The organism is Nitrosomonas communis, assembly GCF_001007935.1.
In the GTDB taxonomy this organism is placed as follows: domain Bacteria; phylum Pseudomonadota; class Gammaproteobacteria; order Burkholderiales; family Nitrosomonadaceae; genus Nitrosomonas; species Nitrosomonas communis.
Genome location: NZ_CP011451.1, coordinates 403,701 through 634,386 on the forward strand (window position 1 = coordinate 403,701; position 230,686 = coordinate 634,386).

General features: G+C 44.7%; 226 protein-coding genes, 2 tRNA genes and 12 pseudogenes (1 of these 240 running past the window's edge). 139 read left to right on the forward strand and 101 right to left on the reverse strand.

Translation table 11 applies throughout. From position 1 onward, the window contains the following. The 5 genes and pseudogenes from AAW31_RS01740 to AAW31_RS18605 all read left to right on the forward strand — a co-directional run. Positions 1-1,204, forward strand: the 3' portion of a protein-coding gene (locus AAW31_RS01740; protein WP_046848922.1) for a YeiH family protein. The gene continues 473 nt to the left of window position 1, outside the view; the window shows 1,204 of its 1,677 coding nt (coding positions 474-1,677); its start codon lies beyond the left edge, outside the window; it ends in the stop codon at positions 1,202-1,204. Positions 1,205-1,245: 41 nt separating this feature from the next. Further along, a complete protein-coding gene (locus AAW31_RS01745) occupies positions 1,246-1,533 on the forward strand; it encodes a rhodanese-like domain-containing protein (RefSeq protein WP_052752006.1) in 288 nt (95 codons plus the stop codon). A gap of 434 nt (positions 1,534-1,967) precedes the next feature. Then, positions 1,968-2,724, forward strand: a pseudogene (locus AAW31_RS19445) (ISNCY family transposase); the annotation flags it as partial. Positions 2,725-3,048: 324 nt separating this feature from the next. Further along, positions 3,049-3,105 (forward strand): hypothetical protein, encoded by a 57-nt coding sequence (locus tag AAW31_RS23335; protein WP_392390533.1) that lies wholly within the window; start codon positions 3,049-3,051, stop codon positions 3,103-3,105. Continuing rightward, positions 3,090-3,503, forward strand: coding sequence for a transposase (locus AAW31_RS18605; RefSeq protein WP_052752007.1), 414 nt, complete (start codon positions 3,090-3,092; stop codon positions 3,501-3,503). The genes AAW31_RS23335 and AAW31_RS18605 overlap by 16 nt, the downstream gene beginning before the upstream one ends. 173 nt (positions 3,504-3,676) lie before the next feature. On the opposite strand, the gene AAW31_RS23340 is transcribed toward AAW31_RS18605, so the two are convergent. Beyond that, the gene (locus AAW31_RS23340; protein ID WP_144413031.1) at positions 3,677-3,826 is read right to left on the reverse strand and encodes a helix-turn-helix domain-containing protein; all 150 of its coding nucleotides are present in this window, start codon (positions 3,824-3,826) and stop codon (positions 3,677-3,679) included. Between the two features lie 148 nt (positions 3,827-3,974). Here AAW31_RS23340 and AAW31_RS22495 point away from each other — a divergent pair. Further along, a pseudogene (locus AAW31_RS22495) lies at positions 3,975-4,127 on the forward strand (IS1595 family transposase); the annotation flags it as partial. 543 nt (positions 4,128-4,670) lie between these two features. Here the strand turns inward: AAW31_RS22495 and AAW31_RS20345 are convergent. After that, on the reverse strand, positions 4,671-4,868 hold the full coding sequence (locus tag AAW31_RS20345) for a hypothetical protein (protein ID WP_144412809.1): 198 nt from the start codon (positions 4,866-4,868) through the stop codon (positions 4,671-4,673). Between the two features lie 103 nt (positions 4,869-4,971). Continuing rightward, complete coding sequence (locus tag AAW31_RS22990) at positions 4,972-5,100, reverse strand: hypothetical protein (protein ID WP_258920406.1); 129 nt, start codon at positions 5,098-5,100, stop codon at positions 4,972-4,974. Between the two features lie 1,086 nt (positions 5,101-6,186). Between AAW31_RS22990 and AAW31_RS21670 the strand changes: the two are divergent. Continuing rightward, a pseudogene (locus AAW31_RS21670) lies at positions 6,187-7,103 on the forward strand (ISAzo13 family transposase). A 293-nt stretch (positions 7,104-7,396) separates the two neighbouring features. On the opposite strand, the gene AAW31_RS01775 reads toward AAW31_RS21670, so the two are convergent. After that, positions 7,397-7,588 (reverse strand): transposase, encoded by a 192-nt coding sequence (locus AAW31_RS01775; RefSeq protein ID WP_082110310.1) that lies wholly within the window; start codon positions 7,586-7,588, stop codon positions 7,397-7,399. Positions 7,589-8,473: 885 nt separating this feature from the next. Continuing rightward, positions 8,474-9,247 carry a spherulation-specific family 4 protein gene (locus tag AAW31_RS01785; protein WP_046848926.1) on the reverse strand — a complete coding sequence of 258 codons (774 nt, stop codon included), beginning with the start codon at positions 9,245-9,247 and terminating at the stop codon, positions 8,474-8,476. A gap of 539 nt (positions 9,248-9,786) precedes the next feature. On the opposite strand from AAW31_RS01785, the gene AAW31_RS23345 reads away from it, so the two are divergent. After that, on the forward strand, positions 9,787-10,029 hold the full coding sequence (locus AAW31_RS23345; RefSeq protein ID WP_200899687.1) for a transposase: 243 nt from the start codon (positions 9,787-9,789) through the stop codon (positions 10,027-10,029). A gap of 1,037 nt (positions 10,030-11,066) precedes the next feature. After that, positions 11,067-12,143 (forward strand): 3-deoxy-7-phosphoheptulonate synthase, encoded by a 1,077-nt coding sequence (locus AAW31_RS01795; protein ID WP_046848927.1) that lies wholly within the window; start codon positions 11,067-11,069, stop codon positions 12,141-12,143. Between the two features lie 53 nt (positions 12,144-12,196). Here AAW31_RS01795 and AAW31_RS01800 read toward each other — a convergent pair whose 3' ends face one another. Then, positions 12,197-13,075, reverse strand: coding sequence for an IS982 family transposase (locus tag AAW31_RS01800; RefSeq protein WP_046848750.1), 879 nt, complete (start codon positions 13,073-13,075; stop codon positions 12,197-12,199). Positions 13,076-13,397: 322 nt separating this feature from the next. Here AAW31_RS01800 and AAW31_RS01805 point away from each other — a divergent pair, with 322 nt between their 5' ends. The 9 genes from AAW31_RS01805 to AAW31_RS01835 all read left to right on the forward strand — a co-directional run bounded on the left by AAW31_RS01805 (position 13,398) and on the right by AAW31_RS01835 (position 22,139). After that, the gene (locus AAW31_RS01805) at positions 13,398-13,769 is read left to right on the forward strand and encodes a thiol-disulfide oxidoreductase DCC family protein (protein WP_046851416.1); all 372 of its coding nucleotides are present in this window, start codon (positions 13,398-13,400) and stop codon (positions 13,767-13,769) included. Next, entirely contained in the window at positions 13,770-14,648 is an 879-nt protein-coding gene (locus AAW31_RS01810) for an alpha/beta fold hydrolase (RefSeq protein ID WP_052752008.1), read from the forward strand. It abuts the gene before it with no gap. A 104-nt stretch (positions 14,649-14,752) separates the two neighbouring features. Then, the gene (locus AAW31_RS01815; protein ID WP_046848928.1) at positions 14,753-16,438 is read left to right on the forward strand and encodes a class I SAM-dependent DNA methyltransferase; all 1,686 of its coding nucleotides are present in this window, start codon (positions 14,753-14,755) and stop codon (positions 16,436-16,438) included. After that, a complete protein-coding gene (locus AAW31_RS01820; RefSeq protein ID WP_052752009.1) occupies positions 16,428-17,687 on the forward strand; it encodes a restriction endonuclease subunit S in 1,260 nt (419 codons plus the stop codon). Before AAW31_RS01815 ends, AAW31_RS01820 begins: the two co-directional genes overlap by 11 nt. Continuing rightward, positions 17,684-18,514, forward strand: a complete 831-nt coding sequence (locus AAW31_RS01825; protein WP_046848929.1) for a hypothetical protein — start codon at positions 17,684-17,686, stop codon at positions 18,512-18,514. The genes AAW31_RS01820 and AAW31_RS01825 overlap by 4 nt, the downstream gene beginning before the upstream one ends. Before the next feature lie 256 nt (positions 18,515-18,770). Beyond that, positions 18,771-19,058, forward strand: a complete 288-nt coding sequence (locus AAW31_RS22995) for a type I restriction endonuclease (protein WP_200899689.1) — start codon at positions 18,771-18,773, stop codon at positions 19,056-19,058. Continuing rightward, positions 19,034-19,765 (forward strand): type I restriction endonuclease, encoded by a 732-nt coding sequence (locus AAW31_RS22500; protein ID WP_258920407.1) that lies wholly within the window; start codon positions 19,034-19,036, stop codon positions 19,763-19,765. Before AAW31_RS22995 ends, AAW31_RS22500 begins: the two co-directional genes overlap by 25 nt. Beyond that, complete coding sequence (locus tag AAW31_RS01830) at positions 19,765-21,915, forward strand: type I restriction endonuclease subunit R (protein WP_235264464.1); 2,151 nt, start codon at positions 19,765-19,767, stop codon at positions 21,913-21,915. The genes AAW31_RS22500 and AAW31_RS01830 overlap by 1 nt, the downstream gene beginning before the upstream one ends. Next, entirely contained in the window at positions 21,903-22,139 is a 237-nt protein-coding gene (locus tag AAW31_RS01835; protein ID WP_046848930.1) for a DUF2191 domain-containing protein, read from the forward strand. The genes AAW31_RS01830 and AAW31_RS01835 overlap by 13 nt, the downstream gene beginning before the upstream one ends. A 65-nt stretch (positions 22,140-22,204) precedes the next feature. On the opposite strand, the gene AAW31_RS01840 is transcribed toward AAW31_RS01835, so the two are convergent. Continuing rightward, positions 22,205-22,666 (reverse strand): ferritin-like domain-containing protein, encoded by a 462-nt coding sequence (locus tag AAW31_RS01840; protein WP_046848931.1) that lies wholly within the window; start codon positions 22,664-22,666, stop codon positions 22,205-22,207. A gap of 195 nt (positions 22,667-22,861) precedes the next feature. Next, entirely contained in the window at positions 22,862-23,464 is a 603-nt protein-coding gene (locus AAW31_RS01845) for a peroxiredoxin (protein ID WP_046848932.1), read from the reverse strand. Positions 23,465-23,526: 62 nt separating this feature from the next. On the opposite strand from AAW31_RS01845, the gene AAW31_RS21070 reads away from it, so the two are divergent. Genes AAW31_RS21070 through AAW31_RS01855 form a run of 3 tightly spaced genes read left to right on the forward strand, consistent with a single transcriptional unit; the run spans position 23,527 to position 25,537 of the window. Continuing rightward, the gene (locus AAW31_RS21070; RefSeq protein ID WP_158441335.1) at positions 23,527-23,673 is read left to right on the forward strand and encodes a hypothetical protein; all 147 of its coding nucleotides are present in this window, start codon (positions 23,527-23,529) and stop codon (positions 23,671-23,673) included. Then, complete coding sequence (locus AAW31_RS01850) at positions 23,666-25,168, forward strand: flavin monoamine oxidase family protein (RefSeq protein ID WP_046848933.1); 1,503 nt, start codon at positions 23,666-23,668, stop codon at positions 25,166-25,168. Before AAW31_RS21070 ends, AAW31_RS01850 begins: the two co-directional genes overlap by 8 nt. Positions 25,169-25,204: 36 nt before the next feature. Next, entirely contained in the window at positions 25,205-25,537 is a 333-nt protein-coding gene (locus tag AAW31_RS01855) for an SMR family transporter (RefSeq protein ID WP_046848934.1), read from the forward strand. Between the two features lie 23 nt (positions 25,538-25,560). On the opposite strand, the gene AAW31_RS01860 is transcribed toward AAW31_RS01855, so the two are convergent. Together AAW31_RS01860 and AAW31_RS18610 are read right to left on the reverse strand one after the other, a co-directional pair. Continuing rightward, positions 25,561-26,892 (reverse strand): pyridoxal-dependent decarboxylase, encoded by a 1,332-nt coding sequence (locus tag AAW31_RS01860; RefSeq protein WP_235264465.1) that lies wholly within the window; start codon positions 26,890-26,892, stop codon positions 25,561-25,563. A gap of 301 nt (positions 26,893-27,193) precedes the next feature. Next, the gene (locus AAW31_RS18610; protein ID WP_052752010.1) at positions 27,194-27,712 is read right to left on the reverse strand and encodes a DUF2780 domain-containing protein; all 519 of its coding nucleotides are present in this window, start codon (positions 27,710-27,712) and stop codon (positions 27,194-27,196) included. A gap of 494 nt (positions 27,713-28,206) precedes the next feature. On the opposite strand from AAW31_RS18610, the gene AAW31_RS01870 reads away from it, so the two are divergent. Together AAW31_RS01870 and AAW31_RS01875 are read left to right on the forward strand one after the other, a co-directional pair. Next, positions 28,207-28,746: a THUMP domain-containing protein gene (locus AAW31_RS01870; RefSeq protein WP_046848936.1), complete on the forward strand. Its 540-nt coding sequence runs from the start codon at positions 28,207-28,209 to the stop codon at positions 28,744-28,746. Between the two features lie 24 nt (positions 28,747-28,770). Beyond that, complete coding sequence (locus tag AAW31_RS01875) at positions 28,771-29,982, forward strand: CapA family protein (protein WP_235264466.1); 1,212 nt, start codon at positions 28,771-28,773, stop codon at positions 29,980-29,982. A gap of 203 nt (positions 29,983-30,185) precedes the next feature. On the opposite strand, the gene AAW31_RS01880 is transcribed toward AAW31_RS01875, so the two are convergent. The 9 genes and pseudogenes from AAW31_RS01880 to AAW31_RS01915 form a co-directional block, all read right to left on the reverse strand. Beyond that, complete coding sequence (locus AAW31_RS01880; RefSeq protein ID WP_046848937.1) at positions 30,186-31,247, reverse strand: IS5 family transposase; 1,062 nt, start codon at positions 31,245-31,247, stop codon at positions 30,186-30,188. A 133-nt stretch (positions 31,248-31,380) separates the two neighbouring features. Beyond that, positions 31,381-32,703 carry a replication-associated recombination protein A gene (locus AAW31_RS01885; protein ID WP_046848938.1) on the reverse strand — a complete coding sequence of 441 codons (1,323 nt, stop codon included), beginning with the start codon at positions 32,701-32,703 and terminating at the stop codon, positions 31,381-31,383. Next, positions 32,696-33,310, reverse strand: a complete 615-nt coding sequence (gene lolA, locus AAW31_RS01890) for an outer membrane lipoprotein chaperone LolA (RefSeq protein ID WP_046851421.1) — start codon at positions 33,308-33,310, stop codon at positions 32,696-32,698. Before lolA ends, AAW31_RS01885 begins: the two co-directional genes overlap by 8 nt. Positions 33,311-33,601: 291 nt before the next feature. Next, a complete protein-coding gene (locus AAW31_RS01895) occupies positions 33,602-36,010 on the reverse strand; it encodes a DNA translocase FtsK (RefSeq protein ID WP_046848939.1) in 2,409 nt (802 codons plus the stop codon). Positions 36,011-36,241: 231 nt separating this feature from the next. Next, on the reverse strand, positions 36,242-37,207 hold the full coding sequence (locus AAW31_RS01900; RefSeq protein WP_046848940.1) for an ankyrin repeat domain-containing protein: 966 nt from the start codon (positions 37,205-37,207) through the stop codon (positions 36,242-36,244). Between the two features lie 318 nt (positions 37,208-37,525). Next, positions 37,526-37,820, reverse strand: a pseudogene (locus AAW31_RS19450) (transposase); the annotation flags it as partial. 109 nt (positions 37,821-37,929) lie between these two features. Beyond that, on the reverse strand, positions 37,930-39,261 hold the full coding sequence (locus AAW31_RS01905) for an IS110 family RNA-guided transposase (protein ID WP_046848941.1): 1,332 nt from the start codon (positions 39,259-39,261) through the stop codon (positions 37,930-37,932). A gap of 390 nt (positions 39,262-39,651) precedes the next feature. Then, positions 39,652-40,713 (reverse strand): IS5 family transposase, encoded by a 1,062-nt coding sequence (locus AAW31_RS01910; RefSeq protein WP_046848942.1) that lies wholly within the window; start codon positions 40,711-40,713, stop codon positions 39,652-39,654. A gap of 81 nt (positions 40,714-40,794) precedes the next feature. After that, entirely contained in the window at positions 40,795-41,103 is a 309-nt protein-coding gene (locus AAW31_RS01915) for a UPF0149 family protein (protein WP_046851422.1), read from the reverse strand. A 370-nt stretch (positions 41,104-41,473) separates the two neighbouring features. Here AAW31_RS01915 and AAW31_RS01920 point away from each other — a divergent pair, with 370 nt between their 5' ends. The 5 genes and pseudogenes from AAW31_RS01920 to AAW31_RS01940 all read left to right on the forward strand — a co-directional run bounded on the left by AAW31_RS01920 (position 41,474) and on the right by AAW31_RS01940 (position 46,557). Further along, entirely contained in the window at positions 41,474-41,767 is a 294-nt protein-coding gene (locus AAW31_RS01920) for a hypothetical protein (RefSeq protein ID WP_046848943.1), read from the forward strand. Between the two features lie 248 nt (positions 41,768-42,015). Beyond that, entirely contained in the window at positions 42,016-43,347 is a 1,332-nt protein-coding gene (locus AAW31_RS01925) for an IS110 family RNA-guided transposase (protein WP_046848944.1), read from the forward strand. Positions 43,348-43,419: 72 nt separating this feature from the next. Then, positions 43,420-44,336, forward strand: a pseudogene (locus tag AAW31_RS01930) (ISAzo13 family transposase). A gap of 676 nt (positions 44,337-45,012) precedes the next feature. Then, entirely contained in the window at positions 45,013-45,840 is an 828-nt protein-coding gene (locus tag AAW31_RS19455) for an IS630 family transposase (protein WP_082110313.1), read from the forward strand. A 453-nt stretch (positions 45,841-46,293) separates the two neighbouring features. Further along, positions 46,294-46,557: a hypothetical protein gene (locus AAW31_RS01940; protein ID WP_046848945.1), complete on the forward strand. Its 264-nt coding sequence runs from the start codon at positions 46,294-46,296 to the stop codon at positions 46,555-46,557. Positions 46,558-47,020: 463 nt separating this feature from the next. On the opposite strand, the gene AAW31_RS18620 is transcribed toward AAW31_RS01940, so the two are convergent. Next, positions 47,021-48,811 (reverse strand): sensor domain-containing diguanylate cyclase, encoded by a 1,791-nt coding sequence (locus AAW31_RS18620; protein ID WP_158441338.1) that lies wholly within the window; start codon positions 48,809-48,811, stop codon positions 47,021-47,023. A 274-nt stretch (positions 48,812-49,085) separates the two neighbouring features. Next, entirely contained in the window at positions 49,086-50,759 is a 1,674-nt protein-coding gene (locus AAW31_RS01950) for a MutS-related protein (RefSeq protein WP_046848946.1), read from the reverse strand. 401 nt (positions 50,760-51,160) lie between these two features. Between AAW31_RS01950 and AAW31_RS01955 the strand changes: the two genes are divergently transcribed. The 4 genes from AAW31_RS01955 to AAW31_RS01970 are packed head-to-tail and all read left to right on the forward strand — an operon-like array spanning position 51,161 to position 55,378. After that, positions 51,161-52,315 (forward strand): efflux RND transporter periplasmic adaptor subunit, encoded by a 1,155-nt coding sequence (locus tag AAW31_RS01955; protein WP_046848947.1) that lies wholly within the window; start codon positions 51,161-51,163, stop codon positions 52,313-52,315. Beyond that, complete coding sequence (locus AAW31_RS01960; protein ID WP_046848948.1) at positions 52,312-52,983, forward strand: ABC transporter ATP-binding protein; 672 nt, start codon at positions 52,312-52,314, stop codon at positions 52,981-52,983. The genes AAW31_RS01955 and AAW31_RS01960 overlap by 4 nt, the downstream gene beginning before the upstream one ends. Beyond that, the gene (locus AAW31_RS01965; RefSeq protein ID WP_046848949.1) at positions 52,980-54,182 is read left to right on the forward strand and encodes an ABC transporter permease; all 1,203 of its coding nucleotides are present in this window, start codon (positions 52,980-52,982) and stop codon (positions 54,180-54,182) included. Before AAW31_RS01960 ends, AAW31_RS01965 begins: the two co-directional genes overlap by 4 nt. Further along, positions 54,179-55,378, forward strand: a complete 1,200-nt coding sequence (locus AAW31_RS01970) for an ABC transporter permease (RefSeq protein WP_046848950.1) — start codon at positions 54,179-54,181, stop codon at positions 55,376-55,378. Before AAW31_RS01965 ends, AAW31_RS01970 begins: the two co-directional genes overlap by 4 nt. A gap of 86 nt (positions 55,379-55,464) precedes the next feature. On the opposite strand, the gene AAW31_RS01975 is transcribed toward AAW31_RS01970, so the two are convergent. Next, positions 55,465-55,728 carry a hypothetical protein gene (locus tag AAW31_RS01975; protein WP_046848951.1) on the reverse strand — a complete coding sequence of 88 codons (264 nt, stop codon included), beginning with the start codon at positions 55,726-55,728 and terminating at the stop codon, positions 55,465-55,467. Between the two features lie 654 nt (positions 55,729-56,382). Between AAW31_RS01975 and AAW31_RS23350 the strand changes: the two genes are divergently transcribed. Both AAW31_RS23350 and AAW31_RS01985 read left to right on the forward strand, forming a co-directional pair. Then, positions 56,383-56,697 (forward strand): endo alpha-1,4 polygalactosaminidase, encoded by a 315-nt coding sequence (locus tag AAW31_RS23350; protein ID WP_407667747.1) that lies wholly within the window; start codon positions 56,383-56,385, stop codon positions 56,695-56,697. Positions 56,698-57,714: 1,017 nt separating this feature from the next. Beyond that, positions 57,715-59,421: a hypothetical protein gene (locus tag AAW31_RS01985; RefSeq protein ID WP_046848952.1), complete on the forward strand. Its 1,707-nt coding sequence runs from the start codon at positions 57,715-57,717 to the stop codon at positions 59,419-59,421. Between the two features lie 17 nt (positions 59,422-59,438). On the opposite strand, the gene AAW31_RS01990 is transcribed toward AAW31_RS01985, so the two are convergent. After that, positions 59,439-60,575, reverse strand: coding sequence for a L,D-transpeptidase family protein (locus tag AAW31_RS01990; RefSeq protein ID WP_235264468.1), 1,137 nt, complete (start codon positions 60,573-60,575; stop codon positions 59,439-59,441). A gap of 616 nt (positions 60,576-61,191) precedes the next feature. Here AAW31_RS01990 and AAW31_RS22510 point away from each other — a divergent pair. The 5 genes from AAW31_RS22510 to AAW31_RS02010 all read left to right on the forward strand — a co-directional run bounded on the left by AAW31_RS22510 (position 61,192) and on the right by AAW31_RS02010 (position 64,045). Further along, complete coding sequence (locus tag AAW31_RS22510) at positions 61,192-61,572, forward strand: efflux RND transporter periplasmic adaptor subunit (RefSeq protein WP_235264469.1); 381 nt, start codon at positions 61,192-61,194, stop codon at positions 61,570-61,572. A gap of 446 nt (positions 61,573-62,018) precedes the next feature. Beyond that, complete coding sequence (locus AAW31_RS22515; RefSeq protein WP_235264470.1) at positions 62,019-62,249, forward strand: hypothetical protein; 231 nt, start codon at positions 62,019-62,021, stop codon at positions 62,247-62,249. Further along, positions 62,243-62,614 carry an efflux RND transporter permease subunit gene (locus AAW31_RS22520; RefSeq protein ID WP_052752018.1) on the forward strand — a complete coding sequence of 124 codons (372 nt, stop codon included), beginning with the start codon at positions 62,243-62,245 and terminating at the stop codon, positions 62,612-62,614. The genes AAW31_RS22515 and AAW31_RS22520 overlap by 7 nt, the downstream gene beginning before the upstream one ends. Continuing rightward, complete coding sequence (locus tag AAW31_RS22525; protein ID WP_235264471.1) at positions 62,607-63,110, forward strand: efflux RND transporter permease subunit; 504 nt, start codon at positions 62,607-62,609, stop codon at positions 63,108-63,110. Before AAW31_RS22520 ends, AAW31_RS22525 begins: the two co-directional genes overlap by 8 nt. A gap of 659 nt (positions 63,111-63,769) precedes the next feature. Further along, positions 63,770-64,045 carry an addiction module antidote protein gene (locus AAW31_RS02010; protein WP_046848954.1) on the forward strand — a complete coding sequence of 92 codons (276 nt, stop codon included), beginning with the start codon at positions 63,770-63,772 and terminating at the stop codon, positions 64,043-64,045. Positions 64,046-64,990: 945 nt separating this feature from the next. Here AAW31_RS02010 and AAW31_RS02020 read toward each other — a convergent pair. After that, positions 64,991-65,410 (reverse strand): hypothetical protein, encoded by a 420-nt coding sequence (locus AAW31_RS02020; protein WP_046848956.1) that lies wholly within the window; start codon positions 65,408-65,410, stop codon positions 64,991-64,993. 380 nt (positions 65,411-65,790) lie between these two features. Between AAW31_RS02020 and AAW31_RS18645 the strand changes: the two genes are divergently transcribed. Continuing rightward, positions 65,791-66,099: a translation initiation factor 2 gene (locus AAW31_RS18645; RefSeq protein WP_144412810.1), complete on the forward strand. Its 309-nt coding sequence runs from the start codon at positions 65,791-65,793 to the stop codon at positions 66,097-66,099. 342 nt (positions 66,100-66,441) lie between these two features. Here the strand turns inward: AAW31_RS18645 and AAW31_RS02030 are convergent, their stop codons facing one another. Next, a complete protein-coding gene (locus AAW31_RS02030) occupies positions 66,442-66,876 on the reverse strand; it encodes a DUF2335 domain-containing protein (protein WP_052752021.1) in 435 nt (144 codons plus the stop codon). A gap of 1,469 nt (positions 66,877-68,345) precedes the next feature. Between AAW31_RS02030 and AAW31_RS02040 the strand changes: the two genes are divergently transcribed. Next, positions 68,346-68,903 (forward strand): cytochrome P460 family protein, encoded by a 558-nt coding sequence (locus AAW31_RS02040; RefSeq protein WP_235264472.1) that lies wholly within the window; start codon positions 68,346-68,348, stop codon positions 68,901-68,903. A gap of 407 nt (positions 68,904-69,310) precedes the next feature. On the opposite strand, the pseudogene tnpA reads toward AAW31_RS02040, so the two are convergent. From tnpA to AAW31_RS02055, 4 genes and pseudogenes are all read right to left on the reverse strand, one after another. After that, positions 69,311-69,630: pseudogene (tnpA, locus tag AAW31_RS19470) on the reverse strand (IS200/IS605 family transposase); the annotation flags it as partial. Between the two features lie 210 nt (positions 69,631-69,840). Further along, positions 69,841-70,434, reverse strand: a complete 594-nt coding sequence (locus AAW31_RS02045) for a cysteine hydrolase family protein (protein WP_046848959.1) — start codon at positions 70,432-70,434, stop codon at positions 69,841-69,843. A 585-nt stretch (positions 70,435-71,019) separates the two neighbouring features. Further along, positions 71,020-72,147 carry an ADP-ribosylglycohydrolase family protein gene (locus tag AAW31_RS02050; RefSeq protein WP_046848960.1) on the reverse strand — a complete coding sequence of 376 codons (1,128 nt, stop codon included), beginning with the start codon at positions 72,145-72,147 and terminating at the stop codon, positions 71,020-71,022. A gap of 595 nt (positions 72,148-72,742) precedes the next feature. After that, positions 72,743-73,300: a sugar O-acetyltransferase gene (locus AAW31_RS02055; RefSeq protein ID WP_046848961.1), complete on the reverse strand. Its 558-nt coding sequence runs from the start codon at positions 73,298-73,300 to the stop codon at positions 72,743-72,745. A 400-nt stretch (positions 73,301-73,700) separates the two neighbouring features. Here AAW31_RS02055 and AAW31_RS02060 point away from each other — a divergent pair, with 400 nt between their 5' ends. After that, positions 73,701-74,060 carry a hypothetical protein gene (locus AAW31_RS02060; protein WP_046848962.1) on the forward strand — a complete coding sequence of 120 codons (360 nt, stop codon included), beginning with the start codon at positions 73,701-73,703 and terminating at the stop codon, positions 74,058-74,060. A 125-nt stretch (positions 74,061-74,185) separates the two neighbouring features. Beyond that, positions 74,186-74,368 carry a hypothetical protein gene (locus AAW31_RS21690; RefSeq protein ID WP_200899690.1) on the forward strand — a complete coding sequence of 61 codons (183 nt, stop codon included), beginning with the start codon at positions 74,186-74,188 and terminating at the stop codon, positions 74,366-74,368. A gap of 226 nt (positions 74,369-74,594) precedes the next feature. On the opposite strand, the gene AAW31_RS02065 is transcribed toward AAW31_RS21690, so the two are convergent. Next, positions 74,595-74,849, reverse strand: coding sequence for a hypothetical protein (locus tag AAW31_RS02065; protein WP_046848963.1), 255 nt, complete (start codon positions 74,847-74,849; stop codon positions 74,595-74,597). Positions 74,850-75,102: 253 nt separating this feature from the next. Here AAW31_RS02065 and AAW31_RS02070 point away from each other — a divergent pair, with 253 nt between their 5' ends. Beyond that, positions 75,103-75,498, forward strand: coding sequence for a magnesium transporter CorA family protein (locus AAW31_RS02070; RefSeq protein WP_046848964.1), 396 nt, complete (start codon positions 75,103-75,105; stop codon positions 75,496-75,498). Positions 75,499-76,079: 581 nt separating this feature from the next. On the opposite strand, the gene AAW31_RS02075 is transcribed toward AAW31_RS02070, so the two are convergent. Next, positions 76,080-76,550 (reverse strand): LexA family protein, encoded by a 471-nt coding sequence (locus AAW31_RS02075; protein ID WP_082110315.1) that lies wholly within the window; start codon positions 76,548-76,550, stop codon positions 76,080-76,082. Between the two features lie 237 nt (positions 76,551-76,787). On the opposite strand from AAW31_RS02075, the gene AAW31_RS02080 reads away from it, so the two are divergent. After that, a complete protein-coding gene (locus AAW31_RS02080; protein ID WP_046848965.1) occupies positions 76,788-77,081 on the forward strand; it encodes a hypothetical protein in 294 nt (97 codons plus the stop codon). A 310-nt stretch (positions 77,082-77,391) separates the two neighbouring features. Here the strand turns inward: AAW31_RS02080 and AAW31_RS19480 are convergent, their stop codons facing one another. The 3 genes from AAW31_RS19480 to AAW31_RS23355 all read right to left on the reverse strand — a co-directional run bounded on the left by AAW31_RS19480 (position 77,392) and on the right by AAW31_RS23355 (position 78,883). Further along, positions 77,392-77,679: a transposase gene (locus AAW31_RS19480; RefSeq protein ID WP_082110316.1), complete on the reverse strand. Its 288-nt coding sequence runs from the start codon at positions 77,677-77,679 to the stop codon at positions 77,392-77,394. Between the two features lie 74 nt (positions 77,680-77,753). Then, positions 77,754-78,581: an IS3 family transposase gene (locus AAW31_RS02090; RefSeq protein ID WP_046848692.1), complete on the reverse strand. Its 828-nt coding sequence runs from the start codon at positions 78,579-78,581 to the stop codon at positions 77,754-77,756. 20 nt (positions 78,582-78,601) lie between these two features. Continuing rightward, entirely contained in the window at positions 78,602-78,883 is a 282-nt protein-coding gene (locus tag AAW31_RS23355; RefSeq protein WP_036503716.1) for an IS3 family transposase, read from the reverse strand. 20 nt (positions 78,884-78,903) lie between these two features. On the opposite strand from AAW31_RS23355, the pseudogene AAW31_RS02100 reads away from it, so the two are divergent. Next, positions 78,904-79,675, forward strand: a pseudogene (locus AAW31_RS02100) (IS982 family transposase). A gap of 264 nt (positions 79,676-79,939) precedes the next feature. Here the strand turns inward: AAW31_RS02100 and AAW31_RS02105 are convergent. Beyond that, a complete protein-coding gene (locus AAW31_RS02105) occupies positions 79,940-80,332 on the reverse strand; it encodes a hypothetical protein (RefSeq protein ID WP_046848966.1) in 393 nt (130 codons plus the stop codon). A gap of 496 nt (positions 80,333-80,828) precedes the next feature. Here AAW31_RS02105 and AAW31_RS02110 point away from each other — a divergent pair. Beyond that, positions 80,829-82,142 (forward strand): annotated as a pseudogene (locus tag AAW31_RS02110) (IS1380 family transposase). 34 nt (positions 82,143-82,176) lie between these two features. Here AAW31_RS02110 and AAW31_RS02115 read toward each other — a convergent pair. From AAW31_RS02115 to AAW31_RS02125, 4 genes are all read right to left on the reverse strand, one after another. Beyond that, complete coding sequence (locus AAW31_RS02115) at positions 82,177-82,830, reverse strand: ISAzo13 family transposase (protein WP_144412811.1); 654 nt, start codon at positions 82,828-82,830, stop codon at positions 82,177-82,179. Further along, on the reverse strand, positions 82,827-83,123 hold the full coding sequence (locus tag AAW31_RS20355; RefSeq protein ID WP_144412812.1) for an ISAzo13-like element transposase-related protein: 297 nt from the start codon (positions 83,121-83,123) through the stop codon (positions 82,827-82,829). The genes AAW31_RS02115 and AAW31_RS20355 overlap by 4 nt, the downstream gene beginning before the upstream one ends. A gap of 42 nt (positions 83,124-83,165) precedes the next feature. After that, complete coding sequence (locus AAW31_RS02120; RefSeq protein WP_046848944.1) at positions 83,166-84,497, reverse strand: IS110 family RNA-guided transposase; 1,332 nt, start codon at positions 84,495-84,497, stop codon at positions 83,166-83,168. A gap of 609 nt (positions 84,498-85,106) precedes the next feature. Further along, the gene (locus tag AAW31_RS02125; protein ID WP_144412813.1) at positions 85,107-85,640 is read right to left on the reverse strand and encodes a hypothetical protein; all 534 of its coding nucleotides are present in this window, start codon (positions 85,638-85,640) and stop codon (positions 85,107-85,109) included. A gap of 182 nt (positions 85,641-85,822) precedes the next feature. Between AAW31_RS02125 and AAW31_RS18660 the strand changes: the two genes are divergently transcribed. The 13 genes from AAW31_RS18660 to AAW31_RS02190 all read left to right on the forward strand — a co-directional run bounded on the left by AAW31_RS18660 (position 85,823) and on the right by AAW31_RS02190 (position 94,458). Further along, complete coding sequence (locus tag AAW31_RS18660; RefSeq protein ID WP_082110317.1) at positions 85,823-86,143, forward strand: helix-turn-helix domain-containing protein; 321 nt, start codon at positions 85,823-85,825, stop codon at positions 86,141-86,143. 18 nt (positions 86,144-86,161) lie between these two features. Then, entirely contained in the window at positions 86,162-86,587 is a 426-nt protein-coding gene (locus tag AAW31_RS02135) for a hypothetical protein (protein ID WP_046848969.1), read from the forward strand. Positions 86,588-86,590: 3 nt separating this feature from the next. Further along, a complete protein-coding gene (locus tag AAW31_RS02140) occupies positions 86,591-88,762 on the forward strand; it encodes a Mu transposase C-terminal domain-containing protein (protein ID WP_052752025.1) in 2,172 nt (723 codons plus the stop codon). 53 nt (positions 88,763-88,815) lie between these two features. After that, entirely contained in the window at positions 88,816-89,556 is a 741-nt protein-coding gene (locus AAW31_RS02145; RefSeq protein ID WP_046848970.1) for an AAA family ATPase, read from the forward strand. A gap of 1 nt (position 89,557) precedes the next feature. Beyond that, positions 89,558-89,794, forward strand: coding sequence for a hypothetical protein (locus AAW31_RS02150; protein WP_046848971.1), 237 nt, complete (start codon positions 89,558-89,560; stop codon positions 89,792-89,794). Next, a complete protein-coding gene (locus AAW31_RS02155) occupies positions 89,794-90,393 on the forward strand; it encodes a hypothetical protein (protein ID WP_046848972.1) in 600 nt (199 codons plus the stop codon). Before AAW31_RS02150 ends, AAW31_RS02155 begins: the two co-directional genes overlap by 1 nt. Continuing rightward, entirely contained in the window at positions 90,375-90,701 is a 327-nt protein-coding gene (locus AAW31_RS02160) for a helix-turn-helix domain-containing protein (RefSeq protein ID WP_046848973.1), read from the forward strand. Before AAW31_RS02155 ends, AAW31_RS02160 begins: the two co-directional genes overlap by 19 nt. Next, positions 90,698-91,138 (forward strand): hypothetical protein, encoded by a 441-nt coding sequence (locus AAW31_RS02165; RefSeq protein ID WP_046848974.1) that lies wholly within the window; start codon positions 90,698-90,700, stop codon positions 91,136-91,138. Before AAW31_RS02160 ends, AAW31_RS02165 begins: the two co-directional genes overlap by 4 nt. A 33-nt stretch (positions 91,139-91,171) precedes the next feature. After that, positions 91,172-91,681 (forward strand): hypothetical protein, encoded by a 510-nt coding sequence (locus AAW31_RS02170; protein ID WP_046848975.1) that lies wholly within the window; start codon positions 91,172-91,174, stop codon positions 91,679-91,681. A 74-nt stretch (positions 91,682-91,755) separates the two neighbouring features. Continuing rightward, the gene (locus tag AAW31_RS02175) at positions 91,756-92,280 is read left to right on the forward strand and encodes a host-nuclease inhibitor Gam family protein (RefSeq protein ID WP_046848976.1); all 525 of its coding nucleotides are present in this window, start codon (positions 91,756-91,758) and stop codon (positions 92,278-92,280) included. A gap of 63 nt (positions 92,281-92,343) precedes the next feature. Next, on the forward strand, positions 92,344-92,775 hold the full coding sequence (locus AAW31_RS02180; RefSeq protein WP_046851432.1) for a gp16 family protein: 432 nt from the start codon (positions 92,344-92,346) through the stop codon (positions 92,773-92,775). Beyond that, a complete protein-coding gene (locus tag AAW31_RS02185; RefSeq protein WP_046848977.1) occupies positions 92,768-93,157 on the forward strand; it encodes a Mor transcription activator family protein in 390 nt (129 codons plus the stop codon). The genes AAW31_RS02180 and AAW31_RS02185 overlap by 8 nt, the downstream gene beginning before the upstream one ends. A gap of 377 nt (positions 93,158-93,534) precedes the next feature. Beyond that, positions 93,535-94,458, forward strand: coding sequence for a hypothetical protein (locus AAW31_RS02190; RefSeq protein WP_046848978.1), 924 nt, complete (start codon positions 93,535-93,537; stop codon positions 94,456-94,458). A gap of 145 nt (positions 94,459-94,603) precedes the next feature. On the opposite strand, the gene AAW31_RS02195 is transcribed toward AAW31_RS02190, so the two are convergent. Together AAW31_RS02195 and AAW31_RS02200 are read right to left on the reverse strand one after the other, a co-directional pair. After that, positions 94,604-97,387, reverse strand: a complete 2,784-nt coding sequence (locus AAW31_RS02195) for a restriction endonuclease (RefSeq protein ID WP_046848979.1) — start codon at positions 97,385-97,387, stop codon at positions 94,604-94,606. A 10-nt stretch (positions 97,388-97,397) separates the two neighbouring features. After that, complete coding sequence (locus tag AAW31_RS02200) at positions 97,398-99,266, reverse strand: site-specific DNA-methyltransferase (RefSeq protein ID WP_046848980.1); 1,869 nt, start codon at positions 99,264-99,266, stop codon at positions 97,398-97,400. Positions 99,267-99,407: 141 nt separating this feature from the next. Here AAW31_RS02200 and AAW31_RS23000 point away from each other — a divergent pair, with 141 nt between their 5' ends. Next, positions 99,408-99,533: a hypothetical protein gene (locus AAW31_RS23000; protein ID WP_258920408.1), complete on the forward strand. Its 126-nt coding sequence runs from the start codon at positions 99,408-99,410 to the stop codon at positions 99,531-99,533. 194 nt (positions 99,534-99,727) lie between these two features. Here the strand turns inward: AAW31_RS23000 and AAW31_RS02205 are convergent, their stop codons facing one another. Next, positions 99,728-100,009 (reverse strand): hypothetical protein, encoded by a 282-nt coding sequence (locus AAW31_RS02205; protein WP_046848981.1) that lies wholly within the window; start codon positions 100,007-100,009, stop codon positions 99,728-99,730. Between the two features lie 275 nt (positions 100,010-100,284). On the opposite strand from AAW31_RS02205, the gene AAW31_RS02210 reads away from it, so the two are divergent. The 9 genes from AAW31_RS02210 to AAW31_RS02250 all read left to right on the forward strand — a co-directional run bounded on the left by AAW31_RS02210 (position 100,285) and on the right by AAW31_RS02250 (position 106,787). Then, positions 100,285-100,794 (forward strand): N-acetylmuramoyl-L-alanine amidase, encoded by a 510-nt coding sequence (locus AAW31_RS02210; protein ID WP_046848982.1) that lies wholly within the window; start codon positions 100,285-100,287, stop codon positions 100,792-100,794. Next, a complete protein-coding gene (locus AAW31_RS02215; RefSeq protein WP_046848983.1) occupies positions 100,784-101,260 on the forward strand; it encodes a lysozyme in 477 nt (158 codons plus the stop codon). The genes AAW31_RS02210 and AAW31_RS02215 overlap by 11 nt, the downstream gene beginning before the upstream one ends. Continuing rightward, on the forward strand, positions 101,257-101,793 hold the full coding sequence (locus tag AAW31_RS02220) for a hypothetical protein (RefSeq protein ID WP_046848984.1): 537 nt from the start codon (positions 101,257-101,259) through the stop codon (positions 101,791-101,793). The genes AAW31_RS02215 and AAW31_RS02220 overlap by 4 nt, the downstream gene beginning before the upstream one ends. Continuing rightward, complete coding sequence (locus AAW31_RS02225) at positions 101,794-102,006, forward strand: TraR/DksA C4-type zinc finger protein (protein WP_046848985.1); 213 nt, start codon at positions 101,794-101,796, stop codon at positions 102,004-102,006. 1 nt (position 102,007) lies between these two features. Next, complete coding sequence (locus AAW31_RS02230) at positions 102,008-102,226, forward strand: hypothetical protein (protein WP_046848986.1); 219 nt, start codon at positions 102,008-102,010, stop codon at positions 102,224-102,226. A gap of 8 nt (positions 102,227-102,234) precedes the next feature. After that, complete coding sequence (locus tag AAW31_RS02235; protein ID WP_046848987.1) at positions 102,235-102,735, forward strand: DUF1804 family protein; 501 nt, start codon at positions 102,235-102,237, stop codon at positions 102,733-102,735. Further along, positions 102,728-104,335, forward strand: coding sequence for a phage terminase large subunit (terL, locus tag AAW31_RS02240; RefSeq protein WP_046848988.1), 1,608 nt, complete (start codon positions 102,728-102,730; stop codon positions 104,333-104,335). The genes AAW31_RS02235 and terL overlap by 8 nt, the downstream gene beginning before the upstream one ends. Next, positions 104,329-105,894 carry a DUF935 domain-containing protein gene (locus tag AAW31_RS02245; RefSeq protein ID WP_046848989.1) on the forward strand — a complete coding sequence of 522 codons (1,566 nt, stop codon included), beginning with the start codon at positions 104,329-104,331 and terminating at the stop codon, positions 105,892-105,894. The genes terL and AAW31_RS02245 overlap by 7 nt, the downstream gene beginning before the upstream one ends. A gap of 83 nt (positions 105,895-105,977) precedes the next feature. Further along, positions 105,978-106,787, forward strand: a complete 810-nt coding sequence (locus AAW31_RS02250) for a phage head morphogenesis protein (RefSeq protein WP_046848990.1) — start codon at positions 105,978-105,980, stop codon at positions 106,785-106,787. Positions 106,788-107,096: 309 nt separating this feature from the next. On the opposite strand, the gene AAW31_RS02255 is transcribed toward AAW31_RS02250, so the two are convergent. Further along, positions 107,097-109,265, reverse strand: coding sequence for an AAA family ATPase (locus AAW31_RS02255; protein ID WP_046848991.1), 2,169 nt, complete (start codon positions 109,263-109,265; stop codon positions 107,097-107,099). A 14-nt stretch (positions 109,266-109,279) separates the two neighbouring features. After that, entirely contained in the window at positions 109,280-109,828 is a 549-nt protein-coding gene (locus AAW31_RS02260) for a hypothetical protein (RefSeq protein WP_144412814.1), read from the reverse strand. A gap of 291 nt (positions 109,829-110,119) precedes the next feature. Here AAW31_RS02260 and AAW31_RS02265 point away from each other — a divergent pair, with 291 nt between their 5' ends. The 19 genes from AAW31_RS02265 to AAW31_RS02345 all read left to right on the forward strand — a co-directional run bounded on the left by AAW31_RS02265 (position 110,120) and on the right by AAW31_RS02345 (position 126,473). Further along, on the forward strand, positions 110,120-111,190 hold the full coding sequence (locus tag AAW31_RS02265) for a phage protease (RefSeq protein WP_052752027.1): 1,071 nt from the start codon (positions 110,120-110,122) through the stop codon (positions 111,188-111,190). Positions 111,191-111,250: 60 nt separating this feature from the next. After that, positions 111,251-111,625: a hypothetical protein gene (locus AAW31_RS02270; RefSeq protein ID WP_046848993.1), complete on the forward strand. Its 375-nt coding sequence runs from the start codon at positions 111,251-111,253 to the stop codon at positions 111,623-111,625. Between the two features lie 61 nt (positions 111,626-111,686). Next, a complete protein-coding gene (locus AAW31_RS02275) occupies positions 111,687-112,736 on the forward strand; it encodes a major capsid protein (RefSeq protein WP_200899691.1) in 1,050 nt (349 codons plus the stop codon). A 70-nt stretch (positions 112,737-112,806) separates the two neighbouring features. After that, a complete protein-coding gene (locus AAW31_RS21075) occupies positions 112,807-112,980 on the forward strand; it encodes a hypothetical protein (protein WP_158441340.1) in 174 nt (57 codons plus the stop codon). Then, the gene (locus tag AAW31_RS02280) at positions 112,977-113,477 is read left to right on the forward strand and encodes a gp436 family protein (RefSeq protein WP_052752028.1); all 501 of its coding nucleotides are present in this window, start codon (positions 112,977-112,979) and stop codon (positions 113,475-113,477) included. Before AAW31_RS21075 ends, AAW31_RS02280 begins: the two co-directional genes overlap by 4 nt. After that, entirely contained in the window at positions 113,477-113,977 is a 501-nt protein-coding gene (locus AAW31_RS02285; protein WP_046848994.1) for a phage virion morphogenesis protein, read from the forward strand. Before AAW31_RS02280 ends, AAW31_RS02285 begins: the two co-directional genes overlap by 1 nt. Continuing rightward, positions 113,967-114,407, forward strand: a complete 441-nt coding sequence (locus AAW31_RS02290; protein WP_046848995.1) for a phage protein Gp37 — start codon at positions 113,967-113,969, stop codon at positions 114,405-114,407. Before AAW31_RS02285 ends, AAW31_RS02290 begins: the two co-directional genes overlap by 11 nt. A 13-nt stretch (positions 114,408-114,420) precedes the next feature. Further along, positions 114,421-114,615, forward strand: coding sequence for a DUF7210 family protein (locus AAW31_RS02295; RefSeq protein WP_046848996.1), 195 nt, complete (start codon positions 114,421-114,423; stop codon positions 114,613-114,615). An 18-nt stretch (positions 114,616-114,633) separates the two neighbouring features. Continuing rightward, entirely contained in the window at positions 114,634-115,383 is a 750-nt protein-coding gene (locus AAW31_RS02300; protein ID WP_046848997.1) for a phage tail tube protein, read from the forward strand. Positions 115,384-115,409: 26 nt separating this feature from the next. Further along, positions 115,410-115,841, forward strand: coding sequence for a hypothetical protein (locus AAW31_RS02305; protein ID WP_052752029.1), 432 nt, complete (start codon positions 115,410-115,412; stop codon positions 115,839-115,841). A 2-nt stretch (positions 115,842-115,843) separates the two neighbouring features. Next, positions 115,844-115,981 (forward strand): hypothetical protein, encoded by a 138-nt coding sequence (locus tag AAW31_RS21080; RefSeq protein ID WP_158441342.1) that lies wholly within the window; start codon positions 115,844-115,846, stop codon positions 115,979-115,981. Between the two features lie 2 nt (positions 115,982-115,983). Beyond that, positions 115,984-118,986 carry a tape measure protein gene (locus AAW31_RS18665; RefSeq protein WP_052752030.1) on the forward strand — a complete coding sequence of 1,001 codons (3,003 nt, stop codon included), beginning with the start codon at positions 115,984-115,986 and terminating at the stop codon, positions 118,984-118,986. After that, the gene (locus tag AAW31_RS18670; protein ID WP_052752031.1) at positions 118,983-120,377 is read left to right on the forward strand and encodes a hypothetical protein; all 1,395 of its coding nucleotides are present in this window, start codon (positions 118,983-118,985) and stop codon (positions 120,375-120,377) included. Before AAW31_RS18665 ends, AAW31_RS18670 begins: the two co-directional genes overlap by 4 nt. Positions 120,378-120,382: 5 nt before the next feature. Next, the gene (locus AAW31_RS02320; RefSeq protein WP_046848998.1) at positions 120,383-121,345 is read left to right on the forward strand and encodes a hypothetical protein; all 963 of its coding nucleotides are present in this window, start codon (positions 120,383-120,385) and stop codon (positions 121,343-121,345) included. Next, positions 121,345-123,039 carry a hypothetical protein gene (locus tag AAW31_RS02325; protein WP_046848999.1) on the forward strand — a complete coding sequence of 565 codons (1,695 nt, stop codon included), beginning with the start codon at positions 121,345-121,347 and terminating at the stop codon, positions 123,037-123,039. The genes AAW31_RS02320 and AAW31_RS02325 overlap by 1 nt, the downstream gene beginning before the upstream one ends. Next, positions 123,036-123,833: a phage BR0599 family protein gene (locus tag AAW31_RS02330; RefSeq protein WP_046849000.1), complete on the forward strand. Its 798-nt coding sequence runs from the start codon at positions 123,036-123,038 to the stop codon at positions 123,831-123,833. Before AAW31_RS02325 ends, AAW31_RS02330 begins: the two co-directional genes overlap by 4 nt. Before the next feature lie 11 nt (positions 123,834-123,844). Then, positions 123,845-124,075 carry a hypothetical protein gene (locus AAW31_RS02335; RefSeq protein ID WP_046849001.1) on the forward strand — a complete coding sequence of 77 codons (231 nt, stop codon included), beginning with the start codon at positions 123,845-123,847 and terminating at the stop codon, positions 124,073-124,075. After that, positions 124,075-124,296, forward strand: coding sequence for a hypothetical protein (locus tag AAW31_RS02340; protein ID WP_046849002.1), 222 nt, complete (start codon positions 124,075-124,077; stop codon positions 124,294-124,296). The genes AAW31_RS02335 and AAW31_RS02340 overlap by 1 nt, the downstream gene beginning before the upstream one ends. Next, positions 124,293-126,473, forward strand: coding sequence for a phage tail protein (locus AAW31_RS02345; protein WP_046849003.1), 2,181 nt, complete (start codon positions 124,293-124,295; stop codon positions 126,471-126,473). Before AAW31_RS02340 ends, AAW31_RS02345 begins: the two co-directional genes overlap by 4 nt. On the opposite strand, the gene AAW31_RS21085 is transcribed toward AAW31_RS02345, so the two are convergent. Further along, on the reverse strand, positions 126,470-126,700 hold the full coding sequence (locus tag AAW31_RS21085) for a hypothetical protein (RefSeq protein ID WP_162488639.1): 231 nt from the start codon (positions 126,698-126,700) through the stop codon (positions 126,470-126,472). The two genes, AAW31_RS02345 and AAW31_RS21085, sit on opposite strands and share 4 nt — an antisense overlap. On the opposite strand from AAW31_RS21085, the gene AAW31_RS02350 reads away from it, so the two are divergent. Continuing rightward, complete coding sequence (locus AAW31_RS02350; protein ID WP_046849004.1) at positions 126,631-127,398, forward strand: DNA adenine methylase; 768 nt, start codon at positions 126,631-126,633, stop codon at positions 127,396-127,398. The genes AAW31_RS21085 and AAW31_RS02350 overlap by 70 nt on opposite strands. On the opposite strand, the gene AAW31_RS02355 is transcribed toward AAW31_RS02350, so the two are convergent. From AAW31_RS02355 to AAW31_RS02385, 8 genes are all read right to left on the reverse strand, one after another. Beyond that, positions 127,395-127,592: a hypothetical protein gene (locus tag AAW31_RS02355; protein WP_046849005.1), complete on the reverse strand. Its 198-nt coding sequence runs from the start codon at positions 127,590-127,592 to the stop codon at positions 127,395-127,397. The two genes, AAW31_RS02350 and AAW31_RS02355, sit on opposite strands and share 4 nt — an antisense overlap. 51 nt (positions 127,593-127,643) lie before the next feature. Further along, positions 127,644-127,832, reverse strand: a complete 189-nt coding sequence (locus AAW31_RS02360) for a hypothetical protein (RefSeq protein WP_046849006.1) — start codon at positions 127,830-127,832, stop codon at positions 127,644-127,646. Positions 127,833-128,134: 302 nt separating this feature from the next. Beyond that, entirely contained in the window at positions 128,135-128,584 is a 450-nt protein-coding gene (locus tag AAW31_RS02365) for a PAS domain-containing protein (protein ID WP_158441347.1), read from the reverse strand. After that, complete coding sequence (locus AAW31_RS21090) at positions 128,559-128,780, reverse strand: hypothetical protein (protein ID WP_158441349.1); 222 nt, start codon at positions 128,778-128,780, stop codon at positions 128,559-128,561. Before AAW31_RS21090 ends, AAW31_RS02365 begins: the two co-directional genes overlap by 26 nt. A gap of 411 nt (positions 128,781-129,191) precedes the next feature. Further along, positions 129,192-129,267, reverse strand: a tRNA-Lys gene (locus AAW31_RS02370). A 294-nt stretch (positions 129,268-129,561) separates the two neighbouring features. After that, positions 129,562-130,005, reverse strand: coding sequence for a dihydroneopterin triphosphate diphosphatase (gene nudB / locus AAW31_RS02375; protein WP_046849007.1), 444 nt, complete (start codon positions 130,003-130,005; stop codon positions 129,562-129,564). An 8-nt stretch (positions 130,006-130,013) separates the two neighbouring features. Beyond that, positions 130,014-131,804 (reverse strand): aspartate--tRNA ligase, encoded by a 1,791-nt coding sequence (gene aspS, locus AAW31_RS02380; protein ID WP_046849008.1) that lies wholly within the window; start codon positions 131,802-131,804, stop codon positions 130,014-130,016. Between the two features lie 142 nt (positions 131,805-131,946). Then, positions 131,947-132,216 carry an FmdB family zinc ribbon protein gene (locus tag AAW31_RS02385; RefSeq protein WP_392390548.1) on the reverse strand — a complete coding sequence of 90 codons (270 nt, stop codon included), beginning with the start codon at positions 132,214-132,216 and terminating at the stop codon, positions 131,947-131,949. 545 nt (positions 132,217-132,761) lie between these two features. On the opposite strand from AAW31_RS02385, the gene AAW31_RS02390 reads away from it, so the two are divergent. The 4 genes and pseudogenes from AAW31_RS02390 (at position 132,762) to AAW31_RS02405 (ending at position 138,422) form a co-directional block, all read left to right on the forward strand. After that, complete coding sequence (locus AAW31_RS02390; protein ID WP_046849009.1) at positions 132,762-132,956, forward strand: (2Fe-2S)-binding protein; 195 nt, start codon at positions 132,762-132,764, stop codon at positions 132,954-132,956. Between the two features lie 41 nt (positions 132,957-132,997). Beyond that, positions 132,998-133,456: pseudogene (gene bfr, locus AAW31_RS02395) on the forward strand (bacterioferritin). 126 nt (positions 133,457-133,582) lie between these two features. Then, positions 133,583-136,054 (forward strand): TonB-dependent siderophore receptor, encoded by a 2,472-nt coding sequence (locus AAW31_RS02400; protein WP_082110318.1) that lies wholly within the window; start codon positions 133,583-133,585, stop codon positions 136,052-136,054. Positions 136,055-136,439: 385 nt separating this feature from the next. Then, positions 136,440-138,422, forward strand: coding sequence for a hypothetical protein (locus AAW31_RS02405; protein ID WP_235264474.1), 1,983 nt, complete (start codon positions 136,440-136,442; stop codon positions 138,420-138,422). Positions 138,423-138,715: 293 nt separating this feature from the next. On the opposite strand, the gene recN is transcribed toward AAW31_RS02405, so the two are convergent. Then, complete coding sequence (gene recN / locus AAW31_RS02410) at positions 138,716-140,395, reverse strand: DNA repair protein RecN (protein WP_046851442.1); 1,680 nt, start codon at positions 140,393-140,395, stop codon at positions 138,716-138,718. Between the two features lie 9 nt (positions 140,396-140,404). Further along, positions 140,405-141,292, reverse strand: coding sequence for an NAD kinase (locus AAW31_RS02415; protein WP_046849011.1), 888 nt, complete (start codon positions 141,290-141,292; stop codon positions 140,405-140,407). Positions 141,293-141,464: 172 nt separating this feature from the next. Here AAW31_RS02415 and hrcA point away from each other — a divergent pair, with 172 nt between their 5' ends. After that, entirely contained in the window at positions 141,465-142,487 is a 1,023-nt protein-coding gene (gene hrcA / locus AAW31_RS02420) for a heat-inducible transcriptional repressor HrcA (protein ID WP_046849012.1), read from the forward strand. A gap of 54 nt (positions 142,488-142,541) precedes the next feature. Further along, positions 142,542-143,627, forward strand: a complete 1,086-nt coding sequence (hemH, locus tag AAW31_RS02425) for a ferrochelatase (RefSeq protein ID WP_046849013.1) — start codon at positions 142,542-142,544, stop codon at positions 143,625-143,627. A gap of 67 nt (positions 143,628-143,694) precedes the next feature. On the opposite strand, the gene dapE is transcribed toward hemH, so the two are convergent. From dapE to AAW31_RS02440, 3 genes are all read right to left on the reverse strand, one after another. After that, positions 143,695-144,825 carry a succinyl-diaminopimelate desuccinylase gene (gene dapE, locus AAW31_RS02430; RefSeq protein WP_046849014.1) on the reverse strand — a complete coding sequence of 377 codons (1,131 nt, stop codon included), beginning with the start codon at positions 144,823-144,825 and terminating at the stop codon, positions 143,695-143,697. Between the two features lie 91 nt (positions 144,826-144,916). Continuing rightward, positions 144,917-145,699 carry an ABC transporter ATP-binding protein gene (locus tag AAW31_RS02435; RefSeq protein ID WP_046849015.1) on the reverse strand — a complete coding sequence of 261 codons (783 nt, stop codon included), beginning with the start codon at positions 145,697-145,699 and terminating at the stop codon, positions 144,917-144,919. Next, positions 145,699-146,844, reverse strand: a complete 1,146-nt coding sequence (locus tag AAW31_RS02440; RefSeq protein ID WP_200899692.1) for an MlaE family ABC transporter permease — start codon at positions 146,842-146,844, stop codon at positions 145,699-145,701. The genes AAW31_RS02435 and AAW31_RS02440 overlap by 1 nt, the downstream gene beginning before the upstream one ends. Positions 146,845-147,182: 338 nt before the next feature. Between AAW31_RS02440 and AAW31_RS02445 the strand changes: the two genes are divergently transcribed. Beyond that, positions 147,183-147,572 carry a YchJ family protein gene (locus AAW31_RS02445; RefSeq protein ID WP_046849016.1) on the forward strand — a complete coding sequence of 130 codons (390 nt, stop codon included), beginning with the start codon at positions 147,183-147,185 and terminating at the stop codon, positions 147,570-147,572. Positions 147,573-147,642: 70 nt separating this feature from the next. On the opposite strand, the gene AAW31_RS02450 is transcribed toward AAW31_RS02445, so the two are convergent. The 4 genes from AAW31_RS02450 to AAW31_RS02465 all read right to left on the reverse strand — a co-directional run bounded on the left by AAW31_RS02450 (position 147,643) and on the right by AAW31_RS02465 (position 152,096). Continuing rightward, positions 147,643-149,166, reverse strand: coding sequence for a peptide MFS transporter (locus AAW31_RS02450; protein ID WP_046849017.1), 1,524 nt, complete (start codon positions 149,164-149,166; stop codon positions 147,643-147,645). A 277-nt stretch (positions 149,167-149,443) separates the two neighbouring features. Continuing rightward, positions 149,444-150,709 (reverse strand): MFS transporter, encoded by a 1,266-nt coding sequence (locus AAW31_RS02455; protein ID WP_046849018.1) that lies wholly within the window; start codon positions 150,707-150,709, stop codon positions 149,444-149,446. 401 nt (positions 150,710-151,110) lie between these two features. After that, positions 151,111-151,380 carry a SemiSWEET family sugar transporter gene (locus AAW31_RS02460; RefSeq protein ID WP_046849019.1) on the reverse strand — a complete coding sequence of 90 codons (270 nt, stop codon included), beginning with the start codon at positions 151,378-151,380 and terminating at the stop codon, positions 151,111-151,113. A gap of 59 nt (positions 151,381-151,439) precedes the next feature. Next, the gene (locus tag AAW31_RS02465; protein WP_046849020.1) at positions 151,440-152,096 is read right to left on the reverse strand and encodes a peroxiredoxin; all 657 of its coding nucleotides are present in this window, start codon (positions 152,094-152,096) and stop codon (positions 151,440-151,442) included. A gap of 977 nt (positions 152,097-153,073) precedes the next feature. Here AAW31_RS02465 and AAW31_RS02470 point away from each other — a divergent pair. The 3 genes from AAW31_RS02470 to AAW31_RS02480 are packed head-to-tail and all read left to right on the forward strand — an operon-like array spanning position 153,074 to position 155,043. After that, positions 153,074-153,721, forward strand: coding sequence for a MotA/TolQ/ExbB proton channel family protein (locus AAW31_RS02470; RefSeq protein WP_046849021.1), 648 nt, complete (start codon positions 153,074-153,076; stop codon positions 153,719-153,721). Beyond that, positions 153,708-154,109: an ExbD/TolR family protein gene (locus tag AAW31_RS02475; RefSeq protein WP_046849022.1), complete on the forward strand. Its 402-nt coding sequence runs from the start codon at positions 153,708-153,710 to the stop codon at positions 154,107-154,109. The genes AAW31_RS02470 and AAW31_RS02475 overlap by 14 nt, the downstream gene beginning before the upstream one ends. Before the next feature lie 22 nt (positions 154,110-154,131). Continuing rightward, positions 154,132-155,043: a hypothetical protein gene (locus AAW31_RS02480; protein ID WP_235264475.1), complete on the forward strand. Its 912-nt coding sequence runs from the start codon at positions 154,132-154,134 to the stop codon at positions 155,041-155,043. Between the two features lie 45 nt (positions 155,044-155,088). On the opposite strand, the gene AAW31_RS02485 is transcribed toward AAW31_RS02480, so the two are convergent. Next, entirely contained in the window at positions 155,089-155,763 is a 675-nt protein-coding gene (locus tag AAW31_RS02485) for a hypothetical protein (protein WP_046849024.1), read from the reverse strand. Positions 155,764-156,493: 730 nt separating this feature from the next. On the opposite strand from AAW31_RS02485, the gene AAW31_RS02490 reads away from it, so the two are divergent. Beyond that, entirely contained in the window at positions 156,494-156,697 is a 204-nt protein-coding gene (locus tag AAW31_RS02490; RefSeq protein ID WP_046849025.1) for a cold-shock protein, read from the forward strand. Between the two features lie 903 nt (positions 156,698-157,600). Here the strand turns inward: AAW31_RS02490 and AAW31_RS02495 are convergent. Beyond that, positions 157,601-158,068, reverse strand: a complete 468-nt coding sequence (locus AAW31_RS02495; protein WP_046849026.1) for a J domain-containing protein — start codon at positions 158,066-158,068, stop codon at positions 157,601-157,603. Positions 158,069-158,203: 135 nt separating this feature from the next. Further along, complete coding sequence (locus tag AAW31_RS02500) at positions 158,204-158,596, reverse strand: surface-adhesin E family protein (RefSeq protein WP_144412816.1); 393 nt, start codon at positions 158,594-158,596, stop codon at positions 158,204-158,206. A gap of 288 nt (positions 158,597-158,884) precedes the next feature. Here AAW31_RS02500 and AAW31_RS23360 point away from each other — a divergent pair, with 288 nt between their 5' ends. After that, positions 158,885-159,034 (forward strand): DUF4372 domain-containing protein, encoded by a 150-nt coding sequence (locus AAW31_RS23360; RefSeq protein ID WP_082110319.1) that lies wholly within the window; start codon positions 158,885-158,887, stop codon positions 159,032-159,034. 53 nt (positions 159,035-159,087) lie between these two features. Here the strand turns inward: AAW31_RS23360 and AAW31_RS02505 are convergent, their stop codons facing one another. Further along, on the reverse strand, positions 159,088-159,348 hold the full coding sequence (locus AAW31_RS02505) for a hypothetical protein (RefSeq protein WP_046849028.1): 261 nt from the start codon (positions 159,346-159,348) through the stop codon (positions 159,088-159,090). A gap of 616 nt (positions 159,349-159,964) precedes the next feature. Here AAW31_RS02505 and AAW31_RS02510 point away from each other — a divergent pair. From AAW31_RS02510 to AAW31_RS21095, 7 genes are all read left to right on the forward strand, one after another. Further along, positions 159,965-160,318: a DUF883 family protein gene (locus AAW31_RS02510; protein WP_144412817.1), complete on the forward strand. Its 354-nt coding sequence runs from the start codon at positions 159,965-159,967 to the stop codon at positions 160,316-160,318. Positions 160,319-160,335: 17 nt separating this feature from the next. After that, entirely contained in the window at positions 160,336-160,827 is a 492-nt protein-coding gene (locus AAW31_RS02515; protein ID WP_052752033.1) for a phage holin family protein, read from the forward strand. A 48-nt stretch (positions 160,828-160,875) separates the two neighbouring features. Further along, a complete protein-coding gene (locus AAW31_RS02525; protein WP_052752034.1) occupies positions 160,876-161,340 on the forward strand; it encodes a hypothetical protein in 465 nt (154 codons plus the stop codon). Between the two features lie 378 nt (positions 161,341-161,718). Continuing rightward, positions 161,719-161,937: a hypothetical protein gene (locus AAW31_RS22530; protein ID WP_052752035.1), complete on the forward strand. Its 219-nt coding sequence runs from the start codon at positions 161,719-161,721 to the stop codon at positions 161,935-161,937. A 48-nt stretch (positions 161,938-161,985) separates the two neighbouring features. Then, positions 161,986-162,594 carry an AI-2E family transporter gene (locus tag AAW31_RS02530; protein WP_052752036.1) on the forward strand — a complete coding sequence of 203 codons (609 nt, stop codon included), beginning with the start codon at positions 161,986-161,988 and terminating at the stop codon, positions 162,592-162,594. Positions 162,595-163,240: 646 nt separating this feature from the next. Further along, positions 163,241-163,489 carry a hypothetical protein gene (locus tag AAW31_RS02535; RefSeq protein ID WP_046849029.1) on the forward strand — a complete coding sequence of 83 codons (249 nt, stop codon included), beginning with the start codon at positions 163,241-163,243 and terminating at the stop codon, positions 163,487-163,489. A gap of 91 nt (positions 163,490-163,580) precedes the next feature. Continuing rightward, a complete protein-coding gene (locus tag AAW31_RS21095) occupies positions 163,581-163,718 on the forward strand; it encodes a hypothetical protein (RefSeq protein ID WP_158441351.1) in 138 nt (45 codons plus the stop codon). Positions 163,719-163,857: 139 nt separating this feature from the next. On the opposite strand, the gene AAW31_RS21100 is transcribed toward AAW31_RS21095, so the two are convergent. From AAW31_RS21100 to AAW31_RS23365, 4 genes are all read right to left on the reverse strand, one after another. After that, positions 163,858-164,040 (reverse strand): hypothetical protein, encoded by a 183-nt coding sequence (locus tag AAW31_RS21100; RefSeq protein WP_158441353.1) that lies wholly within the window; start codon positions 164,038-164,040, stop codon positions 163,858-163,860. Continuing rightward, a complete protein-coding gene (locus AAW31_RS18680) occupies positions 164,037-164,342 on the reverse strand; it encodes a hypothetical protein (protein ID WP_052752037.1) in 306 nt (101 codons plus the stop codon). Before AAW31_RS18680 ends, AAW31_RS21100 begins: the two co-directional genes overlap by 4 nt. 148 nt (positions 164,343-164,490) lie before the next feature. Then, on the reverse strand, positions 164,491-165,318 hold the full coding sequence (locus tag AAW31_RS02545; RefSeq protein ID WP_046848692.1) for an IS3 family transposase: 828 nt from the start codon (positions 165,316-165,318) through the stop codon (positions 164,491-164,493). Between the two features lie 20 nt (positions 165,319-165,338). Beyond that, positions 165,339-165,620, reverse strand: a complete 282-nt coding sequence (locus tag AAW31_RS23365; protein WP_036503716.1) for an IS3 family transposase — start codon at positions 165,618-165,620, stop codon at positions 165,339-165,341. A 1,131-nt stretch (positions 165,621-166,751) separates the two neighbouring features. Between AAW31_RS23365 and AAW31_RS02555 the strand changes: the two genes are divergently transcribed. Beyond that, positions 166,752-167,237, forward strand: coding sequence for a glutathione peroxidase (locus tag AAW31_RS02555; protein ID WP_046849030.1), 486 nt, complete (start codon positions 166,752-166,754; stop codon positions 167,235-167,237). A 431-nt stretch (positions 167,238-167,668) separates the two neighbouring features. Further along, on the forward strand, positions 167,669-169,009 hold the full coding sequence (gene msrA / locus AAW31_RS02560; protein WP_082110320.1) for a peptide-methionine (S)-S-oxide reductase MsrA: 1,341 nt from the start codon (positions 167,669-167,671) through the stop codon (positions 169,007-169,009). 149 nt (positions 169,010-169,158) lie between these two features. On the opposite strand, the pseudogene AAW31_RS02565 reads toward msrA, so the two are convergent. The 3 genes and pseudogenes from AAW31_RS02565 to AAW31_RS02575 all read right to left on the reverse strand — a co-directional run bounded on the left by AAW31_RS02565 (position 169,159) and on the right by AAW31_RS02575 (position 172,023). Beyond that, positions 169,159-170,105, reverse strand: a pseudogene (locus AAW31_RS02565) (ISAzo13 family transposase). Between the two features lie 44 nt (positions 170,106-170,149). Then, complete coding sequence (locus AAW31_RS02570; RefSeq protein ID WP_046849031.1) at positions 170,150-171,481, reverse strand: IS110 family RNA-guided transposase; 1,332 nt, start codon at positions 171,479-171,481, stop codon at positions 170,150-170,152. Between the two features lie 248 nt (positions 171,482-171,729). Continuing rightward, positions 171,730-172,023, reverse strand: a complete 294-nt coding sequence (locus AAW31_RS02575; protein ID WP_046849032.1) for a hypothetical protein — start codon at positions 172,021-172,023, stop codon at positions 171,730-171,732. A gap of 767 nt (positions 172,024-172,790) precedes the next feature. Here AAW31_RS02575 and AAW31_RS02580 point away from each other — a divergent pair. Both AAW31_RS02580 and AAW31_RS02585 read left to right on the forward strand, forming a co-directional pair. Next, positions 172,791-173,597 carry a Crp/Fnr family transcriptional regulator gene (locus AAW31_RS02580; protein ID WP_082110321.1) on the forward strand — a complete coding sequence of 269 codons (807 nt, stop codon included), beginning with the start codon at positions 172,791-172,793 and terminating at the stop codon, positions 173,595-173,597. 163 nt (positions 173,598-173,760) lie between these two features. Further along, positions 173,761-173,940 (forward strand): annotated as a pseudogene (locus AAW31_RS02585) (helix-turn-helix domain-containing protein); the annotation flags it as partial. Here the strand turns inward: AAW31_RS02585 and AAW31_RS23370 are convergent. From AAW31_RS23370 to AAW31_RS02595, 3 genes and pseudogenes are all read right to left on the reverse strand, one after another. Then, positions 173,939-174,102: pseudogene (locus AAW31_RS23370) on the reverse strand (transposase); the annotation flags it as partial. The pseudogenes AAW31_RS02585 and AAW31_RS23370 sit on opposite strands and share 2 nt — an antisense overlap. Before the next feature lie 99 nt (positions 174,103-174,201). After that, positions 174,202-176,082, reverse strand: a complete 1,881-nt coding sequence (locus AAW31_RS02590) for a nuclease-related domain-containing DEAD/DEAH box helicase (protein WP_046849034.1) — start codon at positions 176,080-176,082, stop codon at positions 174,202-174,204. A 761-nt stretch (positions 176,083-176,843) separates the two neighbouring features. Beyond that, complete coding sequence (locus AAW31_RS02595) at positions 176,844-177,341, reverse strand: hypothetical protein (protein WP_046849035.1); 498 nt, start codon at positions 177,339-177,341, stop codon at positions 176,844-176,846. 475 nt (positions 177,342-177,816) lie between these two features. On the opposite strand from AAW31_RS02595, the gene AAW31_RS02605 reads away from it, so the two are divergent. The 3 genes from AAW31_RS02605 to AAW31_RS23015 all read left to right on the forward strand — a co-directional run bounded on the left by AAW31_RS02605 (position 177,817) and on the right by AAW31_RS23015 (position 180,975). Further along, positions 177,817-178,650, forward strand: a complete 834-nt coding sequence (locus tag AAW31_RS02605) for an NYN domain-containing protein (protein WP_046849037.1) — start codon at positions 177,817-177,819, stop codon at positions 178,648-178,650. A gap of 434 nt (positions 178,651-179,084) precedes the next feature. Continuing rightward, positions 179,085-179,210, forward strand: coding sequence for a hypothetical protein (locus AAW31_RS23010; protein WP_258920410.1), 126 nt, complete (start codon positions 179,085-179,087; stop codon positions 179,208-179,210). 1,636 nt (positions 179,211-180,846) lie between these two features. Further along, positions 180,847-180,975, forward strand: a complete 129-nt coding sequence (locus AAW31_RS23015; protein ID WP_258920411.1) for a hypothetical protein — start codon at positions 180,847-180,849, stop codon at positions 180,973-180,975. 161 nt (positions 180,976-181,136) lie between these two features. On the opposite strand, the gene AAW31_RS02615 is transcribed toward AAW31_RS23015, so the two are convergent. From AAW31_RS02615 to AAW31_RS02625, 3 genes are all read right to left on the reverse strand, one after another. Beyond that, a complete protein-coding gene (locus tag AAW31_RS02615) occupies positions 181,137-181,907 on the reverse strand; it encodes a spherulation-specific family 4 protein (RefSeq protein WP_046849039.1) in 771 nt (256 codons plus the stop codon). 452 nt (positions 181,908-182,359) lie between these two features. Next, positions 182,360-183,355 carry a YihY/virulence factor BrkB family protein gene (locus AAW31_RS02620; protein ID WP_046849040.1) on the reverse strand — a complete coding sequence of 332 codons (996 nt, stop codon included), beginning with the start codon at positions 183,353-183,355 and terminating at the stop codon, positions 182,360-182,362. A 457-nt stretch (positions 183,356-183,812) separates the two neighbouring features. Beyond that, a complete protein-coding gene (locus tag AAW31_RS02625) occupies positions 183,813-184,556 on the reverse strand; it encodes a TerC family protein (protein ID WP_046849041.1) in 744 nt (247 codons plus the stop codon). Between the two features lie 365 nt (positions 184,557-184,921). On the opposite strand from AAW31_RS02625, the gene AAW31_RS02630 reads away from it, so the two are divergent. Both AAW31_RS02630 and AAW31_RS02635 read left to right on the forward strand, forming a co-directional pair. Beyond that, positions 184,922-185,386, forward strand: coding sequence for a hypothetical protein (locus AAW31_RS02630; protein WP_046849042.1), 465 nt, complete (start codon positions 184,922-184,924; stop codon positions 185,384-185,386). Positions 185,387-185,690: 304 nt separating this feature from the next. Beyond that, positions 185,691-186,146, forward strand: coding sequence for a VOC family protein (locus AAW31_RS02635; RefSeq protein WP_046849043.1), 456 nt, complete (start codon positions 185,691-185,693; stop codon positions 186,144-186,146). 132 nt (positions 186,147-186,278) lie between these two features. On the opposite strand, the gene AAW31_RS02640 is transcribed toward AAW31_RS02635, so the two are convergent. Together AAW31_RS02640 and AAW31_RS02645 are read right to left on the reverse strand one after the other, a co-directional pair. Continuing rightward, positions 186,279-186,581, reverse strand: coding sequence for a hypothetical protein (locus tag AAW31_RS02640; RefSeq protein ID WP_046849044.1), 303 nt, complete (start codon positions 186,579-186,581; stop codon positions 186,279-186,281). Positions 186,582-186,663: 82 nt separating this feature from the next. Then, positions 186,664-187,218, reverse strand: a complete 555-nt coding sequence (locus AAW31_RS02645; protein WP_052752038.1) for a DUF4917 family protein — start codon at positions 187,216-187,218, stop codon at positions 186,664-186,666. Between the two features lies 1 nt (position 187,219). Between AAW31_RS02645 and AAW31_RS02650 the strand changes: the two genes are divergently transcribed. Continuing rightward, complete coding sequence (locus AAW31_RS02650) at positions 187,220-187,549, forward strand: hypothetical protein (RefSeq protein ID WP_200899693.1); 330 nt, start codon at positions 187,220-187,222, stop codon at positions 187,547-187,549. Here AAW31_RS02650 and AAW31_RS21105 read toward each other — a convergent pair. The 4 genes from AAW31_RS21105 to AAW31_RS02665 form a co-directional block, all read right to left on the reverse strand. After that, entirely contained in the window at positions 187,546-187,695 is a 150-nt protein-coding gene (locus AAW31_RS21105; protein ID WP_158441357.1) for a hypothetical protein, read from the reverse strand. The genes AAW31_RS02650 and AAW31_RS21105 overlap by 4 nt on opposite strands. Then, positions 187,695-188,465: a spherulation-specific family 4 protein gene (locus AAW31_RS02655; protein WP_052752039.1), complete on the reverse strand. Its 771-nt coding sequence runs from the start codon at positions 188,463-188,465 to the stop codon at positions 187,695-187,697. Before AAW31_RS02655 ends, AAW31_RS21105 begins: the two co-directional genes overlap by 1 nt. Positions 188,466-188,819: 354 nt before the next feature. Next, positions 188,820-189,032, reverse strand: a complete 213-nt coding sequence (locus AAW31_RS02660; RefSeq protein ID WP_046849046.1) for a hypothetical protein — start codon at positions 189,030-189,032, stop codon at positions 188,820-188,822. 131 nt (positions 189,033-189,163) lie between these two features. Continuing rightward, positions 189,164-189,239, reverse strand: a tRNA-Asn gene (locus AAW31_RS02665). Between the two features lie 768 nt (positions 189,240-190,007). Between AAW31_RS02665 and AAW31_RS02670 the strand changes: the two genes are divergently transcribed. Both AAW31_RS02670 and AAW31_RS02675 read left to right on the forward strand, forming a co-directional pair. Then, positions 190,008-191,594: an alginate export family protein gene (locus tag AAW31_RS02670; protein ID WP_309567424.1), complete on the forward strand. Its 1,587-nt coding sequence runs from the start codon at positions 190,008-190,010 to the stop codon at positions 191,592-191,594. A gap of 20 nt (positions 191,595-191,614) precedes the next feature. Then, positions 191,615-191,962, forward strand: a complete 348-nt coding sequence (locus AAW31_RS02675; RefSeq protein WP_052752040.1) for a hypothetical protein — start codon at positions 191,615-191,617, stop codon at positions 191,960-191,962. An 80-nt stretch (positions 191,963-192,042) separates the two neighbouring features. Here the strand turns inward: AAW31_RS02675 and uvrB are convergent, their stop codons facing one another. Next, positions 192,043-194,076 (reverse strand): excinuclease ABC subunit UvrB, encoded by a 2,034-nt coding sequence (gene uvrB, locus AAW31_RS02680; RefSeq protein ID WP_046851453.1) that lies wholly within the window; start codon positions 194,074-194,076, stop codon positions 192,043-192,045. Between the two features lie 72 nt (positions 194,077-194,148). Here uvrB and AAW31_RS02685 point away from each other — a divergent pair, with 72 nt between their 5' ends. After that, positions 194,149-195,342 carry a pyridoxal phosphate-dependent aminotransferase gene (locus tag AAW31_RS02685; protein WP_046849047.1) on the forward strand — a complete coding sequence of 398 codons (1,194 nt, stop codon included), beginning with the start codon at positions 194,149-194,151 and terminating at the stop codon, positions 195,340-195,342. A 225-nt stretch (positions 195,343-195,567) separates the two neighbouring features. On the opposite strand, the gene flhC is transcribed toward AAW31_RS02685, so the two are convergent. Next, the gene (flhC, locus tag AAW31_RS02690) at positions 195,568-196,092 is read right to left on the reverse strand and encodes a flagellar transcriptional regulator FlhC (RefSeq protein ID WP_046849048.1); all 525 of its coding nucleotides are present in this window, start codon (positions 196,090-196,092) and stop codon (positions 195,568-195,570) included. A gap of 28 nt (positions 196,093-196,120) precedes the next feature. Continuing rightward, positions 196,121-196,438, reverse strand: coding sequence for a flagellar transcriptional regulator FlhD (gene flhD, locus AAW31_RS02695; protein WP_046849049.1), 318 nt, complete (start codon positions 196,436-196,438; stop codon positions 196,121-196,123). A gap of 729 nt (positions 196,439-197,167) precedes the next feature. Here flhD and AAW31_RS02700 point away from each other — a divergent pair. The 4 genes from AAW31_RS02700 to AAW31_RS02715 all read left to right on the forward strand — a co-directional run bounded on the left by AAW31_RS02700 (position 197,168) and on the right by AAW31_RS02715 (position 202,194). Continuing rightward, positions 197,168-198,550: an L-serine ammonia-lyase gene (locus AAW31_RS02700; RefSeq protein ID WP_046849050.1), complete on the forward strand. Its 1,383-nt coding sequence runs from the start codon at positions 197,168-197,170 to the stop codon at positions 198,548-198,550. A gap of 304 nt (positions 198,551-198,854) precedes the next feature. Next, on the forward strand, positions 198,855-200,708 hold the full coding sequence (locus tag AAW31_RS02705; protein WP_046849051.1) for an ABC transporter ATP-binding protein: 1,854 nt from the start codon (positions 198,855-198,857) through the stop codon (positions 200,706-200,708). 155 nt (positions 200,709-200,863) lie between these two features. Beyond that, complete coding sequence (locus AAW31_RS02710) at positions 200,864-201,430, forward strand: NADPH-dependent FMN reductase (RefSeq protein WP_046849052.1); 567 nt, start codon at positions 200,864-200,866, stop codon at positions 201,428-201,430. A gap of 152 nt (positions 201,431-201,582) precedes the next feature. Further along, the gene (locus AAW31_RS02715) at positions 201,583-202,194 is read left to right on the forward strand and encodes a hypothetical protein (protein ID WP_046849053.1); all 612 of its coding nucleotides are present in this window, start codon (positions 201,583-201,585) and stop codon (positions 202,192-202,194) included. 218 nt (positions 202,195-202,412) lie between these two features. Here AAW31_RS02715 and AAW31_RS02720 read toward each other — a convergent pair whose 3' ends face one another. Both AAW31_RS02720 and AAW31_RS02725 read right to left on the reverse strand, forming a co-directional pair. Further along, a complete protein-coding gene (locus AAW31_RS02720) occupies positions 202,413-203,648 on the reverse strand; it encodes a dicarboxylate/amino acid:cation symporter (RefSeq protein WP_046851454.1) in 1,236 nt (411 codons plus the stop codon). A gap of 210 nt (positions 203,649-203,858) precedes the next feature. Beyond that, positions 203,859-204,275 carry an RDD family protein gene (locus AAW31_RS02725; RefSeq protein ID WP_046851455.1) on the reverse strand — a complete coding sequence of 139 codons (417 nt, stop codon included), beginning with the start codon at positions 204,273-204,275 and terminating at the stop codon, positions 203,859-203,861. A 357-nt stretch (positions 204,276-204,632) separates the two neighbouring features. Here AAW31_RS02725 and AAW31_RS02730 point away from each other — a divergent pair, with 357 nt between their 5' ends. From AAW31_RS02730 to ftsB, 6 genes are all read left to right on the forward strand, one after another. After that, complete coding sequence (locus AAW31_RS02730; RefSeq protein ID WP_046851456.1) at positions 204,633-205,364, forward strand: energy transducer TonB; 732 nt, start codon at positions 204,633-204,635, stop codon at positions 205,362-205,364. Between the two features lie 4 nt (positions 205,365-205,368). Then, positions 205,369-206,142 (forward strand): MotA/TolQ/ExbB proton channel family protein, encoded by a 774-nt coding sequence (locus AAW31_RS02735; RefSeq protein WP_082110323.1) that lies wholly within the window; start codon positions 205,369-205,371, stop codon positions 206,140-206,142. Then, positions 206,142-206,561 carry an ExbD/TolR family protein gene (locus AAW31_RS02740; RefSeq protein WP_046849054.1) on the forward strand — a complete coding sequence of 140 codons (420 nt, stop codon included), beginning with the start codon at positions 206,142-206,144 and terminating at the stop codon, positions 206,559-206,561. Before AAW31_RS02735 ends, AAW31_RS02740 begins: the two co-directional genes overlap by 1 nt. Positions 206,562-207,089: 528 nt before the next feature. After that, positions 207,090-208,769, forward strand: coding sequence for a CTP synthase (locus AAW31_RS02745; RefSeq protein WP_046849055.1), 1,680 nt, complete (start codon positions 207,090-207,092; stop codon positions 208,767-208,769). A gap of 149 nt (positions 208,770-208,918) precedes the next feature. Continuing rightward, entirely contained in the window at positions 208,919-210,202 is a 1,284-nt protein-coding gene (gene eno, locus AAW31_RS02750; RefSeq protein ID WP_046849056.1) for a phosphopyruvate hydratase, read from the forward strand. After that, on the forward strand, positions 210,202-210,507 hold the full coding sequence (gene ftsB, locus AAW31_RS02755; RefSeq protein ID WP_046849057.1) for a cell division protein FtsB: 306 nt from the start codon (positions 210,202-210,204) through the stop codon (positions 210,505-210,507). Before eno ends, ftsB begins: the two co-directional genes overlap by 1 nt. A gap of 361 nt (positions 210,508-210,868) precedes the next feature. Here the strand turns inward: ftsB and sdhA are convergent, their stop codons facing one another. The 9 genes from sdhA to AAW31_RS02800 all read right to left on the reverse strand — a co-directional run bounded on the left by sdhA (position 210,869) and on the right by AAW31_RS02800 (position 220,704). After that, positions 210,869-212,632, reverse strand: coding sequence for a succinate dehydrogenase flavoprotein subunit (gene sdhA, locus AAW31_RS02760; protein WP_046849058.1), 1,764 nt, complete (start codon positions 212,630-212,632; stop codon positions 210,869-210,871). 1 nt (position 212,633) lies between these two features. Continuing rightward, the gene (gene sdhD / locus AAW31_RS02765; RefSeq protein WP_046849059.1) at positions 212,634-212,987 is read right to left on the reverse strand and encodes a succinate dehydrogenase, hydrophobic membrane anchor protein; all 354 of its coding nucleotides are present in this window, start codon (positions 212,985-212,987) and stop codon (positions 212,634-212,636) included. Continuing rightward, positions 212,981-213,370, reverse strand: a complete 390-nt coding sequence (sdhC, locus tag AAW31_RS02770; protein WP_046849060.1) for a succinate dehydrogenase, cytochrome b556 subunit — start codon at positions 213,368-213,370, stop codon at positions 212,981-212,983. The genes sdhD and sdhC overlap by 7 nt, the downstream gene beginning before the upstream one ends. A 132-nt stretch (positions 213,371-213,502) precedes the next feature. Beyond that, a complete protein-coding gene (locus AAW31_RS02775) occupies positions 213,503-214,522 on the reverse strand; it encodes a PstS family phosphate ABC transporter substrate-binding protein (RefSeq protein ID WP_046849061.1) in 1,020 nt (339 codons plus the stop codon). Between the two features lie 332 nt (positions 214,523-214,854). After that, entirely contained in the window at positions 214,855-216,600 is a 1,746-nt protein-coding gene (locus AAW31_RS02780) for an OprO/OprP family phosphate-selective porin (protein WP_235264477.1), read from the reverse strand. A 282-nt stretch (positions 216,601-216,882) separates the two neighbouring features. Continuing rightward, on the reverse strand, positions 216,883-217,848 hold the full coding sequence (locus AAW31_RS02785; protein ID WP_046849063.1) for a PstS family phosphate ABC transporter substrate-binding protein: 966 nt from the start codon (positions 217,846-217,848) through the stop codon (positions 216,883-216,885). A 324-nt stretch (positions 217,849-218,172) separates the two neighbouring features. Further along, on the reverse strand, positions 218,173-219,063 hold the full coding sequence (locus tag AAW31_RS02790) for an indole-3-glycerol phosphate synthase TrpC (RefSeq protein ID WP_046849064.1): 891 nt from the start codon (positions 219,061-219,063) through the stop codon (positions 218,173-218,175). A 9-nt stretch (positions 219,064-219,072) separates the two neighbouring features. Continuing rightward, positions 219,073-220,098 carry an anthranilate phosphoribosyltransferase gene (gene trpD / locus AAW31_RS02795; protein ID WP_046849065.1) on the reverse strand — a complete coding sequence of 342 codons (1,026 nt, stop codon included), beginning with the start codon at positions 220,096-220,098 and terminating at the stop codon, positions 219,073-219,075. Between the two features lie 3 nt (positions 220,099-220,101). Continuing rightward, positions 220,102-220,704: an anthranilate synthase component II gene (locus tag AAW31_RS02800; RefSeq protein ID WP_046849066.1), complete on the reverse strand. Its 603-nt coding sequence runs from the start codon at positions 220,702-220,704 to the stop codon at positions 220,102-220,104. A gap of 342 nt (positions 220,705-221,046) precedes the next feature. On the opposite strand from AAW31_RS02800, the gene AAW31_RS02805 reads away from it, so the two are divergent. The 6 genes from AAW31_RS02805 to AAW31_RS02830 all read left to right on the forward strand — a co-directional run bounded on the left by AAW31_RS02805 (position 221,047) and on the right by AAW31_RS02830 (position 226,956). Next, entirely contained in the window at positions 221,047-221,517 is a 471-nt protein-coding gene (locus tag AAW31_RS02805) for a hypothetical protein (protein WP_046849067.1), read from the forward strand. A gap of 368 nt (positions 221,518-221,885) precedes the next feature. Further along, positions 221,886-222,392: a J domain-containing protein gene (locus tag AAW31_RS18685; protein ID WP_052752041.1), complete on the forward strand. Its 507-nt coding sequence runs from the start codon at positions 221,886-221,888 to the stop codon at positions 222,390-222,392. A 693-nt stretch (positions 222,393-223,085) separates the two neighbouring features. Then, a complete protein-coding gene (locus AAW31_RS23375) occupies positions 223,086-223,367 on the forward strand; it encodes an IS3 family transposase (RefSeq protein WP_036503716.1) in 282 nt (93 codons plus the stop codon). Between the two features lie 20 nt (positions 223,368-223,387). Next, on the forward strand, positions 223,388-224,215 hold the full coding sequence (locus AAW31_RS02820) for an IS3 family transposase (RefSeq protein ID WP_046848692.1): 828 nt from the start codon (positions 223,388-223,390) through the stop codon (positions 224,213-224,215). A gap of 470 nt (positions 224,216-224,685) precedes the next feature. Next, a complete protein-coding gene (locus tag AAW31_RS02825) occupies positions 224,686-226,728 on the forward strand; it encodes a carbon starvation CstA family protein (RefSeq protein ID WP_046849068.1) in 2,043 nt (680 codons plus the stop codon). Positions 226,729-226,761: 33 nt separating this feature from the next. After that, entirely contained in the window at positions 226,762-226,956 is a 195-nt protein-coding gene (locus AAW31_RS02830; protein ID WP_046849069.1) for a YbdD/YjiX family protein, read from the forward strand. A gap of 133 nt (positions 226,957-227,089) precedes the next feature. Here AAW31_RS02830 and ybaL read toward each other — a convergent pair whose 3' ends face one another. Continuing rightward, on the reverse strand, positions 227,090-228,784 hold the full coding sequence (gene ybaL / locus AAW31_RS02835; RefSeq protein ID WP_046849070.1) for a YbaL family putative K(+) efflux transporter: 1,695 nt from the start codon (positions 228,782-228,784) through the stop codon (positions 227,090-227,092). A gap of 484 nt (positions 228,785-229,268) precedes the next feature. Next, positions 229,269-229,460 carry a twin transmembrane helix small protein gene (locus AAW31_RS02840; protein WP_046849071.1) on the reverse strand — a complete coding sequence of 64 codons (192 nt, stop codon included), beginning with the start codon at positions 229,458-229,460 and terminating at the stop codon, positions 229,269-229,271. A 200-nt stretch (positions 229,461-229,660) separates the two neighbouring features. Between AAW31_RS02840 and miaA the strand changes: the two genes are divergently transcribed. Continuing rightward, positions 229,661-230,623, forward strand: coding sequence for a tRNA (adenosine(37)-N6)-dimethylallyltransferase MiaA (gene miaA, locus AAW31_RS02845; RefSeq protein ID WP_046849072.1), 963 nt, complete (start codon positions 229,661-229,663; stop codon positions 230,621-230,623). The last annotated feature ends 63 nt before the right edge of the window (positions 230,624-230,686 follow it).

Here is a 230,686-nt window from a genome sequence, read left to right on the forward strand (position 1 = left end):
GCAAGAAACGGACAAGAAAAAAGCCAAGCTGAAAGCAGGTGCTTTTTCCCTGCCCCATAGCCTCTTGCTGGGCGTCTTGCTGGCAGTGTTATTTGGCGTGGGGGCCAAAGTACAGGGGATTGCATTCCTACCCTTTGTCAAAGGCTTTGCTTTTATCTTTTTGTTGGCATTGATTTCATTACTGCTGGCGGCACAAAATGACTTGAAGGATTTGGGTATCGAATACGCTATCTGGGCCATTATGCTGGGTATCCTCATCAGCAACACCATCGGGACGCCAGCATGGATAACGCCCGCCTTGCAAACGGAATTTTTCATTAAAACCGGGCTGGTACTGATGGGGGCAGAGCTGCTGATCGGCAAGATCCTCGCAATCGGCCTGCCGGGTATTTTTGTCGCCTGGGTAGTTACGCCCATCGTCCTGGTGGCAACCTACTGGTTTGGTCAAACTGTGCTGAAAATAGCCTCCAAATCACTCAATATCACCATCAGTGCCGATATGAGCGTATGCGGTGTCTCCGCTGCCATCGCCACAGCTGCCGCCAGTAAAGCCAGTCGCGAGGAACTCACCGTGGCCATCGGACTGAGTATGGTGTTCACCGCCATCATGATGGTCGTGATGCCGATTTTCATCAAATTTGTCGGCATGCCGGAAATACTGGGGGGTGCCTGGATCGGCGGGACCATCGACAGCTCGGGCGCAGTCGTGGCTGCGGGCGCAGTGCTGGGTGATAAAGCCATGTATGTGGCCGCCACTATCAAGATGATTCAGAACATGCTGATCGGTATCATCGCCTTTGCGGTAGCTGTTTATTTTGCCACCAGGGTTGAACGGGATGCCCAGGCGCGCCAGATCACTATCGGTGAAATCTGGCATCGCTTTCCCAAGTTCATTCTCGGCTTCATCGGTGCGAGCATGCTGTTTTCTCTTCTTCATTCCTCACTGGATAAACACAGTGCGGATCTGGTGCTGGAAAACGGGATGTTGAATGATTTCACCAAGAATCTGCGTACCTATTTCTTTTGCCTGGCATTTGCAAGTATCGGGTTATCTACCAATTTCAAGACCCTCAAACATCATTTTGTTGGGGGCAAACCCTTGATCCTGTATCTCTGTGGGCAGTCGCTGAATCTGATACTAACCCTGAGTGCCGCTTATGTCATGTTCTACAAGGTATTTCCTGAAATCACTGCAACGATATGATCTTTGCTCATTCGGGAGAATAAATATGAAAAACAATCTTGATGGTGTTGCTGCTCTCATGGCAGCTGACTGCGCATGCCAGCACCCCGGCAGAGATGGCACCTGAACAGGTAACGGGGACCATCACGATCAATACTGAAACTACCAAGCTGCTATTTGACAAAGGCTATCTGTTTGTCGATGTGCGCAAATTGGAAAATTTCAATCAAGGTCATATCCCGGCAGCCCAGCATCTGGCTGTCAGAAGTGCGCTTTTCATAGCCAGCAATCTGGCTGTGCTGGCTAACAAAGATCAGATGGGAGTGTTTTATTGCAATGGCATTCATTGACTTGGCAGTTCCAAAGCCAGTAAGCGGGCTGCAGAATCGGGATGGCGCAAGATTTTTTATTACCGCAAAGAATTCCCGAAATGGAAAGAAGCGGACTATGGGGTTGAACAATTTGAATTGTGATCAACTCACCGCCTCTTTTCCCCAGCGAATAAATCATTTCTTTACCAGTGCGTAGCTTGCCTAGGCGATGGCTTGAGCCCGCTACTTAGTGCTTGTCCGAAAACTCATAAATTAAATAAAGAACAGAAGGTTATTTTAATTTTAGAAATGAAGTTTTCCATGACATTGGAAAAAACCGACCTTATTGGCTAATTTTTACACATTTTTAGGCAAGATAACCTCAAACTTCAACAGAGATCAGAGAGAATATCATTCTCAGAATATAAACTTCGTAAAGTGGAGCACAAATGCGCGTCGTATAAAATGTACAGATGGAATTAGGTGAAATTGATGTCTCTCAAATCAAATTTTCGATTTGAGGTCACGAGATGACATACCGAAGATACTGCGCGGCTTACAGTACCTGTACCTGGACGAGGCATTGCACCACAAAGTTTTTGCGTTACTGGAAAGGGAAATTGCCCCCAAGGTGAATAAGCACAATGGCCGACCTGGCATGATCCTGTGGAGTATTCTGATATGTGGCGTATTACGGTTGGACTTGAATGCTGATTATGACCGTCTGCACGAATTGGTTAACCAGCACAGGACGTTGCGCGCAATGTTGGAGCATAATCTGTACGATGAAGACAGAAAATATGCTTATCAAACCTTGGTGGATAATGTCAGTTTGCTTACGCCGGAGCTACTGAACCAATTAACCAGATCATTGTTGAGGGAGGGCATGTTCTCGTAAAAAAGGGCGAAAGCACCCGCGTGGGCGGTGCGACTCCTTTGTGGTTGAAACCGATGTGCATTTTCCAACTGACATCAACTTATTGGGGATACTCTGCGCAAAGCGATACCGCTGACGGCGCGCTTGTGCGAAACTCATCAATTAAGCGACTGGCGGCAATATCGCTACAACCTGCGTCAATTAAAGAGACTCATGTATCATGTACACAACAAAAAGCGCCGCAAAGCCGCAGACCAACAAAGCAACACAAAAAGGTTCAAGCGTATCAAGCCTATATTAAGCAAACCCAGTATTACCTAAACAAAATTCAAACTACCTTAACCCAGTTATCTGGTTAAGGTAATCTAAAAGCGTAGTCTGCAGAAACATGATCGATTCCCAAAATTAGCAAAAGTTAAACGTATCGCGATTGATGAGATATATCAAGGCAAGAAGCCGGGCTATTTAAGCATTGTTCTGGATCTTCAACGTGGTGCGGTAGTTTTTGTTGGCAATGGGAAAGGCGCAGATGCGTTGCTGTGCGTGCATTCTGGAAGCATTTGAAACGATCTGGCGCACGGATTGAGGCGGTCGCAACTGATATGGGTCCAGCTTATATCAGTGCAGTATAGAGTACTATCCCCGAGGCCACGCAGGTATTCGACCACTCTCATATCATCAGGTTGTTCAATGAAAAACTGACCAGACTGCGCCGTGAATGCAACGAGAGATAGAATATGGGCCGGGTAAACCCGTTTTGAAAGGCATTTGTTGGTTGCTGCTCAAGCATCCTGACAATCTGGATGACGCGCGCAATGAGCGTCAACGTCTGGAGCAAGCACTTAAGCTCAATGAACCCTTGGCAAGGACTTATTACATGAAAGAAAAATTACGCAATATTTGGCATCAACCGAATAAAACCTCAGCGCAAAATACGCTTGACGAGTGGGTAAAAAAGCAGCTGCTTCTGATATCAACATGCTCAAGCAATTCTCTAAAACCATGGCTGTTCATCGCTCAGGCATCCTTGCCTGTTTTGACTTCAATAGCTTATGGCTTTAGAGAGGTTGAATTCTTTAAACTAAAAATTATGGCGTTGCATGAAACCAATTATGTTCTGGCCGTCGGTTGAATTCATAGTACTACGCATTTACCGGATGAATCATTTGCTTCAACCTCTGCACGTAATGTCCCACCAAACAATCCAAAAAAGAAACATTTACCACCTTTTGGCCCTCAATTTGAGCAGCACTATCACCGAAGATGGTCCCAGGTATATTGCAGTAATTGAACGATATAAGTTTATTACTTTTCCAGCTTTTTGCTTTTATCCGTATCTGTTAATCCAGCAGCAATTTCGAACTCAGATATGTTGAGGTATTTATTGACTGTGTTACGGGATATGCCTAATTGTCTGGCTATCTTGCGCTCTGAAAAGCCAGCACCTTTTTGTATAACGCTTTGATTTGATGTATCACTAACTACTCCTTCATGGCAGCTTTAGAAAAATTCAGAAACTGTTACAGATCTATTCAATAAAATGAAATCCTGAAAAAGCGGCTCAAAATAGTTGTCCGTTTCTGGTTCAGTTTAATTGGCAATTAGCCTCTGGAAACAGATTAAACACGTTTTAAGAAAATATAATGGCATTTCTAAAGCATCATTTCCATTATCTTTTTAAGCAATGTGAATGCAGTTTCAATTATGGAATACCTAAACAACAAGCAAAATACTGAAATACTGGACTCAAATTTAAATTGATCTATTAGAGTCCCAAGAATCTAGTCGAAATTATTACATCAAAATGAAAATGTTTTATTGTTGCAAATAATTCTACAAATATGTTCCTATAAAGCACTTGATTTGTGAAGTTTTTGTGAATATTATGAATGCAAATCCATATAATTAATATGGTTTTGCATTCATATATCAAGGTGAAATTCATGAAAGAACTAACAACAACTTATTATATTATTATGATTATTCTTACAATGTTGTGCATGTTTGATTTAGTAGAGACTAATAAAATAAACCGTCGTGTCAGGGAGTGTCCAACGAGTGAGAGCTGCGTTGACTGACAAACCATAGCAGGAAGTGGTATCCTATCATTCATCAAGCACAGATGTTTAGCCGTGGAGGATTCAAGTTTGAAGTGCAACTTTTATAAGATTAACAAGAGGTAAGCTGCAATAATATGCAAGCTTCTTGAACGATCAGATAAATGTTGCACAGATGAAGCACTATCAGCAGCTTACCCCAGAGCAACGCTATCAAATTTACTGGTAGTGAAAAGCAGGTTTTAAGCAAAGAGAGTAGCGAATGAAGCTGCTGACGCCCGAAGTATAGACGCAGGAATTACGAGATAAACGTGTAAGGCAGAAAGCCCAAGCCAGGCAAGTTGGTTGGAAAGACCGGAATAAGATGGACAGGATAATTCGGCAAAATAGGTGTCCTGAATAGGTATCAGCTCGACTTGAACTGGAAGGGAATTATTCATAAGCCATGAAACCGTTTGTACAGTCAGTACCTTATGCAGACAAACTGGCAGGAAGGTGATTTTGATGGCACACTATGCGCTGTTAGAAACTGTGACGTAAGCGCTATACAAGGGGCAGGAATGGCGTAGCACAGTTCTCAGCCGAGTCAGCATCGATGATCGACTCAAGATTGTTGACCAGAGCGAGTGTATAGGTGATTGGAAACGCGATACCATGATCAGCACGTACCATTATGACATAGTCAACTCATTCCGAACACCCTAGTTAAGCGATTTTTATGATTTTTATTGCCTCTACTTCATATTGATTTGGTTTTTTATACCAGAGGTAAAAGTCCAGCCGGTGGTTATTATAAAACACAGCAATATATTGCAATACGTTTTACTGTACTGCATAGCTCAGTTTGGTATTATCACCAACTGACACTGTTCCTGCTTAAAGCTTCCAGAGAAACTGTCAGCAATCGTATTATCCCAACAACCTCCCAAGCAGCTCATGCTGTCAATAAAAATAAAACCTTAAGATTTTATTATCCTTTGATGTTCTACTAGCGTATTCTAATCCACAATCCGAATGGACAATTAATCCTGCTTATGGTCGGCGTTGTCAGGCAGCCATTCTCAACACTATCACAAATCAACCTTACTCTTATCCTCGAACTCTTGCTCCAGCTAATAGTCTTTCTGGAAAACAAATCAATAATAACCGCCAGATACAACCAATCTTCTTGTGTCTAGATGTATATGATGTCGCAGACATAGGCTTAATTTAGGCTTGTGACATTAAACTGCCGCTTCAATATATTCTCGAATACTGGTTGTTTGTGGTTGTTATTCGTTGTCACTTTGTACTTCTTCCGGTATCTCACTTAGGCGCCTGTTTTCCTCATCAAACTTCCGGCTTTCCGGCGACTAAGGAACGAAGATTCAATAACTCCAGAGCTTTGAGTTGTAAATTAAGTTGCCGCGGATAGAGTATTTCGGTTATGTTTTGAAAATGAAGATAACCACATACACCCCTGAAGTCGAAGCACAAATGCGCAATTTTTATCACAGCTTATCGGAAAAAGACCGCCGCCGCTATGCTGCCGTTGAGGCGGCAAAGCTGGGTCACGGAGGGATCACCTACCTTTGTCAGGTATTACACTGCGATGAAGGCACCGTTAGCCGTGGCCTGAAAGAGTTAAAGATGCCGTTGCTTGAAAAGGAGAAACGTATTCGACAAGCAGGGGGTGGGCGAAAGTCAGTTGTGGAGACGATGGCAGGGCTGGATGAAGCTTTTTTAGAGATGTTAAAAAATCATACTGCCGGTTCACCAATGGATGAATCCGTAAAGTGGTCAAATTTGAGCCGCAACGAAATGGCTGAGAAGCTAAAACAGTGCGGATTTAGCGTGAGTGTGACCGTTGTTGATCAATTGCTCGACAAACATCATTTTCGCCGCCGTCAAGCCTTCAAGGTTGAAGCCGGGAAAAAGAACCTGCCGCATCGGGACGAGCAGTTCAAAAATATCGAGCGCCTCAAAGAAGAGTACCGGGTCCAGGGTAATCCGGTGATGAGTATGGACGTTAAAAAAAAGAATTGATCGGTAATTTTTATCGCCCCGGAAAGCTCTATACCACTGAGGTCGTGCGGATCAATGATCATGATTTTGCATCCCTGGCAGACAGTAAAATTGTGCCTCATGGGCTGTATGACATCCATCGCAAAAGCGGCTATATCGTATTAGGCACGAGCCATGATACCTCTGAATTTGCTTGCGCCTGTATCCGGCATGGGTGGTTGAACTATGGTCAACTGGACTATCCAAAGGCGACGAGTATTTTATTGCTCTGCGACTGTGGAGGCAGCAATAATGCACGCCACGCTATCTTTAAAGAGGATTTACAGAAATTGGCAGATGAATTGGCTATTGAGATTCGTATCGCTCACTATCCCCCGTACACGTCAAAATATAATCCCATAGAGCATCGATTATTTCCTCATATCACCAAAGCTTGTAGTGGAGTTATTTTTACCAGTGTCGAGCGGGTCAAAGCAGTCATGAGTAAAGCAAAAACTTCTCAGGGACTAAAGGTCTTTATCTCAATTATGGATAGGGTATTTGAAACTGGGCGCAAAGTGGCGGATGGCTTTAAAGAAAATATCACCATTGAGTTTGACCCGTTTTTACCGAAATGGAATTATGTTGCTATTCCATCTGCCAGCATAATTTCTGGGGTTATTAAATCCTGATTCCTAACTAAATAACCCAGCGTATTCAGCACTTTTCTTATTCTGCGGCTACCATGAGTATAATTACTGGCTTTTGCTATATCTCAAACTCTCTCAACCATTTCCTCATGAAAAGGTGCAGCAAACTGATTACCAATGCATCGCATATAATCATAATAGGTACTAACACACCCAATAGCTGGCACATCAAGCCAACTGAGCAGGTCTTTTTTTGGTGAGGAACGAATATTTTATTTAGTTTCTTTCACGAAAAAAATCGTTGTCTCTTTTAAGATCTATTTCTCCAGCTTCAGTTATCTGAGCTGTACCTTCAAGCTTCGAATTTCTTCCTGGTTTGGTGTCAGTTTCCCATTGCCTCGGAACACATGTCCCTCTTCATCTGCCTCATATTCTTTGACCCATCGTCTGAACATACCGGTATTAATTTCCAGAATTTCCGCCGTTTCCGTTATCGTATAGCTCTGATCCAGAGAGGCTGATTGCATCTAATTTAAATTCCTTTGCTTTTTTATTACCATTTTTTCCTCCAGCTAAGTCTATTCAGAATCTTTTCTCTTAACTGAAATATCATGGGATATTGAACCACATCATTACACGCTATTCTTACATCAACCCGATAAAACTTCAGCTCAGAAAGTGCCTGGCGAATTGGTAAAGAAGGCAGCCGCTCCTGATTCTAAACTTACCCTCCTTTTACTTCGCATCTAATTTGAGCAAAAGGGGAATGCTAACTTTTTCCTTAAATCTATGCTCTTGTTAGTAAGGTTAGACTTCCAGTTTGTTGCTGTCTTCATTAATTTTTGATTAAGAGGTTGAGTAAGAAATGTAGCATAGAGTAATCCTGCCAAAGAACAAGATTTTTTTCTCATCGAATATTTTCTCAGGGGCTATAAGTTACTATTATTAACTTCTATTAAATTAAAGATTAGGAATAATAATAATTAGAAGTCAATTTCTGTATAGTTATGGAAAAGTATTAAATATCAATAATCTGGTTGAAAATTTTAATCTGTATAAAGTGGGAACTTTAACTGGATAATTTGTGGATAAAATTAAAAGATTAACTTTTTTCCTTGTTATGCAAAAACTATACAGAGTTTATTCACAGAGTTTCAGCATTAACCCTAAAAAAGAATTAGTTATTATCGTTTTTTGCTATATTTATCGAGACAAAAGCAACGACTTAATGGATATGATGTTGGTGGCAATAACCGGTCAAGTTAATTTTTAAGTTGATTAATAGCAGAGAGCTATTTGAGTTATTGACAGAAAGAAATCGAACTTTATATACAGGTGTCTGATAAGAGATGCAGCATGCTTGCGCGGCAAAGTTGGGTTCACCACCACTTTCCCCCTTTTATACACTAGGATTAGTTTGTTACGGGTATCATCTCGATTTCTAAATCTCCATATGGCGGAAGGCTGTCGTAAGGATTAGGAAGCTTGTCATCTGTAATGTACAGATTTCCAACGAGGTTTTTGTCAGTTTCACTGAACGCCTGTTTCATTTGCAGCCGGGTTGCATTAAATACAATGTGGATAAACCAATCCTTCGGGTAATTATGCTGCCATGCTTCAGGTTGAAAATTTATGTAACTTCTTATGTGACCTTCAAATACTACTAAATTATCGACGACTGGTTTGCTTAAATAAATTTCGTCAGGCACCACGCCAGGGTTCCCCGTTACCGAATAATGGCTGCTTTTATTTTTGATGTAGTTATATATTGTCTCGTAGTACCTGATGTCTTCATCTGTGTCGTCTGCGGTCATCTGATCGATATAAAAGCCATCAATCATATAGAAGGCAAGATAATTATCAATATCGCTTGCAACATCACTCAGCGGGCGGTCTCCATGATTCGTATGTATGTAGGCAATTACCTTTCCTCCAGAGCCACGAACTTGATCAATAGCCGTAACATAGCTAGGGTCAACATTTGATCCAGGCCCGTTGTTTGGGTTAAGAATGACGGTAGTAGGTACTATTTGGGCTGCTGCAGCTAAGCTACTCCAGTGATTTGGAGTCTGGGGATCTGATGGATGAAAATATGCTGGAATGAAAAGACTGGTCGCATGAACGAGCGTATTGAATGCTATTGACAAATAAACTATTAAAAGCAAAACAAAGCGTGTTATGCTCATGCCGCATATCTCCTGTAAAGAGGGATAGAAAAAATAAAGAAAAAAAGCACCCATTTGCTCAAATGAGCGTTTTCATATTATGTACCGATGCTAAGGTATAACTAATAGCCTAGCAATAATGCAAAGGTATACAGTGTTTATTCGCTATTTGATTGTTCAGTTCAGGTCGACGTTGAATAGTGTGTGTTTAAGGTATTCATATACGTTATGCCAAAGGGTAGCTGTTTTAAACAGCTGCGCAGCGGTTTTTAGCCCAAGCTTAAAGCTGTGCAGAAAATTGCATTAACAACTCTGTTTTTGCCTTCTTGAAATATGTATGTAAACCAGTTAGCGTCAAAGTACATAGCCTTCGTGCCGCGCTTCAGCTAGGCGGGCGAGCATATCTTGATTGCTGCCCCAGTATTACAAGCAAGCTCAAAATACTCATTTAAAGGATTGGCATGCAAGAGTCCGAACCAATGTCATTGGGGCTCTGATCGAAAAGGCGCACCTGACCGTGAGCCTGTTCACAGCCAATATCAACGCTGATATCTTCATGCATGGGTTACGCAGGATTTTTTGTCCAAAATCCCGCGTGCTTACATAATCGTCTGGGACAACGCGACGTTTCACAAACGGGCAGACATCAAAACCACGTTCACCAATGTGGGGACACGCTTGAATACCTGCCGTCTTATTCTCCTGACTTTAATCACATTGAACCAATATGGGCTCAGGCCAAAGCCATCAGAAGAAGGGAAGGTTGTTCCGTCGAGCAGCTCTTTGCCGGTTATGAAATTTGATTCATTTTATATGGGATCTGCTATACCACTTCGCTAGCAACAATACCGCAGAATTTCGTATTGCGCTTACCATCGCAATTAGATGTAGTGATGAGTAATTACTTCATCCCCAAAGAAGTTTAGTTTATGAATATTTTTTCCTGCTGATTCATCTCTATTACAAGAGGAGAAGAGAAAAAGTAAAAGGAATTGATGGTTTACTTGCTGTTGCTGAATAACAACCAACCTATCCTGTCATATAAAAAAATGTAGATGAAAAACGGACTTGATGAAATTGGCATTATCAGGCGTATTACTTCAGCAACGCTAACAAAACCATTCTTTAATTTACAAACAAGATAAAGAATAGGCCAAAATCTTCGCTTCAACCTACAAAGCTGTTGATTTTATTATCGGTAAGTCAATGAAGGTAATAAAAAAAACGACAATGATTAGTCCTTCTCATTATGGTTAATGCTGAAACTTTGTGAATAAACTCTGTATAATTTTTGCATAACAAGGAAAAAAGTTAATCTTTAAATTTTATCCACAAACTATCCAGTTAACATTCCTACTTTATACAGATAAAAATTTTCAATCAGGCTATTGATATTTAATATCTTTCTATAACTATACAGAAATTGGCTTTTAATTATTATCATTCCTAATCTCTAATTTAATAATCTTTGATCATAGTAATTAGTTTCTAACCAGTACCAGTCAAAATTTATAACCAGCCAAATACGGCCTTAAACGCTTAGCCAAGATCGTACAGACCATTTTAGTAATAAACTACTTTCTTAGCTGCTGCTAACCATAAGTCCCAGATATATGCACGAATAAGTGCATTATCGATAATGCACTGATATTATTTGCTACAACGCAATATCACTCTCTTTTACTTTTTACTATAAATCTTCCTAACAAGCGGAAAGTAAGCTGCGGCTAGGTTAAAATACCGTCTGTAATTTTTTGCTTGCTGCTGATATTGCGCCTGCAGAAAAATAAATTTTTGGTACCAGACTACTCAGCAAATAAATAAAGGAATATTGATAGTTATGAAATTTCAGACCGATGATTTACGCATTATCGGCATGCATGAACTTACCCCGCCGGTGGAATTGCACCGTGAGTATCCTATTACGGAAACAGCAACTGAGATGGTTCACTTAGCGCGCCAAGCCATTCACCGGATTTTGCATGGTGAAGAGGATCGCTTGCTAGTAGTGACAGGACCCTGCTCCATTCATGATGTAGATGCGGCGCTGGAATATGGTGCTCGCTTGAAACATTTACGCGAAGTGTTCAAGGACCAACTACATATCGTTATGCGGGTATACTTCGAAAAACCACGGACCACTATCGGCTGGAAAGGATTAATCAACGACCCTGACCTGGATAACAGCTTTCACATCAATAAGGGTTTGCGCATAGCGCGTAAACTACTGCTGGATTTAAATAACCTGGGGATGCCTGCGGCTACGGAATATCTTGATTTGATCAGTCCCCAGTATCTGTCAGATTTGATTAGCTGGGCCGCGATTGGGGCTCGCACCACTGAGAGCCAGGCGCACCGCGAATTGGCATCTGGTGTCTCCTGTCCTATTGGCTTCAAGAATGGCACCTATGGGAATCTAAACATTGCCATCGATGCGATTGGCGCCGCATCTCGGCCGCATCATTTTCTTTCGGTTACTAAAGAGGGCCGTACCGCCATTTTTGCTACGAAGGGGAATGAAGATTGCCACATCATCCTGCGCGGCGGACGCAAGACTAACTACGATAGCACCAGCGTAGCTGTGGCCATTGAAGATTTAACCAAAGCCAAGCTGCCACCTTACCTGATGATTGATTTCAGTCATGCCAACAGCCATAAAGACTACCGACGCCAGCCGGAGGTAAGCGCCAGTGTGGCAGAGCAGATTGCGAGTGGAAGTGATGCCATCTGCGGCGTGATGATCGAAAGTCATCTGGTTGAAGGCAATCAAAAAGCAGATGGCAAGAAACGTGAAGAATTAGTCTATGGACAAAGCATTACCGATGGCTGCATCAGCTTCGAGGCAACCGAACAGGTTTTATCTCAATTAGCGGAAGCCGTGGAGAAACGCAGAAAAGGATTAAAAAAGGCCTCATAAGCGAACCGCCGTACTCCATTTCCTAACATAACGTGAGTTCGACATAAGAATCATCAAATCACGACTGGAAGAGCTTGAGGGAGCCTGATATTAAGTGAGGGTTTCTTCTCGCGAAAGGTGTAAGCCACCAATCCGGCTATCAGATTAACAAAAAAGTTAACTGGGCTGCGATGGCGGGAGTGCTCGATTTGCGAGATATTCTTCAATGGGTCATTGACGCTCTCAATGATCGAACGTTTACGTAGCAGCAGCTTGTCAAACAACGGCAACAGCTTGTTTTTCATGTTCTTGCGTACTTTGGTGATGAGCTGCACGCCTTGCTCGCGGAGTTGCTCAAAGAGTGATTGCGAAATGTAGCCCCGGTCACCGAAGAGTTTGCCAAACAAGGAGCGCGTCACCTCTGGTACCGGGTCACGGTCATCCACATTGCCCGCCGTTATTTTTACCCCTGGCAATTCTCCCTGGTCATTAATGACCAGGTGCAGCTTGAATCCATAAAACCAACCCATGCTGGTCTTTCCCCGGGCAGCAAACCCTGCCATTACTTGATGAGACCCAATACGGCGATTATGGCACACACTAATCTTAGTCGAATCAATGAAACTGATCCCACTACATTGCCCAAAGCGACTGGTCAGAAAACAGCACAAAGGCACCAGGCTACCTTGCAACAGCTCCACAAAGCGGTGGTAACTCACCAACCCTGGAAAATAATCGCGCTGATACCTCAACACGTAATTCAGGTAATAGTGTTTAAACGTCCGGTACCCGGATAGATGAAACCCGACCATGATGGTCATGATTTCGCTTAGACACAGCGCTCCTTGCCGCCGACGCTGTTTCAGCGATGACTCTAATAAGTGCTGCTCCCATTGCGGCTCAAACTCTTTACAAAATTCGTCACTCTCACAAAAAATCGTTGTAGTATCCATGGAAATCTGACTCCTCTCATGATGAAATTCTTTTGCAAAACCATTTCATCATAAGGAATTCAGGTTTCTTTTACAGCTTTTCTTATGTCGAACTCACGTTATATTATGGTAAAAAGTGTTTTTGTTCCAGGAAACTTGCCTCAAACCTGTTTTCATGACTAACTAACGGATCATCCCAGTAAAGCCTTTACCGCTCACGGTGAACTCATCAATCTGCCAGGCAATTGGCATTGGCCTTGGACGAGCTCAGATTGAACGGCATTTTTCTTAATGTTATGTTGGAACAGTTTTCTAGAGATGACTTTTTATCAGAGGATGGATGATGAGTGAGCAAAAGAAAGAAATCACTGTCTATTACGACGGTTCCTGCCCAGCTTGTATCAAGGACCGGCAAAACTATGAAAAACTGGCAGGAAAAGAGGGGGAAGATATCTGCTGGTTCGATATCACCGGCCAGGATGATCATTTACGTGAAATCGGTATCGATCCACGCAAAGCCTTGAGTGAACTGCATGTGCGCGATGAAAATCAACGGGTCGTTTCTGAACTGGATGCCTATATTTTGCTGATGTCACGCGTGCCGTTACTCAAACCGCTCGCCTGGTTGATCGGCTTGCCCGTGATTCGTCCCTGGCTGTCCTCGCTCTACCACCGCATGGTCCAGCGCCGCTTAGAAAAAACAGGACGGCTGTAGATGGACGAAAAATTACATTTCCAAGGTAAAGACGGTACCAAACTCACCTACTGCCGATGGACGCCGACGCAAAACTTGCAAAGTAATCCCCCTGTCACACCACTGGTGTTGCTGCATGGCGCTGCGAGCAACTCCACTCGCTGGTGGTATTTCACCCAGCACAGCCGCCTGGCTGCTGATCATTTGTTGTTGCGCCCGGATTTGCGAGGACACGGCGAATCGATGTGGCGCGGGCCAGCACGACTCGATGATTGGAGCCAGGACATCGCTACCCTTCTACAGCATGAACATCAGCCACGTGCTATCCTCGTCGGTCATTGTCTCGGCGCCAATATTGCCCTCAACTTTGCCGCGCGCTATCCCGACATGTGCGCTGGCCTGGTACTGATTGAACCCTTGGCGCGTGAAGCGGTTACTGGCATTCTGGCTCGATTGCGGCCATTCATACCACTGCTGCGAGTCGCCGTGTCACTGATTAAACTACTCAACCGACTTGGTCTCTATCGACGCCAACTCGGCACATTGGATCTGCAGGTACTGGATCGCCGCGTACATGAAGCAAGTCCTTCCGAGCTGCAAACCATGCTGATAGACTATGGCAGCCCCAAGCATGATCTCAAAGTCATCCCGACAGCGCAGTACCTCAATAACCTGATTGAGATTATGCGTCCCTTGCCCATTGATGAGGTGCGCTGCCCTGCCCTCGTCATCCAGTCAAGTGGACGCAGTATTACTGATCCGGAACAAACCCAAACCCTTTTGCAGCAATTACCGCAAGTAGAATTCGCCACGGTTAACTCCGAACACTGGTTACCGGCCACTCATCCTGATGAGCTATGCGAGTTGATTGATAACTGGGTGTTGAAAAATCATAATTGAATATTCGAATTGAATATTCGCCTTGAATACAACTCGTTTGACTGATACGCTTGCAGGTGCTCAAATCGGCACTCTCTAATGGACATACTCCTGCAGTAACCCTTATGAATCTTGAAGAACAGCAATTTCTCAACGAACTTGATAGGAGCCTATGGACCATGGCCAACAAGCTGCTGCCGATGCTCGATGCCGCGGTGTACAAGCATGTGGTGCTTGGTCTCATTTTCCTCAAATACGTGTCAGGTGCGTTCAAGGAACGGCGTGATGAGCTTGAACTTGCCTTCCGCGACCCGAACCATGACTATTACCTGGGCGACGACAGCACCGAGCTGATCGAACAGGAGCTCGAAGCGCGCGACTACTACACCGAAAAGAACGTATTCTGGGTGCCGGCGCTGGCACGCTGGGATTTCCTGCAGGCCAATGCCAAGGTCGCCGTCGGCACCGTGCTGCAGGTTAAGAATGGTAAGACTACCGAATACAAATTCAACGGCATCGGCCGCCTGCTGGACGATGCGCTCGAGGCAGTCGAGAAGGAAAACCCCAAACTCAAAGGCGTGCTGGAAAAAGACTACGCGCGCAAGCAGATCGACGCCGCACTGCCGGGTCTGATCGACCTTATCGCTGAAATTCCGTTCAAGCATGGCACGCTCAAGGCCAAAGACATCCTCGGCCATGTATATGAATACTTCCTTGGCGAATTCGCCATGGCTGAGGGCAAAAAGGGCGGGCAGTATTACACGCCCAAGAGCATCGTCACCCTCATCGTCGAAATGCTGGAGCCCTACCAGGGCCGCGTGTACGACCCCTGCTGCGGCTCCGGCGGCTTCTTTGTGCAATCGGAAAAATTTGTCGAAGAGCACGGCGGCCGCATCGGCCAGATTTCGGTTTATGGGCAGGAATCCAACCCTACCACCTGGCGGTTGGCCTCGATGAACATGGCCATCCGCGGCATGGACTTCGACTTCGGCAAAGAACCCGCCAGCACCCACACCCGCGACCAGCACCTTGACTTGCGCGCCGACTTCATTATGGCCAATCCATCATTCAACATGAAAGAATGGAACAGCGGCGTGAAAGACGACGACCCGCGCTGGCAATACGGCATTCCGCCCGCCAGCAATGCCAACTTCGCCTGGATGCAACACATGATCCACCATCTGGCGCCGCACGGCAGCATGGCGCTGCTGCTCGCCAACGGCTCCATGAGCAGCAATACCAACAACGAATGCGACATTCGCAAGGCGCTGATCGAGGCAGACCTGATCGAATGCATGGTCGCGCTACCCAGCCAGCTTTTCACCAACACCCAGATCCCCGCCTGCATCTGGTTCCTCACCAAGAACAAACAAGCTGGCCGTCATTCCAGCGAAAGCGGGAATCCAGAGTTCAGAAACCGCAAGGGCGAAACCCTGTTCATTGACGCGCGCAACCTCGGCTACATGAAAGACCGCGTGCTGCGCGACTTCGCGCCCGAAGACATCCGCAAGATCGCTGACACCTTCCACACCTGGAGGCAATCCATTCGCCCTGAGCCTATCGAAAAGCAACTCATTTATCAAAATATCCCCGGTTTCTGCAAATCTGTCACGCTGGCTGAAATTAAAAAACACGATTACGTGCTCACCCCAGGCCGCTACGTCGGTGCGGCGGAGCAGGAAGCCGACGGCGAACTGTTTGAGAACAAGATGGCGCGGCTTACGGCGCAACTGAACAAGCAATTTGGCGAAAGCGCGCGGCTGGAAGCGGTGATACGCGAGAATTTGGCGAGGTTGGGTTATGGCGGGTGAGTGGCAGATGCATACGCTCGGTGATTTGACCGTAAACCACGACAGCAAACGAAAGCCTGTCAAAGAGGCAGATCGTAAACCGGGGCCATATCCATATTACGGTGCCTCCGGTATTGTCGATTACGTGGACGATTACTTGATCGATGGGAACTACCTATTGATTGCTGAGGACGGCGAAAACTTGCGTACGCGCCAGACTCCCATTACTTTCATGGCCAGGGGAAAATCCTGGGTCAATAATCATGCACATATCGTTACAGGTAACGAGAAGACAGATACGCTCTTTTTGATGTACGCCCTACAGGCAACAGATATAAGCGGTTATCTAACTGGCGCCGTGATGCCTAAGCTTACACAAGGCAATCTTAATAAAATTCAAATCTCGTGCCCGTCGTTAGATGAACAACGCGCCATCGCCCACATCCTCGGCACCCTCGACGACAAGATCGAACTGAACCGCCGCATGAACGAAACGCAGGAGGCCATAGCGCGGGCGATCTTCAAGTCCTGGTTCGTTGACTTCGACCCCGTCCGCGCCAAAGCCAGTGGCGAACCATCTGAATCCATCTGCCGCCGCCTCGGCCTCACCCCTGACCTCCTCGCCCTGTTCCCTGACCGCTTCCAGGATTCCGAACTTGGCGAGATTCCGGAGAGGTGGCAGATTGGCACTTTCGGTGATGTCGCCGAACATCCGCGGCGCGGTATTCAACCGACTGAGATTGCACCAACTACGCCCTACATTGCTCTCGAACACATGCCGCGACGCTGTATTGCTTTGTCTGACTGGGATATGGCCGACGGTCTGGAAAGCAACAAATTCCAATTCAAGAAAGGCGAAATCTTGTTTGGAAAACTGCGCCCATACTTTCACAAAGTGGGAGTCGCACCAATCGACGGAGTCTGTTCTACCGATATCGTTGTCGTAGCTCCGAAGGCTGAGGGGTGGTTCGGTTTCGTACTAGGCCACATATCAAGCGATGCTTTCGTTGAACACACTAACGCCGGTTCTACCGGTACAAAAATGCCGCGTACAAACTGGAACGACATGGTACGGTTCCAAATCGTGATTCCTTCCAACATAATATCGGATACCTTTACTAGTCTTGTACGACCCATGGTTGAGCGGATTATCGCCTTGATTTACGAAGGACGAACTCTTGCTGGTTTGCGTGATGCGCTCCTCCCCAAACTCCTCTCTGGCAAATTGCGTGTGCCGAGCGCTGAGAACCTCGCTGAGGCGACTTCATGAGCACGTTAAAAGTCCTGGAGAGGGAGTGTTTCGAAGAATTGTTTGGAATGGGCAGCGGCTATGTCATGGATTTCTCGAATAGGACGTTTAATGAGTTCTTCCAGGAAATCGCGCGTATCAACATCTATTCGGACAAATATGCCGCGAATGGAGACTCGAAAGCAAAGAGGCTTAGAGCCTTTGTCGAGCTTGAGGCTGACACTCTTGTCGGAAAAGTACTTTCAGAACTATTGGAGTACTGGCATTACAAGACTCCTCACCCTAGTACCAGGGAAACGACGCTATTAAGAAGAGCGAGACAAATTGTAGAGCGATTACTTGGCCACCCTGCACCGCCACAAGATTCTAGCAAAGCATTTCTGAAGCAGGATTTCGGCCCTATCTCACTCCAGAAAATATCATCTGCCGGGCCACTTGTTCCTATCCTCGAATCTAGGCTTGACGAGGCGATCCGTTGTTTTAACGCAGATTCTCCTTTGGCAGTGATTTTCCATTGCGGCAGTATTCTAGAAGGATTGTTGCTCGCACTCGCATGCGCCAATCCACAGCAGTTCAATCAAGCTCCGAATAGCCCGAAAAACAAGGCTAACAATGTGAAGCAATTCCATGAATGGACGTTAGCGCAATTTATTGATGTTGCCTGCGAGCTCGGCTATCTCAAGTTGGATATAAAAAAATTCAGTCACGCGCTACGGGATTTCAGGAATTACATTCACCCATACGAACAAATGAGCGCTCGTTTCAATCCAGACAAACACACGGCAGAAATCTGCTTGCAAGTATTAAAGGCTGCCATTGCTTCATTAAGTGGCAAGCGAGGCTCCTAGTAATGACTATAGCATCTGTTTAATGCCATACGCACAATACAAAAATAGATGAAGCAGCCTCCGGAGATACTCCGGATGTTTTCCACGAACTCTATAAGTTTATGAAGTCAAGCTCCGGAGGTTTAGAGTAAATTCGTAGAAAATTGAGACAAGAAGCTTACTTAGGCGCTAGCATAGCGCCAGCAGCCTACAATCGATTAAATAACTGAATATATAAGAATTTTTTATTTAGTTGCAAATATAGAAATGACATGACATGACCGAAGACCAACTCGAACAACTTGCCCTTTCCTGGTTCCAGGATACGGGTTGGGACTATCGTTGTGGGCCGAACATCGCTCCGGACGGCGAAAACCCTGAACGTACCGATTACCGTCGGGTGTTGCTGACTGGCCGTTTGAAAGAAGCGCTACAGCGCTTGAACGCCGGCATCCCGGCTTCGGTGTTGGATGATGTGGTGCACCAACTTACCAAACCAAGTCATCCATCGTTGATCCGGAAAATCGCAGTTTTCACGAATTGCTCATCGATGGTGTACCTGTAGAGGTAGAGATTGATGGCCAGAAGCGTGGTGACCGCGTGCGCCTGATCGATTTTGATCATCCAGAGCAGAACCGCTTTCTGGTAGTCAATCAATACATGGTGCAGGGAGCCAAACAGCCGCGTCGACCTGATCTGGTGTGTTTCATCAACGGCTTGCCAATTGCGGTCATCGAGCTGAAGAACCCTGCTGCTGAGCAGGCGAATATCTGGTCGGCCTTCAATCAACTGGGAACCTACAAAGCAGAGATTACTGATCTGCTTATCTACAACGAGGCACTGGTAATCTCCGACGGTCTTCACGCGCGTGTTGGATCGCTCACGGCAGACCGCGAGCGCTTTCTGCCGTGGCGCACGATCCGTAATGAAAATGATCGTCCCTTACTGGAGCTTGAGTTGGAGAAGGTGGTGCGTGGTTTCTTCGCGCCTGAACTACTGCTGGATTTTCTGCGGTATTTCATTCTCTATGAGCAGACCGATGATGGTCTAATCAAGAAGATCGCGGGTTATCATCAATTTCACGCCGTGCGTGAGGCAGTGCGTGTCACCGTCATTGCTGCCACACAACCACAGGTAGAAACAAACCAGATGAAAGAGGAACGCGCTACTTATGGCAAGCAGGTAGTGCCAGGTTCACGCAAGGGCGGCATCGTCTGGCATACCAGGGCTCGGGCAAGAGCATCTCAATGGTGTGCTTTACCGGCAAACTGATGCAACGAGCGGAAATGCAGAATCCGACGATTGTCGTGATCACCGACCGCAATGATCTGGATGGGCAACTGTTCCAGACCTTCGTTGATGCACGTTCATTGTTGAAAGAAATCCCGCAGCAAGCAGAAGATCGCGAGCAATTACGTACATTATTGGCAGGGCGACCATCCGGCGGCATCATTTTTACCACCGTACAGAAGTTTTCACCAGAGAAAGACAAAGATCAATTCCCGTGCCTGACTGAGCGCACCAATATCGTGGTGATTGCCGATGAAGCGCACCGTTCGCAATACGGCTTTCGCGCAGTGCTCGACAAGAAGTCAGGCAAATACAAGTATGGCTTCGCCAAGCATCTGCGTGATGCCCTGCCCTACGCCACCTTTGTCGGTTTTACCGGCACGCCGGTGGAAACGGATGATAAGGATACCCGTGCGGTGTTCGGCGACTATGTCAGCATCTACGACATCCAGGATGCGGTGGATGACGGTGCCACAGTACCGATCTATTATGAAAGCCGCCTGGCCAGGCTGGATATCAATCAGGCGCAGATTGAGCAACTCAGCGAGCAGGTTGAGGAAATCTTCGAGGATGAAGAAAACATCGCGCTGCGCGAGGCAGCCAAAACCAAGTGGGCCGCACTGGAAAAGCTCGTGGGTGCGAAGCCGCGTATCAAGCAAGTGGCAGCGGATATCGTGCAGCACTTTGACGCACGCAATGCGGCTGTGGAAGGCAAAGGCATGATCGTGACCATGAGCCGTGAAATTTGCGTTCACCTCTATAACGCCATCGTCTCGCTACGGCCGCAATGGCACAGTCCTGATCCGGTTCAAGGGGCAATCAAGATAATCATGACCGGCTCGGCAGCAGATACCGAGTTGATGCGACCTCATATCTATAGCGCCGCTACCAAGAAGCAATTGGAAAAGCGTTTCAAACATCCCAAAGATCCGCTGAAGCTGGTGATCGTGCGTGATATGTGGTTGACCGGCTTTGATGTGCCCTGCCTACATACCATGTATATTGACAAGCCGATGCGCGACCACAACCTGATGCAGGCCATCGCCCGCGTCAACCGTGTGTTCCGTGATAAGGAAGGCGGGCTGGTAGTCGACTATATCGGCATCGCCGCTGAGCTGCGCCGTGCATTGAAAATCTATACTGACAGCCGGGGCAAGGGTCAGCCCACCCTTGATACTGCGGAAGCGCTGGCCAAACTCAAGGAGCTGATGGAGATAGCGCGCAGCCTGCTGCATGGTTTTGACTATGCCGCCTATCGCATTCAGGCGACAACCTTGCTGCTGCCCGCTGCCAATTTTGTGCTGGGACTGGAAGATGGCAAGAAACGCTGGGCTGATGTGGTACTAGCGATTACCAAGGCTTTTTCACTGTGCGGTACGCTGGATGACGCCATCACACTACGGGAAGAGATTGCTTTCTTCCAGGCTATCAAGAGCGTGATCGCCAAAGCCACCGAAACCGATAAGAAATTGTCGGAGGATCACAAGCACGCAGTACTCAGGCAGATTCTGGACAATGCGGTGGTGGCCGAAGGCGTGGAGGATGTCTTCAAGCTGGCGGGACTGGAACGGCCAGACATTGGCATCCTCTCCGATGGCCTTCTGGAAGAGGTACGCAATTTACCGCAGCGCAACTTTGCGGTGGAACTGCTGCAGAAACTGCTCAATGATGAGATCAAATCCCGCAGCAGAGCCAACGTGATTCTAGAGAAGAAATTCAGCGATCGCCTGCAGGAGGCGTTAAATCGTTACCGCAGCCGTGCCATTGAAAGTTCCCAGGTAATTGAAGAGCTAATTCAGATGGCCAAGGAATTCCGTGAAGCGGCCAAACGCGGCGAGCATCTGGGACTGAATGAATCGGAGCTCGCTTTCTATGACGCGCTGACCGACAACGAAAGCGCAGTACGTGAGCTGGGCGACGAGATCCTGAAAAAAATCGCGCACGAACTGACCGAGAAGCTGCGCCACAGCACCACGGTTGACTGGCAGAAACGCGAAAGTGTCCGTGCGCGCCTGCGTAATCTGGTGCGCATCACCCTGCGCCGCTATAAATATCCACCCGATCGACAGGAAGAAGCTATCAGGCTAGTTTTAGAACAGGCTGAACGGCTATCTGACCAATGGACGAAATAGGCATTGATAATGACGATAGCGCGTTAACTGGCATCACTAACTTAGAAATAGAGGAGAATGACATTATGCGTACTACTTTGTATATAAATGATGAATTGCTAAACAAAGATCAGCATATTACCGGTTTAACCGAAAAGAATACTTTAGCACGAGAAGTTACGTGTCTTGATCAAGCAAGAAAATATCTGCGACGGTACGGCTTGAAGGCAGCGAGCCAAAGCTAAAGCCAATACCGCAACGGCAATATGAAGGAGATCCTGTATTTCACGTTTACATATTGTGCTTACATTCATGTTGCGCAGGGTTGACGCAGCATCTTTTTAACTTCATCAGCATGCATCTCCTCTGCCACAATTTGACTGCGCGCATACTCCTCTACCAAGACAGATTTACCTTGAGCCAATTCCAGCAGTTGATAATAGAGATTCAGCGACTTATCTTCATGAGCAAGGGATTCCTGCAAGATATCGCCGACCGGGACCGAACAGGCTAGACTATTATCGTGCTCGTGTGTCTCCAGCAAAGGCCCGATGGCGAGCGAGGGATGTCCTCCTAGTAGGGTGACAAGCTCACCCGCCTTGCGCGCATGCAGCAATCCTTCTTCAGCTTGTTTATTTAACCACTCCACGATAGGTATACGGTTATAGCCGTATACCATCAAGGCGTAGTGCGTATAACGTACCACACCGGCCAGCTCGAGTTCCATGATTTGATTCAATAAGGCGACCGCTTTATCTTTATCTAAGCTCATGTGTTCCTCCTCTCAGCTCTGAAGTATAAGTAACGATATTTCGCTAAAAAGTTTTAACAAAACTTTATTTTATCCATACTCATGAGACTGATTATCTGGCTTATGCGTTCCTTTTATATTGCACTTAAATTGCTTATTATAATCTCTTCCTAATCTATCTATTAAAACGCCAGCGTGAAGCAGTCGAATTCGGCCTTACAATTTGTCCCCGTGGTTGCTGAGGTATTCTGCTACTCCTTCAGGACTTGCTTTCATGCCAGGTTGTCCGCTTTTCCAGCCAGCTGGGCAAACTTCACCATGCTCTTCATGGAAGCGCAGGGCGTCAACCATGCGCAACATTTCATCGACATCACGTCCGAGTGGCAGATCATTGACGACCTGATGCCGTACAATACCTTGTTTATCGATCAGGAAAGAGCCGCGTAGCGCAACATGATTGGGATGGGCGACCCCATAGGCATTCATCACTTCGCCGCCTAAATCAGCCACCAGTGTAATATCAATTGGACCCAGTCCACCTTTGGTGATAGGGGTATTGCGCCAGGCGTAATGCGTGAAGTGTGAATCGACAGAGACACCAATTACTTCTACATTACGTTGCTGGAAATCTTTCGCCCGATGGGAATGTGCAATGATTTCCGAGGGGCAGACAAAAGTAAAATCCAGCGGATAGAAAAACAGAACGGCGTATTTGTTACGGATATGAGTATGAAAATTAAAATTCTCATCAAAGCTGCCATCAGGTAAGACAGCAGGTTTAGTAAAATCAGGTGCAGGACATGTGACGAGTACAGACATAATATTTCCTTTCAAGTAAGTAAATTAATTCGGTAACAATTGACTTGTACGAGGTCAACGTTATGATTGAAGCTTTTCTCTTCTTATTTTGCTTAGTATCATATACTAGATACCCTGGACGCAAAAGTAAACAGGGGATTTTTGAAGAGCATGATGCGGTAGAAACATCATCTGAGCAGCACACGAAAAAAGGAGAGAATGATGAGTGATTCGATGCAGCTGGATACCGTCATTATCGGAGGAGGGATTACCGGCCTTTACGCGTGTTATCAATTATATAAGCAGAAAGGACCTGGGCATAGAATAGCCCTCTTCGAAAAATCTGAGCGATTTGGTGGGCGCATCGAGACCGTCGAGATGGATGGGTTCCTGGCAGAATTTGGTCCCATGCGCTTTGAGAAAAAAGGTCAACCGCTTCTTATGAGTCTTATCCAGGAATTAAAACTGGCAACCTGTTATTTTCCACCCTATACCCCAGCCACTAATCTGGAAGCACTCTTTGATCTGGAAAAAGATGAAGGCCGTATTTCTCATGGACACCCATTTAATGCGCTTGAGCTTTTAAGTCTGGGCATATTGCGGGTTCTTGGACAAAGTGGTGGTGATTTAAACAATCCGCGAGATACACGGCACTGGGAATGGTGGGCTGACCTGGATGAAGCTTTCTATCACCGCGTCAGAAATGAGTTTACTTTTAATGGAATCTCACTTTACCAAACCGGCTTCTGGAATGTATTAAGTGAGGTGTTGAGCCACAATGCCCTTAAGAAAATTATTGAATATGGTACATTTTACCATTTTATCCACCAAAATCCCTCTGCCGCAGAGTGGATCAATTTCTGGCTCAGAGGATTGCATCCTGAAGATGAGCTGGTTGGCATTAGGCAGGGAACCGAAGCACTGGTCACTGAGTTAGTAAAATTATTCTCTTTGTCTCAATACCCTTCGATTCAGCTTTACAGGAATTATTGTTTGACTGCCATTTATCAAGATGAAAATAATCATCTTAGATTGACTCTGGAAACGCCCCATCACGAAAGCATCACTGTGCGCACTCGCCACCTCGTGCTGGCGATTCCGCAGAGCTCTTTAAAAAAACTCTTACCCTTTTTTCCCGATGCTATTGGGCGCATCATTAACGGAGTTATCCCTGTTCCATTATTAAAATGTTTTTTTGTCACAAAAACACCCTGGTGGAACGCCAAAACCAAACCACAAACTCGTGCCTCGTCCATTCCAGCCCGAGAGCTCCATTATTACTACCGTGAAGAAGTCGATCAAAAACGGGGCATGGTGATGGTTTATGGCGATGCCCCTTCCATGAATTATTGGAAGCTTTTTGTTAAAAATGAACCTCATGAAAGAGCAGAAATCAATCACGACGAGCGACTTATCGAACAATACCTGCAATATTTAACCCCGCACCCTGCAAGCCTCAGCCCAAAAGAACGGAAAGAACAGGCACAGGCTATTACCTGTTTCGGCATCCGTGACTGGGGCAAAGAACCCTTCGAAGCGGGCTGCCATATCTGGAAGCCAGGGATACTCGTTGATCAGTCAATCGCTACGCTGGCAAGTTTTGGTGTAACTGATTCTATCTCCCAGAGGAATATTCATATCTGCGGCGAAGCTTATTCTGATTTCCAGGGATTCATTGAAGGAGGGCTTCGCTCAGTTCTCACTATACTCAAGCACATAAACTAATCAATTCTTTAATCTTATCTTCATGGAATCATATCAATGCAACAATGGATTTTTCTTTCGCTCGCTATTCTGAGCGAAGTAATTGCCACCTCATTCCTCAAGGCAACAGAAGGATTTACTCGCTTTTGTCCCTCGTTGGTCGTCGTGGTTGGATACTTGCTGGCTTTTTACCTTTTATCCCTCACACTCAAAACAATCCCGGTAGGTATCGCCTACGCTATCTGGTCAGGGGCAGGAGTGGTACTCATTGCGATTATCGGGTGGCTATTTTTAGAACAATCCCTCGATATACCAGCCATTATTGGCCTATTGCTGATCGTTGCAGGTGTCCTGATCATTAATGTCTTTTCCAAAACGGTTTCCCATTAATTCCTTAACAAGAAGCGGTAAGCTTACTCCTCCTTTTTACCCAGATCAGTTAGAAATTGATCCAGAATTTCCTTGCTGGCATGCGGCATCACGACCACATGCACATGAGGAACATGTTCCTTATCGATCTCCACTCCCATCGCCGCCAAACTATAGCGATTGACCACGGTATCACCTGGTTTTCTGAAATAAATCGTATTGGATTGCGGGTTGGCTCTCACAGGCTGTAAATAATCGTAGTGCGCCATCATTTCCTTTAATAAATAGGTCGTATTATCCAGCATGCTTTTGGCATCAGCAGCTTGCTTGCTAAAAGCCGCTTCCGAGCTGAAAAAATAAAACTCGGCAGCTTTCATCGCATCGCGCGAACAAGTAATCGTTCCAGGAATCTGCAGAATATATTCAGGATCATGAATCTGACCAAACTGGGTAAGGAACATCTCAAAGTTTGCTCTGGTCGTGATAAATAAGCCTGCTGGTGCAGGGAATCCGAAGAATTTATGACATGAGACGGCAATAGAATCATAACGTTTTACTTTTCTCCCTGTTCCCTCATCTGAGATCTCATGCAATAGCTCAGCCGCAAACTGGGTATGCGGCAGATAACCCCCAAACAACGCTGCATCCAGATGAAGATAAGCTGTGCGGCCTTTAAGCTTTGCTTGGATACCGTCTATGGAATCGACCGCACCTTTGAAAGTTGTGCCAATCGTTGCCACTACCAAAGCAGGATAATTGGCATTTGCTTTCAATTGCCTTTCCAGATCATCTATATCCATGCTGCCATCGCGATCGGTACCGACTACTACCCATTCCAGATTCAATAAATCTGTGAGAATTTGGATGGAGTAATGCGCTTCTCTCGTGAAATATATTTTAGGCATCACCCCTGTCTGGCTTCTTAGCAACGTACGGCCCATGTACAGTCCGTGCATATTGCTGTCAGTACCACTATTGCTGAGAAAACCCCAGACATTGTCTTGTGAAAAACCATACACTGTTCCGAACCGGTTTATAAGCTCTCTTTCAAACAGATGACTATTAAAAGGGATATGGCTATGAGCGTAGGGATTGCCGACGTTGTTAAAACCAAACTGATTAAGACCAGCTGAAAATAACTCTTTACGCCAGACGAAAAACTCCTCCGGCGGCGTAGCCATATTGAGTGGATACCCCAGAAGCATATTTTTTTGCTTTGGCAACTCTTTCATACTTTTTAGCAGTTCAGCAGAAGGTTGTTGCGGATGAGACAGAAGAGCATGACCCGGCGTTATATTGGGGTAGCAAGTAGCCATCAGGGCAGTAGGGCCACTCAAACCAAGAGATTGCCGTCGATTCATCAACATAGCGTTCATTTCCTGGACAATTATTTTATTGAGTTATAATAAATAAAAAAGTAAAGCAAAAAAGAAACTCATTCTTTTCGTTTCTTCTTTTTAATTAGCTCATTCCATTTCCAAACCAAACATGATGCAAAGTCGAGTCGTAGACCATATAACTTATATGGCAAGGCAAAGCCGACAAAATCAGGCTTGCTTTAGATATGGAATAACGCAAGAACAGCATTATCACAGTTTGCTATGAACAAGATCAGTAATCTGCCCGCTTACTGCAGTAAATAGCGTCAGCCGGGCAGACATCCTTTCATTGAAAAGGCTACATGCCACTCATCAATGCAGCTTTAAGTGCGGCCGCCACGGCACTGCCGCCACTACTTTCAACATATTGCACTATGGTAGGTATAAAATTTTTGACCATTTCAGGCTTCATGCCAATTTCCAAGAAAGTAGCTGTCATACCAGCTCCTCCAAGTGGACTTGGCGGCGGTGCAACCGTCATTAAATGGGGTACTTCAGGAACTGCATCAGTCAGCGCGGTAAAATCCTCTGCTGACATTTTGGTTTTGGCTAACTGGAACAGAGAACCCGCCCCCGCTTCAGCTTGCCGCTGATTGACGCCAAATTGCTGCATTAATTCCTTGGTCAGTCCAGTCGCAGGAATCTCGGCTGGCACAGCCGTTTTTGCAGCCTCGCTGCCTGGCAAAACTTGTCTACCCTGCTCTAAAGTTTCACTAGCACTTGGGAGTTGCCCCAAATCGACCGCGTTGGCATGACCGGGCACCAATAGCGTAATACTCAACGAAAAAAATGCACTTATCAATCTGATTGTTTTCATCACTCACACTCCTCTATAAAAAGACTGTTCTTGATAGGAAATCAGAATCACACCAATAATTTAGATAATGAGATAAATATTTTTCCTCTATCTGCGTAATCATAAAACTTTCTTTATGGGAATTATTAGCTTACACCGATTCTGCTGATTTTTGATAAAGAATGATGTGCGCTGGACACAGTAATAATACTATTTGAAGGTTAGGCGTCTGCTATTTTTATTTGATTGATATCATCAAATTTCGTTCTCACAAACCCAACAAACTCAGGAACCATCATCATGCACTTCTATTCCAATGATTGATTTTATTTCTAAATCAAACATGAGATGAAGACAGACTGCACACAGTATAAATAATATGGCAAGGCAAAGCCAACAAAGTTAGCAAAGTTAGCTTTAATTTAGAAATGGAATAATTTATTGAGGCTTGGCATATTTCTCTAAAGCCCAACCATGCATACCCCCATCTTCTTATCATTCGAAGGTAAACCATAATGAAAGATTGGAACGTTGTGGTCACTATCGCAGAAAATGGCTTCAAGCAAGCTTTCTCTTTACTATCCCAGTATGATCATGTGGCAAAGACACCTTTTCGCAACGTGCTTACCCTCAAGGTTGAGAATACCGAAACATTTCTCAAATCTTTTCTCCAGGACATGCAAAAAGATCCAGCTTATAGGCGCGTATTCTGTCGAGTCATTCCTTGTACTCACTGCTTCTTTTTTCAGACACTCTCAGCATTCGAGGAAAAGGCCAAACAGTGCATTCAGTCATTTCTGCCCCAATTGGCCCATCGCAGTTTTCATGTACGTATGCATCGGCGTGGGTTCTATGGCACAATAAAAAGCCAGGATGAAGCCGGTTTACTCGGCGACTATCTGAATGAGCAATTACGATCACAAGGAGCTGAGGGCAAAGTAACATTTGATGATCCTGACGTAATTCTGGATGTTGAAATCGTCGCACAGCAGGCAGGCTTCTCGTTATGGACCCGTGAACAACGCAACTGCTATCCGTTCTTAAAATTGGGATAATTCAGCAATAACTGATGAGTTCAAATGAAACGACGCGATTTTCTAATCCAATCATCCGCAGCTCTCCTGACATTGACTACCGATATCGAGAAAGCAATGGCAATAACCGACTCTGAAGCATCCACGCAAAAAACGCCCATTACACTATTTTTATGCGGTGATGTGATGACGGGTAGAGGAATCGATCAAATATTGCCTCACCCCAGCAAACCGCAATTATATGAACCCTATGTACAAAATGCGCAAGAGTATGTCGAACTGGCCGAAGAAATCAATGGCAAAATTCCCAGACCGGTAAGCTTCGATTATATTTGGGGCGATGCGCTGGTTGAACTGGAAAAAATAGCACCCGATGCACGCATAATTAATCTGGAAACGAGCATTACTACCAGCGATGAGTTTTGGGTGAATAAAGGCATCCACTACCGCATGCATCCTCAAAATATGCCCTCTCTCACCGTTGCAAAGATTGATTGCTGTGTACTGGCAAATAATCATGTACTGGACTGGGGATATGCCGGTTTGACCGAAACCTTACGCATCCTGACAAATGCTCACATCAAAACTGCCGGTGCCGGTGCAAACTTGCAGGCAGCACAATCGCGGGCTATTTTAGATATTCCCTTAAAAGGAAGAATCATTATCATTTCCTGTGGCACGGAATCCAGCGGCATTGCGTATGAATGGGCAGCTTCGGCCAGGAAAGCAGGTGTTTATTTTTTAACCGATTTATCCCGCAAAACGGTTGATCAAATTGCAACGCTCGTGCGTCAGAACAAGCACCCTGGCGATATTGTCATTGTTTCCATCCACTGGGGCGGAAATTGGGGTTACCGTATTCCCGAGGAACACATTGATTTTGCTCACATGCTGATTGATTCTGCCGAGATAGACTTGCTGCATGGACATTCTTCCCATCACCCTATCGGACTGGAAGTGTACAAAGAAAAACTTATTTTGTATGGATGCGGTGATTTCTTGAATGATTATGAAGGCATAGGTGGTCACGAGCATTATCGCGGCGACTTATCCCTGATGTATTTTGCCAGCATTGCACCTGCTACGGGTAAATTGGTTAGCTTGGAAATGGTGCCGTTGCAAATCAAGTATTTCCGGTTGAACCGCACTTCAGCAGAAGATGCATATTGGCTGCAGCGTATCTTGGATGAACACAGCAGCAAACTCAATTGCAGAATCGAACTCACATCAGACCAGAAACTAAAAGCTGTTTACTAGAAGGCTCGGGGGATAACGCAAGTATATTCCCTTCATGATCCTTTTATTAATCACTCAAGGGCACCTCTAAAAATACCTAAAAAAAGCAAATCAATTCAACCAGGAGGGCAATTTCACTTGATTCTCAAAGTTTTTCTGTCCAATAATTAAATTTTTCTAAATTCAAGGTGATTCGGGTTGTTATCTTCTCGTTTTTGCTCCCTTTAAGCCATTTCGGGCGCACTAACCCTATCGAAACTGAAATACCCTTTTCGAATCAGCGTCGCTACACGCTTGATGTTATAGACGAGGTTGAGTAAGCCTATTTGTACTTTTGCTCTCCCATAACCTATGGTACGAATCGTGATTCCGCCCAGTTCATTCGTCATCGAACCAAACACATGCTCTACTCGTGCACGCACCCGTGATTTCTCTTTGTTACTGGATTTTTGTGCTTGCGTGAGGGGATGATTGCGAGCGCCTTTTTCGTGAATCTGACTCGTGTATTTTGAGGTGACCAGACTTTCTTCCTGTGCATTGCTGCGGTATGCTGAGTCCGCATAAATATCTGCGCCTCCCACTTCAGGGGATTGCAGCACTTCTTCCAAAACCTGACTGTCATGAATTTGCGCTGAAGTAACTTCCCATGTGGTTATCAGCTTGGTATCGCGATCCATATTGACGTGATCTTTGTAACCATAAAATGATTCGCTGTTCTTCTTCGTCCAACGCGCATCAATGTCTTTTTGCGCCAGTTTGTGGGGATTCTGTCCCCATTCAATCGGAACGGCATCTTCTTTAATCATCTTGTTTTCTTCACGTGTATTGCGTTGTTTAGGCACACTCACAAAGGTCGCATCAATGATCTGACCTGACTTCAGTTCTACCTCCAACTCTCGTAAACATTCATCGAATCTTGCAAACAGACGATCCATCAGATGGTTCTCTTTCAACTCTTCCCGGAACGACCACATGGTCTTTGCGTCAGGCACTACCCCTGCCAGACCAAGTCCCAAAAACCGCATGAAACTCAACCGGTCCCGGACTTGATACTCCAGCCGATCATCCGACAGATTATTCATTCTTTGTAATACCAGCATTTTGAATAGCATCACCCGATCAAAGGGTTTGCGGCCTGCTTCACTTTTCCGGGGCTTCGTCGTTGTCTCTGCAAGAAGATCAGCGAATAGATTCCAATCGATTATGCGATTCAGCTCTTCAAGCGGATCATTTAACTTACTTAGCTGAGCATATCGATTGTCAAGGTCAAAAAAACCGAGTTGCATGGTGAGGACTCATATCGGGGAGCATAATCTCATTATTATACATTTTAAACAACGTGTTATCCTGGACAAATCAAGAAAATACTACTTTCTCCTAACGCGCCTCATTTTATAGCTTGAATTTTTAGAGGTGCCCTCAAGGTTTTGTTTGACGTTTTTTTGCCTGTTCATCCCGCTTTTTTAAGTACTGCAATTTTTCAGCAATTTTTGCCTCCAGTCCGTAAGAGGTAGGATGATAGAAATCCACTGGTGGCATATCATCTGGAAAATAACTTTCCCCCGCGGCATAAGCTTCCGGCTCATCATGCGCGTAACGATAATGCTGCCCGAAACCCATGTCTTTCATAAGCTTGGTAGGTGCGTTGCGTAATCGTAGCGGTATACGACGCGATTGATCGTGCTCGACATATGAGCGGGCTTTTTTGTAAGCAAGGTAGGCTGCATTGCTTTTTGGGGCACAGGCCAGGTAGAGCGTTGCCTGCACCAGCGCCAATTCACCTTCCGGGCTGCCGAGACGTTCATAAGCGTTACAGGCATCGAGTGTAAGGGTCAGTGCACGCGGATCAGCAAGGCCGATATCCTCGGTGGCCGTACGGATGAGGCGTCGGCCGATATAGAGCGGATCGGCACCACTATCGAGCATGCGGCACATCCAGTAAAGAGCGGCGTCCGGGGAAGAACCACGGATCGATTTATGTAAGGCTGAAATCTGATCATAAAATTCGTCACCACCTTTATCAAAAAGACGCATACTGCGCGATAGTACATTGCGCACAAAGTCTGCATTTATCTCACTTATTCCTTCAGTCTCGGCAGCAATATCCGCCTGCTCAAGCAAGTTGAGCAGGCGCCGCGCATCACCATCGGCAAAAGTGATCAGGAGATGTTTTGCTTCCTCTGAGAAATGTATTTTCTGCAGCGCTAACTGACAGGCGCGCTCAAGCAATTGCTTAAGTTCCTCCTCGGATAAAGGGCTCAGCATATACACTTGCGCGCGTGAAAGGAGTGCGCGATTGACTTCAAATGAGGGATTTTCGGTAGTAGCACCGATAAAGGTAATCAATCCCTGCTCGACATAAGGCAGAAAAGCATCTTGTTGCGCCTTATTAAAGCGGTGAACTTCATCCACGAACAATAGAGTGCGGCGACCTGATTGCTGCAATATCTGCTGCGCCCGTTCAACTGCTTCACGGATATCTTTTACCCCAGACAGTACTGCCGACAGCGCAATAAATTCAGCATCAAACACGTGCGCCATGAGACGCGCCAAGGTCGTTTTTCCACTGCCCGGCGGACCCCATAAAATCATGGAGTGCGGTTTTCCCGATTCAAACGCAAGACGGAGGGGTTTGCCCGCACCTAACAGATGCGTTTGACCAATGACCTCATTCAAGGATTGGGGACGTAAGCGCTCAGCTAGTGGTGCATTGGGTTTTTGCTGGGTAAAGAGATCAGTCACTGATCACATCGGCGCCTTTGGGTGGGGTAAACTGAAATAAATCGGGAGAAAGAACGGGATTGGTTTCAAGATCAGTAAATACCAATAAGGTAAATTGACCGAAATTATCGCGTAAAACCATTTCACGCAATTCTCCTTTTTGAGAAAAGCCCATGCGGATCAATTCAAAGGTGCTTTCCTTAGTTTTGGGGATAGCTTCCAGCCATTCCATCTCATCATTCACCTCGATTTCTGCAAGATCAAAATTTCGTTCGATCGTACTGCTGCCCGCTAATAAAGCAGCGGGACTGCTGCCGATCGCCACATCCAGCCGACGTACTGTCACTTGATTGAGATCCTGATCGTAGAACCATACTCTGCTGCCGTCACCGACGATCAATTGCTGGTAGGGTTTCTCATACGTCCAGCGAAACTTGCCCGGCCGTTCAAACATCATGACGCCAGTAGCTTCCTGCATTACCTGAATATTTTTATTAAGCAAAGTTTGTGAAAATACCGCTTTGAAAGTTTGTGCTTTCTGCACGAATGTTCTCAGGCTATCGATAGCAGAGGCTTGAGCAAAAACAGGAAGTAAGCAAAGTAACCAATATAAGCTAAATCGAATCATGCTGCTCCTTAAAAATAATATTTGAATGGAGCGGGTATGGTTAGGCATGTTTTTATTATCCATTCAATTTGATCATTATTCACGCGCGATCACTTTGATTAATTGGTCGAGCTAAGACCAAGTGCAAGGTGGACAGAGCGTGAGAAACGACAAAACGAGCAAAGCGAGTTTGCGAGTTTGCGAGTTTGCGAGTTTGCGAGTTTGCGAGTTTGCGAGTTTGCGAGTTTGCGAGTTTCTGAGTACCACATCAACACGGCCATTCACTTGCACAGGCAATTAATCACTGCTTCCTTAGTCATCTCGGTTAGGGGCTAAAACTTCCCGGTTACCATTACTTTGCATGGCGGAAACAAGGCCAGCGCGTTCCATTTCTTCGATCAGGCGCGCTGCACGATTGTAACCGATACGCAATTGTCTCTGCACTAGTGAGATCGAAGCGCGGCGTGATTTGAGCACAATGGCCACTGCTTCATCATACAGTGGATCCGATTCCCCTCCTGCCTGCCTGCTCGTTTCACCATTTTCACCGCTCAATTCACTGTCTTCATCGCTTGCTTTGAGCACTTCCTCAACATAGCACGGTTCGCCGTGTTCCTTGAGATATTCCACTACTTGATGCACTTCATGGTCAGCCACGAATGCGCCATGGACCCGCTGCGGATAACCGCTGCCTGGTGGCAGGTAGAGCATGTCACCCTGACCAAGCAAGGCTTCTGCACCCATTTGATCAAGAATGGTACGCGAATCAATTTTACTGGAAACCTGGAAAGCTATTCGAGTAGGAATATTGGCTTTGATCAGACCCGTGATGACATCGACCGAAGGCCGTTGTGTTGCCAGTAGCAGATGGATGCCTGCCGCACGGGCTTTCTGTGCAAGCCGCGCGATCAGTTTCTCGACCTTTTTTCCCATGATCATCATCAGATCAGCCAGTTCATCGATCACCACCACAATCAGTGGCATTTCTTCCAGTTGCGCAGGTCCATTCGGCGCTATACTCAGTGGATTAGTCAGTATTTCCTCATTATTTTTGGCATCACGGACTTTCTGGTTATAGCCAGCAAGGTTACGCACTCCGAGCGAAGACATCAGCTTATAACGCCGTTCCATTTCAGCCACGCACCAGTTGAGCGCATTGGCTGCATCACGCATATCCGTCACTACCGAGGTCAGCAAATGAGGAATTCCTTCATAAACCGATAGCTCCAGCATTTTCGGGTCAATCAGAATGAGCCGGACTTGCTCAGGTGTGGCTTTGTAAAGCAGACTCAGAATGACTGCATTGATCGCCACTGATTTACCCGAGCCGGTCGTGCCTGCCACCAGTGCATGCGGCATCTTCGCGAGATCAGATACAATCGGGCGACCGCTGATATCCTTGCCGAGCGCAATGGTCAAAGGCGATGCCATATCCGCATACGGCTGAGAACTGAGGATCTCATACAGCCGAACCATTTGCCGCTTGGGATTGGGAATCTCCAGACCCATCGTGGTTTTGCCAGGAATGGTTTCGACCACACGAATGCTGGCAACGGAAAGCGCGCGCGCCAGATCCTTGACGAGATTAATGATTTGATTGCCTTTGACACCGACAGCAGGTTCAATTTCATAACGCGTAATGACCGGCCCGGGATGGGCAGACACTACTTTGACTTCAACCCCAAACTCCTGCAGCCTGCGTTCAATCAGACGGGAAGTAAATTCCAGCGTGTCATTAGATAGCAGCTCAACATCTTTTTGCGGCTCATCCAGCAAATGAAGCGGTGGCAACAGCGCATCAGATGAATCGGTAAAAGAAGAGGTTATTTTTTCTTTAACAGGGCGAGCCGGTTTCTGAATAGCGGGTTCAGGCAACTCTATCCGAAACGGTGGGGAAGAAGGCTCGGCAGCAGGCTTTTTTTGATTCTCTCTGACAGGCTTTCTCGGCACCTCTCTGAGCGGCTCATTGTCTTCTTTATCCTGCTTAAAACGCATGGGAGCCTCTCTGATCGACTCATTGTCTTGTTTATCTTTCTTAAAGCGCATCAAGAAGGAAATCACTTCATGGCGACGATCACGCAGAGCCAATAAGCGGTTCCATAGAGATAGGCAAGATTCTTCAATAGCTTCGCCTATCATTTCAGTGATGCGTACCCAGGATAACCCGGAAAACAGACTGAATCCTATCGCCATCAAAATGACCAGAATGAGCGAGGTACCAGTAAAACCGAGTATCAGGGAAAGATTTTTACTCAGGGTTTCGCCCAGTATCCCTCCCGGCACCAAGGGAAGAGACAGGTTAATCGTATTCAAACGAAGTGATTCGAAACCGCTACTGGCTGTCAGCAGAATCATAAAACCTGTCAGTGAAATAAGCAGTGCACGTGGATCAAAGATGCTGGCAATATCAATGCGGCGATAGCTCCAGAAGACTGCCGAAAGAAAAAAAACCACCCACCACCATGCTGAAGCGCCAAACAGGTAAAGCAGCAAATCTGCCAGCCAGGCACCAGCTCTTCCCCCGGCATTACCGATCTGATCGATATGGTCGCTATGTGACCAACCAGGATCAGCACGATCAAAACTAATAAAAATCAATATCAGATACAAGGCAATGCCGCTTAGTATCAGACAACCTGCTTCTCGGAACAATTTGGCGATTCTAGGCGGCAAAGGATTAGTATTAGCCTTTTTCGCCATTGGTTTATTGACAGCAGCCATGCGAATATTAGAAATAAAGAAACAAAACCCAGTTTGAGGTTATGAAAATTATAAAGAAGTTATTAAGCAAACTTTTACCATTATCCGTGCATACCCTTATGAATCAGAGAAACAATAAGCATATGGATCAGTATCTCATCATAAGTAAGCCATTATGGTCTATGGTCAAACTTTCTGGTAAAACAGCCTTCTCACGAAATTTGAGCAATGGTTGAATTCAGAAAAGCTTATCTAATTGTTGGCAGTTTTAAGCAACTCAATGATCGCTGGATTCTTGGCCATATCCAATGCAGTTTTTCCGCTCGTGCTTTTAAGCTCGGGATTCGCACCTTTTGCTAATAACAATTTAACCACATCCTCATGCTCGTGGAGGGCCGCCCACATCAATGCCGTGACACCATCCTGATTCTGTTGGTCTATATTGGCTCCTCTTGCCAGCAAGGTTTCAACCGCAGCTGTTTGACCATTCTGGGCAGCCAATATCAGTGCGGTAAAATCGTTGACAGCCTTTAGATTAGGCTGTGCGCCACTGGCCAGCAAGGTTTCAACCACTGCCTGATGACCTGACAAAGCAGCTAAAATCAGTGCAGAAGCACCATTTGTGTCTTGCAAATCAGGCTCGCCCCCTTTTGCTAGCAATGCCTTGACAATTTCCAAATGACCATTCTGAGCAGCCAAGTGCAGTGCAGTCGTTTGAGTCTCGTCTTGCAAATTCGGATTGGCTCCTTTTGCTAATAAAGTGTTGACGATAGCAGTATGACCAAGAGCAGAGGCAACCATCAGCGGTGATAAACCGTTTTTGTTTTGCAGATCGGGATTGGCGCCTTTAGCCAACAGGGCATCGACTATATCCGCATGACCATTCTTAGCTGCTAGCAGCAACGCGGTTCCTCCTTGAACATTCTGGAGATCAACTGCTGCATTATTTTTCAAGAGTAAGTTCACGACAGCAGTATGTCCATTCTGCGCAGCAACCGCCAGTGCGGTAAACCCGTCAGGATTCTGCAAATCGATCTTAATATCTTCTTTTAATAATTTTTCGACAGTTGCGGTATCGCCTGTCAGGGCTGCCTTGAGGAAATCGACTTCCTTATTATCAGCGAAGCTCACCGATACCTGAATGAGCAGCATGGTTGCTATCGTTATAAAGTATAAACGCTTGAATTTCTCGCCAAGCAAAATTTTCATATTTTTCATTAATCTACCTGAATAACTTGACCTTTAATAGGGGCCAAGTATAACGCACCCCCTTTCAAGTCGTGCTATTTTTTATAAGCAAAATAACACTCACTCAAGACTGTGCTCCGACTGACCAGATCCCCCATACTATTAACAGAACTCCGCCTATTCTACAAATTAGCTGGCTCTTGCCAGGCACAATTTTTTCTGTCGTAACAAGTAAGGTGATCAGTGCCATACCTAGGGTCTGTTGACATTTCACATAGGTAGCCACAGATATCCGCACGCGATAGCTACCATACTTTCGTAATTTCGTAATTTCGTAATTTCTTTTCAATGCGTTTTAACGTAACTACAATCAATAAATTCCCACTCCCAATCTGGATCAATAATCAGTGCCTTGAAAACTTCTACTCCACTTGTTACTGGATGACCAAGCATTGAATCTCTTATAAATAGAGTTCCAGCATCCAAAAACCTCGGGTAAATCCCGCCATGGACAACCCACCCGCATTCGGTATAGCACACCTTCTACCGTCATGCGCAAACTGCGCTTGTTGAAAATCGCTTCTTGAAGCAGTATCTTCTCCAGCTTCGACCAGAATTCATCATTAAGCATCAGTCGGGGCACCGCAAACTCGTTTTGTCGGTGATGTGAAAATTTCTCAATATTACGAGTTTGCTTCTATAGGGCACCTCTTTCAAGAAACAAATGTAACACAATGGTTTTACAGCAAATATTAAGTAGCCTCAGGAACAGGGGTAAGATTAAACCCCAGCTTCCGAGCGCGAACAGTCAGATGATGCAACACGCGTTGACGATATCGCTCCTCATAGTACTCCTGCCCTTTATCGACGTACTCGGTTCCTTTCGTTAGCATCGTGTAGATCAAGCGCGCCAGTTTGTGTGCTGTCGCTGTGATTGCCTTTGCCTTGTCGAGTCTGCCACATAATCTTCTGTAATAGGCACCCAGTGCAGACTGGCTGGATTTCAATGAAACTGCCGCCATGCGCAGTGCCTGAGCCGCACGGTTCGCTGTGCGCTTGCTTGCCCCCGATAGCACTTTTCCGCCCGATATCTTTGTTCCAGGACACAACCCAAGCCACGAGGCAAACTGCTTCGCACTCTTGAACCTGCTCATGTCAGCGCCCACTTCACTCAGGACTTTCATCGCAGTCATCACTTCGATGCCGTCAATTCGCGTCAAATCAACCCCACACATGCCAATCAGATGGGCACGCAAATCAAATTTGGGAGCGTTCTTGACATTGGAGCGGCGCTTCTTCTGGCAGATCTCTACCTTGTGCACCTGAAGTGCCGCCAGCATGGTTTCAAGCTGCCGGTCACATTCGGTGAGTCGTTCGCTGTAGGCGTCATAGAGTGACATCGCTTGCTTGAGTGCAAACAGGTGTTCTTCCCGCCAATTCCCGACTAACGATTTCTCAATCTCGTCTTTGCCAGCCCGGATGCGATTGCTCTTGAGATTCGCCAGGATGTGCCCATCTCTCTCACCAGTAATGATGGCACGAACGATCTTTTGACCGGTTTCGCCCACAATATCCGAAATCACGTTCGCCAATTGTATGTTCATTTGCGCCAGAGCCTTTTGCATATGTTGCACATGTCGCGCCTGATAACGGATCAGCATATCGCGTTGACGAGATATGGCTCGTAGTGCACATATCTCATCTTTCGGACGGAATGCGCCAGACAACAACCCAAAGCTCATCAGTTGCTGTAACCATTGGCAGTCCAGTACATCCGACTTCCGGCCAGAAACATTTCTAACGTGCCGCGCATTTACTAGATACACAGTCAGCCCGCGCGACTCCAAAAGTTCATACAGTGGAATCCAGTATACCCCCGTCGATTCCATTGCCACAGTGTCAATTTCACAGGCCTCTAACCAGTCCGCTAAACCATTCAGGTCTGCGGTGAAACTCTTGAATTCCCTTACCGGCTTGTTATCTCGATCCGGCGGTACCGCCACAAAATGGCTCGCAGAGCCAATATCAATCCCCGCTGCATTCGGATGGATTAACTCCAATTTACTTCGCTTGAACTTTGCCATGACATCCTCCATTATCTCTATTGGAATGTCGCGCTGGTTCAGGTACGTCGTTGTACTCACTCTTTCAAACGGGATGTCCGTTGCCACGGACTCACCAATGTCGCCGACGTGACCCATGACCACGCTAAAAAACGGGCGGATTAGCACCAGTGATGTGTCGGTCTTCTCCAGCGCGACATTCCAACTTTATTCCTCAAGCTCTGACGCCGCTTGTTTCTTCTGCGCGCCTTGCCGCCTCTAGCGGATTACTACGCTAAAAATACCTAAAAAAAGCAAATCAATTCAACCAGGAGGGCAATTTCACTTGATTCTCAAAGTTTTTCTGTCCAATAATTAAATTTTTCTAAATTCAAGGTGATTCGGGTTGTTATCTTCTCGTTTTTGCTCCCTTTAAGCCATTTCGGGCGCACTAACCCTATCGAAACTGAAATACCCTTTTCGAATCAGCGTCGCTACATGCTTGATGTTATAGACGAGGTTGAGTAAGCCTATGTGTACTTTTGCTCTCCCATAACCTATGGTACGAATCGTGATTCCGCCCAGTTCATTCGTCATCGAACCAAACACATGCTCGACTCGTGCACGTACCCGTGATTTCTCTTTGTTACTGGATTTTTGTGCTTGCGTGAGGGGATGATTGCGAGCGCCTTTTTCGTGAATCTGACTCGTGTATTTTGAGGTGACCAGACTTTCTTCCTGTGCATTGCTGCGGTATGCTGAGTCCGCATAAATATCTGCGCCTCCCACTTCAGGGGATTGCAGCACTTCTTCCAAAACCTGACTGTCATGAATTTGCGCTGAAGTAACTTCCCATGTGGTTATCAGCTTGGTATCGCGATCCATATTGACGTGATCTTTGTAACCATAAAACGATTCGCTGTTCTTCTTCGTCCAACGCGCATCAATGTCTTTTTGCGCCAGTTTGTGGGGATTCTGTCCCCATTCAATCGGAACGGCATCTTCTTTAATCATCTTGTTTTCTTCACGTGTATTGCGTTGTTTAGGCACACTCACAAAGGTCGCATCAATGATCTGACCTGACTTCAGTTCTACCTCCAACTCTCGTAAACATTCATCGAATCTTGCAAACAGACGATCCATCAGATGGTTCTCTTTCAACTCTTCCCGGAACGACCACATGGTCTTTGCGTCAGGCACTACCCCTGCCAGACCAAGTCCCAAAAACCGCATGAAACTCAACCGGTCCCGGACTTGATACTCCAGCCGATCATCCGACAGATTATTCATTCTTTGTAATACCAGCATTTTGAATAGCATCACCCGATCAAAGGGTTTGCGGCCTGCTTCACTTTTCCGGGGCTTCGTCGTTGTCTCTGCAAGAAGATCAGCGAATAGATTCCAATCGATTATGCGATTCAGCTCTTCAAGCGGATCATTTAACTTACTTAGCTGAGCATATCGATTGTCAAGGTCAAAAAAACCGAGTTGCATGGTGAGGACTCATATCGGGGAGCATAATCTCATTATTATACATTTGAAACAACGTGTTATCCTGGACAAATCAAGAAAATACTACTTTCTCCTAACGCGCCTCATTTTATAGCTTGAATTTTTAGAGGTGCCCTCAAGGATACGCTGGGCTTGGGCTTTAGTTTTGAATGCGGGTCTATCTTGTTCTGAAGGTCCCCATATACCGGATAGCCATTCACTAGGCTTTAATATGATCGGCCCGGATACTATAGCAGTCAGATAACCATCTAGCGCCTCAAGCGCCATGGTTTCATCTGACATATCATCAGACATCAAGAAGTCATCGAGTTCATCCAATTCCTCCAGAGACAAGGGCAGGAATAGCTCGGAATTTTCGGAATTTTTTGACATGCTACCTAATCAACAAAATGTTGTATTTATTCTATCCTTTAATTCACCATGAATACCTTATCACCGCCCTAATGAGTATCAAGGCGGTCGCAAAGGTGGCCTGCGTGGCTACTGACGTCATTGCGCCGATAGCTGATGAAGATGTTTGTCATCCATTTAAAAGAAAAGTAGACGCTTTTTTTTGTTGATTAGAATATACGTTAAGCCAGATAGTTAGTCAAAACAGCAATAGAACTGTCCAGAACCATCTGTATTTACCTACATCATCAGAAATCCTGAAATAATCTAAGGAACGAGGATTCAATAACTCCAGAGCTTTGAGTTGTAAATTAAGTTGCCGCGGATAGAGTATTTCGGTTATGTTCTGACAATGAAGATAACCACCTATGCCCCGGAAGTCGAAGCGCAAATGCGCAATTTTTATCACAGCTTATCGGAAAAAGACCGCCGCCGCTATGCTGCCGTTGAGGCGGCAAAGCTGGGTCACGGAGGGATCACCTACCTTTGTCAGGTATTACACTGCGATGAAGGCACCGTTAGCCGTGGCCTGAAAGAGTTAAAGATGCCGTTGCTTGAAAAGGAGAAACGTATTCGGCAAGCAGGAGGTGGGCGAAAGTCAGTTGTGGAGACGATGGCAGGGCTGGATGAAGCTTTTTTAGCGTAGTAATCCGCTAGAGGCGGCAAGGCGCGCAGAAGAAACAAGCGGCGTCAGAGCTTGAGGAATAAAGTTGGAATGTCGCGCTGGAGAAGACCGACCCATCACTGGTGCTAATCCGCCCGTTTTTTAGCGTGGTCATGGGTCACGTCGGCGACATTGGTGAGTCCGTGGCAACGGACATCCCGTTTGAAAGAGTGAGTACAACGACGTACCTGAACCAGCGCGACATTCCAATAGAGATAATGGAGGATGTCATGGCAAAGTTCAAGCGAAGTAAATTGGAGTTAATCCATCCGAATGCAGCGGGGATTGATATTGGCTCTGCGAGCCATTTTGTGGCGGTACCGCCGGATCGAGATAACAAGCCGGTAAGGGAATTCAAGAGTTTCACCGCAGACCTGAATGGTTTAGCGGACTGGTTAGAGGCCTGTGAAATTGACACTGTGGCAATGGAATCGACGGGGGTATACTGGATTCCACTGTATGAACTTTTGGAGTCGCGCGGGCTGACTGTGTATCTAGTAAATGCGCGGCACGTTAGAAATGTTTCTGGCCGGAAGTCGGATGTACTGGACTGCCAATGGTTACAGCAACTGATGAGCTTTGGGTTGTTGTCTGGCGCATTCCGTCCGAAAGATGAGATATGTGCACTACGAGCCATATCTCGTCAACGCGATATGCTGATCCGTTATCAGGCGCGACATGTGCAACATATGCAAAAGGCTCTGGCGCAAATGAACATACAATTGGCGAACGTGATTTCGGATATTGTGGGCGAAACCGGTCAAAAGATCGTTCGTGCCATCATTACTGGTGAGAGAGATGGGCACATCCTGGCGAATCTCAAGAGCAATCGCATCCGGGCTGGCAAAGACGAGATTGAGAAATCGTTAATCGGGAATTGGCGGGAAGAACACCTGTTTGCACTCAAGCAAGCGATGTCACTCTATGACGCCTACAGCGAACGACTCACCGAATGTGACCGGCAGCTTGAAACCATGCTGGCGGCACTTCAGGTGCACAAGGTAGAGATCTGCCAGAAGAAGCGCCGCTCCAATGTCAAGAACGCTCCCAAATTTGATTTGCGTGCCCATCTGATTGGCATGTGTGGGGTTGATTTGACGCGAATTGACGGCATCGAAGTGACGACTGCGATGAAAGTCCTGAGTGAAGTGGGCGCTGACATGAGCAGGTTCAAGAGTGCGAAGCAGTTTGCCTCGTGGCTTGGGTTGTGTCCTGGAACAAAGATATCGGGCGGAAAAGTGCTATCGGGGGCAAGCAAGCGCACAGCGAACCGTGCGGCTCAGGCACTGCGCATGGCGGCAGTTTCATTGAAATCCAGCCAGTCTGCACTGGGTGCCTATTACAGAAGATTATGTGGCAGACTCGACAAGGCAAAGGCAATCACAGCGACAGCACACAAACTGGCGCGCTTGATCTACACGATGCTAACGAAAGGAACCGAGTACGTCGATAAAGGGCAGGAGTACTATGAGGAGCGATATCGTCAACGCGTGTTGCATCATCTGACTGTTCGCGCTCGGAAGCTGGGGTTTAATCTTACCCCTGTTCCTGAGGCTACTTAATATTTGCTGTAAAACCATTGTGTTACATTTGTTTCTTGAAAGATGTTAAAAAATCATACTGCCGGTTCACCAATGGATGAATCCGTAAAGTGGTCAAATTTGAGCCGCAACGAAATGGCTGAGAAGCTAAAACAGTGCGGATTTAGCGTGAGTGTGACCGTTGTTGATCAATTGCTCGACAAACATCATTTTCGCCGCCGTCAAGCCTTCAAGGTTGAAGCCGGGAAAAAGAACCTGCCGCATCGGGACGAGCAGTTCAAAAATATCGAGCGCCTCAAAGAAGAGTGCCGGGTCCAAGGTAATCCGGTGATGAGTATGGACGTTAAAAAAAAGAATTGATCGGCAATTTTTATCGCCCCGGAAAGCTCTATACCACTGAGGTCGTGCGGGTCAATGATCATGATTTTGCATCCCTGGCAGACAGTAAAATTGTGCCTCATGGGCTGTATGACATCCATCGCAAAAGCGGCTATATCGTATTAGGCACGAGCCATGATACCTCTGAATTTGCTTGCGCCTGTATCCGGCATGGGTGGTTGAACTATGGTCAACTGGACTATCCAAAGGCGACGAGTATTTTATTGCTCTGCGACTGTGGAGGCAGCAATAATGCACGCCACGCTATCTTTAAAGAGAATTTACAGAAATTGGCAGATGAATTGGCTATTGAGATTCGTATCGCTCACTATCCCCCGTACACGTCAAAATATAATCCCATAGAGCATCGATTATTTCCTCATATCACCAAAGCTTGTAGTGGAGTTATTTTTACCAGTGTCGAGCGGGTCAAAGCAGTCATGAGTAAAGCAAAAACTTCTCAGGGACTAAAGGTCTTTATCTCAATTATGGATAGGGTATTTGAAACTGGGCGCAAAGTGGCGGATGGCTTTAAAGAAAATATCACCATTGAGTTTGACCCGTTTTTACCGAAATGGAATTATGTTGCTATTCCATCTGCTTGCATAATTTCTGGGGTTATTAAATCCTGATTCCTAAATGCTACTAAATGCACGATCAGTGGATTCGATTCCGAGGAGGTTGAACATTGCCCAAAAATGAATGGTAGCGAGCATCGGTGGGAAAACCGGCAGAAGTGACCCAAAAAAAGATCCGATTAAGCTCCGCCGGTATCGGATGGGGAAGAAGTATGCTATTCCTCCTCGAAATCGCTCTACCTCTACAGCAAGCCGTTATGCGTGCGCTGGGCCAACCTGCGCCTTATCCTTTCTCTGAATTGTAGCAGGACTGTTTCATCGGCACTTACTGCCGTTGCATTGCCTCCATGGTTACGGCTAGGTTTTAATTCGATGCTCTTGTAATAGTAGAATCTCTGCACCATAAAGGAATACCCTGCTCATGGGCATCTTCCAATCAGCTTTTTCCCAAAATTCCATTCCCCAACAAAGCGAATAACGGTATCTAGGCTTATTTAATTCGGCTATTTTTCAGCATCCATCTCAATAGATGTTTACTTCTATTCCCATAGAAGGCGATCAGTTTCAGGCAATTGCCACTTTTTTTATTTTGACCAGATCATTAATGAATAAGAAGAAGGGAGGATAGTCGATTATTGCGGAAAGCTCGGTATCCGATTCAGCTGCGCTATCCTCTACGATCTGATCAATAATTATAGCATGTCCCCTATAAATTGATTATAATTTACAGATGACCTATCCGATATTATTTCGCCGTAAAGTATTATCCGTTCGTGAGAAGGAGAACCTCTCAATCGCGCAAGTGGCCAAGCGTTTTGGTGTAGGGGTCGCCAGCGTGATGCGTTGGATCAAAACTCCCGATCCCAAGACCACCCGCAACAAACCTGCCACCAGGATCAACATGGAAATGTTGGCGCAGGACATCAAGAATTATCCGGACGCGTATCAGTACGAGCGCGCCAAACGGTTGGGTGTCAGCAAGCAAGGCATTAACCATGCTTTAAAGCGTCTGGGCGTGACTTATAAAAAAAAAAGCCTGTGTCACCCCAAAGCCAGCGAAAAAGAGCGGCGTATCTTCCAGCAAAAAATTGAAGACTATGAGCGAGCAGGCCGCGTTATCGTCTACCTTGATGAAAGCGGCTTTGCGCACGACATGCCACGCACGCATGGCTATGCGCCAGTGGGTGAGCGCGTCCATGGCGTAAAAAACTGGCATGCACGAGGTCGAACCAATGTGATTGGCGCTCTCATCGGAAAGACGCTGCTGACCATAAGTCTGTTCATCGCCAATATCACCGCTGACATTTTCTATGCGTGGATAACGCAGGACCTGTTGCCTAAACTTTTGCCCGCTTGCGTGATTGTCATGGACAACGCAACCTTTCATAAACGGCAGGATATCCAAACCGCCATTGCCAATGCCGGGCATACACTTGAATACCTACCGCCTTATTCCCCTGACTTAAATGACATTGAACCCAAATGGGCTCAGGCCAAAGCCATCAGAAAAAGGGAAGGTTGTTCCATCGAGCAGCTCTTTGCCGCTTATGAAATTTAAATCATTTTATATGGGATCTGCTATATCTATTGATGACTGGCGATTTCCAAGGTAACAGGCAGGATTTGGCTTGCTGTTGGTATCTGGATATTTCGAACATTTAAATAGCGCTATCTAAAGAACTTTGTTCAACACTATGTTCAGTTTGTATAGTGTACCGAAGTACGATTGGCAAGAGATAGGTGGTTTATCAAAATGTCATATGTCAAATAAATTGACATGCATTTAATTTAGGAATTGAAACCTTATCTTACCCAATCACTATCCCTCATCCTCCAATATATAAAGAAAAATTTCACTTATTCACTTTTTAAAGAGTTTCCTTATAAAAAATTAAGGTATGCGCTTATTTTTATTGTTTGAAATGCCATATACGATCAGTAAACAGATAAGGAGCTATGTAAATATTTTGATGAGGCTAGGAATAGTTAAATATTTCTAAGGAGAAATAAAATGAATATGTTTAATAATAAAACAATATTTTTAGTCATCCTTATTGCATTTGGTACCTCCGGACATGTATCGGCAAATTCAATAAATGTCTCTGCCAGTGGAGCTAACTCTTCAAAGATTACTGCTATTGATAGCAGCATTGAGCAAGATAACTTTCAAGCAAAACAACAGGTTCAAACTCATAAGCAAGCTCAACTACGACAACAAATGAAACCCAAGAAAAACAAAAAATTTCAAAGAACTATTTACCCTATGTTCCCATAGTTCAAGCGTGACTTAAATGAGTGGGTCATCAAGACGGCTTGAAAAATAAAAGGTAAAAACCATTCTGGCCATTTTCTCAGGTTTTACACAACGACTTGTACAATATGGCCACCGTAGCATTAAGCTAATCCACAGCAACACAAACTTTTATGGTGAAATTAGGCAATTATCAGCAGGATACGATAATAAAACTTTCCATTGCGTTCTCTAAATGTAGAATCGATCGGGAGTGATTATGTGCAAAATAAAGCATCCCCGCAGCAAGCTGCGGGGAATGAAACCCAGAAAAGACTAAAAACTTATCGAATATGACCCATCAGTACTGGCGTAATTCCGTTTCTAAATCAAAACTAACTTTATCGGATTCACTTTGCTGTATTATTGATACGTCTGCGGTTCACCTTCGCGTCATTTTGGATTTGGAAATGGAATAACTAGCCCAACTCTACTGGACCATTCTCTACTATTTTGGATTCATTTCGGGAGAAGAGAACCAGTAGCTATTGCGCCCACTCTTTTTGGCATGATACATCGCCATATCACTATTTCTTAGCAATGTCTCTACATCGTCTCCATCGTGCGGGAAGAGAGCAATACCAATACTGCCGCCGATATGCAATTCCTTCCCATGAATATAGAACGGCTGGGCCAATTCATTTAATATTTTTTGTGCCACCACTTTCACTTCCTGGCTATCTCTGATGTTTTGCAAAAGTATAATAAATTCATCTCCGCCATGACGCGCTACCGTATCAGCGCTACGTATAATTGCAGTTAGCCTTGCTGCTACTTCCTGTAACAGCAAATCACCTATTGCATGCCCCTGCGAATCATTAATGCTCTTGAAACGATCCAAATCAACAAATAACACCGCTGCCTGTTCATGTGTACGGCGGTCATGAGCCAGTACCTGTTTAATGCGGTCGTGTAGTAAATAGCGGTTAGGCAGGCCGGTTAGTCCATCGTGGGTCGCCATCTGGGTAATGCGTTGCTTTGTCTGCTTCTGCTCAATCCATCTTCCCAGATCACTTGCGATCGTATCGATCAAATCTTGTTCTTCCGGTAGCCAGAAGGGCCGTTCTTCACTATAAATGACATATAACCATCCATAAGCATCACCGTTGACTAGGATCTGAGCTTGCAGCCTATGCATTAAATTCTTATTGTATCGATCAGAAACAAATTGCTTATCGCCAAGTTTGATCATGACAGAGGTGATTTCCGGAAACTGCATTGCCTTTATCAAACGCACGATGACTTTTTGGTAAAACTCTTCCTCCTGTAAATTACGGTCCATATCGCGACGAATTCCATGCAGACATTGGCATTCCTTTAAACGTTCCTGTGCTTTTTTCTCGGAACGGGCCAATTTGCGCATTAATGGCAATACCAGCCAGAACAATAGTAGTAATCCTGTGATTATTAGCACAAAAAGAAACACTGCGATGATTTTTTCCTGTTCACTCATCGCGCTGCAAAACTCTTCCTTATCCAGTACCATCGTCATACCAAGCGAGCTCACCGGAGTAAATGATGCCACTACGGGTGCTTGACGGTATCCATTCGTAGTAACCATGCCTGATTTCCCATCCAGCGCGTAACTCATAAGCGATTTTGTCTCTTTGATGTCACGTGGCATCCGCTCGAATTTAATAAAATCAGCATTACTCACAAGACATACCATTTCCTGCCCTGCTACTTCTAGCGTTTCGCACAATTTGAGCTCAGCGCTTTTACCGATTTCATTGATTTCTCTGAGATAGCTTGTTAGCTGAGGCAGTCTTTTTTCCGTTGTGATGCTTCCGATAGGAAGCTCGTACTGGTCCAGCACATCTTTTTTAACATGCAGAATAAGCTCATTATCATCCCATGCCAGAAACAAGTCATGGTGGGCATGCATCGGAAATTTCTTGGTTTGATTTTGGGAGAGATAACCCTTTTGCATTACTTCATTGCCATTAATATTAAATACAGTCGCTGCTGTAATACCTGCCAGGTGTAAGGAATCCATTTTTTGTTTCAGACCACGCATGGCGTGATCACTATCTGGCTCTGCATTAAGTTGCTGCAAAACCTCAACCAGGAGGGGATGGGTTGCCAATGCACTTGTTTCTGCCCATCCTGCTTCAATCTGGTTCTCAAAAAAATGTACTTTATTCTTCAATGTGATTTCGATGCTTCTGCTAAGTGCAGATTCAATTTGGGGTCTCACCAGACTATAGACTGCAATGCTTGCCACCAGCGTACATCCCACAACTAACAAGCTGTTGGCAATACAGATTTTAAAGTCATCACGTTTTGAAAATAAACCGTGTCGCAAAGGAAACCTAAGCATATATATCGTAGTGCAGTATGGTAGTTTTCTGTGTCATATATTTATGTACGGCACCTCTAAAAATTCATATTCAGCCACAATACTTCGTTATTCACAAAAAATTTTTCCTTACCTATCAGGATATGTCGCGTCAACATGTTCTGTTATCGCCTTGTTATGTCTATAACTCTGAATTTGGAGAGGCGCCCTACTGTTAATCCTTCTCGGATACAGCTGAATCTTCTAGTGCCGCAAGATGCTTTTCTACATCTTCTTTACTGAAACCGATAGCACTCGCCACACGATCAGCATGACTCTCCCGAGATATCCCTGAGATCAAGCGGTGAGTTGGGCCTTCTGGTAAAAATTCGACTTGTAAATAGCTGCCGATGCCCTCGCTTTGTAAACGTTCACACAGCTCGTGGTTATGAGTCACCAGTATGGTCGTTGCGCCGAGCTTATGAAAGCCCTTCAGTACATACTCGGAGAGCGTCATTTTTTCTTCAAAGGTAGTCCCTTCCGCCAGCTCATCAAGCACGACCAGGCTGAGGGCAGTCGAATTGAAAAAAATTTCGCGGGTTTGTTTCAGCTCGTGAGCAAAACGCCCCATCCCTTCCTCCAAGCGTCCTGGCTCAGGTACTTGATAAAAAATATGCTCTGCTGGTACTAACCGCCCAGCCGTTGCGGGAATATAGCTCCCCGTTTGTGCTAACAGTTGAATCTGCACGACAGTTTTGCAATAAGCGGTTTTTCCCCCGCTATTCGGCCCGGTGATAATCAGCAAGCGGTTGGCTGCATCCAGTTGGATATCATTAGGAATATAGTCTGGTTGCATTCTGGCAAGCAATGGATTTTTTGCATCTATAACAGTAAGCGTGTGTTGCCCTGCTTCGATGATTTCAGGCAATACCCTTTCCCCATTGATAGACTGAGCATAGCGGTGCAGAGACAGCAATTCATCAATCATGCCAAGCGCTTCCATTGCTTTAGCCAGATCAGGACTTTGCCGGAAAAGTCTTTGCAAAGGATAAATCACGGAATCCCGGTCGGAAGAACTGACAGCCTGCATGATAATGGGAATGATCGGTATGGCAAGTATCAGCATGCCATAGCCAATATAATTGGCCCCTAACTCAACCAGCATATTCTGAAAGAAATAAAGCAGGCCACTAACAATGGCTAAAAAAATCAGTGTAGGCAGCCATTTGAACACAGAGGGCCGAAAGCGGGGAACAGGCAAGTAAGGCGGTTTCTCTTCCTTGGTTTTAAATTTACCATCGATCACATAAATTGGGCCATGCATTAAAGCGTAAATTCGGGAATTACCAAAATCACGAATGGCTTGAATCATTTCCTGCAAATACGTACTTTGCACGGGTGGCAGCGAATCCGTTTCTTCAACCAGACTAACCGCAAATTCGGTTCCATCAATAAACTGATGATAGCCATAGCCACCAAATTCCAGTTTTCCTGTCTTATTTTTGGGATTATCTGTGGTCAATCCACCCGCAAACTCTCCATAGAGAAGATAATAGAGAGATTCTTCCTCCGACATCATTTTCTTGATGAAGCTATCAAGTGCTGCAAATAGCTCGGGATTGGCTGCTAACTCGCGTAGCGCTTCCTGTTTTTTCTGGAGCAATTGTACATTATGGGTAGGTCTAGCCAATGAGCGATAAAGTATCGATTGCCCTATCTGCGTTTCAGCTTGATTGATTTCATCAAATAAAGCATCCGCTTCTATCGCCTGGAATGTTTTGCGATCCAGTACACCATAATCAGTGTCAATTGGCCGCGTATCCCGTATGCCTGCAGGCTGCTTACCACTCGATAAAATGAATGGTGTGCGCCCAATGGAAATGGAGTTGGATTCTGTCGCGTCATTCATAGCTATTTCCTAGTTTTGACAAAATAATGCTTGTAATAATTTGCATATTGGTAACTTTATCTGATTCTATCTAATACCTGGTTATATTTGGATAACATGCCGGGCCGAAAAATTAACCCATCTATTGTCCACCTGCACTCATCCATAACGAGCACAAAATGAGATTACTGAAACAAAATTAATTTCGCCCAATTACAATATATAAAGTCTCTCATGCCGGCTGCCAAGCTATTGGCAGTCGAAATTTTCCGGGGGTTAAGAATCTAGCATATCCATGCCGTCTATGCGTGGCATAATCAGGCAAAACGATTCTGACGTAATCAATGATAAATTTACCTCATAATAATTGATAACAATCTATGAGTATATTGACCTATTGAAGCGACTGAAGCATTTCTATCATGCATAAAACAAAAATATTGTCTCGTTGGCTCATCTTGCTCATCATAGCTGCCCTGCTGAGTTATGCAGGCTGGTATTTCACACGCAAACCGCCGGTGGAAGTCGAAGTTGCCACCATTACACGCGGCACAGTGGAAGCCACTGTCGTCAATACGCGTGCTGGCACGGTTAAAGCTTGCCGTCGAGCCAAACTAGCTCCTGCTGTAGGAGGACAAATTATCAAACTCCCCGTAGATGAAGGTGATCGCGTCAAGCAAGGGGATATCCTGTTGAAGCTGTGGAATGCTGATCTGGTAGCACAACATGAATTAGCTAAACAACAATGGGTCACCGCCAAAAGCCGGCAACGCGAAGCCTGCATTATGGCAGACAATGCAAAACGCGAATCAATCCGAACCCAGCAACTCGTTGCGCAAGGGTTTATCAGTTCACAACGGGCTGAAGAAGCGGATGCCAATGCGCAAGCCCGTCAGGCAAACTGTGCTGCCTCGGCAGCAGATGTCAAACGTTCTCAAGCTCAGATCGAAGTCACTCAAGCCAATCTGGATCGCACCATACTCTATGCCCCCTTTGCGGGCATTATTGCACAAGTCACAGGCGAACTGGGTGAATACACCATGCCTTCTCCTCCGGGTATCCCTACGCCTCCTGCGATTGATTTGATCGATGATAGCTGCTTGTACGTCACGGCACCAATGGATGAAATAGATGCTCCTAAAATAAAAATCAGGCAAGAAGCGCGCATCACACTCGATGCCTTACCTGGTCAAACTTTTGCGGGTGCGGTGCGTCGTATTGCGCCCTATGTCACTGAAATAGAAAAGCAGGCTCGTACTGTTGATGTTGAAGTCAATTTTACCGAAGGCTCAAACTATGCTCTGTTAGTGGGCTACAGCGCTGATGTCGAAGTCATTATTGATCGGCATGAACAGGTGTTGCGTATCCCGACCCAAGCAATCCGACAACAGAGCAAAGTGCTGGTGTTAGATCAGCATGACCGCATTGAGGAGCGCACCATAGAAACGGGGCTGGCCAATTGGGCGTTCACGGAAATCATCAGCGGCTTGAAAGAAGGTGAGCAAGTCTTGACATCCTTTGATAACGAAGACATTGCTGCCGGCGTCATCGTCAAACCCAGAACCAATCAATCATGATTCAACTTACAGCCATTACCCGCATCTTCCATATGGGTGAGCAGGAAATTCGTGCGCTTGATCACATTGATATGATGATTGCTTCGGGTGAATATGTATCCATCATGGGGACTTCTGGCTCAGGCAAATCTACTTTGCTCAATGTCATCGGCTTACTGGACAGACCTGATAGCGGGCGCTACCAGCTCGATGGTAGAGATGTCACTGATTTAACTGAAACTGAGCAGGCACGGGTGCGCAGAGAAAAAATTGGCTTTATCTTTCAATCGTTTCATCTGGTACCTCGTCTTACTGCTGCGGAAAATATCGAGCTGCCACTGATTTTGGCAGGTATCCCACCAGCTGAGCGAAAAATGCGGATAGAAAAAGCACTGCATGCTTTTGATCTGAGCAAACGTGCTCAACACCGACCGGCTGAATTATCCGGGGGTCAGCGCCAGCGGGTAGCTATTGCGCGCGCGACCATTCTGCGCCCCACTGCCTTGCTGGCAGATGAACCAACCGGTAACCTTGATCATCGAACGGGTGCCGAAGTCGTAGCGCTGCTGGAAGAGTTGCATCATGCTGGCACGACCCTTATTGTGGTGACACATGATCGTGAACTAGGATTACGGGCACAACGGCGGATTACCATGCGCGATGGTCTCATTGTGGCAGATGAACAATGAAGCTGCAGGATATATTCCTCTTCTCCTTTAAAACGGTCACAAGCTATCCCACTCGCTCATTCCTCATCATTCTAGCGATGGCGCTGGGTGTAGCTGCAGTCGTCGTGCTGACAGCACTAGGTGATGGCGCGCGTCGTTTTGTGATTCATCGTTTTTCATCCATCGGTACTAATCTGATCATCGTTTTACCTGGTCGCGCCGAAACCGCAGGGAGCTTCCCGGGTGCATCCATGGGGCAGACTTCACGCGATCTGACATTAGAAGATGCTCGCTGGCTTGGCCAGCTTCATCAAGTTCGACGCTATGCCCCACTCAACGTCGGTACCGCCGAGCTCGCTGCCGTCGGCCGTTTACGCGATGTTACGATCCTCGGGAGTACCGCAGATCTCTTTCCCATCCGCCACATGGAATTGGCGCAAGGGAGTTTTTTGGCGCATGGCTCACAATACAGCGCGCAAATCATCCTGGGAGCAGAATTAGCTGAGGAATTTTTTCCTGAAGGCAATGCAATCGGCCAGCGTGTCCGGCTGGCCGATCGACGGTTCATCGTATCAGGAGTGCTTGCCAGGCAAGGAGAAACAATGGGTTTCAATTCAGATGAGATCGTAATTATCCCGATCGACCATGCGCAAGCATTATTAGATACGACCTCACTCTTCCGTATCCTGGTCGAAGTCAGGAATCGTAATGACATTTCCTCCGCTAAACAAGCTATCCGAGAACTCATGATTCAGCGCCATGATGGCGAGGAGGATGTCACCATTATTACTCAGGATGCAGTGCTCGCTACCTTCGATCGCATCTTCCGTGCATTGACCCTCGGTGTAGCGGGTATCGCTGCGATCAGTCTAGCAGTAGCGGGTATTCTAATCATGAATGTGATGCTGGTAGCGGTCAGTCAGCGTACTGATGAAATTGGACTGCTCAAAGCCATCGGAGCTCCGGGGAGTGACATCCGCCGCTTATTTCTCACTGAGGCTGCCTGGTTATCACTGACTGGTGCCATCTTCGGTTTTATGTTAGGGCATGCGGGAAGTTTATTGATCCGTCTGGCTTATCCACAATTACCTGCCTGGCCACCTGTCTGGGCTAGCCTCGCCAGTATCGTTATTGCATTGGTAACAGGTATCCTTGCTGGCCTGCTTCCTGCCGCCCGCGCTGCACGACTGGACCCTGTCAAGGCACTGAGCGGCCAATGAGTACACTTGATACATTGCAATTCGCCCTGCGTGCTCTGAGTGCCCATTGGCTGCGCACACTCTTGTCAGCTTCAGGAATCGCCATCGGTATTGCCGCTGTTATCCTGCTCACTTCAATAGGAGAAGGCATTCAGCGTTTCGTATTAGCTGAGTTTACCCAGTTTGGCACCAACATTCTGACCGTCACCCCTGGAAAAAGTATGGCCCACGGTAGATCGGTCGGTGCCATCAGTAGTGTACGCATATTGACCATTGAAGACGCACTGGCTTTAAAGCACTCTCGCTACGCTCAATATATCAATGCGACTGTGATGGGAAATGCTGAAATCCGTGCGGAAGGACGCAGTCGGCGTGTAACGATTTATGGACAAAGCTCTGATTTTGATAAGGCATTCAACATGAGCGTGGCGATTGGTCAGTTTCTGCCCGCGGATGATCCACGTAATCCACGCGCGTTTGCTGTACTCGGAGCAAAAGTACACAGCGAGCTATTTGGTAATGCCAATCCGCTCGGTGCCATTTTGCAGGTAGGCGGCTCACGCTTTCGCATCATTGGCGTGATGGCGCCCAAAGGGCAAATACTGGGATTCGATCTGGACGACACCGTGTTTATTCCTACTACTCGCGCACTAGAAGTGTTCAATCGGGAAGGTTTAATGGAAATACAAATCATCTATCCACCGGAGGCACCCTTGCAAGCTGTCACGGAGGATGTGCGGCGCATTCTCATCGAACGGCATGGGCGTGAGGATTTTACCCTGACACCTCAGCAGCAAATGCTCTCTACCCTCTCTACCGTACTGACAGTGCTTACCTTTGCTGTCGCTGCCTTGGGGAGTATTTCGCTACTGGTCGGTGCCGTCGGCATGGTAACATTGATGCACATTTCTGTTGCTGAACGTGTAGCTGAAATTGGATTGCTCAATGCGCTGGGTGCCACCCGCGCCCGTATCCGCCTATTATTTCTGATGGAATCCACGATCCTCTCAGCCTTTGGTGGACTAGCAGGGCTGGCAATTGGCACTTTACTTGCCAAGCTGCTCCAAATTTTGATAAGCGGATTACCTGTTAATATTCCCTGGAACTTTGTCATGGGTGCATTAGCAATATCCATTCTGATTGGTCTGACGGCAGGTGTCGTTCCTGCTATGCACGCGGCAAAACTTAATCCAATCGATGCACTAAGGGCGGAATAACTACCTACAGATTGAGCTATATGAATAAAATATTGAATAAATTGCTTTAATTCTTGCTCTAATTTTTACCAATTAGAATCATAAATCTATTTTATGCCAATCCAACGAATCTGAAATCGTAATACGTCGTCAACCTGACAAATCTCCCTAACTAACAAGTTAGCAAACTGGCAATCATTCCAATGACCTGCTGCAATACCAAACCTAATAGATTCTTGACTATTAGGCAGCAGAATTAATTCCATTTCTATATCAAAAATGATGTGAAGGCACCGCAACCAGTATCCATAATCCGGTAATGTGAAGCCGACAAAGTCAGTTTTGATTTGTAATGGAATAAATGGCGTCATCAGAAAACTTCTTCAATTGGCTTTGCTACCTCCTTGACACCGTTAGCCAGCCCATCTTCTTATCGATCCAAAGTAACAATGGTCCTCATTGTTTCAGGGATTGATTGAAGGGCACCTCTAAAAATTCATATTTGCGAGCATCCGCTTCGCGGATTACCTGCTCACCCCTTTTCGTCACAATACCTCGTTGTTCACAAAAAATATTCCCTCACCTATCAGTTATATGCTGCATCAATATTTTTGTTCTCACCTTGTCTTGCTTAAACCCTGAATTTTAGAGGCGCTCTGGAATCATGCCAATAGTTTATGCGGTATTTTGTCGGGAGTAATTTCTACATCGGAGGTATAAGGAACTGTTTCCGTCAAACGAGTGATTTGTTCCAAACATCTAGATAGTGAAATTTTTAATAATATTCAGCGCTATTTTCAATTTTTATGCTGTACCTAAGTACGATGTACTGCAGTACAGTTGTCAAGGGAGCATGTAGGTTATCAATATGTCATATATAAATTATATCGACATAAATTTAATTTAGCGGTTGAAACCTTATTTAACCGAATCACTATTTCTAAACCTCCAACATATAAAGGAAAATATCGTTATGGACAGATATTTACGAGTCGACCGGTTTTCCGCTCACCTACGAGGATCAGATCTACTTCAATCTTTGGGTTGCAGAACAGGTTCATGCACGCGGTATGCTGGTTGGGTTCAAGAATGACATCAACCAGGCCCATGATGAGAAGATTTATAATGCATTTGACTTCGTGTTGAGCAAACAATGTTTCCAGTACAACGAGTGTGGCTACTTCTCAGACTTTCTGAGACTTAATAAACCTGTTTTTGAGGCAGAATACAAACTTGCATTGAAAAAATTCCGCCCCCAAGCCAAGAATCTTCGGATCAGCGCCATTAAAAAACGAGCAAGCCTTAATTCTACCCGAGAAGACTGCAGCACGTATTATTAAGATGCACTAACACTGTGTAAGTTATACATATCTAACACAAGTAACAGACACAGACTCTGAAGTTCCCCCACAAAAAAGAAAAACGGGGGCATTACCGATTCTTAGTAAATTTACAAATGAAAAGAATAAACTAAAGTGATCCTTGATAACTTCACACCAGATGACGTATGTACTGGATTAGTGCGTCAGTATCTGTCGAGTCAGTGCTTGATTTGTGCCCATTCGATGATTTAGTTTTGATTCGGTTGATTGGTACACCTGTGCCGTCCTAGTCCTTCCATACGCTTAGGGAGTGTTATCCCTCATGAAAACTAGTTAAATAACTTTTCTTTTCTTAATTTATTATGATACTTATCACCTCCAAGCAGCTTTGGCTAGACTATATTCCAGTATGCCAATATCTTAGATCAGCTTGAAAGCCAAATTAACATATATGGCAGAAAGCATGGATATTAAAGCAAAAACCTGTTCGTCATAAAAAATTTTGCCCGATCAGTCCAATAGTATGGCAGAAAATTATGCGAATTTATTACTCAATATTCCTGATACTAAATAATTAAAACTGTATGCGTTTGCATTATTGTTCACTTATTTATTAGACCCTAATATCACTTACAAATAAGGCTGAATTAGTTTGGTCTATTTTAACGGTTTAACTTCAGATATTGATTAGAGAATTGGGTAATAATTAACAAAACTCTTATTGGTAAGCGGTAATTTATCTGCCTTTTATGCTTTAAAACTAAAAATATAGAGGGTTACAGCAGAATGAATGATTATGATCAAGGGTTGTTATTTCGTAGGAATCTATAAGATTCAGGTTACCGAATTATAGGCATTGTATAAAACTAATTTTTATTCAGAACGAATCGCTATTAGCATAATTTTCATTATATCAACAAATTAATATGGATTGCTGCTAATACTGCTTTTCAGCACATACTCAATTTATAAATAGCATATTTCTTAGATGAGATTGAAATTTTGTATAAATTTAAATTCATGGAATAACACCATATGAATATTTCGCAAATTCGCTTCCTGATTACGATCTTGAGTGTAGTTTTCGCCTTATCTGCACAGGCAACCACACTAAAAAATCTCAAGTCCTTTGATTCTACAAATACCGTCCAGTACTTGCAAAATGACTGGAATCCAGCAGATGGAGATACACATTGGGGAGATATTAAAACTGACAACATGTCGACCAGTACCGATCCTTATCTTCTGGATTTTTTTGGAGCATATGTTGTTGGGGACTTCTTTGTCGGAAATGATCTCTGGGAAACTGTTTCGATAAAAAGCCTTGCCGGAGAAGTTGATCTCGATGGAACACAGGAAATCCAGCTTCTTGTTCGTCCACGATATACAACGAGCAAACCCTATGTCAGTATCTTGCTGCGCTTGATCATGGAGGATGGAAGCATGTGGGACCAGATCAAGGTACTGGCCAACAACATATGGCAAAGGGGAGTATTCCCTGTTAATGAAGACGCTTTCGCCCGTGTCGAGTGGAGTCCGCAAGGTGTGTTTAATCTTGGCAAGGTGGCCTCATGGGAAGTGATCCTGGTGGATTTACCTCCTAATAATCACCATTCCATTGACCTGCGCGCCATGTACATGAAGGGAAACTACGATACTTCTGTAAACAAGAATGTTGCTGAACCGTTCGGGGTGGAGTTCTATAATGGGGATGGGAGTATGCTATTTCGGCACGCTGACTGGAACCCGGCTGACGGTGATACCGACTGGTTATATCATGTATGGAAGCAACCGACCTATTATGATCCCTCTGGGTTTATGAAAGCAGTCTACCGATCAGAAAGCGATCCGTGGGAAACGGTGTCGTTACGCAAAGAGGCACAATCCTTTTTTGATCTGACAACCACTCACCACAGCCAAATTGTGGCATTAGTGAGAGCTGATCTGAATCTGGATCCGAATGCACTGATTATGAGCTTGACTATGGAGGATGGCAGTGTCTGGCAGCAAGGGAGACCGCTTGATATTGTTAGATCGACTTCCTTATACCACTATAGGCACGATGGCAATAATATGTTTCCCTACCGCTTTTCCCTAGATCCCAACGGGAAAGGATGGACGATGGCGGCGTGGGGACCGGCTGGTACTTTTGATCTAACCCGGGTCAAAGCGTGGGAATTATTTTTCAATAATCTTGGTCAAGGAGAACATACTGTATTGCTTGGCAGCATTGATACCATGGATACCATGTTAGGTTCTTTAATCCAGGCAGGCAGCACGTTTGGGGCTACCGGGCAGGCACAATGGCTAGACCACAGCTTTTCATCTGTTGGAGTAGTTGCAGATATTAGCTCCGGTGGCAACGTTGGGGACAGTTTCTTTATCACTTCGGAATCAATTGGCGCCTTGGGGCTAGGCTTCAATCTAGAAGTGGCTACCAGTTATGTGAACACCGCTTCGGATGCGGTTGTGTTCAGGCTAACGACGGCGGATGGAAAAATTTGGCAACAGAGCTACCATTTACCGCAGATTGGGCGATCCATTTTTAGGGTTTATACATCCTGTCCTTCTACATATCCATATATGGCACGCCCTGACCCTGATGATATGCGTTGCAAAAATATATTAGCAGGGTTTTACGGGATTAACCCTGCGGACATTATCAAGTGGGAAATCACGCTAAACAGTCCACCCGCCGGGGAACATAAAATTGGGATTAACCTTATCACAACAATTCAATAATTGATTTGGTCAAGATACTAAGGTTCTTTTTCTGCCATCTCGAGTATTTCTGCTGCCGTCAACTGCCTGCTCATGTCGCCGTTCCAGGTGGCATTGAGCGGTAGTGTGTTTCGCACATGGGTAGTGCGGGCGAGATAGGTGCTTAGAGTTATATTCGGCTGTGTAATCGGTGTGGCTAGGGCGCGCGGCTTACGGATCACTTCATTAAGTAAGGCCTGGTTGATCTTAGCTTTAGGTCGTGCATCGAGTTTTGCTTTAGGAGTTGAGCGCATCTCGCTCAACAATTTTTTAATTGATTGATCGTGATTGCGTTTGTCGTCTTCCAGGATAGGATAGGCTTGCATATATAGCTCACGGCCACGCCAGCCAAACAGACGCGGCTGATTCACCACACGCACCGGTGTACCAACTGGTACGTTCTTATAAATACGCATAATGTCTTCGGGATACATGCGCAAACAGCCGTGGCTGCCGCGCAGACCAACGCTCGGTGGCTTGTCAGTCCCATGGATGGCAAATTTCGGCCACGCCAGCCTCAGCACATGGGTGCCCATCGGGTTATCGGGCCCTGGCGGCACAACGGCGGGTAACAGATCACCTTTTTCCGCATGTTCTTTGCGAATGGAAGGTGTCGGTACCCAGCTAGGGTTTTCTACTTTGGAGGTGATTTTAGTCAAACCTTCCGGTGTTTTCCATTCCACTCGCCCGATGCCAAGCGGATGAGTAATAACTTTCTGCAGTTTTCCAGCCTTGGTTTTTGGAAAATAAAACAGCCGCATGGCTGCGAGATTCACCACGATGCCATTGCGCGGAGCGTCCGGCAGTATGAACAGAGTAGGAATCACAATTTTGGTGCCCTCTCTCGGTAGCCACGGATCGATCCCTGGATTGGCGCTCACGATCTCTTCATAGCCCAGGTTAAATCGCCGGGCAATATCGGAAAGCGTATCACCTTTGTTGGCGGTTACGACTCGTAGTGTGCCGACTACATCCTCTCGTTCTGGATCGAAGCTGAATTCATGACTAGCGGTTGGAACTGGCAATGGTTTGGCTGCAGGAACGGGCAATGCCGTTGGTCCAGTTAAAATTGACTGACAGCCACCTAAAAGGAGAATAACACCGAGCAAACATACTATTCCATAACACCGCGACACTAAAAGCGTGCAATCCAAGGCGACAAGATCCATTGGTCTGTTCACCTTTGATTTTTTCACACTACCTACTACCGCCATATGGCTTTGGTTTAGCCAGTTTTTGTAATTAATCCTTAATCTGTTGCTGGAAATTTTCATTACTTAACATCCATGCTTTATTGATTGCAAGCCTGATCTATTCCATAGTCCTATCAGGTGCGTGATATTCAAGCAAATCTCTATAAACCGGTTGGCATTTAGCTGCGTTTTGGCCGAAAAAACATCCTAAGACAGCAGAATACTGTAACTTTTTATCAGATAAATTCTGAAATCCTAAAGCATTGCGATTATAACTTGATCAAGATATTTCGTCGGATAAAAATCCTTGCCACTGTGATATAAAGTAATCCTTATTGTTTAATCAATAGGTTAAACAGAAAATGACCTACTTAGCATCATCAATACACACTACACTACTGTTAAAACAATCCTTCTTCGCCTAAATGAGTACTTAAAAACCAGTAAGCCGTCAGATAAGATCTCATTACGATCGCTATGATAAGCCGTCAATAACACCAGAAGTCAATATAGTGGCCATCGGAAACAGGCTCCTCTGGCTCCTCTACTGAGGAAACTTTTGTTGATAATCGCTTTGGGCTACGCGCCCCTCCCACGGGGGACCATCACTGAATGCAATATCAATCCAGGCATGGAAGTCAAACCCGATCTCACCGCATCCTTGTTTGTGGCTTCCGATTTAATCCACTTACGGGTAAATATTGATATCTTCGAAAAAGATATTGACCTGATTCATACGGGAGCGAATATCATCTTGGACGCTCCTGCTTATCCCAACGAAGATTTTGTGGCTACCATCAGTTATATCAGTCGGGTAGTGGATGAAACGACACGCACGGTAAAGGTGAGTTGTATGCTACCTAACTTGAATAGTCGTCTGCTACCTGCCATGTTTACGAGTGTCAGAGTACTGAGTGATCCAGATGATTGGCCATTGTGATTCTATTAACTGTCATGTTTACTGAAGATGAATCTGACTGGATATATGTGAATCCCGGCAATTATCACACCATAGACGCGCTGTTAAAACTGGCCTACGTCTCAAAAACGAGGCGATTATTGAAGAAGGCTTGGAAACTGGTGAGCGCTTCGTAGTTGATGGCGCACTCTTGCCACGTTCCGAAAAAGATAACTATCACATCGGCCAACCAGACGAAAAAAAATCATGATTACTAAAATTATTGCATTCTGCCTGCAGCAACGGTTAGCGGTTATCGGTGCTTTTATATTATTGGTTGCACTGGGTTATCCAGTCATTTGAATGCTTGCCGGTTCAGGCTTTTCCTGACGTTCAGAATATTTTTGTACAAGTCGTTACCTAGTATCCCGGTCAGGCGTCAGAAGAAGTAGAGAAACTGATTAGCTTGCCAATCGAAAGAGTGATGAGTGGCCCTGCCCCATCTTATCAATATGCGCTCAGTCTCCATTTTTGGCTTATCCGTTGTTACCCTGACTTCCGACGATAATGCAGAAGATTACTTTTCCCGGCAGCAGGTACTGGAGCGATTACATGGTGTTAACCTTCCGAACAGTGTCACCTCCGTGCCAGGCCCTTTGACGACTGGTATAAGTGAAATTTATCGCTACCTCATCGAAGCGCCAGATGGTCATTGGTAGAACAACGGGCGCTGCAAGATTGGACGATTGAACCTATGCTGCGTAGTGTCCCTGGTGTTGCTGATGTAGTCGGTTTTGGTGGCGGCATTAAACAATATCAGATCCAGATTGATTCTCTCAAGCTGAGAAATTATAAGCTCACGCTCACCGAAGTATATCGAGCTGTTGCGGACAACAATGCCAATATCGGCGGAAACTTCATTGAATATGATGATGAGGCGCTGGTTGTTCGTGGTATCGGCTTACTGCGGTCCCTGGATGAAAATCAAGGAAATCGTGCTCACCAACCGGAATGGCACGTCTGTTTTCGTCAAAAATATCGCCGAGGTGGTTATTGGCCCGCAAATGATCAATGGTATGGTTAATCATAATAAGCAAGATGATGTGGTCCAGGGCATTGTCCTGCTTATCAAGGATAAAAATATTACCGAAGTTATTCTGGTGCAAAAAACCATTCATACAGTTGAGCATAACATGTTGGAAGGTATTTCACTGATCCTGGTGATTTTGTTTATTTTCCTCCGCCGAATAGTGGCTTCACTGGTAATTATCATTGTCATGCCGTTATCCTTGCTTTTTGCTTTTATTCTCGTTGATATCGCTAATGTCTCTGCCAATTTGATTTCCCTTGGCGCAATTGACTTTGGCATTATCGTGGACAGTGCAGTTGTGCTGGTAGAAGCGCTCATGGTCAAAATGATCATAGAGATGCCGCAAGAGACCAGTCTGATGCATATGAGGCAGTCTATGCTGATGACAGCAGGTGAAATGGCAAGACCTATCCTGTTTTCAAAAGTTTTCATCATTCTCGCAATGATTCCTATCTTTACCTTTGAGCGGGACTTGATTGAATCACACTAATCGTCCCTCGGTTCTCGTCTCGCTAATCAAAATTTCGCTATAAGATGTGCAGAGGAATGTCAGGTCAATAAATAAGGAAACTTCAAATGTCAACAGAACCTAGTAACTTGATTAAACCTTGGGTAAATTGAAGCGGAGTTGTTCTCCTTGCGGGTCTTCTATTCATCGCATACTCGACTATAGGAAATTTAGGGACGTAAAAAAGCCGTTCGTCTATCCAGCTCGATACTCTCTTTGGTTCAAGTCTTTAGCTCAAGTGAAGGTGTTACTAACACCCGGCCAAGAAGATAAGTGTGGGCAAATTGAGTATCAATATCATTATCAGATAGTTTTCTGCGAAATACCTTGAACCGAGGAAATAAAATGGATTACTACACAAATATTTGATGAATGCTTTGATAAACTGGATTGGGCTATTTGCAATCAATTGTTGTCTTGCCTCAATCGGGAAGTTGAAAATGGCAATTTCAGTGATTACAGAATTATCGAAAACCGAACTGTTCAAGCTGTGTTGCTTCTTCGGCAGCGACATTTGTATGCATTATTACACGATCCATCAGCAGCATATTGTTTAGCTGTTGACGTGCGGTAACAAATCCGGCCAGGAGCGAGACATTGAGAAAACAAAAAATATTCTTAAACTTCTCGGAGATTAGAAAATGACTAAAACCAGACAATTCGACATTGCCGCGCATTTTGAAACAGATGAAGACATTCGCGAATTTTTGCGATTAACTGCTAATTCCGGCGTTACATCCGATTTTATTTATGCACTGAACACTGCTGTTCGCGCCAAGGGTATGACCGAAATTGCAGCACGCGCTGGAGTATCGCGAGCGAGTTTGTATAAATCGCTGGGGGATGACGGCAATCCACGATTTGACACTATCGCCAAGATTGTCGAAGCGTTAGGGTGCAAAATCATAATATCTTGAGCTGCTATGACTATCCGCACAGACAGATACTATTAAAAAACCTTCATAACACCACTCCTTTGCTGTTGATTATCCCTTAGCATGGTGTTATGAGGGTGCAGCATGGTAAATCACAAGCTATTTAACATTGGCTTTATCCTACATCGGGTTTTTGAGCAGTATCAGTTTCAGAAGACATGTATGAAAATGCTCTTCTAATTCTATTTCTAAATCAAAAACGACGTGAAGGCGAGCCACAGACAATATAAACAATACAGCAAGTCGAAGCCGACAACGACGGTTTTGATTTAGAAATGGAATAATTAAGCCTGCCCGCACGAGAAGGTCACCATCGTCAAGCATACTACGCAACCCATCAGCCAGCATATTATCAATAGCGATAATCCCCAGACCTGATTGAATAACTGATCATCGCTAGACGACTGATCGGCCTCATTACTACCACCTTTCATGTAGCTAGTAAAATGCGTTGATCGCCATTTCTATTAAATCTTACTTGCCAACCTCAGCAAGATTAATCGAGGATGATCGATACCTCTTCAAAATTAACGTGGTAGCTGTACGCCCTAAGGAAAGTTTATGATACAACAAGTGGATGATATATCCATGTGCGTGCCAGCGCCTCAATATCACTCAGGATACTGACGTGCAGCAATACAGAGCCCATCCTACGGCTTCATCTGATTTCATCTACGTAGATCCTGCAAAATTGCCGCGAATGAATCATTTGTTGTAGCTAGACTTAAAGATATTAAAGAAGCCACGTTCAAACAATAAATCATCGAAGGTAAGCATAAATACCTACAAGCACTTAACCCAGATTGGCTCAAGAAAATAATCGCAATAAATATTAACCTGAAATACCCATTACTTGTTTGTAACAAATTGACGACAAAAGGATATAAAGAGAAAATCTTATCTGATGCATTAGGTCGAGATATTATTTCATTTCAATGGTCTCTTTGGTATCGGCATCCAGTGAGTGATATCTCCAATTACTTGCTTGTACTCTGCATATCGGTAGTCCCAATATACAAAATAAGATTTTTCTTTATCATACTTGACATTCGTTACTCTCATGGCTTCAGGAGGAAGATTTGTAACCCATACATCAATCTCAGTACCATCCATTGGAGCCGTTTCTATCGGTTGCCAGCTCGTCACTTGTTCGCTCTCATATTCAACTATCCTCACTCTATCCAGACTTAAATTAAAAATTTTTCCAGCTTTATTATGTATTATGGCTCGTATATCTTGATTAACCACACAGAAGGCTAATAGGGTTCCATCCTCCTCTTTTCTATGAATATTTTCTGCAGACATTATGTCTACTTTTTTGTTGATTGCTGAGTTTTGCTGATTCATTCTGCCCTTACCTCTATATTTTTATTTTTCATATCGAAAGTGTGATAGCCAGTGACGTTGTCGCATCCTCTCAGTGTTAAAGCTGGCTGTATATCAACTTGCCTTCATGGATTACTACCCGCCTTTCTCCTTCTGCACCTCTGGCGGAGTGACGCATTCATGCTTGCGCATATCCGGGCCTGGTCGGGAATAAAGCAAAAATAAATGCGAAAACTAAAGTATAAATTCTTTATTCTAGAACTGTACCTTAAGTACCCCTATTTCGGTTATTCTTGTCGTCCTTTAACAACAGAGAGAGGAAGTAACAGATGAAGCAGGGAGTAAGAAAAATAATAACAGCAGCCATCATGTCGTCAGTTATGCTTTCAGGATGTGCCACTATGATAAGAGGAACTGAGCAGCAAGTATCCGTCAACACGAACCCTACAGGGGCGGATGTTCAATTTAGTAACGGGCAGAGTTGCGTATCTCCTTGCATGATCAAAACCAAGCGCGATCAGTCGCTGCAAATCACCATCAGCAAGGAAGGCTGCCACCAGCAGACCGCAACCATGATGCCTACCTTGGCTGGTGCAGGGGTCATGCTAGGCGGATTAATTGATTATGGCACCGGCGCAGTCTATGATTTACAACCTAATCCGCTGACAGTCAGCTTGGTATGTGAGAAAAAAATCACTGCACAGGAATAGCCATGTAGAGGCAATCCTTGTGATTGTCCTAGGGGCGTATACAAGATACGCCTCTACAGTGGCGATATGTCAGGGAAATAGGTTTCCCTGGACATAGGATCATCGAAAAGGAGACAATATAAATTATTAAGCAATCAGAGACCACTACCACATATTCAAAACACAAGCACAAGATGCTGCCAAGAAACGTTTTTTGCTGCTGCACCATCTATCTACCCAGGCACATCAACTTACAGAGAACCAGCAAACCCATGAATGAAGACAAAAGCACGCGACGATAGCAATTAGGGTGGAATAAGCATAGCGCATTGCACCGCATAGCTAGAAATGTTTAGTAATTTTTCAATTAATAGAATTGTTTGAGTTATTTGTTTTTCTAAATTTATTGGTAACAAATACTGTTACAAGCCCTGTTATAGTAAATCCACCAATAGTCATAGCTGTACTTTCAGAACCAAGATATAAGGCAATAATGCATGTTGCGAAGGCGAGGATACCAATGAGTAAACCGAATATCTGGCCCCTCCTGATTGTGTTATATGCCGAAGTTAAGTGTAACTTCTCTATCTCTCTTTGATGCTTTCCATTTTCTTCCGCCATGGTAAGTATTCGTTCCGCAGCTCCGGGAACTATTTCATCAAATCCTCTTAATATTTCTGGATGAGGTATTGGCCCTGAATATTGTCGCGCCTGAACTTGTGTTATCTCTTCATGCTGATGAGATACATTATTTTTAGATTTTTTAACTTGGAGTGTATTATTTTTATTTCTGCTCATCTGAGAATTGCTTTGCAGCGCACTTGATCTGCTGACCAGTGCATTCCCATGCCTTACGCATTCTATCGTTTGCGCTCAGTTTCGGAGCAATGTGGCTATATCTATTAGTGTCTGGACATATATCCATAATACTACCGATACCATTTAAAAAATACCTTAGTGTCTTAGTCATAGTTAATCTTACCAATTAGTTATGATATTTAATCCTCTATATGAGGATATTCATATTAAACGGAATGTTTATTAATTAGATAACTTAATTTTATTTCTGTTCTCAAATTTTAGCAGAATCTAGCATTACCAATTTAATTGCTACCACCCCAGTACTTCTTAAATAGCCTGAGTTCTCATGAGATGGTAAATTTGTTAACGCCTACTTCATTCGCTCTCTCTTTGTTTAAATCCTTCTTTCTGTAACCCATACATCTGACAGCGTTGCTCACAGGTAAGCTGCTGATAGTCTTTCATCTGTGCTCCTTTTATTTGATCGTTCAAGAAGCTCAGATGCTATCGTAGTTTGCCTCTTATCAACCTTATAAAAGTTGCACTTCAAACTTGAATCCGCCTGATAAATAAATCATGATTTCTGGACTACATTGGACTACAAATGTGACAAGCTGTCACTCCTTATTCCATTTTTAGATCTAAAGTATATTTATTTAATTTTTTATCGATGTAATTTCAATTACTTGACACAATTAATAATTAACTTTTGATTTAGAAATGGAATTACATAAATATGCACGATAATTAGGTCTTTACTGTTTCACATTTGGCTGATCTGTCAATGAAGTGTTAACCTGATTTAAATTAACTCTTCTGTTTTAAAGGAGAATAAAGCTTATCCTTAACTCCTACGCTGTCAGTATCCTGGCGGCATGAACCGTAAACGATCCAACAAAACCATCTTCCATCAGCTTGGCCGCGTGCACTTTTCAGTGACGGTAAACAACAAATCCAACAGCGGTAGGACGCAATAAACGAGCGCATTGCACTGGATGATTTTCATTAGGTGCAGTAGCGATTCCGCCCTACGCGGGCTGATCGTTATTTATAAAAGCTGTGTTATCGACAAGAAGCCTGGAAAGCTGGAGTGACCATCTGATCCACCCTTGTTATGGCTGAAATTCTCAGAAATTTGGGCCAAACCTGATTCACCGTCACCTAAGTCTCCTGCTGACCATCAGATGCGGTCTAAATCTGTGTAGAGAGAAAATTTTCTGTTTCCGATCATGTCTTTTTACCTGGTGCAAAACCTGTACAGGTTTTATCTATCAAGGAGTTATTACAAACCACTCAATAGTGGTCTCGTCATTGACGTAAAGGTGGTCACGTAATAAACTCCGTACCACAGGAGCCGCGGCTCTTAGTGTTTAGCTAAAAATCGTGCACTGTAAAGAGTTTCATTATATCAATCAAAGGAAATTGCAATGGGCTTTAAAAAAATACTGACAACTAGCATCGTAGCTATGATGATATCATCTGGTCTGGGTAGCCATGCGCTTGCAGCAGGACCCGCGCAGTTTAACGATAAGGGTGAATTGCTCTTACCTCAGAATTATCGGGAATGGGTAATGGTAGGCACTCAGGTTACACCTAACGAACTGAACGAAGGCAAAGCACCATTTGCTGAAATTCGAACCGTTTATATTGACCCGGAGAGCTACGCGCACTGGAAAAAAACGGGAGAATTCAGAGACGGGACGATGACTGTCAAGGAACTTGTCAGTGTAGGGGATCGTAAAGGACCAGGTAGCGGCAATGGTTACTTTATGGGCGACTACATTGGGCTGGAAGCATCAGTCAAAGATTCGAAGCATTTTGCTAATGAACCAGGTAACTGGGGATTTTACATTTTCTATGTGCCAGGCACCCCGCTGGTTGCAGCTGCTAAAAACCTGCCGACACAAGAATGTGCAGAATGTCACAAAACTAATGCCAAAGATGACTTGGTTTTTACCCAATTCTATCCTGTTCTGCGGGCAGCGAAAGAAACTGGGGCTTCGGGTGTTCTCGCTCCAAAGTAACTGCTAAAACTTAACTTTATAATGTTAGCAACCACTTGGAATAGCTAATGTTTTAGCAAATAATTTGTTTACTTTTTTCTACGCAGTGAATTGTCATAATGATTCATTGCGTAGTTGAGGCAGCAACTGTCGGTAACAGTTATACTGTTTTGTTTAATTTTTGTTTATCTGGTCATCCAGCCACATCTTTCTCATCCATAAAAGCTTATCGGTTGGCTATTTCCATATATACCTCATATACCTCATGCGTAATCACGGCTGCTTCCATAATTCGACTATCTTTTCCAGTCGTTACCTAACATCATATTCATTGTGATGTGTGAGATCATAACCGTTAGTGACCACTGTCTCGTTCTGACTCAACTACATCGAATGGGAGCCGATCATATAATGTGATTGGAGGGGGGTGCCCAAAAACTTTCGTCTGTGAAATTTCTAGATTTCCCCATAAACTTCCGCGCTATCGATATTGCACTTTTCCCTTTGATATACCCTACTACGTAAGATACTGAGTATTTCGGAGGAATACTGATGCACATGTGTACATGATCAGGCATCAGGTCCCTTCTACTATCTGGCAGTTTTTCTGCTCTGCTAATTCGCGCAATACCTTTCTAAGGTGTTTTCGTATCATTCCGAATATCACTTTCTTCCTTCTTTTCGGAATAAATACGACATAATACTTACAGTCCCATGTCGTATGCGCCAAACTCTGATAATCTCTCATTTAATTCTCTAGCTCTTGATCAAGCTAAAAGAATCACGATGACTGTATCACACGGTCAAACCTTTAATTGTCCCCCGGCATAGCCGGGGGATTACCTTATTTAAGCAGGATGATATTGTGAGTAGAGTATTTACAGTCGGCTGTATTTAATATGAAATGAATAATAAAAGAATTCTACCTTCCAGTAAAATCGCTAAATATAGATATATATTATTTCTCCCAATGAGATAATATTTTTTCAGTAGTATGAACTTCCAATTGAATACTGAAACGATTTTCATAAATATTTATAATAGAATCATGGCAACTATCTTGAGAGCTACATAATGCATCTCTGGCCAAAATAATGCGATAACCTAAATCTATTGCACCCATAACCGTAGCCAATACACAAATATCTGTTTCTCCTCCTGAAATAATGAGCGTATTTATTCCCTGTTTTTGCAGGTATTGATGCAGAGTAGTTTCCATCCATGGGCCATAAACATGCTTATCTATCACGACTGCGGGCGGAACGAATTGTGATAATTCTGATATAAGATCAATCAAGACAGGATTGATTTTTCTCAGTGTCATACATTCCCACCGCTCATAATATTTTCTCCACATACCAACCCCTTCAATACTCGTTTTCATCGGGATAAAGCGAGTGAAGATCGTTTTGGATGGATCAAACTCTGTGAGGGCTATTAATTGAGGTAAAATTTTATAGGCCCAAGGAGTGCTCCATTCCGTTGGCTCAGCAAATATCTTTTGCATATCAACACATATATGAACACCCTGATTTTTATGGATTACTTTCATTGTAGATAGTTATTAAAATTTGTGTATATCATCCAAATGGAAATGGTCGATTTCATGTGGTGATGAGAGAGTATATTCTTTAAAGCTCTTCTTCTAATCAATCGATCGATTTATACAGACCTGATGCAATGATTAAGAAAAAATCATTTGGATATAGTTTTACAGAGATCTGTTAAAAAATTTGATCCCAAGTTTATCTGATAATAAACGAGTATTCTCCTTTCATTAAATAATAAAAGATTAAATAAAAGATCGGTGGGTGAAGCGGTAGGAGAATACAATAGCCATTTCCATAGTGAACCAGGTATGTATTGCGAGGAGGGTCATCCACCACTCTGGTGACACATACACGCTCAAGCTTTTGCCATTTTGTGCCAGCTGAGACACGCTGGCAGTTTTTCATCATTTAACTGACGCATAATGTAGAGTAGCGCTTGAAGTCTAGATTCTCATTCAACCGGACGTGAGTTTACGATAAGCCTAGTATGGCCGTTGGCATCATCCATATATTGCTTCGACTGCTAGTAGCCGGATAGCAGGCTTCGATTAAGATTCGTTATTGTTGGTTATTAAGTCCAAATTCGGTCAATATTCCGGATTTTTTACTATTTCAGCGGCAGGTGAAGCACCTGCTTTCGAGGCCACATCCATCGCAAGGCGCTGGAGCATGTCGGTTTCATCTAGGCCTTCCAGGAAGCGCTTGGGTATACCCGATAGCCCGATCTGAGCCCCGACGAGTGCCCCAGTCAAGACAGCGCGCGCCTGATTTTCACCACCGCCATTCACAGCGTGGAGCACAGCCAGTTCGAAATCATCCGAAAAGCGGGCGGAAAGATGATAAGCGGCGGGAAGCTGATGATAGATGGCGCAGGTCATGCCATAAACCATGGAGACTTTCCAAGCGGGCTCTATGCGGACATCCGGATCCGCAGCAGCACCTGCAACATATGAAGGGGTCAGGAGTGCATCTGGCGAGATAAAATAGCCGCTTTCCAGCGGACGGTCCTTCTGCGGTGGCTGCAAATCGGTATGCGCCATCGTATGGAAGGGTAATTTTCTCGCTCTTGCCAACCGCATGAGCTTACCGGAAAGACTACCGTCGAGCTTGTTTCCCTGCACCAGAATTCCTAGTACCGCCCCGTATGCGACAGTAAGGGCAACCACGGTCTCATCGTTCTGGGTGAGGCGTGTATTGCTGGAGATGGCGGCCGCCATTTCCTGTGGCTGAAAGGCGTAGCGGACCGCCAAGGCGAGCGTTCTCCCTATCGCTTCGGTGGTGTCGGCTGGCCCTCCTGTTTGCACCCCCCAAGGCAGGTTCTGCTGGACACGCTTGCGCCAAGCGTCGCGAATCGACTGCTGAGTGTATCCCCCTGGCCCGTTGACAGGCATACCGTTGAGCAACGGAAATATTTCCTCGTCCATGCGCCGGCAGAAATCCGTTTCATCATAACCGCCGCGCTCGACGAGAGAGCGCAGCATCAGGCGGAGAATGATGCCCCCCTGTGAAAGTTGGCCCGCTTTAAGACCGCTATGGTAGCGGCCGGGTTTGGGGTCGACATAGGTCGTGATCCAGTCTCCGTAGTCACGGCGGAGCACCGCGAGGTCGTAATACCAGTGGGGACCGAGGCCTAACGCATCCCCAACGAAGGCGCCCATGATGGCGCCGGCAGCCCGGTCCCTGGTGTCAGAGTCTTGAATAAAGATGCCGATCATATTTTGATCCTCCTGTTGGTTAGCGTCAGCTAAATGATGCTTCGAGCGCCCGGATGCGAATCACCCATGAGGATTGAATCTATCCCAGCCGATAGTTTTCGTCAACTGCTGTTGATCACTGTGGTCTGCATCGCCATGCTGCAGTCTGCTCCCGATAAGCCGGCTCCAGCAACGAAAAGTGTTTGAACCTCAAGTGGACGAAAAAATACTATAACATAACCAAATAATTTTGATTATAACGTAAAGATGGCATATTCGCTGGATTTCCGCTGTAAAGCCCTGTCTGTCCGGGAGAAAGAAGACTTATCATTGCCGTGTTGGCGGTCCGGTTTGATATAGCCCGACCAGTTAAGAATGATTCAATAAGAATTCTCACCTAAACCAAACATGACGCGAAGGCAAGCTGTAGACAGTATCAATAATACGGCACGAAGAGCCGGCAAAGTCATGCTTGATTCAGTTGAATCGGGTCGAGGGTAACGGATACATACAATCCGTTACCCTCGACCCGATCGTGAGCTAAAATTTAACGCCTAAATTAACTCGGAAAATCGGCGAAGGTGTAGCTGTCGTGTTGAATGCTTTGTTTGGTAGACTAATCGGAAACATCGCGAATCACTCGACATGGATTTCCGGCTGCCAGTACGCCTTCCGGAACGTCACGCGTTACGACACTACCCGCCCCGATAATTGTTCGGGATCCGATACGGACACCAGCCAAAATAAGTGCTCCGCCACCCACCCACACGTCTGCTCCAATCTCAATTGGCTTTCCGTATTCCTGCGTTCTACGAAGATCTGCATTGAATGGATGTAACGGCGTAAGAATTTGTACGCCTGGGCCAAATAGCGTGTAGTCACCAATGTGGACCTCGCACACATCGAGAACGGTGCAGTTGAAGTTGAAAAATACACGAGTACCGAGATGAATATTTGAACCGTAATCACAGTAGAACGGAGGTTGCATCCAAACGGTATCGCCTCCAGTGCCGAAGAGAGCCTCCAGAATGCGGCGTATTTCGCTCTGCTCCGACTCTTTCATGACGTTTAACGCATGACATAACGAGCGTGCATATTCGCGCGCGGCAACTAACTCAGGATCGAACGGATCATAAAGTTCGCCGGCCAGCATTTTTTGACGCTCAGTTCGCATGTTGTCGCCTAATTAAAATTAAACCTTTGAAATGACGCAATCCGTTAAAAAAATAAAATCCAACATGGCGAGTTGCATACTCTCTCCTTATGTTGTACCAAACTGTGGTGGTTTGTTTTCATCATAACAAACTTCGTTAGATCCACAAGATATGATTAATAAATCATGATTTTTTGACTAGATACGCGAAAAATCGTCACACCTTATACGAGTATACTTAAATAGCCTAACCAGTTAAGAATGATTCAGAATGTGTGAGAATGATCTATTCCATGAGCATGTATCCAGAGATGTACAAACGGTCGACCACAGACTAAAGGGGATCAACTTAACAAAAAACAAACATTTATCCTGATAGAATAGGGAACTCCACCAAGCAGTTAACAATAAAGGATAAACCATGGAAGAGATATACTTGGTATATGCGAAAGCAATATCAATAAAAGCTGCAACTAATGCTGTTGGTATTGGCAATATAAATGCAATCATTTTTGTTGGCGCAAAATCTCAAGAAGGAGCCAAAATACTTGCTCGTTCTGCGTTAATGGATTATGGATATCGTCTAACAAGCGTTTTAGAAATCTTCGTACCCACTCCTTCAGATATTTCGAATTTGGACCCACAATTATTAGCCCTGTACAATGAGTCGATTGATCGAGGATACGGACTTGAGATAATTGCTCAAGACGTTGATCATGATCATCCTTTCGAGATACGCTCATTGGGCACTCCTATTCTTGACAAAACAAAAAAGTATTAGATGCCAACTAAAAATAACTATAAAAATAACTAATTATGCTTTCTGAAAATTTAAAAGAATGTTCGCAAAAAGATCGCCCCATGAGATCTATTACGATAAGCTTCCCGATTGATGTAGTAGAATCCATGAAAAAAATAGCGCGACTCAAAGGATTATCCGGATACAAGATACTATTGAAGTCATACATCAGCGCAGGGTTGTGCAGAGATGAATATCGATATTCCGGCATATCAACAGCGCTTTTGATCGAAGCGCTAAAAAACATGGGGTACCCGACACCGTCATCCAACAAGCTACACGGGATGTGATTGAATCAGCTATGTGAATAGGAAATTGATCACCAGCAATATAGAGCTAGTCGAGCGCTTCAAACTTGGCTAAAGACAGGGGAAGTAATTCCCCCTGGCAGGGGTTGTATTTTTCGCATGCCAGTGAGTTTCTTATTACTCATCCCTATTCCCTCTCTGCCAATCCAGCCGTGGCACCAGCAACTTGGCTCTGTACCCGGATATCAGGGTGAATCATTTTTCTTTCTCAATCAATGCCAAAGGTCTGCATCACCACCCTGAGTGAGCGGCTAAATAATGCATCGTGCGGATTCTCTTTCAATTCACGATCATGAAATAAAAGCCCATCTACCTCAAAGATATGAGCCAGGCATTGTACCATCACATTCTTGAATTTAAACACAGCACACCCATACGAAGCACACCAATGCTTGGCAACTATGCTCTTGCCTACATCAATCGCCCCGCTTAATCCGATCAATTTAATTTCGTCATATCCCACGCGATTCCATTTCTAAATCAAACCTGACTTTACAGGCTCCTGCTTAATAGGGCTTGACTGCTACACAAAAATTTGACGAAGAGTCCGGTAAACTGATTCTGGCAATCTGCAATTAATTGTTGTCTCACTTCAACCGAGTGGAAAATGGCAATTATAGTTATGACTAAACGATGGAAATCGGACTTTTTAAGTTGCGCTACTTCTTTAGTAGTGTGCATATTACGCGACCTAATTTTCTTATCCTCTCCCTATCATGCCCCGTCAGATTATTGAAAAGCTTATTAATGAACATGTTTCTATTCAAACTCATAAAGAACAGCTTCTGCTTTTGAAGGATAAGATCGTAGCTTACGAGAATGAGCTTTCTGCATGCAGAAGAAAGATTTCTGCTTTGGCGGATGTAATTTGCCATCTTGAATCTGAAATTCATAATCTTAAGCTCAAAAATCGCGTATTGAATGAGAAGGTAGAAAGCTTACATAACGCAAACCCTCATGGTCATCGATGTAGACATTGCGGTTCGATCAAGCTAAAAAGAATGGGGGGTGAGCCACATAAAATATTTGGAGATATAGGCATAGTCGACACTTTCTTCATTTGCCTGGATTGTGAAAAAGAATCAGTCATCACCATTGATATCTTGAAATAGTTTTATAATAGTTTTATTACACACCGCTCTCAAGAATCTACAATCTACAAAGAAGGCACCAGGTCTTGCAAAACAACATCTATGAGTCGCCCCGGCATAGCCGGGGGATTTCCCGTCACGGGTTAAAACTTCCTACTATCTTCCTACATGATAGCCAGCAAAGAAAAAAGCACTTAGTCATGTTTTGACTAAGTGCCTGATTTTACTGGTAGGTCGTGCGAGATTCGAACTCGCAACCAACGGATTAAAAACTACGGATAAATCATTCTTAATCAATCAATTAGCCTGTAATTTTTCCGCAATCGCATAAAAATTAATCAGCCTGAAATCGTTTATCCATCCGCCTCTGACATTTTTTGCGGAAATAATTTTATGTAAAAACCAAGAAAAATAACCAATGTCAAACTGGAATAAATTCACAGGAAGTAAAGATTAGATTAAATGCGAATTAAGAGCATATTCAATAAATATTAGCAATGTGCAAAAAATTCACATTGCTAATTCTTCAAAACCATTTAAGCATATTAATTTCAAAGCTACGAAATTCGTTCTTTTTAGAAAAATCAATTAATAAGAAATGCTCACACGATAAAGCGTGCCACTGTTCCCACTACAACCCCCCACACCCGCAACTCATCATTTTCACGTAAACGAATAGGCGGATATGCTGGATTCTCAGCGTGCAGTTCAATGACGCCATTGCCGGCATACAATCGCTTTACGGTATATTCATTGTTAATCACCGCCAATACGATATGCCCGTGTTTGGGTTTGATCGAGCGATCAACCACCAGCATATCACCATCATGAATGCGAGCACCGACCATAGAATCGCCGACCACTCGAAAGAAATAGGTAGAGGCTTTATTGCGTACCAGATAATCATTAATATCCAGCCCTTTCTCAGCATATCCCTCTGCAGGCGATGGAAACCCGGCAGGAATTCGGTATTGCAATAATGGCAGGATACAAACAGAAGGATCAAGCTTTGCTCGCTGTACGCGGGGCAGTGTCGATTCGCTCGTAGATATCAAGGGAACAATGATTGTCATGATGAGTCTCTAGTACATGATGAGGTCGACAGTATAAAACACTCATTTGACGAATAACACTGTAACGAAATGTATGGATGTTTTGTTTTGGCTTATTTACGCTCCAAACTGATCAACCGTTAGGCGTTGCCAGTGCCGAAGATCAAACTACCGACACAAGGATTTTCAGTTCACTGCTAATTGATTAACTAATCAATACTGTTCTAGCGGAGCTTGGAGTAAAAGGAGGATAAAAAAATGTTTAAAAGTAATAATATTTACAATGTAGTGGAAAAAAATGGGCTGGTCATGTGTGACAATATTGTTACAGGGGATCCCACTGAAAAAAAAGAAAAAGTTCTAGAATTATTCAATACAACCGAAGGCTGGACAGCTAGATACTCCGGAATAACCGGCTCTGGTGAGTATGTCGAGAGAGAAGAAGCTCACAACATACACGGTCAAGACATTGAAGATGTTAAAAGAAATGCATTGAAATTATGGGGCTCTGAACTCAAACTCGAAGATGTAAAGGTAGTAGTTCATAAATAACTAAAGAATAGCCGCCAGTAAGGCGGCTTTTTAATTGAACCAACTAGGCCTGCACTACTCATATGGGTGATCATAAAAAAAATAGAGAGATTTAATGAGTCAGTTAGCGAATTATTGAGGCTATAAATAGACTGCAAGCAGCGTCAACCAAATTAAACAATGCCCTGATTGAATTTAGATTGACGAAACTTGCAACAAACAATGAATTGCAAAAGGTTCATCCGGTAAATGCGCACTTTAAATGCAACCGACCAGAACATAACTGGTTTCATGCAACGCCATAATTTTCAGTTTAAAGAATTCTACCTCTCTAAAACCATAAGCCATTGAAGTCGAAATAAGCAAGAATACCTGAACGATGAGCGGCAATAATTTTAGAGAATTGCTTGAGCATGTTGATATTCGAAGCAGCTGCCTTTTTTACCCATTCGTCAAGTGCTTTTTGCGGTGCAGTTTTATCTGGCTGATGCCATATATTGCGTAATTCTTCTTCCATATAATAGGTCGTGGCCAAGGATTCATTGAGCTTGAGCGCTTCCGCCAGAATTTGACGCTCATTGCGCGTGTCATCCAGATTATCAGGATGCTTGAGCAGCAGCCAACGTGATGTGGTTCCCTGTAACTGGACAACCTGAAAGAAAGTTCAGCTCTGATATGTATAGTTAAACAGGTTCAGGCAACCCGATCAATTCTTGGATCACTATAGTAGATTTCATCAGGCGTAAGACGGTCAAGGCTTTGATGAAATCGTTCTTGATTGTACCATTCAAACCATGTGGATAAATTCTGCTTTATCTCCTTCAGATTATTGAATTCTCTGGTATATAAAAGCTCATACTTAACTGTCCGCCAAAGTCGTTCAACAAAAATGTTGTCATAGTAGCACCCCTTGCCATCCATGCTGATCTGAATATGATGATCTTTTAGTATGGAGGTAAATGCTTCGCTGGTAAACTGTACGCCCTGGTCGGTATTCATGATCTGTGGACAGCCATAATCCTGGATGGCTGCCTCCAGCGCCTGAGTACAAAAGTCAGTATCCAAGGTATTGGACAAGCGCCAGCTCAACACCTTACGCGAATGCCAGTCGATGATGGCAACCAGATAGCCAAAGCCTTTCTCCATGGGGACATAGGTTATGTCGGCAGCCCAAACCTGATTGGGTTTATTAATGACAAGTTCTCTAAGCAGATAAGGATAGACCTTATGCTGTTTGCTTGAGATGCTGGTCCTGGGTTTTGGAGCTATGCTGACAATACCGAGTGTCTTCATTAAGGAAGAGGCTTTCTTGCGCCCTAACATGATTCCCTGGCGCTGAAACCAGGTAGCATAACTGCGTGAGCCATATTGTGGCGTCTTTAAGTACTGTTCATCCATCATGCGCAGCAGAACCAGATCAGCATTACTGATTGGTTGCGGTTGATAATAATAAGTTGAGCGCGCCAGATCCAGCAGCTGACATTGACGAGTTTGACTAAGTTTGCCATGGGGCTCAATCATCTCTTTGCGTTCTACAAGACTTAATGATTGAGCTTTCTTGCTAAAAAATCGCGTTCTACCGCCAATTGACCAATAACCCGGTGCAGGTCATCTGTTGTAGGCTGCTCCTTATTGGCGGCAGTATTATTTTTACAAAACAGCTCGGCAGCTTGCTCAATGAGTTGCCGTTTCCAGCTATTGATCTGCGTGGGATGTACATTATAACGCGCTGCTAATTGGGGGACAGTTTCATCACCACGTATCGCTGCCAGCGCTAGTTTTGCTTTGAATTCGCTCGAATATTGTATGCGCTTTTTACTCATTGTTATTAAGCGCCTTTTTAATTCTGCCAGAGCTTAACAACCTGTACAGTTTTTGGGTACCACTTCAATCTATCCGGGTACCGGACGTTTAAACACTATTACCTGAATTACGTGTTGAGGTATCAGCGCGATTATTTTCCAGGGTTGGTGAGTTACCACCGCTTTGTGGAGCTGTTGCAAGGTAGCCTGGTGCCTTTGTGCTGTTTTCTGACCAGTCGCTTTGGGCAATGTAGTGGGATCAGTTTCATTGATTCCACTAAGATTAGTGTGTGCCATAATCGCCGTATTGGGTCTCATCAAGTAATGGCAGGGTTTGCTGCCCGGGGAAAGGCCAGCATGGGTTGGTTTTATGGATTCAAGCTGCACCTGGTCATTAATGACCAGGGAGAATTGCCAGGGGTAAAAATAACGGCGGGCAATGTGGATGACCGTGACCCGGTACCAGAGGTGACGCGCTCCTTGTTTGGCAAACTCTTCGGTGACCGGGGCTACATTTCGCAATCACTCTTTGAGCAACTCCGCGAGCAAGGCGTGCAGCTCATCACCAAAGTACGCAAGAACATGAAAAACAAGCTGTTGCCGTTGTTTGACAAGCTGCTGCTACGTAAACGTTCGATCATTGAGAGCGTCAATGACCCATTGAAGAATATCTCGCAAATCGAGCACTCCCGCCATCGCAGCCCAGTTAACTTTTTTGTTAATCTGATAGCCGGATTGGTGGCTTACACCTTTCGCGAGAAGAAACCCTCACTTAATATCAGGCTCCCTCAAGCTCTTCCAGTCGTGATTTGATGATTCTTATGTCGAACTCACGTTAAATTAATAAATTTGCTACTTCGATTCGGACAATAATTAAACCTTAACTGATTACATCAATAAGGTTAAAGGCATGCAGCACAAATAAAACATAGTGCTAGCGTATAAAATAAAAGCAGATACAAAAAAAGAAAAGCCGCGTATCTGCAAGTGATAGCGCGGCTATTGTAGGATTCCTTATTTTCTGGAATTTAGATATTTTTCTCTAACTAATTACCACTTCAATTAAAAGCTTACAATTTATTCAGTTCTTAAACTGAGATCTCGTTTTTGTTGATCTTGTGCTATTTTGTGGTGAATGGCAGCTTCTTTTAAATTCTCTTCAATAGACTTCTCTAAATATCGCATATTAGCCCAAGTATGTGACCGGAAGCTTTGCCCCTTTCTTCCATAGTAGTAGTTGTGTCTTTCATATTCCTCAAGTTGCTCTTTCTTTGCCTGTAGCTTGGCTTTCATCTCTTTGGCCACGTCTTCGTAATGTTTAGCCACGGCATCATGATTATTAGGGTCTATGAAAAGTCGATTCGCAACAATTTCACCATCACTCAAAGTACTCGCTATGGGACTCATTTGAGCGCAACCTGATAAAAAACCAATCGCTAATACAGCCACACAAAAAATATTTTTTCTCATCACAGCACCTCCACTAGACAACTTATTTTAACTCCCTTATGTTAAAAATTTTGGTCGTCCTTTACTTTAAAAATAACCATGCTGAGAATACGTTCTTTACAGGAAACATCCTATATGTAATCTATCATTCAAAAAATATTTTGTCCTAATCCCCAGCATTTACTGCTTCGATCTTTACTCATAATAAGAGTATGGTTTTTAATACATTTCCAGCCCATAAAGGCAAGATCAAGTTCTTATGATTTATAATATCGAATTAAAACACAAGAAATAAGTATTAGAGCAAGAAATTAATTGTTTCTTTTATTGAAACAATAGAATATAGATAGGCTAAAATTAAAAATACTAATAGAAATACATTTGATTAAGCTGAGGACAGGTAGACATGCTTGTAGTTGAATAGTTTAGCCCGAATATTGCACGAAGGGAAGTGGCAATTCCCCATTAAATCTTTATAATTCAGTTACCTAAGCTGAATAAAGAAAAGGAATTGCCAATGACAAAGTGTACCCAGGAATCGTTTAATTTTCCAGAGGTAAAAAAGCGTATTATTGAAGTAAATTTCCAGGGCGGGGATATTACTTCAGATGGTGGTGTCATGTTATTGCGCTAGATGGATAAACGCATTGGGTTGAGCAAAGCGGTTGCTCAAGCGCTGGACGATAATCGTCGGCAGGCAAGTTGCAAGCATGATAGTTTGACGCTATTGCGCCAACGGGTTTATGCATTGGCATGTGGCTATGAAGACCTCAATGATCATCAGCAATTACGCCATGATTTGGCGATTCAATCAGCGGTTGAACGCGCAGAGGTATTGGCGAGCAGCTCTACCTTATGCCGCTGGGAGAATCGGGCGAATCGGCAAACGGCCTGGCATGTTCATCAAGTAATGGTAGAGCGGTTTATGGCTTCATTTAAACAGCCACCCAAGGAACTGATACTGGATTTTGATGCCACTGATGATGCGGTTCATGGCAAACAGGAAGGCCGCTTCTTTCATGGTTATTATGATCACTACTGCTTTTTGCCGCTGTATGTGTTCTGCCAGGATCAACTGCTGGTAAGCTACCTGCGGCCAAGCAATATTGATGGGGCAAAACATGCCTGGGCCATTCTGTCATTGCTGGTAAAACGGTTCAGGCAGAGCTGGCCTGCAGTTCGTATCATTTTTCGAGGTGACAGTGGTTTTTGCCGCCGCAGAATGTTGGCATGGTGTGAGCGACATGAGGTGGGTTATATCGTGGGTATCGCCCAAAACAAGCGACTGAATGAGATCACTGCGCAATGGCAGCAAGCGGCAGAGAAGCAGTATGTTGAATCAGGTGAGAAAGTACGACGATTTGACGAGTTTCAATATGCTGCAAAAAGCTGGCAGCGGACACGGCGCATCATTGTTAAAATCGAACACACTGACAAAGGCAGTCATCCACGTTATCTCGTCACCAATCTGACCGGTAAACCGCAGCTTCTGTACGATAAGATTTATTGTTTACGCGGTGAAATGGAAAACCGGATCAAGGAACAACAGCTCGATCTGTTTGCAGATCGCACCAGTTGCCATCGGTGGTGGTCAAATCAATTTCGTCTACTCCTGTCCTCGCTGGCTTACATTTTGCTGGAAACCATACGGCGACTTGCCTTGCAAGGTACCGAACTGGCTCAGGCCTATGTGAGCACATTACGCCTCAAACTGATCAAAATCGGTGCCGTCATCCTACGTAATACCCGCCGTATTCGCTTTTTACTGGCAAGTAGCTGTCCCTACCAAAAACTGTTCTTCCAAACCGCAGCCAGACTTGCTCCTGAGTAACTCACTCCCAGGATTATGAATCGCCGTTTAGGAATCAGGATTTAATAACTGCAGAAATTATGCAAGCAGATGGAATAGCAACATAATTCCATTTCGGTAAAAACGGGTCAAACTCAATGGTGATATTTTCTTTAAAGCCATCCGCCACTTTGCGCCCAGTTTCAAATACCCTATCCATAATTGAGATAAAGACCTTTAGTCCCTGAGAAGTTTTTGCTTTACTCATGACTGCTTTGACCCGCTCGACACTGGTAAAAATAACTCCACTACAAGCTTTGGTGATATGAGGAAATAATCGATGCTCTATGGGATTATATTTTGACGTGTACGGGGGATAGTGAGCGATACGAATCTCAATAGCCAATTCATCTGCCAATTTCTGTAAATCCTCTTTAAAGATAGCGTGGCGTGCATTATTGCTGCCTCCACAGTCGCAGAGCAATAAAATACTCGTCGCCTTTGGATAGTCCAGTTGACCATAGTTCAACCACCCATGCCGGATACAGGCGCAAGCAAATTCAGAGGTATCATGGCTCGTGCCTAATACGATATAGCCGCTTTTGCGATGGATGTCATACAGCCCATGAGGCACAATTTTACTGTCTGCCAGGGATGCAAAATCATGATCATTGATCCGCACGACCTCAGTGGTATAGAGCTTTCCGGGGCGATAAAAATTACCGATCAATTCTTTTTTTTAACGTCCATACTCATCACCGGATTACCCTGGACCCGGTACTCTTCTTTGAGGCGCTCGATATTTTTGAACTGCTCGTCCCGATGCGGCAGGTTCTTTTTCCCGGCTTCAACCTTGAAGGCTTGACGGCGGCGAAAATGATGTTTGTCGAGCAATTGATCAACAACGGTCACACTCACGCTAAATCCGCACTGTTTTAGCTTCTCAGCCATTTCGTTGCGGCTCAAATTTGACCACTTTACGGATTCATCCATTGGTGAACCGGCAGTATGATTTTTTAACATCTTTCAAGAAACAAATGTAACACAATGGTTTTACAGCAAATATTAAGTAGCCTCAGGAACAGGGGTAAGATTAAACCCCAGCTTCCGAGCGCGAACAGTCAGATGATGCAACACGCGTTGACGATATCGCTCCTCATAGTACTCCTGCCCTTTATCGACGTACTCGGTTCCTTTCGTTAGCATCGTGTAGATCAAGCGCGCCAGTTTGTGTGCTGTCGCTGTGATTGCCTTTGCCTTGTCGAGTCTGCCACATAATCTTCTGTAATAGGCACCCAGTGCAGACTGGCTGGATTTCAATGAAACTGCCGCCATGCGCAGTGCCTGAGCCGCACGGTTCGCTGTGCGCTTGCTTGCCCCCGATAGCACTTTTCCGCCCGATATCTTTGTTCCAGGACACAACCCAAGCCACGAGGCAAACTGCTTCGCACTCTTGAACCTGCTCATGTCAGCGCCCACTTCACTCAGGACTTTCATCGCAGTCGTCACTTCGATGCCGTCAATTCGCGTCAAATCAACCCCACACATGCCAATCAGATGGGCACGCAAATCAAATTTGGGAGCGTTCTTGACATTGGAGCGGCGCTTCTTCTGGCAGATCTCTACCTTGTGCACCTGAAGTGCCGCCAGCATGGTTTCAAGCTGCCGGTCACATTCGGTGAGTCGTTCGCTGTAGGCGTCATAGAGTGACATCGCTTGCTTGAGTGCAAACAGGTGTTCTTCCCGCCAATTCCCGATTAACGATTTCTCAATCTCGTCTTTGCCAGCCCGGATGCGATTGCTCTTGAGATTCGCCAGGATGTGCCCATCTCTCTCACCAGTAATGATGGCACGAACGATCTTTTGACCGGTTTCGCCCACAATATCCGAAATCACGTTCGCCAATTGTATGTTCATTTGCGCCAGAGCCTTTTGCATATGTTGCACATGTCGCGCCTGATAACGGATCAGCATATCGCGTTGACGAGATATGGCTCGTAGTGCACATATCTCATCTTTCGGACGGAATGCGCCAGACAACAACCCAAAGCTCATCAGTTGCTGTAACCATTGGCAGTCCAGTACATCCGACTTCCGGCCAGAAACATTTCTAACGTGCCGCGCATTTACTAGATACACAGTCAGCCCGCGCGACTCCAAAAGTTCATACAGTGGAATCCAGTATACCCCCGTCGATTCCATTGCCACAGTGTCAATTTCACAGGCCTCTAACCAGTCCGCTAAACCATTCAGGTCTGCGGTGAAACTCTTGAATTCCCTTACCGGCTTGTTATCTCGATCCGGCGGTACCGCCACAAAATGGCTCGCAGAGCCAATATCAATCCCCGCTGCATTCGGATGGATTAACTCCAATTTACTTCGCTTGAACTTTGCCATGACATCCTCCATTATCTCTATTGGAATGTCGCGCTGGTTCAGGTACGTCGTTGTACTCACTCTTTCAAACGGGATGTCCGTTGCCACGGACTCACCAATGTCGCCGACGTGACCCATGACCACGCTAAAAAACGGGCGGATTAGCACCAGTGATGTGTCGGTCTTCTCCAGCGCGACATTCCAACTTTATTCCTCAAGCTCTGACGCCGCTTGTTTCTTCTGCGCGCCTTGCCGCCTCTAGCGGATTACTACGCTAAAAAAGCTTCATCCAGCCCTGCCATCGTCTCCACAACTGACTTTCGCCCACCTCCTGCTTGCCGAATACGTTTCTCCTTTTCAAGCAACGGCATCTTTAACTCTTTCAGGCCACGGCTAACGGTGCCTTCATCGCAGTGTAATACCTGACAAAGGTAGGTGTGGGGGTGTGATTTATTTGGTACATGAAAAAGAAATAAAAAAAGCGCTCGAAAAGCGCATGAAATAAAGAAATATGAGTATTTCTAGCAAAAATTCTTATTCGGTACTAAATAAGAAAAAATATGCAAAAAACAGCAGAATTTACGGTTTATTTGGCACAAAGTAATTACATTTTAAACATAGCGAAAATATCTAAGATACCAACTTCAGAAAACGCTCGATCGTCTCTGAGATATTCTTCCTTGTTTCAACGCAGTGTTCATATACCAATTGTATCAAGCTAGCCTTTTTGGCCGCATCCAAAATTATTTTGCGCTCTTCTAGCGCGCATTCTATCTGTCTTAATACATTCTCAAGAACCGCTGAATCAAGGGGCAAGTGATTATTAATAATATTCCTCTCGTGTTTATCACTTTCACTAATTAGTGGTTGCGGTGGCTGTGATTTGTATTTGGTTGTTCTTTCCGATGAACCCTTTATTTCAGAAAAGAAATTCGGATTTTTATTCAGGAACTTCTGGATCTCAACCAAAATTTCTTTAGGTGGAAGAAACTCTGTTTTTTTACCTTGTGGCCCGCCTCTTCCAGGCACCTCTCTCGACTGCCAATTTTCACGCTTAGCGCGAGCCCGACATTGACGTGTTGATGTCGGGATCTTTATCAGAAGATGAGGCGATAACATCGCTAACTCATCTGCAGAAAACCATAACTTGGAGTCCGTACTCATCACAATATGTTAGGACGTTTTGTTCGGACGATATACAATTAAACAAACATATTTTATTTCTTTTAAATCAATCATTAGCTAGATAATTAGAATTGAATTAAACAAATCAAGTTAGGACACTTGACATGTTAGGATATTTATCCCAACATAACGTTATGTATAAATTAATGAGTTCGTTAAATATGCCAAAAAAACCAGCCTCGAAAGACTGGCATCGCGCCGACATTATTGCGGCTGTGCGTAAAACTGGAACTAACTTAAATCAATTATCACTGAAGCATGGTCTCGGCATTGGAGTACTGCGTAATTGCCTCAATCATCCGTACCCAAAATACGAACGCTTGATTGCCGAACACCTCCACACTACACCACAAATCATTTGGCCTAGCCGTTATCACACAGACGGAACCCCAAGGTCTGGCCGCGGCGAGCGTGGACTCGGCAGATATAAGCGTAAATACAAGATTAACCCTACTAGCGCAAATGTCAATGTAAATCAGTAATACAGCGGAATTGTATAAATGGCCAAACGAGACCCCTTTACCATCGATATGTTTCAAGAGCTGCCACCGGCACCAGTGTCTGCACCAGGTGGTCTTGCATGCCGAGCTGAGATCGCGCACACCATGTCAGAAGCACTAAAAGGACACGATCGCTACGAAATCGCTGCAAAGATGAGCCGCCTACTTGGTCGCGACATCAGCAAGCACATGCTGGATGCTTATACAGCAGAATCACGTGAAGACCATATTCCACCCCTCGATACTGCGATCGCATTTGATCTCGCAACAGGCTCAAATACCTTGGTTGAATTTGCTGCCAAAAAGATTGGCGCAAAACTCTCTGTCGGAAAAGAAGCACTAGATGCCAAGTTGGGACAACTGGAGCGTATCCGGGATGAGGCTACCAAGCAGATCAAACAACTTAAGAAAAGGCTAGAGGATTAGTGCATGAGTACTATCAAGACCCACTACTCCTGCTCTGAGTTAGTAGAAATGAAACTGCCAGGTTTGCCAAGTAGTGAGCGCCGCATGCGTGATCGTGTAAAAAAAGATGGATGGGAATCAATACAAATGTCAGGAAAAGGCGGGCGCGGTGGATTGCGTACTGAATATCAGCCCCCTGCTTCCATTATGGCAATCATCAAAGAGCGCGCATTGCAGGCGTTAATTCAATCAACACCCACCCCAACAGCAACTATAGTCGCGCAATCACAACCCATTACCCCCAACGCTGTCACTGAAACAGTCAAACCAGGTGACTTAAAAGACTGGCAGCGCCAGATTGCCGAAGCGCGTGCAGCTATTTGTTCAGAAGTACGCAGACTGGAAACGGTCGGCGGTACCGAGCGTGCCATCCGCACCGTGATTGATCTAGCGGCACGCGGTCAATTGCCACCACAATTACAGAAGCTGGTACCGGTCGCTAATGCAAAAGCAGGCATGGACCGGGCATTATCGCGCACTACTCTATACCGCTGGTTGAAGGAATCGAAACGCAAAGAAGCCACTGGCAGCAGTGTTGCCCTGCTCGCGCCTAAAGCGCGCGAATCAGCCGACATCCCGCCATGGGCTCCCTATTTATTAAGTCTTTACCGGCAGCCGCAAAAGCCGGATTTATCCTATTGTGTAGAACAGCTCCCATCAATCCTGCCGCCAATCATCATTCCACCCTCCTACTCTGCCGCCTATCGGTTTCTGCAGAAAATGAGCAAAACCGAGCTACAGCGCGGGCGCATGGGCAACCGGGAGCTTAAAAAGATCCTGCCATTCGTGCGGCGTGATACCAGCCATATGTGGCCGACTACTGCTTATACGGCGGACGGCCACACTTTTGATGCCGAAGTCGCCCATCCCGCGCATGGACGCGCGTTCCGGCCAGAAATCACCACTGTGATGGATATTGCCACCAGAAAGGTAGTCGGGTGGTCAGCAGGATTGGCCGAATCAGCCTGGGCAGTATTGGATGCGCTACGCCATGCCTGCCTTAGCTGTGGGATTCCATCCATTTTCTACGTTGACAACGGATCAGGCTACAAAAACGCAATGATGAGCGATGAGGCCACAGGATTCATGCACCGCCTGAACATTGAGCTGACTCATAGTCTACCTTACAACTCTCAGGCACGAGGCATCATCGAACGCGCGCACCAAACCATCTGGGTGCGGGCAGCCAAAATGTTGCCCACCTACATAGGCGCGCAGATGGATAGTGAAGCTCGGCAAAAAGTGTACAAACTCACCCGATCAGATATCAAGAAAAGTGGCACATCCCGTCATCTCATGGAATGGAAAGCATTCATCGACTGGTGCCAGCAGCAAATAAACGACTACGAAAACCACCCACATAGGGCGCTGCCGAAAGTACGTGACCAGGATGGCAGGCTCCGCCACCAGACCCCGAACGAAGCCTGGGCGCAAGCCATCAAGGAAGGGTTCGAACCAGTTAACGTCGATCCTCATGAAGCTGAAGACCTCTTCCGCCCTTACAAGACATGCAAGATTACTCGCGGCGAGATCCGCTTGTTTGGCAACCTATATTTCCATCGAGATCTGGAGCACTACCACGGCGAAACAGCGCGCGTCGGCTATGACATCCATGACGCTAGCCGCGTCTGGGTGCGCGACCGCACCGGGCGTCTGATCTGCATCGCTGAATTTGAAGCCAATAAACGCAGTTACTTTCCGCAATCGTTTGAAGAACGAGCTGCACAGAAACGTGCTGAAGGACGCATCAAACGCGCGCAAGCAAAAATCGATGAGGCTGAAGCCGAGCTTAATCCAATGCATTCGATTGAGTATCAGCCTGTCAATGAATTGACCGCCATACAGCTCAACCCATTATCCCAAACTGAAAAGGTAGCGATCGAAAACATCGCCCCGCTGCCGGAACGCCCAGGCGTGCGCCCGTGGTTTACCAGTGATATCCAGCAATACCGTTGGCTCATGCAAAACAAGGATGACTGGAAGAAAGAGGATGTGGATTTCCTGCTGCGCTACGTCGACTCCGAGCAGTATTTCGACCTACTGGAACGCTATTCATACCAGGGCGTGGCTTGGACAGAAGCAGATGATAAACGAGCAGCCAACCTGAAGAAACTTGAAGAGTCGGCCACTCAGTAAAGGCAATTACCGAGCGGCCATTTTTTTAACACCACGGCAAGAGGAGTCTAAATGTGAAAAGTGTGTTTGTCAAAACAAGCAATTACGAACGCTTCCAGGAAGGATTAGCAGCGGTCGAAGGACGTGGTGCACAGGAATCCAGCCTGCTGCTGGTCACAGGTGAAGCCGGTTACGGCAAATCGGAAACCGTCGATCAGTGGGCCATCCAGGCTGGAGCCGCGTATTTGCGCGCCAAGACCGGCTGGACGCCGCGTTATTTCATGACTGAGCTCGCGGAAAACCTGAAAGTGGACACTTCGGGACGTGCCAAGGATATCTTTGCGCGTATCTCAGGTTACTTGGGGCGCAACCAGACACCACTGGTGATTGACGAGGTGGAACACTGCCTGCGCGATAACGCGCATGTGTTGGAAGCGATCCGCGACCTGTCCGATCTGACAGAAATCATCGTCGTGCTAGTCGGCATGGAGCAGGTGCAAGCTAAGATTGGGCGGCACCTGCAAATCAGCAGTCGCGTGGCGCACGTCGTCACCTTCGGCCCGGCCACACCGGAGGATGTCATGCTGGTCTGCAAGCAAAAGTGTGAAGTGGAAGTCGCCAATGATTTGGCGCTGGAGATTCACCGCCAGAGCAAGGGCCGTATGCGCGAAGTGATGAATGCCATCGCCCTGGTTGAGCGCGAAGGCAAACGCAACGGTTTGAAGCGCGTAGAACTGAAAGACATGGGCAACCGCCCGCTCACACTTGATTGGCAATCCACCCGGCCACGCACAACCAGAAATGGAGGACGCTAGCATGAACCCTACCGGCATCTGTTTTATTAGCCAAATATACACCGGCTCAAAAACTGCACGCGTCTCGGTTATCGAGCATACGAACGGTTCCTTGAGCGTTCAAATCAGTTTGACCATGAAGGATAGCGATGAATCGTTAGAGCTGATCAACCTGACAGCAAATGAAGCCATCGATATCGGCAGCAATCTTGAGTTTCTGGGCAACATGATTAAAGTTTATGAGGAGGATAAGCATTAATGGCCTGGATTGCAGAGCAATTGCTAAAAGTCATCGGAAAACATGCACCGGATGAATGCATCACCGAGGAGAAGCTGATCACGCTGACCAAACTTAAGCCAAGGCAAGTGGAAAATGCCACGCGCAAACTGCGCAAGCACGACCTAGTCATGCTTACAGCACCCGGCTGCTTCCGGCTTACCAACGCAGGCAAAGCAGCGCTTGCAGCGGAAGACGGAAGACTTCGATCTGGACCGCGAGGAGAACAATCTGGGGCGCGCATTCATAAAAACAGCCTGCGTGCGCGAGTGTGGCGAGCGATCCGCATCCGCCGCAAATTCTCCATCCCGGAGATCGAGCCGTTGGTCGCGCAAGGAGTGGAAAAGGACATCCGTTCCAACATCGGCAAATATCTCAAGGCATTAGAAGAAGCTGGTTACCTGGTAAGAATGCGCAAACGCGAAGTAGGCAGCGCGCTCACTTCTAACGGTTTTTGCCGCTGGTGGCTGCCGGATGAAAACGACACCGGCCCGCTTGCCCCAGTCTGGAGGCCAACCAAAAACACGGTATTTGACCCGAATAACGGCAAGGAGGTGCCCTTATGTGGCGAGACCTCCTGAATGCAGCGGTAGCTGCCAGCAGCAAAACCCAGGTGGCTGCCCATCTTGGCGTATCGCGTACCGCTGTCAGCCTGGTCGTGCATGGCAAATACCCGGCAGATACCAGGCATATCGCCAGCCGCGTGCTGGAAGTGTATGGCCGTATCCCCTGCCCTCATCTTGGAAAAGAAATCAATCAGGCAGAGTGCAGAAGCTATCACAGCAGCCAGCCGCCGACCAGCAGCCCGCGCGCAATGAAACACTGGCGAGCTTGCCAGAGCTGCAAATATAACGAAGCCACCAGACACAATTTAAGGAGCAACCCATGAAACCGTTTCAAAGAATACTGCCCTATGCCCGCTATTTGTTGGGTCAAAGTAAAAGTACGAATGTCAATGAAGAATTGGCACTGCATGAAGCCTACCGGAAAGATATGCAGGAACTAGACAACCCTATGGCAGCAATGCTGCATCGCCCTATCCCCTCAATCGGTCGTCATAACCAGGACATTATGGAGGCACTGGCCAGTGCAAAACGGGTTGCCGTAACGCTAGCCAAAGCGGGTTATCGCGTACTGGATATCAGCATCGGCAGCCGCAATACTCGTATCACGCTTAATCATTCGCCACGTTGCGATCTGCTGGGGGGTGCACTGATCAAACTCGCCCGCATAAATGGTGCCGAGGAAAAAACCATGGCTGCCAATATCGAAGGCGTGCAAGTGGAATGGGTGATCAGCTCCAAATGGAGTAAACATCATGCATAAGCGTGATCCCCACACTACCGCCAGGGAGACAACATGCGCCTGATCTGCCCTTGCTGTCAGACTGATTTCCCGCTGGAGGCAGCCATTAGCAATATAGCCTTGAGAAATGTTGTCACGCGCGTCTTGAGCTTCAATCCGGTCGGCAAGCTGCTGCTGGTCTACGTGGAGCAGCTATTCAAACCACCCCAACGTGCAATATCTGACACGAAGATGGCCAAGCTGATGAATGAACTCATCCCCATGATCGAGGCTGGCAAGATCGAATACAAGGGTCGCGTCTGGCCTGCCCCGATGGATGCTTGGCGCATGGCGCTGGAGCAAATGATTGACCAGCGTGACACCTTGACGCTACCGCTTAAAAATCACGGCTACCTGCTCACCATCATCGCAGCCGCAGCCAACCAAGCGGCCAAAAAGGAAGAAGGGGCACAGGAAATGCGCAAACGCACCGGCCGTGCGCAAGAAGAACAAAATGCTGCAATGACCAAGGGCATGCCGGAGGAGGTGCGCAACCAATTACAAAAAATAATCAATAAAACATAGCAGACACGGGCGAACCTTGTGTTCGCCTCTCCTAAATACACAAAAACAACCACCAGCAAAGGAGACAAACAAGTATGGCCAAAACCGTCACCCGACTCAAAACCAAGGCACAAGCTTATGTACCGCAAACACGCGATGAGGCTGCTGCAGACATCCGCAAAATCGGCGATCTACAGCGACAGCTTATACGTGCTACTACCGAGATGAACGATGCCATTGCCCATATCACGCAAAACTTCCAGCCACGTTTGGATGCGATCAGCGCGCAGCTTAAAACCTTGCAGGAAGGCGTGCAGGGCTACTGCGAAGCACACCGGCTGGAACTCACCGACGGTAGCAAGGTAAAAACCGCGAATCTGATCACAGGCGAAGTTCAATGGCGTCAGCGCCCACCCAGCGTTTCGATCCGCGGATCGGAAAACGTGATTGAAATGCTCAAGCGCTTAGGACTTGTCCGTTTCGTGCGCACCAAGGAAGAGGTCAATAAGGAAGCAATTCTCAACGAACCGGACGAAGTGCGTGGCGTCGCTGGAATCAGTGTCGTCACTGGGGTAGAAGACTTCGTTATCACTCCCTTCGAACAAACGGCAGAAGTGTAAAAACCTTGTCTGATGGCGTTAAAAATAGCGCCATCCAACAAGTTCTTTACAGAAATTAACACTATGAAAGCAAACAATACCACAGATCAAAAACGCAAACGTGAGCTAGCACAAATACACATCGCAAAAATACAGCTCGGCCTGGACGATGACACCTACCGCGATATACTATGGAACATCGCGCAAGTTCGCTCCAGCCGTGACTTAAACCAGGCTTCACGCAAACGCGTACTGGAACACCTAACTGCTAAAGGCTGGCAGAAAAAGAAACCTGCCAGGGCACAGCAAGGCAAATCCCCTACCACTGCTATCGGTAAAGCACCACTGATGAGCAAGATCGGTGCATTACTAACTGAAATGCAACTGCCATGGACCTACGCCAATGGTATCAGCCAACAAATGTTTAAAGTAGAACGCGTAGATTGGTGCACTCCGCAGCAACTGCACAAACTCGTCGCAGCGTTGACCTATAAGGCACAAAAGCAAAATGCATGAAGTGGATGAATCCCTGCTTCCTAGCATCCTGCAAGAAATAGCAGAACTCATCGGCCTACCCGCCACGCTCCAACTTGTGCAGCATTATGGTGGAGTGCGCCTGTATGTACCCAAACGTTTATCTGAAGATCACATCCTAATCACTATCGTAGGTGAAATAGCAGCACTCAAATTAGTAGAGCGCTTCGGTGGATTAGACCATTTCGACATTCCCAAAGCGCAAACCATCAGCCTAGCTCTACGCAACGCCAAGATTCGTGAGGAAAAATCTACCTCAAGCGTGCGCCAGCTAGCGCTAAAGTACCACCTCACCGAGCGACAAGTGCGTAAGATTTTGGCTATTGAACACCAGGAAGAATCAAGGCAGATGGGGTTGTTTTAGAGGGAAAAATGAAATAACCCGGTAAGCAATGCAAGTAGCTCACCGGGTTATATAGGAATGATAAGGTTACTACAAATTTAGCTTCGGCCAAGATTATAAAAACTTTAGCTTCTTTTTGAAGCAATCGAAATAAACATTGCTACCATTCGACATAAAGCAGTTACCCACAACCTTATCCCCGAAATTTGTGGATAATAAAATCAGAATATTTCCCATCTTTAGAGATATATTTCCAACACGATGGAATATCCGAGCTAGCCATCCTTCTTTTTTGTTAACATATAATTAGAAAATATGACATACATCATTACTTTTATTAATAATTAATGCTAAAAGTTTAGAAAATATTCAAATTTTATTAGTTATTTGTTAGCGCTATGGAAAAAAATGCCACTCATACACCAATATATACAAAAACGCAAGGTGGAGTGATCGTTCAGACGGGCAATTCATCAAATTTCACTATGCGAGACTCATCTGCCTATCTTGCAATTAAGCAACGCGGGCTCGAATTGCAGGAACTGTACCGTAAGAATGATTTGGTGGTACACCCAGAATCCTATCTGTCGAAGTTGATTGAAGATACAGCAATGCTCTCAGATGCTTGGCTCTGCAACGATGAGGGACACATGAAGATATCGTATCTATTCAGCGCAAGTCAGCTTAATCGTATAGCAACGGCAGCATTGCCTCTTAGAGTATCGGAGCAGGCTAAGGAATATCTTAGCGCGTTGTTAATTGGAAGCTTAGATCTTTTAAACCGAGAACGATCAAAAGCGAAAGATACATTATGGGAGCTCGAACTTTGGCAAGCATTGGCCCGTATGGGTATGCATGCAACCCTTGAAGAACCAGATATCGTCGTTTCCTTTGATGGTGCGAGAATCGGTATTGCATGCAAGAAGTTCTATTCTGAAAATAACGTATCAAAAGTTCTTTCTCAAGCTGTTTCGCAATTAGAAGGAAACTTTGACTTTGGCATGATTGCAATAAACTTGGACGATCTCACGCCTCCTAACAATATTCTGAAGGCAACATCGATTGATCAAATGTTGGAGATGATTTCACAGCTCAATTTTTCATTTATCAGAAGGCATGAGAGACATTTCCGCAAGTACCTTGAGCCAGGCAGAGCGATTGCTGCTTTTGTATCTACATCCGTTATTTCTGATGTGATAACAGCCAAGCCGCGTTTTAACAACTCTCGTCAATCCACACTATGGACTATACCGGAATTATCGTCGAAGAAAGCAGAACAGATGCGCAACTTTTTTAATGCGGTTAATTCAGCCCATGTATAGCGTTAATCTATTGAAATTAGGATCAGAGTGAAGTAATCCAAGAAGTTACTTTTGTTTCAATGAATCCATATTGTTAAAACTAGTACTGATTACCCAAATTATCATTCTCTGATCTCTAAGATTAACAATGACCGAAACATTTTTTTTATGAGATCAACTCAGTAAGTGAGCTAACAACTTTGAAACGTATTTCTTCGAAGTTTTCGAAATGCCGTTTGCCACACTCGATGCGTAACTCTTCGATTGGGCGTAGTAAATTTAGTTGTACATGATCTCCGTTGCCAGTTTTCTTGGTCTCGGCAACAAAGTACAAAGTATTGTCGTTATGGTAGGCCAATGCCCAATCTGGGTTGTACGGACCAACCGGTGTTTCAATCCGGAACCAGCGCGGCAGTTTGATATAGAACAGTACGTCATCGTTGTCTTCACAAGCTTGCGCAAACTTCCGCTCAGGATCGGAATTTGAGTCGATGACAATATGCGAAAAGAGCGTCTTCTCCTGCTTCTTTACCGCTTTCACGTTAGATGAAAATACCTCCATCAAGTTATCGGCTTCGAAACGTCGCATCTCATAGTAGGCGTTATCTAGTTTCAGATATTTCACCCCGCTACCTTCAGAACCGTCTCCGTACACCAAAAATTCTCGCTTCACAGCATTAACTATCTCTGCCGCATGATCAATGAAGACTTGGGGGTTGTTGAAGGCATCACAAAGCCGCTCAGAATCTAGCAAGATGCGCGCCACAGTAGACTTCGATAGGCCGGTTTTCGCCTGCACCTGACCGACGAAATCGGGCATAATGTACTTCGCTTCCACCGTCTGGGTACGAAAGCCCGTTTGCTTACCGGTAACACCCCCGCTGCCAATAGCAATATCGGTGCGAATAAGGGCGATCTTAGGTCGTTCGATGGCGGGCATCTTATCCTTGATACGCTGGGCCGCTTTAGTCACAAGTTCTGCCGTGCTGTAATTGACGCGGTAGCTCGTGCGCGTCCGAATCTTCTCCCACAATTCCAGAAAGCGGTTGTCCGTGTCGTAGCCCTTCTTTAGCCGTACCGTCACCTTCTCGTGCTCGTTCTGCACCATCTCGCGCTTAAATTTTACGCCCGCCTCGACCATCTCGGTCTGCAACTGGTTGGCGAAATCTTCGTAGCTTTCGTTCGCGATCACCGTCAGTCGATTAACCGCCCGGTCGCGCACCCGTTCGCCATTATTGTTCACGCACAGGCGCAAGCCCCGGCCGATCTCCTGCCGTTTCTTAATATCCGAGCTGGATTCGGCCAACGTGCAAATCTGAAACACGTTGGGATTGTCCCATCCTTCGCGCAGTGCGGAATGACTGAAGATGAACGCCAGCGGCTCGTTCAAATCCAGCAGGCGCTCTTTATCACGCATAATGAGCTCAAAAGTGCTCGCCTCCGCATCGACATTGGTCTTGCTCGTCACCGTCTCGAACGGAGAGACGGCTCGCTTGTCCTGCGAAAAATAGCCGTTATGCACCTGTGACGCATTGTGCGGCATGAGCCCGGCGAAGTCGGGCTTGGCACGGTACTGCTCGTAAACCTCTTCGAACCATTCAGCGAATTTGCCTTTGGCTGTCGTGCCGTCCTTTTCGTAGACGCGGTAATTCACTACCCGATCGATGAAAAAGACCGACAGCACTTTGATGCCCACCGAGTGCAGGCGTAATGCCTTCTCGAAATGGCGCCGCACCGTTGCCTCGATCTGCAAGCGCAGAATGGTGTCGGTCAGCGCGCCATGCGGCTGGCCCAGGCGCACCCGAACATCGTTGGCGAAGGTGACATAACCCTCGCTCGCGTCGATCTCGTTAACAATAAAGCCGTCACGATAAATCTCGCGTTTGTTTGAAAACTTCTCGGAATAGAGATCGTCCCCGTTCTTCACTATCACGGTCTTTTTGGTAGGTCCCTGTACTTGATTGACCCAGATGGTGAGCTTCGCAGAAACGCTACGTTTTCCGGCCTTGAATCCCTCTATCTCGATATAAGCCTGGTTGGCGTCCTTCAGCTCGATAACCGAGTCCACGCCGATCTGCTTAACTAACCCCAGTTCGTAGGCGCGCACCGGGTCCAGCGAATGGATCAGGTTATAGGTATTGCGGTGCGTGGCTGAATAGCGCAAGGTGCACAGCGGATTAAGACGCGCGATAGCCTGCTTGCGAATGTCGGTTTCCAGATTTTGTGGCTCGTCCAGGATCACGATGGGATGCGTGGCCTGGATGAACTCGATGGGCGCCACCCCGGTTTCGCGCACTTGGTTGATGACGTTGCCCTTTAATTTTTTGCGGCTCCCCACCGCGCCATTACCGTTCGCTTCGGTTGAATCCTTGGCAAAGGCGTCAATGTTAATGACCAGAATCTGAATCGCATCGGAAAGCGCAAAATTACGGAGTTGATTCACCTTGGCTGAGTCGTACACCATGAACTCGGTGCGCTCGTAATCGTAGAGTGTCTGGAAATGCTCTTTGGTGATTTGCAAGCTCTTCAGTACACCCTCGCGAATCGCCACCGAAGGCACCACGATGACAAACTTCTTGAAACCATAGGTCTTCGCCAGCTCGTGGATTGTGCGCAGATAGACGTAGGTCTTGCCCGTGCCGGTTTCCATCTCCACGGTGAAATTCGGGAACGCGCCAGCGAGCGTGCCGTCGTCCAGCTTCATCGTCTCCAGCGCGGCCGAAGGCTCGATGCCGTTTTCCTTCTGGATAGTGTGCAAGTTCTCTAGCCACTGCACATCGTTGATCACCCGATAGTTAGCAATGCCAGTCTGCGTAAGCTTCAGGCTGGAGAGCTCGTCATCCCGTGTCACGGCGGTTTGGGAGGCATCCGGCTGCCCCTCGAACAAGTCCACCACGGCGCGAATGGCTTCGAGCTGATAATCCTGGTTCGCGTCGAATTGCAGCTTCATTGGCACAGCCTCACAGACAGGTGAACTTGATGCCCGAATCGCGGCATTGCAAGTCCAGGTTGGTTTTCAGGTTGTCCGAATCCTGGAATACTCCGTCGATAGTGATGATCTCGCGCGGCTTCAAGTCCACCAACGGCTGGATCATGGCTTCGGTGAACTGCTTCAGCACGAACAGCGTCTTGCGCCCGTGGATGGCGAACACCTTGCCGCCCGCCACATTCAGCGTTTCGATCGACGTAGTCAGCTCTTGCCCGAATTTCAGCAGCAGCTCGTAAAGCATGTCCTCGACCTGCGCACCTTCCTTTTCGGATTTGGCAAACATCTGCATCTGCTCGGCAAGTTGCTCGGGCGTGTCGATACCGTCGCCGCGCCATTGTTTGAAGTTGGAAGGGGCGAGAAGGAAGGATTTGAATCCGGCATCCTTCTGTTCCGCGCTCGCGAGATCAACCGATTGTTGAGTCTTGCTAATGACGCGGCGAATACGCTCGCGCGCAATATCCGCTATTGTGGAAAACCCAGCTCTAGCAGCTTCGCTATTCTCGCCCACAGGTTCAGGCAATTGCACGAGCACTGCTCGGCGCTTCACACCATTCCGCTCGTTGAGGGAAGTAATCGCCTCAAAACTTGAAGCAGAGCCAGCAAAGAAATCGACCATGAGGTCACCATCGCCCATCACTTGTTCTGCCAAAAGCGAAATAAGCCCAGACGGTTTCGGAAAGCTAAATACGCCTTGCCCGAGAAGCGCATTGACTTCTTTGGTGCCGTCTCCGGTGCTTACGTCGGTTATTACAGTACTCATGTTCTTGAAGAGGCTTCGCATTTCTTCCAGAAATAGCTTGTGTCGTGGACGACCTTCTGGATTTGACGGAAACAGGATACGACCCTCGGAAATTTTCTTCTGCATCGTCTCAGGGTCGAATCTCCAACCCTTAGGGGGGCAACAGTAGTTCACGCCTGTATTTGGGTCTATTAGATCATAATGCAGGTTGGGTCTCGCATCTTTTGTCGCTAATCCTGTTAGGTCCGCGCTACGCCAGGGACCGCGTGGATCACTGTCTGGGTTGCTAAATTTTTCGAGGTCTTTTTCTATCCCCCGAAGCACTGCCTCACCTGTTCTTGAATAAGCAACTATGTATTCGTGATCCGTAGAAACTCCGGTGGTCGCGCGGGTGTCCTCGCTTACACGCGACTTCCAAACAAATTGAGCGATGAAGTTTTCTTCACCGAATACCTCATTCATCAAACACCGCAGGTTGTGTACCTCATTATCATCACAGGACACAAAGATTACCCCGTCCTCACGTAGGAGATTCCGTGCGATATACAGGCGCGGCAGCATCATCGACAGCCAGTTGCTGTGGTAGTGGCCGTTCTCCTTGCTGTTCTTGCGAAAGAACCCCTCGCGCATCAGCATTCCGTCGTCGGCAAGGTCGTGGATGCGCCGCAGGTACTCTTCTTTGCTCTCTTGGAAGCGATCAGGGTAGATAAAGCTGTCCGAGCCGGTGTTGTAGGGCGGATCGATATAGATCAGCTTGACCTTGCCGAAGTACGCCTTCTGTAAGATCTTGAGCACTTCCAAATTATCGCCCTCGATGAAGACGTGTTGCGCTTGGTCGAAATTCACCGACTTATCGCGCTCTGGTCGCAGCGTGGCGGTGGACGGCGTTTGCAGCACCTTGTAGGCGGTGCTCTTCCCCGCCCAGGTAAGGGCATATCGCTCACCACCTTCGATGATGGCATCCTCACCAATTGCCCGTCTGAGGGCAATCACATCTAATTCACCTTCGGAAAACGCTTCTGGGATCAGCGCTGCGAGCTGTATACGGCATTGTTCAGCTTGATTGGGTGATTCAGCAATTGTTTCGTTCTTGTCAGTCATGAGCAGTCTGATTCTATTATTGGTTATGGAGGTGACAATTGTCACTTTAGCAGGTGTTGAAGTCTCGTCGAACAATCCTCCTTGCTTAAGAGACACAATCTCATTGAGCCCGCAATAATCTCTGCTAAGTACCCCACCTCCATGTTAGCAAAGGACTGGTGGCCACAAGTAGGATGGCACGCAACGCGCCTTCTTCAGGCACGGCTCTATGCGAAAGGTAAGAATGGCAGTTTTGGTTGTGGCCATCGCTTCTTTTTTCTGGGATAAAATGTACAGTAAAATCCAGAACATTCCAAGGTATTGACAAAACCTGCAATTGGGAAGGTAGAATGCGCAGGACCCCACTCCAGTATAATAACTGTGGTGAAAACGATTTAATGTTTAGCTTTACTTTGGCTCAAATTTTCTATTACAAATGTTCAATAGAGATGTGCAAGGGGAAAGAGAAAGAACTAGATGATTCACAAACCAAGTATTCTCTTACGATCCCGACGATACATCCTTATAGCTGTTACCAGAAAACCAAAAAGTGCAACATATGCTACTTTATCATATTGATGCAATACTTTTTCTTTGATGACCTCCATGGCTGGCCCTAATTGGCCGGATGTATTGAGTTGAGAGGTCATATGCTCGCCTAAGAATGTAATTCCAATAAAGAAAAGGATTCCCAGATAAATAGCAATCTGAGTCCGCACAGAATATATAAGCACAGTCAAAAATTCCTCAATTGCATCACGCATGATTGTTTATCGCTTATTAAATCAAATTGACACAAACTATCACATCATAAATCAAACTTATTCAGGGAATATTGATGATATTTTCGCGTTTTTTTAATAGTTAAAAGCTTGCTTCCACTGAAATGGATTGTGCCTGATTCACATATATGCGAAAAAGATCACTCATTTGACAATCCACCAAAACCCGCATAACCTGCTAACTTCATCCGTCCAAGTTCCACGGGCGGTCTTGCTTCCGCCTTATTTCCATTCTCGTCTTCCGCCATCATGGCGGCATGACTAGACAAATCAAAAGCATCATCATCCACTGCTCTACTACGCCTAACGGAAAGCATTTTTCCGTTGAAGAGATTGATCGCTGGCACCGTCAACGCGACTTCAAGCGTTCAGCTGAATTCAGGCAAAGGCAAAACCATAAACTCGCCGCTATCGGTTATCACTTCGTGATCTACACCAATGGTTCAGTCGCCTCCGGCCGTCATTTCGATGAGATCGGCGCACATGCGCAAGGCTATAACGGCAAGAGCATCGGCGTCTGCCTGATCGGAACAGATAAATTCACACTTAGCCAATGGAAGAGTCTAGAGAAGAACGTGTGTGGCCTAGTAACAGACATTATGCTGCTGCAGGGAGATAGCGAAACACCACGCGTGCTGGGGTGTCGTGACCTGCTGGGTGTACCACAAAATTGTCCTGGATTTTCCGTAACTGATTGGTTGGCCAATAACATGCGGCCGTTACCTGGTCACATCCTTGTTCAATCAGAGATTGAAGATGCAGAATAAGCGCAATGCTCTGATTAGTCTATCTGCTGCTGCGCTGGTAGCGATTGCCTGGTCTGAGGGTTACCGTGAGCATGCCTATGATGATGGTATAGGAGTGCAGACTATCGGCTTTGGCACAACGTCCGGCGTTAAAGCGGGCGACAAAACCGACCCTGTGAGAGCGCTGGGACTGCTGTACCGTGATGCGAACGAAATGGTCACACAACTCTCCCGCCCCAGCTGTATCGGCGATGTACCGGTGTATCAGCACGAGGCGGACGCATTTATCAGTCTGACATACAACATCGGGGCAAGCGCTTTTTGTAAATCTACCCTGGCCAAAAAATTAAAACAGAATCCACCTGACTATGCAGGAGCCTGCACCGAGATTCTGCGATGGAACAAAGCGGGCGGCCGTGCGCTGGCGGGACTGAAGAAGCGCCGCCAGCAGGAATATGAATTGTGCACGTATGGTGATAACAAATGAACACGTTATTTTCACCTTACTTTTGGTTAGCGATTTTGCTTGGCGCATTCACCCTGCTCGGCATCGGCTACTACCAAGGCCATCGCAATGGCAAGAATGCCTGCCTGGCTAGGCAGGCGTTTGCCATCGAAGAAGCCGTCAAAAAAGCGCAAGAACAAGCCATCGATCAGGCGAAAGCCGAGCTTAAAACCACCCAGGGATTTGAAACCGCACGTGAAACCGTGCGCACCGTTTACGTGAAAATCAAGGAAAAAGCCGATGAGAACATTGATCAAAATAATGGTTATGGTGATTGTAGTCTGGATGATGACGGCCTGCACCTCTACAACTCACGTCCCTTTGCAAGTGTCCCCAATCCGCCAGCCTCCGGCCTCGCTGACCTCCCTTTGCCCGGATCTGCCGATTGCTGCGGACGGACGGCTGGCGACCTTATTGCGCAACAGCCTGGAGCGCTCGGCACTGTATTACGAGTGCCAGGCGAAACACAAAGCGCTGGTGGAATGGGCCACCCCGCCACCGGAAAGAGAGAATAAGTGAAAGAGGATGATTTAGCGCAAGCAATCGAGCTAGCAGAGTATGAGTACACGCAACGGCGCGCGATCCGACCTGAAGCGCAAGTACCTGGGTTTAGCCACTGCGAGGATTGTGGTGAGGAAATCCCGCAAATCAGGAGAGAAATCAATGGGATAACCCGCTGCATCGATTGTCAGCAAGAACACGAATTAACCATAAAAAGAGATTTATGAAATGACTGACGAACACACGCTGTTGCTTGGAGAAATCAAGGGTAAGCTTGATCTCATGATCGAGAGACAGGATGAAAGCAATGCCCGGCTGGATAAATTAGATACCCGTCTGCGCAAGGTCGAGACGAAATCAGCCATCAACGGTGCAGTCAGTGGCGGCCTGGTATCAGTGGGCATCGCGCTGATGATCGAGAAAGGCAAATCCCTGATCGGCCTGTAAAGTGCGGCATGGCATATTCTACAAAAACAATAACCGAAGCCCGTGCGGCTTATATCTATGAAGCGTTAAATCTGGAGGGTGTGTCCCGCAAATGTAACATCCCATTAAGCACCATCCGGCGCTGGAAAGATGTGGCCCGCGAAAATGGGGATGACTGGGACCGGGCGCGCGCAGCCGCCCGCCTCTCTGGGGAAGGCGCTGAAGCGGTCACCGCCGCTGTGATGGAAGATTTTGTGTTGTTATTTCAGAGCACACTGGAAGACGTCAAAAATAGCAAAGATATCAAACCGCTGGATAAAGCGGAGGTGCTGTCACGTATTTCAGATGCCTATGCTAAAACCATGAACGCGGTCACCAAGGGTAATCCAAAACTGGACAAGCTGAGCTTTGCCGCCGATATCCTGCGCGACCTAGTGCAGTTCATCCAGACCCATTACCCGCAGCATGCGATTGCCATGGAAGAAGTGCTGCTGCCGTTTGGCGAGAGCATTGGAAAGCGCTATGGCTAAAACTACCCAGAAAGCCTTTCTGCAGGAGCTGATACAGTTAGCAGCTGAATTCCGCCGCCAGATTGAAGCGAATGTTGATGGCTTCGCTCCAGATAGCGCAGCCAGAAAAGAAAGGCTCATGCGTGCAGAGCATGATCTCGAATTCTTCACACGCACCTATTTCCCGCACTATATCAAGCATCCCAATGCAGCACTGCATGACTTCCTGTATCAGCGATTGATAGAGATCGTCGATAACGGCGTGGGCGATCATGACGCCATTGCCGCGCCACGTGGCAATGCCAAATCAACGCTGGTGACGCAGATCTTCGTCATTTGGTGCATAGTCACGCAGCGCAAACATTACCCAGTCATCATCATGGATGCACTCGATCAGGCGCTGCCTATGCTGGAGGCGATCAAAGCCGAGTTGCAATTCAATCCGCGTCTGATGATGGATTACCCGCAGGCTGCCGGCCAAGGGCGCGTATGGCAAGTCGGTACCATCGTAACCAGTAACGATGCCAAAGTACAGGTATTCGGTTCAGGCAAACGCATGCGCGGTCTGCGTCATGGCCCACACCGCCCGGATCTGGTGATCGGTGATGATCTTGAAAACGATGAGAACGTCAGAAGCCCAGAGCAGCGCGACAAATTAGAATCGTGGCTGAAGAAAACCGTGCTGTCACTCGGTCCGGCGGATGACAGCATGGACGTGGTCATCATCGGCACCATTCTGCACTATGACTCGGTGCTGGCGCGCCTGATCAAAAACCCGCTATGGAACGCACGCAAATTCAGGGCGGTGATCGAATGGCCGCATAGAATGGATCTGTGGGACAAGTGGGAAGAGCTATTGCTTAACCAGGGTGAAGCGGAGGCATTAGCGTTTTACCAGGAGCGCAAAACAGAAATGGAAGCAGGCTCAATCGTTTCCTGGCCTGCCGCCCAGCCACTTTACAAGCTGATGGTCAAACGTGCGCGTGATGGCCGTCCGGCATTCGATTCTGAACAACAAAATGATCCCGTATCCGGTGATGATGCCCCTTTTGCCAACTGCATCCAGTTCTGGGTAAATCGCCTGATGGAATGGCGCTTCTTTGGTGCATGCGATCCAAGTCTGGGCAAGCACGGTGCAAGTCGCGACCCCTCCGCTCTGCTAGTGGGCGGTTTCAACCGTCACACCGGTATTCTGGACGTAGTGGAAGCCTTGATCAAAAAACGCCTGCCCGATCGCATCATCGAAGACATCATAAAGTTACAGGCAGAATACCGTTGCGTGTTATGGGTGGTGGAGGTGATCCAGTTCCAGGAGTTTCTGCGCACGGAGCTGGTCAAGCGTTCGGCTGCCCGTGGCGTGCCGGTACCGGCCACTGCTATCACACCCAGCACTGACAAATTACTCAGAATCGAAACCCTGCAACCGCACATGGCCAACGGCCTGATCCGCTTGCATCCATCGCAAGCTACGCTGATCGATCAATTGCGGCATTTCCCCAAAGCAGATCATGACGATGGGCCGGATGCATTGCACATGCTGTGGATGGCGGCCACCACTAGAAGCAGCGGTATAGCGTACCAGAGCGCAGGCAAATCAGAAAATGAAGGAGGCGCATGGTAAAACTAGTCGATATGTATGGCAACCCGATCGATACTGGTAAGCTGAAAGAAACGCAAAGCGCGAAAGTCGGACAACTGCATCAAGAGTTCGCTGCCCATCCAAGTCGAGGACTTACACCAGCCAAGCTCGCGCGTATCCTGGAAAGTGCCGAGCAGGGAGATATCCGCGCACAGCATGATTTATTCCTGGATATGGAGGAGAAAGACGGACATATCTTTTCAGAGATGAGTAAACGCAAGCGCGCATTGCTGACAGGCAACTGGGATATCGCGCCCCCGCGCAACCCTTCCGCCAAAGAAAAGAAAATCGCCGCCGCAGTCAAAGAACTACTGCTTGATGTGTCCAATCTGGAAGATGTGGTGCTCGATTGCCTGGATGCCATCGGCCACGGCTTTGCTTGCCTGGAGTACGAATGGCAGCGGCTGGGGAATAACTGGTTACCGAAGGCTATTTATCACCGCCCGCAAAGCTGGTTCATGACCGATCGCGCCACGCGCACGCAAATCCGCTTGCGCGATATGTCGCTGGATGGTGCACAGCTGCAACCATTCGGCTGGATTACTCATGTACATAAAGCCAAATCCGGCTATCTGTCGCGCGCAGGATTGCATCGTATACTCGCCTGGCCATTCCTGTTCAAGAATTACTCTGTGCGTGACTTAGCGGAATTCCTGGAAATCTATGGCCTGCCATTACGCTTGGGCACCTACCCAAGCGGCAGCGGCGATGATGAAAAAGCCACATTGCTTCGTGCCGTGATGCAAATCGGGCACGATGCGGCGGGCATCATCCCGGAAGGCATGTCGATCGATTTCAAGGAAGCCGCCAAAGGCAGCCACGACCCCTACCAGGCCATGATGGACTGGTGCGAACGTACGCAAAGCAAAACCATCCTGGGCGGCACGCTCACCAGCCAGGCGGACGGTAAGTCCAGCACCAACGCTCTGGGCAATGTGCATAACGAAGTGCGCCATGATCTGATGATGTCAGATAGTCTTCAATTGTGCGGCACGCTCACGCGGGATCTGGTCGTACCCATCATGGTACTCAATATTGGCGGTATTGAAGATATGCGCCGCATCCCTCGCTTCACTATCGATCTGCGCGAACCAGAAGACCTTGGTTTATATGCGGAAGCACTGCCTAAGCTAGTCGATACCGGTTTGCCGGTACCCGTTTCCTGGGCACAAGAAAAGCTGCGCATTCCTGCCCCAGAAAAAAATGAACCGGTGCTCATGCGCTTACAACCTGCCCTTCCTGATATTGCACCTCCCCAACCGCCCTCCTCCGCTGCCGCTATTACTGCAGCCACCGCACAGAACGGGCTGGATGAATTCGATCTGTTCAGCGATGAATTGGCCAGCGACTGGGAACGCGTCACCGATCCACTGATTGCGCCCGTCCTGGAACTAGCAGCAACGACCAGCAGCCTGGATGAATTTCGCACGAAAATGGCCGGACTAATTGAATCGATGGACACCTCAAAACTGACCGAGACACTGGCACAAGGACAATTTGCTGCTGCCATCTATGGACGCGTACGTAATCAGAAACCGTAGTGACGATCCTTGTGATCGCCTCATTGCGCCGTCGATTATCAAGGGTGAACATAAGGTTCACCCTTACACCACCAAAATAAACCATGCCAGCATTTGAATTCAAATTATTGCCACCTGTGGATGTTATCGAATTTTTCCGCCAGAAAGGCTACCTCATCGCCTTTAGCTGGGAGGATGTGTGGCAACAAGAACATCAAGCTGCGTTTACCGTAGCAAAAGCCATGCTGTTTGACATCCTGCGCGATATTCGCGAGGCGGTCGATAAAGCATTAGCAAAAGGTACGACCTTCGAGCAATTCCGCCAAGAGCTGGCTCCCCTGCTGTTGCAGAAAGGTTGGTGGGGACGCGCTGACATGACTGACCCGATCACTAATGAAGTAAAGAACGTGCAGCTTGGCAGCACGCGCCGCCTCAAGGTTATTTATGATACCAACCTGCGCACTGCACACAGCGAAGGACAATGGCAACGCATTCAAAAAAATAAAGATGCTTTTCCTTACCTCAAATATGATGCCAACAACTCCGAACACCCACGCTTGGAGCACTCAGCCTGGGATGGACTGGTGTTGCCGGTCGATGATCCCTTCTGGCAAGCTCATTATCCGGTCAAAGCATGGGGCTGCAAATGTGGTGTCATTCAACTAGATGAGGGCACAATAGATGAACTGGGATTGAAACCTTACAAACCACCGCAGGAGGAAACCTACACCTATATAAACAAGCGCACCGGAGAGGTACAGCGCATCCCGAAGGGTGTTGACCCAAGTTTTAACTATCCGCCAGGCGGCCGTTTGGCAAATTTGCAAAAGACGCTAGCTGACAAGATCAATCGCCTGCCAGATGATTTAAAAGCTGCTGCAATGAGCAAATCAAAAAATCAGGGATTTAAGTGATATTCCCTGTTAATGGCTACAATGTCCTTACTTAAAAATTTCACCCGCGTTAACTATGCGTTAAATCGCGTCTAATCGCTATTCATATATATGGAAGTTTAAACTTTATTTGATTGTAGATGTTTCCACTATAGATTTATCCACAGAAATCGACCCAAACAAGACAGTGAGGTAACACAAAATTTATTTTTAACGGAGATAACGCCTGAGTTAAGCTGCGCAGTGCAGTAGCTCGGATTGCGCTAGCGTAGCGCAAGCACAAGAGCCGTGCCACGAAATAGCATCGACTTGAAAGAATTGTTATATGCGCTACCTAATCTTCTCCATCTTTCTATAGTGTTCTCTGTATCCGCATTCCTCAAAGATGAGCTTGAAACCTCGTCGAAATGCCTCATAGTCGAACTCCTTGAGGTCGAATACGTTCTGTCCGAAAGAATGGGACTCGCGATTCATGTATCTGTTGAATGCTTGAAAGTGCGGCTCTTGTAAGGCTGATTTCTGGAATACATTCCCAAAGCTAGTCTTCTCTACAAATCCAAAGAAGTATTCAAGTATGTTGCGCATGCAATTCGCAATCAACGCGGGTGGAGAATTCTGGTTGTTTACGATTTGCCAATAAGAGTGATAGTCATTTTGAATATCTTCGTAGCTCATGAGGAAAATTTTGCTTCCTGTTGCGTCCTTCGAAACCCTAAATAGAGCTTGGGTTGCTTTGCGATTTTCGGGATTAATTTCTGTAAGCTCATAGAAAAAGTACAAACTATGGGTGAAGATGAAAACCTGTTCGATTTGAGCGTTCCGAAGGAAGTGACTCCAAATCAAGCGGCCAACATTAAAGATAAAAATATGAGATAGGCTTGAAATTGGATCGTCTAAGACCACGATACGTTTAGATGACGGTTTGTCAGGATTCTGTGTGCCCATGCATAACTCACAGAAATAAAGGAGAGAGATGATCATTTTCTCACCCTCGCTCAATGTCTTGAAGCTACCTGGGACTTCACTACTTCTTGCAAGCTCATATAGATGAGCAGACGTCTCATGCTTTCGGATCGCGAAGTCCATAATCCCCATTTTAACGAGCTCCGCGTTTATCTTTCCTATCGCCTCATCTGTATTCACTACTTGACGCTGCAATTCGACAATCTTCTTGTCGAGTTGTGAAATCGCAGCACATATTTTGTCGATTTCTCCTTTGTGTGACTTTTGCAGTTGTGCCATATCTTGATCTATGGTTTGCATCAAGACTATGTTCGCGTCGTACTGCCAACGCATGAGTGACCAAAACTTAGAGTTGATCTCAGCGAGTGATATTTTTGCGTTTCTTACCTTCTCATTGTGGGTAACAATATTTGCGTTAGCAGCAGCTAGAGCGGTGTTGAGTTTATTAACTGCTTCAGTAGTGTCTTCAAGCTCGATCACAGTGGAAGGACTTTCAACTTTCTTATCTAGCAATAATTTGTTGCCCAACAAAATGGTTTGAAGTTGCGTATACAAAACGCCTATGGAATCGCTGTAAAATAATGATTTTTGGTACTCAGAAAGCTTCGGAATTCTTTCAATCACTGCTATATAGTTACTGCATAGCGAGTTAAGTTCGGCGATCTGGACATCATAAGTTTTGTCGAAATAGCAGCGCAGATGCTCTAGAATGTGATTTGAAAGCGTTGGTTGCTGACAGAAGGGGCATGACTGAGGAAGTTCACCGTCTTGGTTTACGTATTTTTCGAGACCCTGACGAATCCAGTCTGAGTTGCGAAGATTATTGATGAAGCGAGCAAATGTGCTGTCTTGGGAGCCAACAATGGCTGTCTTAAAAAGCGCATGGGTTTCCACTAAGTTATAACTTGGAATCATTTTGAGTTCTGTTTCAGGAGGCTTACCTTGAGAGGTAGTCAATCTTCTAGCCTCCTCTTGCAATTGCTTGACAGTAAATTCCGGTTCGGCTACAGGTTTGCTGATGGCACAAAGATGCTCTGCAAGCTTGTCTTTATTGGCCATCATACCTTCGAGACAGAACTTTAGTATACGATCTCCTCCAGAGTACTTGCGTTTTATTTCGAATATAGCTTCTACTACTTTTTCTTTCTCTGCCTTCAATTTCGACAGTGCAGAAGTATATGCTGAAACTTGGGACTCTTTTTCCGCTAGCAACGTCGCTTTAGATGTGCTTGCTTCGGAGATCATTCTTTCAAATTCTTTGTTTTCTTTGGAGAGGCTAAATATTCCTGGAATCTTTTCAGATTCATAGAAGTTCTCATGAATAAAGTCGTCATTGAAGACAAAGATTGTGGCTCCTTCGCCTCCTTCGATGAAGCATGACGTAAATTCAGCACCCTCTGGGTTGCGAAGAAACTTACAGATAGTAGATTTGCCAGAACCGTTGAGTCCATAGACGAGGTTTACCTTCTTATCGGTTTCCAAAACAGAAGCGTTGAAAAAGGTAGATAGGCCGTGGACTTTGATTTTGGTTAGCATCGTGTTGCACTCCCCTAGTGCGTATAACGCCCACTTTCAGGTGCATTTGAGGCGATGCGTGTCTTTGCGACAGCAAAGGTGCGCAACGGATTAAACGTCACTTGCAATGTGCTGTTAAATGCCATATCTCTAAACAAGCTTCCGGCACTGAAGTTCTTGGGCTTCTGGGAGCATACGTTCAATCTTCTGTACGAGTGTCCACCGACGTACTGCGAGACTAAGAAAAATTTCTGAATTTTCCGGCGTGTCGCGGTGGGAACAACGTCAGCAAGTTGTGAAAGGACGAAACCAAGAGACTGCCTAAGACGATAATCAGCTTTCTTGAAATCGACGATTAGTTGAATAACCAGATCTGAATGACAGGGCAAAAATTCGAGCTCGACATCGGCACAAACTTTCCGCAATGCAAAATTTCTATACTCTGGCTTTTCGGTGATGGTACTCCTGAGCAATTCGCAGGTATCAATAGGTTCGAGGCAGAAGCAATATGCTCCCTCGATGCCGTAGGAGTTGACTACTCCTTGGGGGAGCTGATGGTTGAGAATTTGATCAACTTGGGTCATCGAACGAATGGCATCAAACAAGTAATTATATAGTTTACATATATCTTCCATGCTTTCAGCATTAATAGCAACAAAGTTGCTACATTTGTCATGTTTTCTAACTGCATATCATTTTAAATAGACCGATATATAGTTTTGGGAATCATGGCAGCACTTGCTGTCTCATATTTTTCTGCTTCTCGTTTGACTGACTTGTCGATGAAGTGCTAATCTGTTTTAGACTAGCTCTTTGATTTAAGGAGGAATCAAGCCCTCCTTAATCACTCTCATTGCTGCCGGTACTATGGCGGCATGAATCAAAAACAACTCCAACAAGTTCACTTTTCTATCGGACTGGCCGCGTGCGCTATTTCCATGACGCCTGGCCGGGAAATCCAGCTATTTCCTGCGGGCGAATTCCGTGCCACGGATGGACGTCCACGGGATGTACCGAACTGGTATATCGATGCAACTCTGGCAGCAGATTTGATTGCCGAGTTTGAAAGCCGCGTAAACCGAACGGTGGTGGATTACGAACACCAAACTCTGCTCTCTGCACAAAACGGTCAACCCGCCCCGGCTGCAGGTTGGTTTGGCAAGTTGGAATGGCGTCCTTCGACAGGTTCAGGACAGGCGGAAGGCTTGTTTGCTGTCGATGTGGAATGGACCGAGCGTGCCAACCAGATGATCGAAGCTGGTGAGTATCGTTACATTTCCCCTGTCTTTACCTACGACAAGAAGACCGGCGCAATCAAAAGGCTGTTAAATGCTGCGCTAACCAACAATCCTGCGCTCGATGGTATGGACGCCGTCGCAGCATCTCAATTTTTATCCATTGAAGGAGAAGACATGCAATTAGAACAGCTACTGACTGCACTACGCAAACTCTCAGGCCAGAATGAAACTGCGGATGCTGACTCAGTGCTGGCCAGCCTGACCACTCTGCTCAGCTCAAAAGACGATGCCATTGCTGCCCTCAAGGCAGTTGCCGATCACCCTGATCCTGCCAAATTCGTATCGATTGACGTGATGAAATCGTTGCAGAACGAGGTGACAGCTCTCAAAGCGGAAAAGATCGAGCACGAGGTAGATGACGTAGTCGAGGTGGCGCTGTCTGAAGGCAAGCTGCTGCCAGCCCAGGAAGAATGGGCGCGCAAGTTGGGTAAAGAAAATCTGGCATCACTCAAACAATACTTGGCTGCCGCGCAACCGATTGCCGCCCTAACCAAAACTCAGACCGGAGGGAAAGTACCCGATAGCGTGGAGCTGGATCTGAATGACGCCAACGCGATTGCGGCAGTTGCCAATAAGTATGTAGCTGAACAAGCAGCTTTAGGCATAACTGTCACCGCCTCCCAGGCAGTTGCACACGTTACCAAATAAGTAGGGGCAATCCTCGTGATCACCTATGGCGAATGATCAACGCAATTAACAGGAGAAAAAATGGCTAACACGCTATTGAACAAGAATTACACCGCTGGTGGCGCGATTAACCCATACCGCATCGTTAAGCCTGGTTCTAACGATGGTGAAGTAGTGCAGGCCGCCGCTGCGACTGATTCCCTGATGGGTGTTTGCGAGTCGGTTGGGCCAGCTTCAGGCGAGCGTTGCGACATCGTCAAATCAGGCATTGCCGAGCTGGAGTTCGCTGGTGTAGTGACTCGCGGCGGCCCAGTGACATCTGATGTGGATGGCAAAGGTGTGGCTGCAGCGCCTACGGCGGGCAGCAATGTACGCATTATCGGCTTTGCCGAGGTCACCACGGCTCCTGGTGATATTGCGCCAGTGCTGATTGCGCCCGGCATCATGCAAGGCTAAGCGGGTTCAGACGGCTATACATACTTACAAACGGATTTTCAATAAATTACAGGAGACGCAGATGTTCAGGCTATTCAATATTCGGTTTCTGATCGCTTTATTGGTGGGATTGGTTTTCAGCACAGTGGTGCTGGCAGACTATGTCCCAGTAGACATGAGTCTGGGCATTGCCGCCATCGGCGCAATCCGGCCATTCCCGATCGACCCCAAGCTCACCGCCATAGCGATAGCTTACCGCAATCCCGATATTGCGCTGATTGCCGATGAGGTTCTGCCGCGCACACCAGTGGCGCAAGAGTTCAAATATCTCAAATATGATCTGGCGCAAGGCTTCACTGTGCCGGATACCCTTGTGGGCCGCAAGAGCACACCCAACGAGGTGGATTTCAACGCAACCGAGATCACCGACAAAGTGGTCGATTATGGTCTGGATGATCTGGTGCCAAACGAGGATATCGAGGCTGACAACCAAGGCGTTAATCCGCTCGGTACAGCCACCATGTACCTGACCAATCTGGTCAACCTGGCGCGCGAGCTACGTGTCGCCTCACTGGTATTCAATGCCAACAGCTACGCAGCAGGCAACCAGACGACGCTCTCCGGTACCAGCCAATGGTCTGATGCCACAAACTCCGATCCGGTGGCAGCAATCAGTGATGCGCTCGATATTCCGGTGATACGCCCGAACATCGGCATCCTGGGGCAAGCGACCTGGACCAAACTGCGCCGCCATCCCAAGATCGTGCAGGCCATCAAGAACACCGACCAGGGTGCTGGCATGGTATCGCGCCAGGAGTTTGCTGACTTCTTCGAGCTGCAAGCACTTTATGTTGGAGCCGGTTTTGCCAATAGCGCAAAGAAAGGGCAGACAGCCAGCCTAGCGCGGGTATGGGGCAAACACGCCTCCTTTATTTACCGCGACCGTGCAGCAGGCCCGCAAGCTGGTGTCACTTTCGGCTTCACCGGCGAATGGGGCAACAAGATTGCCGGGAACATCGATGAGCCCAAAGTGGGATTGACCGGTTCGCAGCGCGTGCGTGTGGGCGAGCGGGTGAAAGAGCTGATTTGCGCGACAGACTTGGGATATTTCTTCCAGAACGCGGTTAATTAAGAATCAGTAAAGCCAATACCGACGACCCCTGCCCGGAAATTAGCCGGGCAGGATTTAGCTGAGGATCAAAATGAGCAAGAAAAATTACACCGTTAAAACGCCAGTCAATCATGACCAGGTTGACTATGCCCCTAGCAGCCACATCGAGCTGGATGAGACCCACGCTAAACCATTATTGGCTATTGGTGCAATCGAGGCCGTTGAAGAAAACACAGAATCAAATAAAGCAAACAAGAAAAAATGACCTACGCCATCTCCACTCACCTGCTTGACCAGTTCGGTGCTGAAGAAATCGCGCAACGGGCTGACCGGGGCACGCCACGCCTGGTGTCTGCTGCGATGTTGCAGACCGCTGCCGAGGGCGGTGATTTGAGCGGGTACACCCAAGAAGAACAGGATGCCACCTTGGCAGCGCTCGCGGTGATCAACAACCGGCTGCTGGATGCAGACAGCGTCATCAATGGCTATCTGGCGACGCGCTACACCTTGCCGCTTTCCACCGTACCAAGAATGGTGATGTTGATTGCCTGCAATCTGGTACGCCACGCATTGTATGACGATCAGGCACCTGAACTCATTCAGGAGCGATACAGGATAGCGATCCGCCAACTGGAAGCACTGGCCAAAGGTCAAGTAAATATCGGCGTAGATGTATCCGGCAACAAACCTACGGTCAATGATGCTGCGCAAATGTCTGCAACTACACCGGTATTCAAGCGCAATGAGGGAGGGTTTATCTAATGACTGGTCAATCCTTCGAGATCAGCTATGACGATGCACGCATCCGAGCAAATCTACAGCGGTTGATGACGCTGGGCCGCGATCAATCTAGGGTAATGCAGGATATCGCCAACAAGCTCGAACAAAGCACCCGGCAGCGCTTCATCAGCCAGACCAGCCCGGATGGTGCGCGCTGGAAACCCAGCTTGCGCGCAAAACTCACCGGCAAGCGCACCTTGATTCTGGATCGCCATTTGCTTGATTCGGTAGCCCATGACTCAGGGCGCAATTTTGCCCAGGTAAGTGTGAATCGCGTTTATGCAGCCATCCACCAGTTCGGTGGCATCATCAAAGCAAAAAACGGTAAAGGCTTACGCTTCCGGCTTGCCAATGGAGATTTTGTCATTCGTAAGTCAGTCACCATCCCGGCAAGGCCCTACATGGGCATCAGTACCCAGGATGAAAACTGGATATTGAAGCGCATCGAGCGCGCCATTAATGAGGCTGCCGATGCTAGCTGAACTCGAAAACGATCTGATCACGCACATCAAAGCATCCTCTTTAGGAGCAAAGCTGCGTGATGTCGCAGGATTGCCTGATTTAACTGGCGAAAGCCTGATCAAGCGCTTTGCTACCGATGCACCCGCAGTCTATGTCGCCCCGGCTGCATTCCAGATCGAAAGCCGCAGCGCCAAAGTTCATTTCGGCATTGCGTGCGTGGCACGCAACAGCCGTGGCCAGGTAGCCAGCCGCATGGGTGAAGCCATTGGCCCGGTCGGGCTGTATGAAATGCTGGAATCCATTGCGAATCTGCTTAATGAAGCGCAAATCAACAAAAGCATCTGGAAAGCGACCGCAGTCGATTTCATGAATGACGAGCTGCTCTATAAGGCGGGCTTGACAGCCGGTGTGGTGCAGATCGAGACGCGCGTGAAGCAATTTACTCTTTAAACCTGGAGGAGATATGGCAAAACAGAATAACCTGGTATCTGCTGATTCCGCAATCTCGGAGATACCGCAAAGCAAGCAGATCACTATCGAATTACTTAAGCCGCATACCCATGCCGGGCGTGATTATCCAGCAGGTGCAAGACTGGCCATGGATGCTGATAGCGCACGATGGCTGATCAGCATCGGCACGGCTGAAGAATTTCTCTAACTTTAAGGAGCCTTCCTTATGTATTTCTCAGGACAAGGAAAAGTATTCATCGCCAGCCGCGCAGCAGATGGATTTCCGGCAGCGATGCGCTTTGTCGGCAATGTGCCAGATCTCAAAATTAATCTGGAAACAGAAAAGCTTGAACACAAAGAATCATCCAGCGGTCAGCGCTTAACCGATCTCTCGTTGATTACCGCCAAGAAAACCAGCGTGGAATTTTCCCTGGAGGAATTCTCCACTGACAACTTGGCCTTAGTGCTCTACGGCACTAAATCTACTATTACTGGCAGCACAGTCACTGCTGAAGCATTGGCCAATCCCTTAGCAGCGGGCGATTATGCCCGGCTGAAAAATGGCAAGGTGTCATCAGTGGTAGTCAAGGATTCGGCTGGCACTCCTGCCACACTGGTGGCCGGTACTGATTATGAAATATCCAGCGCCGATCATGGCACGCTCAAGATTCTCAATATCGGCACTTATGTACAGCCATTCAAGGCAGATTACAGCTATGGCGCGCAAGTCAATGTCGGCCTGTTCCAGGCAGCCGCACCCGACCGCTGGTTGCGTTTCGAAGGGTTGAATACCGCCGACTCGCTCAAGCCAGTATTGATTGAACTCTACAAAGTAACACTCGATCCGCTCAACGAGCTTGTACTGATTAGCGATGATGTGACCAAGCTCGCCCTATCCGGCGCTGCCTTGTTCGATGAAACCAAGGTGGGCGATGCCATCCTTGGTCAGTTTGGGCGCGTGGTGGATCTGTCTTAATTGGTAAAAACGAACAATAAAACGTTATGGAAAACACAGAACACAATAACGAACTGGCTGTTTTAACGCCCGTTGGTATAGAGGTAACGGCAGGCGGGGAAACGATTGCCATTACCCCTATCAAAGTAAAGGATTTGAATGCTTTTCTTGCGGCTATTCAGCCCGTGCTCGGCGACCTGATCAAACAAGAGATCGATGTCATGGCGTTAGTGCTCAAGTCGCCAGAGACTGTGATCAAGGCAACAGCCATTGGCTGCAGAAAACCGGTCGATTGGATTAATCAGCTGGGAATTGATGAGTTGGCAAAGCTAGCCCTAGCAGTGATCGAGGTGAACACTGATTTTTTCGTGCAGAAGGTTCTGCCAGCCGTGCAAACCAGCATGCAGAATCTGAGCGCGAAACTGGATGGGCAGAACTTGACCTCCTCTTTAGGAAAGCAGGAGCCGGTTCAGTCCTAGACATGACGCTTGCCCAGGTCAGGATTTACTCGGAAGCCATCATGAAAATGGAAGCAGATAGCCTTAAGGCTCAGGCAATCGCAGTGCGTGCAGCGTTGGCTGATGAGAAAAGCTTTAAAAAATGGTTTAAATCGTTTTAGCCATGGCAAATAAAGAGCTCAAAATAACGATTACCGCTAATGACCATGCCTCGACTGTCATTGGCAAAATTCGCTCTGAGTTCGACCGGCTGTCCAATTCCAATGTCGGCAAGAAGATCAAAGGAGATCTGGATGGCCTATCAACCAGTATTGATGGGTTTCGCTCAAGATTTTCCAGCCTGATCGGCGGGCTCAGCACCGCCATTTCCATTCAAGGCTTCACTCAATTGGCTGAAACCAGCAAGCGGATTAATGCGCTGCTTAGGCTTGCAGCAGAATCCTCGGATGATTTCACGCGCTCGCAACAATTCGCACAAAAGACCGCGCTTGAAGTCGGCATCGCTTATGATTCCATCGCCAATCTGTATGCCAAAATCAGGATGAATGCAGGCTTGGCCTCCGGCGAGACTGAGCGTATGACCGCTATTATCGCCAAAGCAACCCAGATCGGCAATCAAGGTGGGCCGGGCGTAGACGCGGCTATCTTTCAATTGCAACAGGGCCTGGCCTCTGGCGTGTTGCGTGGCGAGGAACTGAATTCCGTAATGGAGCAGACACCGGCACTCGCTCAGGCAATTGCAAACGGCCTGGGCATCAGCATCGGACAGTTACGCAAGCTTGGCGAAGAAGGCAAACTGACTACGCAAGTGGTAAAGGATGCGTTGATCAAGATGGAGTCGGACATCAATGAACAATTCACCAAGCTGCCATTTACCACTAAAAACGCATTTCAAAATATTCGCACCCAGGCAATCATTCATCTGGGAAAACTGGACGAACAGCTAGGTATTACAGAATCATTCGCTAACATTCTGCAAGCCATTGCCAATAATATGCAATTGTTCATTGCGCTGGTAGCGGGTGGTATAGTTGCGCTCACTGCAATTTTTCTTGCCTCAAGCAAGGGTGCGTTAACCCTGTCGACATCAGTGGCTGCTGTTCTGGTGGCATTAAAAACGCTGCTCTCGCCTATCGGCCTGGTGGCAGCAGCGCTGGGCGGATTAACCGCCTTCATTGTTGCCAACATTGACAAGACGGCCGAGTTCTCAGGCAAAACCACGACACTCGGGGCGGTGGTATCGGCCATCTGGCGCACCATCAAGGATACGGTAGCGGATGCGCTGCGCGCCATTTCGCAGGCAGTAGGGTTATCCGGGCAGGAGCTGAACACCACTTTCCGCAGCCTTGGCAGTGTCGCAGGCGGGATGTTTAACGCGTTGCTCGAAGTGATTAACGCGTTTGTCACCAGCGTGTTTACCGGTCTGCGGCTGATTGGGCGCGCAGCTGGCATTAGCGCGGCAAGCCTCTACCAGCAGTTCAGGACGGCTATCGCCAACACGCGCGCACTGTTTAACGCCCTGGCTGAAGACGTGGCGGACGCTTTCAGCGGCAAGAGCTTTGCCTTTGACAAAGTGGGCAACGCCCTCTCCAAAGGGTTAACCGATGCCAGCGTGGAAGCGGGCAATTTTAAAAATGCGCTCATTGAAGCCTACGAGGTTGAGGTTAAATTCGCCGAAGATGGCGGCGTGCTGAGCGCGCTTAAAAAAGGCATTGCCGAGCGACTGATTGAAGTCAAGGCAGCTGAAGATGAATTTAAGAAACGCAACCCTAACACAGGTACAGCCCCCACAGCGCCCAGCAAGGAAGAACTGAAAGCGGCCAAGGAATTGGCGCAAGCCAGGCGAGACCTGGAAGACGCACTTTTCAAGCAAACCAAGCGTCTGGCAGATGATCAGGCGCAACGGGAGGTTCAAACAGCGAAAGAACTTTTTGAGTTTAAGGCGATTAGCGCTGATGAATACTATCGGCGGCTGGATAGGCTTCAGACTGAGCTGACTAACCGTGAGATTGCCGAACTGGAACGGCAAAAAGCAATCCGGCAGGCAATCATTGATGATCCGCGCAGCGGTGCAGCAGATCGGTTGAAAGCGATTGCTGAAATTACCGAACTGACCACCAGCCAGGCCATTGCCGAGCGTGAATTGAATGCCCAACGCTCGAAAGTAGCCAATGAAATCGCAGCACTGGAAGCAACCCGGCTCAAAAGCCAGCAGGAATTTATTGATGAGCTTAAGCGCGAGGCATTCTTGTCGAGCTTGTCGAAAGATCAGCGCGAGACCACCCTGCTGATGATGGAAGCGCAAAAACGTGGCATCCAGGATATTAACGGGCTGCTGCAAATACAGGGCAAAATCCAGGCTAACAATCAAGCCAGACAGCGCGCTGAGGAAATCCTGCGGCAGCAGAACCAGATTTTTGATCATGTGCAAAGAGGGGTGCAGCAAGCTTTTGCTGATGGGCTTTACCGAGTAGCCAAAGGCGAAGGTGGCATCAATGAAATTCTCGCTGCCATCGGCGATTCAATGTTGCGTGCATTATCGAATTCACTTGCGGGCGGGTTTACCGATATGTTTTTCAATCTGTTAGGGCGCGCGGGCAAGGATGGCAAATCAGCGCCTGCGGGCATATTCAGCGGGCTATTCAGCAGTATGTCAGAAGGTTTGAATGGCCTGCTTGGCTCACTGAAGAATGGGTTGTCAGGCATTTTCTCATCGTTTAAAGGATTGTTTTCCGGCGGCAGGAGTGGTATCGGCGGATTTTTCAGCGGGCTGCTCAGTGCATTTTCAGGTAAAGGTTTTGCCGATGGCGGCTACACTGGAGAGGGTAGCAAGTATCAACCCGCCGGGGTGGTGCATGCCGGTGAGTATGTGTTCTCGGCTGCTTCCGTGCGCCGTCTGGGATTGGCGGCACTCGATAATTTGCATCGTCTGTCTAAAGGTGCGCCCGTGCCGCGTGTATCGCGCATGGGCTACGCCGAAGGCGGGCTGGTCGAACCGCCAACGCTATCCCCTGCGGCAGCACCTACTGTCAACCAGTCGGTGCGCATCGTGAACAGTATCGACCCGCGAATCACCAAGGATTTCTTAGCATCTAGTGAAGGTGAGAAAGTGATTCTGAATATCATTTCCCGCAATACAGCTGCTTTGAAACAGGTGCTGGCATGACAGTAGAAATCGGCACAGCCAGCAACGCGTTTGATCTTTTCGAAAAACTGCGCACGTTTTTAACGGTGACGCTGCCGATAGCCGAACGCTGGCAAGAACTGTCCTACAATCCCGGTTACACCTTGATGGTTGGGGTATTTGCCTCTAGCGGCAGCATTACTTTAGCCAACAATCCATTTAATACGGCAGCAACTTCCTGGTCAGGCACGACCAATGCGCAACCATGGACGATCGGCATCCAATTTGATCAGCCGGTATATTTAACCGCAGCCGACATCACCGCCTTGACTAATAATGCGCAACCCGCAGTGATCAATTTCCAATACAGTGATGATGGCATCAATTGGAACACGCAAGACAGTTTCAGCGGTATGGTCGCCCTGGACTGGGCATCAAGCGCTGGCATCAAACATTTCAATCTGACCGGCAGCAGCGCGAACAAGCACAAATACTGGCGCTTGCATATCCCCGACAGCACCGGCACCAGCACGGAATCGATTACGCTCCATAAAATCGTGCTGTGGCAAGATTCAAACCCGCTTAACGTTCAGCTCAGAAAGCGCTTGTCCCTGAAAGGCCCTGGCGGCGGATCAGATGAAATATTCGTCAACCTGGAGACTGATTATAGTGTCTCCGGCGATTGGTACAACTGGCGGCTGTATGGCGCAACCGGCTTCATTGCTGGCAACGCCCTCGATTTTAGCGCTCAGCCGGGAGCGAGCCTGCCAGTCGGTTTATCGCTTTGGCAAGCCAGCATCCCCTATTGGTTTATCGCCAATGGGCGGCGCTTCATGGTTATTGCCAAGATCAACACCACCTATCATGCGCTGTATGCAGGCTTTATCCTGCCCTATGCCACCCCGAGCCAATATCCCTATCCCTTGATGATTGGCGGCAGCAATGCCATGGGATCGCTCACCGATGCCAGATTGCGCTGGTCAAGCACTAATGATGATTGCCGTAATTTTTACGACCCAGGGGGCATTAGCTCCGACATGACTAGTCTCACCAGCGTCGCCACTCTCTACCTGCGTTTTGCAGATGGTTCGTGGTATCCCTTCAAGAACTGGTATACATCAAGTTCGCCTGAGGCGTCAGCCGGAAATGGCCGCAATGTCTGGCCTTGGGGGCCGGATAGTGCTCATGCTACTGCTTACAAGAACATTGTCACTGCGATTGATGGCAGTTATGTGCTGTTCCCGTGCATCATGCACGTGGATGGCGCTAATCCCTCACCCAACATCCTGGGTGAGATACATGGTGTATTCGCGGTCACCGGTTTTGGTAATGCCGCAGAAAACACCACCACCATCAATGGCGTGACTTATCTGATCATCCCCAACGTGTTCCGCACCGCCAAGGAACGCTGGGCAGCGATCGCTTTGGAGTAATCAGCATGGCTTATGAGACGGGTATTGCCACCTCCCTGTTCGATCTGCTGGACAAAATCCGGCTGTTCGCCATCACACAGGGCTTTACGCAGAATGAATTTACGGTGGTGGACAGCGCCACCAAGCGGTTATATATGCAAAAGGACACCGCCAATGGCGGCGGACTCACCTTTTACTTCGGCATCGAGGCTTTTGTTAGTTCAGGTGCTACTTCGACAGAATTACGAATCAGGGGAGCGACTGGCTATACCTCTGGTGCAGCGCTCAGCTCACAGCCGGGTGCACCCTCTATTAGTGCGGTCATAAACCGTGTCGGAAACGGGCCGTATGTCGCCTACCATCTGTTTTCCGATGCGGCAGGTGACTATGTGCATTGTGTTCTAGAATACTCGGCTGGTTTCTTTAGCCATCTGGTGTTTGGTCAGCTCGATAAATACGGCGTTTATGCTGGCGGCCATTATTGCGATGCCACTTATATCGGCACAAATGCCAATGACCATGACAATTACCTGAGCTCCTGGTCGCGCCCTCTGTTCGATAATTATGCTATATCTTCATCTTCCGCAGGTCATGTCAGCGCCAACCTGGAATTGAACATCTGGCGCATGTTCAGAGGTTCGACAGGAGATTCCTCCACCTTTGATGCTTATGGCAATGGCCGCTCAAGTTTGACTAACCGTTTATTGGTGGGCAGCCAGCCCAATAACTTGAATCTCGCCACACCCCTTATTCCGATTTATATTTTTACCGATATTGGCGGCCCTAACTCCGGCAACCGCGCCCCATTAGGCGTGGTCAAGGATTTGCGCCTGGTGTGGATGCAATCGTTTGCGGTCGGGCAAGAAGTGGCGCTAGGTTCGGATACTTGGAAGGTATTTCCAATCTACCGCAGGTCTAATTTGCAGAACACTAGCGACGATCTGCCCAATTCGTGGCAACTGGGTTATGCCTATAAGAAGGTGGCATAGTGGCGGTCATTAGCGGGATATTGGGAGCAGGTCTGCTAGTGCTGGTGGAACCGGCACCGCTGTCTATTTCGCTCGATCAACTGAATGCTCCGCAACAGTCGCCTGTAGCGCAGGCAGTCGTCCCGGCCTTGGTTGGCGTTATGATCGACCAATTACCGGTATCACCCGAACCCAAATCAGCGATCGCCGGAAAGTTTGCCGCTTCCTTCAAAGATGATTACTACAATCGTATCCATATTCAACCTGCATCCATCGATCTGGGTAATGTCATTTCGCAGAAGATCATCCAGGTGGAGGTATGGAATGCCTATTTTGCTGCCAATCTGCTCTCGTCAATTGATACCAATGCGGGCACCGGCATCAGCTTTACCGGGCCACAGCCAGAGCCTACCAGCTTCAACGCATTGGAGCCGCGCATTTACACATTGGCGGTGGAAGTAGCCGGGCCGCCACTCATCAACACCATCTATACGCTGAATTTTGCGGCAGAATCACCCACCTTGGTGGTGGTCGGACGACGGGTGATTCTGCTGTTCGCCGGAATCAACTGGGATAACGGAGTACTGGAGCGCTACTCGTTCCTGACCGATATCATCACGAGCTGGAATGGCAGCGAGCAGCGGGTGAAACTGCGCGCCACGCCCCGACGCGAGATCGAAGTACATTTGCAAGTATATGGGTTGGATTTTATGCGCAAACTGCAGAGCGCACTGTTTGGCTGGCAATCGAGAAGCTACCTGATTCCATTCTGGCCTGATTATTATTTATTAAGTGCTGAACTGCCCGCCGGTTCAACGGTTATCCCGAATATCTCCACAAGCGATTCAGAGTTTGTTACCGGCGGCGTGGCCTTGCTGTTTAATGCCATCGACAACAATGAATCGGTGCAATTGAAAGAGGTGCAATCCAGCCAGTTGATACTGGATCTTCCCACCCAGCAAACCTGGCCAGCCGGGACAAAAATCTATTCTGCCAAATTCGCCAGGATCGCGAGCCAACAAACGGTTACCCGCCCCACCCGCCATATGCTGGACATGCAGGCTAAATTCATCGTCGCCGACAATTCCGGTTTGACTGAGACAGAAGGCACGACGCTTTATAAAGGCTATCCCGTGCTGCTGGATATTCCCAACGAAGTAGAAGTATTGTCGGAAGATTTACTGCGCCCGCTGCTGGAATTCGATGCTGAGACTGTCAATCCGGTGGTGGATGATCCGATCGGCTACACCACGATTGTGCGCCGCATGGATTGGTTGCTGAAATCGCGCAAGGAGCGGGCTGATTTCAGGAAGTGGCTGTATGCCCGCGCAGGCCGCTGGAAGCCCTTCTGGATGCCCTCCTGGAACGAGGATTTCAAGCTTCAAAATACGCTGGCAGGCACCGATACCAAGCTGGTGGTCGAGTTTGCCTTCTATGAACGGTTCGTGCCAGCCACACCCATGCGCAATGCTTTAATGATCGAGCTGTTTAACGGTACCAAGATCTTCAAGGATATTCTGAGCGTGGATGAAATCTCTGAAACTGAAGAAAACGTGTTTATCGATAGCCCGGTCGGGTTCGATATTCAACCGCAGGATGTCAAGCGCATCAGCTATCTCAACCTATCCCGTCTCGATTCGGACATGGTGGAGATATTTCATGAAACCGACACGATTTCGCGTGTCAGTGCATTGATCAGGACGGTGATGCAATGACGCTCAGCGTTTTTGAAAAGAGCATCCATGACGCCCGCCCGCTGGAGCTGTATGAATTCTCTCACGGACTGCAAATCTTCACCTACACTTCCGGCGATGAGGTGGTGAGCTTTCAGTCGAGAACCTACACGCCAGCGGCTTTAACCCGCTCGGCCATCGGCTCATCGGCTGAAGTGAGCAAAATGAAGCTGGACATTGAGGTCACCCGCGATAATGATGTCGCCAAGCTCTTTATCCGCTCTCACCCTGGGCCGGTGAAATTGACAATCTACCGGGTGCACCGAGGCGATACCGATGTGGTAACGCAATGGATCGGGCGGGTGGTGAATGTGGAATTTAGCGGGCTGACTGCGAAAATCACCTGCGAGCCGATTTATACCTCGATAGAGCGCGCGGGCCTGCGCGGCATGTTCCAGCGGCTGTGCCGTCATGCCTTATATGATAGCGGCTGCACCCTGAATGCCGCTGCCTTTCGCGACACTGCCACTATCACATCCATCGTGGAATCAGCCATCACCGTGGTACCGATGAATCGGGCAAGCGGCTGGTATACCGGCGGCTATATCGAGGTGGGCGACGTAGAAAAGAAAATGATCCGCGATCATACCAATGATGTATTGACGCTGACCGGCATGACCGCATCGCTGAAAGTCGGTGTCACCATCAATCTATATGCTGGCTGTGCCCATGACCGCAATGCCTGTCTCAACAAATTCAATAATTTTGATAACTATGGCGGCTTTGAGTTTATCCCCAATGACATGGGGCCATTCAAGGGCGACCCGATCGAATAGGAGGAAATCACATGTGGTTTCAGATTATCGCTTTTGCTTTATCCGCCGTCTTGTCGGCGGTGTTTGCGCCCAAACCGCCCAAACCCGCTTCCAGTAACCTAGATGATTTCAATGTGCCTACAGTGTCGGAGGCCACACCCATTCCGGTGGTATTCGGCACGCGCTGGATCAACCAGGCGAATACGGTATGGTACGGCGACTTTAAAAAGACCGCGATCAAATCCAGTTCAGGCAAGAAGTGATGATGATTGACGGTGTGGATACCAGCAATCTCAGAATGACGATGCAGGATCTTGCGGAATGCAATCTGTGCGCGCGTGGCTCAAAGCGCTTCCTTGAGAAAAAAGGTATTTGTTTCCGCACTTTTCTGCAGGAAGGGTTGCCATTGGATACGGTGATTGCCTGGAATGACGGCTCCAGCAATAAAGTGGTCGAGCATATCTTGAGGAAGAATCGGCCATGAAAGGTAAATCTGTCACGATAGGCTGGCGCTATCATTTAGGGATTCACATGGTAGCCAGTCAAGGCCCAGTCGATGCCGTAACTGGCATCAAGGTAGGTGAAAGCATGCTATGGGAAGGTAATATCACGGCAAGCTCCACCCTGTCAGTCAATAAGCCTGAACTGTTTGGCGGCGACAAGAGTCAGGGTGGTGTTGTCGGTGATATTGATCTTGCTTTTGGTGAAGCGGCCCAGCCACCTAACGCTTATTTGCAAACCCAACAAGGCTCGCCCATCCCAGCTTACCGCGGCGTGATGTCCTTCATCCTCAAGCAAATCTATCTAGCAGCCAACAACCCCTACATCAAACCCTGGGCGTTTCGTGTGAAAAGAATTCCCGCCAAGACCTGGTACCCGGAAAAAGCGGATATCGGGGGCGACGCCAACCCAGCACACATCATTTACGAATGCTTGACCAGTGATCGCTGGGGGCTCGGCTACACCTCTGGCAATCTGGACGATGCCGCTTTCCGAGCGGCAGCAGATACATTGTATTCCGAGAATTTCGGTCTTTCGTTCGTGCTCGCCGAGCAAACGAGCGTGAAAGAGTTGATCAATACCGTGCTGAATCACATCGATGGTGCGCTTTATCTCGATCAAACCACTGGCAAGTTCACGCTTAAGCTGGTGAGAAATGATTTCGATCCCGCAAGCTTGCCTATTCTTGGGCCATCCAACATCGTGCGTATGGAGTCTTTTTCCAGACCGGGTATTGCCGATCTGGTCAATCAAGTGACGCTCATCTATCAGGAACGCGACTCGGATAAGAAGATTTCCGTTACCATTCAGGATCTGGGCATGATCGCCATGCAGCAAGGCGTGGTGCCCACCACCATTCAATACCTCGGCATTGCCAATGCCACCCTGGCCAACAATGTCGCTATGCGTGAACTCAAAACGCTCACCCAGCCATTGGCGAGGCTCAAGCTGATAGCCAACCGTGAATCGTTCGACCTAAAACCGGGAGGAGTATTCAAATTTACTTGGCCAGATCTAGGGATTGTGGAAATGGTTATGCGCATCACCACCATGGATTTCGGCACATTAAACGATGGCGAGGTGACCATCGATGCGGTTGAGGATGTATTCGTCAGCGTTCAATCCGTGTTTGCTGACCCGCCACTTACCTTATGGACTGATCCAATCTCGCTGCCTGTACCAGTAACCGATTACTTTCTGTTGACTGCGCCCTACTGGCTGATCGCAACCCAATTCTTAGGCGATAATCAAACAGCGATCGACAGCATCGATGTCACCAGTGCATTTCTGTTGGGTGGTGCCAAAAATCCAGGCTCAAGCGTATCCTCCTATGAATTCTGGACATCTACCAATAACGCAGACGACAGCAATGATCAGCCAGGCAGTCTCACATCCCTCTTCACGCCCACCGCCACGCTATCGGCAGCCATTACTGAGACCACCACGACATTAGCGCTAATAGGTGCGATCGACATTAACCAGGTAGCCAACAACACCATCGCTTTGATAGAAAGCGAGCTCATATATCTCACTGCTGCACCGTCAGCCTCAAGCGTAGCGGTAGTGCGTGGCATTTTGCACACCCTGCCCAAGGCCCACGCCGCGGGAAGCCGGATATGGTTCTTCCAGGATTTCTTCGGCCATTCGGAGGTGGAGTTTGCCAGCCAAATCACGATGTATGCGAAGTTTCTAACCGAAACGGGCAAGGGCGTATTGCCCAAAGCAAACGATACCTGGAGGGCTTTAACACTTAATCAAAGCTGGGGTGCACCCTACCCGCCGGGCCGGGTAACCATTAATAACGTGCTCAGGTCAACCAGCATAGCTGGCGTGAATACTGACGCCTCCATTGCATGGTACCACCGTGATCGTTCTGACACATCCGCCGTCAATATCGGCAATGACCAGTCGACCAACATCGGGCCGGAAGCAGGTAGCACCATCACGATTCGGGTCTATAGCCTCAAGGTGGGCGGCTCGCTCGTGAAAACCTATTCGGGCTTAACCGGCACAAGCTTTAACTACACCGCAGCTCAAGCGTTTATTGACAATGGCAATGTCGCCTTTACTGAACGCAGGCTGGAAATATTTTCTGTACGAGGAGGATTAAACAGCGTTGAGAAGCACGTCATTTCACTGGATTGGACAGTGAATGCTTAATCCGTATTAAAGAGGAAGCGACCAAAGCCATGCGGGAACATGGCCTGGCCGCCATAACCCACAGCTAGAACCTGTGAGCCATAGCCAAGGCTTCCTGCCACGTCGACGCGGCGGATAAAGCCTACCACATTTTTATCAATGAAAAAGGGCTTACAGCATGATAAAAGCAAACCCGGTTGTACCTTGGATCGGCGGAAAACGCCGCCTAGCCAAGCATATCCTGCCATTGTTTCCTGAGCACGAATGCTACGTGGAACCCTTTTGCGGGGCAGCAGCGCTGTATTTCATGAAAATACAAACGCATGTGGAAGTGCTCAATGACATCAATAGCGAGCTGGTCAACATGTACCGGGTGATCAAGCATCACCTGGATGAATTTACCAAGCAATTCAGGTGGGCGTTGACCAGCCGGGAGATGTACAAATGGCTGCAAATAACGCCAGTCGAAACACTCACCGATATCCAGCGCGCCGCCCGCTTCTATTATTTGCAGAAACTCGCTTTCGGCGGCAAGGTCACCAACCAGAACTTTGGTACCGCGACCACCACTGCACCCCGACTCAATTTGCTGCGTCTGGAAGAAGAATTAAGCCAGGCGCATTTACGTCTTTCGCAAACTTATATTGAGCACTTGGCATGGCAGGATTGTGTGCGCAAATATGACCGGGAACACACCTTATTTTATTGTGATCCTCCTTATTGGGGCACAGAAGGCTACGGTGTAGATTTTGGGCTGGAGCAGTATGTTCAGATAGCTGAACTGGCGAAAACGATCAAAGGCAAGATGATCATATCAGTCAGCGATATTCCGGAGATGCATGAAGCATTCAAAGAGTTGACGATGCAATCGGTGGCGATCAACTACACCGTGGGTGGACTGCAAGGGCGTGGACAACGCACCGAGCTGGTGATTCGTAACTTTTAACGATGAAGCAATTCGCGGGCTTTTTGAAAGCCAACCCACTTGCCGGATAAATCTAAGCCACGGTTGATCAGTTGATTCCTGGCCATTTCATTGAGGTCGATTTGGCCATTGGCGGCAGCGAGGATTAACTTGAGTGGGAGAACTTGAATTGAGAGTAATTCGTCTTCGGTGAGTGTCGTTTGTTCTGTGTTCATTTTAACCTCCTTGTTAAGATGAACACATTGACGCTCTACCCGTTAAAAGAGTCAAGCGGCTGTACCAAATAAGGCGAAAATTAGTACCAAATTGCGCGAGAATTTACAGTAGGTGATTCCTCCGTGACCCAGCTTTGCCGCCTCAACGGCAGCATAGCGGCGGCGGTCTTTTTCCGATAAGCTGTGATAAAAATTGCGCATTTGCGCTTCGACTTCCGGGGCATAGGTGGTTATCTTCATTGTCAGAACATAACCGAAATACTCTATCAGAGGCAACTTAATTTACAACTCAAAGCTCTGGAGTTATTGAATCCTCGTTCCTTACCGCATAAAATAGCAATGGGGTGGATGGGCTACGCCTCCCAATAGAAAAAAATCTCTTTTCTGTCATAATTCCCCCAAAATACACAGAAAAACACATTCCATCACAACAAATTCTGGATAGAAATCCGATTTATCCACTTGAAAAATGAATCTCCGGTAAATTCGCTCTTATTTTTGATGCTTGTGCAATATTCGGGTTAGCAAGCTTCCAACCACAGTCATGCAATAATATGCTGTAGTTTCATAACTAAGGTTGCCATCTCTATTATACTTTGCTCTGCCTTTTTGCGTTCAGTGATGTCCATGGATATGCCAATCAAACATACCGGTTTCCCGCATTTGTCATACAAAGGTTTCTTAGATGTGCGAACAAAGCGATTTTGTCCAAGAGAATAATTCCAAATTATTCCTTCAAACTCAATTTGATGAAAACTTCTAAATACTTCTTTATCTCTTTCGATAAATTGCTCCATTTGCTCTGATGGAAAGAATTGACTGCCGTCTGTTCCTTGTATATTTTTAAAATTTATACCCCATTGCAATTCACAAGCTTTGTTCATTGTCAATATTTTACTCTCGGCATCTTTTATAAAAATAGCTATAGGCAATAAATCTATTAATTCTTGAAATTCTAGTACGTCATCAGGAAAAGGGTAATGTGTAATCATTTTTACAAATCCATTCATTACATAGTTGCAACCCAGGTAAAAGTTTTATCCCTATTAAAGTAATATGTGAGCCAGAACGCATGCCAGCAATCCCCCTATCTGAAGCATGGAATAAGCTGGTTGACCCTTTCGCAATTACCCAATGAAGTCTTATTGTCCCTTCTAAAACTTTTTTATTCAGAATAAATGCAGCCATGAGCAGTATCGCCTGCCGTGGAACTAATAAGCAATCAAGGAGAGCAATTAATTCAACTTATAATTAAATAAATTACTTTAATTATTACGATATCTCAAATGAGCGGTAATAAATCGACATTAGTTTGCTAATTCCTAATTCTTAATTCCTTACTAGGAAAGTTACAGTAATTTGCAGACAAAATTACTCCTAGCAAGAAGCTATAAAATTTCAACAAAGTATATCAATTTGAAATACAAACATATTTCAGCATATTCACTTTATTAGTTTTGTGAAAACAGTGAAACTGGCGCTAACTGTAGAATGAACAACTTCATCCTAAGCAGACTAATAACGGCACGGTAACAGCACGTATTATATATGTTGAAATAACAAAGACTTAGGTAGAAATACCTAAGTCTTTGTTTCATCTGGTAGGTCGTGCGAGATTCGAACTCGCGACCAACGGATTAAAAGTCCGCTGCTCTACCAACTGAGCTAACGACCCAAAGCTCGCTATTATATCAATTCATTCAGCATTATAAAATACTTTATTACCTATAAAAGCAAAATAAAATGAAACAAAAATCAATTCTTGGACAGGTGAAGATTTTAGCCTTATAGCCTTATATTATAATCATGAAGATATCTTTTTTCTCTATGCGGGTTTACTCTGGAATATAACCGCAATTAATAAAGATAGTATCTCATAAACTCGACACCAACTCCCACTTTTTCCACTATGGAATGGAGCGCCCTCGTCTTATATCGAGTCTCTCCACCCCATATTAGTCACATGACATTATTGCCGACTCGATCCTAACAAGCGAATAGCTTCTGCATTACTCGAGGAAAATACTTTCTCAGAAGCTTCCTGCCAAGGTAACCAGATTGCCCTTAAGTGTTCGCGTGCAGCAATATAAACCGGTACGATTATGGGAAGCTTTAGTCCAAAGACATGCTCGGTATTGTGAGTGATACCTGGCTCATACCGCCAGCGCCATTCCATGAAAATTTCATACTGGTTTTCTATATGCCAGTCCGTCAGCTCATAGCATGTTGCATCGAGGCCGGTTTCTTCCTTGACCTCCCTCATAGCGGTTTGAAGCAGCGTTTCATCCGGGTCCTGACTACCGGTAACAGATTGCCAATACCCAGAATGATCTGCACGCTCGAGTAACAAAACCTGCAAATCGGCCGTATGAACGATAACCAAGACAGAGACAGGTTTTTTATAAGCAGGCACTGTTGAAATTAGTAGCTCCAGGAAATGACTTCTTTAGGATTACGCAGGCGAATATGCAGCTCCCGTAATTGCTTTTCTTCAACGATATTGGGTGCATGGGTTAGCAAGCACTGAGCACGCTGTGTTTTCGGAAAAGCAATCACATCACGTATCGACTCGGCACCTGTCATCATGGCAACAATACGATCAAGGCCAAATGCAATCCCGCCATGCGGTGGTGCGCCGTATTGCAGCGCATTTAGCAGGAAACCAAATTTTTCCCGCGCCTCACCCTCGGAGATATTCAGTGCATTAAATACTTTTGATTGCACATCCTGGCGATGGATGCGCACGGAACCCCCTCCAATTTCGACTCCATTTAATACCATATCGTAGGCTTTGGATAAGGCTTTGCCTGGTTCTGTCATGAGCAGATCTTCGTGACCATTGGCAGGCGAGGTAAACGGATGATGAAGCGCTTTCCAGCGATTTTCTTCCTCATCCCATTCGAACATCGGAAAATCGACTACCCATAATGGCTTCCACTCAGAATCAATCAATCCGCGCTCATGACCAATCTTGACCCGCAGCGCTCCCAATGCATCATTAACGATCTTCGCCTTGTCAGCACCAAAGAACACCAGATCACCCTCTTGCGCACCGCTGCGCTCCAACACAGCTTTTACGACTGGTTCAGGCAAGAATTTCAGGATGGGAGATTGCAATCCTTCCAATCCTTTTTCCAGGCTGTTGATCTTGATATAGGCCAACCCTTTTGCCCCATAAATAGCAACAAAATGAGTGTAATCGTCGATTTCCTTGCGCGATAATTCACACCCTTTTGGAATGCGCAGGGCAGCTACGCGCCCATCTGGTTTCTGGGCAGCATCCCGAAACACTTGAAAAGGGACATCCTGCATCAGGTCGGTCAGCTCAGTGAATACCAGGGGTATGCGTAAATCCGGTTTGTCGGAGCCATACCTGAACATGGCTTCTTCATGACTCAATCGCGGAAACGGACTGGGCAAATCGACACCGATTGCTTCACGGAACAAATTGCGAATCATCCCTTCCATCAGTACCATGATTTCATCTTCATTGAGAAAAGAAGTTTCGATATCAATCTGAGTAAATTCCGGTTGGCGATCCGCACGCAAGTCTTCATCACGAAAACAGCGAGTAATCTGGTAATAGCGATCAAATCCGGATACCATCAGAAGCTGCTTGAATAGCTGGGGAGATTGAGGAAGTGCAAAGAAATGACCATCATTGACGCGCGAAGGAACTAAATAGTCCCGTGCACCTTCAGGAGTTGATTTGGTCAGCATCGGTGTTTCTACATCGATGAATCCCTGCTGGTCAAGAAAGCAACGTACCGCCATGGTGACTTTATGACGCAAGCGCAGGTTTTTTTGCATGACGGGACGGCGCAGATCAAGAAAGCGATGCTCCAGACGTATCGCTTCACTCAAACTCTCCTCATCCATCTGGAAGGGTGGTGTAAGCGAAGGATTCAGAATTTCAATCGTGTCCACCAGCACTTCCACCTCGCCAGTTTGAAGGGCCAGATTGACTGTTCCTTCTGGGCGGGGACGTACTGTTCCAATTACTTTAAGCACAAATTCGTTACGAATTTTTTCTGCAATCTGAAAAGTATTCGCATTTTCTGGGTCACAGACAATCTGAACAATGCCTTCACGATCACGTAAATCAATAAAAATCACGCCCCCGTGATCGCGTCGGCGATGGACCCATCCATAAAGCGTAACAATTTGATTCAAATAGCGAGTATTAATGGTGCCGCAATAGTTAGTACGCATATTGTTTTGGTTTTATATAAGGAAAATTAGGAGCATCTACAAATTCAACGCGATTGCTAATGAAAAGACTTCAGTTTAATTGCAAATATCATTAAACGGCTAGCCATGTCCATGGAAATAATAATGTGATAATGCTGCCGCCTCATTCCGTTGTGGTAGCAGACGAGACTGTGCTTTCACTCTTAGTTTCTGATTTTGATTTCGTTTTAGTCTCCGACGCGGGTTTATTCTTAAAATCTGTAACATACCAGCCACTTCCCTTCAATTGAAAACCGGCAGCAGAAATCTGCTTAACATATTCACCACTTCCACATTCAGGGCAATTTTCGATAGGGGAATCACTCATTTTTTGTAAATGTTCTTTCTCTAAACCACACGAACGGCAAACATACTCATAAATAGGCATCATCATCTCCATTAATCTTTCAATGGAAAAAGCAATATTATACTTTAACCATTGTATTCAATTGTTTTTGAAATAAGGAAAATAGCTTTGCTCAGGGCACTCGCCACACCCTGCGTCAAAGAATATATATGTTGCAACACTTTTTTTAAAGTACTGAATAGCTTGAATAGACTTTAGCATCAACTCCCCTCATCCAACACTCTGCGCGATAGTGCAACAGCTATCAAGGTAAGGTGGCAGGTTTTACCATAATTCGTTCCATCTGAAAATGCTCTTCTATATCCATTGCAGTGTCTAACCCAAGAGACGACATAACTCGCGCTTAATTACGCCTCAGCATGCCTACTCATGCCTGTTTAGCTTCAGCGTAGCAATAATTTTTTGATATGCCGCGGCCAGACGGATTGCTGCGCAAAAACATATTGATTAGCACTACTTGCATTCTCTGCCAATATGAATATAATCACGAATAATTCTCATTAACGGTAATGTTTGCTGCTTTATATCCAGCAAAACAAGCGAGTCTAAACCAATCGATAAAGGCGTGTTTCATGTATATTTGTGTCTGCAAGGGAGTGACTGATCATGCAATTCGCGAAGCTGTCAGTCAAGGTGCTGAACGGATGCGTGATCTTAAAGCTAATCTCGGTATTACCGAGCAATGTGGCATTTGTGCCTGCCACGCAAAAAAGGTGCTTGAGCAAGCATTAATGCAAGAAATCCTGGCCCAACCCCCTGTCACCTAAAATCACTCATTCTTATGAGTCAACCGTCCAAGAAGACAACTATGGAAGGGAACGCTGAGATTATTAATTGGTTAAATCATCAGTTATTGCATCAGTTAACCGCGATTAATCAGTAATTTATTCATGCCCGGATGTACAAAAACTGGTGATTTAACCAACTCGGCGAGCATGAATATAACGAATAGATCGAGGATATGAAACACGCTGACAAACTCATTGAGCGTTTTTTATTTCTGGATGGATTACCCAATTTACAGGAACTGGAGAAGCTCTTGATTGGTAAATCACTCCAGGAATGCGTGACGTGTGATCTCACTCTGGAAAATACCTCATGACAAACGCTACTTGCTGCGATTGCTGCCTGTGAAACAGTTCAGGATTATGTTTCCCGGGAATTTTTTGAACATATTCTTGAAGATACTGAAGAACATATCGATTGGTTAGAAACACAATTAGATGTGATGCAAAAGGCTGGTATTCAGAACTGGCTACAAAGTTAAATGTAAATTTGCTCTATTGCTGGCATTCAATTTCCAGTAATTTGACTAGCAAGCTCTTGTCGAATATTCTCTCTGCTTCCCGTGCAAATCGATCTTCAATTTTGATTTATCGTATTAAAAATAATAATGTACACCTCCAGTTTTAAAAGCTTTATTACTCAACAGGAATGGAGCGATATTTTATTGCTAGCGCGAAGCGAATATAGCGGATATAAGAGCACACGATTTAATCGCTTTTATGTATATACGACATTATTATTTTCAATATTTATTACTATTTTTTTACCTGGTATTGTTTTTGCTGAATCGGCAGAAATTACAAAGCCTGTCACCCGCTCCTATAACATTCCAGCTGGTTCTCTGGAAAAGGCACTCAGTCAATTTTCAAGTCAATCAGGAGTAAAAATCTTTTTTGATGATGCTGTTATACAAGGCAAGACCACACAGGGTTTGGCAGGTAATTATGAAATCTCCGCAGCATTAGCTCAATTACTTAAAGGTACTGACTTGCAGCCAATATCGCATCCAGAAGGTTTTACCATAATCAAATTATCCACCGAGTCTGCGCTCAGTCCAGTTGTTACTACCCTCCCCTCGATCAAGATAACAGCCGGTCGCGAAACAAGTCGTTATATGGCTACCAGCAGCACCACAGCAACCAAGACTAACACTCTGCTACGCGATGTGCCTCAATCAATTTCTGTCGTTACAGAAAGTGCCATTAAAGATCAATCAATACGAAGTATAGCCGATGCTGTGCGCTATGTACCGGGTGTCGGAGTATCGCAAGGTGAGGGAAATCGCGATGCCGTAATATTTCGGGGCAATCGCTCAACTGGCGACTTTTTTGTCGATGGTATACGCGATGATGTTCAATATCTTCGTGATCTCTATAACATCGAACGAATTGAAGTATTGAAAGGACCCAATGGAATGATTTTTGGTCGTGGTGGTTCGGGTGGGGTCATCAACCGCGTAACAAAGCAAGCAGGCTGGGAACCCATTCGAGAATTCTTTTTCCAGGGAGGTTCTTATGGTCTAAAAAGAATGACCGCCGATATCAATCAGCCAATTCATGATCAAATTGCTTTACGGGTGAATGGTCTATTTGAAGACGCAGGAAGTTTTCGAGATGGAGTGGATTCAACTCGGCTAGGTATTTCTCCGACAGTGACTTTCAAACCTACTGATCGCACTAAAGTTGTTGTAAACATGGAACGATACTATGACGACCGCACCGCTGATCGTGGGATTCCTTCCTTCCAAGGCCGCCCGTTTGATGTTAAAAGTTCACAATTTTTTGGAGATCCAAGGCGAAGTGATTCCAGAGTTGATGTTTTATCTTTTAATTCGTTGATCGAGCATAAATTCGATTTTGGAGTAACCCTCCGTAATCGAACCAATTACGCTCAATTCGATAAGTTTTACCAGAATATATTTCCCGCTAGCCAAGTTTTTAATGGTTTAGTATCTATTGACGCTTATAGCGATGCAACTGACCGTAAGAATGTTTTCAATCAAACAGATTTCCTGTATTCGCTTGAAACAGGGCCTGTGGCACATACGCTGCTGGCGGGTATCGAAGTAGGACAACAGATCACTGATAATTTGCGGAAAGAAGCATTTTTCAACAATAATCCCAGACAAACCATTTTGCGTATTCCGGTCAGCAACCCCATTACAAATGACCCTATTACATTTGTCAATAGAGATGTTGATGCAAATAATCACAGTAAAGTTAATATCACATCATTTTACTTTCAAGATCAGATTGAATTCATCCCCCAGCTCCAGGCAATAGTCGGTGTGCGCTATGATTTATTTGAAACTGATTTTCGCGATAGAAATGGCAATCAAGATCATTTAGAAACCAAGGATGGCTTATTGTCACCAAGGTTTGGCCTGATCTATAAACCGATTGAACCTTTTTCCATTTATGCGAGCTTTAGTCGGGCATACGTACCACGAGCAGGAGAGCAACTAACCTCGTTGACTGTTACCACTGAGGTTCTTAAACCAGAAAAATTTACGAATTATGAAGCAGGGATAAAATGGGATATTCGTCCTGATCTTTCGTTAACGGCAGCAGCATATCGCATCGATCGAACCAATGTTATCACGATTGACCCCAATGATTCATCACGATCATTTTTAACTAAAGGGCAGCGTACTGAAGGTGTCGAAGTAGGCGTAAATGGTCAGCTTACCCCTAATTGGAGTGTGATGGGCGGTTATGCTTATCAAGATGGAGAAATCACTAGCGAGCAGGCCGGAGCACCGAAAGGAAACACAGTTGCTGAGCTTCCACACAATACTTTTTCCATTTGGAGTCGATACGATTTCATTCCCAGATTCGGTGCAGCAGTAGGCGTAATTTATCGTAGTAACATGTTTGCTTCAACTGATAATACAGTGGTTATTCCAGATTTTACACGCGTCGATGCAGCATTATTTGCTCGATTAAGTAAACAAGTACGCGCGCAACTCAATATCGAAAATTTATTTGATGTCAATTATTTTGCATCTGTTCAGAATAACAACAATATCATGCCCGGTTCCCCTATTGCAGTTCGTGCAGCTTTGATTGCTAATTTTTAGCTAAGTATCTGCAATAATTGCTATTAGCTTTTAGGAGTATACGAATTTAAAACTATATTTTTCAATATAAGTAATAATAGTTATTATTCGTATTATTATTAAGTTTTTCATTTTTTAAAAGGAGGTTTACATGAAGCTGATTCCAAGATTCATAATCATATTAAGCAGTTTCCTGATGCTATACGTAAGCGCAACAGTGCATGCCGCAACCACCTCTAATAAAGAGGCGATTGAAGCGGCAGCTGCTGCCTTCAAGACGATTGGTACCTTACGAAGAGAAACACCTATTAACGCAGATGCTATTGCAAGCGCTTATGCAGGCGCATTACAAACGCTTACGCAGGAAGTCGATACTACCAACCAATTGAGCCTGGATAGTGATATCTTGAGTGCAATTGAGGATATCAAAAAAAATAATGATCAAAAGCTGGCCGGTCAGGTCATTGACAAGACGTTACAACGAGTTTTTTACCAAACAGTGTTTAATCGTATTGCAACTATACGAGAGCAATTTAAAGAGGCAACACCTACTGCACTAAATCAAATGACAGATGAAGCGCTCGTATCGGCTCAAGCGCTTAGCTCAACTGCAGCAAGACCGAATCATGTTCTTACTACCGATAGACAGTCTTTAGTAGAAGGCACCAATTCAGGATTGGATATTGCTATAAATGAATCTTTTGAAAGGATTAGAAATACATTAAATAAAAATAACCCGGACGAAGACTTTGCTAACTTTGGCATTGAGCGCTACGCGACCAGAATGTCATTAGCGCGCGCCTATTACAATTCAGTTTTACGTGAAGTGGCAGGTGTTCTTAATAACAGAGACAGAGATCCGGAAACGACAGCCATTGAACAGAAAGAAGGCGAAATTTTCTATCGTATTATTGAATCACTTGTTGCGCGGGATAATCCAGTAGGTAACATGTTTATAAAAGCTCGGCTGACAGGCAATCCTTCCGAAATTACAGCAGATGAGATGGTAAGCGAGTTAAATAAAGGATTTATTGGCCGAGTAAAAGCTGAAATGAAAGGCCAAGAAGACAGTATTGGCAGAGATCGCGCCCAGGCGATGGCAGAAGCCGCAGGTACGCTTTATTTTGCTAATATCCTTTTGCCGGATCTGGAGCTACGTCTAGGCGCAGATGTACGTAGCAATTTTGAAAATGCATTAAATAATCTGCAAATTGCAAGCAGTGAAAACAGCGAGCCAAAATCAGCAGAAGCACGTCAAGCCATTTCCACGATTCTCACCAACTATGAGAATCAACTTAAGCTTACTAAATTTAATAAAACAAATGATACAAGTTTGATCATTGATGGCGCCGTTTCATCCTATCAAGCTATTGGTGAATTACGTAATCAAACGCCCATGAACGCCGATGCCATTGCTGCTGAATATGAAGGAGACTTACAGCAACTAACGCAAATAGTAGACGGCATCTATGGATTGTCGATGAATAACGACATATTAAATGCCATAGAAGTTATCAGAAGCGGAAATGAGACTGCATTAGCTGCGCAAGCCATTGATAAAACTTTACAACGCGTTTTTGCATTAACTGTCTATAACCGCATAACGTTAACGCTGGACGCTTTTGATAGCCTGCCAACCGATGCGCTGGAACTTGAGTGGGATCGGGCCTATGCTGCCTTTCTCGCAATTATTGGCACGGCAGGCAGAGAAAACAAGGTACTCACAGCTGATAAACTGGCCATCGAATCAGGCAGTAACCCTGATCTGGATGATCAAATAACATTAGCATTTATCAATGGGAAAGAAGCATTGGTTAAAAACAGCGCAGAGGATAAAACAAATCTTGCCCTCGCACGTGAAAATATCGTCGTCCCACTAGTCAGAAGTTTCTTAATTGGAGTGCTGCGTGAAGTGGAAGGCATTATTTCAGAAAGAGATAGAGATATTAATGAAGCAAGAGAAAAACAGATTGAGGGCGAATACTTTTATCGCATTGTGGAAGAGTTTATTTCACAAACCAATCCGAGTGGTAGTACTCGTATTAAATCTCAATTGACCGGAGATTTGGCTAATGTATCCGCAAACGAAATCGTAAGCGAAATCAGCAAAGGAATAATGGGTCAAGTTAAAAATAACTTAAGAGAGATTGAATCAACATTTCAGGCTGACAAGAATCAAGCTACGCTGGCAGCTGAAAGATTATCTCTGTATGCCAATATATTCCTTCCAGATTTAGCATTACGTTTAGGCTCATTAGAACGCGTAAAAATGGAAAACGCGCTGCAGGATTTAAAAGAAGCCATTAATCAGAATAAGGTGGATAAAGCAATTGATGCGAGAGAAACCATACTGTCTGTTATCGCAAATTATGAAAGCCAGTTAATTTAAATAATTGGCGCCCCACTTAATATGGAGCAAGGTGGGGTTTATTTTCTAAAATATGCAGAGCGGATCGAGCTATACTTAGATCCCGCTCTGTTTTTCGTTATTCCATTTCCAAATCAAACCTGACTTTGTCGGCTTCAACTTACTGTTTTATTTTTATACTGTCTGCGGCTCGCCTTCGCATTATGTTTGATTTAGAGATGGAATTGCCAAAGATGATGAGATTTTAATCCGCAGCGCCAAGAACATAGCTATAGCGCAGCAATAACGCTAACTGGCTAAATTAGCATGATTTCTTAAGACAACTGCTTATTTTGCTGTAACATTTCTGCAGCATGCTGGCGGGTCGTGGCAGTAATATTCACTCCCCCAAGCATACGCGCTATTTCCTCTACCCGCTCCTGCTCATCCAGTGAGCGGATAGCGCTAGACACCGGATTGTCTGCAAGCAACCCAGGCACTTTGACCACCTGCCAATGCTGATCTCCCATTGAGGCTACCTGAGCTAAATGGGTAATACAGAGTACCTGGCGCGTTTTGCCTAACTGCTTAAGAAGTGTGCCGACAATTTCAGCCACCCGCCCCCCGATTCCTACATCTACCTCATCAAATATCAGGGTTGGCGCTGCCCCTACCTGACTCGTAATGACTTGGATCGCTAGACTGATACGTGATAATTCGCCCCCTGACGCAACTCTTGCGAGCGGGCGTGGCGGTATCCCTTTATGTGGGGAAACTTGAAATTCAATCTGCTCAAGCCCATGCGCACTACCTTGATTATAAGGTACCAGCGTGATATCAAAACCACCTCCTGCCATTGCCAGCGTTTGCATCGCTTCAGTGACCTGATGTGCCAATGTTTCAGCCGCTTTGCGTCGTGCGATGCCAAGTGTCTGGGCAAGTTCTTCATAGGCTTTCTTTGCCGATGAAACGGCTTCACCCAGGCTGTCCCCATCAGTATTACGCCTCAGTTCCTGCAGGCGTTGCATTGTTCTCTGCAATAAATCAGGTATCTCCTCTGGCGAAAGGCGATATTTTCTAGCTAAGGCATGAATGGCTGCCATTCTCTCTTCGGTCATACGTAAACTTTGCGGATCAAGATTAAGTCGCTGTTGATAATGTTTCAATTCGTATACTGCTTCCTGTAACTGAACCTGGGCAGTTTCCACTAAATTATAAGGAGACTTAAGATCACTATCATAATCGAGCGAATGACGCAGGCGAGTGAGCACAGTATGCAGCTGTTCCAGCGCAGCAGATTCATTTTCAGATAATATCTCCAAACTGGATTCGACCGCTTCTAACAAATTTGCTGTATGCGACAAGCGATTATGATCAGCCTGTAATGTGTGCCACTCCTCTATCGAAAAATTCAGTGCAGAAAATTCCTGCAGCTGCCATTCCAGCTGCTCGCGCTCCTGTAAAAATAGAACCGCATTCTGCTCCCATTTAAGGTGTTGCTGATGTAATTGTTGCCAATGTTGAAAAGCTGCTGCGACCTCTTTGACTAACTCACTATTGCCAGCATAGCCATCAAGTAAGTCACGCTGAGTATCACTGCGTAACAAAGATTGATGTGCATGCTGCCCATGAATATCCACTAATTGATTACCAACGATACGAAGCTGCTGTAAGGTTACGGCATTACCATTGATATAACTGCGTGATCGCCCATGAGTGTCGATGATACGGCGAAGTATGCAAATATCAGCATCCGCCTGGAGATCATTTTCTCGCAACCATGCCTGCAGACTCAAATGATTGTCAATATCAAATTCAGCAATGATTTCTGCACGTTCACGGCCATGCCGAATCTGACTCACCTCACCACGTCCTCCCAGTGCAAGCATCAAGGCATCAATTAGAATGGATTTTCCTGCGCCTGTTTCACCAGTCAAAACTGTAAAGCCTGGTTTAAACGTCAGTTCAGCCAAATCAACAATCACAAAATCACGAATCGTTAAATGAATTAGCATGCCAATCAATTATAATTGATTTTTTTGAGGAATTTCACTCCAGCCCAGCTTTTCTCTTAGCATACGGTAATAACTATGATTGACCGCATGTAACAATTTGACTCTCTCGGAGAAGCATCGCACGATAATCCTGTCATGCTCACCCAGATCAAACCAGGAATGACTATCGGAGTATATTTTAGTTTCAGTGGTATAAAGCACCTTGATTTCGATCATGGCATCCGGCTCGACCACGATAGGACGATTACTCAAAGTATGGGGACATATTGGGACTAATTCAATCAAATCAAGGCAGGGATGTAAAATAGGCCCGCCTGAAGAGAGCGCATAGGCTGTTGATCCCGTGGGAGTGGCTACAATCAAGCCATCAGAGCGTAATGAATAGACATATTCACCATTGATGCGTACTTCAAATTCAACCATACCGGTGCTGATACCCCGATGCACCACCACATCATTAAATGCTAACGCTCTGAACACACTGACCTCATTGCGCAATACTTCTGCAGATAACAGCATGCGCTTTTCGATAACAAACTGCCCATCCAGCATGGCACTAAGCGTTTCCCTCATGGTGTCCACTGTCAAATCAGTCAGAAAACCGAGCCTTCCTTGATTAACCCCGACCAATGGCACATTAAATGGGGCAAGAATCCTCGCAATGTTAAGCATGGTGCCGTCTCCCCCTAATACGACGGCAAGGTCAGCCTGTGCACCAATCTCTTCCAATGTCAGCACTGGGTAATCAATTTTGCCAAGATGTGAGGCAGTCAATTGATCAAGGACTACTTCAAAATTCCGACTGATTAAATACTCTGCCAGACTCAATAGCGGTGCCAGGATTTCTGGATTCTTATGCTTACCGATTAATGCAATTTTATTGAAAAATGCGCTCATGGAAACAAATTTATATTTGAGATATCCAATGTCTTCAGAAAATATTTCGCATATTAACGCAGCGTATCTGAAAGGTAAAAGATTATTGCTGAAATAACACTCTGCTAAAGAAAGCTGGATTTTTCTTCCAGAATATACTCTCTAGCAAAGCTGTATCGTGTAGAATAAATACATGCTTAACGAACGTGCCAAAACCTTACTGAAGACACTTGTGGAACGCTATATTCATGAAGGCGAACCGGTAGGGTCACGTTCGCTTTCTAAATTCTCTGGATTAGATCTCAGTCCTGCTACTATCCGCAATGTCATGGTTGATCTTGAGGAAATGGGTTATGTTGCCAGCCCCCATACTTCAGCCGGCAGGATACCTACCGCTAAAGGTTACCGTTTTTTCGTTGATAGCTTGTTGGTTGTCCAATCATTAGATATTAAAGAGATGTCTCTCCTGGAAAACCAGATGCATCCCGATAACCCGTCAAGACTTATCAATGTGGCATCACAAATGCTCTCTGAATTAACCCGATTTGCAGGAATAGTGGTTACGCCCAAACGGTCAGGTGGCGCCGTATTTCGTTATATCGAGTTTATGGCATTGTCTGAAAAGCGTATTCTGCTGATTATGGTGACGCCAGAAGGCGACGTGCAGAACCGGATCATTTTTACTGAAACTTCTTATAATCAATCAGACTTGATCGAAGCAAGCAATTTTCTCAATCAGCATTATGCAGGCTGCGCACTGGAAGAAATTCGCAGCCGCCTACAGTTAGAGCTAAAGCAATTGCGCTACGATATGACAAGTCTCATGAGTACAGCCATTGAAATCAGTAGCGATGTCATTCGTGAAAGCAGTGAAGCAGTTGTATTAGCAGGCGAGCATAAACTGCTCGATGTTAAGGATCTCTCTGGCAACTTGACTAGTTTAAAAAAGCTTTTTGAGTTATTTGAGCGTAAAACTAAATTGCTACAGCTCATGGAACTGAGCCGCCAAGCTCATGGTGTAAAAATTTTCATCGGCGGAGAATCAGATGTCGCTGCATTGGATGAAGTCAGTGTAGTGACGGCCCCTTACGAAATTGAAGGGAAAGTGGTGGGTACTGTCGGCGTTATTGGTCCGAGGCGCATGGCTTACGAGCGTGTTATCCCGATCGTGAATATTACCGCCAGATTGCTCACAAGTGGGCTATCACAAAATTGACAGTATTATTTATGTGTCTTACCTGTTTAAGCAGAAATAAAACTAAATAAATCCATGTTACCTGAACCGCCCTACCAACACGGGACCTTAAGTAAAATTGGGGTGTTGCTGATTAATTTGGGAACACCTGACGCACCGACTGCAAAAGCGCTGAGACCTTATCTGAAACAGTTTCTCAGTAATTCAAGAGTCATCGAAATTCCTCGTTGGATCTGGTGGTTGATATTACATGGCATTATTCTTAATACGCGCCCAAGAAAATCAGCTGAAAAATATGCGCAAATCTGGATGCCGGAAGGGTCTCCGTTAAAAATTCATACTGAGCAGCAAGCCAGGCTATTAGCACGCGCTCTGGAAGAGCGCATTAAACCCGCTCCTATCGTTGAATATGCCATGAACATCGGTAATCCGTCTATCGCGCAGGTATTACAACATATGAAAGAGCGCGGTTGTGACCGCATCCTGGTCTTCCCACTTTTTCCACAATATGCTTCCAGCAGCAGCGGCTCAGCCATGGATAATCTTTTTTCGGAGCTGAAAAAGATGCGCAATATTCCGGCTGTTCGCACCGTCAAGCATTTTCATGATCATCCGGGCTATATTGCTGCACTCGCACAAAATATTCGTGATTATTGGGCTGAGCATGGTAAACCCGACAAGCTTATCCTTAGTTTTCATGGCGTACCGCGAAAAACGCTAGACAAAGGGGATCCTTATCACTGTGAATGTCAGAAAACAGGCAGGTTACTGGCAAAAGCGCTGGAACTCTATACAGAGCAATATCAAGTATGTTTCCAGTCGCGCTTCGGTAATGCAAAATGGCTAACACCCTATACTGCTGTGACTCTCAAGGAATTAGGCAAGTTAAAAACGCAACGCGTGGATGTTGTTTGTCCCGGTTTTGTTTCAGATTGCCTGGAGACACTGGAAGAAATCGCCATTGAAGGAAAAAAAACATTCATTGAAGCTGGGGGACAGGAATTTCATTTCATCCCCTGCCTCAATGAGCACCATGATTGGATCAAAGCGTTGAGCGAGATGACTTACACTCATCTGCAAGGCTGGCTGGGTTCAGAGCCCACTGAAGAAGAAACTGAACAATCACGCAATCTGGCACTGGAGATGGGCGCGATAGAATAAGTTGCCAAGAAAACCATGAATGAGCAACGTCTTATCATCTATAATTATTCACTCCCAGACAGTACAATTATTGCAATAATCGCTCCAACGTTAACCGGTAAATCTCCGATAATCGCTCTATATCTTCTATCTCCACATACTCGTTGAGTTTATGAATAGTGGCATTGCGCGGCCCAAACTCGACTACTTGAGGACAAATGCCAGCGATAAAACGGCCGTCGGAAGTGCCGCCAGTAGTGGAGAGCTCGGGTTCAATTGCTGTGACACTTTTAATCGCTGCGCTGAGTGCGTCAGCTAATTTTCCTTTTGGGGTGAGATAAGGTTTGCCGGAAAGCTCCCATGCTAAATCATAAGTCAGACCATGCCGATCAAGAATTTCATGAACCCGCTGCTTAAGTGACTCAACCGTGCTCGCGGTTGAGAAGCGGAAATTAAATAACAGGCTCACTTCGCCCGGGATAACGTTGGTAGCCCCTGTCCCACCATGGATATTGGAGATATGCCATGTCGTAGGTGGAAAATATTCATTGCCTTGATCCCATTCGGTCCGGGCCAGTTCCGCGATAGCAGGTGCAGCCAGATGAATAGGATTTTTGGCAAGATGGGGATAAGCAATATGACCTTGTATTCCTTTGATAATCAAATTTCCCGATAGCGAGCCACGTCGCCCATTCTTGATGGTATCGCCCAGTTTATCCGTACAAGTCGGTTCACCGACAATGCAATAATCTATCAACTCACTGCGCGCTTTCAGCACTTCAACCACCTTGACCGTGCCCTCTACGGCAACGCCCTCTTCATCTGAGGTGATCAATAATGCAATGGATCCCTTATGATTGGGATGGGTAGAGACAAAACGTTCTATGGCGGTCACAAAAGCGGCCAGAGAAGACTTCATATCCGCTGCTCCGCGCCCATACAGTTTATTGTCTCGAACAGTAGGTATAAACGGATCACTTTCCCATTGAGTCAATGGGCCAGTTGGCACGACATCGGTATGGCCTGCAAAGCAGACAACTGGCTGAACATCGCCCCGGCGCGCCCATAAATTGTCAACTTCGCCATAACGCAGGCTTTCAATGTTAAACCCGATTTGTTTCAGCCGACTGATTAATATTTCCTGGCAGCCATCGTCATTTGGTGTAAGTGAGCGACGGCCAATCAGCATCTGGGCAAGTGTCAATGTGTCAGAAGACATGAAATATTTCCTTGAATGAATAGCTTATAGTATTTAAAAATTCACACGAGCGATTTACCTGATACCTTTTTATATTTTGCTGATGCCCTGCTTAAGGGAGCGTTAATACATTTCGTAATACATTCCGACCACGCTCCCCAAGAAAGAATTCCTTGATAAAAGGGTGATCAATTTTTATGATGTCGGCCAATTCACCTACTGCAACAAGGCTCTGATCAGCCAGTACTGCGACACGCGTGGACAGCGCGGCCAACGTATCCAGGTCATGCGTGACCATGATGATCGTCAATGTAAGTTCCTTGCGTAATGTTTGAATGAGTTTGACAAAACTCTCGCTTAATGGCGGATCCAGACCCGCTGTAGGCTCATCCAAAAACAGCACTTCGGGATCCAATGCAAGTGCTCGTGCTAATGCAACACGTTTGATCATACCCCCTGAGAGTTCTGCTGGCATTTTGTTAGCATGCTGCGCTTCTACTTCAACCATATCAAGTTTTAACATGACTAAGTCGCGAATCATTTCTTCAGTCATACAGTGTAACTCGCGCATCGGCAGTGCAATATTGTCATATACATTCAGCGCACTAAAAAGTGCACCTTGCTGAAACAAAACGCCTGAGCGATTACGTAAGCTTCTCAATAATTCAAGGTCACAATCATATGTGGAGTGCCCAAGAATCTTAACACTCCCTTGCGCGGGAACTTCCAGGCTTAACATCTGGCGCAGCAAGGTGGTTTTACCACTCCCCGAGCCCCCAACCAATGACAATATTTCTCCCTGATATATCTTTAAGTTAATGTTTTTATGGATGACATGACTACCAAAGCGTGTATACAAGCCTTGTAGCTCTATAATAGGATCATTATTAATCATTAGCTCCTAATCTTAAGACCTACATTCGAGAAAATTACCGCAAATATCGCATCAATGAGGATAACTGCTGTGATGGAAGTCACTACGGAATTGGTCGTACCCTCGCCAAGGCTTTCAGTATTCGGTTTAATACGCAAACCAAAATGGCAAGCAATCAGGGCGATGGCCATGCCACAGACCACCCCTTTGCCCATCCCTATCCATAAATTTGCAACTGGAACAGCATCGGGTAAGTTACTTAATGCATATTTATAATTCAATCCTATTTGCAGATCAGCTGCCAGAATTCCTCCGAGCAGGGCAATCGCGCTGGTCCAAAGTACAACGAGCGGCATAGCGATGCCTAATCCAATGATTTTAGGTAAAACCAACCTTAAGCTATGCGGGATACCCATGACGGTCAGCGCATCCAATTCCTCTGTAACACGCATCACACCAAGCTGCGCTGTCATTGATGAACCAGAACGGCCAGCTACTAATATTGCAGCTAGCATTGGGCCCAGCTCACGAACGATACTCATCCCTAAGATATTGATAATAAACGTATCAGCGCCGTAGCTATGGAGTTGCTCAGAAGAAAGATAGCTCAGAACAATTCCGATAAGGAAACCCACCAGTGCGGTTATACTCAGTGCTTGCGCCCCTGTTCTGAATAAATTTGCAGAAATCTCTCGCAGTGGTATTTGATTAGGATGTTTAACGAGATAGAAAAGATTCAGTAATACCTGCCCCAATAACGTGATAATGCCAGTCAAATGATCCCAAAATAAAAAATAACGTTTACCCAGCGTCAAGATGGGCCAGAGAATGTCACGGCGTACGGGTTTAGGTGCAGGACGTGCTTTTTCCAGGTGAGCAAACAATCTTTCATGTTCAGGTCGTATCAATAAATTAGCTGGACGATGCATTTTCCAAGCACGCCAGATTAATACGGCACCCGCATGATCCATTTGCTGGATACTCGTCAGATCCCAGTGGAGATCTGATTGCGTTGCAAAATGAGTAAGCTTGGCACCCACTTTCTGTAGCTGTTGATCTAATGCTGCCAGCGTATAACTGCCCGTGAGTTTGATGCAGGATATATTTTGCTCGACAGTTATTTGATACCAAGGTGAAGTATCATCCATACGATTACTGGGCAGCATAATTTTCTTTTTTATAGTTATGAAGCATCACTATCTAGCAAAAACAGACGACACAAAATGTGTCAAGATGCAAACGATGAGTCATTATAGACCACCCTCAAGAGATAAACCTCATTATGATAATCAGGATCAATTAAAAATAGTGAGTACTTTTTTCTAGGGTGTAGATAAATTAATTTATACAATATTTAATATTGCCTACTTATTTCATTCCCTAATCAAAAAAACGACACGAAAGCGAGGCGCAGACAGTATAAAGAATACGGCAAAAAGTGCCCGACAAAATCAGGTTTAATAAGAAATAGAATAATTTTATTAATGAAGCTTTCAGGCTTAAAATGGTTATCAATATAGTGCACTGTGCTTGTGGCAGCAATAAAAAGTACATTGACTGCTGCGCTCGTTATCTCGATGAAGGCGAAATTGCTTCTAATGCAGAAGTATTAATGTGTTCACGCTACACTGCGTATACCCTTGGTCGTGAAGATTATCTTTTGGCGACTTGGTATCATAGTACCCGCCCAACCTCACTTAGGTTGGCAGATGGACCGTACAGAAAATGGCTCAATCTTGAAGTGAAGCATCATGAACAACTCTCACCGGATTATGCGATAGTTGAATTTATAGCTCGCTATAAAGTATGCGGTCGTGCTTATCGTCTGCATGAAATCAGTCGCTTTGTGTACCAGGCAGGACGATGGTTTTATGTTGATGGCGATATCCTCTAATCATGTAGTCAAGGAGAAAATCCGATGAGACTATCATCACCTGAACAAATTTCTGCTAGTACAAACAGACTTATTGCACACCGTGCATCATTTTTTGTAATGTCTTGGTGAGTATAAATAGAAGCAAGGATGCAAGCCCGGACAAAATGACAAAGATCATGAAAAACTCATATAGATCATTGATTTCAAATATTATAAATTTCGGCGGGACAGGGAAAGCAGGATCAGGATACAAAGAACTTAATGTACCTGCAAATTTGTTTGCAGCTGCAGTTGATAAAAACCATACTCCCATTAGCAACGCAGCAAATTTCTCAGGGGCTAATTTTACAACCATCGCTAAACCTATTGGTGATAAGCACAATTCACCAATAGTATGCAATAAATACAGACTAGTTAACCACATAAAACTAACTTTAATTGCTGGATCCACTCCTTGTACGCCACATGCAATCACGAGATAGCCTATCGATAAAAACAACAACCCGAATGCTTGTTTAGTAGGTGAAGATGGTTCCAAATTGCGTTGACCTAAGAATGTCCAGATAAAGGCGAAAACGGGAGCCAAAATTATAATAAATACGGCGTTAATCGATTGAAAGAAACTTGCTGGAATTTCTGCGCCGAATAGATTTCTATCAGTTTGTTCTTCTGCAAAAAAAGTCAATGATGCGCCTGCTTGTTCGAATGCTGCCCAGAAAAAAATAACGAAAAAGGCAAGAATATAAATCACTCCTATGCGTTGTTTCTCAATTGATGTAAGCGTTTTATCGGCAATGATGGCAGCAGGGCCGATAATAGTGAGGGAAAAAATAGCTGATCCAATGACATCTAACTCCATAAGGCTGTAAAATACGATAAATAAACCAATAGAGGCCATCGCCCAACTGACTGACTGAGAAAGCGGTATCTTTGGTACTTTAGCTTCATTCTCTGCTAACACTTTGTTCTTTGGTACCAATCCAATACCTTCACCTGTCGGTGTTATGATAAGTTTGTTTTTAAGCAATTCAAATGAAAGAATACTAATGATCATACCAATGCAGGCGGCAAGAAAGCCCCACTTGAAATCTGCTGGATTTCCAGTATCTCCAAAGCCACCGCAAACAAGCGGAGCAAAGAATGCTCCTAAATTAATACCCATATAAAAAATGGTGAAGGCAGCGTCAATACGTTTATCCCCCGCCTGATAAAGTTGACCGACCATGGTAGAGATATTAGGTTTGAAAAAACCGTTACCCAAAATGAGCAATCCCAGACCCAAGAATAGCATGGGTTGTGCGAAGGCAATATTGCTGTAATTCGATGCAGATAGAAACATGCAGAAATGCCCCATCCCCATCAAGACTCCGCCCACAAGGATGGTTCTTCTATTCCCCCAATAACGATCAGCTACGTAACCACCTACTAAAGGCGTTAAGTAAACCAGGCCAGTGTAATTTCCATAAATCTCAGAGGCCAGCGCTTTATCGAAAAACAAAGCTTTGATCATAAACAATGTGAAGATGGCCCGCATGCCGTAGTAGCTGAACCTCTCCCACATCTCTGTAAAAAACAAAAGGTATAAACCTTTAGGATGTTTGACCGGACTCATGCGTTTTTAAATTTATTACATTTCGGATTTGCTGAAAATAACATTCTCAATCCTGCAAAATCCGACAATCCAATCTTGATATGGACTTGTATCTGAATAAAGAATAAAAATAAGGCAATGATGTATCATTCCATCTCCACATCAAACATGACGCGAAGGTGAGCCGCAGATCATATCCATAATACGGCAAGGAAAGCCGCCAAAGTCAGTTTTGATTTAGTTATAGAACCAGGTCGATGGTGTAGGTGCTCGACGTATTATGGGCAGAGCTCGCAGCTTACTTTGCTTTAAACCGCTGAGCCAGTACTAACCCCACAAGACTGAACACTCCAGCCACTGTCAGGTAAAGACCCACAAGGGATGTACCGCCTATTTCGCTGAGTGTCTGCGCAGCAATCGGAGCGGCTGCTCCGCCCAGAATGCCACCCGCATTAAAAGCTACTGATGTACCGGTATAACGCACCCTCGCTGGAAACAGCGACGGCAACCACGCGCCGAGTGGGCCATAGACAAAGCCCATCACGAACAATGCGAGTGATAGCATTGCCCATACTACCCATAGCGAACCCGAACCTAAAAGTGATCCAAATATCAATCCTATACCGACCGTCGCAGCACATCCCCATGTCAAAACTCGCACAGCACTGGTTGCATCAGCACGCACACCCGAGACGATGATACCCAGCGCTAGAAACAGAATAGCAGCAAGTTGGACTGCCAGGAAAACCTCACGGTTATATCCTAAGACGGTCGTGCCATGGGCAAGTGCAAAAGCAGTTGAAAGGTAAAATATCGCGAAACAGGCTACCACCGCAAAAGTCCCGGCGAAGGTAGCTAACGTATGATTGCGGATCAACTCACTGATGGGAACCGGAATTGGAGGCTCATGTGAGAGAGCTTGAGCAAATTCAGGCGTTTCGTTGATCTTCAGGCGCACCCACAGGCCTAGCCCGACTAGAATAGCACTGGCCAGAAACGGGATACGCCAGCCCCACGCTGCAAATTCCGCTTCGCTCAGTCCTATGCCAATTAGCAGGAACAGCCCATTGGCAGCAAGGAAGCCAACAGGTGCGCCCAGTTGCGGGGCCATGCCGAAACGTGCCTGCCATCCCTGAGGAGCATTCTCAACCGCCAGTAGTGCTGCACCGCCCCATTCTCCCCCAAGGCCAAGTCCCTGACCGAAGCGCAGAATGCACAACAATAATGGCGCAACCCAGCCGACCATCGCATAAGTCGGCAAAAATGCAATCAGCACGGTCGACACTCCCATTAGCATCAACGATGCGACTAATGTCGATTTTCGTCCGATCCGATCACCGAAATGACCGAATAATACTGCACCAAACGGGCGTGCAATGAAAGCAATACCAAAGCTCATGAATGACAGCATCAATTGCGCAGCTGGCGAACTGGCTGGGAAGAACAATGGACCGAATACTAATGCCGCCGCCGTCGCGTAAATATAAAAATCGTAATATTCGACAGCCGTTCCGGCCAGACTTGCAATAAGTATCCGGCGATGCTGACGATAAGGACTGATCATTATCGGTTTTTCCTTCGATTCTTCCGGATTATCATGTATAAGAGAGATGAGTAGCCTTTTTATGAAAGGCGAAGATAATAAAGATGCAATAAATTGTCAAATGCACGGATTAACGATCAAAAATTTACGCGATTACGGCTGATTGAAAGAAAAGGACTTTGATTTTTGGTATTTTTAAGGGGAGAGAAATCAGGGTAAGAATACGACCGAGAAGGCTAAATGAGAGTATCAGAGCATATTAGTTATATTCCAGTGGAAAAGCAGTCTCAATTTTAAAACTATTTATAAATTCCAGCGCCAGGTTAATCCCCTCAACATAATGCAAGCTGGAGTGACGTAAGTCCAGGTTTCATCGTTACGCCTGAAGCGCTTGTAGCGGCTTGTAGATTTTGCTCAGCCAGTTAATTTTTCCCGATGCGGGCAAAGTAAAAAAATACACCTACCATGAGAAAATTAATTACCACTGCAATAATATTCCAGACAACTACAGGCATTGAATCAATTAAAATACCGTAATATACCCACATGATTTGAAACGAGCCCATAATGCCTGCCATGGTAGGATTCATACCTTGAGAACTCCTTCGTTTAAGTATCGCGAGCAAATCTGGAGCGGCTGCGAAAGTGGTACCGAAACCCGCCACAAAACCAACGATCTCATGCCCTTCCATTAATTCTAAAATATTAATATTTAATATTTTCTCGCGATACCACAGGAACTATGAATAAATTATGGTTGCTTTACCTTGCGCAGGTATGGCTTCACTGTTTCCCAACCTTGTGGATAAATTTTCTTAGCTTCATCATTGCTAACTGAAGGAACAATGATGACATCTTCCCCTTGTTCCCAATTCACGGGCGTTGCGACTTTGTGTTTTGCGGTTAGCTGCATTGAATCAATTACTCGCAAGATCTCATTAAAGTTACGACCGGTTGTCATGGGATAAGTCATCATAAGCTTGATATTTTTATCAGGACCAATAATAAATACTGAACGAACGGTCGCGTTTGTAACCGCTGTCCGTCCTTCTGCTGAGCCTGTCTCATCTGCAGGGAACATATTATAGAGTTTAGCTACGTGCAGATCAGTATCTGCAATAACAGGATAGCTAACCCGTGAACCACCAACCTCTTCAACGTCTTTCAACCATTTCTCGTGATCATTAAGCGGGTCAATACTAAGCCCGATAATTTTAGTATTGCGCTTATCAAATTCAGATTGAATACCGGCCATATAACCTAATTCTGTAGTGCAAACAGGTGTGAAATCCTTTGGGTGAGAAAATAATACTACCCAATGATCTCCAATCCATTCATGAAAATCAATCCTTCCTTGTGTCGTTTCTGCTTGAAAATTAGGTGCTTGATCATTAATACGCAATGCCATACATATCTCCTTAATTCCAACTTATTAGATGTATATTAAAATCAGTTTAATAGCTATAACTTAACTATAACTTAATATTATTTTTTATGAAACAAACTATAATTGTATCTATGAAGTAAAAGCAATTCTTTATTATCAAATTTTTATTTGTGATAAAGTTAATAGTAGTTAGTATCACGTACGACGTAAAACTATTGGTTTAAATAAATAATCATACAGATTAGCAGGTCATCGCCCTATATTTATATTTGCAAGCAGATGAACAAACAGAGAAATAGAATTGTTTTTCAATGATAAATCTGTCACCAAATTGTTCTAATTGTCCTATTTGATACTGATTACTATCCGAAAAAAAACGATTCATGCTGGTAAGAAATTGGAAACTTGTATCAAGCAAATATATCATTCAGCTTGAAGAAAGAATACCTCAGCACTAATTAATCACTGTTTACACTAAATCCAGACTACTTGCTTATCATAACTGCTTTCTCGAATACAGTCACAGCGTTTTGAAAGGAGGTTATCTGGCCACGAAAGCAGCAAATCTTCGGCCTTATCATATGCCATCACTTCTAGAAATTTTTAGCAATAAAATATGGCACTCTTAGCAGCTTTTATCAGAAACGCATAGGAAAAATAGCTGATGGTAGCTAGCCCTAGTTGATACCCATCGAAGTAAAGGCAAGGCGCATTTACTCAGAAATTCAAGGTTGCCACGAGAAAGTTGACCCTAGACATAGTCAAAGATTACTTATGTGGTAGCAGCAATAGATTCCTGACCTACTTTCTCAGTTTGTAGCTTAAAATAGAGAATACAAACTCAAAAATAGCCGCCACATACTTTGCGAAGAAATATCTTGAAGTTCGCATGCAATGCCCAGAAGCTCGCTGATTGTTCGGTATTAATAGCTTAAGTCCAAGGCAACGGCTGTTTCGAATCACAAGTTATAAAAACATACCCCATCTGGAGTTTATAAATGGAATACCTTAACCAAGCCTGGATCATGTTAAAACTGGGCGGAATCATTATTTTGCCGTTATCTTTGCTGGGTGTCCTCGCCTTGGCGATAATGCTCGAAAAAGCATTTGTTTACTGGCGCTTTGCCCGTCTATCGAACGATTTGCTGAATCTCATCGAAACCTATGGTTTCAAGTGGGAAGATCTGGAAAAAATCCTGTCAGGGCTAGATAAACGCCACTATTACAAGCGGTTCTTTGAAGTGGTAATCTCCAATCGGCATCAACCATTCTGGTGGACGGAGTCACGTGCAGCAGATGAAGCCCAACTAATTGAGAATTCATTGGCCCGCCGGCTCTGGGCGCTGGAAACCATCGTTACAGCCGCGCCGCTACTGGGACTTGTAGGAACCGTGGTCGGCATGATGAGCGCCTTTCAAGTTATCGGCAATGAAGGCATCGTCAACCCCACCGCAGTGACAGGTGGTGTTGCCGAAGCGCTCATCGCCACCGTTATTGGTTTGGTTATCGCGCTGGTTGCGTTATTTGGATTCAATTATTTCTCACGCCTGCAATCACAAACCATGGATGAAATGGAACGCCTCGGTACACGCCTGATCGATCATATTCGGCTGGATCAAAAGGAAAATATCCATGAAACTACGTAAATCCAGAACCCCACGTAAAGGTTATATCCAGATTATCCCCATGATTGATGTCATGTTCTTTCTGCTCGCGACATTTATGTTGGCTTCGTTATCCATGCAGAAGCTGGATTCTGTGCAAGTTAACTTACCTGAAGGTCAAGCCGAGAAACTTAGTACCGAAAAACCGGTAACTTTAACATTGACCAAGAACAGTGAAATTTTTATCAATAAAGAATCTGTCACCCTTGATACTTTGGCTAGCACGCTCAAACCGCTGCTTCATGATGCCAAGCAAAAACTGATCGTTTCGGCAGATAATGAAGCACCACAGGGCATTGTGGTTCAGGCGATGCTTCGAGCGCGGAATGCGGGTGTGCAGCATTTTCTGATCGCGGTTCAGTATAAATAATTTATATTCCTTGATAAATAGTTTGATAAAGCCCATAGCGATGAACAGCTTCAGAACAAGGGAAATTCGTTTGTGGTGGCCACTGCCACTGGCGCTGCTAATTTGGCTGATCATCATCTGGGCATTCGGTTTTTTTCTGACAGAGCCCGAAATCAAAGTCAGCATTGATATCCCTGACGCGATTGAAGCGGAATTTCTGGAACTTCCGGAACTCGCACAACCACAGGAACCTGCGCCGCCACCATCCAAAGGCATCGAGACACAGCCTCAGGATCAAGTACAGCAAGCAGAAATAGCACCAGATTTGGCAATGCCACCACTTCCGCGCACCAAGCCGCTCGCCCCCCCCATACCACCTCGTGTTAAGCAGGATACGACTGGAACGGTAAAAGCTACACCACCCAAGAAAGAAACCAAAACTAAGATTCCACAAAAAAAGGATGCCGCTGCACCGGCCGATTTATCGGAGTATATTAATCAGAGAAAAATGAAACAAAGTCGGCCAGCCGGTATTCTTGATGGGCTTGAGGACAACAAAGATACTAATACTAAACCTCAGCCCTCAGCGGAAGAGATCAGGATGGCGAAAGTTAAACGCAATTTACAAATACCTGGTACCAGTGGCGTTTTTCAGATTATCCATATTGGCCCGCGTTATGCGCAGTTCTCGTTTCGCGCCTGGACAACTGGCGACATCAATCCACGGCGGGAATTAATTGAAGTGAAAGCAGGACCGGACGGCGACATTGAACGTGCAATCATACGCAGGATGATCCAACTCATTCGTCAGTATCATCAGGAAGACTTTAACTGGGAATCACCTCGCCTTAATCGCGTCGTTGTCCTGTCTGCACGCCCAGGAGATAGCGAGGGACTCGAAAATTTTTTAATGCGCGAATTCTTTGGAGAACCTATTCCGCCTTATTTGCGTTAAGCATTAAAGCTCAGCTGAGCTAATTACCTTGATCGGCTAGGCGAATTATTTCGCACCGAAGGGAATCTGAACTCCGATATTTGCAGCATGATTACCATTGTTAATATTCACGCCGCTGTTAAATTTGATTTTCGTCTTATTATTTGTGTGTATATAATATATTGCTCCAACACTTCCTGTTGTATTAACTGTTGCACTTACCCCATGTCCACTTTTACCCGAAAAGCCACCACCGATTGAGTTCATTTGAAGTCCTGTTCCGTCATTCGAAAGATTGGTATCAAATGTGATAGTTCTCTTCAAATTATTGTGTGAGTAGTTTATTGTTCCATCTCGTCTTTCTATATTAACTGTAGCATTTGCACCATGCCCATTTGTACTTGAAAAACTCCCACCAGCTGAGTTCATCAGAGGAGCCGCTTTATCATTCGAAAAATTACTATTAAATGTGACAGCTCCATTCGAATTTTTACGTGCATAATTTATTGTTCCCTCTCCTCTTTTTATATTAACTGTGGCATTTGCGCGATGTCCACTTATACTTGAAAAACCACCACCAACTGAGTTCATCCGGTCTTGCATTCCGTCATTCGTAATATTGCTATCAAAAGTTACAGCTCCATTCGGCCCGGATTTAATTGGTATACGTATATTTTCGGCATTCACTACATTAAAAATTAACCACAAACTTAAACCGAAAATTTTCAAAGTGATATTCAATGTTTAGACTCTCATCTAAAAATTCTAGAAAGTAGACTTCAGAGTTTCAGTTTTAGAGAAGGAAAATACCTCAAAACCAAAAAGTGACAGAAAAGCTTAAAAAAATAGCAAAAAAATCGTTGCCGCTATTTTAAATCTATTTGTTTTTTTAAACTTTTAACATATTTAGAAAAGCAATCTCTATGACAAAATCTTATTTTACTCCTATAAGCCGCGATGAATCAAACACCCATGCTGCGTTCCCTAGTGAATTGGGTATGGAGAACATTTTAAGGCACCTCTAAAAATACCTAAAAAACCAAATTAACCTAAGTTAGAGCGATTTTATTGAATGTGCGAAGTTTTTCTGTCCAATAATCAGATTTCGCCTCAACTCATATTGCGGAAGCTGGCTGTGGCTGTGTTTTTCTGGATTTCTTTACGAGTTAACTCTTGATTCACATTAACAACCTAAGTCCGCGTGAATGATTAAACCAGCAGAAGTTATGCACGGCTAGCCTATGACGTGGCGCCCGACAGGACGCGGCCTTGGATGTAGAACCGTCAGCCTCAGCAACCACATCCACTACACCAAAGGGAAAGGCCGGTTCATTCATAACGAGAATGTTTATTTAATAGCTTACTACGTGCTTACACGTATTTTTTTTATCTAATTTTCTCGATATCCTAACAACACATCAGTTATAAACACTGATCACTATATGATTCAATTAATTTTTAAGGAAATAAAATGGCAACAGGTACAGTTAAATGGTTCAATGATTCCAAGGGTTATGGCTTTATTACTCCAGATGATGGTGGAGAGGATTTGTTTGCACACTTTTCCGCTATTAATAGTAACGGCTTCAAGTCTCTGAAAGAGGCTCAACGTGTCACTTTCGAAGTGACTGCCGGACCTAAAGGTAAACAAGCAGCCAATATCAGGTCATTATAAAATTGATCTGAAAAACAAAGAACCTCGGACTATCCGAGGTTCTTTTGTAATATATTCTGAGAAATTACTACGATTCATCCATTATTGTCGTACTGTGTTTTTTTCCGCTCCTGGTATCGCATCAGCTCAAGATGAATAAAATAGCCTGGTTACCTACAAGATAGTTTTCGCTCATTATTAACCACAACTCTGAAGGAATGATGATAACTGAGAAGGACAGCTAAAAACATAATGTCAACAAATCGGTATCAGACATTTGCCGTGTAACTTGCGGTGTTGCACGGCAGAAGAAAAAAATTTACACCATTCTGGCAAAGTTTGTAGCAAAACCAGTCGCATTACTTTGCTCAGCCAATGTGGCCATTAGAGGAACCAATAATCTTGAATTGAGCATAAAATACCTGTAAAACGCCATATTCGTTACAATATATCGCGTTGTTTACAAAAAATTTCTCTTTCTTTACATAGCATCATATGCTGCGTCAACATTTTTTGTTCTTGCCTCGTATGGTTTAAAACACCAATTTTTAGTAGCCCCCTAATTAATACAGATGATTTTGATATTGTAGTGTTATTGAGCCAGATGGCTTATGAATTTAGCATAAATCAAAAGAAATAATATTTATATGTAATAATCTATTGATACTGTCGAAAGGCAGTTCGCGTGAAACCGTTAATAATTTTTTGACATAACTTGCAAATATTGGTCAAGAGAGACGATTTTATTCCATTTCCAATACAAAACCGACTTGATCGTCTTCACCTTGCCGTATTATTGAAATTGCCTGCAGTCCGCCATTGCGCCATTTTTAATTTGGAAATGGAATTACCCCTATACTGAGGCACATATTCAGTGTGAATTGGTACTGGTGTTATTTTATACGCTTTTGGGTCAGGAAAAAGTTAACTTTTTCCTCTAAAAAACTCAATGACGCTGTCAACAAGCAAAATAGTGCCAATTAGCATACTAATACCAATGACATAAATGAATGTCCATATAACAATACCCTTGATTGGATTGAATATCGGCAGGAAGAGGTTAAGTAAAAAAGTGTTTTCAGAAGAGTGAGTAGAATATTGTGCAGCTGAGTATTGACTGGCTGAAGGAGGTGTTTGATGTGTTTGCCTGTTAATTAAATTCGCTGCTTCCATTCCGGCGATCCATTCATCATGTTCTCGACGTTTGTCAGGATCAGACAACACTTTATATGAGGTGTTGATGATCGACATGATTCGAGCAGCCTCAGTATTTCCAGGATTCTTGTCCGGATGAAATTTCTGTGATAACTTTTTATATGCAGCACGAATGACTTTTAGTGGAGCATTACGTGCCACTTTGAGGTTGTCGTAATGAGTATGTAACTTTGCCATGCGTGTTGAACCGAGTAAGGAATTATATTATTTTCGTATATTTTTACATACCGAGGATACTGACAGAAACCAAATTATTACATCTGCTACATGACCTACTAGCGCTCTACAGTTTGATGATTAAAAAATACTGCGCTAATCTTTTGATATATTTTTTTCGCAAGCTAATCTCCAGAGCGTTTCTCCAACTGTTCCAGCTGCTACAGGTGCCCATTTATCGGGTTGATTATCTGAATAAACGACCTGCCCTTTCCCCATGTTTGAGCTAAATAAAATAAATGCAAGCATTCTCACCTGCCCTAGTTTACAGTCGTATTCTTTTTGATATTTTGAAGATAAAAATTTGACTCCATTGGTTTCCTTCACAGTCCTAAAGTCCCCCAATGACCACATCTTAATTTTGTTGCCAGCTATTTGAACAGTGTCAAAGTCGGAATAAATTATTGCTGAACCATCGGCACTTTCGTCCACTAAAGACCAGTCAGCCATCACAGCATTAGTTGCCAAAGCAATTATTGAAGCTAACAATATTCCTCTCATACGTATTTATTTACTCCTTTTTTCACTACTGTCCGGCTAGCTATCACCCTATGAGAGATAAAGCCTGAGTGAGCTTGGGGATGGGGTAAAATCGATGTGTTCGAAACAGAAGTTTTCCAACCCAAGGATTTAAGTCTAAAACATATTAATTCGATTTCCAAATCAAACATGACGCGAAGGCGAGCCGCAGACAATATCAATTATGCGCCAAGGTGAAGCGGATAAAGTGAGAAGTGAGTTTTGATTTAGAAATAGGATAACACTGTATTACACCAATTGCTCAAGCACATCGCCTATTGTCGCTTTGATCGTGCGGTAAAATACCATGTGGGAAATCACCGGATACGAGCGCTCGATTGTCGGACACAATTTGCAGCAATGATTTATGCGCAGTTGGCACAACGGTTTTCAATTCACGACCTGTAAACGGCTTTCAACAGCCATTGTACTTGTTATTTTCAGCCGGGAACCGCACTGATTCACCGCTCCACACTGGCAGATACAAATGCACAACATGCGCCTGTGGTATCTTTCGCGAAATCATGTTTTGGTAAAACCGAAAGCTTCAATCCAGCCTGCCATCTTCCAGTGAGATCGTGCAACATATGCGCTGACAGAAACTGCGACGGAAGTTCAATGCAAAGCAGAGCGTGCGTATAGGTGATTGGGAAAGCGATAGTATGATTGGTAAGCACCGTCAAGCGGTAGGGATTTCCCTGGCAGAGCGGAAATCGCGTCATATCCAGGTGGGCTGACTACCAGCCAAGTATGAATACATATCAGTCATCTATAAATAGATAACCTGAAGCAAAAATCTATTTGTACGGTATCGCACATACTAAAGCTGTTTATTACTGTAAAGTTAAATCGCACTGTGATTCACAGACAAGGCTGAATCAAATTTTATACTTGCATGGTATTTACATGAAAGCATGTTATTCCATTGTATTGCCTGTGAAGCGCTATTTTATTCAATGACTTGCACTTTAAAAAGGAGACTCAAATGGGAAAATATTTTCTAGCCTGGTTACTCGGAGTCCCTATATCCGTGTTGATCATCATTTATCTGTTATTCTAAGTAGAAAATACTCAAAGAGCTTAATAGATTTCAGGAAATATTCTATTTTAACGTATTACCAATTGCTTGAAATCTTCTATCCAGCGAACATTCTATGGTCAAAAAAGTGAAAAAGCTTATTGAGCTGATATATTGTATTGATTAATCAATTATCAAAACTTTTCATTCGATCGGAGAACAAATCATGGCAGCTTAAGTCAAAAAAATGGAAGAGCTTATTCAGCTTATATACTGATTAATCAATTATCAAAACTTTTCATTCGAACGGAGAAAAAATCATGGCAACCACAGGTGATTCCAATAAAGAAGCAGCTTCAAAGGGAGAACAAACCAAGGGACCAACAGATAGTTATAGAGTTGATGATAGCAACGAAATAGATCAGTTAAAAACAGATCTTAGTATCCTTCGGTCTGACCTTGGATCATTGGGAGCTACCCTAAAAAACCTTGTTGACAAGCAGAGCGAGAAAGTTGTCGACTTTGCTTCAGATGCAAAAGAAATTGTACGCAGTCAGGCCAAGGCGACCGAAGAAAGCGCAGAAAAGTACATTAGAGAACGGCCACTTACGAGTACTCTTGTTGCTTTTGGCAGCGGTTTTGTAGTTGGTTTGCTACTGAGCAATAAACGCTAAAACGGTTAACGACATAAATGTTGCCAAAATTGGTTGGAGATATTCTCGCTACAGAATATGCAAAACTAAGGCGAAGCACACTCAGGCTGGCCTTAATTATATCCCTACTGGGCTTAGCTGTAATCGTAGTAATGATTGGCATGATTTTCATACTTTTTGGTCTGTATGTGTCATTGGCAGAGACAATGAAACCGTGGGAGGCAGCAGTAATCGTGGGTGGTGGAGTGGTATTTGTTGCCTCCATCTTAATCCTGATCATTGTCAGGCAAGGCCGCGTTGCCCCTAATATAGGTAGCCCTGTCTCCGAGCAATCTAATCCCGGATCATTGGCAGCCTCAGTAAAAGATCTTACAAGCAAACAGAGCGAGAAAATTGCCGACCTGGCTGAAAATACCGGAGAAAGTGTTGAAAAGTATATAAGGAAACGACCGCTTACTACTGCTCTTATCGCTTTCGGCGGTGGTTTTGTTGTCAGTATGCTACTGAGGAATAATAAACATAAACGCTAATTAATTTACGATATAAATATTGCCTAAATTGCTTGGAGATATATCGTTATGGAATATGCTAGATTATGGCAAGACTTAATCAGGTTAGCCCTAATTATATCTTTGCTGGTATTGGCTGTGATGGCGGTGGTAGTAGGCATGGTTTTTGTGTTTATTGGGTTGTATGTGGCGTTGGCAGAAACAATGAAACCATGGGAGGCAGGGATAATTGTGGGAATTGGAATATTATTTTTTGCCACAATTTTAGTCCTGATCTTTGCCAGGCAAGGCCGTGCTGTATCACCCAAAGGAACTCCTATCTCCGAGCAATTTACTCACCATTTCAATGCTCAATTAAAGCAAATAGTCGGCAATACTATTACTCAACCCAATATCAATATTAAAAGTAGCGATATTGTATTGACAGCGTTAATCGGTGGAATAGTACTTGGCGCGAGTCCGCGTCTACGGCAACGAGTAGTCACTACTCTACCATCTTTGATTAAATTTGCCGGACAAAAACTTTTGAGTTGAACAACACATATAAAGTAAATAAGCTTAATTCTTATAGCTTTATGGTTTAGCCGACTAGGTAAAGTTGGGCGTTGGTTTGTCAAGATTTCATCATAAGGCAAAAACCACTTCAAGATCTTAAGCTGTTTTGCGAAATTATTTTATTTCTAAAGCAAAACTGACTTTGTCGGCTTCACCTTATCATATTATTTTCACTTTATCGTATTATTTATACTGTCTGCGGCTCGCCTTCGTATCATTTTTGATTTAGAAATGGAATTGTAGGTTATCAGGAAGCTGTACCTAGAGATTTCTTCTGCCTACAGAAGACGTAGTCGTATCGTTTTACCGTTATTTTATTCATGGTTATGCTCATACGCTTGACCTGTCCACTGGCTAATGGATAATTGGCTTTCGCCATCTGCATTGCTTGCCATCAGTTTGGGAAGTAATGTAACTGCATCTATAGAGGCACTGAAGCATGGTCCGATAAAGCCGCTAGCATGGCTTACAGACCTTCCTCTCTTCGGCACAAAACTTGATAGTTACTGGCAAGGGCTCATTTCTGGTGGAAACGAAGCGGTAATGCTCTTCAAAGAATTACTTGAGCCACACTGAAATTTTCTCCTTAACCTTGGTATTTTAATCGCCCAAAGCTTGCTGCAAATGGTATTTGCTGGATTCATTGGCTTCTTTTTCTATCGTGACGGTGAAGCTCTGATACAAACACTACGCAAAGGAATGATAAAGCTTCTTGGCTTCAGTTTCGGTGTTGATCCTCTAGCCACGATTCATAATATCGTGACTGGGGTTGTATATGGAATTTTTGGCGCAGCATCAGCACAGGCTATCGCTGCCACTATTGGTTTTTTCATTGCCGGAATACCAGGCGCTTTCTTACTTGGTGCCGCCACTTTTGTTTTATCATTGATTCCGATGGGCCCTGCTCTATTATGGGGCGGCGCTATGTCTGGTTTGTCTATCAAGAATCGCTATGGCTGGGCAATCTTCATGATATTATGGGGTACATTCGTGAACAGTAGTATTGACAATTTCGTCAAACCTTATCTCATTAGTCGCGAAAGTAAGCTATCATTCCTTCTCATTGTTCTTGGGGTGACTGGTGGCATTACAGCTTACGGTTTTATAGGAATTTTTATTGCCCCCCGATTCTTAGGCATTACCCTGATCCCAGCTATGGACAGAACGTCCGGCAACAAGCACCAAAAGTCCTCCATAAGATCCTCCTCATTAATATCCAAATCACGCCCATAATGTCTACTCTCTGCAGATTTGTAATTCCATTTTCAAATCAAAAATGACGCGATAGCAAGCCATAGATTGTATCAATAAAACGGTAAGGTAAAGCCGACAAAGTCAGTTTTGCTTTAGAAACGGATAATATTCACTTAGGGTAAGAATAGATATCTGCCGTCTATAAACAGGCAGCGTCAAGCAAAAATCTATTTGTACGGTATCGCACATACTAAAGCCGTTTATTGCTGTAAAGTTATATCGTACTGTGATTCACAGACAAGATTAAATCGAGTTTTTATAACATTAAGTATTTACATAAGAAGTATATAGTTTACTACTCTATTCTACTGCCTGTGAAACCTTAATTTAATAGACAGCTTGCATTTATAAAAGGAGGCTCAAATGGGAAAATATTTTATAGCCTGGTTACTTGGAGTGCCTACATTTGTGTTAGTCATCATTTATCTGATCTACAACTAATAAGTAGGAAATATTCAGAAAGAGCTTAGTGGATTACAGGCAATGTTTTATTTTAACGCATTACAAATTGCATGGAACCTTCTGTCAAGAACGCATTATTTGTTCAAGGAGGTGAAATAATCTATTTAGCTTATAAACTAATTAATCAGTTAACAAAACTTTTAATTCAAGTGGAGAATAAATCATGGCAATGACAGATGATTTTAGAAAAGAAATGGATCAGTTAAAAAAAGAATTTAGCGACCTTGGTTCATTGGTATCTTCAGTAAAGGATATTGCAAGCAAACAAAGCGGAAGGGTTGTCGATCTGGCTGAAGATACCGGAGAAAGTGTGGAAAAATACATTAAGGAGCGCCCGCTTACTAGTGCTCTTGTCATTTTCGGCAGTGGTGTGCTTGCCGGAGTGCTACTGAGCAATAGCAATAAACGCTAAACAATTAGCAAGGCAAATGTTACAGAATTGCTTGGAGATATTATCGCTGCGCGATATGCAAGATTAGGCTAGGCTCAACTATCAAGCTAGCATGAATTATATTCTTGCTGGGATTGGCTGTGATGGCGGTGAAAGTTATCATGATTTTCCTCTGCTTGTTGGTTTGTGTTTGTCGTTGGCAGAGACAATGAAACCGTGGAAAGCAGGAATCATTATAGGAGATGAGTAAGTAGTATGCTTTACCACAATCTTAATCGTGATTATTGCCAAGGAAGACCGCATTGTATCATCTAATGGTAATCCTTCTCCGAGCAATTTAATTATCATTCCACCGCTCAGTTTGGACCAAAAATCGGCAATACTATTGCTTAATCTTGCTCAATCCAATGCTCAAAAGGAAGCAGTATTGTATTGATAGCATTAATCGGTGAAATAATACTCGATGCCGAGCCGCAGACAGTATAAATATGTGGCACGAAGAAGCCAACAAAGCAGTTTTGGTTTAATTTAGAAACAAAAAAGCATTCAACAGCATCGCCGGCAAAATTCACTGATCAAATAAAAACAAAAAAGGCCGCGTATCAGTAATTGATAGACAGCCTATTTTTAGAAGACCGGAATTCTGGAACTTAAATATTTTTTCTAATTGAAATTTATTTAATCGATAATTTATTTTCCATTCAATTATTAGATAAACTAACTTCTTGTCTAGTGCATGAAGTGCCATTTTCCGGTGCATAGCCGTTTTTTTTATATTCTCTTTGATATAGTTTTCATACTGGCGAATATTAGCTTCAGTATGTGACTGAACATCTTGTCCTCGTCGCCCATAATAATAAACGATGTTTTTCATATTCTTGCAATAACTCTTTCTGTGCCCGCAGTTTTGCTTTCATCTCATTGGCCGCATCTTCGTAATATTTAGCGATAGCATGATGTGGTTCCCTGTAACTGGACAACCTGAAAGAAAGTTCAGCTCTGATATGTATAGTTAAACAGGTTCAGGCAACCCGATCAATTCTTGGATCACTATAGTAGATTTCATCAGGCGTAAGACGGTCAAGGCTTTGATGAAATCGTTCTTGATTGTACCATTCAAACCATGTGGATAAATTCTGCTTTATCTCCTTCAGATTATTGAATTCTCTGGTATATAAAAGCTCATACTTAACTGTCCGCCAAAGTCGTTCAACAAAAATGTTGTCATAGTAGCACCCCTTGCCATCCATGCTGATCTGAATATGATGATCTTTTAGTATGGAGGTAAATGCTTCGCTGGTAAACTGTACGCCCTGGTCGGTATTCATGATCTGTGGACAGCCATAATCCTGGATGGCTGCCTCCAGCGCCTGAGTACAAAAGTCAGTATCCAAGGTATTGGACAAGCGCCAGCTCAACACCTTACGCGAATGCCAGTCGATGATGGCAACCAGATAGCCAAAGCCTTTCTCCATGGGGACATAGGTTATGTCGGCAGCCCAAACCTGATTGGGTTTATTAATGACAAGTTCTCTAAGCAGATAAGGATAGACCTTATGCTGTTTGCTTGAGATGCTGGTCCTGGGTTTTGGAGCTATGCTGACAATACCGAGTGTCTTCATTAAGGAAGAGGCTTTCTTGCGCCCTAACATGATTCCCTGGCGCTGAAACCAGGTAGCATAACTGCGTGAGCCATATTGTGGCGTCTTTAAGTACTGTTCATCCATCATGCGCAGCAGAACCAGATCAGCATTACTGATTGGTTGCGGTTGATAATAATAAGTTGAGCGCGCCAGATCCAGCAGCTGACATTGACGAGTTTGACTAAGTTTGCCATGGGGCTCAATCATCTCTTTGCGTTCTACAAGACTTAATGATTGAGCTTTCTTGCTAAAAAATCGCGTTCTACCGCCAATTGACCAATAACCCGGTGCAGGTCATCTGTTGTAGGCTGCTCCTTATTGGCGGCAGTATTATTTTTACAAAACAGCTCGGCAGCTTGCTCAATGAGTTGCCGTTTCCAGCTATTGATCTGCGTGGGATGTACATTATAACGCGCTGCTAATTGGGGGACAGTTTCATCACCACGTATCGCTGCCAGCGCTAGTTTTGCTTTGAATTCGCTCGAATATTGTATGCGCTTTTTACTCATTGTTATTAAGCTCCTTTTTAATTCTGCCAGAGCTTAACAACCTGTACAGTTTTTGGGTACCACTTCAGCATTATGATGATTAGCGTCAAAGTATCCACACCCATACGAAGAATTTCATCGCTGTGATTACTTGCTATCGGGCTCATTTGAGCACAGCCTGATAAAAACCCAACTAAATCCCAATATGCACGAAGGCAAGTGGCAATTCCTCAATAATTCTTTATAATTCTGTTACCTCGACTGAATAAAGAAAAGAAATTGCCAGTGACAAAGTGTCCCAGGAATCATTTAGTTTTCCAGATGTTAAAAAGCGTACTGTTGAAGTAAATAAATAAGGTAATCCCCCGGCATAGCCGGGGGATTACCTTATTTGTTGTTTCTTACAATGATATATCAAAATGATAGCGATGCTTATGCTATAACTTTGCTATGAGTTTAATTAAAGAAGTAGATAACAGATGAAAAAGCGTGTAGTTGAATAACTTGGCAGAGTTATTGTCACAAGAATCGACACGGAATTTTTCTAAATAACTCTTTTTTATTACATGATACTGCTTGCACAGTGTGCGTAATACACAACCCACAACGCTACAATGTTTTTTTATAAACTTGCACATCAGTAAAATAATTTTTAACTTAAAATTTGTTTTGTCGCTGTAGATAATTCTTAAATAGAACTAGCTGGATGCAAATAATATAGTGATGATAAAAAACCCTATATAAAAAAGAGCAGCAATAAAATTATGGCTGCGATAGGAAAGAAAATTGATATTAAATAGCTGGGCGAATCAAAAGCACATAACTACTCTGCTGTTTTATCTTTTTTAGAGCTACTGTAGGATCAACAAATACATGCTAACTATGCGGACGAACTAAAAAAGCTCTCTTTGAGAATTTCAAACTAAAGGGCGCCTCTAAAAATTCAGAGTTCGAAACAAGACAAAGTGAGAACAAAAATATTGACGCAACATATCACTGATAGGTAAGTAAACATTTTTGTAAATAACGAAGTATTGTGACGAAACGGGGTAAACAGGCAACCGCGAAGCGGATGCTCGTAAATATAAATTTTTAGAGAAACCCTAAAGATATTTCCAGATATCCAACTTATCATTGAGAAAAGAGGACACAATGGAAGCACAAACAATTTATTCAATTTCAGTAAAGAAAAATGATGGCAGTGATATGGTTCTTGATAAGTATCGAGGAAAAGTATTACTGATCGTCAATGTCGCCAGTCAATGTGGTTTTACTCCTCAATATGAAGGCTTAGAGGCATTATATCGACAGTATAAAGAAAAAGGGTTGGAAATTTTAGGTTTTCCGTGTAATCAATTTGGCCGACAGGAACCTGGTAATGATGAAGAAATTAAAAAATTCTGTTCACTTAATTATGATGTGACTTTTCCTTTATTTGCCAAGATAGAAGTAAACGGTGAAAGTGCTCACCCCCTTTATCAGTATCTGAAAACCAACCAAAAAGGCATTTTAGGAACAGAAGCGATTAAGTGGAATTTCACTAAATTTTTAGTTGATCGCAATGGCCAAATCGTTAAACGTTTTGCCCCTCAAACGACGCCAGCGGAGCTCGAAAAAGAAATTAAATCACTACTATAATTGAGTAAGTGCAGGAAAAAATATTCATCTTTTTAAACGGGAACTGAATGTATCGAAAGCTGATCTAACTGGCTGATATATGGATGACTGGTCAGAATTTCCTTTATTCCAACTCAATTAGCACGTAAATACTGGAAAATTTGTGGCATTTCTGCTGCTTCAGATGAGTTATTCCATTTCTAAATCAAACAATGATGAGAAGGCGAGCATAGACAACATATATAATGCGACTAAGAAAAGCCGACGACGCCAGGTTTGGTTTAGAAATGAAATTAATCTGCGTTCATCGCATTACAGTGGAGTGACAATAATTGCTTGCAATGAGTAATTCAGTCAATAAACTGGCAGATATGCAAAATCTATTTAAACTCGAATTGAGGCAATCCCCAAAATTGCGAAAAATTTATCAAATTAAGCATCAGAGATAAATAATGAAAGTTATTATTGTGGCAACATTAAGTTTATTAATGATTATGGCATCATTTACGATGGAGAAAACTGTGATATCGAGCCCTTTAGAATCTCATCCAAATACCGGTTCAAAGACAGATTATATTGTCTTAGGAATGGGCTGCTTTTGGGGGGCAGAGAAGCGTATGAGCGAGGTTACCGGAGTTGTTGATGTCGAAAGCGGTTACGCAGGCGGTGATTCTTCGGGTGTTGGCTACCAGCAGATATTGAATCATGAGAAGGCACTACGCGCAGGTAAGGCTACAGGACGAAATCATGCCGAAGTGATCAAGATAACTTTCGATCCAGAGAAAGTAACGCTGGAAACTGTGTTAGCGAAATTCTGGGAAAACCATAATCCAACGCAGGGTGACCGTCAAGGTAATGATATTGGCAGCAATTACCGAAGTGCCATTTATTATCATGACGCAGCCCAGAAAGAACTTGCACTGGCAACACAAAAAATTTATCAGCAAGCATTGAATACCGCCGGCTTCGGTCCGATTACAACCGAGATCCTGCCACTGAGAAACTATATTACAGCCGAGGAATATCATCAAGACTATTTAAAGAAGAATCCCAATGGATACTGCGGCCTTGGCGGTACGGGAGTAAAGTATCCTGCATCTGGCCAGAAGGCTGCACAAAATGCCCCTTTAAGTAGTGAAGCAATTACTGATCGCCAAGAGATGCTGGACGGCAAAGATTTAAACTTTTCACAGCAATTAGTTATATTTGAAGCTGAAAATTGTGAATTCTGCAAACTGTTTGACAAAGATATTTTAAACCGCTGGCAAGCAGAAATTCCTGTCATTACAACAATAAACACTAACCCACCTGCCGGTTGGACACTGGAAAAACCGCTATTTGCCGCGCCCACCATTGTACTGTTCAGGAATGGCAAAGAAGTTAGCCGATACACGGGATATAATGGAGAACAATCCAATTTCTGGAAATGGCTGGGCTTTCAGTTATTATCGCCGGAACAACAAAAGATTGCCTTTGAGCAAGGCACCGAACCACCGTTTACTGCTACCATTTTGGACGAAAAACGTCCCGGGAAATTTGTTGACCCTGTTACTGGTGCTACACTTTTTCTTAGCCAGACGAAGTTCGATAGCAAAACCGGTTGGCCCAGCTTCTTCGATCCCATCGAGGGATCGGTGACGCTCCATGAGGATAATTCTCATGGCATGAAGCGGATCGAAGTTCGCAGCGCAAGCTCCGGCATTCACCTTGGCCACGTATTTAACGATGGTCCGCCACCCAGCTTCAAGCGTTATTGTATCAACGGTAATGTTCTGAAGTTCATTCCAGATTAATTGAGAAGAATCGCATCTTGCCTGTTTATCCTCGTGAGCCGACATCAATGAGGGAGTATCAGCCTATTCTTGCAAAATCAGTGCCCTTCTGATGGCGTATTTTTTTTCTTTTTTTATTTATTGATACCACTAGGTATTTCGCTAAGGAATCAGGATTTAATAACCCCAGAAATTATGCAAGCAGATGGAATAGCAACATAATTCCATTTCGGTAAAAACGGGTCAAACTCAATGGTGATATTTTCTTTAAAGCCATCCGCCACTTTGCGCCCAGTTTCAAACACTCTATCAATAATTGAGATAAAGACCTTTAGTCCCTGAGAAGTTTTTGCTTTACTCATGACTGCTTTGACCCGCTCGACACTGGTAAAAATAACTCCACTACAAGCTTTGGTGATATGAGGAAATAATCGATGCTCTATGGGATTATATTTTGACGTGTACGGGGGATAGTGAGCGATACGAATCTCAATAGCCAATTCATCTGCCAATTTCTGTAACTCCTCTTTAAAGATAGCGTGGCGTGCATTATTGCTGCCTCCACAGTCGCAGAGCAATAAAATACTCGTCGCCTTTGGATAGTCCAGTTGACCATAGTTCAACCACCCATGCCGGATACAGGCGCAAGCGAATTCAGAGGTATCATGGCTCGTGCCTAATACGATATAGCCGCTTTTGCGATGGATGTCATACAGCCCATGAGGCACAATTTTACTGTCTGCCAGGGATGCAAAATCATGATCATTGACCCGCACGACCTCAGTGGTATAGAGCTTTCCGGGGCGATAAAAATTACCGATCAATTCTTTTTTTTAACGTCCATACTCATCACCGGATTACCCTGGACCCGGTACTCTTCTTTGAGGCGCTCGATATTTTTGAACTGCTCGTCCCGATGCGGCAGGTTCTTTTTCCCGGCTTCAACCTTGAAGGCTTGACGGCGGCGAAAATGATGTTTGTCGAGCAATTGATCAACAACGGTCACACTCACGCTAAATCCGCACTGTTTTAGCTTCTCAGCCATTTCGCTGCGGCTCAAATTTGACCACTTTACGGATTCATCCATTGGTGAACCGGCAGTATGATTTTTTAACATCTCTTTCAAGAAACAAATGTAACACAATGATTTTACATCAAATATTAAGTAGCCTCAGGAACAGGGGTAAGATTAAACCCCAGCTTCCGAGCGCGAACAGTCAGATGATGCAACACGCGTTGACGATATCGCTCCTCATAGTACTCCTGCCCTTTATCGACGTACTCGGTTCCTTTCGTTAGCATCGTGTAGATCAAGCGCGCCAGTTTGTGTGCTGTCGCTGTGATTGCCTTTGCCTTGTCGAGTCTGCCACATAATCTTCTGTAATAGGCACCCAGTGCAGACTGGCTGGATTTCAATGAAACTGCCGCCATGCGCAGTGCCTGAGCCGCACGGTTCGCTGTGCGCTTGCTTGCCCCCGATAGCACTTTTCCGCCCGATATCTTTGTTCCAGGACACAACCCAAGCCACGAGGCAAACTGCTTCGCACTCTTGAACCTGCTCATGTCAGCGCCCACTTCACTCAGGACTTTCATCGCAATCGTCACTTCGATGCCGTCAATTCGCGTCAAATCAACCCCACACATGCCAATCAGATGGGCACGCAAATCAAATTTGGGAGCGTTCTTGACATTGGAGCGGCGCTTCTTCTGGCAGATCTCTACCTTGTGCACCTGAAGTGCCGCCAGCATGGTTTCAAGCTGCCGGTCACATTCGGTGAGTCGTTCGCTGTAGGCGTCATAGAGTGACATCGCTTGCTTGAGTGCAAACAGGTGTTCTTCCCGCCAATTCCCGACTAACGATTTCTCAATCTCGTCTTTGCCAGCCCGGATGCGATTGCTCTTGAGATTCGCCAGGATGTGCCCATCTCTCTCACCAGTAATGATGGCACGAACGATCTTTTGACCGGTTTCGCCCACAATATCCGAAATCACGTTCGCCAATTGTATGTTCATTTGCGCCAGAGCCTTTTGCATATGTTGCACATGTCGCGCCTGATAACGGATCAGCATATCGCGTTGACGAGATATGGCTCGTAGTGCACATATCTCATCTTTCGGACGGAATGCGCCAGACAACAACCCAAAGCTCATCAGTTGCTGTAACCATTGGCAGTCCAGTACATCCGACTTCCGGCCAGAAACATTTCTAACGTGCCGCGCATTTACTAGATACACAGTCAGCCCGCGCGACTCCAAAAGTTCATACAGTGGAATCCAGTATACCCCCGTCGATTCCATTGCCACAGTGTCAATTTCACAGGCCTCTAACCAGTCCGCTAAACCATTCAGGTCTGCGGTGAAACTCTTGAATTCCCTTACCGGCTTGTTATCTCGATCCGGCGGTACCGCCACAAAATGGCTCGCAGAGCCAATATCAATCCCCGCTGCATTCGGATGGATTAACTCCAATTTACTTCGCTTGAACTTTGCCATGACATCCTCCATTATCTCTATTGGAATGTCGCGCTGGTTCAGGTACGTCGTTGTACTCACTCTTTCAAACGGGATGTCCGTTGCCACGGACTCACCAATGTCGCCGACGTGACCCATGACCACGCTAAAAAACGGGCGGATTAGCACCAGTGATGGGTCGGTCTTCTCCAGCGCGACATTCCAACTTTACTCCTCAAGCTCTGACGCCGCTTGTTTCTTCTGCGCGCCTTGCCGCCTCTAGCGGATTACTACGCTAAAAAAGCTTCATCCAGCCCTGCCATCGTCTCCACAACTGACTTTCGCCCACCCCCTGCTTGCCGAATACGTTCCTCCTTTTCAAGCAACGGCATCTTTAACTCTTTCAGGCCACGGCTAACGGTGCCTTCATCGCAGTGTAATACCTGACAAAGGTAGGTGATTCCTCCGTGACCCAGCTTTGCCGCCTCAACGGCAGCATAGCGGCGGCGGTCTTTTTCCGATAAGCTGTGATAAAAATTGCGCATTTGCGCTTCGACTTCCGGGGCATAGGTGGTTATCTTCATTGTCAGAACATAACCGAAATACTCTATCAGAGGCAACTTAATTTACAACTCAAAGCTCTGGAGTTATTGAATCCTCGTTCCTAATCATTAAATTTACGCTTATCTCTCAATTTGATTCTGAGCATCAAACACCCTTTGCAAAGTCAGGCTGAGTGTGTTTTATTTCTACAAAATAAATGGAAGAGCTAATGTGAGATGCAAGAAAAAACATATATTATTCCATTTCTAAATGAAAACTGACTTGGTCGGTTTTATCTTGCCGTATTATTGTGATACCGTCTGCGGCTTACCTTCGTGTTCTTTTTGATTTGGAAATGGAATTTATGTGGAAGCAGAAGTATAAATCCATATAAAATTATTCCAAGTTAAAAGAAGTCAAAAGCTTAGTTATTATTTTATTCCGCAAAAATCAGAAAAGAGGCGAGCTGAGATCGTTTATTCATGCGGCACTTATAATTTTTGCGGAAAGGATTTTAAGTTAAAAAGACTCCTTGATTGCCTATCACCAAGAGTTAAATATACGTGTTTGCACGTATATTCTTTATCAACACTTTTCGATATTCTATTAATATATTAAAGCTCATTGATTCTATCTAATCTCGTATTAAGTTACAGCCCACTACAGTAGCATTCACGTGATAAGTTTATAGCTATAGATATAATTTGGTAGTTAAAACTTAATTTCGATCTAGCCGGCTCAATAATCATCTTTTTATGTGCATTCAGATTGAGCTTAAACTCAGTTTTAGCTTAAAAGGAGATTACCTATGTCTACTGCTTATTCCCAGATTCCCCATAATCCACACCAGAACTATCTCCTCGCTGCCCTGCCTATAGATGAATTGGAACAACTACATCCTCATCTGGAATTGGTGCCAATGCAGATGGGCGAAATGCTGTGGGGGCCAGATCTTGAGCCGAATCATGTATATTTCCCTACTACCTCGGTCGTGTCTCTACTCAATTTCACGAAGGATGGTAAATCAACCAAAATTGCTATAATCGGCAATGAGGGACTAGTCGGACTGCCCCAATTTATGGGTGGAAATACCATGTCAAATATTGCCGTGGTGCAGAGCGCTGGTTATGCATACCGATTAAAGGAAAGTTTGCTGAAACAGGAATTCAATAATGTCATGCCGATGCAGCATCATGTGCTGCGTTATTCTCAGGCACTGCTCACGCAGATCGCACAGACGGCTGTGTGCAATCAGCATCATTCTGTGGAACAGCAACTCTGCCGTTTATTACTATTATACCTTGACCGCGTGCCATCGAATGAGTTGACAATGACGCAAGAAATGATCGCAAATATGCTTGGTGTCCGCCGTGAAGGCATTACTCAGGCGGCCGGTAAATTGCAACGCAAGAACATAATCCATTACTCGCGAGGCCACATCAAGGTACTGAATCGACCGCACCTGGAGACCGAGGTTTGCGAGTGCTATAAAGTTCTCAAAAAGGAATATGATCAGCTACTTTCCGACTTGATCACAATGCGATCAACATTATTTAGAAAAAAATCAAGTTTTGAGCTCTCTACATACTGTGAGAATAGAAGAAAAGCGAGTTGACAAATTATCCGACAATTTAGGAATGGAACAATATGAGTAATTTTTCACATCCGCACTATCAGTATTAGTTTCGATCTGATCGTAAAAAGCACTTGAAATAGAGAGCGTTACCGAGTTTGATATGGGTTCGAATCCTTAATCAAACATAAGAGAGGTAACACTTATGCACCATAGTAACAACCCAATCATCAAACACAAAACAGGATTACTGAATCTTGCCGAAGAACTTCAAAATATCTCAAAAGCCTGCAAGATTATGGAGATATCCAGAGATACATTTTATCGCTATCAAGAGTTAGTAGAAACAAACGGTTTAGAAGCGCTGATGAATCAGGACCGTCGACCAGCCCAGCGACTAGATTAATAAAGAAGTTAAAGGGGCTGCGATGGCAAAAATGCTCCATTGCCGGGATATTTTCTTCAATAGGCGCTTGATGGTTTGAATGATTGAGCGTTTATGCAACAGGAGCTTGTTAAACAGGGGTAACAGTTTGTTTTTCATGTTACTGTAAGCCAATGAATGCAGCGGCATAGCGACTAGCTTGGAATTGAGCTTTAGGTGGAGCACAGGACAGTCAAGTCATTATAGGAAATCAACTAACGGTTACGCATGCATAGCTTTGTTCGATTGCTCAATCTCGTTAAGAAATTTGGATGGAGATGAAGAGCTAATTGCCAAATAATCTTCCGATCGTGTCAAAGCAACGTATAACAAACGCTTATCTGATTCCTCGTCAGTGTTTCCAAATGGTATGGGAAGATGATCTGTCCATAGTAAAATAACAGCACGATATTGCAAACCTTTGGCTGAATGCATCGTTTGAACTTTTATACCTGGCTCAGAAATACGTTTTCGAGATTCTTGGTCCCTATTAACCCATATTACGGGACACAATTCTTCCAAACTTTTTAATAAATCGGAAAATACTCCTTGATCTTGTTTATTCAGATAGGGATATAAAATACCTATTGAATTCGGATCTGTTTTCGGATTTAATGGTTCTATAACATGACCAAACCAGCGGCCATCAAGAAGATCTTTAACAACTTTAAGTATGCGAGTATTCTCTTCGTAGCGTGTATTTGATTTTATTAAAAATGGCTTAATTCCTGTTGGACGCTGGCATTTATTTGGATCAACCAGGATTGATAAAATACCATTTTTTTCTTCTGAACCTTCTGTATCCCCTCTGTGAGCAAATAATGCGGCCAACTCAATAATTTCCTTAGAATTTCTGTAATTCTTATCCAGATCAAATTTCTTGTAAATTGTACGTCCACGCGCCTGAATACCAATATCTGACCAAAAAATTGCGCGGTTCGCATAAAGTCCTTGATTACCATCCCCCACAATAATAAGGTCACCATCATAGGGATCTTCCATGCTTTCCAGTACACATCTAAACCAAGTCGCATCAAAATCCTGGGCTTCATCAATCATTACCAATTGATACTTTCTCGCATCGCCATTGCCATCTTCTAGCACTTGCAATAATCGTCTTCCAAGTGATTCACTTGATTCATTATTACGACGCACCACTCCGTTACGTTTTGACCACCCATCAAAATGCATCACAGTAATATTCGAACAATTTACTAAACATGACTTCAAGTAAACTGCTAAAGCAACGTTATAACAAAGCAATAAAACATTATCATTTGGACGTTGAGTACTTATAAGACGTGCTTTAGAGATTAAAAGTACTGTTTTTCCCGAACCGGCAACACCAAAAATAATACGATGCCCATCACCGATTTTTCGAGCGTTCTGCTCCTGCTTGAGGTCAAGAACCTTGAGGCCGCATGTCGTAGCTGATGATTCTGATTTATTAGATGTTGAAATAATAATTTCCGGATGAATAATTGATCTTAAAACATCAATTTGTTCTTCTGTTAGTACTGGGATTTTCCAGTAAGGATTAAATTTATCTTGAAGAATTTTGCATACATCATTTTCTGATAAATCATCGTTATCTGCCCACTCCATTAAAACATCCCGAGTGATATTCTTTTCGACCGAAAAAATCGAAGTCAGATCTCCTGCAGGATGATTTAAAAGATGATCAGAGGTGATATTTGACAAGATAGCGAAATGCCCAAAAGGAAAAATAAATTTATTTTGCTGCTCTCCTTCTTTTACCAGTAAGCGTCTACAAGAAGGATTTTCTCTACATTGATCCATGAGTGACAGCATGTAGTCTCTAGCTTGTCTTACTGGATGGTTATAACGGACTTCACCGTGCTGCCCTTTTATCAAAACTGAATTATGGTCTGTTGCAATAATTTCTTTCGCATACCAACCTTTAACTTCAATAATCATTAACCCCATATCCGGACAGATGATTACAAAATCCGGATACCGATTTTCAACTATAGGCTCATAATATACAATGTAATTATCGGGTAGCCGTTTAAGGAGTTTGAACAATCTTTCCTCTCCTTTGGAAGCACGATGAGGAAGTTGATCTGGGATCATTTCAGCCATAACTTAAAGTTCCTTTTTTACTCAGGATTTATCAAATAACTATTTCCGACTATTCTAATGTCATGGATCAAACTTGAAGTGTAACTTTTTATGGCTGTTTTGTGAGACTTACCGACACATCGGTAAATACTTTATGCGATGTTCAAAATCTTAGTATTTTGCATGCTAGGTAATTGAGTTGATCTACTGCCCAACACGCTTGTTCTCCGGAAACACCAATCCATTTTCTATTTTTTGTAAAATACTGTCGTCCCAATTCCGTGCTGTTTTAAAAAATGACGCGAAGGCGCGCCGCAGAGAGTATATAAATAATATAACAAGGTAAAGACGATAAAGTCAGTTTTGATTTAGCGTGAAATAACATGAAATTTGGACAAAAAATACTCTCGTGGTCGAATGCCGCGATGCGGAATATTGGCCTATTGAGTACTTATTCAGCTATCTCTGCCAAGCACCACTCCTGGCACCTCCAGGATTGGATAACAAGCAAGCATTCCTAAATGTATTTATATGGCGTGAGCAGAAAACTGACAATAACCGTTGTAAGAGAAGCTGTGCGGTTAGGGGCGCCATCAAAGGCTATTACTGGCCATCAAGCATTCCTCCGCACACACCGCTACTCTTCCAGTATGAGGCAACAGCATAGACCGCTGGTCGATTTTCCCCGCAAATTATATAAACATAGGCCTCATTCTACCAGCCAAGCATCTACCATTTAGTCTGTAGCGCCCGTCGGTAGCAACCCGCTGGCACTGACGCGACTACTGACGACGCGCGGTAAACGTTCCTACAATAAACTTGGTGACCACCGCACGAAACTCGTTCCCTCCGTCGGTAATCACGAATGCGATCGGAACCGGATCAGCGATCGGCGTCCCCGGAAATACTGCCTCGCTGGTTCCGGTGCCATCCGGATTGACGCTGTAAACACAGCTCGTCGATGTTGACGGAATGGACTGCCCGTTCACATTACCGATCGAGCTCACTATGCAGCCGCCCTCGCCGTCGAAGAAGATGCGCCCCATGCTCGCGAAAGGCAGCGCCGGCACCACTGGCTGATTTGGTCCACTAGCGACGAGCGCGCCGTACGATGAGTTGAACCCGTAATAGCCCTTGAGGCTATAGTTGCTGAAACCGTCTCCACTCCCGACATTTCCATCGTCTCGCTCCTCGGCCCACGCTAGCGAGATACCGGCCATTACTACCACTACAGATAACACCCCTACCCTAAACCACTGCAAGCTCGTACGTCGTTTCATGATTCTTCCTCCAAATATAGGAAAAATAAATACCCTTTTTAATAAGAACCGAATACATTATGTTGGATCAATAGCAAAATATTTTAGTTCTGGCCCATTTTTACCCTTCACCCAAAAAGCGCCTAAGGAGTATATCAGCGCACTCCTGGAATGTGCTGAAAAAGCGAGGATAAACATGCTGCTGCAGCATATGACTAATAGTAAGGAAACATTTTTGTTAAACAACCAAGTATTGTGACGAGACGGGGTAAGCAGACAATCCGCAAAGCGGGTACTCGCAAATATGATTTTCTAGAGGTGCCTATTTATGTTTTCCTATACAGACTAACCTGCGGCATCACCAAACGCTGGTCTATCAGAGCGCTGCGGATTCAGAAAGTGCAGGAAATGTCCTGTATACTTTGAGCTTCAGATAACTTTAGTAATTCTCCATGTATATACTCACCCTAGTTTTTGATTACTCTTGGACCATCTTATGAGCGCTGACAGCAGCAATCCGAGGCTAGCGGTATTGATTGATGCAGACAATACATTCAAAGTGATCGATATACTTGATGAATTGTTCGAGGAAATATCAAAATTCGGAGATGCGAGTGTCAGACGTATTTATGGTGACTGGACACAAAATCAATTGAGCCGGTGGAAGGAAATGCTGCCTAAACATGCCATCCAACCTATTCAGCAATATGCCAATACTAAGGGCAAGAATGCAACGGATAGCGCACTGATCATTGACGCTATGGATCTGCTCTACACAGCTCCGCTGGATGGCTTTTGTATCGTTTCCAGCGATAGCGATTTCACTAGATTAGCGATTCGCTTCCGCGAATCCGGTAAACTGGTCTACGGCTTTGGTGAGAAAAAAACCCCAGAATCACTACAAGCTGCTTGCAATGAATTCAAATATTTTGAAATTCTCTCGCAAAATAAACAAGTCGAAAGTGAAAGCAATCTTGCGGCACGAACGACAAACACTTCGGGCAAATCCAAAGCTGGCCTGGAAAAGAAAACCCAAATATCCGAGACATCTTCAAGCGAATCTGTAACTATAACCGTTACCAAAAAAAGCCCCAAAGAACTGGCGAGAGACACTAAACTGGTTTCATTGATTCGCTCCGCAATTGAAGCGCTTTCCGATGAAGACGGCTTCGCACACATGGGAGAGGTGAAAAAACATATCGTGAAAAACTTCTCGGCATTCGATTCACGTAATTACGGTTACTCAAAATTCAGCGATCTCATCAAGACCATTGGTTTGTTCGAAGTAGATACTCAGAATCAACGAATTAGGGATAAAAGAAAAAGGTGAGTGAAAGGCTGACACTTTAGCACTCATAAGGTGAAGCTGTTCGCGGAGGGAACTGATTGGTATGAGGGTTACTGCACGTCTCCTGATTCGAAAAGTGGCTCATTGTCCATTAATATGTAACTGTATCGTATAGGTACAAAAAATAAGCTTTTTCAACTATAAATATTTGAAATGCTTAAAAACTATTGGTGATAAGGATTCATCTTGATCAGAATTTCTTCTGTTGATAATTACTTTATCCTAGAGATCGTGAATACAATCTGAACAATCTAAAGTAAGATATAGTGTGTACTTTGCAACAACTGGCTTGGATAAACGAATAGAGTCTTTAAATATTTCGGTAAAAGTGAAGTGTTTTGAGCAAGCCAGCTCAACAAGATTGGATTTGTAGACACTGCACTGTTATAGACGCTAAATGAAACATATGAAACGAAATGATTCCACAAAATAATGATGGCGGATCTGCCAGTGTACTGCTTGAACGTACCCACTTTGACCGGGCTAACAGCATAGCCAGGTTAGGGCAACAATTGCACTCATTAACAGCCCATAGCCAGTAATACGCCAAATATTCAAGCAAAAAAATAGCTCAAGAACGTTATCATGAAATCATCTGCTCAGTATCTTCATTTTCCTAATGCTTTCATCCTTCTCCTTGCTTGTTAGTAGTTAAATTACCTTCACTAGGAATCTGGCTTTATTGAACCACAACAGTTCCGGTTAAGAGAGTAAAAGCTAAAGCGTAGCCGTGTTGGGCTCAAGCGTAAAAACTCCACGCTATCGCCCCGCCAGGGGGTGTCGGGAGAGCACCGGATGGGGGCAGTCATTACCCGTCCTGCAACCGCGCCCCATAGCAGCAACTATATTCACCACATATTGACATAGCGTTAACTCAAGCCTATCTTCTCCACAAACAAAAATAAGTTAATAATAAGTAATATCAACCAGACGACGAAATACAAATACAATAACCGAATTGGTAAATTGATGAGCATGAATGCATTTATTATCAACCACATGAAAACTTTAGAAATGATTGGAGTTCTCATGCGGATTTCTAACTTCACTTTAGTCAGCTGGCTCGGCCCGGAGAGCCCCTTCATGCTTGTCTGGGCCATCAATACGTGTGATTCCCTGCTCCTCACATGGTGCGCGTTTTTACGCAAAGATGCGGCATACACACTCCTAAACATTTTTTGGATACTTATGGGAGTTATCGTCATAGCCCGAACTGTTGGATTTCTGGGCCTAACGTAGCCGTGCGAACGGCTTGACGAAATAAGTCTAACCATCGATCAAAGTGATTCACAAAAATAGCCCAGGTTTATCTTGATTCAAGCCGGTCGCTTATACTACAGAAGAACGGAGAAAAGAAATCCCCTTGAATAACGCTCCAATCCAGCATGATGATACAAGTTTTAACGACTGTGAGAGATGATGAGCAGAAGATCGCTGCCGTTACCGAAGAAATGCCTTAGGGTTATCCCTGGCTATATAACCGATGAATTAGAAAAAGCGTGTGAATATCTATAAACGAATAAGCCCGCAATCCTTATATCCGAATATTTCCTTTAAGGCTTGTGGGAATATTTTTGACGAGATGTACCGCAATTCAATCAGTTCTCCTAAGATCAAATCGATGGTTGTGGATCTGCTTCCGATACTGTTTTTTTGAATATCCGAAACAGCCGTACCAACCGATCGATCTGCAGTGCCAAAAAGTTTAGATCAAACCTGAGTTTGACAAAAATGGCTACCGAGAATTAATTATCGTACCCATCACCACGCAGTAAATGTTTGAAATGAGTTGGCGCTTCAAACCAGCAGCGCTTTGGAAGCGCTTATTTATATTCAATAGGGCAACCCGCGTAAGGCGCAATCACCATCGAGCATTGCACCGTATGGCTACCTTACCATCTGATGCAATGCGTTACACTATTGCACCCTACCAGCTAAATCAAACATGGCTTTGCCGGCTCTTCTTGCCGCATTCTTGATACCTTGCCTTCACGTCATGTTTGGTTTAGATGAGAATTCTTTTTGAATCATTCTCAACTGGTTAGGCTATATTTTCACATCCAGATAGTAAAAGCTTATAAGAAAGATCCCAATCAGCGTTTCACAGTCACTAAATACTTTAGGCAGCAAATATAACCAGCACTTCGTCTGGAACTGGCGCTGATCGAGATCACCCCCTTGACACCGATGCTGCATGTAACCGGCTGGCAGAATCCTGGTGCCAGCTCTGCAGAGAACATGATCAACCAACGGCAGGCAACATTCAAAGCTCGCTTGCTCAACCTGCAAACTAATGAAGCGATCTGAGGATCGCTAATTTTTAACGATAAAGCCCTTTACGGGCTTTTCCAAATCTAACTTACTATCCGGATAAATCTAAACCAGGGCTCGCCAACTTATTTCTGGCTATCACGTTGAGGTCGGTTGATCATTGATAACTGCGATAATTAGCTTAAGCGGGAGTATCACTACTTAGGTGTTATGATTGACATCTCAAGTTCTTCCCCACCATATTCCGGCAAACTGTCATAAGGATTGGGGAGTCTGTCATCGGTTATGTACAAATTTCCAACATGGTTCTTGTCAGCCTCACTGAACGCCTGTTTCATTTGTTCCAAGCTTGCGCTATATACAATGTGGATAAATCTATTCTTCGAGTAATTATGTTGCCATTGTTCTGGCTGAAAGTATACGTAACTTCTTACGCTACTTTCAAATACCACTAAATTATCAACAACGGGTTTGCTTAAATAGACTTCGTCGGGCACTACCCCAGGATGCCCCGTTACAGAATAATGAGTGCTTTTATCCTTGATATAGTTATATATTGCCTCGTAGTACCTGATGTTTTCATCCGTGCCATCTGCAGCCATTTCATCGATAAAAAAACCATCAATCGCATAGAAAGCTATGTAACTATCAATGTCTCTAAAAATACTGTCTATCTGGCGGCTTCCATAACTGGAGTGTACGTAAGCAATTATCTTTCCTCCAGCTTCACGAACCCGATTAATTGCGTTAACAAAACTGGGGTCAACGTTTGCACCAGGCCCGTTATGTGGGTTAAAAATGACGGTGGTAGATACCGCCTGAGCTGCCTCAGCCAGGTGACTCCAATAAACTGGTTGTTTAGATGGATGAAAATATGCTGGAACAAAAAGATTGGCAGCGTGGACGTTCGTACCGAACATTACTGACAAATAAACCCCAGAAAACAAAATAAAGTGTTTTATGCTCATGTCGAATATATCCTATGAAGTAAGGCGTAATAGACCGAGTTTTTGCACTGATCTTGGAAAAAAAAGGAGATATACAAGAATAATTACCTTTTTAGCTCAAACGAGCATTTTCTTGTTGTGCATGAATGCTAAGGAATAACAGATAGGCTAGCAATAATGCAAGAGCATACAATGCTTATTCGTTATGTGGAAAATTAAACCACGATTCCAAATAAAGCGTAAAACTGCACTAAAAAGTTGAGTGAAAATTTATACCTAAGGGAAAATATAAATAAAAACAATTACTGTCAGTTATTGTTTAATCCATAAAAGCAAGCGATGTATTGTGGGAAAAGGGTTAACTATCTTAAAGAAGTGATCAAGCGCTGGCAGACTTGGGTACAAAAGGTTGAGAATTTGCTGAAAACGGTAATAATAATTTTAAAAGATTGAATATTTCTAAAGATAAATTATTATTGAGTTTTATCTTTTTTTTCCTTTTGAGCTACCTCATTCTGGACTTCAGTTTTTATTTTGTTAGTGTCGGGTTGGCTTTGTAGGGATTCTTTATTTTCAATTTCAACTTCTTTGATAAAAACCGCATATTCAGTTGGATAAATCCTATAACCTGAGAGTTGAGCATAAATTCTTGTAAGGATAGCGCTAAAGTACAAGATAATGGCTGAATAATATACCCACAGCATAATGATCACAATGGAGCCTGCTGCCCCATAAGTTGAACTTATATCACTATTTGATAAATAGATAGTAATCACAGCTCTCCCTATCATAAAAAGCACAGCAGTGGTTATAGCGCCAGCAATAATATTTCTCCATCTAATTTTGGCATCTGGGAGGATCTTGAATATACAAGCAAATATAAAAGTAATGACAATAAAAGTTACAGTAAGATTAAGATAATAGGTGAAATAGACTGTAATCGTTGGAAACATCTTTTGTAAACCGCCGGTTAGCACTTCCAATGCAGCATTTATCATCAGGGATACCAGCAGAATAAATCCTAATGAAACAACCATTGAAAAGCTTAAGAGACGATTAACAATGAGTTTCATAAAACCTTTTTTGGGCTTCGCTTTTAAACGCCAGATATAATTAATCGATTCCTGAATTTCAACAAACACTCCGGTGGCCAAGAACAAAAGTATAATGGCGCTGACAGTGGTTGATAATGTGCTACTTTTAGAAATAGCAGCATTTTTGATCATTTCTTCTACTTGAGTTGCTGCTTGTGAGCCTACCAATTCAGCAAGTTGCGGATAAAGATTCCCTTCTATGGCTTCTGCACCGAAGAAAAATTGAACAATCGTTATAATCACGATGAACATAGGAGCCAGTGCAAACAAAGTATAAAAAGCAAGCGAAGAACTCATTCTCAGTACGTTGACTTCCATGAATTCAGAGAGGGCTTGTTTAATTACAGGCCATGCGTTCTTTAGTGTTAATTTCATTATCACGAATAAGTAAATAATAAAATTCTAAAAATTCTTCAATCAGATGAGCTTCTAAAATTTAGGATTTTATATTTCATGAAAAATTCAAAATTTTTAATGTATCTGAATGAAAATAGTTTATTAATTTGGCCTGTTTTCTTTTACCCCGTATTTTTATATGACTTTTATGCTTGCGAGTATTCAAGCCGATTTAAATGATCGGTAGTGTTCGACTAGCTTATGCGCACAAAAAGAGTAATTAGATGGCAATACAACAAGAATTCCAATCTCAAACTTATCATTGGAGTTTGTTTTCACGCTCAATCTGCTATAGGGTTAATACTATACTTAGTATAGAATTTGTTTTTATGTAACTTATTGATTTTTTATTAATCTACATCCAGAGCTCGAATCTGGGGAAAATTAATACCTTATCAGGAAATTTATCTTGTTTGTAACAAATATCCCATCCCATCTATTCAGGAATTTTCTTATGGAGTTTGACAGGCGCCACCCGTTTTTTCCGCATACGAAGATTGAGCATCTCCACTGTGACTGAAAATGCCATTGAAAAATAAATATAGCCTTTTGGCACATGGATGTTGAACCCCTCCAATATGAGCGTAACGCCCACTAAAATCAGGAAGGAAAGAGCAAGAATTTTGACCGTAGGATGTGCATCTACAAAATCACCGATCGCCTTTGCCGCCACTAGCATTACCAATACTGCCAAAATAATAGCAATTGCCATTAGAGAAATATGATCAACCAAACCAACTGCCGTGATAACTGAATCCAATGAGAACACAATATCCAACACGGCAATCTGAAGCAGCATCATTCCCAGGCTGGTGACGACAATCAAACGATCAGGTTCTTCTGGCCCTTCTAAGCTATTATGGATTTCATGTGTAGCTTTGGCCAGGAGAAACAAACCGCCTCCAATTAGAATGATATCGCGACCTGAAATTTCATATGAAAGCAATGTAAACAATGGTGCAGTTAATCCCATTACCCAGGAAATTGAGAATAGCAACCCTAAGCGCGTAATCATGGCAAAGCCAAGCCCCATTCTTCTGGCAAACACACGTTGGCTTTCTGGAAGGCGCCCGACAAGTATGGAGATAAATATAATGTTATCGATCCCAAGAACAATTTCTAGTGCAGTTAATGTGCCTAATGCTATCCAAGCTTCAGGACTTGCCAGCCATTCGAACATCAAGGTTTCCCCTTCTTATTTTTGACGATTATGAACTGCTGCTAATAATATTCCTGTTATTCCATTTCCAAATCAAACATGACGCGAAGGCGAGCCGCAAACAGTATCAATAATACGGCAAGGTGAAGCCGACAAAGTTAGTTTTGATTTAGAAATAGAATTACTTGTTAAGAGAGACTTAGGCTGGTATCAGCAGTTCAACTCTGTCAGATCTCATGATGCTTTTCAACCGATCTGCTTGCTAAAAACAAATAATACATAAACATTATTGTAAACAAAAATAAAGATACTGATCATGAATTGTGTTGTCAAAATATAGATGAACCTTTCAAAGGAATTATCTTTTAGACGAGAAGGGATAGATTATGAAATGGCTAGTAGGAATTATTATATTGATGTTATTAATAGTATCAGTAAGATTTAGAAAATTGGCAGGGTTTCTTGTTTTGCTAGGTATTGTTGTTGGTTTCTTACTTTGGCAATATCAAGACTATGAGAAGAATAAATCTAAGAACAGAATTTCGCCTTCAGAGCTGGTATTGAAAAATATCACTTTTAAGCCCTCAAATAGTCATTATGAAATGACGGGACGTATCATTAATAACTCGCAAACATTCACTTTGAATGGCGTTCAATTAAAAATTACTGCTAAAGAATGTGCGAATAATAATGATTGCATTATTATTTTAGAAAAAAATGAATACGTTTATGTTCATATTCCACCCAAACAAGCGAGAGATTTTAGAAAAGAGGTTTCTTTCTATTCGAATCAGGTTATAGAAGGGAAGTTAGTCTGGAATTATTCAGTGGGATTTGCTGAGTCAGAATAGCTACCTGTTTGTTGTATGTCAGTGATAATTGAATGCCGTATTGCCACAGTTTGGTGGTCTAACCTATTTCGATCCGTGGATTCAATTCTTATATGCAACCAGAATCAGAATTTAATAGCATGTGTTCTATATAGTGTTCCAATTTAAGATAAAAAAATAAAATTGCCTGTTAAAAAAAATCTTTCAGTTATTTTTAATTCTAATAGTTATACACAAAGATTGCAGTCTCACCGTTAGATACCACCTATACGAAATAATACTCTTCGGAATATATTGGCAAATTTTTTAGTGACAAGACAAATCTATGAAAGCAAACGCAATAGGCATAAATCATGTGGCATTAGAAGTTGGAAATATTGATGAAGCATTGAAATTTTATGGCAATTTCTTGAACTTCGAAGTTCATGAAAAAAATGAGATGCAAGCTTTTATTTATTTTGGGGATCAATTTATCAATTTTACAAAAAATGATAATAGACAGCCTGATCAAAAGCGACATATTGGTATAGCGGTAGATAATAAGGAATTAGTAAGGCAGACACTTGAACAGATGGGTATCAAACTCTTAAAAGGACCTTTTCTTGATTTTCTTGATCCTTGGGGAAATCGGGTAGAAATAACTACTTATACCAATATTCAATATACAAAAGCTGACCATGTATTGCAGGGTATGGGGCTTGGTCATCTGAAAAAAACTGAGCAAGCTTTGGCTGAATTGAATGCAAGAGGTTTAGGACCTAAAAAAAATGATGATAATTAGGTGCTCTGGGATTTAATAAAATTTTTTAGAAGTGTTCCCCAAAATAGATGGCTGATCCAATACTCTCATCACTATCAGCATATAATGTTTACCGGCTCTGACTTGTTAAGTAGAAGTCGGCGGGTAGATTTTTTATGAGAAGAATACTTCAATGTAATTTTCCACAGGAGACATATGAGAACTTAAAACCCCATTAGCTCCTGATTTCAAAGTGTCGGTAGTCTTAACAATGCCAGCACCACGTGGGCGTATATCATATATCATGAAAGGGACGAAGCTTTTTACAAGTTTGCAGTATGCATCTATCTTTTTGATATAAAAACTACTTTGACTTATATGCGGTTTCTTAGATTTGTGCCAATAATACAAAGGCGCTGATTCAAAGAACTTCCTAAGATCGACGTTGGTAAGTTCTTTCTGCAGTGTTAATGTCATCACAACTTCTTCTGAGCATTTAACATAAGGTTGACAGATGCATTGGGATTAATGCCTATTTTTTAAATAGTGATTGTGTTTTTTAGCGCCATACTCGGATGGTTTTTGCATCGAACAAATTTACCATGCACTTAAAAGAATGCTTTATGCTTTCAACATGTCTTTGAGACTCTTCGGAATAAATTCCGATATAAACGCTGAATAGTTTGTTGCCTACTTTTGCACCCTGCTTCGCAGCAATATTTACCGCATCAATTATATGGAGGTCAGAGTCTCCAAAAGTGAAACCGAATGAGATAAGGGAGCCCTCAATTTTGCTCAATGACTCGTAGCAAAAACTAAGGTATCTATTGTGCATAATATGATTCAATTTATCCTCGCCATTGCTAGTAGCCACAAATACAGGGTATTCCTCTCGTGCGAGCCTTTCTTTTATGTTCTCTAGCAAAAGTTTTTCACCACCGTATTCTTCCTTAATGATATTTATTCCTCTATCGAATATTGGTAAGGTGCCATGAAAAAAGTGAATGTTCTGTTTGTCTTTGTATTTTCCCCACCTCAACTCAGAATATTTACTAGGCTCATCTTCTCGATCTAGCCCGAACCCATCAATTCGCTTTTGGAAATTATTTCGCATATTGCTTAACTGGTTAAGTTATATATATATTGAGCACTTGGCATGGCAGGAATGCGTGCGCAAGTATAACCGGGAGCATACTTTATTTTACTGTGATCCGCCTTACTGGGACACAGAAGGCTACGGTGTAGATTTTGGACTGGAACAGTATGCTCAAATAGCCGAGCTGGCAAGAACGATCAAAGGCAGGATGATCATATCCGTTAACGATATCCCAGAAATGCAGGAAGCATTTAAGGGACGAGCAATGCAGTCGGTGGCGATCAATTATACCGTGAGTGGGCTGCAAGGACGCGGACAACGCACCGAGCTGGTGATCCGTAATTTTTAACGATGGAGTAATTCGCGGACTTTCTCAAACCCAACCCACTTAACGGATAAATCTAAACCACGGCTGGCCAGTTGATTTTTGGCCATTGCTTTGAGATCGATTTGATCGTTAGCAGCAGCGATGATTAGCTTGAGCGCTAGGATCACTACTTAGGTGTTACGATTGACATCTCAAGCATCTCCCTACCATATTGCGGCAGGCTGTCATAAGGATTGGAGAGTCTGTCATTGGTTATGTACAGATGTCCAGTGTGGTTCTTATCGGCCTCGTTGAACGCCTGCTTCATTTGGTCCAAGTTTGCGTCGTAAACAATGTGGATAAATCTGTCCTTCGGGTAAGTATGTTGCCAGTTTTCCGGTCGAAAGTTTACATAACTTCTTATGGTATTTTCAAACACTACTAAATCATCAACGACTGGTTTGCTTAGATAAACTTCATCAGGCACTACGCCGGGATTGCCCGTTACCGAATAATGACTGCTTTTATTCTTGATGTAATTATATATTGTCTCGTAGTACATGATGTTTTCATCGGTCCCGTCTGCAGCCTTCTCATCAATAAAAAAACCATCAATCGCATAGAAAGCGATGTAACTATCAATGTCTTGGAGAATATTGTCCATCGGGCGCTCTCCATAATTGGATTTTACGTAAGCGATTACCTTTCCTCCAGCTTCACGAACCCGATCAATTGCGTTAGTAAAACCAGGGTCAGCGCTTATTCCAGGCCCGTTATCGGGGTTAAAAATTACAGTAGTAGGCACTGTCTGAGCTGCCTCAACCAAATGGCTCCAGAAAATTGGTTGATCAGATGGATGGAAGTATGCTGGAACAAAAAGATTGGCAGCGTGGACGAGCGTACCGAACGTTACTAACAAATAAGCTATAGAAAGCAAAATAAAGTGTTTTATGCTCATGCCGAATATATCCTTTGAAAAAGGGCGAATAGACCGAGTTTCTACACTGATCTTGAGAGTATAAAAAGTACACTCTCTTGGGAGGAAAAAAAGAAGATATAGGAAAAAAATGAATATTGATTTAGCTCAGATGAGCAACTTCTTTTTCTTATTGTGTTAATGCTAAACAATAACAAACAGGTTAGCAATAATACAATACATATTAACTTTTATTTATTAACTCAAGAATAAAATGGCAGTACCAAATAAAGCGCAAAACAGTACCAAATTGAGCGAAAATTTACATTCGGTCGGACTACTACAGGCATATCAGCCTGAACGACTATCACACGTCGATTTTACCTTGATTATTTCTTACCAAACCTGGATTTTGACGAGAACAGCTTTGTTTCTGTCGCCAGCAAAGATAGCCAGCACCGCCGAAACCACAAGATTCAAACCTTCTCCTTCGGTTAGTGCGAGATCAAATGCGATGAGATTAACGAGAAAAGTGCTAAACCATGGTTTTTGGTTTATGGAAATTGAGCCAAGATGTGTGACGGATTGAATGGCTGGTGCGCAAATCATCCCTGCTCATTTCTTAGATTCGCATAAGTGGGAATCAAGCCGAGATTAGAGGAAGTTATTCAGCACTTGATCATGCTGTAGCAGGCTAAAATACTGACACTCTTGATAAAGTGCCCAGATTTATACCTAATTGGCTCCCCGACCAGGGCTCGAACCTGGGACCTGCGGATTAACAGTCCGTCGCTCTACCGACTGAGCTATCGGGGAATATGCGGCACAAGAAGCGCATATGTTAATGTTTTGAACGCTAATGGTCAACCTTCATGTTGTTAACATTTTTACTGCTTCTTATATGAGCCTAATTTTTATGACATTTTCTAATTTTTGCAAAAGCTTATATCGTGTAAATTAAAAGAGAACATTATTAAATACGTAATGTTGTACCTTCATTTACTCCCCTTCTCTGCTCTGCATTAATACTCTTTCATTAACTCTCTTCATTCGAGTCACGCTCATCACTCCATCCGCAGGTGACCCTTCTGTCACTCAAACCCAGGAAAAACTTTACTGATAACACGAGCATTTGAGTAAAGTAATCAAAAAGTAAGCGGTTAAACCATAGTAACAAGCAGCTTGGCAACATTACCTGCTTACGTAGGCACAGGCTTTTAAAATATAAAAAAAGGCACGGTGCACAAAAGCTTCAAACTTTCTGGAAAGCAAAAATAGAGCCCGATACTCAGAATGAAACATGACGTAATTAAACGGGATAATTCCCCGACAAGGCCAGGGGATGACTTCGTTTATTAAAAAACAAATACTAACAAAGTATCTCCTCTTTGATTTCAATAAATTTTTATTAAAATAGGGCCCCAAATAAAAAATATAATTTTTCTTAATTACCAAGAATTTGTGGCAGCATTGATTAATTAAATCAAAAATAAATGCCCGGGAGGGGGCAATAAAATAATGTTTTCATCCAGTTCTATTTGGCACATCAAATCGAAATTTTGCTCCGAAGCAAGAAACAGTTTATTGAAACTATCTTTCAGTTTAGTAATCGCTACACTCTCGTATCAGAATCTCTCAGCAGCGCCCACGGAAGCAGTGCGCACGGATTCGGCTAGCATGGACTCGACCAGTCAAAAATTTAATTGGTCACAGACGCCACCAGTAACACCCGGCCCTCGCCCAGGCCTTTTTGTGATGCCCCCTACCGGAGCTGGTTACTATTCATTGCTGGATTTAATGACAGGAAATAAACGCGAAGCACCGCCCGTGGCGCCCTATGCTCCTTTTGCCTTGCTTACCACGCCTGCGTTTGATATTGATTTTCGCTATCTCGAAAAACCAGAGCATGAAAAGGATTTTTTTGATCCAGTCAAACGTATTTATCTGAATGACAACTGGCTGCTCTCATTTGGAGGTCAGTTCTGGTACCGGTTCATGAATGAAACGGATAGCCGTCTCAATGCGGCGGGTACTGACAATACATTCCATCTTTTCCGTACCCGTTTCCATGCTGATCTATGGTATCAAGATAGATTCAGATTATTCGCTGAATTTCTGGATGCGCGTACGTCTGGTCTGGATATGCCTGCCTTACCTACTGATACCAATCATACTGATATGCTGAATCTTTTCGCAGATATCAAATTAGGGCAGTTCCTCAATGGGCCTGCTTATTTGCGGGTAGGTCGGCAAGAATTACTTTATGGTTCTCAGCGGCTGATTTCCACCTTGGACTGGGTCAACACGCGTCGTACCTTTCAAGGGATTAAAGGTTTCTGGCGAACGCCCAACTTCGATTTGGATGCCTTTTTTGTCCGACCGATGATTACAGAAAAGAATCAGTTTGATAATTGGGATCAGGATCGGAATTTTTTCGGTTTATGGGGTACATACCGACCAATGAAGGGTCAACTGGTTGATCTGTATATACTCAGCTTGATTGATAACCGAACTGTTTCACAAGCAAATCTTCTGAGTGGAAATATCCTGCAAGGCGATTCTACTCTGGAAACTGTGGGTGGTCGTTTAGCCGGCGATTACAACCGGTTCCTATATGAGTTAGAAGGAATGTATCAGTTTGGCAGACGCTCTCACCAGGATATCTCGGCTTTTTCTGTGGCAACAGGTGCTGGCTACCAACTTCCCCTACCTATGAATCCCCAATTTTGGCTACGTTATGATTTTGCCTCTGGTGACAGTAGCGCAAACGATGGAAAATCCAATACGTTTAATCAACTTTTTCCATTTGGCAACTATTATTTAGGCTGGATAGATCAGGTAGGTCGTCAGAATATTCATGATTTCAATGCTCAGTTCTCATTACATCCTCAACCGTGGTTTACATTTCTCGCACAATATCACCGTTTCTATTTGGCAAACAAACGCGACTTTCTGTACAATGCAGCAGGGGTAGCAACACTGCACGACGCAACAGGGCAATCAGGTACTCATGTTGGTGATGAAATTGATTTTCGTGTCAATATCCATGTGGACCGCCATCAAGACATACTCGTAGGATATTCCAAATTATTCACAGGCAATTTCATTCAAAATCAGCGACCTGGGGTTCATCCTGACCTCTTTTACGTTCAGTATAATTTTCGTTTCTGATGATCAAGAGGAATAACACAATGAAAAAACTGCTATTAATTATAACTGTCGCCTTCACTGCTTTTTTACTGGAACCAGCACTTGTTTTATCTGACCAGAATGTTTCCTCAACCAAAACAGAGAAATTACCAAATGATGAAGGGATAGTCGTCTCAGTAATGGATACGACAGGTTATACCTATATGGAGCTGGAGAATGGTGGCAAGCGTTTCTGGATTGCAGCGCCTACCACCAAAGAAGTCAAGGTTGGCGACCATATACGCTTTGTTGAAAATATGAGAATGCACAACTTTACCAGTAAAACCCTGAATCGTACATTTGATCAACTTATCTTTGTGACCTCAACCCAAGTAAAGGTGGCTCAATAACTCATAACAAAGAATTGAATTCTGAGGTTGGGGACTGATGGTAGTGTTTGACTTGTTGTGACAATCTCGTGACAATCGCATCATTGTTTTTGGTCAACAAACCCAATGAACAGCTTATTTTTTAGATTTTTGATTTCATCACGATATTGAGCTGCCTTTTCAAACTCTAAATTTTTAGCCGATTCCAGCATTTGTTTTTCTAGCAACTTGATTTCTTTTGTTAGTTGGGATTCACTCATATGGTCATAGCGAGCCTGTACTTGGGCTATTCCCATTTTTCCCTGTACAGGCTCATTGCTATAAACACCATCAATAAGATCCTTGATACGTTTACTGACACTTCGCGGCGTAATATGATTGGATTGATTAAATAACATTTGCTTTTTACGCCGCCGTTCAGTTTCATCTATAGCTCGCTGCATGGAATTGGTAACACGGTCAGCATAAAGAATAGCCGTACCATTAATATGACGTGCGGCTCTTCCCATGGTTTGAATCAGCGAGCGCTCTGAACGCAGAAAACCTTCTTTATCCGCATCCAGTATACCTACTAACGATACTTCCGGGATATCCAACCCTTCCCGCAATAGATTGATTCCAACCAAGACATCAAACTTGCCAAGGCGCAAATCCCGAATAATTTCGACTCGTTCAACCGTATCAATATCCGAATGAAGATACCGCACTCTAATCCCATGGTCCGAGAAATAATCGGTCAAATCCTCTGCCATACGTTTAGTAAGCGTGGTAATAAGCGTTCGCTCTGCCTTCGCCGTACGCAGCGTAACTTCCGACATCAGATCATCCACCTGCGTGGCTACCGGACGTATGATAATTTCCGGATCCACCAGACCAGTAGGCCGAACCACCTGCTCTGCAATCTGGCCGCTTTTTCTTTGCTCATATTCTGCTGGCGTCGCTGAGATAAAAATGGTCTGAGGCATCAATTTCTCAAACTCATCAAATTTTAGCGGTCGATTATCTAATGCGGAAGGTAACCTGAAACCATAACCCACCAGATTCTCCTTACGCGACCGATCACCCTTATACATCCCTCCTAACTGAGGAACAGTTACATGACTCTCATCAATAATCATTAAAGCATTATTTGGCAGATAGTCGATTAATGTGGGTGGAGGCTCACCCGCTTTTCTGCCTGAAAAATGACGTGAATAATTCTCGATACCTTTACAGAAACCCAGCTCATTCAACATCTCCAAATCAAAGCGAGTGCGCTGCTCAATTCGTTGAGCTTCCACCAGCTTGTTTTGTTGATGAAAGTACTCGATACGTTCTGCCAATTCAGTCTTGATGGTCTCAATTGCCCGTAGCGTAGTACTTCTCGGCGTTACATAATGACTCGAAGGATAAACGGTATAGCGTGATATTTTTTGCAGAATTCGCCCTGTTAGCGGATCAAAGGAAGAGATATATTCCACCATGTCATCAAACAACGATACCCGGATGGCTACTTCTGAGTTCTCTGCCGGGAAGATATCAAGTGTATCGCCTCTCACCCTGAAAGTACCGCGGCTAAACTCGAATTCATTTCGCTGATACTGCATGCCGGTAAGCCGCGCGATAATATCTCGTTGGGATATTTTCTCATGTTCGCGCAAGTGCAGGATCATGCTGTGATAATCAACCGGGTCACCAATACCATAAATGCAGGATACCGTTGCCACAATAATGGCATCTTTGCGTTCAAGCAGTGATTTGGTTGCAGAAAGGCGCATTTGTTCAATATGCTCATTAATACTGGAATCTTTTTCTATGTAAAGATCGCGCGAAGGAACATACGCTTCGGGTTGATAATAATCATAATAAGACACGAAATACTCAATGGCATTCTCCGGAAAAAATTCCCGCATTTCTGCATATAATTGTGCCGCCAGTGTTTTATTAGGAGCGATGATAATCGCAGGACGTCCTAGTTGGGCAATGGTATTAGCTATCGTGAAGGTTTTACCTGAGCCTGTCACTCCCAGCAATGTTTGAAAAAGCAGACCGTCTTCTACACCTTCAACCAGTTTGCCGATTGCCTCAGGCTGATCGCCAGCAGGCTCAAAAGATTGGTAAAGTTTATAAGGACTGTTGGGAAAGGTAATAATCACGGGTATAATTTCAATGCAAGAAACTAATTTAATTCTATCATGTTGGGTACCGACCATTTCAGGAGCACAGTAGTGGAACTCTCAAAACGCGCACAGGCTATCAAACCATCGCCTACTCTTACCGTTACTGCCAAAGCTGCAAAGCTTAAATCTGAGGGCAAAGATATTATTTCACTCGGGGCAGGTGAACCTGATTTTGACACACCACAACATATTAAAGAGGCAGCCATTGCTGCAATTAATGCTGGTTTTACGAAATATACCCAAGTAGGGGGTACACCCGCACTCAAAAATGCCATTATTGCAAAATTCAAACGTGACAATGATTTAAATTTTAGTGCTAAAGAAATTCTCGTTTCCTGTGGCGGAAAACAAAGTTTTTTTAATCTGGTATTAGCCACGATCAATCCAGGCGATGAAGTGATTATTCCGGCCCCCTATTGGGTTTCTTATCCCGATATTGTGTTTATAGCTGAAGGAAAACCTGTCTTTATAGAAACAGGTATCGAAGACGGCTTTAAAATTACCGCGCAACAACTGGAAGAGGCTATCACCCCAAAGACAAAAATGTTTGTTATCAATAGTCCTAGCAATCCATCTGGCGCCGTTTATAGTCTGGATGAACTTAAAGCATTAGGTGAAGTATTAAGAAAATACCCCAATATTTTGATTGCAACCGATGATATGTACGAACATATTCTTTTATCAAATGATAAGTTTGTCAATATACTTAATGCCTGCCCGGATCTGCGCGCACGCACCATGGTCTTGAATGGTGTCTCCAAGGCTTATGCGATGACAGGTTGGCGAATCGGCTATTGTGGCGGGCCTGAGCATATCATCACAGGAATGGAGAATATTCAATCACAAAGTACTTCTAACCCTACCTCTATCTCACAGATTGCAGCTGAAGCCGCGCTTAATGGCGATCAATCCTGCATGATTCCGATGCAAGCAGCGTTTAAGGAACGTAATCAGTTTATTACTGATAGATTAAATAAAATTCCAGGCATGCGTTGTTTATTGTCTGGCGGTGCATTCTATGCGTTTGCTGATGCCCGGCAAGCGATACAAAAACTACAAAAAGATGGGCACATGAAAGATGATAATGATATCGATTTCAGCGAGTTACTATTAGAAAAAGCAGGCGTGGCTGTTGTACCGGGATCAGTCTTTGGTTGCAAAGGCTATATACGCTTATCTTTTGCGACTTCCATGAAAAATCTGGAAGAAGCCGTTAAACGTTTAGATAATATGCTGAAATAAGCGTAGTGCAGCTGAATCGGTTTTCCGTTTCCAATATAAGCCCGATTTTGTTGACTCTCCTTGCCGCATTATTGATACTATCTGCCGCACGTGCTCACACCATGTTTGCTTGGGGAAGGATCATTCAATAAAATCCCAGGCAACCCAATGGTTCTAAGCGGTTAACTGTTAGTTATCAAAAAAATTCAAGCGTTATATTTTTGTTTTATTTTTTATTGCACTGCTTTAGGCAACTTTTTTCTTGGTCTTGCCTGCACGAGATGGAATATTGCAGAGCCCACAAACATGATTAGTATGTATTTCTAAGCTATGAACTATAAAATTACCCTTACATTTGGTGCAAGGGATAACACGCAATACTCTACTTTCCAGGAAACGTACTAATGTCCAGGCACGTGTTAAACTTAGCACGCGCTGAAGGCTGTTAATTTCAATATGCTCAAGATATAGCTTATAGCTTTTTATAATGGCATCAATAGTATGCACATTGGTATGCTTAATAATAAAATTATAAATATTAATAAATAATGAAGAATGGACGTTGGGTTGCCAGCTGGTAAACCAGTCTTCAGAATAAGGTAACATCCCTTTGGGAGGAGATATCCCTTTTATCTCCTTATATAGCCTTACCAGCCTCTCACGGCTTAGTTCAGTATTTGCTTCTAAAACTTGTAACCTGGCGCCAAGTTTAATTAAATCAGTAGCAAGTTGAATTTGTTTCGCTTCTGATATAAGGCTTTTTTCTCGCATACAATTCTCTTTGACCTAATATTCTGAATTAAGCAATAATTTCGGTTGAAGACCCAGACATTAATATAGCAGCATGAGATTGGGCCAAGGCGCGATCCCGACCATGGTTAGATAAAATTTCAGTCAAGAGTTTGTCATCAAACCGGAAACGGCATAGCAACATATTAGAATTAGCCATTTTTAACAATTGACTAGAGGTAAGGTTCTCCAGAATATTTGCGATATCCTCACTAATACCGAGTCGATACATTGCTGTCACCTTGTCTTCACGCAACAATCGCTGAGCAAGTAACATATAGCCAAGATTAATCTCTCTTATTTCTTCATGAATCTGACTAGTTTCCATCACATTGCTCCTTATTTTCACTTTCATATTGAATTAAACACATCTTAAACTGGCAGCTCAGGAAGTAAATGGAATATCAACCAAATGAAGAGTCAGTATTTGACCCACCCCTTTGTAAGGCTTCTTCTTATATTTCATATATTCATTTATTTATCATATGGATACGATAAATTTTTTTTATTTAACTTATAGGCTGAGCAGGCGATTACTATTAGATTTACTATGTGTTTATTATTACCTCAAAATCAGGGAAACCGGAGATAGCGCAAACACTAAGAAACCCATGGAAATCAATGATAAGTAATAAGCATGCAAGGCAGACTATAATTTATTTTTCCGGATCTTAATATATCAAGTAAAATTCAAGGTTAGCTTCCGCTACAAAAATAAGCAGCAGTGTTTTTATACAACAAATAGTGATGCTTATTCTTTAGTGATAAAGCAGAACTACTCGTAACATCCAAAGTCTCAGTAAGTGCAGTTAAGAAAAAATAATCATAAACAATTCGAGAGTGTCGAATGAAATGCTGCAATGAGAAAATGAACTTTTTGATCGTTAATAAAACGAATCGAGCAGCTTTTGTCAAAGTCTCGTATCGAGTAGATGAGTGAAGCGCCAGTAGTGTTCATTGCAGCTATCGAAATGTATCGCAGCTTCCCCCACATGCTTTCAAGTTCCCTAGTTTTTATTTAAGCATTCTTTACCATAATTTACACAAGGTTTGATTTATGTTCATCAGTGTTCTTGATCTATTTAAAATCGGAATCGGCCCTTCGAGTTCTCACACTATGGGTCCAATGATGGCTGCCAATGATTTTCGCAGCCGCATTTATCAGCTTGTGGCAGCATCTTCGACCAATAAAGCGATGCATGTTCGTTGCGTACTTAAGGGTTCGCTGGCTTTTACCGGCAAAGGTCATGCAACAGACCGGGCCGTGGTATTGGGACTTCACGGCTATACTCCTGAAGCATTATCTGAGCAGGATGTGAATGCATTAACTGCAGAACTATGGACCACCCATTTCTTCACAGTCAACAAAGATACTGTCATCACATTCCACCCTGATAATGACATTATTTTTGATAAGCAGGAAACATTACCTCAACACCCCAATGGGATGATTTATACGCTGCTTGATGAAAATGAGGATGTTTTATTAAGTGAAACCTATTTTTCCATTGGAGGCGGGTTTATAAATACGCTTGCTGAAATTAGTCAACTCAGTGCTCCCCTGAAAATGGAACCCGCCAAATCTTTTCCTTTCCCGTTTGATTCAGCACGCAGCATGTTAGAAATGTCTCAGCAAAGCAATTATTCAATAGCCGAGATGAAGCGTGCCAATGAATTGACGAAAATATCGGCTGATGAACTTGATGAGGGTTTAGATAAAATTTGGCATGCGATGCAACGTTGTATTAAAAATGGTTTAACAACAGAAGGACAGCTCCCTGGCGGCCTCAAGGTATCGCGTCGAGCTAAAAAACTTTTTAATCAACTGCAAGATGACTCTAATAAAAAAGCAACTTTAAACGATTGGTTATGCGCGTACGCGATGGCTGTAAATGAAGAAAATGCAGCAGGCCACATGGTTGTAACTGCGCCCACCAATGGAGCAGCCGGGGTGATTCCAGCCGTACTCTATTACATGGTAAAGCACGAAAACGGTAGTCTTGAAAATGTAAGAGATTTTTTATTAACCGCGGCAGCAATTGGTGGCATCATCAAACACCGTAGCTCTATATCTGGCGCTGAAGTGGGTTGCCAGGGAGAAGTAGGGTCAGCTGCTGCCATGGCTGCAGCTGGCCTATGCGCAGCCCAGGGAGGAACAGTAAAGCAAATTGAAAATGCAGCAGAAATTGCGATCGAGCACCACTTGGGGATGACTTGTGATCCTGTAGGTGGTTTAGTACAAGTTCCCTGCATAGAACGGAATGGATTTGGCGCTATTAAAGCCCATACAGCAGCAGCACTCGCTCGCCGGGGAACAGGCGAGCATTTTATGCCACTCGATAACTGTATTGAAGCGATGAGACAAACTGGCCTGGAAATGTCACATAAATATAAAGAAACCTCATTGGGTGGTTTGGCCGTAAGCATTACTGAATGCTGATTAATCCTCAAACAGGACAAACACTATACAAACACCAGAAGGTTGGTCCTGTTGAGGTGGTAACAGCGAGCTAAATTATCCTGGCCATGATGCAATTCATCTAAAAGGCGGGTGGCACGATCAAGTAACACTGATCTGAGCAATATTTCTGCTTTCGCTAATAGACTCTACCCTTCCTACTTATGCAGCTGGTCCCAGAATATTTGATCGAGTTACCGGTGACGAATACCTTTACAAAGCAATTATCTGGGCATCAGGCAACCACTTCAATTATTTATTCTCTCGTTTTGTCACAACTTACTCTATGCTTGGTTTCTTTGAGCGCTTAATCAATCCGTTCCCACCCGAACATCCGGCTGAGCCGCCTAAGGGTTTGTACCAGTTCTGCCGCCACTATACCCGAGGAATCGAATTCTATCTGCTTTTGATGGCAATCCTCACTATTTGTGTTGCGGTCAGTGAAGCGATGCTTTATGGCATTTTAGGAAAGATTATCGATTGGCTGACTGAAAAAGATCCCCAGAATTTCTTGCAAGAAGAAATGCTCACACTGATTGGTTTATCGTTATTTATACTGCTGCTGATACCCATTCTGGTTATGTGCCATGCGTTGATCATGTACCAAACGTTAATGGGTAACTTCCCCATGATCGTGCGCTGGCAAGCCCATCGCTATCTACTCAATCAAAGCTATGCTTTTTTCCAGAATGAATTCAGCGGCCGCATTGCCACCAAAGTCATGCAGACAGCTTTGGCTGTACGTGAAACCGTCATGAAAACACTCGATGTGATGCTATTCATCGCGGTATATCTCATCACTACTCTGTTGCTCGTTGCAAATGCTGATCCTCACTTATGCATCCCACTGCTTATCTGGTTGGCTGTATATTCCATCATACTGTCTTATTTCATTCCAAGATTAAAAAAAATCTCTGAGGTACAGGCCGATGCACGTTCCAGCATGACCGGCCGTATTGTCGATAGCTATACAAATATTTTGACCCTTAAACTGTTCTCCCACAATCAGCGTGAAACTGAATACGCCAAAACAGGCATGGAAAATTTCCTGTCAACGGTTCATCCGCAAATGCGGCTGGTTACTGGACTGCTTGGGTGTATATGGAGCAGTAATATGCTACTGGTTTTCAGCATTGGTGCGCTGGGCATTTATTTATGGATCAACGAGGATATCACGATAGGAGCTATCGCCATTGCCATGACGCTTGCGATACGCCTAACCGGCATGTCTCATTGGATCATGTGGGAAGTCAGTGCCTTATTTGAAAATATCGGAATTGTCCATGATGGCATCAACACCTTATCGGAACCACCGACCGTAGTGGATGCGCCGGACGCGGATTCTTTACATGTCACCTCTGGTACGATTGATTTTAATCATGTCGGATTTACCTATAATCGAGCAGATCAAAAGGAAAGCATCCGGGTATTTGATGATCTTAATTTACACATCGCCGCTGGGGAGAAAGTAGGAATTGTTGGTCGTTCAGGCGCTGGCAAGTCTACTTTGGTTAGTCTGTTACTACGCTTTTATGATGCTCAGCAAGGTATCATTCAGATTGATGGACAAGACATCCGTCAGGTTAGCCAAGAAAGTTTACGCGCCAATATCGCGATTGTTACGCAAGATACGTCTTTGCTTCACCGATCCATTCGTGACAATATTCTATTCGGTAAACCTGATGCTTCGGAAGCGCAGATGCTTGAAGCTGCAAAACTTGCTCATGCTCATGAGTTCATTCAAACCCTGATTGATAATAAAGGCCGCAAAGGCTATGATGCATTTGTCGGCGAACGCGGTGTTAATCTTTCAGGAGGGCAACGTCAACGAATTGCAATTGCGCGCGTGTTATTAAAGAATGCGCCTATCCTGATTCTTGATGAAGCAACCTCTGCCCTTGATTCGGGTGTAGAAGCCAGCATTCAACAAAATCTGGAGCAACTCATGCAAGGCAAAACAGTGATTGCGATTGCCCACCGACTATCCACCATTGCTGCCATGGATCGACTCATAGTCCTGGATAAAGGTCGTATTATTGAGCAAGGTAGCCACACAGAACTGCTCTCTCATAATCAACTGTATGCCATGCTCTGGAATCGCCAATCAGGCGGATTTCTTTTGCCTCCAGAGAATAGCTAATTTTATATTTTATTCTATTGCTTCATCAAACATGATGCGAAGGCAAGCCGCAGGCAATATAAATATATAAATAATATGTCAAACAGAAACCGACAATGTCGGATTTGATTTAGAAATGGAAATTACATGCTTGATTTCTCTGGTAAGGAAAACTCATGCCTCTAAAGCTCCATATCATTATTTGCAGCACCCGACCAAGTCGGGTTGGACCTTATGTTGCCAAGTGGTTTCATGAAATCGCAGTGCAACATGGTGAATTTGAAGCTGTACTGATCGATCTTGCCGAATTCAATTTGCCAGTATACGATGAACCAGAGCACCCTGTTCATCAGCGATACCAGCATGAGCATACCAAAAATTGGGCTGCCAGCGTCAATGCGGCAGATGCTTATGTGTTCATTACTCCGGAATATAATTACGGCCCCCCACCCTCTCTGTTGAATGCACTCAATTATGTCTATAAAGAATGGAATTATAAACCCGCCGGATTTGTCAGTTATGGCGGAGTTTCTGGTGGACTCAGAGCTGCTCTGATAGAAAAGCTTACCTTGACCACATTAAAAATAATGCCAATAGTGGAAGCAGTAACCGTTCAGAATGTTTCCACACACATCGATGAAAATAAGCACTTTATACCGAATGATCACCATATAAGCTCGGGAATATCCCTGCTTAATGAACTGTACAAGTGGGCACAAGCACTCAAAATGATGAGGCAATAGCTTTATTTTGCTATGCTGGTAGAGGGATCAAAGGTACTTATAGCTAGCTGCAGTGCTGCTGATCAGGTGAAATAATTTTATCGGTACCTTCTCAGTATGTTTAAATCACACACTGCAAACCATTTTAATTTAAGCATAAAGGTTGATACTCCATGAATTTTCCCGATTTTTATGAGCAGGCACCTGTCGTCCAAACCCGTGATCCATTTGCAGCCACGTTAGGGGCTGCGCAAGGTGGTTTACTGGATTACCATTATGTCGATGCAGTACGTCTCGCCGGCCATTCATGTCCTACTGTCGCTGGCGCATATCTCATCGGGCGAGCTGCCTTGCGTGCGCTTTATCCGGATGAACCTGCTGAGCGTGGTTCAATTGCTGTCCATATGCCCGCACCAGAAAATGAAGGCACCACAGGTGTGATGGCGCAAGTATTGACATTATTAACTGGCGCAGCTGCCGATAATGGTTTCCATGGGATTCAAGGGCGCTTCAGAAGGACGGGATTACTGAGTTTTGCAGACGAGCGGGAAGGAGAAGCTATCCTCTTCAAACGTCTTGATACCGGAGCAGGTGTGGCAGTGGAGCTCGATGTTTCTTTGGTACCAGGTGATCCGGCACAAAGTGGACGCTTGGCGGCTATCCTGCAAAACCGCGCTGATGATACGATACGCAGTACTTTTGCAGAGGCATGGCAGGCGCATGTACGCCGATTATTACTGGAATTTGCGGATGACCCGCGTGTAATACGTGTCATTCCCTTGTAATCCTGTTAACCCGGCTAATATCGTTAGCCCGCTTAAGGCGCAATAACCATCAGGCATTGCGCCGTATGTGCTACCTTACCATCTGGTGCAATGCGTTACACTTATTGCACCCCTGCCAGCTAAATCAAACATAACTTTGTCGGTTCTTCTTGCCGTATGATTGATACTGTCTGCAGTTCGCCTTCGCGTCATGTTTGATTTAGAAATGGAATAACTCGTTAAGGGCTTCTTATCCACTTTTGTACGACTATACTCCCAATCATATCTCCTTCAACATTGACCATCGTGCGAAACGCATCTAATAACCGGTCGATAGGAAGTAAAATAGCGACTGCTTCAGCGGGTAAACCTACTGACTGAAGCACCATCACCATGGTCACCATGCCAGCGCTTGGAATGCCAGGTGCCCCAATTGAAGCTAGCATAGCAGTAAAAAAGACAATAAGTTGTTGGGTGATATCAAGCTCGATTCCCACCAGATTGGCGATGAATAAAGCGGCTATCGCTTCATACAACGCGGTGCCATCCATATTGATAGTCGTTCCCAATGGAACGACAAAACCTGCCACATCGGATTTAACATGTAAATGCTGCTCCACACAACGCATCGTTATAGGCATAGTGGCTGCACTGGAACTGGTTGCAAAAGCAGTAATCAATGCTTCGCGGGCGCCCTTCCAGAATTTAAAAGGGGTTATGCCGGTCGTTAAATAAAGTATAAGCGGTAAAATGACTACACCATGGAATAATGTTGTCCCGATAACAATAACAATAAACTTAATCAGTGTAGTAAGCAGAGCAATATCCTGAGAAACGATCAATTGCAGTAGCAATGCCATAATACCGAGCGGAGCAAGACGCATGATCCAACTCACCAGCATCAGGATCAGTTCCAGAAATTCTTTCATCAAAATGAGAATATTATGGTAGCGTTCCCCGCCTACCACCATAGCAATTCCAAGCAGCAATGCAAATATGACGATAGCCAGAATATGACCTTCAGCCAGCGCTGTGATTGGATTCAAAAAAAGCGAGTGAAGAAAGTGAGCAAAAAATTCGCCTAAAGACATTTGCTTAACGTCGATGTCTTGCATGGCATCTTTAAACATCTCAATCTCAAGCCCTTCACCTGGTCGAAAGAGGTTGGCTACGGTCAGACCAAGTATCACTGCCAAAGCCATAGTGGTTGCAAAAAAGACAAGCGTGATTTGCCATACCCGGTTTATTTGGTGATGTGCGCGTAAATTCGCAACACCGACCACAATGGAAGTAAACACCAGTGGGACAAGTATCATTTTCAACAAATCAATGAATAAAGTACTTATCAAACTGGCAATATACAAACCATTTTGAGAAATAGGCGAATCCAGACCGACCATGACAAATCCCAAACCCAGCAGAATTCCACCTATTACCCCTAGCAGGATTTGCATATTGAGAGATATTTTTATCATAACAACTCCAGATTTATCAACAGATGCGCTATGAGTAAAGGGCACCTCTAAAAATTTATATTTGCGAGCATCCGCTTTGCGAATTGCCAATACTTCATTGTTCACAAAGAATGACGCGAAGGCGAGCCGCAGATAGTCTCAATCCTACGGCAGGGTAAAGCCGGCAATGTCAGGTTTGATTTAGAAATGGAATAAGATTGAACTTCAATCTCAGTTTTCTACTTTTACAATGCGTGTCCCGGCGAGCCGATCATGTAGAAACTGGCGGTCACGATCGAATAATGCCCATATAATTCCGAAACCAAAAAATGTAATGCCAATTACGGCAAAGAGGTAGCGGGTAATAGCTTGCCGAGTACTGAGCTTATTACCATTAACGGTGACCACACGCATTTTCCAGGTTTGCATGGCCAAAGTCTGCCCACCATGCGTCCAGAACCAGATAAAATAAATGCCAGCAACAGAAAGCAGATAAAACTGAAAGAGCGGCTTGAAATAGATTGCGGTAGGATCACGAAACACAAAATGAAAAATAAAACTGGCAATAAACCAGACTCCAAGCAGCAACAGAAATTCGTACAGCATACATAACGTGCGCCGCCAAAATCGAGGAATTGAGATCGTCATGGAATTTTTTTTAGGCCATTGGTTATAATTAATGACCAGATTAGCCAAGTTAGTGAAAATGTCTTCTTTAAGAGTAGTATTGTAAAGCATTTCAAGAGATTATTTCTATTTTCCCTTAAAAACCAGATTGTTCACCCTTTTTAACTAATATGAATTTCTTAATTAAAGTTAATAATGATTGATAACCATTATCGTTTGCGTTATTATTCAACGTTAAAATAGGTAATATTATTATCATAACTTAACTTAAAGTTGTTCCGGATACGATAAGTTATCTAAGTAAATGTTCTGTTCCCTAAGCAAGAATTGTTTTAATTAGCTAATATATTTCTTTTCTTGAAGGGCATTAATTATTATATGGCCCATACTAAGCGCGATTCGGCCCCCTCCTCTATCTCTTTTATCGGTCTCTTATTTGTACTCTTGGTACATGCCGCCCTGATTTATGGCATGTGGCATTACCGCTTGCCATCTACCAATACGCAAACAGTTACCTTATTTGCTGAACTGATTGCACCACCACAACCTAAAATTGAAGCACCAGAGCTTCCTAAAGCTGATGTAAAAGCAGAACATATCCCTCCCCCTCCGGAAAAACCTAAAGTGGTTAAAAAAGCACAACCTAAACAACGCCAATTAGCTTCTGCTGCACCTGCCTTACCTGAGGAGAAAGTGGTCGATTCCCCTTCCCCGCCTACACCTGAGCCAGAGCCTGTGCACGAGGAATCTGAATCGACACAAAAGCAAGAAGCAAAGGCTGTACCAGCTGCTCGTCCCGAGCAAATGCAAACTGGTCCCGTAACGCTTACCTCCGAGTTATCGGTATCTTGTCCGGAATTGAGTGCACCGGATTATCCTACTCTTTCACGTCGCTTGGGTGAGGAAGGAAAACTCATGCTACAAGTTGAACTTGATGAATCAGGCCGCATCAGCAATACCCGTATCGTCAATAGTAGCGGTTATTCCCGACTTGATAATGCCGCACTCGCTGCGGTTAAGAGCTGGCGCTGTAAACCTGCGGTGCGTGATGGCAAACCCGTACGGGCTATCGCATTGCAACCTTTTAATTTTGTCATCCAAGGAAACTAATGTAATGGAAGAAAATCTTGGTTTTTCTCATTTTCTAGCTCAGATAGACCATGTAGGAATGGTGGTATTCATTTTATTGCTTCTGCTTTCAATAGCAAGCTGGTATTTGATTATCACAAAAAGCATCAGTAATTTTATCGCCTCTCGAAGGGCCAATGCTTTTCTCAATCATTTCTGGGAAGTTGACTCTCTACAAGAATTAAAAATAGAAATGAAAGGTTCTTCTACAGATAATGCGTTTGCCCATCTGGCTAAATTAGCCGTAGATGTGACGACTGATTCACAGAAGCATGGCCTGGAAAAACTTGCAGCAGCAGGAGGAGTAAGCGAACTGTTAACTCGCACACTGCGCAATGGTATTGATCAAGAGGCTACTCGCATTGGAAATGGACTCACCATTATCGCATCGGCGGGTTCTGTCGCTCCCTATATTGGACTATTTGGTACTGTCTGGGGCATTTATCATGCGCTCATTCAAATCGGCCTTACTGGACAAGGAACATTAGATAAAGTAGCTGGACCAGTTGGGGAGGCGCTCATTATGACCGCTTTAGGATTGGCTGTTGCCATTCCAGCCGTATTAGCCTATAACGCTTTTATTAGACGAAACAGAATATGGATGGCGCGGCTGGATACATTTGCACATGATTTATTTACCATTGTTACAGTGGGCAATAAAAGCGGAGATAGCACCGCCAAGGCAGCAGCGGAACAAAACCACAACCCTCAGTTTACCCCAACTGCGGCAACTACTTCAGCGTTTGAAGGGAGGCAATAATGGCTTTTGGCAGCTCAGATCGCTATCAGGAACAGACAACCATGTCTGAAATTAATGTAGTACCCTTAGTGGACATCATGCTTGTGCTATTGATCATTTTTATAATTACGGCGCCATTACTCACGCATTCCGTAAAAATTGATTTGCCAAAAGCTTCCAGCCACCCCAACACGACTAAGCCAGAACACATTGACTTCGCCATTCGAGCTGAAGGCACTTTTTTTTGGAATGGTGAGCCAGTCACGCTTGAGCAACTGGCGCCCCGTTTCACTCAATCAGCAGAAAATTCTCCTAATACTGAGCTCCATATTCGTGCCGATAAAAATACCCATTATGAACATGTGGCGCGCATCATGAGTATGGCCGCAAAAGCTGGATTAACAAAAATTGGCTTTGTTACGGATCCAACTCTCGAATGAAGAACGATTTCAGCTCAAATTGTAACAATATCCGTATTGTTGATACGCCTACTGCCAGCTGGTATGAAACAGCTGCTGAGTAAACTCCTACCCAAGGCTGCCTCAGAAATTTCTGTTGATTTGAATATAGCTCTCTACCGCTCTGTAGCTGTATAATTTCATTTCCAATCAAAACTGACGCGAAGGCAAGCCGCAGACAGTATCAATAATGCGGCAAGGCAAAGAAGACCAAGTCAGGCCGACAAACGCAGTTTTGAGTTAGAAATGGAATTACAATATTTCTGCTTCATCAAGCCATTTATGCAATAGTATTCATCATGTTGGTAGAAATACCCTTTTACACACCTATTTTTTGTCAATCCCCAAACAATTTACTTTCATGTCAGATGATAAATCCTAATCTATATGCTTCCAATTAGTTCGATTTTACAGAAATCCAGAATAGCTCTGAGTAATTGCTTTAAAACAGTTAATAGAAGTTGTAGCCTATGGTTTCCATTACATCCTTTTTGAGTTAACATTGCCCCCATGACTAAGTATGTCTTTGTGACTGGCGGTGTAGTATCTTCCTTAGGTAAAGGTATTGCCGCAGCTTCATTAGCAGCCCTTCTGGAAAGTCGTGGCATTAAAGTAACGATGCTAAAACTGGATCCTTATATCAACGTCGATCCGGGCACGATGAATCCATTTCAGCACGGGGAGGTTTTTGTTACTGATGATGGCGCAGAAACCGACCTTGATCTAGGACACTATGAGCGTTTCATCACGACAAAGATGGCCAAACGTAATAATTTTACGACAGGCCAAATCTATGAAAGTGTCATTCGTAAAGAGCGGCGAGGAGATTATCTTGGCGGCACAGTACAAGTCATTCCCCATATTACTGATGAAATCAAACTTTTTATCCGTAAGGGTGTGAACGATGCCCAAGTTGCTATTGTAGAAATCGGGGGTACCGTTGGTGATATTGAGTCTTTGCCCTTTTTGGAAGCTATCAGGCAAATGGCAGTGCAGCTTCCATCCCATGACACATGCTTTATTCACTTGACTTTATTACCTTATATTGGATCAGCCGGAGAATTAAAAACCAAACCAACGCAACATTCAGTAAAAGAGCTAAGAGAAATTGGGATACAACCTGATGTGTTGCTTTGTCGAGCCGATCGTATGCTTCCACAAGAAGAACGACGCAAAATTGCTATGTTCACCAATGTCAAGGAAGAAGCTGTTATTTCAGTGATTGATGTCGACAGCATTTACAAAATACCCGCATTGCTGCATGAACAAATGCTGGATGAAATCATCTGTCACAAATTGAATATACTTGCTAAATCAGCCGATCTCACCGTCTGGAAAAAACTGATTTATGATCTAGAGCATCCTAAACACGAGGTAACGATTGCTCTAGTAGGAAAATATGTCGAGCTGACTGAATCATATAAATCCTTATCCGAAGCGTTGATTCATGCTGGTATTCATACGTGCAGCAAAATAAATATATGCTATATCGATTCAGAAGAGATTGAAAAAAATGGTACAGATTGCCTCCTCGGCATGGATGCTATTCTGGTCCCTGGCGGATTTGGTAAACGTGGAGTTGAAGGAAAAATAGAAGCTATTCACTACGCGCGTGTTAAACGAATCCCTTATCTGGGTATCTGTCTGGGTATGCAGTTAGCTGTCATTGAATATGCACGCAATGTGCTTAAACTGGAAGGCGCGCATAGTACAGAATTCAATCCTGCCACGCCTTATCCCGTTCTAGGATTAATCACTGAGTGGCGTACACGCGAGGGACACCTTGAGAAACGTACCGCAAGGACAGATCTAGGAGGAACCATGCGTCTAGGTGGACAGGAATGCCTACTTAAAGAAAATTCATTAGCAGCAAATATTTATGAAGAAAATAAAATCACTGAGCGTCATCGCCATCGCTATGAAGTGAATGCCGAATTTATCTCTCAATTGGAACAGGCAGGACTATACGTAAGCGGGGTATCTGCAGAAGAAAATTTATGTGAAATGATCGAATTATCACAAAGCGAGCACCCCTGGTTTGTCGCCTGTCAGTTTCATCCCGAATTTACTTCTACACCTAGAATGGGACACCCTTTATTCAAAGCTTATGTGAAAGCTGCTATTGATTTTGCCCACAAACACGGCAACTCAGAAAAGAAAAATAGCGCTGAATTAGAAAATTCAATTTGAATCGTTGTAATGTGCTTTATATATTCCTGTTTATTGAATTTATCTACCCAATCTCTCGCAAACAATCCAATGCCAAAAAATGATTGGTTTGTTTAGCCACTAATAATTTAACAATAATATTTAAGTGAAATAACTACAAGGAAAGTCGCATGAGTGCAATAGTGGATGTAATCGCCCGTGAAATTTTAGATTCCCGTGGCAACCCGACCATTGAAGCAGATGTATTACTTGAATCCGGTGTGCTGGGACGCGCATCGGTTCCTTCAGGGGCATCTGTTGGCACTAAAGAAGCAGTAGAATTACGTGATGAAGACAAACAGCGTTACTCAGGGAAAGGCGTATTAAAAGCAGTTGAAAATGTTAATACCGAAATCTCAGAAGCTATTATGGGGCTTGATGCAGTAGAGCAATCTTTCATCGACCAGTCCCTGATAGATCTTGATGGCAGCGAGAATAAATCAAGGTTAGGGGCTAACGCCATTCTCGCTGTTTCCTTAGCGGTCGCCAAAGCAGCCGCTGAGGAATCTGGCTTACCGCTATACCGTTATTTAGGAGGTGTTGGCGCAATGTCATTGCCGGTGCCTATGATGAATCTGATTAACGGTGGCGCACATGCTAATAATAACCTGAATATGCAGGAATTCATGATTATCCCGTTAGGCATGCAAAGTTTTCGCGAGGCGGTACGATGTGGTGCTGAGATATTTAGCACACTCAAATCACTCATCAATAAAAAAAATATGCCAACAACGGTCGGGGATGAGGGAGGGTTTGCCCCCAATCTCATGAGTAATGAAGAAGCGCTCAAGCTGATCGTACAGGCTATTGATCAGGCGGGTTATCTACCGGGTTCTGATGTTGCTATTGGTATTGATTGCGCCAGTTCTGAGTTTTATAAGGATGGAAAATATCATATCGATTCAGAAGGATTGAGTTTTACCTCAGCCCAATTTGTTGACTATCTTGCTAGCTGGGTAGATAAATATCCCATCCTCAGCATTGAAGACGGCATGAGCGAGCATGATTGGGGTGGTTGGGAGCTACTTACAAATAAACTAGGCAAATTAGTGCAGCTTGTTGGCGATGATGTATTCGTTACTAATACAAAAATTCTAAAAGAAGGCATCGCACGCGGTGTAGCTAATTCCATTTTGATTAAAGTTAATCAAATCGGGACGCTTACGGAAACTTTGTCTGCCATCGAAATGGCTAAGTGTGCTGGTTACACTGCCGTGATATCTCATCGCTCAGGAGAAACGGAAGACACTACCATTGCTGATATTTCGGTCGCAACAAGCGCATTACAAATTAAAACGGGCTCGCTATCCCGTTCTGATCGCTTAGCAAAATATAACCAATTAATGCGTATCGAAGAGGATCTTAGCGATATGGCTAAATACCCAGGACGGAAAGCTTACTACCAGCTCAGGTAATGAAGAAACTGGCTGTTACGTTTATTGTATTGATTATTCTGGCGCAATACCCCTTGTGGTATGGCAAAGGGAGTTGGCTAAACGTCTATGAAATAGACCAGCAACTGGCTAGCCAGCGTCAAACTAATCAGAAATTACAAAATCGTAATACCGTTCTGGAAGCAGAAGTTAATAATCTTAAGGAAGGGCTCGATGCCATTGAAGAACTCGCCCGCAATGAATTGGGAATGATACGCGCAGATGAGGTTTTTTTTCAGATCATGGAGAGCAATGAAGAAAATAATACGCGAATAGGAAGACAATAGAATGTAATGATTGGGATTATGCTTGGTTCCTTAAGAATAATAATCCCATTATGTTGTCGTAACCCGCGTAAGGCGCAATAACCAGCGGGGTATTGCACCGTATGTGCCACCTCACCATCTGGTGCAATGCGTTACACTTATTGCACCCTACCAGCTAAATCAAACATAGCTTTGTCGGCTCTTCTTGCCGTATTATTTTTATTTATAGCCTGACCAGTTTAAGAATGATCCAGAATGGATAGGATTTAAAGAGCATATCGACGGTTTAGTTGTTTATCCAGTGCTTTGGACAGCGCCTATTCATATTCGATAGGACAATGAGCTTTCTTAACTGGTCAAGCTATAAACTATTAGATTATGGTTAATAAGTTCTTGCCTTAGGCGGAAATGAGCTTACGGTCAAAGGTTTCAGCCGAACAGGTTTATAGTCAATACGACGATCTTCCTTGAAAAATAAAGTATGCTTAAGCCATTTGTCATCATTCCGCTCAGGAAAATCATTCCTGGCATGTGCACCACGACTTTCTCGACGAGCTTCAGCTGATACCATGGTTGCCGTTGCGACTTCAATCAGATTATCGAGTTCTAATGCTTCAACCCGAGCAGTATTAAATACTCTACTTCTATCCTGAATTTCCGTTTGCGCAACACGTTGAGCAACTTCACTGATTTCTTCGACCCCTTCCTTCAGCATGTTAGCAAAGCGAAATACACCACAATATTTCTGCATGGTTTTTCTTAATGCTTCCCCCACTTGGGCCACACTTTCTCCATCTTTCTGGTTATCCAAACGTGCCAATCTTGCAAGTGAGGTATCAGCGATGTCAGCAGGAAGTTGCTTATGGTGGGAATTCCGCTTCAAATCTTCAATAATCTGATTACCTGCTGATCGCCCAAAGACGATAAGGTCCAGTAACGAATTCGTACCCAAACGATTTGCGCCATGGACAGAAACGCAAGCGCACTCCCCTACTGCATAAAAGCCTGGCACAACTTCTTCGGGCCCTGTCTTATATGGCGCTACGACTTGGCCATGCAGATTGGTAGGAATCCCACCCATCATATAATGAGCCGTTGGCACAACAGGGATAGGTTGTTCAATGGGATCGATGTGCGCAAACTTAATTGCGATTTCACGTATTCCCGGTAAGCGTGATTTGATGACCTCAGCGCCAAGATGATCCAGCTTCAGTAAAAGGTGATCAGCATGAGGGCCATAACCTCGCCCCTCTTTTATTTCCGTCGTCAATGCCCGTGATACCACATCGCGACTCGCCAGATCCTTAGCATGTGGGGCATAACGTTCCATGAAACGCTCACCATCCTTATTGATCAGATACCCCCCTTCTCCCCGCACAGCTTCACTGATCAGTACGCCCACACCATACACACCAGTTGGGTGAAATTGCCAGAATTCCATATCTTGCAGCGGGATACCAACACGCGCAGCCATACCGAGGCCATCTCCCGTATTGATAAAGGCATTGGTACTGGCATGAAAGATGCGACCGGCTCCACCTGTGGCAAATAATGTCGCTCTCGCTTGCAGAATCATGACATCACCCGTTTCCATTTCCAGCGCAGTAACACCCAGCACATCGCCTTGTTGATCCCGAATAAGGTCTAATGCCATCCACTCTACAAAAAACTGAGTATTTGCACTCACATTACGTTGATAAAGTGTATGCAACATAGCATGACCTGTACGATCAGCCGCTGCGCAGGATCGTGTAGCCTGCGTATCACCAAAATTCCGAGAATGCCCTCCAAAGGGACGTTGATAAATTTTGCCATTCTCCAGCCGATCAAATGGCATGCCATAGTGTTCGAGCTCGTAAACAACCTCGGGAGCCTGCCGGCACATGAATTCAATTGCATCCTGATCACCAAGATAATCAGATCCTTTCACCGTATCATACATATGCCAATGCCAATTATCCTCGGTGACATTCCCCAGAGAGGCAGCAATACCACCTTGTGCAGCAACGGTATGAGAACGGGTGGGGAACACTTTAGACAGTACGGCTACTTTCAGGCCGGCCTCCGATAATTGTAGTGCAGCGCGCATCCCCGCCCCACCTGCACCCACAATGACGACATCAAATTTTCGTTTAGGGATATTCACGTTAACCCCACAGAATTTCAGCAAACCAGATGAGATATAAAAACAAGGAAATGATGACGACAATATACATCGTCAGACGAATACCTGTGGCGTGCACATAATCCATCAAGACATTACGTATCCCTACCCAGGCATGCCAACAAAGGCTGATAAAAAATAAAAAAGAAACTATTCTTATCCATTGATTGGTAAATAGCGATTTCAGCGCCGCATAATCAGAAATGGGATAGAAGCCGAACAGAAAAGCCAATAGCAGCACATAAACCACCATCACCACGGCTGTAATACGCTGAATTAACCAATCCCGTAAACCATAATGAGCACCTGTTATCACACGATTTAGATTCTTTACCATAAGAGAGCTCCGACCAGTGCTGTCAGGACAAAACCCATTATCAATACAATTTTACTATTCAAACGTGCTTGCTGCAGGGAAGTACCATAATGTAAATCAAGCGCCAGATAACGCATACCGGCGCAAAAATGATGCATGAAAAACCATATTGGCAGTAACAAAGCCCCTTTCACCAATGGATTAGCCAATATCAGTTGTAACTGGGCAAAACCCTCGGGCGAACCTAATAGTTTTTGCAAGCTGCAAAGCAATAATGGAATACCAGGAAAAAATAATAATACCCCACTTATACGATGCAGGATGGAAACCTGCGCTGGCAAGGGCTGCTTAATCTTTAAGAGATTGAGATACTTTGGCCGCTTCCTTTGAAATTTTGCTTCCATAGAATGAGTGATGGACCCTATTATTTTTAGGTAATTGACAACACTAACCGATCTCTACTAAGCCTAGTTTAATCTGTTATCCCGTGTCATACAATGCCAAATCCTTATTTCATAATCTATTTGATGGCTATCTTAATAATGCTCGAATTCTGTGCGGCCCTCACGTCTGATCATTTCATCAATCGTAAGGCCGATCGCTGGCTTGCCATTAAATACCGATCCTGCTCTTTTGTTGTTGAAGTGCTCCAACATGATTCGGTAGGCTGATGGTGGTAATGGGACGAATTCGGCTTTTTTTACCTGAAGGAGAGCATTCTTTAGATAAAATTCAATAAACTGTTTTACTTCAGGCTTTTCTGCCGCCTTGATACTGACATAAATAAAGATCGGACGGGAGAGAGGTCGGTAACTGCCATTCTCAACTGTTTCAACGGATGGCAAGACACCGCCATTACCGCTATCGATCGCAACGGCTTTAACTTTATCCTGATTCTCGATGTAATAGTGAAAACCGAAAAAACCTAACCCATTCTTATTGCTGGCTACTCCTTCCACTAATAGCTTATCGTCTTCAGATTCAATATAATCGCCACGGCTTAATTTTGACTTGCCAACAATAGCCTTAGTGAAGTAATCGAAAGTACCCGATGCTGAATCAGCTCCAAAAAGCTTGAAATCTTCATTTGGCCATGCCGGGTTTATCTGATTCCATTTGGTAATTCTGCCCTGTGCAATGGGCTCCCATATTTTTCTCAATTGTGCGATAGTCATGGTTGTACTCCAATTGTTATCCGGATGAACAGCCACAGTTATGGCATCAAAAGCAATGGGTATTTCCACAAATTTCACACGGGAATTCTTACACTCTGCCATTTCATTTTTCAGAATAGGGCGGGATGCATTCACGATATCTATCTCACCGTGGCAAAATTTTTTGAAACCGCCACCACTACCAGAGATATTAACCATCACTTTGACAGCATCTTTTTTGGCTACCTGGAAATCCTTCGCTATCGCTTTGGTAATGGGATAGACGGTACTGGAGCCATCTATTTTGACAATTGGCTGAGCACTCGCAATATCGGCAGAACCGATTAAGGCACTCATTAAGATAAACACACTCAGCACTTTAAGGTTGTGCACTTGCAACATTTTATCCTCCTTTTGTTTGAGATACCGTTTTCGAGCAGCTTGCTTTAGAGCAGCTTCAGTACTATAAATATAAGAATATTAATAATTTTTTATAGATGTTGAACATGTCCGTTTTCCGATTGTTCAAAACTTAAATTACATACTCTTTCTGAATCAGAAACTAACACTTAAGCAAGCGCACTATAGTTCTAGAATCACTACCTCACCGCACAATCAATTGCCGATCTAGATTTAGTGCACAACTACTCTTCATATCCAGCCGAGAATTCAGTAAATAATCCAATATTCTCGGCGTGTGAAAAACTTTAGCAGTGTGTTTTCTTTATCCCCGCTCAGAAATCAACTGTAATCTGTGACAGGAATGCAGCAAAATCGCCATTATCCCATCCGCGAGTACGTGCACCGGCACCACCAGAATAACCTTGAGTATCGGTAGTGGGAGCTCCAGATGTGTCGATATCCAGCAAATAAACGATATTGTTCTGAAATTTGACGTTCGAATGAGGATACCAATTTAGGCCAAACCTAAACATTGAAGCTCGCCCCCCTCTGATGACACCAGAGTTCATGTCAATATAATCATAACCCGCAGCAACCTCCCATGCACCAAAACCTGAGCCGTTCCAATTAAACGGTTTCTTGGGTTTAATCCGGTTTGCTGCACCATTTCTAACATGATAAGCCTTAGATTCACCAGTCAGGAAGTAGCTCACAAAACCGTAGTAACCAGTCAAATGCTCATTGTCATAACCGACGCCATTGATATTGGTACGTAAAAACTCAGCTTGCGCTGAAAATGGCCCATAAACTAACCAGGACTCTGCCCCGTAACGATCAAAACTAGAGATCTGGCGACGATTCGGATCAGTTAATGCACCATTACTGAGGTTTCCGGTATTCAGAATATTGGTACGATCAACGTTTGTTCCCGGGAATGCTGTGAACGACATTCCGCCCCCTCCTCCGCCTGATCCCTCACCCACCATGGTGCCATCAGCCCGGTACTGAGTATTGACGTCAGTATGACCCGCAGAGATACCCACATGCAGGAATTTGGTCTCATCTTCCATCCACGGCCTGCCAGTGATACGCCCGATCGCTGTCCAGCCCGTATCGCCAGAGCCGTTATTGCGACTCTGATTGCCGTTAGCGTTGACCGAGGTGGAAGCCGATGACCATCCACCAACAGGTTCTGTTTGAAAGGCAATTCCCGTCTGCCAACGCGGAACGGCATAATTGACACCTATCCCTGTTTTGTAAGTATTAGGGTTGTCGACGAAAGAGTTAACTGCCATATGACGTTCAATAAAGGTAAGAAAACGGTTACTCGCCGCTTCTTCCAAGCTGAATGGTTCCTTGAACGAACCAATTTTGTAGGATAATGCATCAGTATGGTTCAGCCGCACAAAAGCATCGGTAATTCCAGAGGCTACCGTACCATTGCCACGACTAAAATCGAACTCAAATTTATAATCCCATATTTTGAAAAAAGTACCTTCTACGCCAAGACGTGCCCGGCGGATATTCGCACCGCTATTCAGTTCATTGGGTGTACTATGACCAAAAGCCGGATTAGGATCGTTGATAAAATTGTATTGTGCGGCTGGTTGGATACGTCCATTCACAGCAAATGAGAAATTGCCGTCTTTAGTTTTAAAGTGCAAACCCCGATCATCAAACTCCATATGAACTTTTTCGGCTTCCTTGACGCGTTCTTCAAGCACTGAAACCTTGTCGGCAAGGTTCTCATTCGCAGCTTTATCCGCCACCTCCGTGGTCTGATCTTTACGGCTGGGAGTTAATTCAGCCGACTCAGTTTTGCTCGGTGACTCTGCTGAAGTCTGTGACGGTGCTGATCGTACTTTTGGTGTTTCAGTTTTTGCAGGCACATCTTCAGATTTTACAAACGTACCCAACAGTACTCGACCAGGCCCCGGTTCAGCAAAAATTTGCTTGGTATTGGTATCGACGTAAAGCTCTAAAGCCATAACGTCTGAAACAACTCCGGCACTCAAGACCAAAGAGAGTGCTAGCGCTTGCTTGAATATCCTCATGTTCTGTCCTAAATGAATTGTCATTAGGGACAGCATGTTAGAGGATCAATATTACAGATTTATGACATTCGTGACGAAACTTGGAAAGTAAATAAGCCGATCAAAACCTGAAGAATTGGAAATCACTCTTTATTAACAGGATTCAACCAGGAGACTAACTATACTAAGTAAGATTTGAATCAGTAAGTGAAACAACAAGTAGTACAAAGCGCACGGAGGACGCTTGCTCAAAAAGCGAGCGTTTGATGCCTCAGCCATTGAGAAGCCAATCAAAATAGTCTCCGGCTTTGCCGGAAACTATCTATTTTATAAGCGCCTTTCCAGTTTGACGACGTCATCAATGCTAAGATCCAATTTGCTCTCACCACCAAAGACGGTCCCTACTTTTCTTTGCTTAAGGTGATCGAGGTTCAACTGATAAATCTCTGCCGGCAAAGGAAAGTATTTAACTTCTTTTACGAGGGCGGGTGCATTTTTCATATAGAAATTGACGAATTCATTCACTTCCGGCTTATCTGCCGCTTTGGCATTGACATAAATAAAGATCGGGCGAGATAAGGGTTGATAACTGCCATTTTCTACTGTTTCTGCTGAAGGAATAACACCGCCCTTACCATTATCGATCGCAGCAGCATTAACTTTCTTCTTGTTCTCAGTGTAATAGGCAAAACCAAAGAAACCCAGGCTATACTTATCCGTTGCGATCCCTTGTACCAGTACGTTATCATCTTCAGACGCAGTAAAGTCGCCGCGGCTCGATTTTGCCTTACCCACAATGGCTTCTGTAAAATAATCGAATGTTCCGGAATCCGCACCTGCACCAAATAACTTGATTTTTTCATCAGGCCAGGCCGGATTGACCTGATTCCATTTGGTTATTTTTCCCTGTGCCGACGGCTCCCATATTTTTTTCAGCTCGGCAACAGTGATCGTTCTGCTCCAGGTATTCTGGGGATTAATGGCGACGGTTAAGGCATCAAAAGCAATTGGCATTTCTATATACTGAACACCTGCTGCTTTGCAAGCTTCCATTTCAGAATGCTGGATTGGTCTCGAGGCATTAACGATATCGATTTCTCCTCGACAAAACTTCTTAAACCCACCGCCTGTCCCCGATATACCTACTGTTACCCGAACGCCACCTTTTTTAGCGATCTGAAAATCTTCCGCAACGGCTTCTGTAATGGGATAAACCGTACTAGAACCATCCATCGTCACAACAGGACCGGCATGGGCTGGGTTATTCATCGTGATCGCCGTTGTCAAGGTCATCACGAAAGGGATAATTTTGAGTAGGTGTGATTTCAAAGTAAGTTCCTCCGTACATAATTAGCGCTGCAAATTAATGATATCACTTAGTAAAATAAGCCATTCCATTTCCAAATCAAACATGACGCGAGGCGAACCACAGACAGTATCCATCATAAGACAAGGTAAAGCCGACAAAGTCAGTTTTGATGTAGAAACGGAATAACGAATACTAGTAGATAAATATTGCAAAATTGTGACAAGCTACTGAAAGCTTACTATTCACAGATTATCCGGCTTGCAGGCGCCCTTTCAGTGTACCCCAGCAGCTACTCATGCGGAGTTTTGTTAAAAAAACAATCGCTCTAACTCTACTCCCGGATCGTCTGCGCGCATAAATGTCTCCCCTACCAAAAACGTATTGACCTGATGCGCCTGCATCAAGGCGACATCATCACGTGTTTTAATGCCGCTTTCAGTCACAACAATCTTTTCCTCCGGAATTTGTTCGAGCAATTTCAAAGTCGTATCCAGGCGTGTTTCAAAAGTACGCAAATTGCGATTGTTGATCCCGATCAGCGGCGTAGCCAACTGCAAGGCAAGTTCAAGTTCATCGGCATCGTGCACTTCAACCAGTACTGCCATTCCGAGCGAGTGCGCCAGTAATTCGAGTTGATGCATACGTGCCAGTGGATCAGACGCCTGCTCTTCATCGGGATAAGGAAACAGCTGAAAAGCAGAAACGATCAGCAGAATACAATCTGCTCCCATGGCGCGCGATTCAAATACCTGATAATCATCCAGAAGGAAGTCCTTACGCAACACCGGTAGCTCACAGGCTGCGCGCGCCTGTTTTAAATAATCCGCACTCCCCATAAAGAACTGTTTGTCTGTCAAAACAGATAGGCAAGCTGCACCATGGCTGGCATAACTTGCCGCAATTTCTGCCGGATCAAAACCTTCGATCTCGGCACCCTGTGTATTCCCCATGGTCAAGTCAGAAGAAGCTGCTGATGTGACCCGCCCACGCAACAATCCCTTGCTTGGGCTCGCCTGTTTTATTTCAGCAATTACCGCAGGAAATCCCTGCTTAATTTTGCTGTGAATAGCACCAACAAAATCACGTGCAGGATTTGCCGCTTCAGCTTCTGCTTGTATTACGGATAATGGTTTCGATACCTTGGCTGCTGCCACTTCTTGCACTTTAACGGTAAGAATTTTATTCAGAATGTCAGACATGCTTGCATCCTAGCTACTTTTATGATGAGAAAATTCAATTAAATCCTGCATCTTTTTCCTGGCTGCCCCACTTGCGAGAACATCCCGTGCTTTTTCGATCCCTTCGGCAAGCGATGACGTCATTCCCGCCACGTAAATCGCTGCGCCTGCATTCAATAAAACAATGTCTCTCGCGTGACCAGGTTGATTATCCAGCACAGCGAGCAGCATTTCTTTGGCATGGATTAGATCGGTTACTTTAATCGTTTCAATCGGTGCACTGGCAATCCCAAAATCCTCTGGCTGGATGGTATATTCATAAATTTCACCCTGCTTAAGTTCGCCTACTCTGGTTTCCCCGGTAATCGTGATCTCATCCAGACCATCATAACCGTGCACGACCATGACATGATGGCTACCCAGCCGTTGTAGCACGCGCGTAATAAGGCTGACCAGCTTCGCATCAAACACACCTAATAGCTGATTTCTGGCACCGGCAGGATTAGTCAGTGGCCCCAGAATATTGAATAAGGTGCGCACCCCCAGTTCTCGCCGCACCGGAGCAGCATGCTTCATGGCATGATGAAAATTAGGTGCAAACATGAAACCGACACCGATGCGATCAATTGACCGGGCGATTTGCTGAGGCGTTTGATCCAGATTGATTCCGATTGCTTCGAGCACATCCGCACTGCCTGATTTACTCGATACTGAGCGTCCGCCGTGTTTGGCCACCTGTGCCCCGGCGGCTGCGGCAACAAAAGCTGAGGCAGTGGAAACATTGAAGGTATGGGAAGTATCGCCCCCCGTTCCACAGGTATCCACTAAATGGGTCAAATCCGACACATCAACCCGTTCAGCAAATTCACGCATCACCTGTGCGGCGGCAGCAATTTCTTCGATGGTCTCTTTTTTTACCCGCAGCCCGGTGATAATGGCAGCAATCAAGGCAGGAGACAACTCGCCTGCCATAATTTTGCGCATCAGCGCCAGCATGTCATCGTATGGAATTTCGCGCTGCTCGATCAGGCGAGTGAGTATGGCTTGTGGGCTCACAGATTAACTAGCTTTATGAAATGCGTTATTTTTTGCTTCCGAACCACCCGCCAGAAAATTCTGGAGTAATTCATGACCCTGTTCACTCAGAATTGACTCAGGATGAAACTGCACCCCCTCGATCGGCAGCGTCTTATGGCGCACCCCCATGATTTCCCCATCTTCCGTCCAGGCGGTAATCTCCAGACAATCCGGCAAACTTTCACGTTCAATCACGAGAGAATGATAACGCGTCGCCACAAACGGATTAGGCAAACCGCGAAATACCCCGACATCATGGTGAAAAATTTGAGAAGTTTTACCATGCATGAGCTGTTTGGCGTGAACGATGCGGCCACCGAATGCCTGGCCAATACTCTGGTGACCCAGACATACCCCGAGTGTTGGCACCTGCCCCGCGTAATCTTTAAGCAACGATAAAGAAATACCGGCTTCATTCGGCGTACAAGGTCCCGGGGAAATAACAATTCTGTCAGGATGAAGCTGTTTAATACGCTCCAGCGTTATTTCATCATTACGGAAAACCTCGACTTCTTCACCGAGCTCACCCAGATATTGCACCAGGTTATAGGTGAAGGAATCATAATTGTCGATCATTAGCAGCATATAGAAGCTATGTTTTTGAATTATTTAATTACCGATTAAAATAATATAGTTTGATACCCGCTAAATACCCATTTTTTTTGATGATTCTCGGCTCCAGTAATCGGCTCCGGTAATCTGAAAATGCGTAAAAGATGGTTATTATCCACTATTATGGCTTCGTTATAAACACCAGATAAAACCAAATCCAATGATTAAAAGGTTGTAGTAGATTAGCTTATTAAAAACGGAGTCAAAACTTATTCAACTCTCTTTAAAATATAGCTCGGTCAGTTTGCTAAAATCAGTAATTTTGACATGAAATCAATATAGCTAGCATTCCTTATTTCTTTTTTAACAAGCTCAATGGTTCATGCTCAAAACTATGACCAATTTGTTGGAACATTGCGGGCAGGCTTCAGGCAGATTTCATATAGCGGCAAGCTACAAGGTTGTAAGATAAATTTTGAAACATCTGCACAAGATTTTGCTTATCGAGCAGGCGGACCAATAATCGCTGGTAGTAGCATAGCTTTATATATTGAGCCGTTCGGGATGATGCTAAAACCAGGTGTTGCTGATGTATTGAATAACAATATTGTAGAAGCACCCTATTACGCCTTTATAAAAACATCAAATGGTACTACTGCTGGCAGTATATACGAGTCCTATGACGCAGATAACAAAGGCTATCGCTTATTTGTTCCTCAAACTAATAAGACAACAATGGCCGTGATGATAGATATTCTTAGCGGTGAAAAGCCAACTATAGGCTTCAATCGTAGTAAAAGCGGCTTTATGATTAAATCTGACTTATTCAGAAATTGGTTTGAATAAGAACTACCAAATAACGTCATTGAAGTTATCCTTTCGGCCATAAAGCTAATCAGTCAATATCACTCAATATCCTGCGTAATCTGAAAAACGTAACAACTTCGCTGCAGCTAATGCCATAAGCATTAATAATATACAGTGCCATATAAATAAATTATTAAGTAATAAGCGCATAGATAGCTCATTAGAATTGATTGCTCTCTCATTTTTTGTAACCATTACTGGAGTAATGTTCATTGGGGCTACTTATTCTCTAAAGCAGGTTATCCATTTGGACGTATCTTAACTAATTCGTTACTGATGATTTATTATTCTTTTTTGCCTTATCATTCGTATTTGTTTCTTGGAGTACTTTTAATCTGCCAGAAGATATGCTACCAGTAATATTTCCCGTAACAGTATTTGGCTTATTTTTTTTGCTAAAAAACAAATATAAAGAAAGTCAAAAAATCTTTTTTGCTCCGGGTTCACAACATAATGGAGAAACGCATACAAAGGTATTTCAATGTCCAGAATGTGCGCAAAAACTTCGAGTATCTATACCGCCATCGACTGCAATAGGGAAATGTCCATCCTGTAACACACGTTATAAGCTAAGTCAGGATGCCAACGGCTTTTTATACGTTTATTTAGTAAACAATATCGATAACGAAGATAGCGAACTAACCCTCAGCATTTCTAAATGCTACGCGATTCTTGGGGTTCGGTTGGATGCAACTCCTTCCGACATAAAATGGGCCTATAAAAGGAAAATTAAGGAATATCATCCCGATAAAGTATCTACTCTTGGTGTTGAAATACGAGACCTTGCAGAAAGAAAATCAAAAGAAATTATTGGTGCTTATAGAATGCTTAAGGAGTATGGGCTTGCTGAGTAACTTGCCTGTAAAAATTAGAATTTAATCTGGCGTATTCAAAAATAAAATAAGATAAACGCTGACAATTGCCATCATTGTAATGAGCTCTTTTGGTCAAATAAAATGAAACATCCCTTGCTGCAATAACCTCAACAACTCTATTTCACTTCATTTAATAATTATCACTTCTTTCAGAAGTAATAATTTTTTTGCTGTAAATTCCAAAAGCATGGAAGATATGTGAAAACTATATAATTACTAGTTGTGCTTGATTTTTGTTAGCAATCATCAGGAAGAATACCTATGAAGCTTCTAGATTTTATTGGAATCCGTAGGAGAGAAGAGAAACGTATCGAGCTCTATCAGGGCGACCTGACGGACCTATCACCAGCCGAAGGATTCGATCTTCTGGTCGTTTTCAGCCTTTCCGAATGAATACACCCCACTCCTTCCTCACTGAGAAGTCGCGAAACTGACGAGGATATTATCTTTCCTGTCTACCTCTACACAACTCAGCTTCCGACCTACATGAAATATCGAAACTACTTTGATTGCCGTGAAGGGAACAGATCAAAGATAAGGGAAGCATCGATGGAGCTTTTGAATACACTTACTGGAGCCTAACCATTCATATATCTGGCACATTGTGAAGTGGTACCCAAAAACTGTACAGGTTGTTAAGCTCTGGCAGAATTAAAAAGGAGCTTAATAACAATGAGTAAAAAGCGCATACAATATTCGAGCGAATTCAAAGCAAAACTAGCGCTGGCAGCGATACGTGGTGATGAAACTGTCCCCCAATTAGCAGCGCGTTATAATGTACATCCCACGCAGATCAATAGCTGGAAACGGCAACTCATTGAGCAAGCTGCCGAGCTGTTTTGTAAAAATAATACTGCCGCCAATAAGGAGCAGCCTACAACAGATGACCTGCACCGGGTTATTGGTCAATTGGCGGTAGAACGCGATTTTTTAGCAAGAAAGCTCAATCATTAAGTCTTGTAGAACGCAAAGAGATGATTGAGCCCCATGGCAAACTTAGTCAAACTCGTCAATGTCAGCTGCTGGATCTGGCGCGCTCAACTTATTATTATCAACCGCAACCAATCAGTAATGCTGATCTGGTTCTGCTGCGCATGATGGATGAACAGTACTTAAAGACGCCACAATATGGCTCACGCAGTTATGCTACCTGGTTTCAGCGCCAGGGAATCATGTTAGGGCGCAAGAAAGCCTCTTCCTTAATGAAGACACTCGGTATTGTCAGCATAGCTCCAAAACCCAGGACCAGCATCTCAAGCAAACAGCATAAGGTCTATCCTTATCTGCTTAGAGAACTTGTCATTAATAAACCCAATCAGGTTTGGGCTGCCGACATAACCTATGTCCCCATGGAGAAAGGCTTTGGCTATCTGGTTGCCATCATCGACTGGCATTCGCGTAAGGTGTTGAGCTGGCGCTTGTCCAATACCTTGGATACTGACTTTTGTACTCAGGCGCTGGAGGCAGCCATCCAGGATTATGGCTGTCCACAGATCATGAATACCGACCAGGGCGTACAGTTTACCAGCGAAGCATTTACCTCCATACTAAAAGATCATCATATTCAGATCAGCATGGATGGCAAGGGGTGCTACTATGACAACATTTTTGTTGAACGACTTTGGCGGACAGTTAAGTATGAGCTTTTATATACCAGAGAATTCAATAATCTGAAGGAGATAAAGCAGAATTTATCCACATGGTTTGAATGGTACAATCAAGAACGATTTCATCAAAGCCTTGACCGTCTTACGCCTGATGAAATCTACTATAGTGATCCAAGAATTGATCGGGTTGCCTGAACCTGTTTAACTATACATATCAGAGCTGAACTTTCTTTCAGGTTGTCCAGTTACAGGGAACCACATCATTGAACTGGATAGCACATACGTATCTCCATAAAAATAAATTTTGCGCTATCTCACCGCTTGGCTTGGCTTGGAGCAAATTAAATTAATTAAGCGCCCCTCTGCAGCCAAATCAGGTAGACCAGGTAGTGTTCCGCTAAAATTTTGTTCTGCCCACGGGCGCGCCATAAAACCATTCTTCTGTATATTCATTTATGGTCACACGTATCATAAATGTACCTCATGCATCATATAATTGCCTAACACCTTTTTCTGGAACGTTCTACTAGTGAAATAGCCAGGGTTAATTATGCTAGCCATATCATTTTAACAATATTCTTATGGCCTATGAGTCAAGTAAAATTCATAACCATACACGCGTCACGTTCCAAATCAATCGTAACTATTACCTACAGGAAAAAAACATGAATCATCTTATCAAGCATACTGGCTGGCTGATCTTAGCCATTCTAGGTGCCTTTTCTTTTGGCGTGATAGCCCTGCAGCAAGGCGAATCTATTAACGCGATCTGGATTGTGATCGCAGCGGTTTGTGTTCACCTGATCGGCTATCGCTATTACAGCCTGTTTATTTCACGGCGCGTATTAGGGCTGGATTCTGAGCGCATCACGCCTGCGCATAGATTTAATGATGGGCTGGATTATGTGCCGACCAATAAATATGTGTTGTTTGGCCATCATTTTGCTGCAATTGCTGGTGCCGGGCCGCTGGTTGGACCGATTCTGGCTGCCCAGATGGGTTATTTACCCGGTTTGCTGTGGTTGTTGATCGGTGTGGTGGTAGCCGGTGCCGTTCAGGATTTCGTGGTGTTATTCATGTCGATGCGGCGCGATGGCCGCTCGCTCGGTGATATGATCAAATCTGAGCTTGGGCCTGTCCCCGGCATGATTGCGTTGGTCGGCACTTTTTTTATCATGCTGATTCTGCTGGCGGTATTGGCGTTGATTGTGGTCAAAGCGCTGGCGGAGTCACCTTGGGGTACCTTTACCGTAGCGGCGACCATTCCGATCGCCTTCTTTATGGGCATTTATGCACGTTATCTTCGCCCGGGACAGGTTGGTGAGGTGTCCTTGCTCGGCTTTATTCTGCTCATGCTTGCGATCGTTGGCGGACAATCGATTCAGGAAAACCCTGAGCTGGCCGCCTGGTTTACCTTTAATGGGGTCCAGCTCACCTTTATGTTGATTGCGTATGGTGCCATCGCTTCGGTATTGCCGGTCTGGCTATTGCTGGCGCCGCGTGATTATCTGTCGACTTTCCTGAAGATCGGCACGATTGTCGGGCTAGCTGTGGGGGTACTGGCTATTTCGCCCGAGCTTAAAATGCCGGCTTTCACCCAGTTTGTCGATGGGACGGGTCCAGTCTGGTCTGGCAGCTTGTTTCCGTTCCTGTTTATCACGATCGCATGCGGGGCGGTCTCCGGTTTCCATTCGCTGATCTCATCGGGTACCACGCCGAAAATGATTAAAAATGAGCAGGACGCGCGTTTCATTGGCTACGGCGCCATGCTGATGGAGTCATTTGTCGCGATTATGGCACTGGTTGCGGCTTCCATTATCGAACCCGGGATCTATTTTGCGATGAATAGTCCGGCTGCGTTAATCGGCACTACCGCCGAGTCTGCTGCGCACACCATTTCACAATGGGGCTTTTATCTTACACCGGAGATGTTGACTCAAACGGCCAAGGATGTGGGAGAACATACCATCATCTCCCGTACCGGCGGCGCTCCTACTCTGGCTGTCGGCATGGCGCAAATTCTGTCCAACTTTATCGGCGGACAGGCGATGATGGCATTCTGGTATCACTTCGCGATTCTGTTTGAAGCCCTCTTCATCCTGACCGCAGTCGATGCAGGCACCCGGGCGGGACGATTCATGCTGCAGGATCTGCTCGGTACCTTTGTCCCTGCGATGAGACGCACTGACTCCATTTCCGCTAATCTCATTGCTACCACGTTATGTGTCAGTGGCTGGGGATATTTTCTCTACCAGGGGGTGATCGATCCCTTAGGCGGCATTAATACCTTGTGGCCGCTGTTCGGCATTACCAATCAGATGCTCGCCTGTATTGCACTCATTTTGTGTACCTGCATCCTGTTCAAAATGCAACGCGACCGGTATGCCTGGATCACCATTGTGCCGACCGTTTGGATTGCCTGCACCACCTTAACAGCTGCCTGGCATAAGATATTTGATGACAATCCCCGTATTGGTTTTCTCGCCCATGCGACCTCATATGAGGAAGCGCTCAGTGCAGGAAATCTGCTTGCGCCCGCGAAATCGGCTTCTCAGATGCAGCAGGTGATTTTCAATGATTATCTGGATGCCGGGCTTGCGGCGATGTTCATGTGCATATTGCTCAGCATGCTGTTTTTTGGCTTGAGAGCGGTGTTGCTGGCACGCAGAGCCGCGCGCGTCGAACTCTCTCCTGTCAATCCTTATTAATGGTTACAACTTACTCAATAGAGGTGTTTCATCATGTTACATAAAGTTATCCGCGCAGCGAGTTATTTAGGACAAAGCCTGCGCTTAATGATCGGTGTGCCTGAATACGACGTATATGTTGCGCATATGAGAGAAGCGCATCCTGATAAGGCCATCATGTCTTATGAAGCATTCTTCCGTGAGCGACAGGAAGCACGTTACGGTGGCAAAATCAGCCGCTGTTGTTGACCTTGCGACTAATGAAAACTGGGCGTCTTACCCGACTCAGGCATGAGGTAGGTGAGACGCTTCTTAAACTTATCTGCTTCAAACATTCATAACAGTATTATCGGTCTTCTACCGAAGATGCTTGGGCATACCGTTATTTATGACATTCCAGTTTGTTCAGTACATGATGGGTAATGTTATTGGCAAGCTCCTGTTCATCCAGGAATACCCTCCCGGCATTTTCTTTTTGTAGTCGCTCCGCATCTTCTGCATCATGCGTGCTGATCAGGATCTCAACCTGAGGATTGAGGATATGGGTTGTTTCGACCATTTGTTGTATCCGCAATGCATCCGCAGCGGTGATGATCAATACACTGGCACGTGAAATATGCGCCTGGATCAGGACAGCCGGTTCAACAGCATCACCAGCCACAGCGTGAATGCCTTCCCTCCGTAAGCGTTCGACGATTTCCCGGTTATGATCTGCGACCACAAAATGAATATCTTTTTTGGCCAGCATTTCACTGACACGCTTTCCCACAGCCCCATAACCCACAATCACGACATGATTCGTTACGTAATTGGACTCAACCGCCATCGGCAATTCTGCCAACGGGTCCATTGAGCGCTCCAGCCTGCGGGCAAGACGGGAGCGCGCACGGATCCAGTTCTGGATGGGCTCAGCTGTTTGAAAGACCAGCGGGTTAAGCGTAATTGAAATAAAGGCACCCGCTAATATCAGGCTGTATCCTTCCGGCGGGAGCAGGCCTATCGTCAGACCGAGTGAAGCAAGAATAAATGAAAGCTCTCCGATTTGCGCAAGGCTGACCGATACGGTAAGGGCTGTGTTGAGTGGGTAGTGAAACAGGAGCACCAGTATGAAGGCGACCAGTGATTTTCCCAGCAAAACGATCGCAACTACAATGAGCACGTGTAGCGGCTCTTCGACCAGAATATGCGGATCAAACAACATTCCCACCGAGACGAAAAACAGCACCGAGAAAGCGTCTCTGAGCGGTAAAGATTCCTGCGCTGCTCGATGACTTAAACTCGACTCTCGCATCACCATACCGGAGAAGAACGCACCTAACGCAAAGGACACATCAAACAGGATCGCCGCACCATACGCAATCCCTACTGCCACGGCGATGACGCATAGCGTGAACAGCTCATTCGATTTGGTGCTGGCAACATGCCAGAGCAGCCATGGAAATAGTCTTTTCCCTACGATGAGCATGAACGCGATGAAGATTGACACTTTAGCCAAGGTGAGGATAAGTGTTATAACTAATTTTGTGCCATCGACTGCATTGTTGTCGTTGATTAGCCCGACAGAAAGCGGAGGCAGTAATACGAGAGCCAGCACAACGACTAAATCTTCAACAATGAGCCAGCCGACTGCTATTCTGCCATTAATCGATTTAAGCTGACCATGCTGCTCGAGCGCACGCAGTAGTACCACTGTGCTGGCTACCGAGAGGGCCAACCCAAATACAATACCTCCCCCTATGCTCCAACCCCAACTTATCGCAATGGTAGCGCCCAGCGCGGTTGCCACTGCTATCTGTGCAATTGCGCCTGGTAACGCAATACGTCGAACAGCCAGCAGATCATCTAACGAAAAATGCAAACCCACACCAAACATCAATAGGATGACACCGATTTCTGCCAGTTGATTGGATAATTCGATATCGGCTACAAATCCGGGCGAATGAGGACCGATGATCATGCCCGCCAACAGATAGCCTACTAAAACAGGCAGCTTCAAGCGTTGGGCAATGATTCCCATGATCAGCGCTAGGCCAAGACTGACCGCAATCGTTGTAATTAGAATTGTGCTGTGTGGCATTCGGCAAAAAATTGATGGTTTTATTTATGGTAGCAATCAGAGCCAAATGCTTCAGCTCATTACTAGTAGAATAATGTAACATGCCTGAATAATTCCATTTTTAAATCATAACTGACTTTGTCGGCTAAACTCTGCTTGCTGCCTTGCCGTATGATTGATACTGTCTGCGGCTCGCCTTCGCGTCATTTTTGATTTGGAAATGGAATAACAGGCAATAAGATGCCTTTGGCCAGGGAACGCCATAGGGAGTGAGCATTTAATTTTGATAAATGCTTCAGCTCATCACGCTATTACTGATACCTTGTTTAAGGTGATGCTTGTCTGCTTTAGATAAAAGCTGACACTCTAAAAAATCATTCTGCAATTTGTAGCGATATTTCCAATCATGCTGCACCGGCTCAGCTATAGTTAGCGCGTGACAGGAGAAGGATGGTTTTAATCGTTCGATGCCAGATTTACCAAAATTTGAGTGCAGCCAAAATAATCAACCTGGATGAATATAATTAATATAAGTTGCTATCATCATGACAACGAAAAGCACCAGTGACAGCGCAATACGGATTGTTAATGATTTGACCATACGTGTGCCCTGCCCATTATCTTTCAGCATGTAATAAAGTGCGGATCCAAGGCTGTAAAGTATTATCAGCAATAGTAAAATAGCAAAGATCTTCAATTTTTATTCCTATAATGGTTGGAATTTAATTAAGTGACTATCAAGCTTAAGCACTTGATGACTTTAAGTATTTCATGTTGTTTTGTTGGCGATTCGGCTTATATATTGTAACTGATTACCATGACATATGATTGATCCAGTAATTTTTGGATAGTTTCCCGATATTTTGCTAATAACTTCAACTTTTTTTTCAGAATAATATGTTGAGCAAGCACAACATAGTAGAGCTTCCGCCTGCTATTCTTATGATGGGACCGACAGCTAGCGGAAAATCGAATGTGGCAATGGAAATTGCCCAATATTTTCCGGTCGAAATCATCAGCGTGGATTCAGCTCAGGTTTATCGGAAAATGAATATCGGCAGCGCCAAGCCTGATCAATATGATTTGGCCGCAGTCCCCCATCATCTGATTGATTTAATTAATCCAGACGAGCATTATTCTGCCGCACAATTTTGCAAAGATGCGCTCACAAAAATGGATGAAATCACGGCAAGAGGGAAAATTCCATTATTAGTGGGTGGCACCATGCTTTATTTCAAAGCCTTAAAAGAAGGCCTCTCTACACTTCCCTCCGCAAATGAAAGTATTCGCAAGGAAATTGAAATAACTGCTGCTAAGAAAGGCTGGCCAGAAATGCATCATAGATTAAAGCAGTTTGATCCAATCTCGGCAGAACGCATTAAACCTCATGATAGCCAACGCATTCAACGTGCACTGGAAGTATATTATCTCACAGACAGACCCATGTCAGATATACTATCACAACAGCAAAGCACCCCGCTTCCCTATCACTTGATCAGCATGGCGCTTCTGCCAGCCGATCGAAAAATTCTGCATGAGCGCATTCTTATCCGTTTCGAAAAAATGATCGCAATGGGCTTGATTGATGAGGTTCGCACGATCCGTGATCAATTTTGTGTCAATGCAGAAACGCCCTCCATGCGTTGTGTCGGCTATCGGCAGGTATATATGTATCTGGACAATCTCATTAGTCGCACTACAATGATGGATATGGGAATTGCAGCTACACGACAATTAGCCAAACGTCAATTGACCTGGTTACGGGCAATGACAGGATTACAGGAATTTGACTGTCTTGCTGAAAATTTACCCCGGCAAGTGATCGCGTACTTGCAAACCAGAGATCTAGCAATTAATTGACGCGCAAGATGCTCTTTCCCCTTACTAACTAAATTTAGGCTAACTTTAACTTTGAGGAGACAA

Coding starts and splice junctions, on each gene's coding strand:
- AAW31_RS01745 (WP_052752006.1), top strand. CDS start 1,246: ATGGTGTTGCTGCTCTCATGGCAGCTGACTGCGCATGCCAGCACCCCG.
- AAW31_RS18605 (WP_052752007.1), top strand. CDS start 3,090: ATGCAACGAGAGATAGAATATGGGCCGGGTAAACCCGTTTTGAAAGGC.
- AAW31_RS20345 (WP_144412809.1), bottom strand. CDS start 4,868: ATGAATAATTCCCTTCCAGTTCAAGTCGAGCTGATACCTATTCAGGAC.
- AAW31_RS22990 (WP_258920406.1), bottom strand. CDS start 5,100: ATGGTACGTGCTGATCATGGTATCGCGTTTCCAATCACCTATACACTC.
- AAW31_RS01775 (WP_082110310.1), bottom strand. CDS start 7,588: ATGCAATCAGCCTCTCTGGATCAGAGCTATACGATAACGGAAACGGCG.
- AAW31_RS01785 (WP_046848926.1), bottom strand. CDS start 9,247: ATGAGCATAACACGCTTTGTTTTGCTTTTAATAGTTTATTTGTCAATA.
- AAW31_RS23345 (WP_200899687.1), top strand. CDS start 9,787: ATGGGTTACGCAGGATTTTTTGTCCAAAATCCCGCGTGCTTACATAAT.
- AAW31_RS01795 (WP_046848927.1), top strand. CDS start 11,067: ATGAAATTTCAGACCGATGATTTACGCATTATCGGCATGCATGAACTT.
- AAW31_RS01800 (WP_046848750.1), bottom strand. CDS start 13,075: ATGGATACTACAACGATTTTTTGTGAGAGTGACGAATTTTGTAAAGAG.
- AAW31_RS01805 (WP_046851416.1), top strand. CDS start 13,398: ATGAGTGAGCAAAAGAAAGAAATCACTGTCTATTACGACGGTTCCTGC.
- AAW31_RS01810 (WP_052752008.1), top strand. CDS start 13,770: ATGGACGAAAAATTACATTTCCAAGGTAAAGACGGTACCAAACTCACC.
- AAW31_RS01815 (WP_046848928.1), top strand. CDS start 14,753: ATGAATCTTGAAGAACAGCAATTTCTCAACGAACTTGATAGGAGCCTA.
- AAW31_RS01820 (WP_052752009.1), top strand. CDS start 16,428: ATGGCGGGTGAGTGGCAGATGCATACGCTCGGTGATTTGACCGTAAAC.
- AAW31_RS01825 (WP_046848929.1), top strand. CDS start 17,684: ATGAGCACGTTAAAAGTCCTGGAGAGGGAGTGTTTCGAAGAATTGTTT.
- AAW31_RS22995 (WP_200899689.1), top strand. CDS start 18,771: ATGACCGAAGACCAACTCGAACAACTTGCCCTTTCCTGGTTCCAGGAT.
- AAW31_RS01830 (WP_235264464.1), top strand. CDS start 19,765: ATGCAACGAGCGGAAATGCAGAATCCGACGATTGTCGTGATCACCGAC.
- AAW31_RS01835 (WP_046848930.1), top strand. CDS start 21,903: ATGGACGAAATAGGCATTGATAATGACGATAGCGCGTTAACTGGCATC.
- AAW31_RS01840 (WP_046848931.1), bottom strand. CDS start 22,666: ATGAGCTTAGATAAAGATAAAGCGGTCGCCTTATTGAATCAAATCATG.
- AAW31_RS01845 (WP_046848932.1), bottom strand. CDS start 23,464: ATGTCTGTACTCGTCACATGTCCTGCACCTGATTTTACTAAACCTGCT.
- AAW31_RS21070 (WP_158441335.1), top strand. CDS start 23,527: ATGATTGAAGCTTTTCTCTTCTTATTTTGCTTAGTATCATATACTAGA.
- AAW31_RS01850 (WP_046848933.1), top strand. CDS start 23,666: ATGAGTGATTCGATGCAGCTGGATACCGTCATTATCGGAGGAGGGATT.
- AAW31_RS01855 (WP_046848934.1), top strand. CDS start 25,205: ATGCAACAATGGATTTTTCTTTCGCTCGCTATTCTGAGCGAAGTAATT.
- AAW31_RS01860 (WP_235264465.1), bottom strand. CDS start 26,892: ATGAACGCTATGTTGATGAATCGACGGCAATCTCTTGGTTTGAGTGGC.
- AAW31_RS18610 (WP_052752010.1), bottom strand. CDS start 27,712: ATGAAAACAATCAGATTGATAAGTGCATTTTTTTCGTTGAGTATTACG.
- AAW31_RS01870 (WP_046848936.1), top strand. CDS start 28,207: ATGAAAGATTGGAACGTTGTGGTCACTATCGCAGAAAATGGCTTCAAG.
- AAW31_RS01875 (WP_235264466.1), top strand. CDS start 28,771: ATGAAACGACGCGATTTTCTAATCCAATCATCCGCAGCTCTCCTGACA.
- AAW31_RS01880 (WP_046848937.1), bottom strand. CDS start 31,247: ATGCAACTCGGTTTTTTTGACCTTGACAATCGATATGCTCAGCTAAGT.
- lolA (WP_046851421.1), bottom strand. CDS start 33,310: ATGATTCGATTTAGCTTATATTGGTTACTTTGCTTACTTCCTGTTTTT.
- AAW31_RS01895 (WP_046848939.1), bottom strand. CDS start 36,010: ATGGCTGCTGTCAATAAACCAATGGCGAAAAAGGCTAATACTAATCCT.
- AAW31_RS01900 (WP_046848940.1), bottom strand. CDS start 37,207: ATGAAAAATATGAAAATTTTGCTTGGCGAGAAATTCAAGCGTTTATAC.
- AAW31_RS01905 (WP_046848941.1), bottom strand. CDS start 39,261: ATGGCAAAGTTCAAGCGAAGTAAATTGGAGTTAATCCATCCGAATGCA.
- AAW31_RS01910 (WP_046848942.1), bottom strand. CDS start 40,713: ATGCAACTCGGTTTTTTTGACCTTGACAATCGATATGCTCAGCTAAGT.
- AAW31_RS01915 (WP_046851422.1), bottom strand. CDS start 41,103: ATGTCAAAAAATTCCGAAAATTCCGAGCTATTCCTGCCCTTGTCTCTG.
- AAW31_RS01920 (WP_046848943.1), top strand. CDS start 41,474: ATGAAGATAACCACCTATGCCCCGGAAGTCGAAGCGCAAATGCGCAAT.
- AAW31_RS01925 (WP_046848944.1), top strand. CDS start 42,016: ATGGCAAAGTTCAAGCGAAGTAAATTGGAGTTAATCCATCCGAATGCA.
- AAW31_RS19455 (WP_082110313.1), top strand. CDS start 45,013: ATGACCTATCCGATATTATTTCGCCGTAAAGTATTATCCGTTCGTGAG.
- AAW31_RS01940 (WP_046848945.1), top strand. CDS start 46,294: ATGAATATGTTTAATAATAAAACAATATTTTTAGTCATCCTTATTGCA.
- AAW31_RS01950 (WP_046848946.1), bottom strand. CDS start 50,759: ATGAATGACGCGACAGAATCCAACTCCATTTCCATTGGGCGCACACCA.
- AAW31_RS01955 (WP_046848947.1), top strand. CDS start 51,161: ATGCATAAAACAAAAATATTGTCTCGTTGGCTCATCTTGCTCATCATA.
- AAW31_RS01960 (WP_046848948.1), top strand. CDS start 52,312: ATGATTCAACTTACAGCCATTACCCGCATCTTCCATATGGGTGAGCAG.
- AAW31_RS01965 (WP_046848949.1), top strand. CDS start 52,980: ATGAAGCTGCAGGATATATTCCTCTTCTCCTTTAAAACGGTCACAAGC.
- AAW31_RS01970 (WP_046848950.1), top strand. CDS start 54,179: ATGAGTACACTTGATACATTGCAATTCGCCCTGCGTGCTCTGAGTGCC.
- AAW31_RS01975 (WP_046848951.1), bottom strand. CDS start 55,728: ATGACGCCATTTATTCCATTACAAATCAAAACTGACTTTGTCGGCTTC.
- AAW31_RS01985 (WP_046848952.1), top strand. CDS start 57,715: ATGAATATTTCGCAAATTCGCTTCCTGATTACGATCTTGAGTGTAGTT.
- AAW31_RS22525 (WP_235264471.1), top strand. CDS start 62,607: ATGGTTAATCATAATAAGCAAGATGATGTGGTCCAGGGCATTGTCCTG.
- AAW31_RS02010 (WP_046848954.1), top strand. CDS start 63,770: ATGACTAAAACCAGACAATTCGACATTGCCGCGCATTTTGAAACAGAT.
- AAW31_RS02020 (WP_046848956.1), bottom strand. CDS start 65,410: ATGAATCAGCAAAACTCAGCAATCAACAAAAAAGTAGACATAATGTCT.
- AAW31_RS18645 (WP_144412810.1), top strand. CDS start 65,791: ATGATAAGAGGAACTGAGCAGCAAGTATCCGTCAACACGAACCCTACA.
- AAW31_RS02030 (WP_052752021.1), bottom strand. CDS start 66,876: ATGAGCAGAAATAAAAATAATACACTCCAAGTTAAAAAATCTAAAAAT.
- AAW31_RS02040 (WP_235264472.1), top strand. CDS start 68,346: ATGATGATATCATCTGGTCTGGGTAGCCATGCGCTTGCAGCAGGACCC.
- AAW31_RS02045 (WP_046848959.1), bottom strand. CDS start 70,434: ATGAAAGTAATCCATAAAAATCAGGGTGTTCATATATGTGTTGATATG.
- AAW31_RS02050 (WP_046848960.1), bottom strand. CDS start 72,147: ATGATCGGCATCTTTATTCAAGACTCTGACACCAGGGACCGGGCTGCC.
- AAW31_RS02055 (WP_046848961.1), bottom strand. CDS start 73,300: ATGCGAACTGAGCGTCAAAAAATGCTGGCCGGCGAACTTTATGATCCG.
- AAW31_RS02060 (WP_046848962.1), top strand. CDS start 73,701: ATGGAAGAGATATACTTGGTATATGCGAAAGCAATATCAATAAAAGCT.
- AAW31_RS21690 (WP_200899690.1), top strand. CDS start 74,186: ATGAAAAAAATAGCGCGACTCAAAGGATTATCCGGATACAAGATACTA.
- AAW31_RS02070 (WP_046848964.1), top strand. CDS start 75,103: ATGCCCCGTCAGATTATTGAAAAGCTTATTAATGAACATGTTTCTATT.
- AAW31_RS02075 (WP_082110315.1), bottom strand. CDS start 76,550: ATGACAATCATTGTTCCCTTGATATCTACGAGCGAATCGACACTGCCC.
- AAW31_RS02080 (WP_046848965.1), top strand. CDS start 76,788: ATGTTTAAAAGTAATAATATTTACAATGTAGTGGAAAAAAATGGGCTG.
- AAW31_RS02090 (WP_046848692.1), bottom strand. CDS start 78,581: ATGATTGAGCCCCATGGCAAACTTAGTCAAACTCGTCAATGTCAGCTG.
- AAW31_RS23355 (WP_036503716.1), bottom strand. CDS start 78,883: ATGAGTAAAAAGCGCATACAATATTCGAGCGAATTCAAAGCAAAACTA.
- AAW31_RS02105 (WP_046848966.1), bottom strand. CDS start 80,332: ATGAGAAAAAATATTTTTTGTGTGGCTGTATTAGCGATTGGTTTTTTA.
- AAW31_RS20355 (WP_144412812.1), bottom strand. CDS start 83,123: ATGTTAAAAAATCATACTGCCGGTTCACCAATGGATGAATCCGTAAAG.
- AAW31_RS02120 (WP_046848944.1), bottom strand. CDS start 84,497: ATGGCAAAGTTCAAGCGAAGTAAATTGGAGTTAATCCATCCGAATGCA.
- AAW31_RS02125 (WP_144412813.1), bottom strand. CDS start 85,640: ATGAGTACGGACTCCAAGTTATGGTTTTCTGCAGATGAGTTAGCGATG.
- AAW31_RS18660 (WP_082110317.1), top strand. CDS start 85,823: ATGCCAAAAAAACCAGCCTCGAAAGACTGGCATCGCGCCGACATTATT.
- AAW31_RS02135 (WP_046848969.1), top strand. CDS start 86,162: ATGGCCAAACGAGACCCCTTTACCATCGATATGTTTCAAGAGCTGCCA.
- AAW31_RS02140 (WP_052752025.1), top strand. CDS start 86,591: ATGAGTACTATCAAGACCCACTACTCCTGCTCTGAGTTAGTAGAAATG.
- AAW31_RS02150 (WP_046848971.1), top strand. CDS start 89,558: ATGAACCCTACCGGCATCTGTTTTATTAGCCAAATATACACCGGCTCA.
- AAW31_RS02155 (WP_046848972.1), top strand. CDS start 89,794: ATGGCCTGGATTGCAGAGCAATTGCTAAAAGTCATCGGAAAACATGCA.
- AAW31_RS02160 (WP_046848973.1), top strand. CDS start 90,375: ATGTGGCGAGACCTCCTGAATGCAGCGGTAGCTGCCAGCAGCAAAACC.
- AAW31_RS02165 (WP_046848974.1), top strand. CDS start 90,698: ATGAAACCGTTTCAAAGAATACTGCCCTATGCCCGCTATTTGTTGGGT.
- AAW31_RS02170 (WP_046848975.1), top strand. CDS start 91,172: ATGCGCCTGATCTGCCCTTGCTGTCAGACTGATTTCCCGCTGGAGGCA.
- AAW31_RS02175 (WP_046848976.1), top strand. CDS start 91,756: ATGGCCAAAACCGTCACCCGACTCAAAACCAAGGCACAAGCTTATGTA.
- AAW31_RS02180 (WP_046851432.1), top strand. CDS start 92,344: ATGAAAGCAAACAATACCACAGATCAAAAACGCAAACGTGAGCTAGCA.
- AAW31_RS02185 (WP_046848977.1), top strand. CDS start 92,768: ATGCATGAAGTGGATGAATCCCTGCTTCCTAGCATCCTGCAAGAAATA.
- AAW31_RS02190 (WP_046848978.1), top strand. CDS start 93,535: ATGGAAAAAAATGCCACTCATACACCAATATATACAAAAACGCAAGGT.
- AAW31_RS02195 (WP_046848979.1), bottom strand. CDS start 97,387: ATGAAGCTGCAATTCGACGCGAACCAGGATTATCAGCTCGAAGCCATT.
- AAW31_RS02200 (WP_046848980.1), bottom strand. CDS start 99,266: ATGACTGACAAGAACGAAACAATTGCTGAATCACCCAATCAAGCTGAA.
- AAW31_RS23000 (WP_258920408.1), top strand. CDS start 99,408: ATGTTAGCAAAGGACTGGTGGCCACAAGTAGGATGGCACGCAACGCGC.
- AAW31_RS02205 (WP_046848981.1), bottom strand. CDS start 100,009: ATGCGTGATGCAATTGAGGAATTTTTGACTGTGCTTATATATTCTGTG.
- AAW31_RS02210 (WP_046848982.1), top strand. CDS start 100,285: ATGACTAGACAAATCAAAAGCATCATCATCCACTGCTCTACTACGCCT.
- AAW31_RS02215 (WP_046848983.1), top strand. CDS start 100,784: ATGCAGAATAAGCGCAATGCTCTGATTAGTCTATCTGCTGCTGCGCTG.
- AAW31_RS02220 (WP_046848984.1), top strand. CDS start 101,257: ATGAACACGTTATTTTCACCTTACTTTTGGTTAGCGATTTTGCTTGGC.
- AAW31_RS02230 (WP_046848986.1), top strand. CDS start 102,008: ATGACTGACGAACACACGCTGTTGCTTGGAGAAATCAAGGGTAAGCTT.
- AAW31_RS02235 (WP_046848987.1), top strand. CDS start 102,235: ATGGCATATTCTACAAAAACAATAACCGAAGCCCGTGCGGCTTATATC.
- terL (WP_046848988.1), top strand. CDS start 102,728: ATGGCTAAAACTACCCAGAAAGCCTTTCTGCAGGAGCTGATACAGTTA.
- AAW31_RS02245 (WP_046848989.1), top strand. CDS start 104,329: ATGGTAAAACTAGTCGATATGTATGGCAACCCGATCGATACTGGTAAG.
- AAW31_RS02250 (WP_046848990.1), top strand. CDS start 105,978: ATGCCAGCATTTGAATTCAAATTATTGCCACCTGTGGATGTTATCGAA.
- AAW31_RS02255 (WP_046848991.1), bottom strand. CDS start 109,265: ATGCTAACCAAAATCAAAGTCCACGGCCTATCTACCTTTTTCAACGCT.
- AAW31_RS02260 (WP_144412814.1), bottom strand. CDS start 109,828: ATGACCCAAGTTGATCAAATTCTCAACCATCAGCTCCCCCAAGGAGTA.
- AAW31_RS02265 (WP_052752027.1), top strand. CDS start 110,120: ATGAATCAAAAACAACTCCAACAAGTTCACTTTTCTATCGGACTGGCC.
- AAW31_RS02270 (WP_046848993.1), top strand. CDS start 111,251: ATGGCTAACACGCTATTGAACAAGAATTACACCGCTGGTGGCGCGATT.
- AAW31_RS02275 (WP_200899691.1), top strand. CDS start 111,687: ATGTTCAGGCTATTCAATATTCGGTTTCTGATCGCTTTATTGGTGGGA.
- AAW31_RS21075 (WP_158441340.1), top strand. CDS start 112,807: ATGAGCAAGAAAAATTACACCGTTAAAACGCCAGTCAATCATGACCAG.
- AAW31_RS02280 (WP_052752028.1), top strand. CDS start 112,977: ATGACCTACGCCATCTCCACTCACCTGCTTGACCAGTTCGGTGCTGAA.
- AAW31_RS02285 (WP_046848994.1), top strand. CDS start 113,477: ATGACTGGTCAATCCTTCGAGATCAGCTATGACGATGCACGCATCCGA.
- AAW31_RS02290 (WP_046848995.1), top strand. CDS start 113,967: ATGCTAGCTGAACTCGAAAACGATCTGATCACGCACATCAAAGCATCC.
- AAW31_RS02295 (WP_046848996.1), top strand. CDS start 114,421: ATGGCAAAACAGAATAACCTGGTATCTGCTGATTCCGCAATCTCGGAG.
- AAW31_RS02300 (WP_046848997.1), top strand. CDS start 114,634: ATGTATTTCTCAGGACAAGGAAAAGTATTCATCGCCAGCCGCGCAGCA.
- AAW31_RS02305 (WP_052752029.1), top strand. CDS start 115,410: ATGGAAAACACAGAACACAATAACGAACTGGCTGTTTTAACGCCCGTT.
- AAW31_RS21080 (WP_158441342.1), top strand. CDS start 115,844: ATGACGCTTGCCCAGGTCAGGATTTACTCGGAAGCCATCATGAAAATG.
- AAW31_RS18665 (WP_052752030.1), top strand. CDS start 115,984: ATGGCAAATAAAGAGCTCAAAATAACGATTACCGCTAATGACCATGCC.
- AAW31_RS18670 (WP_052752031.1), top strand. CDS start 118,983: ATGACAGTAGAAATCGGCACAGCCAGCAACGCGTTTGATCTTTTCGAA.
- AAW31_RS02320 (WP_046848998.1), top strand. CDS start 120,383: ATGGCTTATGAGACGGGTATTGCCACCTCCCTGTTCGATCTGCTGGAC.
- AAW31_RS02330 (WP_046849000.1), top strand. CDS start 123,036: ATGACGCTCAGCGTTTTTGAAAAGAGCATCCATGACGCCCGCCCGCTG.
- AAW31_RS02335 (WP_046849001.1), top strand. CDS start 123,845: ATGTGGTTTCAGATTATCGCTTTTGCTTTATCCGCCGTCTTGTCGGCG.
- AAW31_RS02340 (WP_046849002.1), top strand. CDS start 124,075: ATGATGATTGACGGTGTGGATACCAGCAATCTCAGAATGACGATGCAG.
- AAW31_RS02345 (WP_046849003.1), top strand. CDS start 124,293: ATGAAAGGTAAATCTGTCACGATAGGCTGGCGCTATCATTTAGGGATT.
- AAW31_RS02350 (WP_046849004.1), top strand. CDS start 126,631: ATGATAAAAGCAAACCCGGTTGTACCTTGGATCGGCGGAAAACGCCGC.
- AAW31_RS21085 (WP_162488639.1), bottom strand. CDS start 126,700: ATGGCAGGATATGCTTGGCTAGGCGGCGTTTTCCGCCGATCCAAGGTA.
- AAW31_RS02355 (WP_046849005.1), bottom strand. CDS start 127,592: ATGAACACAGAACAAACGACACTCACCGAAGACGAATTACTCTCAATT.
- AAW31_RS02360 (WP_046849006.1), bottom strand. CDS start 127,832: ATGAAGATAACCACCTATGCCCCGGAAGTCGAAGCGCAAATGCGCAAT.
- AAW31_RS02365 (WP_158441347.1), bottom strand. CDS start 128,584: ATGATTACACATTACCCTTTTCCTGATGACGTACTAGAATTTCAAGAA.
- AAW31_RS21090 (WP_158441349.1), bottom strand. CDS start 128,780: ATGGCTGCATTTATTCTGAATAAAAAAGTTTTAGAAGGGACAATAAGA.
- aspS (WP_046849008.1), bottom strand. CDS start 131,804: ATGCGTACTAACTATTGCGGCACCATTAATACTCGCTATTTGAATCAA.
- AAW31_RS02385 (WP_392390548.1), bottom strand. CDS start 132,216: ATGATGATGCCTATTTATGAGTATGTTTGCCGTTCGTGTGGTTTAGAG.
- AAW31_RS02390 (WP_046849009.1), top strand. CDS start 132,762: ATGTATATTTGTGTCTGCAAGGGAGTGACTGATCATGCAATTCGCGAA.
- AAW31_RS02400 (WP_082110318.1), top strand. CDS start 133,583: ATGTACACCTCCAGTTTTAAAAGCTTTATTACTCAACAGGAATGGAGC.
- recN (WP_046851442.1), bottom strand. CDS start 140,395: ATGCTAATTCATTTAACGATTCGTGATTTTGTGATTGTTGATTTGGCT.
- AAW31_RS02415 (WP_046849011.1), bottom strand. CDS start 141,292: ATGAGCGCATTTTTCAATAAAATTGCATTAATCGGTAAGCATAAGAAT.
- hrcA (WP_046849012.1), top strand. CDS start 141,465: ATGCTTAACGAACGTGCCAAAACCTTACTGAAGACACTTGTGGAACGC.
- hemH (WP_046849013.1), top strand. CDS start 142,542: ATGTTACCTGAACCGCCCTACCAACACGGGACCTTAAGTAAAATTGGG.
- dapE (WP_046849014.1), bottom strand. CDS start 144,825: ATGTCTTCTGACACATTGACACTTGCCCAGATGCTGATTGGCCGTCGC.
- AAW31_RS02435 (WP_046849015.1), bottom strand. CDS start 145,699: ATGATTAATAATGATCCTATTATAGAGCTACAAGGCTTGTATACACGC.
- AAW31_RS02440 (WP_200899692.1), bottom strand. CDS start 146,844: ATGCTGCCCAGTAATCGTATGGATGATACTTCACCTTGGTATCAAATA.
- AAW31_RS02445 (WP_046849016.1), top strand. CDS start 147,183: ATGGTTATCAATATAGTGCACTGTGCTTGTGGCAGCAATAAAAAGTAC.
- AAW31_RS02450 (WP_046849017.1), bottom strand. CDS start 149,166: ATGAGTCCGGTCAAACATCCTAAAGGTTTATACCTTTTGTTTTTTACA.
- AAW31_RS02455 (WP_046849018.1), bottom strand. CDS start 150,709: ATGATCAGTCCTTATCGTCAGCATCGCCGGATACTTATTGCAAGTCTG.
- AAW31_RS02460 (WP_046849019.1), bottom strand. CDS start 151,380: ATGGAAGGGCATGAGATCGTTGGTTTTGTGGCGGGTTTCGGTACCACT.
- AAW31_RS02465 (WP_046849020.1), bottom strand. CDS start 152,096: ATGGCATTGCGTATTAATGATCAAGCACCTAATTTTCAAGCAGAAACG.
- AAW31_RS02470 (WP_046849021.1), top strand. CDS start 153,074: ATGGAATACCTTAACCAAGCCTGGATCATGTTAAAACTGGGCGGAATC.
- AAW31_RS02475 (WP_046849022.1), top strand. CDS start 153,708: ATGAAACTACGTAAATCCAGAACCCCACGTAAAGGTTATATCCAGATT.
- AAW31_RS02490 (WP_046849025.1), top strand. CDS start 156,494: ATGGCAACAGGTACAGTTAAATGGTTCAATGATTCCAAGGGTTATGGC.
- AAW31_RS02495 (WP_046849026.1), bottom strand. CDS start 158,068: ATGGCAAAGTTACATACTCATTACGACAACCTCAAAGTGGCACGTAAT.
- AAW31_RS02505 (WP_046849028.1), bottom strand. CDS start 159,348: ATGACGCGATTTCCGCTCTGCCAGGGAAATCCCTACCGCTTGACGGTG.
- AAW31_RS02510 (WP_144412817.1), top strand. CDS start 159,965: ATGGCAACCACAGGTGATTCCAATAAAGAAGCAGCTTCAAAGGGAGAA.
- AAW31_RS02515 (WP_052752033.1), top strand. CDS start 160,336: ATGTTGCCAAAATTGGTTGGAGATATTCTCGCTACAGAATATGCAAAA.
- AAW31_RS02525 (WP_052752034.1), top strand. CDS start 160,876: ATGGAATATGCTAGATTATGGCAAGACTTAATCAGGTTAGCCCTAATT.
- AAW31_RS22530 (WP_052752035.1), top strand. CDS start 161,719: ATGGATAATTGGCTTTCGCCATCTGCATTGCTTGCCATCAGTTTGGGA.
- AAW31_RS02530 (WP_052752036.1), top strand. CDS start 161,986: ATGGTATTTGCTGGATTCATTGGCTTCTTTTTCTATCGTGACGGTGAA.
- AAW31_RS02535 (WP_046849029.1), top strand. CDS start 163,241: ATGGCAATGACAGATGATTTTAGAAAAGAAATGGATCAGTTAAAAAAA.
- AAW31_RS21095 (WP_158441351.1), top strand. CDS start 163,581: ATGAATTATATTCTTGCTGGGATTGGCTGTGATGGCGGTGAAAGTTAT.
- AAW31_RS18680 (WP_052752037.1), bottom strand. CDS start 164,342: ATGAAAAACATCGTTTATTATTATGGGCGACGAGGACAAGATGTTCAG.
- AAW31_RS02545 (WP_046848692.1), bottom strand. CDS start 165,318: ATGATTGAGCCCCATGGCAAACTTAGTCAAACTCGTCAATGTCAGCTG.
- AAW31_RS23365 (WP_036503716.1), bottom strand. CDS start 165,620: ATGAGTAAAAAGCGCATACAATATTCGAGCGAATTCAAAGCAAAACTA.
- AAW31_RS02555 (WP_046849030.1), top strand. CDS start 166,752: ATGGAAGCACAAACAATTTATTCAATTTCAGTAAAGAAAAATGATGGC.
- msrA (WP_082110320.1), top strand. CDS start 167,669: ATGAAAGTTATTATTGTGGCAACATTAAGTTTATTAATGATTATGGCA.
- AAW31_RS02570 (WP_046849031.1), bottom strand. CDS start 171,481: ATGGCAAAGTTCAAGCGAAGTAAATTGGAGTTAATCCATCCGAATGCA.
- AAW31_RS02575 (WP_046849032.1), bottom strand. CDS start 172,023: ATGAAGATAACCACCTATGCCCCGGAAGTCGAAGCGCAAATGCGCAAT.
- AAW31_RS02580 (WP_082110321.1), top strand. CDS start 172,791: ATGTCTACTGCTTATTCCCAGATTCCCCATAATCCACACCAGAACTAT.
- AAW31_RS02590 (WP_046849034.1), bottom strand. CDS start 176,082: ATGGCTGAAATGATCCCAGATCAACTTCCTCATCGTGCTTCCAAAGGA.
- AAW31_RS02595 (WP_046849035.1), bottom strand. CDS start 177,341: ATGAAACGACGTACGAGCTTGCAGTGGTTTAGGGTAGGGGTGTTATCT.
- AAW31_RS02605 (WP_046849037.1), top strand. CDS start 177,817: ATGAGCGCTGACAGCAGCAATCCGAGGCTAGCGGTATTGATTGATGCA.
- AAW31_RS23010 (WP_258920410.1), top strand. CDS start 179,085: ATGATTCCACAAAATAATGATGGCGGATCTGCCAGTGTACTGCTTGAA.
- AAW31_RS02615 (WP_046849039.1), bottom strand. CDS start 181,907: ATGAGCATAAAACACTTTATTTTGTTTTCTGGGGTTTATTTGTCAGTA.
- AAW31_RS02620 (WP_046849040.1), bottom strand. CDS start 183,355: ATGAAATTAACACTAAAGAACGCATGGCCTGTAATTAAACAAGCCCTC.
- AAW31_RS02625 (WP_046849041.1), bottom strand. CDS start 184,556: ATGTTCGAATGGCTGGCAAGTCCTGAAGCTTGGATAGCATTAGGCACA.
- AAW31_RS02630 (WP_046849042.1), top strand. CDS start 184,922: ATGAAATGGCTAGTAGGAATTATTATATTGATGTTATTAATAGTATCA.
- AAW31_RS02635 (WP_046849043.1), top strand. CDS start 185,691: ATGAAAGCAAACGCAATAGGCATAAATCATGTGGCATTAGAAGTTGGA.
- AAW31_RS02640 (WP_046849044.1), bottom strand. CDS start 186,581: ATGACATTAACACTGCAGAAAGAACTTACCAACGTCGATCTTAGGAAG.
- AAW31_RS02645 (WP_052752038.1), bottom strand. CDS start 187,218: ATGCGAAATAATTTCCAAAAGCGAATTGATGGGTTCGGGCTAGATCGA.
- AAW31_RS02655 (WP_052752039.1), bottom strand. CDS start 188,465: ATGAGCATAAAACACTTTATTTTGCTTTCTATAGCTTATTTGTTAGTA.
- AAW31_RS02660 (WP_046849046.1), bottom strand. CDS start 189,032: ATGATTTGCGCACCAGCCATTCAATCCGTCACACATCTTGGCTCAATT.
- AAW31_RS02675 (WP_052752040.1), top strand. CDS start 191,615: ATGAAAAAACTGCTATTAATTATAACTGTCGCCTTCACTGCTTTTTTA.
- flhC (WP_046849048.1), bottom strand. CDS start 196,092: ATGCGAGAAAAAAGCCTTATATCAGAAGCGAAACAAATTCAACTTGCT.
- flhD (WP_046849049.1), bottom strand. CDS start 196,438: ATGGAAACTAGTCAGATTCATGAAGAAATAAGAGAGATTAATCTTGGC.
- AAW31_RS02700 (WP_046849050.1), top strand. CDS start 197,168: ATGTTCATCAGTGTTCTTGATCTATTTAAAATCGGAATCGGCCCTTCG.
- AAW31_RS02705 (WP_046849051.1), top strand. CDS start 198,855: ATGCTTGGTTTCTTTGAGCGCTTAATCAATCCGTTCCCACCCGAACAT.
- AAW31_RS02710 (WP_046849052.1), top strand. CDS start 200,864: ATGCCTCTAAAGCTCCATATCATTATTTGCAGCACCCGACCAAGTCGG.
- AAW31_RS02715 (WP_046849053.1), top strand. CDS start 201,583: ATGAATTTTCCCGATTTTTATGAGCAGGCACCTGTCGTCCAAACCCGT.
- AAW31_RS02720 (WP_046851454.1), bottom strand. CDS start 203,648: ATGATAAAAATATCTCTCAATATGCAAATCCTGCTAGGGGTAATAGGT.
- AAW31_RS02725 (WP_046851455.1), bottom strand. CDS start 204,275: ATGACGATCTCAATTCCTCGATTTTGGCGGCGCACGTTATGTATGCTG.
- AAW31_RS02730 (WP_046851456.1), top strand. CDS start 204,633: ATGGCCCATACTAAGCGCGATTCGGCCCCCTCCTCTATCTCTTTTATC.
- AAW31_RS02735 (WP_082110323.1), top strand. CDS start 205,369: ATGGAAGAAAATCTTGGTTTTTCTCATTTTCTAGCTCAGATAGACCAT.
- AAW31_RS02740 (WP_046849054.1), top strand. CDS start 206,142: ATGGCTTTTGGCAGCTCAGATCGCTATCAGGAACAGACAACCATGTCT.
- AAW31_RS02745 (WP_046849055.1), top strand. CDS start 207,090: ATGACTAAGTATGTCTTTGTGACTGGCGGTGTAGTATCTTCCTTAGGT.
- eno (WP_046849056.1), top strand. CDS start 208,919: ATGAGTGCAATAGTGGATGTAATCGCCCGTGAAATTTTAGATTCCCGT.
- ftsB (WP_046849057.1), top strand. CDS start 210,202: ATGAAGAAACTGGCTGTTACGTTTATTGTATTGATTATTCTGGCGCAA.
- sdhD (WP_046849059.1), bottom strand. CDS start 212,987: ATGGTAAAGAATCTAAATCGTGTGATAACAGGTGCTCATTATGGTTTA.
- sdhC (WP_046849060.1), bottom strand. CDS start 213,370: ATGGAAGCAAAATTTCAAAGGAAGCGGCCAAAGTATCTCAATCTCTTA.
- AAW31_RS02775 (WP_046849061.1), bottom strand. CDS start 214,522: ATGTTGCAAGTGCACAACCTTAAAGTGCTGAGTGTGTTTATCTTAATG.
- AAW31_RS02780 (WP_235264477.1), bottom strand. CDS start 216,600: ATGACAATTCATTTAGGACAGAACATGAGGATATTCAAGCAAGCGCTA.
- AAW31_RS02785 (WP_046849063.1), bottom strand. CDS start 217,848: ATGACCTTGACAACGGCGATCACGATGAATAACCCAGCCCATGCCGGT.
- AAW31_RS02790 (WP_046849064.1), bottom strand. CDS start 219,063: ATGTCTGACATTCTGAATAAAATTCTTACCGTTAAAGTGCAAGAAGTG.
- AAW31_RS02800 (WP_046849066.1), bottom strand. CDS start 220,704: ATGCTGCTAATGATCGACAATTATGATTCCTTCACCTATAACCTGGTG.
- AAW31_RS02805 (WP_046849067.1), top strand. CDS start 221,047: ATGGTTCATGCTCAAAACTATGACCAATTTGTTGGAACATTGCGGGCA.
- AAW31_RS18685 (WP_052752041.1), top strand. CDS start 221,886: ATGCTACCAGTAATATTTCCCGTAACAGTATTTGGCTTATTTTTTTTG.
- AAW31_RS23375 (WP_036503716.1), top strand. CDS start 223,086: ATGAGTAAAAAGCGCATACAATATTCGAGCGAATTCAAAGCAAAACTA.
- AAW31_RS02820 (WP_046848692.1), top strand. CDS start 223,388: ATGATTGAGCCCCATGGCAAACTTAGTCAAACTCGTCAATGTCAGCTG.
- AAW31_RS02825 (WP_046849068.1), top strand. CDS start 224,686: ATGAATCATCTTATCAAGCATACTGGCTGGCTGATCTTAGCCATTCTA.
- AAW31_RS02830 (WP_046849069.1), top strand. CDS start 226,762: ATGTTACATAAAGTTATCCGCGCAGCGAGTTATTTAGGACAAAGCCTG.
- ybaL (WP_046849070.1), bottom strand. CDS start 228,784: ATGCCACACAGCACAATTCTAATTACAACGATTGCGGTCAGTCTTGGC.
- miaA (WP_046849072.1), top strand. CDS start 229,661: ATGTTGAGCAAGCACAACATAGTAGAGCTTCCGCCTGCTATTCTTATG.